This is a genomic window from Comamonadaceae bacterium OTU4NAUVB1 (genome assembly GCA_024372625.1).
Taxonomy (GTDB): domain Bacteria; phylum Pseudomonadota; class Gammaproteobacteria; order Burkholderiales; family Burkholderiaceae_C; genus Variovorax.
Genome location: CP099605.1, coordinates 1,761,278 through 1,987,290 on the forward strand (window position 1 = coordinate 1,761,278; position 226,013 = coordinate 1,987,290).

The window sequence follows — 226,013 nt, forward strand, 5'->3', positions numbered from 1 at the left end:
GTGCTTCCGACATGGCGGCACGGACCTCCGGAATGCGATCGATCAATCCGGAATCGGTCAGGTGGCAATGGGAGTCGGTGAACATGAGCGGTACTTCTTCAAAAACGCAGTGAGCGATGGCTTGGGCAATCGCCCCCCGCATCGGCAGGCGATCGATCGTCCAGGAAATTCAGATCGTCTGCGTCGGCCGGTCGGAGGCCATGGCCCCGCCCAGGGCGCTTTCGATCCGCGCCTTGAGTTCGCGCGATTTTTCGTCGGCGGGAAACCGGATGCCGACACCGGGTGCACGATTGCCTGCCGCGCGCGCCGGTGTGATCCAGGCGACCTTGCCGGCGATGGGGTAGCGCTGGGTGTCGTCCGGCAACGTGAGCAGCACGTAGACATCGTCGCCCAGACGGTATTCGCGCGCCGTGGGAATGAAGATGCCGCCCTCGGAGAACAAGGGGATGTACGCCGCGTGCAATGCACCCTTCTCCTTGATGGCCAGCTGGATGACGCTCGGGCGCGGCGACAGCGGCGCACGCTGACTGGGGTCGAAGGTGGGGATCGTGGGGGGAATGCTCATGGGCGGACCACCGAGTTTAGGGTGGCGCGCGCCTCGCTCGCCAACGCTTCGAGCATGAGTCCGGCATTGAACGGATGATCGGCGGTCCGTATCGCGTTCGCGAGCGATTTCGACCAGCGGGCCAGGGCGGCAAGTGAAGGCGCGGGCGGCAGTTCGGCCGGCCGGAAGAACCGTGGCTGGGCGCCGACACCGATGGCCATCAGGTCGTGACAGACCTTCTGGAGCGCGTCGATCGCCTGTGCCGGCGCCTGGTCCGCGAGCGCCGTCGGATCGCCGCGCAACAGCGCCTTGGGCAGCTGAGCCCACGCCTGGGGCGACTGGCCGGCACGCGATCGGCGCAGCGCCTCGTGCGGTCGACCCCCGGCGGCACTCAGCAGTGCCGGCGCGTCGGCGACCGGCACGCCATTCGACGCCAGCCACGCCGTCGCCACTTCCGCGTCGGGCCACGGAACGCCGAAGCCGATGCAGCGGCTGCGGATGGTCGGCAGCAGCTGCCAGGCCGCCTCGCTGGCGAGGACGAAACGCACGTCGCCCACCGGTTCCTCAAGCGTCTTGAGCAGCGCGTTGGCCGTGACGGCGTTCATGCGCTCGGCCGGATAGACCAGCACCACCTTGCCACGGCCGCGCGCATTGGTGCGTTGTGCGAAGCCGATCGCGTCGCGCATCGCATCAACGCGGATCTCCCGGCTGGGCTTGCGTTTCTTGTCGTCGATGTCGGCCTGCGATTTCTCGTCCAGCGGCCAACCCGATTCGAGCATCGTGACCTCGGGCATCAGCACGCACAGGTCGGCGTGGGTGCGCACGGCGACCGCATGGCAGCTCGTGCAATGGCCACAGGCGCCCTGCCCGCTCGGGTGCTCGCACAGCCACGCCGTGGCGAGCGACAGCGCCAGCTCGTACTGACCGAGACCGGAGGGTCCCTGCAGCAGCCACGCATGGCCGCGCTGGCGCAGCAGTTCGGCCAGGGGACGCGCCAGCCAGGGCGATGTCCGGATCGGGGATGCGGGTGTCGTCACGTCGATGCGAGACGATGCGCCAGCACCGCCTCGACCCGTTCCCAGACGCGTTCACGCGGCAAGGCCGCATCGATGCGGACGAAGCGTTCACCGGCAACGGCCGCACGCGCGGCGTACCCGGCTGCCACGCGACGAAAGAAGGCGACCGGCTGGGATTCGAACCTGTCCGGCAGACGGGCGCCGATCAGACGCTCGGCCGCGGCTTCAGGCGCCAGATCGAACCAGAGCGTCAGATCCGGCTGCAGCAACTTCGCCGCCCCGGGGCCAGCGGCAGTCTCATCCTCGGCCTTCGCAAGCCCCTGCACCCAACGCTCGAGCGTTAGCAGAACTTCTGGATCGAAGCCATGTCCGGCGCCTTGATAGGCGAAGGTGGCATCGGTGAACCGGTCGCACAGGACCACGTCGCCGCGCGCGAGTGCCGGGGAGATCACGCGCTCGATGTGGTCGCGACGCGCCGCGAAGACCAGGAGCGATTCGGTCAGCGCGTCCATCGGTCGGGACAGGATCAGCTCGCGCAGGGTTTCGGCCAGCGGGGTGCCACCCGGCTCACGCGTGCGCGTGACCCGTCGACCGAGGCGGGTGAAGAATGCCTCCACGGCGTCGAGGTGACTGGACTTGCCGGCGCCATCGATGCCCTCGAGCGTGAGGAAAAAGGAGGATGGACTGCTCATGGGCCGGTACGGGGTGTCGATGCGGAAGCGGACGCAGGGGCGACCGCGGAAGTTGCCGGAACGGCTGGCCCGGCGGCACGCGCGTCGGAAGCGCGGTCGACGGGCGCGGACGCGGCGCCGGACGGCGGCGGGGCGGTGGCCGCGCCGGCTGCAGGTGGCGCGGGCTCGATGCCGCGCTGATAGCGGTTCACCGCCCGGTTGTGCTCGTCGAGCGAGGCGCTGAAATGGCTGCTGCCATCGCCGCGCGAGACGAAATACAGCGATTTGCTCTGCGCCGGCTGAACCGCCGCCAGCAGCGCCGCCCGGCCCGGCATGGAAATCGGCGTCGGCGGCAGCCCGCCCCGGGTATAGGTGTTCCAAGGCGTGTCGGTCTGCAAATCCTTCTTGCGCAGGTTGCCGTTGAAGGCGCTACCCATGCCGTAGATGACGGTCGGATCGGTCTGCAGCGGCATGCCCACGCGCAGTCGATTGTTGAACACGGCGGAAATCTCGGCGCGGTCGCGGGCCTGGCCTGTCTCCTTTTCGACAATGCTGGCCAGGATCAGTGCCTCGTCGGCCGTCTTCAGAGGCAGGTCGCTGCCGCGCGCGGCCCAGGCGGCTTCCAGCTTCCGGTCCATGGCACGCATCGCGCGCTGCAACACGGCGAAATCGCTCGACCCTTTCGAGTAGGTGTAGGTGTCCGGGAAGAAGCGTCCCTCCGCCGGGACGCCGGGACGCCCGAGTCGCGCCATGAGCGCCTCGTCGCTCTCGCCCAGGGTATCGGGCCTGAGCTGCTCGGCCTTGGCCAGCGCGGCGCGCACCTGACGGAAGTTCCAGCCCTCGACCAGCGCGACGCTGCGCGTGGCCTCCTCGCCGCGCACCAGCATGTCGAGCAGGCCGCGTGGCGTGACGCCCGGCTCCAGTTCGTAGCTGCCGGCCCGGATGCGGCGGTCCTGGCCGGAAAAGCGGAACCAGCCGTAGAGCAAGGGCGCCGGCACCTGTGCACCGGTGGCCGCCACGGCTTCGGCGATGCCGCGCGGCGTCGTGCCGGGTTCGACGGTCAGATCGATCGACGGCGCGGGCAGCGGGATCGGCCGGTTGACCCACCACAGCCCCAGCGCGCCCCCACCCAGTGCGATCAGGGCGACCAGAAGGAAAATCGTGAGGAGGAAGCGGCGCACGAAAGGACGGTGGAAGGGGCGGAAGCGGAGGGAAGACGGCGGGGTGACGATGGATCGATCGGGACCGGCCGCGTCGTTTCGCCGTTGGCCCTGCGGCCTCGATGGCACGGCGGCGGCCATGATAATTCAGCCATGACCCCTGTCGTTTTGAATGGTGTAACCACCCTCGCGCACCTCGGCGTGATCCGTGCCGAAGGCCCCGATGCCGCCGGTTTCCTTCATGGCCAGCTGACCCAGGATTTCGCGCTCCTGACGCCCTCCGAGGCGCGGTTGGCGGCGCTGTGCACGGCCAAGGGCCGGATGATCGCCAGCTTCACCGGCATCCGGCCGTCGCCCGAACGCGTCCTGCTGGTGACGAGCCGCGACATCCTGGCGCAGACGCTCAAACGGCTGTCGATGTTCGTGCTGCGCGCCAAGGTCAAGCTCACCGACGCCAGCGACGAATTCGCGCTGTGGGGCATCGCTGGCACGGCCCTGGTGGTCAACGGGCTCGACGCCATGACGCCGCCCGGTCGCCGCGTGGACGCGGGTGCGGCTTCGGTCGTCTCGCTGTATCCGGCCGACGGAATTCCGCGCGCGCTGTGGATCGCGCCGCTGGACGCCCCCGCGCCCGTGGGCGACGCGCTGGCGCCGACCGCCTGGGACTGGAGCGAGGTCCGCAGCGGCATCGCCACCCTGACCGCGCCGGTGGTCGAGGCGTTCGTCCCGCAGATGCTCAATTACGAGTCCGTCGGCGGCGTGAACTTCAAGAAGGGCTGCTATCCCGGCCAGGAGGTCGTCGCCCGCAGCCAGTTCCGCGGCACCCTGAAGCGCCGCACCTACCTGGTCACGGCCGCGGGCGCCGTCGAAGCCGGGCAGGAAGTCTTCACGGCCCAGGACGCCGGGCAACCGGTGGGAACGGTGGTCCAGTCGGCGTCCGACGCCCAGGGCCGGTGGTCGGCCCTGGTGTCGATGCAGACCTCGGCGACGGAAGCGGGCGCCCTCCACGCAGGCGGCCCCACCGGCCCCGCCCTGACGGTCGAGCCCCTGCCCTACCCCCTGCTCGCCGACATCTGACCCGCGAGCCCGGGCGCCCGGGCGGATCGCCTCAGCAGCATCGGCCCTTGCCGCCGCCGTAGCGCGCGTCCTGGCGTTCGCGGAAGAACGCCTCGTGGCTCATCGGCGTCCGATCGGGGTGCGTGAGCCGCATGTGCGCGACGTAGGTGCCGTAGTCTGGCTGGCCGACCATCAGGCGCAGCGACCGGGCCAGCGTGCGGCCGAGGTAGCGTCCGGCCTCCGGCAGGCTCATCCCGCCCAGGCCGCCGTCGACGCTACTGGCGTTGTTGGCGCCGCCCTCCTTCGTCATGCCTTCGCCGGCGTCGTCGCCAACGCCTCGAACGGTGTCTCGTGCACGGTCGGATGGTTCGCCGCGCGGGCCGCCAGGCAGGCCTTGACGCTGTAGACCAGCACGCTCAGCACGACGAACATGAACAGCGCGCACAGGCCCGCGTCGAGCCGGTCGTTGAAGACGATGCGGGCCATGGCCTCGGGCGTTTTCGCCGGTGCGATGAGCACGCCCTGCGCCAGACCGTCGGCATAGCGCGAGGCATGCGCCAGGAAGCCCACCTTGGGGTCGGCCGAGAAGATCTTCTGCCAGCCCGCCGTCAGCGTGCAGGCCAGCAGCCACACGGTGGGCACCACCGCCACCCAGGCGTAGCGCTCGCGCTTCATGCGGAACAGCACGACCGTGCCCAGCAGCAGGGCCACGGCGGCCAGCATCTGGTTGGAGATGCCGAACAGCGGCCACAGCGTGTTGATGCCGCCCAGCGGATCGACCACGCCCTGGTACAGGAAGTAGCCCCAGGCCGCGACGGTCAGCGCCGTGGCGATCAGGTTGGCCGGCAGCGAGTCGGTCTTGCCCAGGGCGGGCACGAAGCTGCCCAGCAAATCCTGCAGCATGAAGCGGCCGGCGCGCGTGCCGGCATCCACCGCCGTCAGGATGAAAAGAGCCTCGAACAGGATCGCGAAGTGATACCAGAAAGCCATCATCCCCGGGCCGCCGAGCGCCTGGTGCAGGATGTGCGCCATGCCCACCGCCAGCGTCGGGGCGCCGCCCGTGCGCCCCAGGATGGTGGTCTCGCCCACGTCCTTGGCGGTCTGGATCAGCATCTCCGGCGTGACGACGAAGCCCCAGCTGGAGATCGTCTGCGCCACGGTGGCCGCGTCGCTGCCCACCAGCGCGGCCGGGCTGTTCATCGCGAAGTAGATGCCCGGCTCGATGCACGAGGCCGCCACCAGCGCCATCACCGCCACGAAGGATTCGGCCAGCATGCCGCCATAGCCGATGAAGCGGGCATGGCTTTCGTTGTCGAGCATCTTGGGCGTGGTGCCCGAGGAGATCAGCGCGTGGAAGCCCGACACCGCGCCGCAGGCGATGGTGATGAACAGGAACGGGAACAGGCTGCCCGACCACACCGGGCCGTTGCCCTGGGCGAACTGCGTGACGGCCGGCATCTGCAGCGTCGGCGCGACGAAGACGATGCCGATGGCCAGCGCCAGGATGGTGCCGATCTTCAGGAAGGTCGAGAGGTAGTCGCGCGGCGCGAGCAGCAGCCACACCGGCAGCGTGGCGGCGACGAAGCCGTAGCCGATCAGCATCCAGGTCAGGGCCTTGCCGTCGAAGGTGAACATGGCGGCCCACGCCGGGTTCTGGCTGACCGCCTGGCCACCGAAGATCGCCAGCATGAGCAGCACGAAGCCGATCACCGACACCTCGCCGATGCGGCCCGGGCGGATGTAGCGCAGGTAGACGCCCATGAAAAGCGCCACCGGAATCGTCGCGGCCACCGTGAAGGCGCCCCAGGGCGATTCGGCCAGCGCCTTCACCACGATCAGCGCCAGCACCGCCAGGATGATGATCATGATCATGAAGGTGCCGAACAGCGCGATCATCCCCGGCACGATGCCCATCTCCTGCTTGATGAGGTCGCCCAGCGAGCGGCCGTCGCGCCGCGTCGAGATGAACAGCACGATGAAGTCCTGCACCGCGCCGGCGAACACCACGCCCGCCAGGATCCACAGCAGTCCCGGCAGGTAGCCCATCTGCGCCGCCAGCACCGGCCCGACCAGCGGACCCGCCCCGGCGATGGCCGCGAAGTGGTGGCCGAACAGCACGTTCTTGTCGGTCGGCACGTAGTCCAGGCCGTCGTTGTGGCGGTGCGCCGGCGTCTTGCGGCGCGCGTCGAGCCCGAGCACGCGCTCGGCGATGAACAGGCTGTAGTAGCGGTAGGCGATCAGGTAGACGCACACGGCGGCCACCACGATCCAGAGGGCGCTGATGGCCTCGCCGCGCGAGAGCGCCACGGTGCCCAGCGAGAAGGCGCCGGCGATCGCGACGAGGAACCACACGAGGTGGCGGCGGATGCTTGGCATCGGTGTTGTCTCCGTAAGGAAAAAGTTCCTGGAGTGTTGCCGGCTTGCCGCGCGCGGGCATCCGTCGGACCGCGCGGGCGAACCGCGCGGTACCTCGTAAGTGAAAACCCGAAGCTCAGTCGCCGCCGAACCGGCGTGCGTGTTCCACGGCGTACTTGATCAGTTCGGCTTGGCCTTCAAGCCCCAGGCGCCGCTTGATGCTCTGGCGATGCGCCTCGACCGTGCGCACGCTCAGGTCGAGATCGCGCGCGATCTGCTTGCTGGACGCGCCCCGGCCCAGCGCGCTCAGGATCTCGCCCTCGCGCGGCGTGAGCAGCGGACGTGGCGCCTGGCTGCGGAAGAGCCGCTGCGACACCGCCGGGCTCAGGAAGGTGCCCCCGGCCGTGACGGCATGGATCGCCGCGACGATCTCGGCCGCCGGTGCGTCCTTCAGCACGTAGCCGCGCGCGCCCGCCTGCAGGGCGCGCTGCACGTACTCGGGGTTGTCGTACATGCTGAGCATCACCACGCGCAGCGTGGGCCAGCGCGCCAGCAGCACGCCCGCCAGTTCGATGCCGTTCATGTCCTTCATGCCGACGTCGGCCAGCACCAGGTCGGGCCGCAGCGTCTCGACGAGCGCCAGCGCGTCCAGCGCCGATCCGGCCTCGCCGACGATCTCCAGGCCCGGCAGGCTGCCCAGCCGGACGCGCAGGCCGTCGCGCACCAGCGGGTGGTCGTCGACCAGGAACAGGCGGATGCCCGGGGGAGCGGGCGGCGCGGGCGTCGTGGCGGTCGCGCCGGCGAGGGGCGATGGAGGGATCGTCATGCGGAAGCAGCCGGTTGAAGGTGACCGAAAGGCACCGCGGCGATGACCTGGGTGCCCGGCCCGCCGCCCTGCCGCGTGCGCACGGTGAGCTCGCCGCCGATGGCGTCGAGCCGCTCGCGCATGTTGCGCAGGCCGATGCCGCGGCGTGGGTCCTCGGCCAGCGCCGCGGCGTCGAAGCCGTGGCCGTCGTCGCTCACCTCCAGCCGCAGTCCGGCGGCATCGGCGTCGAGCACGATGGCCACACGGCGCGCCCGCGCGTGCTTGTGGACGTTGGTCAGGGCTTCCTGCGCGACGCGGAACAGCGCGGTCTTGACGTCCGCCGGCAGCTCGCGCGCTTCGCCCCGCACGGCGACCTCGACGCGCAGCGATCCCGCCTCGCCGAACTCGGCGCCCAGGTGTTCGAGCGCGGCGGGCAGCCCCAGCGTGTCGAGCAGCGCCGGGCGCAGCCGGTGCGACAGGCGCCGCACCTCGGAGAGCGAATCGTTCAGGCGCGACAGGGCCTTGGCCAACGCGGGCGGGGCCACCCGATCGGCCCGCTCCAGCGCGTCCACGCCCGACTCGATCAGCAGCTTGGCCGACACCAGCGTCTGGCTCACGCCATCGTGCAGTTCGCGCGCGAGATGGGCGCGCTCCTCTTCCTGCGAGCGCACCACCCGGCGTGCCAGGAGGCGCAGCCTCGCTTCGGCCACGCGGTGCTCGCTCAGGTTGAGCAGCAGGCCCCCGGCGCTCACCACGCCCAGGCACGTCGCGGCGATGGCGGCGATCCAGAGCATCGTGGTCGTCACGTTGTCCGCCACCTGCTGCTGCAGGGCCTGCATGGCGACCTCGACATCGTCGAGGTAGAGCCCGGTGCCCAGCATCCAGCCCCAGCGCGGCAACGCCGTCACGTAGCCGAGCTTGGGCGCGCGCTGGGCGCTCGAGGGCTTGCGCCACTCGTACTCCACGTAGCCCCCGCCGGCCACCGCACGGCCGATGAGGTCCTGGATCGTGCGCCGCCCCGTCGAGTCGGTGAGCGCCCACAGGTCCTGGCCCTCCAGCTCGTGCTGGCGCGAATGCATGAGCGAGCGGCCCTGCAGGTCGTAGACGAAGAAATAGCCGTCGTCGCCGTAGTCCAGCGCGGCCAGCCGGCGCAGCGCTTCCTGACGCGTCGCCGGGTCGTCACGCCCGGCGTCGTAGAGCGGGCGGACCGTGCTCACGGCCAGTTCGACATAGCTTCGCAGTTCGGAGCGCCGCTGCGCCAGCAGGCTCTGCTCCACCAGCGAGCGCTCGCGCGCGGCGAGGTCGCGCTCCTGGTGCCACACGGCGGCGGCCACCAGCCCCAGCGCGACCAGCAGCGGCGCGACCGCCAGGGCGACGATCTTGGTGCGCAGGTTCATCGGGCGGCGCACGGTGCAGGAGCGATGGCGCGCGGCGCGTTCACGCCGGCCGCAGCGACCGGCGCATCTCGATGTGCGCGATGCCGGCCTCCTCGAAGGGCTCGCCGTGCGGCACATAGCCCAGTGCGGCATAGAAGGACTGCGCACTGCGCTGGGCATGCAGCACGATGTCGTGGTCGCCCCGCGCGCGCGCGGCTTCCTCCAGCGCACGCAGCACCGTCGCGCCGTGGCCACCGCCGCGCAGGGCACGGTCCACCGCCATGCGCCCCACCCGCCCCACGCCCGGCGCCTGCGCCACCAGACGGGCCGTGGCGACGGCGCGGCCAAGGCCGTTGAGCGCGACGACGTGCAGGGCCGTGGCATCGTGCTCGTCCCATTCCAGCGCCTCCGGCACGCCCTGCTCCTTCACGAACACCGCGCGGCGCAGCACACCGGCCTCGCGCCCCACGCGCTGCCAGTCGCCCACCACCACCTCGCACGCGGGCTCGCCCGCTTCGTAACGCCCGAACAGCGCCCGCAGGACATCGGGCACCGGCCGGGACTTCTGCGTCGCGGGATCGGCGAAGACGTGCACCAGCTCGACCTGCGCCAGCACCTCGTCGGCACGGAACAGCGCGCCGGAGAAGGTGATCGACGAGGTGCCCACGCGATCGCAGCGCAGCGCCACGTCCAGCACGTCGTCCAGCCGGGCCGAGGCGTGGAAGTCGAGCGTCGCCTTGCGCGCGTAGAGTTCGCCGCCCAGTGCCGCCATCGACGCCGAATACGGCAGCGCCAGGGCGCGCCAGTAGTCGCCCACGGCGGTGTCGAAGTACATCAGGTAGTGGGCGTTGAAGACGATGCCCTGCATGTCGATCTCCGACCAGCGCACGCGCAGGCGGTGGAAGCAGCGGTAGTCGGCGCGGCGCGGGCGTCCGGCGCGCGCGGCATCGGTGACGGTGGATGAAAGCGATGGGGTCGTTGGGGTCGATGGAGTCGTTGGGGTCATGGCATCCAGGGCATCGGGTTGAACGGGGCGGGTCACGGGCGACAACGGATCGTCAGGAGAACAGGGCCTGCCGGAGCGCGCGGCCGGCGTCGTCGTGCGCCTGCAGCGCTTCGGGGATGGCACGCCCCATCTTGACGAATTCATGGATCACGCCGCGATAGATCTCCAGGTCCACCGCGACGCCGGCCGCGCGCAGCTTGTCGGCAAACGCGATGCCCTCGTCGACCAGCGGATCGGCCTCGGCCAGACCGATCCAGGCCGGCGCCACGCCTTCGACGTCGTCGGCGTTCAGCGGCGCGAAGCGCCAGTCCTCGCGGTCCGCCGGCGTGCGCACGTACTGGCCGAAGAACCACGCGATGAGCGCCTCGTCGAGCAACGGGCCAGCGGCAAAGCGCCGGTGGGACGCCGTGTCCTGATGCGCCGTCGTCCCGGGATAGAACAGCAGTTGCAGGGCGAGCGGCAGTCCCTCGTCGCGCGCCATCACGCCACAGACGGCCGCCAGCGTGCCGCCGGCGCTGTCGCCACCCACCGCCAGGCGCGTGCCGTCGAGCCCCAGCGCGGCCGCCTCGCGGGCGACGGCGCGCACCGCGTCCCACGCATCGTCGGACGCGGTCGGAAACCGGTGTTCGGGCGCGAGACGGTAGCCGACCGACACCACGGCGCAGCCCCCCTTCTGCGCCAGCACGCGGCACAGCGTGTCGTGCGTGGCGATGCTGCCGACGGTGAAACCGCCGCCGTGGAAATAGACCAGCACCGGCAGGCGCTCGCCGGATGGCGCGTACAGCCGCGCCGGCAGCGCGACGCCGTCGCGCGCCGCGAAGGTCAGGTCCTCGACGCGGGCCAGATCGGGCCGGGGCACTTCCAGCACGCCCGCGCCCTTCTCGTAGGCAGCCCGGGCACCGGCGGGCGTGAGGCTGTGCAGGGCCGGCTGGCGCGCGCGCGCCATGCGCTCGATCACGCCTTGCATCTTGGATGTCAGCACGGGCCGCTCCGTCGGCAGGCCGCGCGCACGGGACGCGCGGTTAGGGTTTCGGTCATGGGCAAGCCGGGCTCCATTGGCTAGATTGAGGGGCTGCGCATCGTACCCGCCGCCTTCCCGGCGACCCGCGCTCCTTTCCTACCCCCCATCTGCACGACCCCGACATGGCCCTCATCCAGTACCTCACCCAGATCCAGTTCGAATTCGGCGCGATCCGCCTGCTCGGCGCGGAGTGCGTCCGCCTGGGCATCACGCGACCCCTGATCGTCACGGACGCCGGCGTGCGCGCGGCCGGCGTGCTCCAGCACGCGCTCGACGCCCTGGGCGACCTGGAGGCCACGGTGTTCGACCAGACACCCTCCAACCCGACCGAGGCCGCCGTGCGCGCCGCCGTCGCGGCCTACCGCGCGGGTCGCTGCAACGGCCTGGTGGCCGTCGGAGGTGGCTCGGCCATCGACTGCGCGAAGGGCGTCGCCATCGCCGCCACGCACGAGGGCCCGCTCAAGACCTACGCCACCATCGAGGGCGGCTCCCCCAGGATCACCGACGACGTCGCGCCGCTGATCGCCGTGCCGACCACCAGCGGCACCGGCAGCGAGGTCGCGCGCGGCGCCATCATCATCGTGGACGACCACCGCAAGCTGGGTTTCCACAGCTGGTCGCTGATGCCCAAGGTGGCGATCTGCGACCCCGAACTCACGCTCGGCCTGCCGCCCCGGCTCACCGCCGCGACCGGCATGGACGCCATCGCGCACTGCATGGAGACGTTCATGTCGGCGGCCTTCAATCCGCCAGCCGACGGCATCGCGCTCGACGGTCTGGAGCGGGCGTGGGGCCACATCGAGCGTGCCACCAAGGACGGCACCGATCGCGAGGCCCGGCTCAACCTCATGAGCGCTTCCATGCAGGGCGCGATGGCGTTCCAGAAGGGCCTGGGCTGCGTGCACTCGCTCAGCCACAGCCTGGGCGGCGTCGACCCGCGCCTGCACCACGGCACCCTCAACGCGCTGTTCCTGCCGGCCGTGATCGCCTTCAACGCGGGCGCCGACTCGGTCCGGAAGGACCGTCGCCTGCAGCGCATGGCCGGCGCGATGAGCCTGGATTCGGCCGGCGACATCGGCGAGGCCATCCGCGACATGGGCGCGCGGCTCGGCCTGCCCGCGGGTCTGGCCGAGGTCGGCGTCACGCCGGCGGTCTTCGAGCAGGTCATCGACGGCGCGATGGCCGACCACTGCCACAAGACCAACCCCCGGCTGGCCACGCGGGACGACTACCGGCAGATGCTCGAGTCGGCGATGTAGCCGCCGGCCGGCACGCAGCCGCTGGACGGCGTGCCGGCTACACGGTCGGCGCGATCGCCTCGGCGTACTCGTAGAGCAGGCCCAGCAGCTCCTCGACGCGCTCGTCGGCGTTGTCCGCCAGCGTGTCGATCTCGGCGAAGAACTGGTCGACGTTGCGCGCGCCGCCCTCGCCCTCGAGCAGCTTCGCGGCGCGGTGCGCCTCCCAGCGCGCGGCCTCCTCGGCCGAGAGGGTCTCGGGGAAATTGCGGGCCCGGTAGCGGAACACCAGCTCACCCAGGCGCGGATCGTCGAAGCCACCGCGCTCCACCGCCAGCTCGGCCGGCGTCAGCGCGCGCAGGCGCACGAGACGGCGCCGGTCGGCATCGCCGATGAAGCCGCCATAGAGGTCCTCGTCGACGTCCGGCGCCCCGGCGGCCGCCGGCCGCTCGAAGGCCTGCGACCACAGTGCGCTCATGTCGGGCAGCGCGGCGGCGCGTGCGGCGTTGCGCAGCGCGGCCTCCATGTCGATGCCCCAGCGTTGCGCCATGGCGGGCGTGAGCGTCTTCAGGTTGCCCACCACCATCGGCGACTTGTTGAGGTGCACGCTCTTGACCGGCAGGCGCTCGACGCCTTCGGGCAGATCGGCGCCGCGCGTGAAGATGCGCTGGCGCAGCGTCGCCGCGTCGAGCTCGCCCAGCACCGCGGGGTCCTGCGACAGGTCCCAGGCGATGATCTCGTTGCGATTGGTCGGGTGGGCGGCCAGCGGCCACATCACGGCCAGGCAGCCGCGCTCGGGCGGGAACATGCCCGAGACGTGCAGGAAGGGCCGGGTCTCGCCGACCGCCGCCGGCAGCCCGAGCTCGCTGGCGACCCGGTCCTTGCGATGCAGCCCGAAGGCGAAATCGAACAGGCGCGGCTGCTTCTGCCGGATCAGTCGCGCCAGCGCGACGGTGGCGCGCACGTCGGAGAGCGCGTCGTGCGCGGCCTCGTGGGCCAGCCCGTTGGCGCGCGTGAGGTCGCCGAGCTTGAAGCTCGGACGGCCGTCCTCCTTCTTCGGCCACTGGATGCCCTCCGGGCGCAGGGCGTGGGTCAGCCGCACGACATCGAGCAGGTCCCAGCGACCGCAGTCGTTCTGCCACTCGCGGGCATAGGGCTCGATCAGGTTGCGCCAGAACAGGAAGCGCGTGACCTCGTCGTCGAAGCGGATCGTGTTGTAGCCCACGCCGATGGTGCCGGGCTCGGCGAACGCGCGTTCGATGCGCGCGGCGAACTCGTGCTCGGGCACGCCACGCTCCAGGGCCGCCTGCGGCGTGATGCCGGTGATGAGGCAGGCCTCGGGGCTGGGCAGGTAGTCCGGCGCGGGTTGGCAGTAGAGCATCAGCGGCTCGCCGATCTCGTTGAGTTCGGCGTCGGTGCGCACGGCGGCGAACTGCGAGGGCCGGTCGCGGCGCGGCACCGCGCCGAAGGTTTCGTAGTCGTGCCAGAGGAAGGTATGGGCGGGCATGGAATTTCGGAGCGGGCTGGAGGAATCAGAGGAGCGGCGACGTGAGGCGCGCGAGCGAGTCGCCCAGGCGTCGCGGGAAGGGCTGTCGGCGATTGGCCTGGACCGGCGAGGCGCTGCGCAGGTCGGTCCTGAACTGCTGCACCAGCGCCTCGGCCAGCGCCGGGCCGTAGACCACCGCCATCACCTCGAAATTGAGGCGGAAGCTGCGGTTGTCGAAATTGGCCGTCCCGACCATGGCGCACTGGTCATCGACCACCAGGGTCTTGGAGTGCAGCATGCGCGCCTTGTACTCCCAGACCTTGACGCCGGCGGCCATGAGTTCGTCGTAATAGGAACGCGCCGCCGCGCTCACGATCAGCGAGTCGCTGCGGCGCGGCACCAGCAGGCGCACGTCGACCCCACGCAGGGCCGCGCTGGTCAGCGCCATCAGCGCCGGCTCGCCCGGCACGAAGTACGGCGTGGTGAGCCAGGCGCGGTGGCTGGCCGACTGGATCGCGGCGACATGCATGCGGTGGATCGCCTCCAGCGGGGTGTCCGGCCCGCTGGTGACGATCTGCGTGGCGATGTCGCCGGGCTGGCTCGGCGGCATCATGCGCGCGATCGACTCGTCCACCATGTGGTGCACGTTCTCGCCGGTGGCGTAGCTCCAGTCCTCCAGGAAGGTGGTCTGCAGCCAGCGCACCGCGCTGCCTTCGATGCGCAGGTGCACGTCGTGATAAGCGTCCGCACGCGTGCGGCGGTCTTCGTCGTCGGTGATGTTGACGCCGCCGGTGAAGCCCACCAGGCCATCGCACACCACGATCTTGCGGTGGGTGCGGTAGTTGGTCACCGGCCGCAGCCGGCGGCCGATGCGGGTGTCGTGGAACAGCGCGACGTGGATGCCCGCCTCGTGCATCGGCGCCATGAAACCGCGTCCCAGGCGCTTGGAGCCCAGCGCGTCGACCAGCAGGCGCACCGCCACGCCCGCCTGCGCGCGTTCGATCAGCAGGTCGCGCAGGGCCGTGCCGATGCGGTCGGGCTCGAAGATGTAGTACTCGAGGTGGACATGGTCGCGCGCGGCGCGGATGGCCTCGAAGATCGCATCGAAGGTGCGCGATCCGCCCGAGAGCAGATCGACCTGGGTCGCGCTCGACAGCGGGATGCCGCACGCGGCCGTGCCGAGCTCGGCGAGCTGCCGCAGCGCGGGCGGGGCCCCCTCGGCCGCCTGTCTGAGCTTGGCCACGTCCGCCGGCGCCTGCGCCTTGGCCCGGCTTCGGATGCGTCGCAGCCGTTGCTTGCGCAGCCGCTGCGGTCCGAGAAAATAGTAGATGACGAAGCCGGCGAACGGCAACAGCGCGAGCGACAGGATCCAGCTCATCGTCGAGACCGGCGCGCGCTTCTGCATGACGATCCAGATCGACAGCACGGCGATGTAGCCGCTCCACGCGAACGACAGGCCGGTGCGCCATTCGGCGTTGATTTCGGGAAGGATCAAGGTACGGTTCGACGCGGCGCGGTCGGCGAGGAAAGGGAGAGATGGAACACTGAGGAAGCGCCGGGCAAAAAAAAGCCGGCAGCGCGATGCTACCGGCCTTCCATGGCGCTTCGACCGACACCCGCCGAGGGATGCCGGCGGGCGCGATCAGCCCGTGGCGGCTTCCTCGGCCTCGGGTTTGGCCCGGCCTTCCTTCTTGGGCAGTGGCTGGATGTCGAGCTGCACCTCGCCCTTGTCGTCCAGGTCCACCGTGAGGCGGCCACCGTCCTGCAGACGGCCGAACAACAGTTCGTCGGCCAGCGCCCGGCGGATCGTGTCCTGGATCAGGCGCTGCATCGGACGCGCGCCCATCAGCGGATCGAATCCCTTCTTCGCCAGGTGCTTGCGCAGCGTGTCGGTGAAGGTGACATCGACCTTCTTCTCGGCCAGCTGCGTCTCCAGCTGCAGCAGGAACTTGTCGACCACCCGCAGGATGACGGTCTCGTCCAGGGCCTTGAAGCTCACCGTCGCGTCCAGGCGATTGCGGAACTCCGGCGTGAACAGGCGCTTGATGTCGGCCATCTCGTCACCCGACTCGCGCGGGTTGGTGAAGCCGATGGTCGCCTTGTTCATGGTCTCGGCCCCAGCGTTCGTCGTCATGATGATGATGACGTTGCGGAAGTCGGCCTTGCGCCCGTTGTTGTCCGTCAGCGTGCCGTGGTCCATGACCTGCAGCAGCACGTTGAAGATGTCCGGGTGCGCCTTCTCGATCTCGTCGAGCAGCAGCACCGCGTGCGGCTTCTTGGTGACGGCTTCGGTCAGCAGGCCACCCTGGTCGAACCCGACGTAGCCTGGAGGGGCACCGATCAGGCGGCTGACCGCGTGACGCTCCATGTACTCCGACATGTCGAAGCGCATCAGCTCGATGCCCATGATGTAGGCGAGCTGCTTGGCCGCCTCGGTCTTGCCCACGCCGGTCGGTCCGGAGAACAGGAAGGAGCCGATCGGCTTGTCGCCCTTGCCCAGGCCCGAACGCGCCATCTTGACGGCCGAGGCCAGCACCTCGAGCGCCTTGTCCTGGCCGAACACCACGCTCTTGAGGTCGCGTTCCAGCGTCTGCAGCTTGCCGCGGTCGTCGTTGCTGACGTTGGCCGGAGGAATGCGCGCGATCTTCGCGACGATCTCCTCGACCTCGGTCTTGCTGATGGTCTTCTTGCGCTTGCTCGGCGCCAGGATGCGCTGGGCCGCGCCGGCCTCGTCGATCACGTCGATCGCCTTGTCGGGCAGATGACGGTCGTTGATGTACTTGGCGCTCAGTTCGGCCGCGGCCTGCAGCGCGGCGACCGCGTACTTCACGCCATGGTGCTCCTCGAAGCGGCTCTTCAGCCCCTTGAGGATGTCGACCGTCTCCTGCACCGTCGGTTCGACCACGTCGACCTTCTGGAAGCGCCGCGACAGGGCCGCGTCCTTCTCGAAGATGCCGCGGTATTCCGTGAAGGTGGTCGCGCCGATGCACTTGAGCTGGCCACTGGAGAGCGCCGGCTTGAGCAGGTTGGACGCGTCCAGCGTGCCGCCCGACGCCGCGCCGGCGCCGATCAGCGTGTGGATCTCGTCGATGAACAGCACCGCGTTGGGCTTGTCCTTGAGCGACTTGAGCACGCCCTTCAGGCGCTGCTCGAAATCACCGCGGTACTTGGTGCCGGCCAGCAGCGCGCCCATGTCGAGCGAGTACACGATCGCCTCGGCGAGGATCTCGGGCACGTCACCCTGCGTGATGCGCCAGGCCAGGCCTTCGGCGATCGCGGTCTTGCCCACGCCGGCCTCGCCCACGAGCAGCGGGTTGTTCTTGCGCCGGCGGCACAGGATCTGGATCACGCGCTCGACCTCGTACTCGCGGCCGATCAGCGGATCGATCTTGCCGTCCTTGGCCATCTGGTTCAGGTTCTGCGTGAACTGCTCCAGCGGCGAGGACTTCTCGTTCTTCTCGCCCCCACCTTCCTCGCCCTCGTTGGAAGACGATTCGGCGGCGCCCTTGGCAGCCTCCGGCGGATCGCTCTTCTTGATGCCGTGGGCGATGAAGTTCACCACGTCCAGGCGCGTGACGCCCTGCTGGTGGAGGTAGTAGACGGCGTGCGAATCCTTCTCGCCGAAGATCGCGACCAGCACGTTGGCGCCGGTGACTTCCTTCTTGCCGTTGCCCGTGGACTGCACGTGCATGATGGCGCGCTGGATCACGCGCTGGAATCCGAGGGTCGGCTGGGTGTCGACATCGTCGGTCCCCGCCACCTGGGGCGTGTTGTCCTTGATGAAATTGGTGAGCGACGAACGCAGGTCGTCGACGTTGGCGGAGCACGCACGGAGGACTTCCGCCGCGCTCGGGTTGTCCAGCAAAGCGAGCAACAGGTGCTCGACGGTGATGAACTCGTGACGCTGCTGCCGGGCCTCGACGAAGGCCATGTGCAAGCTGACTTCCAGTTCCTGGGCAATCATGAGATTTCCTTTTGCCTTGCTGTAAATAACTTCTGAGAACTTTTTCGATATGGGTCGGCCCGCATCGAAATCAAGTCGTGCTCAGCCGACGGGCTCGCTGACGCATTGAAGGGGATGACCCGCCTGGTTCGCGGCTTCCATCACCTGATTGACCTTGGTGGCCGCCATGTCGCGGGAATACACGCCGCAGACACCCCGGCCGTCGAGATGGATCTTCAGCATGATCTGGGTCGCCGTCTCGCGGTCCTTGCTGAAGAATTCCTGCAGTACGACGATCACGAACTCCATCGGCGTGAAGTCGTCATTCAACATGACGACCTGAAACATCTGAGGTGGCGCGGTCTTCAGCGGACGCCGCTCCAAAACGACCGAATCGCCGTCTCCCCGACCCGGCTTCTGCGCTGGCGGTGTGGGAGGGTTCGTGGGGTTTCTGGTTGCCATGAATTTCATTCTATCGAGCGACGTCGCGCTCTGTCGGAAGCACAGGATGTGGAGACACGGCATGTGGAATCAACCGGGGCCAATGAAAAAGCCCCAGCACATCGCGTGCCGGGGCCCAGGGATTTCGAACGCCGTTCCCGACGTTCGGACACCTGTGTACTTAGTTCCTACATCTTCGAGATCATCACGTCGCCGAACCCCGAGCAGCTGACCTGCGTCGCCCCTTCCATGAGCCGCGCGAAATCGTAGGTCACCCGCTTGCTCGCGATCGCCTTCTCCAGCGAGGCGATGATCAGGTCGGCGGCTTCGGTCCAGCCCATGTGACGCAGCATCATCTCGGCCGAGAGGATTTCCGAGCCGGGATTGACGTAGTCCTTGCCGGCGTACTTCGGCGCCGAGCCGTGCGTCGCCTCGAACATGGCGACCGTGTCGCTGAGGTTGCCCCCGGGCGCGATGCCGATGCCGCCGACCTGCGCGGCCAGCGCGTCGGAGATGTAGTCGCCGTTGAGGTTGAGCGTGGCGACCACCGAGTACTCCGCCGGGCGCAGCAGGATCTGCTGCAGGAACGCATCGGCGATGCTGTCCTTGATCGTGATGTCGCGCCCCGTCCTGGGGTTGGGCACCTTCATCCACGGACCGCCGTCGACCAGCACCCCGCCGAATTCCTTCGCGGCCAGGCCATAGCCCCACTCGCGGAAGGCGCCCTCGGTGTATTTCATGATGTTGCCCTTGTGGACGATCGTCACGCTGGGCCGGTCGTTGTCGATGGCGTACTGGATCGCCTTGCGCATCAGGCGTTCGGTGCCTTCCTGCGACACGGGTTTGATGCCGATGCCCGAGGTGGCCGGAAAGCGGATCTTGCGCACGCCGAACTCGGTCTGGAGGAAATCGATGAGTTTCCTGGCCTTCTCGCCGCCCGCCTCGAACTCGATGCCCGCGTAGATGTCCTCGGAGTTTTCCCGGAAGATGACCATGTCGATCTTCTCGGGCTGTTTCACCGGCGAAGGCACGCCGGCGAAGTAGCGCACCGGGCGCAGGCAGACGTACAGATCGAGCTCCTGGCGCAGCGCGACGTTCAGCGAGCGGATGCCGCCTCCCACCGGCGTGGTCATCGGGCCCTTGATCGAGATGACGTAGTCGCGCACGGCGTGCAGGGTCTCCTCGGGCAGCCAGACGTCCGGGCCGTACACGCGGGTCGCCTTCTCGCCGCCGTACACCTCCATCCAGTGGATCCTGCGGCGACCGTCATAGGCCTTGGCGACGGCCGCGTCCACGACCTTGATCATCACCGGAGTGATGTCGGCGCCGGTGCCATCGCCCTCGATGTAGGGGATCACCGGCTCGTCGGGCACGTTGAGCGAGTTGTCGGCGTTGACCGTGATCTTCCGGCCTTCGGCGGGAACCTGGATGTGCTGGTAGCTGGACATGGCGATGGGACGGGGAAAGCCGCGGAGAGCGAAAAAAGGCGATCGGTGCGCGAGCGCGTCGGGAGCCGATCACGGGCCGCGGAATTCTAGGGCCGCGAAAGGATCGACACTGCTACAAAGCGCACTCCCGTCGCCGCTCCACCGCTTCCGAAAGTGATCCCGACATGATTCAGCGTCTCGCCGCCTTCCTCGTCCTCGCCTGCGCCGTTCTGTCCGGCGCCAACGCCCAGGACGCCCAGCTGGACCTGCCCCGCACGCGCCTGACGGCGGGCATGTACCAGATCGACGCCCAGGTGGCCGCCGCGCCGCGCCAGCGCGAGATCGGACTCATGAACCGCAGGGAGATGCCCCAGGCCGAGGGCATGCTGTTCGTCTTCGAGCAACCCGCCACGCAATGCTTCTGGATGAAGAACACGCTGCTGCCGTTGACGGCGGCCTTCGTCGCGGACGACGGCCGCATCGTGAACCTGGTCGACATGCAGCCCCGGACGCTCGACTCGCACTGCTCCAAGGAGCCCGTGCGCTACGTGCTGGAGATGAACCAGGGCTGGTTCGAGCGCAAGAACATCCGCAGTGGCGCCCGCCTCGGCGGAAAGCCGTTCGAAGTCGCGCCACGCTGAGGCCGCGGTCCGCCGGCACGCCACGGCGGTGCCGCTGGCCACACCCGTGGACGTCAGTCGGGGGCGTCCGGACCGGATTCCGTAACGGCCACGCCGGCAACCGTCAATGCAAGCACGCCGTCGGCCAGCCGGGCCGAGACGGCCTGTCCCGGAACCGCCTGCAGTGCGCTCGTGAGGGCATGTCCGTCGGCATCGGCCAGCCAGGCGTAGCCACGCTGGAGCACGTGGGCGGGGTCCAGCAGCCGCAGCCTCGCGCCCAGGCGTTCCAGCCGTTCCCGCCGGCCCGCCGCGGCGGCGGCCAGCGCGGCCGGCAGCGCCGCGCCCAGGGCCTGCTCCCGTTGTGCCAGTCGCGCCCGCTGCGCCGCGACCGCGTAGCGCAGGCGCTGGGCCTCGTGCGCCAGGTGCACGCGCTGCCGCGCCGCCATCATGGACGGACGGCCCAGGCGCGCGGCGGCCATGTCCAGCCGCTGCCCGAGGGTGTCGAGACGTGCGTCCAGGCCATCGCTCAGTCGCTGCCCGATCAGGTCAAGGGCCCCGAGCCAGGTGTCGCGCGGCGCGGCGACCAGTTCGGCGGCGGCCGTCGGCGTCGGCGCGCGCAGGTCGGCGACGAAATCCGCGATCGTGAAGTCGGTCTCGTGTCCGACGCCGCTGACCACGGGCACCGGACTGCGCGCGATCGCGTGCGCCAGCGTCTCGTCGTTGAAGGCCCAGAGGTCCTCGATGGAGCCGCCGCCGCGCACCAGCAGGATCGCATCGACGGGTGGACCGAGCGTGTACAGCGCCTCCAGCGCGGCCACCAGTTCGGCGGGTGCGCCACCGCCCTGGACGGCCGCGGGAGCGATCACCACCCGGATGTGCGGGACCCGGCGGCGCAGCGCCGTGACCACGTCGTGCAGTGCCGCGGCACCGAGCGAGGTCACCAGCCCGACGGCGCGCGGCAGGGGTGGCAAGGCGCGCTTTCGGGCCGGATCGAACAGCCCCTGCGCCTCCAGGCGCGCCTTGCGCTGCAGGAACTGCTCGAACAGCGCCCCCTGGCCGGCCCGCGCCAGACTCTCGACGATCAGTTGGAGGTCGCCCCGTGGCTCGTAGACCGCGAGGCGCCCGCGCACTTCGACCTGATCGCCCTCGCGCGGAACGAAATCGAGCAGGCCGGCCGCGCGCCGGAACATCGCGCAGCGGAGCTGGCCCCCTGGGTCCTTCAGCGAGAAGTAGCAATGTCCGCTCGTGGCGCGTGAGAACCCGGAGATCTCGCCCCGCACGGCGACCGGATTGAAACGTGCCTCCAGCGCATCCGCCACCGCGTGGCACAGCGCGCCGACGTCCCACGTGTGGGGACCCGACATCCTGCCCGGAGGACGCGCGCTCATGGCACCGACCCGGCCAGGGAGGTCACTCTTCCACAATCCGACGATGACCGTTCGTCGGCTGACCCAGGCCCCCGGGAATCGCCCATGTTGCCGTACAACCCATTGATTTCATTAAGGAAAGTAGTGCTCAAAATTCGCTCGATCTGATGCAAGCCCCGACCAGCGGGGCTCGGAGCGACTTTCCAGCTTACTTGCTCACAAAGTTATCCACAGATTCTGTGCGTGGATGCGGGCATTCTTCGACCCGTGGAACCGGGAGCGTGGCGGTCATAATCGCCGCGCATTCGGAAGGACCCGCCCTTGTTTTCCATCATCCTCGCCGCCGGCTGGCCGATCTGGCCCTTGCTGGCCTGTTCGGTCCTGGGGCTCGCCCTGGTCATCGAGCGTTTCGTGAGCCTGCAGCATGCGCGCGTCGTGCCGTCCCGGTTGCTCGACGACGCGATCATCGCGTCGCGCAACGGGGTTCCCGCGCCCGAGGTGGTCGCCAAGCTCGAGCGCAGTTCGGCCCTGGGACAGGTGCTGGCGGCGGGGTTCCGGGCGCTCGGCAGCGATGCGCGATGCACCGAGGACGACCTGCGCGCGGCCATGGAGGCGGCGGGTCGGCGGGTCGCCCACCAGCTCGAGCGCTGGCTGCCCGCATTGGCCACCATCGCCTCGGCCGCGCCGCTGCTCGGCCTGCTGGGCACGGTCATCGGGATGATCGAGATCTTCGGCTCCCAGACGGGCACGGGCGGCGGCATGGGAACCGGCAATCCGGCCCAGCTCGCCCAGGGCATCTCGATCGCGCTCTACAACACGGCCTTCGGCCTGATGGTGGCGATTCCGGCGCTGATGTTCTGGCGTTATTTCCGTACCCGGGTCGACGGCTACCTGCTCCACCTCGAGCTCGCGGGCGAGCGCTTCGTGCGTCACCTCGCCACGCTTCGGACGTGAACGCATGACACGCCCGCGCTTGCAGTTCCGCCGCGCAGCGCGCGACGAGCCCGAGATCAACCTGATTCCGTTCATCGACGTGCTGCTGGTCGTGCTGATCTTCCTGATGCTGTCGACCACCTACGGCCGCTTCACGGAGCTCCAGCTGCGGCTGCCGGCCGCCGACACCGAGACGCGGCGCGAGGTGCCGCGCCAGGTGGTCGTCGCGGTCGCGGCCGACGGCCGCTACGTGGTCGGCAAGACGACGCTGGACGGCCAGGGCGTCGCCGAGCTGGCGACCGCGATCGGCGCGGCGGCCGAGGGTCCCGACAGCGTGGTCGTGATCGATGCCGACGAGCGGTCCAGCCATCAGTCTGTCGTCCGGGTGATGGAGGCCGCACGCCGCGCGGGGCTGCTTCACATGACCTTCGGTGCGCGGGCGAGCGCGCAGGGCCGCTGACGTGGCGCTGCAGGACGACTGGCTGCGACGCGGCCCGCGGGCCTGGGCGCTTCGACCGGTGGCGTGGCTGTTCGGGCGGGTCGCCGCCGCGCGACGCGCACTCTTCGCCCTGGGTTGGCTCGAGCGCGAGGGTGTTCCGGTGCCCGTCGTTGTCGTCGGCAACGTGGTCGCGGGCGGTGCCGGCAAGACGCCGGTGGTGATGGCCGTCGTCCGGCATTTCCAGGCCCGCGGGATGGTCGTCGGTATCGTTTCGAGGGGCTTCGGCCGCCGTACCGACGACTGTCGCGAGGTCCACCCCGACAGCGATCCGGGCGATGTCGGCGACGAGCCGGCGCTGCTGCGGCGCGTCACCGGCGCCCCTGTGTTTGTCGCGCGGCGGCGCGTCGAGGCGGCACGCGCCCTGCTGGCACGGCACCCCGGTGTGCGACTGATCGTCAGCGACGACGGCCTGCAGCACCTGGCGCTGCGCCGCGACGTCGAGGTCTGCGTCTTCGACGACCGTGGCATCGGCAACGGCTGGTTGCTGCCCGCCGGGCCCCTGCGGGAGCCCTGGCCGCGCGCCTGCGACCTCGTGCTCCATACCGGGGACCAGCCGGCCATGGCCGACGGCGCGCGCGCCATTCCCGGCTTCGGCGCGCGCCGGGCCCTGGCCGATCACGCACGGCGCAGCGACGGCTCCACCGTGCCGCTCGCCGACCTGCGGGCCCTGCCGCTGGTGGCCGTCGCCGCCATCGCCAAGCCGGAAGGCTTCTTCTCGATGCTGCGCGCGCGCGGGCTGGCGCCGATGGCCTGCGTCGCCCTGCCCGACCACGACGACTTCGCCGGCTGGACGCCGCCCCGGACCGCGTCCGGCGCGCGGCCCGCCGTCGTCGTCTGCACGGAGAAGGACGCCGTCAAGCTGTGGCGCATCCGGCCCGACGCCCTGGCCATCGCGCTGGTGTTCGAACCCGAGCGGGCCTTCTTCGACGCCCTCGATGCGAAGCTATCATCGTGCGATGGATTCCAAGCTGCTTGAACTGCTCGTCTGCCCTGTCACGAAGGGACCCTTGACCTGGGACGCCGGCACGCAGGAACTGAGGTCCCGCAGCGCGCGCCTGGCCTATCCGGTGCGCGACGGCATCCCCGTGCTGCTCGAGACCGAGGCCCGCATCCTGTCGGACGACGAACTCGGCCTCTGAAGCGGATGACGCCCTTCGTCGTCCTGATCCCGGCCCGATTGGCATCGAGCCGGTTGCCCGACAAGCCGCTCGCCGACCTCGCCGGCCTGCCGATGGTCGTGCGCGTCGCGCAGCGCGCTCGCCTGTCGCGCGCGACCCGGGTGATCGTCGCCGCGGACAGTCCGCGCATCGTGGAAGCCTGCCGGGTCCATGGCGTGGAGGCCCTGCTCACGCGCGACGACCACCCGAGCGGAAGCGACCGGCTGGCGGAGGCCTGCACGCGATTGGGGCTCGGCGACGACGAGATCGTGGTCAACGTGCAGGGCGATGAACCCCTGATCGACCCGGCCCTGGTCGACGCGGTGGCGGATGCCCTGGGTGGCGATCCCGGCGCCGACATGAGCACGGCCGCACACGCCATCGATTCGCAGGAGGATTTCGTCAATCCGAACGTCGTCAAGGTGGTCCTGGACGGCCGAGGGCGCGCGATGTATTTCAGTCGCGCCCCGATTCCCTGGTGGCGCGACGGCGATGTTTCCACGGACGGTCAGCGTGCCCTGCCACGGTCGCCCGCACCCTTGCGCCATGTTGGCATCTACGGGTACCGCGCAGGCTTCGTGCGTCGCTTTCCGATGCTCCCGGCCGCGCCGGTGGAAGCCATCGAAGCCCTGGAACAATTGCGCGCGCTCTGGCATGGCCATCGCATCGCCGTGCACGTGAGCACGCTCCGACCCGGTCCGGGCGTCGATACACCGGAAGACCTGATCCGCGTGCGCGCGCTCCTGCGGCAGGAATGAGCGTCGTTGACGTTCGTTGACGGGCGTTGCCGTCGGGAATCACCCGGGGGTGGCGCATGTTATTCTCAAGGCAACCTGCCTTGCGAAGCCGTTGGTATTCACGGGGCGCAGAAGAATTCCAAAAAACGTCCGAGGACACCATGAGACTGATTTTATTGGGCGCCCCCGGCGCGGGCAAAGGCACGCAAGCCGCATTCATCTGCCGACAGTTTTCGATCCCGCAGATCTCCACCGGAGACATGCTGCGCGCGGCGGTGAAGGCGGGCACGCCCCTCGGACGGCAAGCCGAAGCCGTCATGGCGTCGGGTGCCCTCGTGAGCGACGACCTGATCATCAATCTGGTGAAGGAACGTCTGGCGCTGCCCGACTGCGCCAACGGGTTCCTGTTCGACGGCTTCCCGCGCACCCTGCCCCAGGCCGACGCCATGCGCAACGCCGGGGTCAAGCTCGACCATGTGCTGGAGATCGACGTGCCTTTCGGCGACATCATCGAGCGCATGAGCGGCCGTCGTTCGCACCCTGCCTCGGGCCGCATCTATCACGTGAAGTTCAATCCGCCGCAAGTCGAAGGCAAGGACGACGTGACTGGCGAGGACCTCGTGCAGCGCGACGACGATCGCGAAGACACGGTGCGCAAACGGCTCGATGTCTACAGCCAGCAGACCCGGCCGCTGGTCGACTACTACTCGCGCTGGGCCAAGGAAGAACCCGACGCCGCGCCGCGATACCACGCGATCAGCGGTGTCGGCAGCGTCGACGAGATCACCCAGCGCGCACTGGCAGCCCTGGGCGACTGACCGTCGGTGGCCACGGCCCGACGGCATCGGCATCGGGTCAGGTGCCGGGCGGTGTCGCTGGCGACTCCATCAGTTCGAGCATCAGCGCGATCCGCGCCTTGACGGGCGACAGGGCATCCGCGCTGCGCAGACGCGCCGTACCGTCCGCGTCGGCCGGAACGTCTTCCCGGGCCTCGACGATGCGCCCGCTGGCGCAACGCGTCGCGCGCCGCACGGCGACACCGGCCGCCTGCGCGCGCAGGGCGGCGGCCGTCAGTTCCCGGTGCACCGTGCCGTTGCCTGTCGAGGCGATCACGAGGCCATGCAGCCGGTCGACCGCGTTCTCGGCGGTCGCTTCCCCCGACGCGCGCACCATCAGATCGACCATCCACCCGGTCGCGCCGGCATGGCTGGTCACGATCTCCACCCTCGGCCATGCTGCCGGTTCCGTGCGGGCCACCTGTTCGAGACGCCCGCGTGCCGCGACCCCGCCGTCGGCGGCCGACGGCCACGCGCGCACGCGCCGTAACACGCCCTCCTCCACATGACCCAATGCCCCGGCATCGCCGGAGTCGAAGGCGTCGAGCCGGTAGGTGTGCACCTTGCGCACGTCGATCGCGCCATGGACCGTGCCGGCGGCGACGGCGCACACGCCGTGCGCTCCCGGTGTCGCGGCCACCGCGATCGCATCACGGAGGTTCTGCGGTCCGTCCGACGCCAAGGCCGTCGAGGGCCGCATGGCACTCACGAGAACGACCGGCTTCGCGGGCGCGAGCACGTGCTGCAGGAAGAACGCCGTCTCCTCCAGCGTGTCCGTCCCATGGGTCACGACGATGCCGACCACGTCCGCCTCGGCCAACCAGGCGGCGCAGCGCAGCGCGAGCGACCGCAAGGTCCTCGCGTCCATGTCCTTGCTGTCGAGTTGCGCGACCTGTTCGGCAAGCAGGGTGAATCCGGAGGGTGCGGTCGTGCCCTGCAGCATGTCCGCCACGCCGATCTGTCCGGCGACATAGCCGATGTTGTCGTCCGGGACCGAAGCCTTGCCGGCGATGGTGCCACCGGTGCCCAGTACCACGATGCGCGCGGCCTGGTTTGAAGCGTCGTCGAGCATGTCTTGCAAAGTTTTCAAAACTGTTCAAAAATACAGATACTGGATGTCCAGACAGTATCGCAAGGAACTTCCATGCAATTCCCCATCAAGCTTACAACCCGGCAGCAACAGATCCTCGACCTGATCGGTGCGGCCATCGCCCGCACCGGGGCGCCGCCCACGCGCGCCGAGATCGCAGCCGAACTCGGCTTCCGCTCGGCTAATGCCGCCGAAGAGCACCTGCAGGCCCTGGCGCGCAAGGGTGCCATCGAACTGGTCAGTGGCACGTCGCGTGGCATCCGGCTCAAGGGCGACGCACTGCGCTCCCTGAACGCCTCGCGCAACAACCAGTTCTCGCTGGCGTTGCCGGGCGCGTCGCAGCTGCCGTTGCCATTGGTCGGTCGTGTGGCGGCGGGCTCGCCCATCCTGGCACAGGAGCACGTCGAGCAAACCTACTACGTCGAACGGACGATGTTCCAGCACCAGCCGGACTACCTCCTGAAAGTGCGCGGCATGTCGATGCGCGACGCCGGCATCATGGATGGTGATCTGCTCGCCGTGCAATCCACCCGCGAGGCCCACAACGGGCAGATCGTGGTGGCGCGCCTGGGCGAGGAAGTGACCGTCAAACGGCTCAAACGCACCGGCGAGGCCGTCGAGCTGCATGCCGAGAACCCCGACTATCCGACCATCTTCGTGCAGCCCGGCGAGCCCTTCGAGATCGAGGGACTGGCCGTGGGCCTGATCCGCAACACGATGCTCATGTAGGTTGGCCGACGCCGATGTGGCGCGGCGCGCGGACGGACGCCTGGCGTCCGTCCGCGGCCGGGTCGCGACCCGATGGGTCTGGACCGCCGGTCCCCATCGCCTTTTCGACAATCACTCAGTCAACTGGAGATCCACATGGGAATCGCTTTGCTCGCCTTGGTCGACCTGCTCTCACCTCTGCAATCCCTGGCCAATCGTTGGATGCCGGCGCGCGGGTCGGGATCCGACCGCCCGGTCGGATCACGCCATGCGGCGATGCGCACCGGCCGCGCCATGCATCCCGGCGCGGCGGCGGACGCGGGTCTGACGCCCGCCTGCGCCACCGCGCCGGTCCGTCCGCTGCGCATCGTGCGCACATCCGACGCCCAACGCCGCTCCGGCGTGACCGGGCGGCTGGTGCTGTCGGGACGCCTGGCCGACGTGTGCGACGAACTCGATCGGCTCGCTGCCCTGGAAGCGGCCGAACTGTCGCGCAGCACCGGCACGCTGCACTAACCACAAACCGACCTGAAGGCAGGGAGTCGGTCCGAGGCGCATCGCCGTCCGGTCTTGCCCAGTGCGCGCGGACGCCGGCCCGCGGGGTGCGAGGCACAATGACACGCCATGAACATTGTGATCCTCGACGACTACCAGGACGCGGTGCGCAAGCTGCGCTGCGCCGCCAAGCTCGATCCCTACACGGCCAAGGTCTACACCAACACGGTCAAGGGCATCGGTCAGCTCTCGATCCGCCTGAAGGACGCCGACGTGATCGTCCTGACCCGGGAACGCAGCCAGATCTCGCGCCAGCTGATCGAGAAACTGCCCCGGCTCCGCCTGATCTCGCAGACCGGTCGCGCCGGCCCTCACATCGATGTCGCCGCCTGTACCGAGCACGGCGTCGCCGTGGCGGAGGGTGTCGGATCGCCCGTGGCCCCGGCGGAGTTGACCTGGGCGCTCATCATGTCCGCCATGCGCCGGTTGCCGCAGTACATCAGCAACCTCAAGCACGGCGCGTGGCAGCAGTCGGGTTTCAAGTCGGCGTCGATGCCACCGAATTTCGGGCTCGGGTCGGTGCTGAAGGGGAAGACGCTGGGCATCTGGGGCTATGGACGCATCGGACAGCTGGTGGCGCGATACGGACAGGCCTTCGGCATGCAGGTGGTGATCTGGGGGCGCGAGGGCAGCCGCGAGCAGGCCCGCTCCGACGGCTTCCAGGTGGCGCCGAGCCAGGAAGCGTTCTTCGAGACCGCCGATGTGCTGACGTTGCATCTGCGCCTGAACGGCGCCACGCGCGGCATCGTGGGTTTCGACGACCTGTCGCGCATGAAACCGACGGCCCTGTTCGTCAACACCTCGCGCGCCGAACTGGTCGAGCCCGACGCATTGCTCACGGCACTCAACCGCGGTCGTCCGGGCATGGGTGCGGTGGACGTCTTCGAGAGCGAGCCCCCGTTGCAGGGTCATGCGCTGCTGCGCCTTGAAAACTGCATCTGCACGCCGCACCTGGGCTACGTCGAGCTGGACAGCTACGAGTCCTACTTCGGTCAGGCTTTCGACAATGTGGTGAACTTCGTGCAGAACCATCCGACGAACATCGTGAATCCCGAGGCGTTGCAGCGGCATCGCTGAAACCCGTGCGACGCCGCCGCCTGCGTGGCGGCGGCAGGCGGCGACGCCGCGACGGTGCGGGAAACGCCAACGAAAAATTCCCAAACCGTGTTCCGTTTCTTCGAAAAGCTCCTCCCCCCCTATCCGACCGCCGAGCCGACCGTTCCGCCGGACCGGTTCATCCCTTTCATCTGGGCCTGCACGCAGGGCACGCGCGGCCTGGTGGTCACGATGGCGCTGCTCACGGCCGTCATCTCGGCGTTCGAGGCGTGGCTGTTCGCGATGCTCGGCCGGATCGTCGACTGGCTCGGGGGTCAGGCGCCGCAGCGCCTGTGGGAAGAGCGTGGCGCCACGCTGGGCTGGATCGTCGCCGCGCTGGTGGCCAGCGTCGCGGTGGTGGCGCTGCAGACCATCGTCAAGCACCAGGCGCTCGCGATCAACCTGCCGATGCGGCTGCGCTGGAACTTCCACCGTTTGCTGCTCGGCCAGAGCATGTCCTTCTACCAGGACGAATTCGCCGGCCGGATCACCGCCAAGGTGATGCAGACGGCTATCGCGGCACGCGACACGATCTTCGTGCTGGCCGACGTGCTCATCGCCATGGGCGTCTACGTCACGACCATCATCGTGCTGGCCGCCGTCCTGGACCGGCAGTTGATCGTGCCCTTCGCGGTCTGGCTGGTGCTCTATGTCGCCGCGCTGTGGTTCTTCGTGCCGCGGCTGGGCAAGGTGGGTCGGGCGCAGGCCGACGCGCGCTCGCTCATGACCGGTCGCATCACCGACGCCTACACCAACGTCGCGACCGTCAAGCTGTTCTCGCACACGCACCGCGAAGCCGGCTTCGCGCGCGAGGCGATGCAGGAGTTCCAGGTCACCGGCAACGCGCAGATGCGGCTGGTGAGCGCCTTCGAGATCGTCAACCACGCGCTGAGCATGGGCCTGACCGCCGGCATGGCGGGGATGGCGCTCTGGCTGTGGTCGCAGGGCACGGTGGGCGTCGGCGCGGTGGCCGCGGCGACGGCGATGGCGCTGCGCCTGCAGGGCATGTCGCACTGGATCATGTGGGAGATGACGAGCCTGTTCGAGAACATCGGCACGGTGCAGGACGGCATGAAGACCCTGTCGCGGCCGCGCACGGTGCTCGACGTTCCCGCCGCGCCGGCGCTCACGGTCCCGCGTGGCGAGGTGCGCTTCGACCACGCGAGCTTCAGCTATGGCAAGGCGGGCGGCCGCCGCATCATCGACGACCTGAACCTCACGGTGCGCCCGGGCGAGAAGATCGGCCTGGTCGGACGCTCCGGCGCGGGCAAGTCGACCCTGGTGAACCTGCTGCTGCGCTTCCACGACCTGGAAGCCGGCCGCATCCTGATCGACGGGCAGGACATCGCGAAGGTCACGCAGGACTCGCTGCGCGCGCACATCGGCATGGTGACGCAGGACACTTCGCTGATGCATCGCTCGGTGGCGGACAACATCGCCTACGGCCGGCCGGACGCGAGCGACGACGAGGTGGAGGCCGCGGCCGAACGCGCGGAAGCGCACGTCTTCATCCGCTCGCTGGGCGATGCGAAAGGCCGTGTGGGCTACGACGCCCACGTCGGCGAGCGTGGCGTCAAGCTCTCCGGGGGACAGCGCCAGCGCATCGCCATCGCGCGCGTGATGCTCAAGGACGCGCCGATCCTGCTGCTCGACGAGGCGACCAGCGCGCTCGATTCCGAAGTCGAAGCCGCGATCCAGGCCAGCCTCTACCGGCTCATGGAAGGCAAGACCGTGATCGCCATCGCGCACCGCCTGTCCACCATCGCCGCGATGGACCGGCTGATCGTGCTCGACGAGGGCCGCGTGGTGGAGGAAGGCGATCACGCCTCCCTGCTGGCGCGCAACGGCCTCTACGCGCGCCTGTGGTCGCACCAGAGCGGCGGCTTCCTCGGCGAGACGCCCTGAACCATGGACGGCGGCGCGGCGGGTCAATGGCGAGTCCTACAGACCGCGCCGCCCGTTGCCGACAGGCGATTTCCCGCACGATGCGAAGGTCTTTGTTTCGTCAATCACGAGGAGTCCATTCATGAATTCAATCATCTACATCGTGGGTCTGGTCGTCGTCGTGGTGGCGGTGCTGTCGTTCTTCGGCCTGCGCTGATCCACCGCCTTCCACCCGCCTGCATGTCGGGATCGAACGGGGCCGCCATCGCGGCCCCGTTTCCTTTTGCGCGGCGCGCCTGAAGCCACATGCCTCTCACCGTTCCTGCGCCCTCCGCGATGTCGAGGCGCGATGCGCTGATGACCGAGGCCGTCCGTCTGATCGAGGAGACCGGACCGCTCGACGATGCCGACGTCCTGCGGACGGCCCACGCGACGGAGGCGACGGCGCCGGCGCGCATCGCGATGCGCGCCCGGTTGCTGGGCGGCCGCGTCGGCCTAGACGCCGAGCTCGACCGGCTCCGGCACTGGGCGCCCTGGATCGGCGCGGGGCTGGTGGCATCGATCGTCATTGCCAGTCTGGCGCTCGCCGGCGGCGTCACGGAGGGGAGCGAGCGCCGCATCAACGTGGTCGCCGCGCTGTCGAGTCTGTTGGGGATACATGTCCTGACGCTGGCCGTCTGGCTGGTCACGCTGGCGCTGCCCTCGCGCACCGCCGGCGAACCCCGGCGCTCGCTGGGGTGGCTGTGGGCGACGCTGACCGCCCGCGTGGCCGGGGGCCGCCACGGCCAGTCACCCGTGCTGGTGCGCGCGGCGACGCGGCTGATGGCGCGGGCGCGGCTGCTGCCCTGGGCGGCGGGCATCGCCAGCCATGGACTCTGGACGCTGTCCTTCCTCGTCGTGCTGGGCGCGTTGCTGTTCGCGCTGGCCTTCCATCGCTACACGCTCGACTGGGAAACCACCATCCTCGAGCCCGGGTTCTTCCTGCGCGTCGTCGAAGGCCTGGGCCACGCGCCCGCATGGCTGGGTTTTCCCGTGCCCGACGCCACCGCCGTGATGGCGCCGCGGAGAGCGGCGGGCACGGCGGGCCTGGTCGATCCCGCCGCGCAACGCACCTGGGCGCTGTGGCTGGTCGGCTGCGTGGTGGTCTACGGGCTGCTGCCGCGCGCGGCGCTGCTGCTGCTGAGCCTGGCGGTGTGGCGCGCGCGCCGCGACGCCCTGGCGCCCGACCCCTCGCATCCCTACTACCGGCGCCTCGCGGCGCGCTTCGATGCGCTGACGCCGCCGGAGGTCGTCGATGCCGATCCGGGCGCGCCGCCGTCCCGGACCGCGTCGCATCGCCCGGCCGTGGCAGGCGGGCACGGTGCCGCGATCGCCGTGGGCGCGTTCGAACTCGCCCCGGACCATCTCTGGCCCCCGACCGGACTGCCCGAGGCGGTCTCGGCACTGCCGGCCTCCGACGGTGGCGCGCGCAGCCGGCGCGAACTGCTCGACACCGTCGCCCGGCTGCGGCCGGCCGTCCTGGTGCTGGCCGTCCGCGCGGCGTCGAGTCCGGACCGCGGCACCGAACGCCTGCTGCGCGAATTGCTTGCGCACAGCGGCGCGTGCCGCCTGTGGCTCGTGCCCGGCGCGGAGGACGACGCCACGGGGCGTGCACGCTGGCGGCGCTGGCTCGTCGACGCGGGATTCGAAGCCGTGACGGCGAGCGACACCCTCGCCGACGCCCTGGCCCCGGCGCGCCCGGAGGCGATCGCGTGACCCCGCCGGCCCGACCCGACGCGGAGGCCGCCGTCACGGCCGCCGAAGCCCTGCGCATCGCCGTCGTCGGCCACACCAACGCCGGCAAGACCTCCCTGCTGCGCACCCTGACGCGGCGCATCGACTTCGGCACGGTGTCCTCGCGTCCCGGCACCACGCGGCATGTCGAGCGCGTCGATCTGATGGTGGACGGCCGCGCCGCCGTGCGTTTCCTGGACACGCCGGGGTTGGAGGACGCCGTCGGGCTGGGCGAGCACATCGAGCGCATCGCACCGGCCGACGGCCCCGGCGCGGCCGGCGCGACGCCGCCCGAACGCATCCGCCGCTTCCTGGCCGGCCCGGAGGCCCATGGCGTCTTCGAACAGGAAGCCAAGGTGCTGCGCACCCTGCTGGACGTCGACGCCGCCTTCCTGGTCATCGACGCGCGCGAGCCGGTGCTGCCCAAGTTCCGCGACGAGATCGAGCTGATCCGGTCCTGTGCCCGACCCGTGCTGCCGGTGCTGAACTTCGTGCGCGCCGCCGACCATCGCGAACCCGAGTGGCGCGCCCTGCTGGCGGCCTACGGCATGCACGCCGTAGTGCGCTTCGACGCCGCCGCGCCTTTCGTCGGGGCCGAACGCGACCTCTACCAGGATCTGGTGACCCTGCTTCGCGAGCGCCGCGCACCGCTGGAGGACGTGATCGCTTTCCTGGGGCGGGAGGCCACCGCGCGCCGGAACGCCGCCGCCGGCCGCATCGCCGAACTGCTGGTCGACGTCGCGTCGATGCGCCGGACGGCGACGCTCGCCGAGTTCGACGATGCGGCACGGCGCGCACCGTTGCTGTCGGCCCTGCATCAGGCGGTGTTCGACAAGGCCCAGCGCTGTGCTTCCGACCTGCTCGCGCTGTACGGCTTTCGCGAAGGCGATGCGAGCGAGGCGCCGCTGCCCCTGCTCGAAGGACGCTGGTCGATGGACTTCTTCAGTCCCGAGGCCATCAAGGACGCCGGGCTGCGCCTGGGCAAGGGTGCGGCGGTGGGCGTGGCCGTCGGCGTGGCGGCCGATCTGGCGGTGGGCGGACTGTCGCTGGGCGCCGGCGCGGCGCTGGGCGGCGCCATCGGGGGCGCGATCGCGCAGGGCTGGGGGCCGCTCGGCCGCAAGGTGGTCAACGCGCTGCGCGAGGTGCGCGAGGTGAGCGTGGAGGACGGTGCGCTGCACCTGATCGCGGAGTGGCAGATCGCGCTCGTGCACGCGCTCGCGCATCGCGGTCACGGCGCCACGGGTCCGGTCGCCGCCGCCGTGGACGGTCCGGGAGCGCACCACGTGGCGCTGGCGGTGCGCGCGGCGCGACCGGCGCGCAATCATGCCGACTGGGAAGTCAAGGCCGACGGCGCCCGCTGGCGCACGGCCGCCTCGGCGCGCCGCCAGGCCCTGGTGGCCGTCGTGGCGGTCCGCCTGGAAGCGGCGCTGCGCGACGCCGACGACCCGGCGCCCCCCTGATCGACCGACGACTACAAGGCGGACGGCCCGCTTGCGCTAAGGTGCGACCTTCGTCGTCCACCCGCACCCATCGCACCATGGCCCCCCTTCCTCCCGCCGCCACGCGTCCGGCGCCCCGGCATTTCTCGATGATCCGCGGCTTTCACCTGGCCGACGCCTTCACGCTGGGCAATGCCGCCTGCGGTGTGGGCGCGGTGTTCCTGGCGATGGCCTACGTCGCCAGCCGGTCGACGGAACTCTTCCTCTGGGGCGCGGCGCTGGCGCCGGCGGCCTTCGTCTTCGATGTCTTCGACGGCCGGGTGGCGCGCTGGCGGCAGACCCATTCGGCGCTGGGGCGCGAACTCGACTCGCTCGCCGACGTGATCTCCTTCGGCGTCGCGCCGGCCGCGCTGGCCTTCGCGGCCGGACTCGACGGCGGCTGGGACTGCATCGCACTGATCTATTTCGTGTGCTGCGGCGTCAGCCGCCTCGCGCGCTACAACGTGACGGCCGAAGCCCTGTCCGAAGGCGCGGACAAGGTGAAGTATTTCGAGGGCACGCCGATTCCGACCAGCGTCGTGCTGGTGGGCGTGCTGGCCTGGGCCGCGTGGCAGGGCCGGGTCGGCGACGCGGTCTGGGGCGGCGCGTGGACCCTGGGACCGGCCGTGCTCCACCCGCTGGCGCTGCTGTTCGCGCTGTCGGGCACGCTGATGATCAGCAAGACGCTGCGCATCCCGAAGTTCTGAGCCGTTCGACGGCGGTCCGGGCGCGCCGCGATGGCGTGAGCGGTTCCACCGGCCCATGAAGCCGACGAGGCGCGCATCGGCCTCGAATTCGCCAAGGACCACGTGCCATGACCCCGTCGCCCGCCGCCTTCGCCTCGCATTTCGCGCGCTCCCCGCTTTTCCCGCGCTCGCCGGTCGCAGCTCGGCCACCCCGTCCGAACCCGCGTGTCGCAGGCCGCGCCGGCCTCGCCGTCACCGCCGTGGCGGCCCTGCTCGCCGGCTGCGCTGGCATGACGCCCGCCGGGGGTCCGCGCACGGTCACCATCGAGCGCACGGCGCACGGCATCGCGCACGTCACCGCGCCGGACCACGAGGGCCTGGCCTACGGCACCGCCTACGCCCACGCGCAGGACAACGTCTGCCAGACCGCCGAGCACCTGCTCACGGTGCGTGGCGAGCGGTCGCTGTTCCTGGGGCCACAGGCGATGGGCGACTTCGGACTCGGGCGCCTGTCGAACGCGCAGATCGACCTGTTCGTGCGCCAGCACATGGACGACGCGACACTGGCGCGCGCGGCCGGGTCGATCGGTCCGGACGCCCGGGCCGCGCTGCGAGGCTATGTCGCGGGGTACAACCGCCACCTGCGCGACGTCGGCCCGGGCGGGCTGCCGGAAGCCTGCCGCGATCGCCCGTGGGTCAGGCCGATGACGCCATCCGACCTGTCGCGCGCCACCGAGCTCTCGATGATCCAGGGGGGCCTCGGCGCCCTGGCCGGCGCGGTGCTGGCGGCCAGGCCGCCGCCGCCCGCGACGGCCCTGGGCGCCGCCCCCGCCGAGGGTCCGGTCGACCCGCGCGAGGCCGTCGCCGAGATCGCGCGCCACAGCTTCAACGCCAACCCCGAGGGCGGCGAACTCGGCTCCAATGGCTGGGCCTTCGGCCGCCGGGCCACGCCCGATGGCCGTGGCGTGCTGCTGGGCAACCCGCACTTCCCCTGGAATGGCACCAACCGCTTCTGGCAGCTCCACCTCACGATCCCGGGCCAGGTCGACGTGATGGGCGCGACCGGCGGGCTGAGCCCCGTGGTGGCCATCGGCTTCAACCGGGACGTGGCCTGGACGCACACCGTTTCCACCGGCAAGCGCTTCACGCTCTACGAACTCACGCTCGACCCGGCCGACCCGACCGTCTACCTCGTCGACGGCCAGCCTCACAGGATGCGCACGCGCACGGTCGAGGTGCCGCTGCCCGACGGAACGACCCTGCGGCAGACCTTTCACGCCACCGACTGGGGACCGGTGATCGCCCTGCCGCGCGCCGGCCTCGGCTGGACCGCGCAGCGCGCCTACGCCCTGCGCGACGCCAACACGCTCAACGTGCGTTCAGTGGAGGGCTGGATGCGCATGGCCCGGGCGCGCAACGTGGCGGAACTGCGCCTGGCCATGGGCAACCAGGGCATGCCGTGGATCAACACCCTCGCGGCCGACCGCGATGGCCAGGCGATGGATGCCGACCTGTCGGTGGTGCCGGACGTGTCGGGCGAACAGCTGCGCGCCTGCGCGCCCTCGCCCGCCGCCGCGGCCCTGTTCAACGCGGCCGGCCTGACCGTGCTCGATGGCGCGCGCAGCGCCTGCGCGTGGCGGCAGGACGCCTCGGCCGCCGCGCCCGGGCGCATTCCCCCGGCGCGCATGCCGGTGGTGGTCACCGCCGACTGGGTGCAGAACAGCAACGACAGCTTCTGGCTGAGCCAGCCCGACATCGCCCCGGCGCCCGACGTCTCGCCGCTGGTCGGCGCGGTGGGCACGCCCCAGCGGCTGCGCACGCGCAGCGCCATCCAGGAGATCCGCGCCCGGCTCGCCGGCACCGACGGCCTGGCGGGCGACCGCATGGGCGCCGCCGAGGTCCGCCAGGTGATCCTGCGCGACCGCAACCTGGCCGGCGCGCTGGTCGTGGACGACCTCCTCGCCGCCTGTGGCGCACCGGACCGCGCCGGCCACGCGGCCCTGAGCACCGATCAGGCCACCGGCTGCCGCGTGCTGGCCGGCTGGGACCGCACCAGCACGGCCGAGGCCCGCGGCGCGCCGCTGTTCCGCGAGTTCTGGCGCCAGGCGAAGGACGTGCCGAGGGTCTGGCGCGTGCCTTTCGACGCACGCCGGCCCGTGGCGACGCCCACCGGGCTCGACATGGCCACGCCCGTCACGCGCGAGGCCGTCCTCAAGGCGCTGGGCGACGCGGTGGCCGCACTGCGCGCCGCCGGTTTCGCACCCGACGCGACGTTGGGCGAGGCGCAATGGCACGACGTGCGCGGCCGGCGCGTGGCGCTGCACGGCGGCGACGAATTCGAAGGCGTGCTCAACAAGCTCGAATCGCAGGGACAGCCCCGCATCGCGCCGGGCGGCTATCGCGTCAATTACGGGACCAGCTACCTGCAGGCCGTGACCTTCGACGAGCGCGGACCGGTCGCTCACGGCCTGCTCACCTATGGCCAGAGCAGCGATCCCGCCTCGCCGCGCGCCTACGACCAGTTGCCCCTGTTCGCCGCCAGACGCTGGGTGCCGCTGCCCTTCCATCCGGAGGACGTGCGCGCGCAACGCGAAGGGCCGCCGCTGCGGCTGGACTACTGACACCCCGGCACCCGCACGTCCAGCCCCCTTCATCCCTCAACGCCGACCCGTCGAACACCCCATGACCCATCCGATGCCCCACGCCGTTCCCGGCCTCGCCCAGATCGTGCGGCTCGGCGCCGCGCACCCGCTCGATCCGGCCTGCGACCACTTCTATTTCCTGCGCCACGGCCAGACCGGACGCAACGCGCTGCGCATCTTCCAGGACGTCGACGAGCCCCTGAGCGAACTCGGACTGATGCAGGCGGCGCGCGCGGCCGGGCGGCTGGCCGGCGAGCCGATCCGCACGGTGGTGTGCAGCGACGCCCGCCGCGCCTTCGACACGGCCAGCGCGGTGGCGGCCCGGCTCAAGCTCGTGCCGACGCCGGAGGCGCGCCTGCGCGAGCGCCACTTCGGCGCGCTGATCGGCACCTCGTCGGCGAACATCGACTGGGCCTGCGAACCCGAGGGCGGCGAGACGCTGGCGCAGTTCGTCGAGCGCAAGCGTGCCGCGCTCGACGCGGCCCTGGCGCTGCCCGGCCCCGTGCTGGTGGTGGCGCACGGCGGCACGCTCTACGCGCTGGCCGCGCTCCTGGGCGTGCCGGTGGACGCCGGCGTGCTCGGCAACGCCCAGCCGCTGCGTTTCGCGCGCCGCGACGGTGTCTGGCGGGCCGAGGCGCTGACGCTGCCGCCGATGCCCGGGCAACCGGGAAGCACCGGCCAGGACGCCGGCGCCGCCATCGCCTGAGCGGTCTCGGCCGTTCGCGGCGGTTAGCGGCGTTCCAAGCCGTCCGCCGTGCACCACCGCGAACCGGCCTCTTTTCTTTTCCCTCTCCACCGCCACGTTCATCGCCATGGATTTCAAGAACTATTACCAGGTGCTCGGTCTGGAGCGCACGGCGTCGGAGGACGACGTCCGCAAGGCCTATCGCCGGCTCGCGCGCAAGTACCACCCGGACGTCAGCAAGGAAGCCGACGCCGAGCAGAAGATGCGCGACGTCAACGAAGCCAACGACGTGCTGCGCGACAAGGAAAAGCGGGCCGCCTACGACGCGCTGGCCGACCGCGTCGCGCGCGGCGGGCGGCCCGATGGCGACTTCCAGCCCCCGCCGGGATGGGACGCAGGCTACGAATTCCACCGGGGCGGCGCCGGCGCGGGTCCGGACGGGCCCGCCGACCAGGCCGACTTCAGCGATTTCTTCTCCTCGGTCTTCGGTGCCGCCGAACGGCGCGGCGCCGCGCGACAGTCCTACCGCGCCAAGGGAGAAGACCACCATGCCGCCATCGAGATCACGCTGGAGGACGCGCTGCGCGGCAGCGAGCGCGAGATCTCGCTGCGCGCCGTGGAGACCGGCGCCGACGGCCAGCCCGCCTTCACCACCCGCACGCTGTCGGTGAAGATTCCGCCCGGCGTGCACGAGGGACAGTACGTGCGTCTGGCGGGTCAGGGCATGCCCGGCCACGGCGGCGAACCCGCGGGCGATCTGTTCCTGGAGGTGCGCATCGCGCCGCACCGGCTCTACCGCATCGACGGCCGCGACCTGACCATGACGCTGCCGGTGACGCCGAGCGAAGCCGCGCTGGGCGCCGCGGTGGCGGTGCCGGTACCCGGCGGCGGCACCGTCGAGGTCACCGTGCCGACCAAATCGCGCAGCGGAATGAAGCTCCGGCTCCGGGGTCGGGGCTTTCCGGGCGCGACCCCGGGCGACCTCTACCTGCTGCTCGACATCGCCCTGCCGCCCGCCGACGACGATGCCGCGCGCGCGGCCTACCGCCAGCTCGCCGCCGTGACGGCCGGCTTCGATCCACGCCAGCATCTGAAAGGCTGAATTCCATGGCCCGCTTTTCCGTTTCCTCGGCGACCGCCTCGCGCTCGGACGGCGCCATCGCCGTCACCGCTTCGGTGCTCGACGCCACGCCGTCGCTCGCCGCGCGCGACCTCGCCCATGCCTGTGGTGCCGAGGTCGCGTGGGTGGTGCAGCTGGTGGAGATCGGCATCGTCGAGAGATCGCCGTCCGAGCCCGTCGCCGGACCCGAGCAATGGCGTTTTCGCGGCGTCGACCTGCGGCGCGCGCTGGAGACACGCCGGCTGCAGCGCGACTTCGGCGTCGAACTCGACGCGGCCGCGCTGATCCTCGACCTGCAGCACGAGGTGCGCCGCCTGAAGGCGGCGTTGCAGGCCGGCCAGCTCGGCCGTTGACGCGCCCGACGCCCTCGTCGCGCGCTGCCCGCCCTTCTTGTCCTTTTCGCCCTACCAGCCCTACTTGACCTGCTGCTTCTCCAGCTTCCGGGCCAGGGTGCGCCGATGCATGCCCAGACGGCGTGCCGTCTCGGAGATGTTGAAACCGGTCTCGGCCAGCACCTCGTGGATGCGCTCCCATTCGAGCGTCTTGATCGACGAGGCGCGGTTGGTCAGTTCGACCTCCGTGGTGCCTTCCGCGCGTCCGAACGCCGCCTCGATGTCGTCGGTGTTCGACGGCTTGGCCAGATAGTGGCAGGCACCGAGCTTGATGGCCTCGACGGCCGTCGCGATGCTGGCGAAGCCGGTCAGCACCACGATCAGCATGCCCGGGTCGTGCGCGTTCAGCAGCCTCACGCAGGCCAACCCCGAACTCTCGCCATTGAGCTTCAGGTCGACCACGGCGTAGCGCGGTCCGGGTTCGCGCTGCAGCAAAGCGGCGACCTGGTCGAAGCTGTCGGCCAGGCTCACCGTGTAGCCCCGCCGTTCGAAGGAACGCCCGAGGATGCGCGCGAAGGCCGCGTCGTCCTCGACGATCAGGAGATGGCGTGCGTCTTCATCGGACATCGGTGGCTTCCTTGTGCTTGTCGGCGGCCAGCAGCCGCTCGAGTTCGTCGTCCAGCGCGATCGTGGCCAGCGGCAGGCGCAGCGTGACGATGGCGCCGCCTTCGGCGCGGTTGGCCGCCGTCACGCTGCCCCCGAGCGTGCGCAGCACGTTGACGACCAGGAACAGGCCCAGGCCGCCGCCCGGACGGCCCTTGCTCGACTGGTAGGGCTTGCCCAGCTGCGCCAGCATGCGCGGGGCGAAGCCGCGGCCGGTGTCGGTGACGGTGATGACCAGCGTGTCGCCCGCGCGCGTGGCTTCCAGCGCGACGTAGTCCGGTGACGCCTCCAGGGCGTTGTCCAGCACGTTGCAGATGGTCTGCTTGAAGGCGGAGTCGGACACCATCGACAGGTCCTCGCCGAAGTGGTTGGCGTAGTCGAAGACCACCACCGGGCGCGTGGCGCGCCACTCCCGGGCCACGTCGTCGAGGAAGTCGGCCACCGTCGTCGCCGCCGACGACTCGCCGCGCGCCTCGCCGGCCGACAGCAGGATGCCGCTGACGATCGACTTGCAGCGCTGCAGTTGCACCTGCATCTCGCCGATCTCCTGCAGCAGCTCGGGATTGCCCTTGAACTCCGGCATGCGCCGCCAGTCGCCGAGGATGACCGACAGCGTGGCCAGCGGCGTGCCCAGTTCGTGGGCGGCGCCGGAGGCCAGCAGGCCCATGCGCACGGCGAGTTCCTCCTCGGCGGCGCGCTGGCGCAGTTCGGCCAGCCGCTCGTCGCGCGATCGCAGGTTGGCGTTGATGCGGCTGATGAAGACGATCAGGAGCGCGGCGTCGAGGGCGAAACACGCCAGCAGACCCTGGATGTAGGGACTGGACAGGCCCTGGTCGTGGTCGAGCGCCAACGGCAGCGGCACCGAGAAGATCGCCAGCCCGGCCAGGCACAGGATCGTGACGACCGCCATCGTGGCGCTCGACCAGGCCTTCAGCAGCACCGCGCCCAGGATGACCTGCAGCAGGTAGAGGAAGACGAACGGGTTGGTCGTGCCGCCGCTCAGGTAGAGCTGCGCCGTGAGCAGACCCAGGTCCACCAGCATGTTGAGGAACAGCTCGCCGTTGGTCACCTTGCGCCCCAGGCGGGCGCGCTGCAGGCTCAGGAAGTTGAAGACGATCAGGCAACCCAGCACGATCGTCATCTGGTCCAGCGGCAGCCGGATGTCGAAACCGAAGTGCACCACGCCGATCGTCACGATCTGGCCGAAGGCGGCGATCCAGCGCAGCTGGACGAGTTGCTCCAGGTTGCGCAGGCCGGCGGCCGACTCGATCGCATGGCCGCCGCGTGGCAGCCTGGCCTCGCGCCGCGACAGGCGACGCAGCGAAGGCAGCCGGATCATGGCCGGTCCGGACGCGACGCGGGAGCGTCCCGACCCGCCCGCTGCGCGGGCCGGCCCTCCCGCCACCACTCGCGCCCCAGGTAGGCGGCGGCCAGCGCGACCATCAGCGCGAGCCCGTACCACGTCAGCGCGTAGACGAGGTGGTGGTTGTTGAAGCGGATCACCGTCAACCCCGCCGCCGGCCAGATGCGGTCGGCGTCGGCCATAAGCTGCGGCTGGGCGCGCTCGGCGGCGGTGGCCTCGGCGTCGACGAAATAAGGCAGCACGTCGCCGAGCCCCCGCGCCCGTGCGATCGCGACGACGTCGCGCGAATGCCAGCGTCCGGCGGACGGATCGTTGCGCCGCAGGAAGCCCCCGCCGGGCTCGCTCGGGCGCAGCAGTCCGACGAAGGTGACCGTGGTGCCTGCACCGGGCGCGGCTGCGCGCTCACCGCGCGCGGCGGGCTCGCGGCGTTCCGGCGGGACGAAACCGCGATTGACCAGGACCACGCGCCCGTCCACGAGGCGCAAGGGCGTCAGCACCCAGAAGCCGCCACCGAGTTCGGTGCTGGCCTGGACGAGGGTCTCCCGATCGTCGAGGAACGTGCCCGTCAGGCGGAGCCGGCGGTACTCGTCGCGCCGGGGGTCGATGCCGACCGGCGGGTCGACGGGTTCGGCCTGCAGCTGACGCGTCACGCGCTCGATAAGCGCCAGCTTCCAGATGCGGCGCTCGATCTGCCAGGTTCCCAGCGCCATCAGTCCCGTGAACACGGCCAGCGCCACGATCGCCGCCAGGAGGCGCATCGCGCCGAAGCGCCGTGACGGGCGTGCGACAGCGGCAGCCATGAAGGCGCGGGAGGACCGCCCGGGTGCGTTCAAGACGACGGCGTGTGCATTCCGTGGTCCATCATCCCCGGCATCATGTTCGTGTTGAGGTGATACATCACCCACAGCGAACCCGCCAGCATGATGACGAGCAGGACCAGCGTGAAGATCAGCGCCAGCAGGCTCCAGCCCCCTTCGGAACGCGTGTTCATGTGCAGGAAATAGATCATGTGAACCACGATCTGCACCGCCGCGAAGGCCAGGATCACGATCGCCGTCGTGCGCGGGCTCTCGATCACGTTGCCCATGACGAGCCAGAACGGGATCGCCGTGAGGATCACCGCCAGGATGAAGCCGGTCACGTAGCCCTTGAGCGTGCTGTGGCTGGCGCCGTCGTGGTGATCGTCGTCGTGGCCATGGCCGTGGCCGTGGCCGTGGTCCTTGTCGTGGCTGTGGTCGACGTTGTCGGGCGCGGCGTGGATGCCGCGCGGGGACTTGTTCTCGAAAGGCGCCGCGGCGCTCGGGCTGGCGCTCATTTCAGCACTCCCATCAGGTAGACGAAGGTGAAGACGCCGATCCAGACGACGTCCAGGAAGTGCCAGAACATCGACAGGCACATCAGGCGGCGGCGGTTCTCGGGGATGAGGCCGGTGCGCCCGACCTGCACCATCAGCACCACCAGCCAGATGCAGCCGAAGAAGACGTGCAGCCCGTGGGTGCCGACCAGCACGAAGAAGGCCGAGAGAAACGCGCTGCGCTGCGGTACCGCGCCCTCGTGGATCAGGTGGGCGAACTCGTAGAGCTCCAGGCCCAGGAACCCGAGGCCGAGCAGTCCGGTGATGGCCAGCCAGGCCAGCGTCTTGCCCTTCTGCCGCTTCTGCATCTCCAGCATGGCGAAGCCGTAGGTGATGGAAGAGAACAGCAGCAGCGAGGTGTTGATCGCCACCAGCTTCAGGTCGAACAGGTCGGCGCCCGACGGACCGGCCGCGTAGCTGCGCCCCAGCACGCCGTAGATGGCGAACAGGCAGGCGAAGATGAGGCAGTCGCTCATCAGGTAGAACCAGAACCCCAGGAGGGTTCCGTTCTCCACGTGATGCTCGCCCGGAACGTAGAAGCGCAGGTTGTCCGGCGCGTCGACGCTGGCGGTGTTGGAAGTGGTCATGACGGCGGAATCAGACATGGGCAGCCATGAGGCGGGTGCGATCGCCCTCGATCCGGACGACGTCGTCCGAAGGGATGTAGTAGTCGCGCTTGTAGTTGAAGGTGTGCACGATGGAGACCAGCACCAGCAGCGCGAAGGACACGCCGGCCAGCAGCCACATCTGCCAGATCATGCAGAAGCCGAAGCCTCCGGCCAGCGCCGAGATCACGAACCCCGCCCAGGTGTTCTTGGGCATGTGGATGGGCATGAAGCCCTGGCTCGGACGCTGGTAGTTGCGCGCCTTCATGTCGGCCCAGGCGTCGCTGTCGTGGATCTGCGGCGTGAACGCGAAGTTGTAGGGCGGCGGCGGCGACGACGTCGACCATTCCAGGGTGCGGCCGTCCCACGGGTCGCCGGTGTGGTCGCGCAGCGACTCGCGGCGCAGGAAGCTCACCACCAGCGTGATGCCCATGCAGACGATGCCGCACAGGATCAGGAAGGCGCCGAAGGCGGCGATCTGGAACCAGATCTGCAGCGACGGGTCCTCGAAGTGGTTCAGACGGCGCGTCACGCCCATGAAGCCCAGCACGTAGACCGGCGCGAACGCGAGCCAGAAACCCACCAGCCAGAACCAGAACGCGCACTTGCCCCAGAACGCGTCGAGCTTGTAGCCGAAGGCCTTCGGGAACCAGTAGGTGATGCCGGCGAACATGCCGAACACCACGCCGCCGATGATCACGTTGTGGAAGTGGGCGATCAGGAACAGGCTGTTGTGCAGCACGAAGTCCGCCGGGGGGACCGCCAGCAGCACGCCGGTCATGCCACCGATCGTGAAGGTGAACATGAAGCCGATGGCCCACATCATGGGCACCTCGTAGCGGATGCGGCCCTTGTACATCGTGAAAAGCCAGTTGAAGATCTTCGCCCCGGTCGGGATCGAGATGATCATGGTCGTGATGCCGAAGAACGAGTTGACGCTCGCCCCCGAGCCCATCGTGAAGAAGTGGTGCAGCCACACGAGGTAGGACAGGATGGTGATCACGACCGTCGCGTAGACCATCGACGCGTAGCCGAACAGCCGCTTGCCGGAGAAGGTGGACACCACCTCGGAGAACACGCCGAACGCGGGCAGGATCAGGATGTAGACCTCGGGGTGGCCCCAGATCCAGATCAGGTTCACGTACATCATGGCGTTGCCGCCGAGGTCGTTGGTGAAGAAGTTGGTGCCGACGTAGCGGTCCATCGACAGCAGCGCGAGCACGGCGGTCAGGACCGGGAAGCTCACGATGATCAGCACGTTGGTGCACAGCGAGGTCCAGGTGAAGATGGGCATCTTCATGAACGTCATGCCGGGCGCGCGCATCTTCACGATGGTCGCCAGCAGGTTGATGCCCGACAGCGTCGTCCCCACCCCCGCCACCTGCAAGGACCATATGTAGTAGTCCACCCCCACGTCCGGACTGAACGCGATCCCCGACAGCGGCGGATACGCCAGCCAGCCGGTGCGCGCGAACTCGCCGACGAACAGCGACGCCATCACCAGGATGGCGCCGAAGGCGGTCATCCAGAAGCTGAAGTTGTTGAGGAACGGGAAGGCCACATCGCGCGCGCCGATCTGCATCGGCACGACGAAGTTCATGAGGCCCGTGACCAGGGGCATGGCCACGAAGAAGATCATGATCACGCCGTGCGCGGTGAAGATCTGGTCGTAGTGGTGAGGCGGCAGGAAGCCGGGGTTGTCGCCGAAGGCGATGGCCTGCTGGGCACGCATCATCAGGGCGTCGGCGAAGCCGCGCAGCAGCATCACCAGGCCCAGGATGATGTACATGATGCCGATCTTCTTGTGGTCGATGCTGGTGATCCAGTCACGCCACAGCGGTCCCCACAGCCGGAAATACGTCAGTCCGGCGACCACGCCCAGCCCGCCCAGCAGGACGGCGGCGAAGGTGACGAGCAGGATGGGCTCGTGCAGGGGAATCGCCTCCCAGGTGAGGCGGCCGAAGATCAGCTTCGTCAGTTCGGATGAGTCGGGCATTTTCAATCTCGGGGAGTGCACATCGCCGCGACGTAGGTCCGCATCGGCGACTTGTTGTTATCGGGTTGCCAGGGCTTGGAAGCCGTGTTGTGCGTGCCGGGCTTGCCCAGGCCGCCCTCGGCGTCGATGGCCATCATCTGGTTCATGCACATCTTGGTCGTGTCGACGCAGCGGTTCAGGATGGCCTGGTACAGGTCCGGCGCCACGGTGCCGAATCGACGCACCGGGTCGCGCTCGCTGGGTTGCTCGAGCTTCATGTAGGTCGGGCGGTCCAGCGCGCCGCCACCGGCCTTGGTGCGCTCGACCCAGCGGCCGAAGTCGGCCGAGTTCATGCCGTGGAACTTGAAGCGCATGCCCGAGAAGCCCTCGCCGCTGTAGTTGGCGGAGAAGCCGTCGAACACGCCGGGCTTGTTGATGACCGCGTGCAGCTTGGTCTCCATGCCCGGCATCGCGTAGATCTGTCCCGCCAGCGCCGGAATGAAAAACGAGTTCATGACCGACGAGGAGGTGATCTTGAAATGGATGGGCACGTCCACCGGCGCCGCCAGTTCGTTGACCAGCGCGATGCCCTGGTCGGGATAGATGAAGAGCCACTTCCAGTCGAGCGCCACCACCTCCACGTTGATCGGCTGGGCATCGGCCGGAATCGGGCGCTTGGCATCGAGCCGCGTGAGCTGGCGGTACGGGTCGAGCGTGTGCGTGCTGATCCACGTGACCGCGCCCAGCGCGATGATGATGAGCAGCGGCGCACCCCAGATCGCCAGTTCCAGCTGGACGGAGTGGTCCCAGTTGGGCGAATATTCCTTCTTCGCCGTGTCGCTTCCGTGGCGGTAGCGCCAGGCGAAATAGAACACCAGGAAGATCACCGGGATGATGATCAGCAGCATCAGCACCGTCGAGATGACGATGAGACGCCCCTGCTGGTTGGCGATGTCGCCGGAAGGATTGAGCAGGACTGTGTTGCAACCGGCCAACAGCATGGCGGGGGCAATCAGCAGACCGCGGAGGTTCTTGAAGGTGGGCATGCGGTAAAAATGGAGAGCGTGCTGCGTGAGCACCCGGTGAATTTACGGCCAATGAGTCGACTTTGTCATTGGACGTTTTGTCCTATGGTCACAATCGCCCTGCGGTGAGACGCTACGGCATGCAGCAATTACAACCGGAAAACTCCGCCTAGAACCATGACGACGTCCACTCTGGCCCCCCAGGGCAGCAACACATCGACCGACAAGGACATCGCGCATGCCGTGGGTGGCGACCACGGCCAGATCGAACCCGGCGAGATCGCGGTCGGCGTGGTCATCGGACGCGCCTCCGAGTACTTCGACTTCTTCGTCTACGGCATCGCCTCGGCGCTGGTCTTCCCGACCATCTTCTTCCCTTTCGCCGACGCACTGACCGGCACGCTCTATTCGTTCGCGGTGTTCTCGCTGGCGTTCCTGGCACGGCCCTTCGGCACGGCGATCTCCATGGGCGTGCAACGCCGCTACGGCCGGCAGGCCAAGCTGGCGATCGCGCTTTTCCTGCTGGGCACCTCCACGGCGGGCATCGCCTTCCTGCCGGGTTTCAACAGCCTGGGCAACGCGTCGATCGTGCTGCTGGGCGTGCTGCGGATCCTCCAGGGGCTCGCGCTCGGCGGCTCGTGGGACGGCCTGCCGTCGCTGCTCGCGCTGAACGCACCGAAGCACCGCCGTGGCTGGTACGCCATGCTCGGCCAGCTCGGCGCGCCGCTGGGCTTCGCGGTGGCCGCGGCCCTGTTCGCCTACCTGACGGCCAGCCTGACGCGCGAGGAATTCCTCTCCTGGGGCTGGCGCTATCCCTTCTACGTGGCCTTCGCGATCAACGTCGTGGCGCTCTTCGCCCGCCTGCGCCTCGTGGCGGCCACCACCTACTCCAAGCTCCTGGACGAGCGTGAACTCGCGCCGACCGGGGTCGTCGAGATCTTCCGCGCCCAGGGTTCGAACATCCTGATCGGCGCGTTCGCCGCGCTCGCCAGCTACGCGCTGTTCCACGTCGTGACCATCTTCCCGCTCTCGTGGGTGATGCTCTATTCGGCCGATCAGAGCGTGAGCGAGTTCCTGGTGGTGCAGCTGGTGGGGGCCGCGCTGTGCGGCGTGGGCATCGTGGCGTCGGGCAAGATCGCCGACCGCTTCGGCCGGCGCAACACGCTGGGCACGCTGGCCGTGCTGATCGCGATCTTCAGCGGCTTCGGCCTCACGCTCATGGGCGGCAGTTCGCTCGCGCAGGACATCTTCATCCTGGTGGGCTTCGCGCTCCTGGGTCTGTCGTACGGCCAGGCCGCCGGCGCCGTGACGTCGAATTTCTCCGGCAAGTACCGCTACACCGGCGCGGCGCTCACGTCGGACATCGCGTGGCTGATCGGCGCGGCGTTCGCGCCCCTGGTGGTGCTGGGCCTGTCGGCGCATTTCGGCCTGGCCTACATCAGCGTCTACCTGCTGTCGGGCTGCGCGGCGACATTGGCCGCGCTGTTCATCAACCGCAAGCTGGGCGAGCGCGAGATCGAATCGGACGCCGAAGCGGCTCGCTGAAGGACGTCGGCGACCCGTTGCCGCCCCTCGCGCGCCACAGTCGAAAAAGGCCCCTTCCGGGGCCTTTTTCGCGTCTGACCGACGTGGTCCAGGGTGGCGGACGGCCCGAGCCGGAGGAGCCATCCGAGGGCCGATCCGTCGCGCGGCGACAGGGGATCAGGGCAACACGACCGTCGCCTTCGCCCGGGCGATGCGGCGATCGGCGTCGCCGCGCAGCAGGAAGCCCTGGTCGACCAGCGCGTTCGCCGCCGTCGTCACCGCCGCCACGTAGCCGGCCTGGTTGCCGTAGAGCGCCTCCAGCGAGGGACGCGCGTCGCCCGCCGCCAGGCGCGCGGCTTCGGTCGTGTGGAACGGGATGTAGGCGCCGGTCAGGTTGACCAGGTCGGTGATCCCCGGTGTGGCGACGTAGTTGAACTCGATGCTCGTTCCGATCGGCGCCTGCACGTCGACGTTGCGGATGCCCGCCGTGGGCAGTCCGGTACGGGCATCGACGTTCGGCACCAGGATGGCATAGCTGCGCCCCAGGTTCGCCGGCGGCAGCAGGGTCGGGATGCCCGACTCGTCCTGCGGACGGTAGAGCGGACCGAAGTCCAGCAGGGCGAACTCGTTGTAGAGACCGCGGTAGGCGAAGTCGGGCAGCGCCACGCCGTTCGCGCGCGGGAAGCTCACGCCCTTCATGGCCGGGAAGCGCAGCTGCTCGGGACGCACCAGCGAGCCGTCGGCCAGCCGTGGCACCTGGCTGGGCGACGGCGCCTTGTCGGTCGTGACCCAGTCGGTGAGCTGCACGAACAGCGCCCGGAAGGTGTCGGCGAAATCGACCGTGTTGCCGCGCGGATAGACCGCGCTCGCCGGCGCGTAGGCGATGCCGGTCTCCAGTCCGCCCGTGCCGCCGCCGTGCTGGGTGGCGGCGTAGTAGTAGACCCGGGCGTTGTCGGGCTGCACCAGGTCGCGGAAGCCCCAGGCGTCGGTCAGCACCGGCGAGCCCTGCAGCTGCCAGAACTCGGTCCCCGACAGGCCCAGGAAGTACTTCGGGCAGGTGGTCGTGGCCTGGCAGCGCGCCATCACGCCGCCGGTGCGGCCGGCCACGTCGTCGCGGTAGTCGGCCGCCAGGCCGCGCGGCGCGGTCTGGCCGAAGGCGCGGTGGTCGGTGCGCACGCCGCCACCGCCGCCCGGCACGGCGAAGCGGGTGTTGATGTTGGTCTGGCGCGCCGCGACGTGCGTGTACAGGCCGTCGAACACCTTGCCGCCGACGAGCGACTGGTTGAAGCCCAGGTGCAGGAAGGTCTTGAGCGCGTTGCCCGACTGCGAGGTGCCCTGCCCGATCGTGGCCTTGATGCGGCCGGCCAGCGGGTTGGGCCGGCCGGCGGCGTCGGCGGTGGCGTGGCGGAAGAAATCCACCGTGTCGCGCAGCGCCGCCAAGCCCACGCCCATGACGCGCGGGTCCTTGGCGACATAGCTGACCTCGTAGAGCGTGTCGGGCTGGAAGCCGCCCTTCAGGCAGACCGTGGCCGGATCGGCCGTGCCGGGAAACGGCTTGTCGCTCGCGTTGCAGCTGGCGAATTTCCAGTCCGATGCCGGAATGGGGATGCGCGGATCGGCCTCGTTGACGCGGCGGGTCAGCAGGTAGCCGTTCTGGGTGTTGTCGAGGCTGGCGGGGGCGTACGGGATCATGCTGCCGTTGAACACGCCGCCGGGCAGCGCGAGCGCGGGCGCCGCGACGGCGGTCAGCAGCTCGGCGGTGTAGGGGCCGGTGATCGAGCTGCCGTCCCTGTTCTTCGCGACCGGCACCGTGGCCGTGAGGCGCTGCGGCGAACTCTTGGGCACGTCGCCCTGCCAGGCCGAGAACAGCCAGACGAAGCCGCGCTCGAAGTAGACCGCGTCGCCCGGGTTGGCCGCCAGGTTGGGCGCCGTGAGGATGTTGCCGCGGTTGGGCGCGTCGTAGCGCAGGACGCCGCTCGCCTTGCTCATGTCCTTGGGCTTGAGCATCGTGAAGTCGGCGCTGTACTCGACCATGCCGCGCGCGTTCACCGGGGCCAGTTCGAGGTCCTGGATGATCGCGTTCCTCGCGTCCTTCGGGTCGACCTCGCCGGAGATCGTGCCCGTGACCTGTTCGTAGGCGCCGACGGCGCCGAAGCTGCCGGGGTAGTCGACGGTCGAGGTGATGGCCAGCGTGAGCTGCGGCTTGGCGGCGACCGGGGTCGCGGGCGTGGCCGGTGTCGTCGGCGTGGTCGCCGGCGGCGCCATGGCGGCGCTGCCGTCGTCGTCGCTGCCGCCGCAGGCGGCCAGCACCAGCGCGGCGAGCCCCACGGTCAGGCCCGCGCGGACCCGGCGGCGGGACGTGGAAAGTCCTTGGTTGCGTTGCATGTCGTCGTCTCCTTTGATGTGTCTCGTGTGCTTCGAGCCGCGCCATCGGCCGCGCGGCGAGCCGACGTTCATTCCGCCTCGATGCCGGCGGCCTTCACGATGCGACCCCATTTCTGCGACTCGCCGGCCTGGAACTTCGCCAGGTCCTCCGGCGAGGTCGTGAAGACCTCGGTGCCGGTCGGTTCGTAGAAAGCGGTCTTCGCCGCCTCGCTGCGGGCGGCCTTCACCAGCAGCTCGTTGAGCCGCTTGACGACCGCCGGCGGCGTCTTCGCCGGGACGTAGGCGGCGAACCAGTAGCCCATCTCGTAGCCCTTGACGCCGGCCTCGGCGATGGTGGGCACGTCGGGCGCGAGCGGTGAGCGCGCCGCGCTCGACACGCCGATCGCGCGCAGCTTGCCGGCCTTGACCTGCGGCAGGCCGGTCGCGGTGTCGGTGATCATCATGTCGATCTGGCCGCCGAGCAGGTCGGTCACGGCCAGGGTGTTGCTCTTGTAGGGCACGTGCAGGAGCTTGACGTCGGCCATCTGCTGGAGCAGCTCGCCGGCCATGCGGCTCGACGAACTGCCGCTGCCGAAGCTGTACTTGCCAGGGTCCTTCTTCGCCAGCGCGACGAACTCGGCCACCGACTTGGCGGCGAAGTCCGGACGCACCACCATGATCTGGCCGCCCTTGCCCAGCGCGGCGACGGGCGCGAAGTCCTTCACCGGGTCGTAGGGCATCTTCTTGTAGAGGTGCTCGTTGGCCGCGTGCGTGGTGTTGGTGGTGACGAGCACGGTGTAGCCGTCCGGCGGCGCCTTGGCCACGAACTGCGACGCGATGAAGCCGCTGGCGCCGGCCCGGTTGTCGATGATCACGGCCTGCTTGCTCTCGCCGGTGACGCCGTTGCCCAGCGCACGGGCGATCTGGTCGGTGGCGGTGCCGGCGGCGAAGGGCACGACGAAGGTGATGGATTTGGTGGGGAAGTCCTGCGCCTGCGCGGCGAGGGGACTCAGCGCGACGACGCTCAGGGCGGCGGCCGCGAGGGCGATCGGACGGAACGGGTTCATGGGTCTTGTCTCCTGGATGAGGTTTTATGGACGGGAAGAAGGAAGCACCGGGCGCGTCAGCCCTCGTCGGGGCCGACCAGCCGGTGCCGCAGGCGCGCGGGCACCCGCAGCGGCATGTCCAGCAGCAGGAACGACAGCGACTTGCCGTGCGCATCGAGGTTGAGCGCGTCGTTCACGCCGCCGTCGAGCACGGTGTCGAGCACGAAGTTCATCGCCTGCAGCCCCGGCATGACGAAGCGCTGCACGCGGCTGGGCGCGCGGTGGCGGAACTGCGCGGCCACGGCCTCGGGGGTGACCTGTTCGAGCAGGAGCGGCCACAGGTCGGGATGCCAGGCGATCACGCTGATGTTGGAGCGGTCGCCCTTGTCGCCGGTGCGCCCGTGGGCCGCGCGGTCGAGGGAGACGGTGACGTCGTCCGCGTTCGCGGCCGCGTCTGGACGGGTGGGGTTCATGCGGCCTCCTCCATCATCTCGAAGCGCACCGGCACCGCATCGCGCGGCAGCAGGCAGGAGATCGTGTTCAGGCGTGGCGTGAGCGTGCTGCGCACGCCCCCGCCGCCGGCGGGACCGCAGGTGTAGAGCGCCATCACCTCGCGTCCCAGGGTCTCGGCCACGGCGCGCTCGTCGTGCGTGGCGGCGACGCGCAGGCGCACGTCGCGCGCGCCGCCGTCGGGCCTGGCGGCCAGCGCCCGCCCGGCGTCGTCGCCCAGGATGCTGATGGCGCCGATCAGGTCGACCCGCAGGTCGAGCGCGGGCAGGCGCTCGCGCAGCACCTCGGCCGCCAGGCGGGCACGGGCCTCGGCGCGCGCGCCGGCATAGGAGATCTCGCCCTCGGCCAGCCAGCCGCCCTCGTGGCAGACGTTGACCTTGTAATGGGTGGGCCGCGGGTGCCCGCGCACGCCGGCGAGCGCCACGCGATCGGCGCCCACGCGGTGCACCGACGCCTCGGCGATGTCGGCCACCACGTCCGGCGTGAGGTAGGCCGCCGGATCGTGCACCTCGTAGATCAGCTGCTCCTTGACCGTCGCCTCGGTCACGAAGCCGCCGGTGGCGTCGGCCTTGCCGATGGTGCAGCGACCCTCGGCGTCGATTTCGGCGATCGGGAAGCCCACGTGGCCGAGGCCCGGCACGTCCTTGAAGCCCGGGTCGGCGAAGTAGCCGCCGCAGACCTGCGCGCCGCATTCGAGCAGGTGACCGGCCATCGTGGCGCGGCCGAGACGCTCCCAGTCGTCGGCGCGCCAGCCGAAGTGCGACATCGCCGGGCCGACCGCCAGCGACGGGTCCGCCACGCGCCCGCACACCACGATCTGCGCGCCGGCGTCGATCGCCCGGGCGATCGGCTCGGCGCCGATGTAGGCGTTGGCGCTGACGATGCGCAGGCCGTCCATCGCGGCGCCGACCTGCTCGCGCAGCAGCGCACGGAAGCCCGGCGCCGACAGGTCGTCGCCCTCCACCACCGCCACGCGCGGCGCCGGCAGCCCCAGTTCGCGCGCCATGCGCTGGATGCGGCGTGCCGCGGCGCGCGGATTGGCCGCGCCGAAGTTGCTCACGATGCCGATGCCGTGCGCCAGGCAGCGCGCGAGCACCGGCCGCAGCATGGGGTCGAGCAGGGGTTCGTAGCCCGCCTCGGGATCGGCGCGGCGCCGCAGCTGCGCCAGCGCGAGCGTGCGCTCCGCCAGGGTCTCGAAGATCAGGAACGCACGCGGCGCGGCCGGCGGCGTGGTCGACGCCATCGCGCCGAGCCGCGCGATCAGCGTCTCGACCACCGGTCCGGCGGCGTCGGTGCGGTCGCCGGAGAAACCGGCGGCACAGCCGATCAGCAGCGGCGCCGGGGGTGTCGGGGCGGGTTCGTTCATGGTCCCTCGTCTCCTTCGTTTCTTCGTTGTCGTCGTTCTCGTCGTTCTCGGGAGCGGCCACTGTAGGAGTCGCCCGGCCATCCGTAAAATCGAAAATTCGGATCGATTCATCCGTTTTCCGGATCGCCACATGACCGCTCCCGACCTTTCCACGCGGCAGCTCCGCGCCTTCCTGGCGTTGGCCGCGCAGCGCAACTTCACGCGCGCGGCGCGGTCCTGCCACCTGTCGCAGCCGGCCTTCAGCGCCCTCATCAAGGCGCTGGAGGACACGCTCGGCGCGCGGCTGTTCGACCGCGACACGCGCAGCGTCGCGCTCACGCCCGAGGGACGGCTGTTCGAATCGTCCGCGCGCCGCCTGCTCGACGACATGGGCGAGGCCCTGGCCGGCCTGGCCGATCACGTCGAGCGGCGCAAGGGCCGCGTGCGCGTGGCGGCCCTGCCCTCGCTGGCGGCGGGCTGGCTGCCGGCGGTCTTCGCGGAGTTCATGGCGGCCTGGCCCGGCATCGCGCTGGAGCTCGACGACGCGCTGTCCGACGCCTGCATCGCCCACGTGCGCAACGGCCGCGCCGACTTCGCGCTGGCGTCCTCGGGCGCGGGCACGGTCGCGGAGGTCGACCTGATCGGGCGCCGGCTGTGCAGCGACGGCTTCCACCTCGTGTGCCGCGCCGACCATCCGCTGGCCACCGAATCCCCGCTCACCGCCCGCAAGCTCGCGCCGTGGCCCTTCATCCAGATGGCGCGCCACAGCAGCGTGCGCCAGTCGCTCGACGCGGCGCTGCAACCGCTGCGTCTGAACGCGGTGTTCGAGGTCGAGCACCTGGCCACGGTGATGGGGCTGGTCGAGGCCGGCCTGGGCATCAGCGTGGTGCCGGCGCTGACGCTGTTCCACTTCCGGCGCGACGCGCTGGTCACGCGGCCCCTGCCGGTGCCGGGACTGCGGCGCAATGTCTACCTGGTGCGCCGTCGCGAGGGCGGCCTCTCGGTGGCCGCCCAGACGCTGCACGACCTGATCGTGCGGCGCCTGGGCGACCTCAAGCTGGACTGATCCGCAAGGCATCCCGGTCGTCAACATAATCGACGCCGAGACCGCCGCCCTTACCGCCCTTACCGCCCTCTTCCGTCTTCTTGCGCCGAAAGAACGCCCGCCATGCTCCAGCTCCTCGTCCGCGACGCCACCCTGCCCGACGGGCGCACCGGCATGTCGATCGCCGTGCGCGACGGCCTGATCGTCGAGGTCGCGCCCGGCCTGGACGCCCCGGCGCTGCACACGCTCGACGCCGCCGGGCAGCTCGTCGCGCCGCACTTCGTCGATCCGCACTTCCACATGGACGCCACGCTCAGCCACGGCCTGCCGCGCGTCAACGAGAGCGGCACCCTGCTCGAGGGCATCGCGCTGTGGGGCGAGCTCAAACCGCTCCTGAAGCAGGAGGCGCTGATCGGACGCGCGCTGGCCTACTGCGACTGGGCCGTGGCCAAGGGCCTGCTGGCGGTGCGAACGCACGTCGACACCAGCGACCCGAGCCTGCTGGCGGTCGAGGCACTGCTGGAGGTGAAGCGGCGCGTCGCCCCCTACCTGGACCTGCAGCTGGTGGCGTTCCCGCAGGACGGCGTCCTGCGTTCGCCGGGCGGCCTGGCCAACCTGGAACGCGCGCTCGACCTCGGGGTCGACGTGGTCGGCGGCATTCCGCACTTCGAACGCACGATGGCCGACGGCGCCGACAGCGTGCGGCGGCTGTGCGAGGTCGCCGCCGCGCGCGGGCTGCTGGTGGACATGCACTGCGACGAGTCCGACGACCCGCTCTCGCGCCACATCGAGACGCTGGCGGCCGAATCGCAGCGCCTGGGCCTGCAGGGCCGCGTGACCGGCTCGCACTGCACGTCGATGCATTCGATGGACAACTACTACGTGAGCAAGCTGCTGCCGCTGATCGCCGAGAGCGGCGTCGCCGTGATCGCCAACCCGCTCATCAACATCACCCTGCAGGGGCGCCACGACACCTACCCCAAGCGCCGCGGCATGACGCGCGTGCCGGAGCTGATGGCCGCGGGCGTGACGGTCGCGTTCGGCCACGACTGCGTGATGGACCCGTGGTACGGCATGGGTTCGGGCGACATGCTGGAGGTCGCGCACATGGGCCTGCACGTGGCGCAGATGACCAGCCAAGCCGGCATCCGGCGCTGCTTCGAGGCCGTGACGACGAACGCGGCGGCGATCATGCACCTGCCGCGCTACGGGCTGGACGTCGGCTGCGACGCCAGCTTCGTGCTGCTGCAGGCGCGCGATCCGGTCGAGGCGATCCGGTTGCGCGCCACGCGTCTCGCGGTGTTCCGCCGTGGCGTGCTGCTGGCCGAGACGCCGCCGGCCACCGCACGGCTGCACCTCGCAGACCGCCCGGCCCGGGTCGACTGGCACACGCCGGCGCGCTGAGTCCGGACCGCCCGCAGGGCCCCGACGACCCGCCGATAATCCCGTCCCATGAATCCCCTGCTCGCCAAGCTGCAGCCCTACCCCTTCGAGCGGCTGCGCCAACTCTTCGCGGGCGTCGTGCCCAACGCCGATTACCGCCCCATCAGCCTGGGCATCGGCGAGCCCAAGCACCCCACGCCGGTCTTCATCCGCGACGCCCTGGCCGGCGGACTCGACGCCCTGGCCGCCTACCCGGCCACGGCCGGCGACCTGAAGCTGCGCCAGTCGTTCACGGCCTGGCTGCAGAAGCGCTACCGGCTCTCGCTCGACCCGGCGACCCAGGTGCTGCCGGTCAACGGCTCGCGGGAGGCGCTGTTCGCGCTGGCGCAGACGGTGGTCGACGCGAGCCGCCGGCCGATCGTGGTGTCGCCCAATCCGTTCTATCAGATCTACGAGGGCGCGGCCCTGCTCGCCGGCGCCGAGACGCACTACGTGCCCAGCATGCCCGAGCGCAACTTCGCGGTCGACTGGGACAGCGTGCCCGATGCGGTCTGGTCCCGCGCGCAACTGGTCTTCGTCTGCTCGCCCGGCAATCCGACCGGTGCCGTGATGCCGCTGGAGGAATGGCAGAAGCTGTTCGCGCTGTCGGACCGCCACGGCTTCGTGATCGCCTCCGACGAGTGCTACAGCGAGATCTATTTCCGCGACGTGCCGCCACTGGGCGGCCTGGAAGCGGCGCAACGGCTGGGACGCCACGACTTCCGCAACCTGATCGCGCTGACCTCGCTGTCCAAGCGCAGCAACGTACCCGGGCTGCGCAGCGGTTTCGTCGCCGGCGACGCCGCGCTCATCAAGGCCTTTCTGCTCTACCGCACCTACCACGGCAGCGCCATGGGCGGCGCGGTGGCCGCGGCGAGCATCGCGGCCTGGAGCGACGAGTCCCACGTGGTGGAGAACCGCGCGCTCTACCGCGCCAAGTTCGCGGCCGTGACGCCGCTGCTCGAGGCGGTGCTCGACGTGCGCCTGCCCGACGCGGGCTTCTACCTGTGGGCCGGCGTGCCGGCGTCCTGGCACGGCGACGACGCCGGCTTCGCCCGCGCGCTCTACGCTCAATACAATGTGACGGTGCTGCCCGGCAGCTTCCTCGCCCGCGATGCCGGCAGCGGCGCCGAGCCGCCCGCCGTGGCCTCGGTGGCCGCGCCACCGGCGCCCAACCCGGGCCGTGGCCGCATCCGCATGGCGCTGGTCGCCGGCACCGACGAATGCGTCGAGGCCGCCCGCCGCATCGTGGACTTCGTGCGACGCTGAGGCCCGGCATCGATCTCCGCGCCGTTTCCTCGTCCTTTCCTCGACTTCCCCCGATTCCGTTTCCTCCTCTTCCGAGCCTTCCAATGACCCAGCAACTCCAGCAGACCATCGACGCCGCATGGGACGACCGTGCCAACCTCTCCCCCGCCCAGGCCCCGGCCGAGGTGCGCGAGGCCGTCGAGCACGTGATCTCCGAACTCAACAACGGCCATCTGCGCGTCGCCACGCGCGAGTCCGTGGGGCAGTGGACGGTGCATCAGTGGATCAAGAAGGCTGTGCTGCTGTCGTTCCGTCTGAAGGACAACGAGCAGATCCAGGCCGGCGCGCTGGGCTTCTACGACAAGGTGCAGACCAAGTTCTCCCACCTGTCGGCCGCCGAACTCAAGGAAGCCGGCGTGCGCATCGTGCCGCCGGCGGTCGCGCGCCGGGGCAGCTACATCGCCCGGGGCGCCATCCTGATGCCGTCGTACGTGAACATCGGCGCCTACGTCGGCGAGGGAACGATGGTCGACACGTGGGCCACCGTCGGCTCGTGCGCCCAGATCGGCGCGAACGTGCACCTCTCGGGCGGCGTGGGCATCGGCGGCGTGCTGGAGCCGCTCCAGGCGGGCCCGACCATCATCGAGGACAACTGCTTCATCGGCGCGCGCTCCGAAGTGGTCGAGGGCGTGGTGGTCGAGGAGAACTCGGTGCTGTCGATGGGCGTGTACATCGGCCAGAGCACCCCGATCTACGACCGCGCGACCGGCGAGACGACCTACGGCCGCGTGCCCGCCGGCTCCGTGGTCGTCAGCGGCAGCCTGCCCAAGGACAACGGCCGCTACAGCCTGTACGCCGCGATCATCGTGAAGAAGGTCGACGCCAAGACGCGTTCGACGACCAGCCTGAACGACCTGCTGCGCGATTGAGCCGATCGCCGCAGCGCCTGCGCCGCTCCCGCGAACCGTCCACCCACCCCGGAACGTGCTCATGAAGACGATGGAACGGTTCCTGCGGCTGATGGCCGACCGCCAGGCCTCCGACCTCTACCTGTCGCCGCGCGCGCCGGTGCTCATGCGCATCAACGGCGTGTGCGTGCCGGTGAATTCGCAGTTGCTGCCGCCCGAGGCGCCGCTGAACCTGCTGGCCGAGGTGGTCCACGAGAGCCGCATCGCCGAGCTCGAGTCGACCGGTGAACTCAACATGGCCGTGCAGATCGAGGACGCCGGCAATTTCCGCATCAGCGGCATGCGCCAGCGCGGCTGCTACGCGGTGGTGGTGCGCCACATCGCGGCCACCATTCCCTCGCTCGACGCGCTGCTGCTGCCCGACGTCCTCAAGACGCTGATCATGGAGAAGCGTGGACTCATCCTCATGGTGGGGTCCACCGGCGCGGGCAAGTCGACCACGCTGGCCTCGATGCTCGACCACCGCAACGCGAACGCCACCGGCCACATCCTGACGGTGGAGGAACCGATCGAGTTCACCTTCACCAACAAGAAGTCCGTGGTCAACCAGCGCGACGTGGGCAGCGACACGCAATCGCTGCGCATCGCCCTGAAGAACGCGCTGCGACAGGCGCCCGACGTCATCCAGATCGGCGAGATCCGCGACCGCGAGACCATGAGCGCGGCCATCGCCTATGCACAGTCGGGCCACCTGTGCGTGGCCACGCTGCACGCCAACAACGCCTACCGCGCGCTCGGCCGCATCCTGAGCTTCTACCCGGCCGAGGTGCGCGGCACCCTGCTGGGCGACCTGGCCGGCGCGCTGCGCGCCATCGTCGCGCAGCGCCTGCTGCGCACGCCGCGCGGCAGCCGGATCCCGGCCGTCGAGGTCATGCTCAACACGGCGCTCGTCGCCGAGATGATCGAGGTCGGCGACTTCACCGCCATCAAGGAAGCCATGGCGCAGTCGATGGCCGAGGGCTCGCAGACCTTCGAGGAGGACATCGCGCGCCTGATCGACGCCGGGCTCGTGGCGCGCGAGGAAGGCCTCGCCCACGCCGACTCGCCGATCAACCTCACCTGGCGGCTGCAGAACCGCGAATCGCCCTCCGCGCCGAACGCCGACGAGGCGCGCGAGCAGCACCAGAACCGGCTCGACGACGAGCCCTCGTTCACCGAGATCACGCTCGACGTGCGTTTCTGACGTGCCCGATCCGAATTCGCTCCCACGCCTCCCGACCCGCCTCGACCCGCCGCCCATGTCCCGCACCCTCCAACTCGCCGAGCAGCTCATCTCGCTGCCCTCCCTCACGCCCGACGACGCCGGCTGCCAGCGCCTGATCGGCGCACGGCTCGCACCGCTGGGCTTCCAGCTGGAGACCCTCGAGAGCGGGCCCGCCGGTGCTCGGGTCATGAACCTGTGGGCCATGCGCCCGGCGGCGGCGGACGTCGTCTCGCCCCGCACCGTCGCCTTCGCCGGTCACACCGACGTCGTGCCGACCGGTCCGATCGAGCAGTGGACCAGCCATCCGTTCGCGCCCACGCACCGCGATGGCCGACTCCACGGGCGCGGCGCCTGCGACATGAAAACCTCGCTGGCGGCCTTCGTGGTCGCCATCGAGGAGTTCCTGGCCGCCGATCCACGACCCTGTCTGAACCTGGCGCTGCTGCTGACCAGCGACGAGGAAGGCCCCGCCACCGACGGCACGGTCGTCGTGTGCGAGGCGCTCGCCGCGCGCGGCGAGGCGATCGACTACTGCATCGTCGGCGAGCCGACCTCGGTCGAACGCTGCGGCGACATGATCAAGTACGGCCGGCGCGGCACCATGAGCGGCCGGCTGACCGTCCATGGCCTGCAGGGCCACATCGCCTACCCGCACCTGGCGAGGAATCCGGTGCACGCCGTAGCCCCGGCACTGGCCGAACTCGTCGCGATCGACGCGGCGGGCGAGTGGGATGCCGGCAATGCGCACTTCCAGCCGACGAGCTGGCAGGTCAGCAACTTCCACGCCGGCACCGGCGCGAGCAACGTGATCCCCGGGGACGCCGTGATCGACTTCAATTTCCGCTTCTCGACCGAGTCGACCCCGCAGTCGCTGCAGCGGCGCGTCGAATCGGTGCTGGCCGCGCACGGCGTCGACCACACGCTGGCCTGGACCATCGGTGGCCTGCCCTTCCTGACCGAGCCCGGCGAACTGGTGACGACCGTCGAGCGGGCGATCCGCGAGGAGACCGGCATCGAGACCGAACGCTCCACGAGCGGCGGCACCAGCGACGCCCGTTTCATCGCCCGCATCTGCGCCCAGGTGATCGAACTCGGCCCGGTGAACGCGAGCATCCACAAGATCGACGAGCACATCGCCGTGGTCGACATCGAGCCGCTGAAGAACATCTACCGCCGCACGCTCGAAGGCCTGGCGGCGCTGCAGCCGAAGGCCCGGCCGTGACCGATACCCACCCCGACACCGTCATCGGACTCGTCGACGCCGCCGCCACGCGGCTCGACGCGGCCGGCGTGGCGTTCGGCCACGGCACCGCCAACGCCTTCGACGAAGCCGCGTGGCTGGTGCTGTGGCGCCTGGGTCTGCCGCTGCACGACCTCGACGCCGTGGCCGCGCGGGGGGTGTCGCCGGCCGACGCGCGGCGGGTGGAGGACCTCGTCGCGCGCCGCATCGAGACCCGCCAGCCCGCCGCCTACCTGACCCGGGAAGCTTGGCTGCAGGGCGTGTCGTTCTACATCGACGAACGCGCCATCGTGCCGCGCAGCTTCATCGCCGAGGTGCTGGCCGAAGGCACCGTCGATTATTGGCTGGGCGAGCACACCCGGCGCGTGCTGGACCTGTGCACCGGCAATGGCAGCCTCGCCGTGCTGGCGGCCCTGACGTACCCGGACGTGTGCGTCGATGCGGCCGACCTCTCGCTCACCGCGCTGGAGGTGGCCGCGATCAACGTCACGCGCCACGGCCTCGACGCACGGATCACGCTGCTCGCCTCCGATGGCCTGGCCGCCGTGCGTGGTCCCTACGACCTCGTGCTGTGCAATCCGCCCTACGTGAACGCGCGCAGCATGGCCGCGCTGCCGGCGGAATACCTCGCGGAGCCCGAACTCGCCCTGGCCGGCGGCGCCGACGGCATGGACTTCGTGCGTGGCCTGCTGCGCGACGCGCCGGCGCACATGGCGCCCGGCGGCGTGCTGGTGCTGGAGATCGGCAACGAGCGCGCGCACTTCGAGGCCGCCTTTCCGACGCTGGAGGTGTTCTGGCTCGAGACCTCGGCCGGCGAGGACCAGGTCCTGCTGGTCACGCGCGACGCCCTCGTGGCGCGGACCGCAGGCTGACCGCCGCGGGCCCCGGACCCCGGGACGCGCACCAGCGCGACGGGGTCGAGGAGGTCGAGGAGGTCGCGGTCCGGCGGTGAGCGACCCTGCCCACGACCCGGCATGGCCCCGGCCGGAGCAGGGTTCGCCGGCCGTCCCAACTACAATGGCCACCCCCGCCGGCCGCCATCGGCAGGCCTCCGTGACGGCCCCGCGCTGCGTCGTCACGGTCGGACGCCTCGTGCAAGCCCTGTTTACGGTCGCCGGTCCGCCGCGACGGCGATGTCCGGAATGCCTTTCTTCCGCCGGTCCGCCATCCGCGGACCGTCCCGTTCCCGGCCGCGACCCCGGCCCTGAGTCTCTATTCGTCCCGCCATGATCCATCTGAAGAACGTCGTCCTGCGCCGGAGCGCCAAAGTCCTGCTCGACGGTGCCACCGTCACCCTCAACCCCGGCGAACGCGTCGGGCTGGTCGGGCGCAATGGCGCTGGCAAGTCGACGCTCTTCGCCCTGCTCAACGGCACGTTGCACGAGGACGGGGGCGACTTCTCCCTGCCCCGGCAATGGCGCATGGCGCAGGTGGCGCAGAACATGCCGGAGACCAGCGAATCGGCGACCGATTTCGTGGTCGGTGGCGACACGCGGCTGGTCGAACTGCGCGAGGCGCTGGCCGTCACCGAGGCCGCCTATGAAGCCGATCCCGAGGATGGCGACATCGGCATGGCGCTGGCCCACGCCTACACCGACCTCGCCGATGCCGGCGAGCACGATGCCGTGCCGCGCGCGCAGGCGCTGATCCTCGGGCTGGGCTTCAAGATCCACGAACTCGACCTGCCGGTCAACAGTTTTTCCGGCGGTTGGCGCATGCGCCTGCAGCTCGCCCGCGCGCTGATGTGCCCGAGCGACCTGCTGCTGCTCGACGAACCCACCAACCACCTGGACCTCGACGCCCTGGTCTGGCTCGAGGCGTGGCTGCAGCGCTACGCCGGCACGATGATCGTCATCAGCCACGATCGCGAGTTCCTCGACGCGGTGACCACCGTCACGCTGCACATCGTCAACGCCCAGCTCACGCGTTACGGCGGCAACTACAGCAAGTTCGAGGAGATGCGGGCCTTGCACATGGAACAACAGCAGGCCGCCTTCGGCAAGCAGCAGGAGAAGATCGCCCACCTGCAGAAGTTCATCGACCGGTTCAAAGCCAAGGCCAGCAAGGCCAAGCAGGCCCAGAGCCGGGTGAAGGCCCTCGAACGCATGGAGAAGGTCGCGCCGCTGCTGGCCGAGGCCGACTTCACCTTCGAGTTCAAGGAGCCGGGCCACATCCCTAACCCGATGCTGTCGATCAGCAACGCGAGCTTCGGCTACCAGGTCGAGGACGCCGAGCCGCGCACCATCCTGCGCGGCGTCAACCGCTCGGTGCTGGCCGGCCAGCGCATCGGCATCCTGGGCGCCAACGGCCAGGGCAAGTCGACCCTGGTGAAGACGATCGCGCGCGAGATGGGCGCCATCGCCGGCACCGTGACCGAAGGGAAGGGCCTGAACATCGGCTACTTTGCACAGCAGGAACTCGACGTGCTGCGCCCGCAGGACACGCCGCTCGAGCACATGGTGCGCATGGCGCGCGAACTGGGCGCGGCGGCCAAGGAGCCGACCGGCGAGCAGGCGTTGCGCGGCTTCCTGGGCAGCTTCAATTTCAACGGCGACATGGTCAAGCAGGCCGTGGGCACCATGAGCGGCGGCGAGAAGGCGCGCCTGGTGCTGGCCATGATGGTCTGGCAGCGCCCCAACCTCCTGCTGCTCGACGAGCCCACCAACCACCTCGACCTCGCCACGCGCGAGGCCCTGGCCATGGCGCTGAACGAGTTCGAGGGCACGCTGATGCTGGTGAGCCACGACCGGGCGCTCCTGCGGTCGGTCTGCGACGAGTTCTGGATGGTCGGGCGTGGCGCGGTGACCGATTTCGACGGCGACCTCGACGACTACCAGCGCTATCTGCTCGACGAGGCCAAGCGCCAGCGCGAGGAGGCGAAGGAGGTCGTGAGAAAATCCGCCACCGATGCCTCGCCCCCCGTGGCGGTCCCGGTGGTGATTGCTTCGGCTTCCACGCCCGCCAAGGCCGTCCCGGTCGAGCGCGGCGAGTCGACGGCGAACGCGGGTGCCGGGCGCGACCAGCGCCGGGTCGACGCCCAGGAGCGCCAGCAACGCGCCGAGCAGGAAAAACCGCTCAAGCGCGAGATCGCACGCATCGACGAGCGGCTCTCGGCCATCGGCAAGGAAAAGGCGGTGCTGGAACAGCGCCTCGCAGAGCGCCTGCCCGCCGCCGAGATCGCAGAGACCGGCAAGCGACTCAAGGCGCTCGCCGGCGAGATCGAAGGGCTCGAGGAACGCTGGCTCGCACTCTCCGACCAGCTCGAGACGCTCACCGCCTGATCCGGCATCGTCGGTCGGTCCGCTCCCCCCACCTCCACAAGCCACACCGCATGCCCTCCGCCATCGAACTCGCCCAAGGCGATGCCCGCCTGATCGAAGCGATCCGGCGCAGCCGCCGCCTCATCGGTCGCAAGGCGATGCTCGCGGCGGCCGCCAGCGCCGTGCCGCTGCCCGGCATCGACTGGGCGGCAGACGCCGCGCTGCTGTCGCGGCTGGTGCCGCAGATCAGCGCCGAGTTCGGTCTGTCGCCGATTCAGATCGATCGCTTGTCACCCCATTGGCAGGAGCGTATCCAGCAGGCCATCGGCACGGTCGGTGCCCTGCTCGTCGGGCGCATGGTGACGCGCGACCTGCTCATCGCCCTGGCCAGGCACGCCGGGCTGCGTCTGACCGCCAAGCAGGCCACGAAATACGTGCCCTTCGCCGGCCAGGCCGTCTCGGCCATGCTCGGCTACGCCGCCTTGCGGGCGTTGGGCGAGCATCACATCAAGGACTGCGTCAAGGTCGCCGTGGCCGCCCAGCATCTGCTGGCGGCTCCGAAATCCCCGTCGGCTGACACCAAGGGAACTGAACGGAAACTGAACCCGTGATACGCTGTTGCGACAAGTTGTGAATCCAATCCATCGCAATGGCAGCGACGGAATATTTATCAAGCTCAACAGCAGAGACATCCGATGAACAACACAGAGCTTGCCGCATCGATCGACCGCCTCATGGCCCATGTCGACTATTACCTCCACTGTGAGCTCGACGAGGAGTACGACCACGACCAGCCGAATTCGGCGCGTTTTCAGCTCCAACATGCCATCAAGCAGGAACTGCTGCGGGCCAGTGCGATCGGCATCGTGACGTCCCTCACCGGTTCCGGCATCGCCGCCGTTGCAAACATTGACGATTTCTCGGCTTGAATCACAGGATTGACAGGACTCGCGCTAGAACTTGATGGCTTTAGGAATTCTCCCAGAGACGCCTTGGTAGCATGCTGCGCCTAACCCAGGCTTTTTCGCTCCGGGTTTTTGTCAATTAGCATTGACGCTGCTCAGCCCAATGGATGACGCGGCCACGCCGGAAGTCGGGCTTGGGGCAGCCATTGGTCTGACGCTGAGGTACGTGGGCTGGCTGGATCCGACCTTCAACCCGATCGATGCTCCCAGACAAACCGACAAGCGATGCACATGGCTGGCGAATCGTCTTCAATCCCGCAGGAAAGTACCGCATGTCATGTGCGGTGCACAAGCGATCTTGCGGTAACCGTGCGGTTGCGCGGCCTCTCGGATCACGATCGCTCACCAAACCAAGCCGGTGTGACGTGAGCCCAGATGGGGCTGAGGCGGCGAATGGAAGCAAAGTCTGCGCCGACTTTATTTCAACTACCGTGTTGGACGGCCACGAACTTGCGTCATCGCCATTCCGGCACCGGGGCACAAGCACGACGCGACGAAGTGCAAGAACGTCATGCAGTCGGTTGACTTCTGATTGCCTGAAGCTGGAAGAACGTGACGCGCACGACATGGCTTGACCCGCGCATCCGCAACCGCTCGATGGCGTAGCGCGCAGGCAGGCTGGCAGGTTTCAGTGGTCTGTCGCCTACAGGGCGTCCTGTACCGTGATGCACATTGCTTCGGTACCAACCCAAATGGGCCCGCTGATGCGCATGCCCGGGCCACTGGGCAACTGGCGGCTTTGCCACCAAGCACGCAGCGCGAGACGCAAAATGCGCAACTCCGCTGCTGACTTGGTGGCGCACCACCAAACGGCCGCACGCTGATCAAACCAAAGTCATCTACAGTCCTCTTCAACAAGGGCAATCGGGGCATGAAAATCGCGAGAATGGGCATTCTGCGTTCGGGTCAAGAAGCAAGGCCGTTGACAGAACCCTCAAGAACGATGATCTACCAATGCATCTTCATCAATGCCGACCACCTTACATGTGACGATGGAGGAAAGATTAAAACGCCACCTGTCCCAAGGGAACTTGGGAGGAACACACCGTACGCGATCGTGTGCGACATGCTCCTAGTCCTGCCGACACCGAGCCTTCTTTGCATCCAATTCAAAATACTTTGGCTTGTGCTTCTAACGATTTTTTTCAGTGCAACACGATGGAACTTAACCCAGTCAATGTCAAAAGCGGGATTATTCAGTGCAAACTACATGCTGCACGATCCCTCATTGAAATTCCGGTGTTTGCTTGTTGGAATACAAGTCAACAAAACACTTCAATGTACGCTGGCAGCGGCAACCGATCACATTATTTCCCACATCCTAACGAGGGTTCTAGGCGATCGGTATCCGGGTTAAAAGTAATTTTTCGGCTCGCTGTCCGCAACTACAGAGCGATGAATTTTTATCGTTCAGACGGTATAACTTGTACTCTCTCAAAAACCAATCAAATGCCATTGATAGAAAAATTCAAGAAAATAGTTTCTCGGATTCACTGATCAAAAAATAATGGTCATTATCTCGAGAATCCATAACATTTGCAACGGGTCATTGTCATGACGTTGGGCAGTGCGTTGAAAAAATCTTAGATTTCCACACCAATGCCGTCTCACACGCATTGAAATATTTATAGATCCTAATTATTTTAAAATGAAAATTGTTTTACTTTCTTATGCTTTCTCACCAGGCGTCGGAGGCATCGAAACTGTCAGCAAACTGCTTGTCAACGGATTCCGTGCGCGTGGCCATGAAGTGACTGTCGTAACTCACACGCTGACGGCACCGAACAGCCCTGAGTCGGAAAAGCATGTGTTGCGTCGCCCCTCGGCATTGAAACTTCTCGCTGCATTGCGATGGTCAGACGCCGTTGTCCAATCAAACGTGAGCATTGGTTTGGCATGGCCTTTGAAACTTGGATTAGTTAAACGACCTTGGATAGTCGTCAACCATACTCCCATCAGTCGGCCGAGTGGTGAGCGCACGTGGCGTGATCATCTCAAAATGGCAAGTCTTGCTCGGGCGCATGTTTACGCCGTTTCGGAATATCTTCGCGGTGTGACATTGAAGAGTTCTCGAATAATGCGTAATCCCTATGACAACACAGCGTTTTACAGTGGGCCTGCTTCAAACATTGCAGCCAGGGATGGTGAACTGCTGTTCGTAGGACGTGTCGTACGCGCGAAGGGTCTCGACATACTGATAGAAGCGTTGTATTTGCTCAAGCAACGTGGCAAACGCTTTCGTCTGTCGATTGCCGGCGATGGCGACGAGCGCTCGACGCTGGAAGCGCGTGTCATCCAACTTGGAATGTCCGACCAAGTCGAATGGCTGGGTATTGTCAAGGGAAAGCAGCTAGGCGATGTCATGCGCCGACATGTGGTGGTGGTTTTACCGTCCAGGCCGGAACCGCCAGAAGCTCTTCCTTTGGTGCCGATCGAGTCGATAGCATGCGGTTGTCTTGTGATCGCGAGTCGGCAAGGTGGTCTGCCGGAGTCCGTCGGACCATGCGGACTTCTTGTAAAACCAGAAGATCCTGCGGCGCTGGCCGACGCCATCGTCGAATTGCTCATGTCACCAGAGATGCAGTATCGTTTTTTGGACGCAGCGCCTGGTCACCTCAGACCTTTCCATCCGGATGCCGTCATTGGAGATTATGAAGCAGCAATTCAGGACGCAGCGCGCTGAGCTATTCAAAACATGCGGAGATAGCCAGATACAACGGAAATTTCGCTTAGGAGTACGGCGACATGTCGCATTAAACTGACCTGATGCGCAACGACATTGAGATTTACAATTTCACCGGGCTTACGATCCGGCGATCGGTAAATCTTCAAAAATCCAGTTTCAAAGCCAAAAATTTAATTTCTAAAATCATTGCACCCAGTGACGACCTTGCCGTAGACGCCGGAACTGCTTCTAATTGAGATGGATTTGCAGCAATATTTTTCAACTGCTCATCATGGAAGTTAAAAGCAATCGAATCCAGTCGTATCACATCAACCATGAACCGAACTCGATCTCGCATGCGGCAAAAATTCGGATTTTTGCGCTGTACAGAGTTTTCAGACCACAAAATGTCCAAATTATCGGACTAAAAGAAGTTCGAGATCGAGCCGATTGAGCTGGCTGAGTCGATGGTAGATCACGATGCGATGCAGCGGTCGCTTACCAGCGACCATCGTGGGTGACTGAAAACGTCGTCGACACGTGCGCATTGCCAGAGCGCATGCATTATCCCGATGCCGGAGTATTGAGTTAATTAAGCACTGAACGCTGGAGCGACAGTCATTCACCGCGAGGTATCTTATCGATTGCGGACGACCTCATTTCGCATCGCATTGCGTGCGCAAGGCCATGCGTGACTGCTGGAGAGGAATGTCATGGCCTCTATCGTCGGCGATTTCACCCGCCCTGTCGCAAGGCCTACTTCTGCGCTGCCCATTCAGCCGGTTGTATCCAGCCCGTCAAATCGCTGCATCGACAGCAGAAAACTAATGCAAGCAAGAGCCATGGCATCTCCTGCATTACAAAGAGTAAACAATAGCTTGAATTTTCGAGGCAAGCGAGCGAACTAAGGGGCGTGGCACTCGCTGGTCGAAGCTCAATTGATGAATAGTGGAAGTTCTGAGACCGCGGGCACCCGAAATGGTCATCGTCTTTATCGCCCCTATCAAGAAAGCAAGCAGCCTTGTTACTGCGTAACCTACCTTGCATTCAAACAATCCAAAATCGATACCGGAAAGCTTTGCGATTACAACCGTACAAGAAAATCTGGGCCCCTGATTTTACTGGGGATGTTTGGTGGGACGTGCGGGGGTCGAACCCACGACAAACGGATTAAAAGTCCGCTGCTCTACCAACTGAGCTAACGTCCCGTGAATCACCCCGAGAGGTCATCCAACTAACTTGGTGCTGCCGAACTGGAGTGCGGCGAAGCCTGCGATTATAGCGTGTTCTTGGACGCAATCCGCTCGATCACCCATCCGGCAGCACATTGTCCAAACGTCGCCGTCACGCTGACGACCGAACCGTAGCCACTGCAGTTGAGGGTACCGTCTCCCTCGACGGCACAGGACGTGTCGGGTGCCGCGACGCTTTCGCGACTGAAGACGCAGGCCACCTGCATCTTCTTGCCATCCCGGGGTGCGCCATGCAGTTTGCGCAGGCGTTGGCGCAATTGAGCCAGCAGCGGATCGTGCGTCGCCACGGAGATGTCCTCGATCTCCACCCGGTGGGCGTGCCGCTTACCACCCGCCGCGCCGACGGTGATGAAAGCCGGCACCCGGGACTCGCGCGCCCACCGGCTCATCGCGAGCTTGGCTTTCAATTGATCGCATGCATCGATCACGCCGTCGATCGGACCGAGCGCCTCCTCGGCCGTGCGCCGCAACGTCGACCAGTTCTCCTCGTCCACGAAATCGTCGATCGCGAACACACGGCACGCCGGGTTGATGCCACCGATGCGCGCTCGCATCGCTTCGACCTTGGATTGCCCGAGCGTGGATTCCAACGCATGGATCTGGCGATTGATGTTGGACTCGGCGATGTGGTCGAGATCGACGAGCGTCAGACGCTCCACACCGCAGCGCGCCAACGCCTCGACGCTCCACGATCCCACTCCGCCGATGCCCACCACCATGACATGGGCCCTTCGGATGGCGGCTGCGCCCGTGACGCCGTAGAGACGTTCGAGTCCGCCGAAGCGACGCGCGGTCGGCCCGGTCGAGGCATCGGCCGGCTGCACCACCGTCACCGTCGGCCTGTCCACGCGCTCCTTGCCAGCCAGGACACTCATGCCGGGCTCATGCTCACTTGAGCCGCGACAGGCGCTCGCGGCCGGCCTGGGCCGCCTCGGACTGCGGGTAGGCCTTGGTCAGGTCTTCCAGCGTCCGGCGGGCCGCACGCATGTCCTTCAGTTCGATCTGGCAATTGGCGATCGACAGGACGGCTTCGGGCGCCTTGGCGTGATCCGGCGCCAACGACAGCATCGAGCGGAAATTGGCGATCGCCTCGTTGTAATTGCGCGTGGCGTACTGGGCATTGCCCAGCCAGAACAGGGCGGATGCGTTGTAGCCGCTCTGGGGATAGCGCTTCACGAAATCGGCGAAGGCGGTCTGGGCCTGGGCGAACTGACCGGAACGGAACACGCCCAGGGCCGCATCGAACTCGGCCTTCTCTCGCGGATCCGCGGTGAATTCGCGGCCGTCGACCGTGATCTTCGACGGTTCGGTCTTGCGCAGACGTTCGTCGACGTCGGTCTGGCGTTGCTGCACTTCGGACACCGAACGCGTGAGCTGCTCGTTCTGACCGGTCATGCGCGCCATGTCGCCTCGCATCGCCTCGATCTGCGTCTGCAGGTCGAGAAGGCTGCGTCGCAACTGCGCGTTCTCGTCGGTCAGACGCTGCTCGGTCTGGACCCGCTGCGCCTCGACGCGCTGGCGCAGGTCGAGGATGGCGCGGCGCGCCTCGTCGTCCTCGAACAGCGCGGCGTTCGCGCCCAGCGAGGCACAGCACAGCGCGGCGGCAAGCGCCCCGCGCTTCAGGCGGCTGAGGGAACTGCCGTACATCATCAGCGGTAGGAGATCTCGGCGCGCCGGTTCTGAGCCCAGGACGGCTCGCCGTCGCCCGTGACGGCAGGCTTCTCCTTGCCGAAGCTCACCGCCTCGATCTGCGCGTCGTTCACGCCCAGCAGGGTCAGTGCGCGACGCACGGCTTCGGAGCGCTTCTGACCGAGGGCCAGGTTGTACTCGCGTCCGCCACGGTCGTCGGTGTGCCCTTCGATGGACACGCGACGCTGCGAGCTGGCTTTCAGGAAGCGCGCATGACCGTCGATCAGCGACTGGAACTCGGGCTTCACGGCGTAGCTGTCGTAATCGAAATACACGATGCGCGCCACGCCAACCGGACCCGCCGCGTTCTGTGCGTTGGGATCGATGGTGACCGGCGACACGCCACTGGCCGCACCGCCCCCACTGGCACCGCCGCTGCCCTGCCCGGCCATGCCGCCGCGATCGACCACCGGCGTGTCGTTGAGCTTCGTGCCCGACGAGCAACCGGCGATGAGGGCCACGATGGCCAGCGAATAGATCGTACGTTTCAACATTTCTTCGAACTCCTCTTATGAATCATTGCTTCTGGAACGGACCCCAGTCCGGTTCGCGGATGTCACCGGCCTGTCCGGCCAGCCGTGCCTTGATCTTGCCGTCCAGCGTGGTGGTCATCAGGGCCTCGCGACCCTGGAGTTGCGTGGCATAGACGATCAGCTTGCTGTTGGGCGCGAAACTCGGATTCTCGTCGGCGCTCGTCTCGGTGATCGCGGTGACGTTGCCCGTCGCCAATTCCATCACATGGAGCTTGAAGGCACCGCCGACCCGCGAGATGTAGGCCAACCACCGCCCGTCGCCGCTGATGGAGGGTGAGATGTTGTAAGTGCCGCTGAATGTCACGCGCGTGGGCGTGCCCCCGCCGTTGCCCATCTTGTAGATCTGCGGCGCGCCGCCGCGATCGCTGACGAAATAGATGGTGCCGCCATCGGCGGAGAAGACCGGCTCCGTGTCGATGCTGTTGCTTTGCGTCAGGCGCCGGGGCTCGCCGCCGGCCGCCGGAATCGTGTAGAGCTGCGAACCGCCGTCGCGGCTGAGGGTGACGGCCAGCGAGGCGCCATCGGGCGCCCAGGCCGGCGCGCTGTTGGAACCCCTGAAGTTGGCCAGCAGCCGACGCTGGCCGCTCGACACGCTGTGCACGTAGACCACCGGCTTGCGCGACTCGAACGACACGTAGGCGAGTTGGCCGCCATTGGAGGACCACACGGGCGAGATGATGGGTTCGGGGCTCGCAAGCGCGGCCTGGGAGTTCTCGCCGTCCGCATCTGCCACCCACAGGTTGTAGCGCCCGCCGTTCTTGGTGACGTAGGCGATGCGGGTGGAGAAGATGCCCTTTTCGCCCGTCAGCTTTTCGTAGACGTAATCGGCGATCCGATGCGACGCCAGGCGCAGATCGCCTTGCGGGACGGTGTAGCTTTGCCCCCCCAGGTCCTGACCGCGGACCACGTCCCAGAGCCGGAAGCGTACGTCGTAGCGGCCGTCGGCCAGTCGGTTGACGCTGCCCACCACGAGCGAGTCGGCGGTGCGCTGGCGCCACAGCGTCAGGTCGGGGCGGGAGGATTCGTCGAGCGATTGGCCCGAGGCGTCGACGCCCCGGAACTGGCCGCTGCGCTCGAGGTCGGCCTGCACGATGGTGGAGATCTTCTGCGGCGACGCGTCCTGACCCTTGAAGGGCGCCAGGGCGATCGGCAGCTGCGTCAGCCCGACGCCCGAGACTTCCACCCGGAACTGGGCGAACGCGGGAACCAGGGGAGATGCGGCCATGGCGGCGACAAGGCCGCGACGGGCGAGAAGCGATGAAGAAAGGGTGCGGGAGGGATCGGGCAGCGGCTTGTTCATGCGGTTCGGAGAGGTTTCCGGCAACAAAGTTTCGCCGGTCGGAAGCAGGCGACATGGTACACATCGGCGATGGCGCCGACGGGGCGCCATGGCGTCCCGGCCAGCGTCGGGGCGCGGCCGGGCGCCCGGGAAAGGCGCCTTTAGAATCCGCCGCCATGCCTCCCATCCCCCCTGGCGACGCCGCGCGGCCTCCCCTGACCCGCCGCCTCGCCCGCCTGATGACCTGGTTCGCGGGTTCCCGGCGCTGGTGGGCACTGGCGCTGGGCGCCGCCCTGCTGGCGGCCGTCACCGAGCCGCTGATGCCCGCGCTCCTCAAACCCCTGCTCGACCGCGGCTTCACCCGCGGCCAGTTGGCCCTCTGGATGGTGCCAGCGGCCATCGTCGGGCTGTTCGCCGTGCGCGGGCTGGCCCAGTTCGTGTCGCAGTACGCCCTGGCGCGCATCGCCAACGAAGGCATGCAGCGGCTGCGCCGGGTGCTGTTCCAGCGGCTGCTGGCGGCGGAACTCTCGCTGTTCTCCAGGCAGTCGGCCAGCGCCCTGTCCAACACGGTCGTCTACGAGGTGCAGACCGGCTCGATGCTGCTGGTGCAGGCCCTGCTCGGGCTGTCGCGCGACGGCTTCACGCTGTTGGCCCTGCTGGGCTACCTGATCTACCTGAACTGGAAGCTGACGCTCATCGTCGGCCTGCTGGTGCCCGGCGTGGCCTGGATCATGAAGGTGCTCTCCAAGCGCCTCTACCACCTCACGCGCCTGGGCCAGACCGCCACGGACGACCTGGCCTACGTCGTGGAGGAGAACGTCCTGGCGCATCGCGTGGTGCGCCTGCACGGCGCTGAAGCCGCCCAGGCCGAACGCTTCGAGCAGCTCAGTCGCATGCTCAACCGCCTGGCCGTCAAGTCCACCATCGCTTCGGCCGCGATGACACCACTGACGCAACTGCTGGCGGCCGTCGCGCTGTCGGTGGTGGTGATGATCGCGCTGTGGCAGAGCAGCGAGCAGGGCCTGACGGTGGGCGGCTTCGTCGCCTACATCACGGCGATGCTGATGCTCATCGCGCCGATCCGCCGGCTCGCGGACATGGCCAACCCGATCACGCGTGGCCTCGCGGCGCTGGAGCGCGGGCTGGCGTTGATCGACGACGTGCCCTCGGAAGCCGGCGGCGCGTTCGCGCTGGCGCGCGCCACGGGCCGGATCGAGCTGCGCGACGTGCGGGTGCGCTATCGCGGCGAGGACGAGGGTCACGCGCTCGACGGCATCAGCCTGGAGATCGCGCCGGGCGAGGTCGTGGCGTTCGTCGGCCCGTCCGGCTCGGGCAAGAGCACGCTGGTCAACCTGCTGCCGCGCTTCGTGCTGCCGAGCGGCGGCGAAGTGCGGCTCGACGGCCACGCGCTGGCGGACTGGCGGCTGGCGAGCCTGCGCGCCCAGTTCGCGATGGTCAGCCAGGACGTGGTGATGCTCAACGACACCCTGGCGGCGAACGTCGCGCTGGGCGCGGCCGTCGAGCGCGACCGCGTCGCGCACTGCATCGCCGCGGCCAACCTGGCCGATCACGTGGCCGGCCTGCCGCAGGGCATCGACACGGTGCTCGGCCACAACGCGACGCAGCTCTCGGGCGGCCAGCGCCAGCGCCTGGCCATCGCCCGCGCGCTCTACAAGGACGCCCCGGTGCTGCTGCTCGACGAGGCCACCTCGGCGCTGGACACCGGCTCGGAACGACTGGTGCAGGAGGCCTTGCAGCGCCTGATGCAGGGTCGCACGACGCTGATCGTCGCGCACCGCCTGAGCACCATCCAGCACGCCGACCGCATCGTGGTGATGGAACGCGGTCGCATCGCCGAGCAGGGCTCACACGCCCAGCTCATGGCGCTCGACGGGCTCTATGCGCGACTGCAGAACAACGCCGTGCGCGGTACGCCGCCCGGACAGGCACCCACGCTGTAAACGTCAGCGAAAGCCGCGGAAAGCCGTGAAACGCCGTGGAACGGGCTTCGCCCGGCCACTGGCGTTGCCCCCGGAAGGGGGTGGGCGCTGCGACACGAAGTGCGCAAGCCTGGGGGCGAATCAAAGAAGCACGATGTCGAACTGCCCCTGCCCCATCGCCGGCTCGGACTGCAGCGAGATCGGCTTGCCGATGAAATCGCTCAGGCCGGCGAGGTGCTGGCTCTCCTCGTCGAGCAGCAGCTCGATCACCTGGGGCGCCGCGACGATGCGGAACTCGCGCGGCGTGAACTGCCGCGCCTCGCGCAGGATCTCGCGCATCACGTCGTAGGCGGCGCTGCGCGCGGTCTTCACGATGCCCTGCCCGCCACAGGCGACGCAGGGCTCGCACAGCATGTGGGCGAGCGATTCGCGCGTGCGCTTGCGCGTCATCTCGACCAGCCCGAGCGGCGAGAACCCGCCGGCGCTGGTCTTCACGCGGTCGCGCGCGAGCTGCTTCCTGAACTCGGCCAGCACCTGCTCGCGGTGGTGTTCGCGCGACATGTCGATGAAGTCGACGATCACGATGCCGCCCAGGTTGCGCAGCCGCAGCTGCCGCGCGATGGCCTGCGCGGCCTCCAGGTTGGTCTTGAAGATGGTGTCGTCGAAATTGCGCGCGCCGACGAAGCCGCCGGTGTTGACGTCGATGGTCGTCAGCGCCTCGGTCTGGTCGACGACGAGATAGCCTCCCGACTTCAGATCGACGCGGCGTCCGAGCGCCTTCACGATCTCCTCGTCGATCGAACAGAGGTCGAAGATCGGCCGTTCGCCCTTGTAGAGCTGCAGTCGCGCCACCGCCTGCGGCATGAATTCCCTGCCGAAGGCACTCAGCGCATCGAACTGCTCGCGCGAATCGATGCGGATGCTCTGCGTCTCCTCGGTGGTCAGGTCCCGCAGCACGCGCTGCAGCAGGCTCAGGTCCTGGTGCAGCAGCGACACGGGCGGCAGCCGCATGGCCCGGTCCCGGATGCGCGACCAGGTCTTGCGCAGGTAGGCGATGTCCTCGGCGAGTTCGGCATCGGAGGCGTCCTCGCCGTTGGTGCGCAGGATGAAACCGCCGGTGGGTCCCGGCGGTGCCCCGGCGGCCTCCGCCGCCGCGGCCGCGTCGATGAGCCCCTGCAGCCGCGCGCGCAGGGCGTCGCGCAGATCGCCGGGGATCTTCTGGGACACCCCGATGTGATTGTCCTGTGGCAGGAACACCAGCAGCCGCCCGGCGATGCTGATCTGCGTGGACAGCCGCGCGCCCTTCGTGCCGATCGGGTCCTTGATCACCTGGACCAGCAGGGCCTGGCCCTCGAAGACCTGTTTCTCGATCGGCACCACTGTGGTCGCCTGGCCGCGATGGTCGCGCTCCGGCGCCTGCGTCGAGGGTCGCGAGCCCGGCGTGAACGGCGCGACGATGTCGGCCACGTGCAGGAACGCGGTGCGCTCCAGGCCGATGTCGATGAAGGCCGACTGCATCCCGGGCAGCACGCGCGAGACCTTGCCCAGGTAGACGTTGCCGACCAGCCCGCGCTCCAGCGTGCGCTCGACATGCAGCTCCTGCACCGCGCCGTGTTCGACCAGCGCGACGCGCGTTTCCTGGGGCGACCAGTTGATCAGGATGTCTTGCATGGCGTGCGCGCGTGGGCGGTCAGGTCGTGAAACCGGCCTGCCGTAGCAGCCGCGCGGTCTCGTGGAGGGGCAGTCCCATGATGCCCGAATGGGAGCCGGCGATGTGCTCGACGAAGGCGCCGGCGCGGCCCTGGATGGCGTAGGCACCGGCCTTGCCCATCGGTTCGCCGCTGGCGGCATAGGCGTCGACCTCGGCGTCCGCGAGCATGGCGAAGCGCACGCGCGAGACCTGGAGCGCCGCGTGGCGCTGCGTCCCGTGCTGCAGCGCCACGGCGGTGAGCACGCGGTGCATGGTGCCCGACAGGCGCCCCAGCATGCGTCGCGCATCCGCCTCGTCCGCCGGCTTGCCGAGGATGGTGCGACCGAGCGCGACGGTGGTGTCGGCGCACAGGATCGGCGCAGCGTCCAGACCCTGGCGCCGGTGGCGCTGGACCGCCGCATCGAGCTTGAGCGCCGTCACGCGCTGCACGTAGGCGCCCGGCGACTCCCCGGGCCGCACGGCTTCGAGCGCTTCCGCGTCCTCGTCGGGTCCGGCCGGCAGCAGCCGGTGGCGCACGCCGATCTGATCGAGCAGTTGCGCGCGGCGCGGGCTCTGCGAGGCGAGGTAGATGAAGGGCTGGGGGGTCATGGTGGTCGCGGCGCGCGCATCGTGCGTGGCCGCGTCCCGCGGCGGACCGGCACGCGCGGTCCCGCTCATTCGCGGTGGTAGGGGTGGCCGGCGTTGACCGACCAGGCGCGGTAGAGCTGCTCGACCAGCAGCACCCGCGCCATCGCATGCGGCAATGTCAGGTCCGACAGGCGGATGCGCTCGTGCGCGGCGGCCTTGAAGGCCGGGTCGAGCCCGTCGGGGCCGCCGATGACGAGGGCGACGTCGTCGCCCTCGCCCTGCCACGCCTGCAGTCGCGCGGCCAGGGCCTTGGTAGTGAGCGCGGTGCCGCGCTCGTCCAGCGCCACGATGCGCATGTTGCGGCCGATGGCGCCTTCGATGCGCTCTCGCTCGGCGGCGTAAAGGGTGTCGAGTGTCTTGGAGCCGCGCGGCTCGGTCTTGACGGCACGCAGTTCCAGCTTGAGTTCGGGCGGAAAGCGTTTCGCGTAGTCGTCCCAGGCGGTCTGCGCCCAGTCGGGCATGCGCTGCCCGACCGCGACCACCAAGAGCTTCATGGGTTGCGCGGTGCGGTCTTGCGGGCGGGTGCCTTGCGCGGCGCGGCCGTACCGGTCGAGGCCTTGCCGGCCGGGGCCTTGCGGGCGACGGGCTTGCCGATGACCTTGACCGGGATCTTGGCGGGGGCGGCCGCCTTGGCGGTGCGCTTGGCCGGAGCCGGAGCGACGGACTTGTCGGCCACGGCAGCGGCCGGCGTGGTCGCGGCGCGTTTGCGGGCGGGCGCCGTCCCGCCGGCGGGGACCGCCGTCGTGCGCTTGCGCGCCGCAGCCGCAGCCGGGGCCGGCGCCGCGCCCGAGGCGGCCGCCGTCTTGCGCGCAGCGGTCTTTCGCGCCGCCGGTTTGGCACGCTCGGCCTTCTCGGCCTTGGCGAGCTGCTCGGCCTCGCGGATGGCCGTCTTGGCGGCGCTGGCGCGGCGCAGCGTCTTGGCGGCGGCGGGCTGCTTCTTCTCGGCCGCCGCGCCCTCGGCACTGGCGGTGGCCGGCTTGGCGGCCCCCAGCTTCAGTCGCACGGGTTTGTCGCCCCAGATCTCCTCGAGGTGGTAGTACTGGCGGATCGCCGGCTGCATGATGTGCGCGACCGCAGCGCCGCAGTCCACGATGATCCACTCGCCGTTGTCCTCGCCCTCCATGCGTGGCTTGGGAAATCCCGCCTCGCGCACGGCGTCGCGCACGCTGGCGGCGAGCGCCTTGGTCTGGCGGTTGGAGGTGCCCGAGGCCACGATCACCCGCTCGAACAGCGGCGACAGGTGCTCGGTGTCGAAAACCTGGATGTCCTGCGCCTTGACGTCTTCGAGCCCGTCGATGATGGCTCGCTGGAGCTTGTGGGTGTCTTTCTTGGCGGCGGCTTCAGTGGTCATCAGGCGGGGGGGGCGTAGAGGTGGTGTTGGTCAATATAGCGTTCAACCGCTGGCGGAACCAGACCGGTGATGCGCTGGTGTCGCGCCAGGCGGGCTCGGATGTCGGTGGCGCTCGTGGCCACCGGCGGGAGTTCGAGGAACTCGAAGCGGGCGCCGGCAGGCAGGCCGGGCAGCGTCGCAGGATCGAAACGCGAAGCGGGCCGGGTGAATGAGCCTGCCGGCTCGGCCGCGACGACGGAGGGGGCGGATTCTAGTCGTTCGGCGACGCACACGACGGCCGCCGAGACAATCTCCCGCCATCCATGCCATCCCGGCAGCGCGCGGGCTTGGTCGCTGCCCATGATCAGCACCAGTTCGGCGCCGGGCTGCTCCGCCTGCAGCTGCTGCAGCGTGTCGAGCGTGTAGGTCGGGCCTTCGCGCAGCGTCTCGCGCGGATCGACGACGGTGCCGGGTACGTCGCGAAACGCCAGTTCGGCCATAGCGATGCGGTGCGCGGCGGCGCTCAGGACGCGGGCCTTGTGCCATGGGTGGCCGGTCGGGAAGATGCGCAGCTCGTCGAGGCCGCGTTGCGCCATGGCCGCCCGCGCCAGCGCGACATGGGTGATGTGCGGCGGGTCGAACGCGCCGCCGAAGACGCCCACCCGAGCCCGGGTCATGCCCATTCGCGCCGCACGATGAAGTCGCTGTAGAGCGTGGCCTCGGGCGTGCCGGGCGCCGGGACACTGCGGTACGACCAGCTCGCCAGTGGCGGCATCGACAGCAGGATCGACTCGGTGCGGCCGCCGGACTGCAGGCCGAAATGCGTGCCCCGGTCCCACACGAGATTGAATTCCACGTAGCGGCCGCGCCGGTAGAGCTGGAAGCCGCGCTCGCGCTCGCCATAGGGCAGGTCGCGGCGGCGCTCGACGATCGGCAGGTAGGCCGGCAGCAGCGCGTCGCCGACGGCGCGCAGCATGGCGAAGCTGTCGTCGAAGCCCAGCTCCGAGAAATCATCGAAGAACACGCCACCGACGCCGCGCTGCTCGTTGCGGTGCCGCAGGAAGAAGTACTCGTCGCACCAGGCCTTGAAGCGCGGGTACTTGTCCTCGCCGAAGGGCGCCAGCGCGTCGCGGCAGGTGCGGTGGAAGTGCGCGGCGTCCTCCTCGAAGCCGTAGATCGGCGTCAGGTCGAGGCCACCGCCGAACCAGCACACGGGCGGCCCCTCGGTGGGCAGCGCCGCGAGCATCCGCACGTTCATGTGCACGATCGGCACGTACGGATTGCGCGGATGGAAGACGAGCGACACGCCCATCGCCTCGAAGGGCGCGCCGGCCAGTTCGGGGCGATGCTGCGTCGCCGAGGGCGGCAGCCGGGGGCCGCGCACCTGCGAGAAGCCGCAGCCGGCGCGCTCGAACAGCGCGCCGCCTTCGAGGATGCAGGTCAGGCCGCGCCCCTGCAGCGGCTCGCCGGGCGCCTTCTCCCAAACGTCGCGCACGGCATGCGTGCCGTCGGCCGCCTCGATGGCGCCGACGATGCGCTGCTGCAGGCCGCCCAGGTAATCGCCGACCGCCGCCGGATCGGCCCGCATCAGCCGTTGCCGCGGGCCTGGAGCGCGCGGTGCCCGATGTCCCGGCGGTACTGAACGCCGTCGAACTGGATGCGCGCGGCGACTTCGTAGGCGCGCTGTTGCGCCAGGCGGACGTTGTCGGCGAGCACGGTGACGCACAGCACGCGTCCGCCGCTGGTCCTGAGTTCGCCATCGGTCAGCGTGGTGCCGGCATGGAAGACGACGGCATCGGGCGACTCGGGCGGCAGGTTGCGGATGACGTCGCCCTTGCGCGGCGCCTCCGGGTAGCCGTGTGCGGCGAGGACCACGCCCAGGGCGACGCGGCGGTCCCACTCCAGGTCGACGGTGTCGAGCGTGCCGTCGGTGGCGTGCCAGAACAGCTCGAACAGGTCGGACTTCAGCCGCATCATGATCGGCTGGGTCTCGGGGTCTCCCATGCGGCAGTTGAACTCGAGCGTCTTGGGGTGACCGGTGGCGTCGATCATCAGGCCCGCGTAGAGGAAGCCGGTGAACGGGATGCCGTCCTTCTCCATGCCGCGCACGGTCGGCAGGATGATCTCGCGCATGGCACGGGCGTGGACTTCGGCGGTCACCACCGGCGCGGGCGAGTAGGCGCCCATCCCGCCGGTGTTGGGACCCTGGTCGCCGGCGAGCAGGCGCTTGTGGTCCTGGCTGGTGGCGAGCGCGGTGACGTTGCGCCCGTCGCACAGCACGATGAAGCTGGCTTCCTCGCCCTGCAGGAATTCCTCGATGACGACGCGCGGCACGGCCTGGCCGTCGGCGCCGGCGTTGTGCGAGACGCCGAACTTGTTGTCCACCAGCATGAAGTCGATCGCCTCGTGCGCCTCCTGCAGCGTCGTGGCGACGACCACGCCCTTGCCGGCGGCCAGGCCGTCGGCCTTGACGACGATCGGCACGCCCCTGGCGTCGACGTAGGCGTGGGCGGCGTCGGCGTCGGTGAAGGCCTCGTACTCGGCCGTCGGAATCCTGTGGCGCTTCATGAACGCCTTGGAGAAGGCCTTGGAACTCTCCAGTTGCGCCGCCGCCTTGGTCGGGCCGAAGACGCGCAGGCCATGGGCACGGAACTCGTCGACCACGCCGGCGGCCAGCGGGGCCTCGGGGCCGACCACGGTCAGCACGATCTTTTCCTTCTGGGCCCACTCGCGCAGCGCGACGACATCGGTGATGTCGACGTTCTCGAAGCGCCGGTCCAGCGCGGTACCGCCATTGCCCGGCGCCAGATAGAGACGCGACACGCGCTGGGATTGCGACAGCCGCCAGGCCAGCGCATGTTCGCGGCCGCCGCCGCCGATCACGAGGACTTTCATGGATGGCTCCCCGTCATTCCGAGATCGCGGCGTTGTGGAAGACATCCTGCACGTCGTCCAGGTCCTCGATGACGTCGAGCAGGCGCTGCATGCGCGCGCCCTCCTCGCCCGCGAGTTCGATGGTGTTCTCGGCGCGCATGGTCACTTCGGCCAGTTCCGGCACCAGGCCGGCGGCTTCCAGGGCGTTCTTCACGGCCTCGAAGTCGGCCACGGCCGTCAGCACCTCGATCGCACCGTCCTCGCCCGTCAGGACGTCCTCGGCGCCGGCCTCGAGCGCGACCTCCATGACCTTGTCCTCGTCGGTGCCCGGGGCGAACACCAGCTGTCCGCAGTGCTTGAACTGGAACGACACCGAGCCTTCGGTGCCCATGTTGCCGCCGTACTTGCTGAAGGCATGGCGCACCTCGGCCACGGTGCGCACGCGGTTGTCGGTCATGGTGTCGACGATGATCGCCGCCCCGCCGATGCCGTAGCCTTCGTAGCGGATCTCCTCGTAGCTCACGCCTTCGAGGTTGCCGGTGGCCTTGTCGATGTTGCGCTTGACGGTGTCGGCGGGCAGGTTGACGGCCTTGGCCTTCTCCACCGCCAGCCGCAGCCGCGGATTGGCACTCAGGTCGCCGCCGCCCGTGCGCGCGGCCACGGTGATCTCGCGGATCGCGCGGGTCCAGAGCTTGCCGCGCTTCTCGTCCTGGCGTCCTTTCCGGTGCTGGATGTTCGCCCATTTGCTGTGTCCGGCCATGGCTCTCTCTTCTCGCTGTCAGATGTTTCTAAACCTGAGGGGAGTTTACTGTCCGGCCCGGCGGACCGTGGCGGTCGCCAGGAGGCCGGTCGCATTGGCGATAATCCACCGGCCCGATGTGGGTAATCGGACCATCGCGCGTCCACCCGCACCACCCGGTTCGAAAAAAAGGAATCTTCCATGTCGATGCAGGAGCCCCAATGAGCGCACGTGACCTGACGCTGCCCCCACTGCGCATCGAGCGGTTGTCGCTGGACGACGGCCTCGCCCTGTCGGCCGGTGGCGCGGCGCCTTTCGGCGGACTGGGCTACGGCACGCCCGACGACCTGCCCTGGATGCCGATGGTGAACGCCCGGGTGCTGTCCGAGCGGGGACCGATGGCCGACATCTGGCACGCCGAGCGCGCGGTGCGCTCGGGCATGACCGGCGTGGTGCGCTGGCGCACCGACGGCCACTGGGTGCTGGGGGCCATCGACCTCGACGAATCGGACGGGCACCCGGGCCTCGCGCACCTGTCGCAACTCGCCTACCGCGACCTGTTCAGGACGCTGCAGGACACCGGCTGCCCGCACCTGCAGCGCATCTGGAACTACCTGCCCCAGATCAACGGGGACGGCGGCGGGATGGAGCGTTATCGCCAGTTCAACATGGGTCGCCAGCAGGCCTTCCTCGACGCCGGCCAGGCCGCGTTCGACGGTGCCCCGGCAGCCTGCGCGCTGGGCATCCGCCAGGGCGCGCTGTGCGTGCGCTTCCTCGCCGGCCCGGTCGCGCCGGTGCCGGTGGAAAACCCGCGCCAGGTCTCGGCCTACCGCTACCCGGAGACCTACGGCCCGCGCGCGCCCACCTTCTCGCGCGCCGCCCTCGCCGCGCTCGGTGGCGGCGATGTCGCGCTGTTCATCTCCGGCACCGCCAGCATCGTCGGCCACGAGACCGTGCACCCGGGGGACGTGCGCGCGCAGACGCACGAGACGCTGCGCAACCTCGCGGCCGTGATCGCCGCGGCCAACGTCCGCACCAGCGCCGTCTTCGAGCGGTCGCGGCTGGAGGCCGTGGTGTACGTGCGCCACGTGGCGGACGCACCGGTGGTGCGGGAGGTACTGGACGAGGTCCTGGGTGCCGGCGCGCACACCGTGCGCCACGCCGTCTACCTCGAGGCCGACATCTGTCGCCAGGACCTCCTCGTGGAGATCGAGGCGCATGCCACCGCGCCCGGGACGCTGGGCGCCCCATGACCGGGGAACGCGACCGCGCGCCCGCGCCGCGACGCGGCGGCGCGTCGCGATGACGCACCTGCCCGGCGCGCTGCGCCAGGCGGCCCGGCTGCTGCTGGCGGTGCCGCTCTATGTGCTGCTGTCGGTCCTGGGCGTCGCGTCGCTGGGATGGAATCTGGTCGCCCTGGTCCTGCGCCCGCTGCTCTCGCCCGAGCGCGGACGAGCGGTCGGGCGCTGGACGATCGCCTTCGCCTACCGCGTCTTCTGGGCCACCGCCTCCGCCTGCGGGATGATGCGCATCGACACGGGCTGCCTCGACGCCCTCCGCGAGGAGCGCGGACTGATCCTCGCGGCCAACCACCCCACCATGCTCGATGCCCTGCTGATGGTGGCACGGCTGCCGCGCAGCGCCTGCATCATGAAGGCCGGACTGACGAGGAACGTCTTCATCGGCGCCGGCGCGCGCCTGGCGCACTACATCAGCAACGACTCGGCCCACAGCATGGTGCGGCTGGCCGTGGAGGACCTGCGCCGCGGCGGCCAGCTGGTCATCTTTCCGGAGGCCACGCGCACCGTCGAGTCGCCGCTCAACCCCTTCCGCCCCGGTCTCACCCTGATCGCCAAGCTGGCGCAGGCGCCGATCCAGACCGTCTTCATCGAGACCGACTCGCCCTACCTCGGCAAGGGCTGGCCGCTGTGGCGCGTGCCGCCGCTGCCGTTGGTCTTCACGCTGCGCCTCGGCCAGCGCTTCGCACCGGCGCAGGACAGCGCGGCACTGCTGCAGCAGGTCGAACACCATTTCCGCCACACCATGGAGCCGCGCTCCCCCGAAGCGCTACCCGAATGCCAGCCCCTTCGCGCACCCACCTCGTCCTGATCCCGAGCTACAACACCGGCGAACGTCTCTTCTCGACCGTGCGCGAGGCCCGGGCCCGCTGGAGCCCGGTCTGGGTCGTGGTCGACGGCAGCACCGACGGCACCGGCGAGCGTCTGCGCGCGCAGGCCGAGGGCGATCCCGGCCTGCGCGTGGTGGCACTGCCGCGGAACCAGGGCAAGGGCGCGGCCGTGCTGCACGGTTTGCGTCTTGCCCGCGAGGCCGGCTTCACGCATGCGCTCACCATGGACTCCGACGGCCAGCATCCCGCCGCGCTGATTCCCGATTTCATGCGCGCCTCGCAGGCGCGTCCGGACGTCATGGTGCTCGGCCGGCCGGTCTTCGATGCCAGCGCGCCGCTCCTGCGGGTGCGCGGCCGCAAGGTCTCCAACGGCTGGGCCAACCTGGAGACGCTATGGGCCGGCATCGGCGATTCGCTCTACGGCTTTCGGATCTATCCGATTCCGCCGCTGATCCACGTCATGGAACGCCAACCCTGGATGCGCCGCTTCGACTTCGACCCCGAAGCCGTGGTGCGCCTGGTCTGGCGCGGCGTGAAGCCGCTCAATCTCGACGCGCCGGTCAGGTACCTCAGCGCCGCCGAGGGTGGCGTCTCCCACTTCGACTACGTGCGCGACAACGTGCTGCTCAGCTGGATGCATGCCCGCCTGATGGCCGAATTCCTGCTGCGGCTGCCCCTGCTCGTGACGCGGCGGCTGCGCCGCCTGCCGCCGTTCCAGCGTTGAACGCCGCCCGATCGCCCTGGGCCGCGGAGATCGCCCTGCGCATGCGGCGGCATTTCGTCCTGAAGTTCATCGGCACCACCGCTTTCACGTGCCTGTTCTTCGTCGGCTATTTCCACCTGCTGCGCCATCCGGGGGGCAGCGTGACGGTCATGCCGCTGACCGTCGTCGACGGGTGGATCGCGTTTCGTCCCGAGGCGCTCCCCGCCTACCTCTCGCTGTGGCTCTACGTCGGCTTCGGTCCCGGACTGCAGCGCGACCTCGCCGCGCTGCTGGCATACGCGGCGTGGATCGTCGCGATGTGCGCCACCGGCCTCCTGCTGTTCTATCTCTGGCCGACGGCCATCCCGCCGCCGGACGTCGACGCCTCGGGCTTTCCCGGCTTCGCGCTGCTCCAGGGCGTGGACGCGGCGGGCAACGCGTGCCCGTCGATGCACGTGGCCGCGGCGATGTTCACGGTGCTGCGCGTCGCCGAGATCCTGCGCGTCGCGGCGGCCCCGGCGACCCTGCGCGTCCTCAACGTCGCGTGGTTCCTCGCCATCGCCTGGTCGACACTGGCCACCCGCCAGCACGTCGCGCTCGATGCCCTGGCCGGGGCACTGCTGGGGCTGGCCTTCGCCCTGCCCTCGATGCGCTGGCGGCCCGTCGACGGCGCCCCTGCGCGGCGGCGGATTCGACGCGTGCCGTCGATATCATCGAATCCGGCTCAAAAAACGGAAGCACACACACCATGAGTTCGCTGAAGGCATTGCAGGACCTCATCCACGAGAAATACGACATCCCGATGTCCGAGCTCGATCCCGAAGCATCGATGCGCGACAAGGGCCTCGACTCGCTGGCACTGGCCGAATTCATCTTCGCGGTCGAGGACCATTTCCACGTCGTGGTGCCCGACGACGATCCGTCGATCATGTCGCTGGGCGGCCTGGCGACGGTGGTCGACCGGCTGCTGGCCGAGAAGGCCGCGAAGGGGGCCGCCACGGGGAACGTAACGCCGGCCGGGATCGCGGCGACATCGGACGCATCGGACGCATCGGCGACGACGCGGACCACCGCGCCAGGCGCCGACACCGCCGACGCGGCCGGCGCCGACCCGAAGACGTCGAGCCACGCATGACCCCGCGAGAGGCCGTCGCCGTGACCGGCCTGGGCGTCGCCGCGCCGCATGGCGACGATCCGGCGCGACTGTTCGAGGCACTGTCACGGGGCGAGTCGGCCCTGCGGCCGGTGTTCGCCGACGAAATGCCCCGGCCCGCCGCCGCCGCGACGGTCGACTTCGACGTCCGGCGCTGGTTCACCAAGCTTCAACTCCCCGGCGTCGACCGCGTCAGCCAGCTCGCCGTCGCGGCGTCGAGCCTGGCGATGGCCGACGCGGGGCTGCCGGCGGGCACGCCGCACGGCCTCGATGCCACGCGCATCGGCGTGTTCGTCGGATGCGGCATGGGCGGCGCCACGGCGCTGGAGACCGCCTACCGCGGCGGCGCCCGCGTGCCGCCGCTGACCATTCCGGCCTTCATGCCCAACGCGCCCGCCGCCCACGTCGCGCTGCGCCACGGCGTGCACGGCCCGGTGCTGAGCTACTCGGTGGCGTGCGCCTCGTCGTCCATCGCCATCGCCGAGGCCGCCAAGGCGGTGCGCTGCGGCGATGTCGACCTCGCCATCGCCGGCGGCGCCGAGGCGCTGATCGTGCCGGGCGTGGTCCTGGCGTGGCAGGCGATGCAGACGCTCGCGGGCTTCGCCCCGGGCGAAGCCGCGCGGGCGGTGCGTCCGTTCGCCGCCGAGCGCAGCGGCTTCGCGCTCGGCGAGGGCGCGGCGTTCCTGATCCTGGAATCCACCGCGCACGCCGCCGCGCGCGGCGCGCGCCGCTACGCCACGCTGGCGGGCTGGGGCGCGAGCTGCGACGCCACCCACCTCACCAAGCCCGACGCGGCCGGCCAGGCCCGCGCCCTGCGCGCGGCGCTCGCCTCGGCGGGCCTCGCCCCGCGCGACGTCGGCTACTGCAACGCCCACGGCACCGCGACGCGCATCGGCGACGCCGTGGAGGCCGAAGCGCTGGCCGAGGTGTGGGGCGCCGACATCGACCGTCTGCGCGTGAGTTCCACCAAGGCGCTGCACGGCCACCTGCTGGGGGCGGCCGGCGCGCTGGAGGCGCTGGTCACCGTGTTGGCCCTGCACCGCGGCGAATTGCCGCCCAACGCCCATTGCGAGACGGTGGACCCGGCGATTCCCCTGAACCTGGTGCGCGACACCGGCCACGCGGCGCCCGGGCTGCGCGCGGCGATCAGCAGTTCGTTCGCCTTCGGCGGCAGCAATTCGGTGCTGGCCTTCACGCGGCCCGCATGAGGCGCTCCGGGGCCCGCGCGCCGCGCCCGCCGGCGACCGGCCGGTGTCGCGGCCACCGCCACCGTGTCATGCCCGCGCCCATGTTCGTGCTCGTGCTCGCGGCCCTGGCGTCCGGCGGCGGCGTGCCGACGACCGCGCACGCGACGTCGATGCCGTCGCAGTGCCTCGACACGGCGGTGCTGCCCGCCCCGCCTCGCGCGATCGCCATGGCGCGGGCGGCGCTCGAGGAGCACGCCCGGTTCGGCGGTCCGGCACTGGACGCCGAGGGCCGGATGGTGCGCGCCGGCGTCTCGGAGGCCGAGGACGCCTTTCCGGGACGCCGACGGATGCTGGCCGCCGCGCCGTGGGAACGCGTGCTCGGCTACTGGGGGGCGCTCGACGAGGGCGACGGCAGCGCGTCCGGGCTGCCCGACCTGGTGCGCTTCGGCGCCCTGCGTCCGGCCTCGCGCCGGCTGCTGCGGCAGGCGCTGGACCAGGCCACGGCGCCCCGCCTGCGCGGTCTCGGCGCCGCTCCGGGGCAGGGACTCGAATCGTCGGAACTGCGCGCGCTCGGCACGGCGCTCGACCGCGTCGCCGTCATGGACACGCCCTGGTCGGCCGCCTTCGTCAGCTGGCTCGCGCGCGAGGCCGGCTGGGACGCGGACGAGTTCGCGTTCTCCGAGGCGCACGCCGACTATGCCGGCGCCGCGTGGCAGGCCACCGTCGCGGAGGCCGACGGGCGACCCGTGCGCGCCGCCCTGCGCGCCTGCAACCTGACGTCGACCACGCCGCGCGTCGGCGACCTGGTCTGCCAGACCCGTGGCGCCGGCGCGGCGCTGACGGATTTCGAGGCGCTGGGCCGGGTACTCGCCGGGCGCGCGACCGGTGGCCAGGCCGTGCCGATGCATTGCGACGTCGTGACCGCCGTGGACGCCACCGGCTTCGACGCCGTGGGGGGCAACGTGCTGCAGTCCGTCACGCGGCGTCGGCTGGCGTTCGCGCCGGGCACCGGACGGCTCGATCCGAGCTACCTGCCGGCCGGTTGCGAGGCCGGGGCGCCGGGCTGCGTCGACCGCCACCTGAGTCGGCAGCCCTGGTCGCTGCTGCTGCAGTGGCGTTGAGGGATCGCGCCGCTTGACCCCGCTGCCATGGGACTTACCCTGGTACGTAGTAAGCTGAAAGGCTTCATGTATCGAGGTTGAAAGGGGTGGGTGGCATGTCGGTCGTTTGCGAGGCTTGCAAGACGTCCAATCGCGCCACGGCGATGTTCTGCATCGGCTGCGCGGGTCGCCTGCCCGCGTTCGTCGCGACGGGGCCATCGGCGCTGGAGGCCATGGGCGTGTCGCCGTCGGCGCCGCGCCGGGAGCGCGCGGTGCCGCGCCGTGAGGCACCGACGCGCACCGGGGCGCCCCTGGGCTGGTGGACCTGCGGCCTGGCGGCGTCGGCGGTGCTCGCCGCCGCCTTCGCCTGGCAGGTCCTCGGCGGGCGCGCGGACCCGGCCGCTCCGGCCACCGGGACCGTGGCCTCGGCCCGGGCCCAGGCCGAGGCGCCGCCGTCGCCACGGGAGTGGCTGGACACGGCCGAGGAACTCGTCGAGCGGGTCGCGCCACGCACGGCCGTCGTCGCGCCCGCGCTGACGCCGCTCGTGCCGGCGCCTCTGGCGCGCAACGACATCGGCCCCGATGCACCGGCGCGCGTCGTCGCGGCCTTCTACGGCGCGCTGGCCGCCGGTGACGGCAAGGCGGCGGCGGCGGTCGTCACGCCGGCCAAGCGCGACGTCGGCCGTTTCTCCGAGGCGGGCATGACGCAGTTCTACGGCTCGTTCAGCGAGCCGCTGTCGGTGCGTTCGATCCGCCAGATCGACGCCCACGCGGTGGAGGCGCGCTACACCTACCGCGCCACGCGGACGGTCTGCGAGGGCGTCGCCCTGGTGCGGACCGAGCGGATCGCGCAGCAGACGGTGATCCGCAGCATCAGCGCCAACTGCTGAGCCGCCTCAGATCATTCCACCGTTGATCGAGATCACCTGGCCGGTGATGTAGGCGGCGTCGGGACCGGCGAGGAACGCGGTCAGCGCGGCCACCTCGTCGGGCGTGCCGGCGCGCTTCATCGGCACCATCTGCTGGATCACCGCCGGATCGAAGACGGCATCGGCCATGGGCGAGGCGATGATGCCCGGCGCGATGGCGTTGACCGTGACGCCGCGCGAGGCCACCTCCAGCGACAGCGCCTTGGTCGCGCTGTTGAGCGCGCCCTTGGCCGCGGCGTAGTTGACCTGGCCGCGGTTGCCGGTGAGCGAGGCGACCGAGGAGATGTTCAGGACGCGGCCCCAGCGCGTGCGCATCATCGGCAGCAGCAGCGGCTGGGTGACGCGGAAAAAGCCGTTGAGCGAGACGTCGATCACCTTGTGCCACTGCTCGGGACGCATGCCGGGCATCACGGCGTCGTCGTGCACACCGGCGTTGTTGACCACGATCTGCACCGGCCCGCCCGCGAGCATGGCGGCGCAGCCGGCGGCCGTCGCCTCGTCGCTGCGCAGGTCGAACACGTGGCACTCGGCCGTGCCGCCGTCCGCCCGGATGGCTTCGGCCAGCGCCTCGACCGCGTCCGGGCGGGAACTGGCGTGCAGCAGGAGGGAGGCGCCGTCGCGGGCGAGGCGTCGGGCGATGGCGGTGCCGAGCGCGCCGCTGGCGCCGGTGACGAGGGCGCGTTTGCCGGTGAGGGTCATGGGTCGGGAGTCCGGTGGACGGTGGAGGATGGCCGGTCGCGCGCGCCGCCGTGGCGGCCGCTCATTTCGGGGTGGAAGGATCGGGGACGGCCCGGTTGAGCACGACGACGGCCCGGCCTTCGCCCAGGGAACGGTCGTCCGCGTCCCGGACGACGAACGCGTAGAGGATCTGCTGGGCATCGCCGGAGAGCCGGCGGGCATGGACGTGCAGTTCGCCCGCGACGTCGTCGAAGCGCGCGACGGCGAAGCGCACGTTGCGCGCGCTCGCCAGGAAGCCCGCCGAGGGCGCCGCGTCCGGCGGCGCGAGCAGGCCGCCGTGCAGCGCCATCGCCTGCGCCGCGTACTCGATCAGGTTGGACGCCAGCAGGCCGCTGGCCGTGCGCAGCGGGTTGTCGGCATCCGCGTGGCTCGTCGCGGTGCAGTGGATGGCCTCGGCGTCCCAGGCGCGCAGGCCGTCGAGCAGGCACATCGTGCCGCTGTGGGGGATGCGGCGGGCGATGCCGATGCGGTCGAGGGTCTGGGGCTGGAACGGGGCGGAGGTCATGTCGGGCGCGGCGCGGACGCGCCGTGGGCGGTGGCGGGAAGGTCGGCGACGAGCAGCACGTTGGCGAACGGCGTGCCCTCGCTCATGGGCACGCTCTGGACCGTGAATCCCAGGCCCGCGAGCAGCGCCTTCCATTCGGGCAGGGTGCGCCCCCAGGTCGGCGAGACGCGGTGGCCGCGCACGCGCGTGACGGTGCGGTCGACCCACTGGCTGACCGCGAAGCCGCGCGGGCTCGACGCGTCGCCGATGCGCAGCAGCAGCCGGCCGCCCGGGGCGAGCGCGTCGCGCACCCGGCGCAGCACGCCCGCCTGCGCGGCCGGGTCGACGTAGTGCAGGACGTCCAGGATCACCACCAGGTCGCAGGCCGGCAGCACGGCCGTGCGCATGTCGGTGCACACGAGGGTGGGTGGCGGCCGGAGCGCCCGCAGCGACGCCTGGGCGCGCGCCACGTCCTTGGGCATGAGTTCGATGCCGGTGTAGTCGACGCGCGGAGGCGTCGGGGTCCAGCGGGTCGGCCACCGGCCTTGGGCCTGCATGGCCGCGGCCACCGACAACAGGCTGGCGATCAGGCTCTGGCCGCTGCCGATGTCGACCACCCGCGCACGCTGCGCGCCGATCAGGCCGCGCTCGATCAGGCTGCGGAACACCGGGTCGCGCCCGAGCTTGCCGCGCGCGAAGTGCCAGGCGAAGCGGCCCCCCTGGCGGTACGGCGCCGTCGCCTCGTCGTGCAGGTGGTGCCAGGCCGCGTCGGCCGTGGGCGGCGGCGCGGCGCCGGCAGCGGCGGCCGTGGGTGGCGGTGCGTCGACCTTCATTCGGAGAGTCCCTGGGTCAAGGTGACGGCGCGCAGGCCGTCGTTGTCGAAGCGTTCGAACAGGCGCGGCAGCACGTCGAGCACCACCGCCCGGCCCTGCGCGGTGCGCGCGGCGTTGCCGTCGTGCAGCAGCAGGATGTCGCCGGGCGCGAGGTCGCGCGTCAGGCGCGCCAGCACGCGGCCCGGATCGCGCTCGCGCGTGTCGAAGCCGCGCCGCGTCCAGCTCACCAGCACGAGGCCGAGCCGGTGCAGCACCGGCGCGAGGAACGGATTGCGCAGCCCGGCCGGCGCCCGGAAGCAGTGCGGCGTCTCGCCGGTGATGCCGGCGAGCATCGCCTGCGCGCGCGCGATCTCGGCCGTGTAGCGGCGCGGGCCGAGGAACGAGAAGTCGTGGCGATGGCGCGCGGTGTGGTTCTGCACGCTGTGGCCGCGCGCGACGATCTCGCGCGCGAGCCCCGGGTGCGCGGCGGCGCGTTCGGCGATACAGAAGAAGGTGGCGCGCTGGCCGTGGGCGTCCAGCAGGTCGAGCACGCGCGGCGTGACCTCGGGGTCGGGGCCGTCGTCGATGGTCAGGGCCACCTCGCGGCGTGCCGCGGCGGCCGCGGGCAGCCGCGTGACGTTGGCCCCCAGCCAGCGGCTGCGCGGCGTGAGGCCGACGCCCGTGATGAGGACGTGGTTGAGCGCCACCGCGCCCAGCGCCCACGGCGCCGCGCCCGGCACCCAGGCGGCGGCGCCGAGCGCGGCGACGTGCAGGCCGGCGCTGGCGGTCACCAGGCGCGGCAGCGGCCAGCGCCCGGGCGGCGGAGCGCCGGCGTGGGCGTCGACGTGGGCGGGGGTCCGGGACGCAGTCATGGGGCGCCGCGAGGCAGGGGATCGAGCACCGCGGAGCGGCGCGCGAACGCGGCCGACAACAGCAGCGCCAGCAGCGCGCCCGGCGCCACCACCCGCCCGATGGCCGACAGCGCCGGGATGTCGGAGATCGCGATCAGCCCGAAGGACACGACGGTGGTCAGGTTGGCCAGCATGAGCGAGGCCAGCGTGTCCTCGTCGGCGCGGCCGGTGACCTGCAGCTGGTCGAAGAACAGCGCGTAGTTGGAGCCGACCGCCACGATCAGCAGCAGCCCCACCAGGTGCAGGATGCCCAGCGGCACCTGCAGCGCGGCCATGCCGCCGAGCGTCAGCACCACCGCCAGCAGCAGCGGCTGGCACACGGCGACCAGCCGCCTGAGCGAGCGCAGGTAGAGCCCCAACAGCACGACCACCGCCGTCGCGCCCAGCATCACCTGCACGAAGGCCTCGTGCAGGTAGCGGTCGTACAGGCTGCCCAGTTCGCGGCCGATGTCGACCACCTGGACCTGCGGCAGCGGCGCCAGCGCGGCGGCGAGCCCGGCGGCGTCGAAGCGCTCGGTGGTGTGCAGGGCGATCAGCGAGGCCCAGCCGCCGCCGGGACGCTCGAACAGCAGCGCCCGCACGATCGGCGCCAGGGTGCCGTCGGCGAAGTCGGCCCGCGTGACCGGCGGCAGGACGCGTGCGGCCTCGACGGCGGCGACGAAGGGTTCCAGGCGCGCGGGCGCGAGCGGCAGGTCGGCGGCGGCCTCGGCCAGGCGCGCGCGCAGGGTCGCCGCGTCGGGCAGGCTGGCCAGGCGGTCGCGCTGCAGCGCCTCGCTCGGCAGCAGGCGCGCGACGCTCTCGTAGCCGGCCAGCCGGCCTTCGGCCACCAGCGCGTCGAGCTTCTCGCCGGCCGCCTCGGTGGCGCGCAGCGCGGCCTGCACGTCGTCGGCCTGGATCACCACCAGCGTGCCGCCGTCGCTCGCGCCGATGTCCGCGCGCAGGCCGGCGTCGAGGTCCTGCGCGGCCTGCGAGATCGGGCTCATCGACGACAGGTTGGCGCGCCACAGGTGGCCGCCCTGCCACACCATCAACCCCACCGCGCCGATGCCCAGCGCCACGAAGACCGGCCGCAGGCGGGGCAGCAACCGCACGATGGCGCCGGCGAGCTGCGCCATGCGGTGGCGCAGGCCCATCCCGCTGGCACCGTCGGGAGCGAGCATCGGCAGGCCGTGGCGCGTGACGAAGGCGGCGGCCACGAGGCCGGCGATGGAGAACACGCCGAGCTGCGCCAGCCCCGGGAAGCCCGAGAACAGCAGCGCGGCGAAGCCCACCACCGAGGTCAGCAGGCCGAGCCGCACGGTCGGCCAGTTGAGGTCGCGCCAGCGCTGCCAGCCGGTGCCGGGCACGGCCGCGCCGCGCGCCTGGATCAGGTAGTAGATGGCGTAGTCGACCGTCTCGCCGATCAGCGTGCTGCCGAAACCCATCGTCAGCCCGTGGACCGAGCCGAAGACCAGCGCCACGGCGGCGGTGCCGGCGACCACGCCGGTGAGCACCGGCAGCACCGCGACGACGAGCGCGCGCGGCGAGGCGAACGCCGCCAGCAGCAGCGCGCCCATCACCAGGGCACCGACCACGGCCAAGTGGACGGCCTCGCCCTTGATCTTGTCGCGGCTCTGCACCGAGAACACCGGTGCGCCGCTCAGCAGCAGCCTCGGGGCCGTGGCGGACGCGGTGCCGGCCGCCGACGCCGCGCCGGTCGTGGCGACGATGCGGTCGAACTCGGCCTGGACGCGCGCCACCGCCGCCGCCTGCGCGTCGATGTCGCTGCCCGAGGCCCGGGTGGTGGCCAGCAGCAGCGCGCGTGGCGCGGTGCGCGAGACCCACACGCCCTCCTCCGTGCGCGGCGAGGTCGCCGGGATCAGCACCTCGGCCACGCGCGCGGTCTCGCCGGTCGGATCGCGCTCGAACAGCGGCCGCATCAGGTTGCCCGCCGGCGTGCCGAGCAGCGAGATGGTGTCGCCGATCGCATCGCGCAGGCCGTCGGCGGTGAAGCGCGCGGGCGACACGTCCGGCGAGAGCTGGTAGCGGCGGTCGAAGACGAAGGTGCCGGCGTCCTGCCAGTCGGTGGTGTCGCCGTTCTGCACCTGTTCGTAGAGGCCGCTGGCGCGCATCGCCTTGCCCAGGGCGCGCGAGACGTCCGCGCGCTGTGCCGCGCCGGTGCCGCCCTCCACCGCCGCCATCAGCGTGCGCGAGGCGACGCCGCTCTGCAGCTGCTCGATCAGCACCCGCTGACGCGCGTCGGGATTGGCCGGCAGGAACGCCGACAGATCGGCGCTGAAGGGCGTGCGCGCGACGACCGCCGCACCGGCGACCAGGGCCGCCACCCACAGCAGCAGGACGAGGGCGCGGCGCCAGCCGCCCGGGCCCTGGCCGGACGTCGGGGACGGCACGCGCGAACCGGCCGGCCGGCTCATCGGTTGGGCGAGATGGTCATGACCGAGCGGTCGCCGCCGCGGAACTCCATCTCCACGCCCAGGACCTCGCCACCGCGTCCGCTCAGGCGGAAGCCGTCGACCTGCTGCGCCAGGCGGGCGTCGACCGGCGCGAGGTCGAGCGTCCACTGCGCGGCGCTGCCGTCCAGCCGGGGCTTGAAGTAGCGCTCCAGCACGGTGGCGTTGCCCGCCAGCGTGGCCCGCATCGCCTCGACCAGGCCCAGCAGCTCGGGCACGCTGTCGAGGGTCATGCTGCGCGTGCGGCCGCCGCGCGTGAGGGTCAGGTTGTTGCCGTCGACGGCCATGGTCTCGGCGCGCGGCGAGGTCGTGCGGCGCACCAGCCGGTCGGGCGCGGTGAAGCTCAGGGTGCCGCTGGCGTTGAGCGGGCCGTCGAAGCCGCGCACTTGCCGCTGCTCGACGAAGCGCGCCTCCGCGTGCGTCTGCCGGGCCAGCAGCGCCATCAGCTCGGGCAGGTCGAAGGCCCACGCCGGGGCCGCCGCCGCCAGCCACAGGAGGCCGGCGACCACGGCGCACCGGGTGCCGCGGCGCGCGCGCCGCATCGGGTCAAGCCGCGTCTTCGAGCCAGAAATCATGGAAGTTGAACCAGTTGTAGGGATGGGCGCGGCACAGGGATTCGAGGCGCGCGACATAGGCTTCGATGGCCGCGCGGATGCGTCGTTCCCGCTCGGCCGGGTCCTTCACGCGTTCGCTGAAGTCGGCCAGCGGCTCGAACGTCACATCGTAGCGGGCGCCGCCCCGGTGGACGCCGGCCATGAAGAACACCTTGCGCCGCAGCAGCGCCGCGAGCCGGAACGGACCGTCGTTGAAAGCCGCCGTGCGACCGAGGAACGGCAGCATCACCGTGCCGCCGCGGTGCTCGCGCGGCGCGGGCACCGACGCCGCGTCGTCGGCCGGCAGCGTGCGGTCGGCCAGCATGCCGCCCAGGCCGCCCCCGTCGAGCCAGTCGCGCAGCGCCAGCATGGACTGCGGCTGACCCAGCGCGATGACGTGCGGACGCATCGCCGGCACGCTGATCGCGTCCAGCACGGCGGCGATGCGCCGGGCGTTGCTGGTGAACATCAGCATCGCCACGCGCAACGCCTCCTGATCGGCGCTCTGCTGCCTGCAGGCGCCCAGCGCCTCGAAACTGCCGAAATGCGCGCCGATCAGGAAGGCGCCGTTTCCGGCGACGGCCTCGGCCTCCACCGGCGGATGACCGGCCACGCGCACGTCGAACAGGTCGAGCCGTCCGCGCAGCAGGTAGACCCGGTCGAGCAGCGTCGAGGCGAAGGTGTGGAACAGCCGGTAGGCGTCGGTCCAGCCCGCCCCGGGCCCGATGGCGCGGCCCAGGTAGCGGCGCACGTGCCGGCGCGACGACGGCGCGAAGACCATGAAATACGCGCACACCGGCGGCAGCAGCCAGCGCGTGACGCGGCGCCCGAAGGTCAGCGCGATCCAGCACATGAAACGCAGCGCGAGCATGTTGCTGCGCTCGGGCCTGCGGGTCCAGTCGCCCGCCACCTGGTCCATCAGCGTGCCTCTGCCGGCGCCGGTGCCGGCGCGACCCAGCGTCCGCTGGCGGCCACCACCTCGCCCTGGCGGACCTCGAAGCGCACGCCGCGCCCCGCGCCGGCTTCGGGCAGCAGCTCGACGAGCAGTTCGGCGCCGGGGCGCACCGGCGCGAGGAACTTGACGGCGGCGAGCGCCGGTGTCGGCCCCAGCCGCGCGACCATGGCCGGCACGCGCCGCAGGACCTCGCTCACCTCGGCCACCAGCAGCGCGCCGGGCAGCAGCGGCTGGCCCGGGAAATGCCCCGCGAAGGCCGGATGGTCGACCGGCACCGTGTGCGTGACGCGCACGGGCGTGTCGTCGCCGGCGAGCTGCGCGAGCGCGAACTCGCGCAGCGCGCGCGTCGTCAGCTTGCCCGTGCCCTCGCGCGGCAGCGACGCCACGTGGACCACGCGCCGCGGCACGAACACCGACTCGACGCGCTGGCGCAGCGCCGCGACCACCGCCGCCGCGTCCAGCGTCGGCGCCACCACGAAGGCCACGGGGCGCACCACGCCGTCGGCCTGCTCGTCGGGCAGCCAGAAGGCGCCGTCTTCCATGCCCGGGATGCTGTTGAGGTGGTAGTTCAGGTGGCCGAGCGAGCTGCGTTTGCCGGCCACGTGGATCAGGTCGTTGGAACGCCCGAGGAGGCGGAAGCGCCGGTCGTCCAGCAGCTCCAGCACGTCGGCCATCGGCGTGGGCTCGGGAATGAAGTCGCCTTCGAAGACGAAGCGCTCGGTGGCCCCGTCCCCCGCCGGACCGTCCGGCACGGCCGCCACGGGCTCGGCGCGCACGCGGATCTCGCCGAAGTTCTTCCAGACCTCGCTGACCGTGGGTCGCCGCGCGGCGACCTGGCCGGACTCGGTGCTGCCGTAGATCTCCACCAGCACGCCGCCCAGGGCGTCCTCGGCCTGCGCGGCGAGCTGCGGCGACAGCGGCGCGGTGGCCGACAGGATCAGGTCCACCGGCGGCAGCGCGATGCCCGCCAGCAGCAAGGTCTTCAGATGGAACGGCGTGGTGACCAGGGCGCGCGGCCGGGGCACCGAGGCCAGCGCCGCGGCGATGTCGGCCGGAAAGAACGGCCGGCCGCTGTCGAAGGCGGCGCCGCCCAGGAGCGCCAGCAGCGCCGAGGATTCGAGGCCGTAGCTGTGCTGCACCGGCACGGTCGCCACCAGCGTGAGTTCGGCGAGCGAAGGTCGCCCGATGCACGCCGCGAGACGGCCCACGGCGGCGGCGACGTCGCCGCACAGCGTGGCCCAGCGCTTGGCATGGGGCTGCGGCACGCCGGTGGAGCCCGACGTCAGCAGGCTGACGGCGTGCAGGTCGCCCGGGACGAGGGGCACCGGCGCGCCGGGCGCGGCGCCCTCGCCCGCGGTCGACACCTTCGCGCCGCCGGCCCCGGCCGCGCCGAACGGCACCAGCACGCGCGACAGGCCGGGCGTCTGCAGCGACGGCTCGTCGGTCAGCACGACCAGGTCGCCATGGGACTGGCGAAGGCGCGCGAGCGTGTCGGCGCGGGCGTCGGGGGGCAGCAGGCTGGGCTGGCCGCGCACCAGGGCGGCCCCCAGCGCGACGGCGAAGGCATAGCGGTCGTTGCACAGGTTGACGACCGGGCCGCCCGCGGGCATGCGCGCGGCGAGACCGGCGGCGAGCCAGTCGACGTCCTTCAGGTAGGTGTGGCCGGTCACGGGCTCGCCGGCGCACCAGGCCAGGGGCGCATCGAGGTCGCGCACGGCCAGCAGCGGCAGCATCGACGGGAGGGACGGGGAGGAGGAAGAGGAAGGAAGAAGGGATTCGTTCGACATGGCCGGGCCTCTGCGGGTTCTGCGGGTGCTAGCGCGCTGGACGGAAGGATCTGGGCGGAATGGAAAACGGAGCGTGGCGCACCGGCGCCCCGAAGGCGTCCGGTCGCCGGGCTCAGGGCTTGGCCGGCGGCTCCGCGACCGAGGACACGCCGTAGAACGCGCGCACCGCATCGATCATGCGGGTGCGCTGGAATTCAGGATGGATGCGATGGCGCACCAGGTGCTCGCCCACGAACAGCACGCCGACCAGGACCGGGCTGACGACGTTGGCCAGCAGCGACCAGGCCGCGAACGGCAACCACAGGTACACCGCGATCGACGCCACGGCCGTCAGCGCGAAGTAGCCGGTCCAGACCCAGGTGACCTGGCGCGTGTACTCGCGCAGTCCGGGTTCCATGCGCTGGACGCGGCTCGCGAATTCGCCGATCAGCGACAGCCGGTCCCCGCGCAGCGTGCCGCCGAACCAGCCGCCCAGCACCGCGTTGATGCTGAAATGCTGCAGCACGTAGAGCCGGTCGGGGTCGCCCACCGCGCCGCGCGCGATCAGCCAGAACGCGATCCCGCCGGCCACGGCCGCCACCGCCACGCCCAGGCCGCCGAAGCGCGCGCCGCCCAGTCCGAGGGCCGTCAGCCACAGCGGCCCCAGCAGCACCGCCATGGCCCACGGCGCATGCGGATGGAACACCATCATCCAGTGCGACACGCCGGCATAGGCGATCCCCGCCAGCAGCATCGAGGCCAGACGCCAGCGCGACATGCGTCAGTCCCGCGCCCGCGGGCGCCGACCCTCCCGCGCGTGCGGACGGGTCATTCAGGCGGTCGCGCCGCGGTGCTGCTCGACGTGGGTGGCGAGCGTGCGCAGCGACTGGAAGATCTGCTGGTTGCGCTCGTCGTCCGAGCGCAGCTGGAAGCCGTAGCGGCGCGACACCTCGAGCGCCACTTCCAGGATGTCGATCGAATCCAGACCCAGCCCCTCGCCGTAGAGCGGCGCGTCGGGATCGACGTCGGCGGCGGCGACCTCGAGGTTGAGCGAGTCGACAAGCAGCACGGCGAGCTCGTGCTCCAGGGGCGTCTGCCCGGCGGCGGCACCGCCGACGGCGGGAACGGAAGGGGGGATCGATGACACGCGGCGGACTCCTGAAAACGATGGCGCGGGTGACCCGCGAGGGCGGCGAATTATAGGAGGCCGGTTTGGCTAGACTGCCCGCTCCCGACCACTCCGGAGCCCCCATGCCCGAACCGCTTGCGCTCGCCCGACACGGCACGACCGAATGCTTCCTGCTGCCCGCGCTGGCCAACCGGCACGGGTTGATCACCGGGGCCACCGGGACCGGCAAGACGGTCACGCTGCAGACCCTCGCCGAGCGGCTGTCGGGCATCGGGGTGCCGGTGTTCATGGCCGACGTCAAGGGCGATCTCGCCGGCATCGGTCAGCCCGGCGCCATCGCCGGCAAGCTCGCCGCGACCCTGGCCGCGCGCGGCATCGCGCCGCCGGCGCCGCTCGCCTGCCCCGTCACGCTGTGGGACGTCTTCGGCGAGCAGGGCCACCCGGTGCGCGCCACGGTCTCCGACATGGGCCCCCTGCTGCTCGCGCGCATGCTCGACCTCAACGACACCCAGGCCGGCGTGCTCAACCTGGTCTTCCGCATCGCCGACGACCACGGGCTGCTGCTGCTCGATCTGAAGGACCTGCGCGCCATGCTGCGCCACGTGGGCGACAACGCGAGCGAGTTCACCACCGCCTACGGCAACGTCAGCGCCGCGAGCATCGGCGCGATCCAGCGCGGCCTGCTGCAGATCGAGAGCCAGGGCGGCGACCGCTTCTTCGGCGAGCCGATGCTCGACGTCCGCGACCTGCTGCAGACCGTCGACGGCCGGGGCGTGGTCAACGTGCTGGCCGCCGACCGGCTCATGAACGCGCCGCGCCTCTACGCCACCTTCCTCCTGTGGCTGCTGTCGGAGCTGTTCGAGCACCTGCCCGAGATCGGCGACCCCGACAAGCCCGTGCTGGCCTTCTTCTTCGACGAGGCGCACCTGCTGTTCAAGGACGCGCCCAAGGCGCTGGTCGAGCGCATCGAACTCGTCGTGCGGCTGGTCCGCTCCAAGGGCGTGGGCGTCTACTTCGTGACGCAGAACCCCCTGGACATCCCCGACACCGTGCTCGCGCAGCTCGGCAACCGCGTCCAGCACGCCCTGCGCGCCTTCACCCCGCGCGACCAGAAGGCCGTGAAGGCGGCGGCCTCGACGATGCGCCCGAATCCCGGGCTCGACCTGGAGGCCGTGATCACCGAGCTCGCCGTGGGCGAGGCGCTGGTCAGCCTGCTCGACGACCAGGGCCGCCCGAGCGTGACCGAGCGCGTGTACGTGCTGCCCCCGGGCAGCCGGATCGGGCCGGTCACGCCGGCCGAGCGCCAGGTGCTGCGGGACGGCTCGCTGGTCGCGGGCGTCTACGAGCAGGCCGTCGATCGCGAATCGGCGCACGAGAAACTGCAGGCGCGCGCGGCGAGCGCGCCGGCCGCGCCCGCGCCGGCCGGCCGCGGTGGTGCCGTGGCCGGAGGCGCGGCGCCGGCCACGCCGGAAGCCGCCGCCGGCGGCGGGCTCGCGGGCGGTCTCGGCGACCTGCTGTTCGGCCACACCGGCCCGCGCGGGGGTCGCCACGACGGCCTGGCGCAGACCATGGCGCGATCGGCCGTGCGGACCATCGGCAGCAGCGTCGGCCGCGAGATCCTGCGCGGCGTGCTCGGCGGCATCTTCGGCGGCAAGCAGCGACGTTGAGCGAGGCGCGTGCGGTGGCGCGCACCGGCGCCGGGGTCGGACGCGGCCCCGACCGGCGACGCCATCGATGCCGCGACCTCGCGTAGGCGAGTGCCGGCAATGGGCCAGCCCCCTGGAAACCGGCGCTCGCCGCCACTAGGATGCCAGCACAGACCAGCAGCCGCCTCGGTGGCGGCAACGATAGGTCTGGTTCATCTCCAAGGAAAGTTGTCACATGCAAGTCACCTCGCGTTTCCGCACGTTCGCCACCATCGCCGCCGTCGCGGCCTGCAGCGCCGCCTTCGTCGGCTGCACCACCACCCGTCCCGGCGACATGGGTTCGAACGCGTCGAGCCGTTCCTCGCTCGACGCCCAGGCCGATGCGGCCCTGTCCAAGCTGTACGCGACGGTGCCGGGTTCGCGTGAACTCGTCGCCAAGTCGCAGGGCGTGCTGGTGTTCCCGGCGGTCGTCGGCGCCAGCCTGGGCGTGGGTGCCGAGTACGGCCGCGGCGTGCTGCGCACGGCCGGTCGCACCCAGGCCTACTACAGCACCACGGCCGGCTCGATCGGCTTCCAGGCCGGCGCCCAGTCCAAGGCCGTGATCTACCTGTTCACCACGCAGGAGTCGCTCGCCAAGTTCCGCAACAGCAAGGGCTGGACCGCCGGTGCCGACGCCACCGTGGCCCTGGCCACGATCGGCGCCAACGGCTCGGTCGACACCAACACGGTCCGCCAGCCGGTCGTGGGCTTCGTGCTGACCAACGTCGGCCTGGAAGCCGGCGTGTCGGTCCAGGGCGCGAAGATCACCGAAATCTCGCTGTAAGCCGCGACGTCGTCCCGCTCCCGCGCGCCTTGCGCGGATGCAGGCGACCCGGCGCGTTCCCGCGCGCCACCCCCCCGAAGGCCGGCCATGGCGTTCCGACACCGGAACGCGATGGCCGGCCTTCTCGCGTCCGCCGACGGCAGCTCGCATGGCGCGCACAAGATCAATCGATCGATTGATCTTGTGCTGTAATCCGCGTCCATGCCGAACGTCGCCCCCGCCTCCGACCGCCCCCCGAACCCGCCCCCTTCCCCCGCGCCGCGCGCCATGCGCAGCGACGGCATCGAGGCGCGCGGCCGCCTGCTCCACGCGGCCCTGGCCCTGTTCGCGGAGAACGGCTTCGCGCGCACCTCCACGCGCGAGATCGCCCAGGCCGCCAACACCAACATCGCCGCCATCAGCTACTACTTCGGCGACAAGGCCGGGCTCTACGCGGCGACGTTCAACGAGCCCATGGGCGGCAGCGTGGACGAACTGGTGGCGCTGATCGACGCGCCCGACGGCGCCACCTCGCCGACCCTGCGCCGGTTCTTCGAGGCCTACGTGGCGCCCCTCAAGCACGGCGAGACCGCGCGGCAGTGCATGCGCCTGCACATGCGCGAGATGATCGAGCCGACCGGCCGCTGGGCCCGGGAGGTCGAACGCGACATCCGGGGGCCGCACGAGGCGATGGTGCGCCTGCTGTGCCGCCACCTCGGGCTCGCCCGCGCCGACGACGACGTGCACCGGCTGGCGCTGGCCGTGGTCGGCCTGGCGGTGCAGCTGTTCGTGATGCAGGACGCCATCGGCGCGATCCGGCCGGCGCTGCTCGCATCGCCCGAGGCCGTCGACGCGTGGTCGCTGCGCCTGCACGGCCACGCGATGGCGCTGATCGAGGCCGAGGCCGAGCGGCGCCGCGCGCCGCGGGAGGACCGGTCATGACGCGGGCACCCGGCGCCCTCGCACCGTGCGGGCTGCGCCCGGCGCCGTTCGCAAAGGCGTCGATGCTGGTCGCCTGCGCGCTGCTGTCGGCGTGCGGGCTCACCCGACCGCCCGCGCGGGTCGACGCGGCGGCGCCGGCGCGATGGAACGCGCCCCTGCCGGACGCGCGGGCCCCTCGGCCGATGCCGGCGGCATCGGTCCCGGTCGGGGCCGGCGCGGTGCCCGAGGCGGCGCCCGGAACGGCGCCGCCGGGCGACGCCGGCGTCCCGGCATCGGCCCTGCCCCACGAGGGCTCGACGGCGGCGCTCGCGGCGTGGTGGCGCCGGCTCGGCGATCCGGCGCTGTCCGCGCTGATCGATGCCGCGCAGGCCGCCAACCCGACCGTCGCCAGCGCCGCCGCGCGCATCGCCGAAGCCGACACGGCCCGCACGCAGGCCGGTGCCGCGCTGCTGCCAACGCTCGACGGCACGCTGTCGGCCCAGCGCAGCAACTCGCCGTTCGGCACCGGGGTCGCGGCCGGCGGCGGCGCCACCACGCTCCCGGGGCTCACGACGCTGCAGGGCGGCCTGCAGTCGCGCTGGGAGCTGGACCTCTTCGGCGGCCTGCGCGCCGGCCGCGACGCGGCCGATGCCCGCCGGCGCGGCGCGGACGCCCGCTGGCACGACGCGCGCGTCTCGGTGGCGGCGGAAGCCGCCAACCTGTACTTCGGCGAGCGCTCCTGCCGGCGCCAGCTCGCCGTCGCGACCTCCGACGCGCGCTCGCGCGCCGAGACCGCGCGCCTGACCGGCCTGTCGGCCGATGCCGGCTTCAGCGCGCCGGCCAGCGCCGCGCTGACGCGTGCGAGCGCCGCGGACGCATCGGCCCGCCTGACGCAGCAGCGCGTCCAGTGCGACCTGCAGCGCAAGGCCCTGGCCGCGCTGACCGCCATCGACGGCGGCGCGCTCGACGCGCTGCTCGACGCCGCGCCGGCCGAGCGCGATCTGCCGCCGGTGCCGTCCGTGGCCAGCGTGCCGGCCCGGGTGCTGGCCCAGCGGCCGGACGTCTACGTGGCCGAGCAGGCCGTGGCGGCGGCGAGCGCCGACGTCGGCGCGGCCGAAGCCGAGCGCTATCCGAGCCTCGGGCTGCAGGGCTCGATCGCCGCGCTGCAGCTGCGCAGCGGCGGCGCGCGCCAAGCGCTGCAGACCTGGACGATCGGCCCCGTGGCCATCGGCCTGCCGATCTTCGACGGCGGCGTGCGGGCGGCCAACGCCCGCGCCGCCCGCGCCCGCTACGAAGAAGCCGTGGCGCTCTACCGCGCCGGCGTCCGCCAGGCGGTGCGCGAGGTCGAGGAGGCGCTGGTCAACCTGCGGGGCACCGAAGACCGCACGGGCGATGCCGACACCGCCGTGCGCAACTACCAGGTGTCGTTCGACGCCACCCAGGCGCGCTACGACAGCGGCCTGGCCAGCCTGTTCGAGCTGGAGGACGCGCGCCGCACGCTGTTCGCCACCCAGACCGCGCGCGTGGCGCTGCAGCGCGAACGCGCCGCGGCCTGGGTCGCGCTCTACCGCGCCACCGGCGGCGGCTGGACGCGCCCGGGCGAGACCGCCACGGCCGCGGCCGACGGTCCACTCCCCCTGGCCGCGCTGCCCGTCGCGACCGCCGACACCGGCACCGACACCGGCGCCACCGCGCGCCCTCCGTCCTCCCCCCGACTGCCATGAAGACACCGAAACGTTCCCTCCTGATCGTCGCGCTCGCGGCCGTGCTCGTCGTGGCCGGCGGCGTCGCGTACTGGACCGCGCGCGGCCGGCCGGCCGAAGGCGCCGCAGCGGCCCCGTCGGTCGAGGCGGGAAAGGCGGCGCCGGCGCGCCCGGTGCTCGCCGTCACGGTCGCCGCGCCCGAGACCACCGAACTCGCCGTCACCCTCGCGGCCAACGGCAACGTCGCGGCCTGGCAGGAGGCCATCGTCGGCTCCGAGTCGAACGGCCTGCGCCTGGCCGAGGTGCGCGCCAACGTCGGCGACGTGGTGCGCAAGGGCCAGGTGCTGGCGCGCTTCTCGCCGGAGACGGTGAACGCCGAGGTCGCCCAGTCCCGCGCCTCGCTGGCCGAGGCCCGCGCCACGGCCGCCGACGCCGCCGGCAACGCCGCGCGCGCGCGCACGCTGGCGCAGACCGGCGCCCTGAGCCAGCAGCAGATCAACCAGTACCAGACCGCCGAGCAGACCGCCCGGGCGCGCGTCACGGCCGCCGAGGCGGTGCTCGCGGCGCAGCAGGTGCGCGGGCGCAACACGCAGGTGCTGGCGCCCGACGACGGCGTGATCTCGGCCCGCGCGGCCACCGTGGGCGGCGTGGTGGGCGCCGGCACCGAGCTGTTCCGCCTGATCCGCCAGGGCCGGCTCGAATGGCGTGCCGAGGTGACCGCCGCCGAACTCGGCCGCATCGCCATCGGCACGCCGGCGGTGGTGGTGGCCGCCAGCGGCGCGCAGGTGCAGGGCAAGGTGCGCAGCATCGCGCCGACGGTCGACCCGCAGACGCGCGCCGCGCTGGTCTACGTCGACCTCCCGGCCGTGCCGCAGGCCACGGCCTCGGGCGGCGGCGGCGGCAGTTTCAAGGCCGGCATGTTCGCGCGCGGCGACTTCCAGCTCGGCCGCACGAACGCGGCCACCGTCGCGCAGGCCTCGGTCGTGCCGCGCGACGGCTTCAACCACCTGATGCTGATGCAGCCCGACGGCCGCGTCGCGCAGTTGCGCATCGAGACCGGACGCCGCGTCGGCGACCGGGTGGAGGTGCTGACGCCGCTGCCGGCGGACGCGCGCGTGGTCGTGCAGGGCGCGGGCTTCCTCAACGACGGCGACCTGGTGCGGGTGGTGGCACCGTGAACGTCTCGGCCTGGTCCATCCGCAACCCGATCCCGGCGGTGATGCTGTTCGTGCTGCTCACCTTCGGCGGGCTGCTGTCCTTCAACGCCATGAAGGTGCAGAACTTCCCCGACATCGACCTGCCTACCGTGACGGTGTCGGCGGCGCTGCCCGGCGCGTCGCCCTCCCAGCTGGAGACCGACGTCGCGCGCAAGCTGGAGAACTCGATCGCCACCGTCACGGGCCTGAAGCACATCACCACCAAGGTGCAGGACGGCGCGGTCACGCTGATCATCGAATTCCGCCTGGAGAAGCCGGTGCAGGAAGCGGTCGACGACGTGCGCTCGGCCGTGCAGCGCGTGCGGGCGGACCTGCCCGCGGACGTGCGCGACCCGGTCATCACCAAGCTGGACTTCGCGGCCCAGCCGGTGCTGGCCTTCACCATCGCCTCGTCGCGGATGGACGACCAGTCGCTGTCGTGGTTCGTCGACAACGACGTGACGAAGAAGCTGCTGGCGCTGCCCGGCGTGGGCGCGGTCAACCGCGTGGGCGGCGTCACCCGCCAGGTCCATGTCGACCTCGACCCGGGCCGGCTGCAGGCCCTCGGCGCGACGGCCTCGGACATCTCGCGCCAGCTGCGCCAGGTGCAGACCGAGAGCGCCGGCGGGCGCACCGACCTGAGCGGCAGCGAGCAGCCGGTGCGCACCCTGGCCACCGTGCGCTCGGCCGACGCCCTGCGCGACATCCAGATCCCGCTGTCGGACGGCCGGCGCATCCGGCTCGATCAGGTCGCGCGCATCACCGACACCATCGCCCAGCCGCGCGCGGCGGCCCTGCTCGACGGCAAGCCGGTGGTCGGCTTCGAGGTCGCGCGCAGCCGCGGCCAGAGCGAGGTCGCCGTCGGCGCCCTGATCCAGCAGGCGCTGCTGGAGCTGCGCGCGCAGCACCCCGACATCCAGCTGACCGAGGCCTTCAACTTCGTCGAGCCGGTGCAGGAGGAGTACGACGGCTCGCTGCACCTGCTCTACGAGGGCGCCATCCTGGCGGTGGTCGTGGTGTGGCTGTTCCTGCGCGACTGGCGCGCGACCTTTGTCTCGGCCGTGGCGCTGCCGATGTCGGTGATCCCGGCGTTCGTGGGCATGCACCTGCTGGGCTTCTCGATCAACGTGATCTCGCTGCTGGCGCTGTCGCTGGTGATCGGCATCCTGGTGGACGACGCCATCGTGGAGGTGGAGAACATCGTGCGCCACCTGCGCATGGGCAAGAGCCCTTACGACGCGGCCATGGAGGCGGCCGACGAGATCGGCCTGGCGGTGATCGCCACCACCTTCACGCTGATCGCGGTGTTCCTGCCCACGGCCTTCATGAGCGGCGTGGCGGGCAAGTTCTTCAAGCAGTTCGGCTGGACCGCCTCGCTGGCGGTATTCGCCTCGCTGGTGGTGGCGCGGGTGCTCACGCCGATGATGGCGGCCTACCTGCTCAAGCCCATCGTCACCGAGGAAAAGGAAGCCGGCTGGCTGCGCGTCTACATGCGCATGGCCGAGTGGTGCATGCGCCACCGGCTGGCCACGGTGGCGATGGCGACGCTGTTCTTCATCGGCTCGATCGCCATGATCCCGCTGCTGAAGACCGGCTTCATTCCGCCCGACGACAACTCGCAGACGCAGGTCTACCTCTCGCTGCCTCCCGGCGCCACGCTGGCCCAGACCCGCGCGACGGCCGAGGACGCGCGCCTGCGCCTGATGGCGGTGGCCCACGTGCGCAGCGTCTACACCACGGTGGGCGGCGGCAGCGCCGGCGGCGACCCGTTCGCCGGCTTCGGCACGCCGGAGACGCGCAAGGCCACGCTCACGGTCAAGCTCGACCCGCGCGGGGACCGGCCGCGCAAGCAGGTGGTGGAGAACCGGATCCGCGCGGCGCTGGCCTCGCTGCCGGGCGTGCGCAGCACGGTCGGGCTGGGCGGCTCCGGCGAGAAATACATCCTCGCGCTCAGCGGCGAGGACCCGGTGGCGCTCACCACGGCCGCGCGCGCCGTCGAGCGCGACCTGCGCACCATCCCGGGCCTGGGCGCCATCACCTCCACCGCCAGCCTGATCCGCCCGGAGATCGCCGTGCGTCCGGACTTCGCGCGCGCCGCCGACCTCGGCGTGACCAGCTCGGCCATCGCCGAGACCCTGCGCATCGCCACCGTGGGGGACTACGACCAGCTGCTGCCCAAACTCAACCTGGCCCAGCGCCAGGTGCCGATCGTGGTCAAGCTGGAGGACTCGGCGCGCCAGGACCTGGCGCTGCTCGAACGCCTGGCCGTGCGCGGCGCGCGCGGGCCGGTGATGCTCGGCCAGGTGGCCGAGCTGACGATGGAGGGCGGCCCGGCCGTCATCGACCGCTACGACCGCTCGCGCAACGTCAACTTCGAGATCGAGCTGTCCGGCGTCGGCCTGGGCGACGCCAAGACGGCCGCGATGGCGCTGCCCTCGATCCGCGCGCTGCCCCCGGGCGTGCGCGTGGCCGAGGTCGGCGACGCCGAGGTCATGACCGAGCTGTTCAACAGCTTCGGCCTGGCGATGCTGACCGGCGTGCTGTGCATCTACATCGTGCTGGTGCTGCTGTTCAAGGACTTCCTGCAGCCGGTGACCATCCTGTGCGCGTTGCCGCTGGCGCTCGGCGGCGCCTTCGTCGGGCTGCTGCTGGGGCAGAAGGCGCTGTCGATGCCCTCCCTCATCGGATTGATCATGCTGATGGGCATCGCGACCAAGAACTCGATCCTGCTGGTGGAGTACGCCATCGTCGCGCGGCGCGGCAACGACGGGACCGACGGCCACCCGGTGGTCGAGCCCATGAGCCGCTGGGACGCCCTGCGCGACGCCTGCCACAAGCGCGCCCGGCCCATCGTGATGACCACCATCGCCATGGGCGCCGGCATGATGCCGATCGCCTTCGGCTGGAGCGCGGCCGACTCGAGCTTCCGCTCGCCGATGGCGATGGCGGTGATCGGCGGGCTCATCACCTCGACGGTGCTGAGCCTGCTGGTGGTGCCGGCCGTCTTCACCTACGTCGACGACCTGGAGCAGTGGCTGCGGCGCGTCGTGCGGCGCCTGCGCGGGCATGCCGGCGAGACGCGGCCGGCCGCGGCACGCCCTGCGCCGCCGCGCGGGCCGCCATGAGCCTCGGGCGGTGACCCGCGCGCGACGGGCCGCCGGCCGGCGACGGCCCACGACCGGCCTTCTTCCTACCGCCGCACGCTGCGGCCACGCACCCGCACCGCGCGGCCGGCCGGCGACCCTGCCGTTCCACCCAGTCCCCGGAGTCCGCCATGCCCGTCGCCATCCGCCTACCGTACGCCCTCGCCGGCGCCGCCCTCGTGACGGGGCTCGGCGCCTTCGCGCAGCAGCCGTCCGCGGACGGCGACGCGGCGCAGGCCCAGCGGCGCTACGAGGCGCGCATCGCCGAGTGCAACCGCAGCGACCTGCCCGCGCCGGCGCGCAACGGCTGCGTGCGCGCGGCCGGCGCGGCGCTCGACCGCACGCTGGGCGGCCCGCCCCCCAACACGGAGATCGACACGCGGGACGGGCGTGCCACCGTGATCGCGCCCAGCGGTTCGATCGCGCCGCGCTCGGGATCGAACACCGTGACCTCCGACGACGGCCGCGCCACCATCGTCGTGCCAGCCGACGGCATCGGCGTGCCGCGCTGAGCCGGCGGCCGGCGGCCGCCGCAGGTCGCTTCCGGTGAAGGCCCCGAAAAGAAACGCCCCGCACCCATGAAGGGTGCGGGGCGTCGCGCGAGTGGCCGCTCGGGCGGCCCGGCCCGTCAGGCGTCGATCTGCGCCAGTGCCTTCATCTTGCGGTCGCTCATGCGCTTGGCCAGGCGCGGCAGCACCAGCACCGCCAGCACGACGATCACCAGCGCGATCGACATCGGGCGCTGCAGGAACACCAGCGCGCTGCCCTCGCCGATCGACATGGCGTTGCGCAGCTGCGCCTCGGCCAGCGGGCCGAGGATCATGCCCACGACCACCGGGGCGGTCGGGAAGTCGAAGCGCCGCATGATCACGCCCAGCACGCCGATGGCGTAGAGCAGGAACAGGTCGAACGCGCTCTGGCGCATGCCGTAGGCGCCGACCGTCGCGAAGATCAGGATGCCGGCGTAGAGCTGGGGCTTGGGGATCTTCAGCAGCTTGACCCACAGGCCGACCAGCGGCAGGTTCAGCACCAGCAGCATGACGTTGCCGATGTAGAGCGAGGCGATCAGCGCCCAGACCAGCGCGGCGGAGGTGGTGAAGAGCTGCGGACCGGGCTGGATGCCGTAGTTCTGGAACGCGCCCAGCAGGATGGCGGTGGTGTTGGAGGTCGGAATGCCCAGCGTGAGCAGCGGGATCAGCGCGGCCGTGACGGTCGCGTTGTTCGCCGCCTCGGGGCCGGCCACGCCCTCGATGGCGCCCTTGGTGCCGAACTCGGCGCGGTCCTCCGGGTTCTTGACCAGCTTCTTCTCCATCGCGTAGCTCAGGAACGTCGGGATCTCGGTGCCGCCGGCCGGAATGCAGCCGAAGGGCGTGCCGATGGCGGTGCCGCGCAGCCAAGCCGGGATCGAGCGCTTCCAGTCGCGCGCGCTCATGTGCACGCGGCTGAGCTTGTTCTGGCCCTCCACGACGCGCCCTTCGTAGAGCACCGCGTAGAGCACCTCGGCCACCGCGAACAGGCCCACGGCGACCAGCACGATCTCGATGCCGTCGAGCAGTTCGGGCACGCCGCCGGTGTAGCGGCCCTGGCCGGAGATCTGGTCGAGGCCGATGCAGCCCGCGGCCAGGCCGATGAACAGCGCCGTCATGCCGCGCAGCGTGCTCTTGCCTAGCACCGCGCTCACGGTGGTGAAGGCCAGCAGCATCAGCAGGAAATACTCCGGCGGGCCGAGCTTGACCGCGAACTCCGCCACGAAGGGCGCGAACAGGGTGACGACGACCGTCGCGATGCTGCCGGCCACGAACGAGCCGATGGCCGCCGTCGCCAGCGCCGCCCCGGCGCGCCCGCTCTTGGCCATCTTGTTGCCCTCCATCGCCGTCACCATGCTGGCGGTCTCGCCGGGGGTGTTGAGCAGGATCGAGGTGGTGGAGCCGCCGTACATGGCGCCGTAGTAGATGCCCGAGAAGAAGATCATCGAGGCCGTGACGTCGACCTTGCCGGTGATGGGCAGCAGCATCGCCACCGCCACCGCCGGGCCGATGCCCGGCAGCACGCCGACGGCGGTGCCCAGGGCGCAGCCGACCAGGCACCACAGCAGGTTCGCCGGGGTGATGGCCGCGGCGAATCCGGCCATGAGCGCGTTGAAGATTTCCATGTCAGAGCCACCCCGTCGAAGTCAGGCCCGGCAGGTTGATGGCCAGGAACTGCGTGAACATCCAGAACACCGGCGCGGCGATCAGCAGCCCCGTGACGGCGTCCATGACCCAGGCGCGCGGCGAATTCGCCTGCGGCTGGCCGGCGGCGCGCCGCAGGCCCTGCACGGCCAGCAGGTAGCACAGCGTGCAGCTGAAGATGAAGCCGAGCGTCGTGATCAGCGCCGCGTTGAGCAGCAGGCCGGCCGTGACCCAGACGAAGCCGGGCCAGTAGGCGCCGACCGCGTCCGAGGGCGGGTCCATCTCGCGGAAGCCGCCGGTGCGCGACTCCCAGACGATCCAGGCACCGCACAGCGTGAGCACGATCGACACCAGCCAGGGCAGGAAATTGGGGCCGACGCCGCCGTAGCCGGCCTCCGAGGAGATGCTCAGCGCGCCGAAGGCGAGCCCCAGGCCGGTGAGGAGCACGCCGAGCCCGACCAGCGTCTGGGGCCAGGTCGCCACCGGGACGGGGGGTGGATCGTGCGGCGCGAAGGGATTCGCAGAAGCGTCGGCAGGGGTCATGGGGGCTGCTCCGGAACAACGGAAGGGGATTGAAAAAAGGCACGTCGCGCGACGTGCCTTCGGGGAGACCGGCGGGTCGTGGAACCCGCGGGGTCAGACCATGCCGGACTTGGTCATGGTCGCGCGCAGGCTCGCGAACTCGTCGTCCACGAACTTGGCGAAGGGCTCGCCGGCCAGCACGGCGGGCGTCCAGTCGTTCTTCTTCGATGCCTCGGCCCACGACGGCGTCTTGAGGGCGGCCAGCACCAGATCGGTCAGGGCCTTGCGCTGGTCGGCCGAGATGCCCGGGGCGCCGTACACGCCGCGCCAGTTGCCGATCTCGACGTCGATGCCCTGTTCCTTGAGCGTGGGCACGTCGATGCCGGGCAGCCGGTTGGCCGACGTGACGGCGATGGCGCGCATCTTGCCCGCGGCGATGTACTCGGCGAACTCGCTGTAGCCGCTGCCGCCGACGGTGACGTTGCCGCCGAGCACGGCCGCCGTCGCCTCGCCGCCGCCACGGAAGGCGACGTAGTTGATCTTGGACGGGTCGGCGCCGACCTTCTGGGCGATCATGGCCGCCGCGATGTGCTCGGTGGAGCCGCGCGAGCCGCCGCCCCACTTGACGCTGCCCGGGTCCTTCTTGAGCTGGGCGACAACGTCGGCCATGGTCTTGAAGGGCGAGTTCGCCGGCAGCACGAACACGTTGTATTCGCTGGAGATGCGCGCGATGGGCGTGGCCTGCGACAGGTTCACCGGCGGCTTGCCGGTGATGATGCCGCCGAGCATCACGGCGCCCATGACCATCAGCGCGTTCGGGTCGGCCTTGGAACCGTTGATGAACTGCGCCAGGCCCAGCGCGCCGGCGGCGCCGCCCTTGTTGTCGTAGGTCACGGTGTCGGCGAGCTTGCCGTCGGTCATGGCCTTGCCCAGCGCGCGGCCGGTGGTGTCCCAGCCGCCGCCCGGGTTCGCCGGAATCATCATCTTGACGTTGGTGGCGGCACGGGCCGACAGCGGGAGGGCGCCGGCCGCGGCGAGTGCGGCCAGTGACTTGAGGAAGGTATCGCGACGCATGATGGGTGTCTCCTGATGGTGTTTGTCGGCAATGCCGCCGGTCGGCCGCTATGATGCGCCGCGCTCCTGTCAGTTGGCTGTCCATCGGACTGGGGTTAACACTCACCCGGACCTCCATGAAGCTCCTGCTCGTCGAAGACGACGTGTCGATGCAGGCGACGCTGCAGCGCGCGCTCGAGCGCCGTCGCATCGACGTGCGCGTGTGCGGCGACGGCGCCCTGGCGCTGGCGCAGTGGCAGGCGCTGGAGCCCGATGTCGTCGCGCTCGACCTGAGCCTGCCCCACGTCGACGGCCTCCAGGTGCTGGCCGCCGCCCGCGCCGCCGGCCTGCGCACGCCGGTGCTGCTGCTGACCGCGCGCGGCACGGTCGGCGACCGCATCGTCGGGCTCAACGCCGGCGCCGACGACTACCTGCCCAAGCCGTTCGACCTCGACGAGCTCGAAGCCCGCCTGCGCGCCCTGCGCCGGCGCCACCAGGGCACGGCCGGCGACCCGCTGCCCGGTCCCCAGGACGTGGGCGGCCTGCGCTACGAGGCATCGAGCGGCGCCGTCTACCACCGCGCCGCGGTGCTCGAACTCACCCCCCGCGAACTGGCCCTGCTGACGGCGCTGATGGTGCGACCCGGGCACGCGATGACCAAGGAGCGCCTGTTCGAGCTGGTGTTCCCGGGCGCGACCGAGGTGCAGTACGAGGCCATCGAGGTCGTCGTCTACCGCCTGCGCAAGAAGCTCGCGGGCACCGGCGCCGTGCTGATGACGCTGCGCGGCCTGGGCTACCTGCTGCGCGAAGACACGGCCGCCGCCGCATGACGGCGTCGCTGCGCGTCCGGCTGCTCGCGGGCATCCTGCTGCCGGTGGCGACGGTGATCGGCGTCAACAGCGTCATCCTCTACCGCGACAGCCTGGCCGCGGCGACCCTGGCCTACGACCGCACCCTGCTGGCCTCGGCCAAGACCATCGGCGAGCAGCTCGACGTCGAGGGCTACGACGAGCGGTCGCTGCTGCGATCGGTGGTGCCCTACTCCGCGCTCGAGGCGTTCGAGGCCGACAACCAGAGCCACATGTACTACCGTGTCTCGGCGCTCGACGGCCAACTGGTCTCGGGCTTCGACGACCTGCCTTTCTGGCGCGGCCGCCTGCCGGTGAAGTCGCCCTATGCCGCCCTGGTCGACTTCTACGACGACGCCTTCCGCGGCCAGCCGGTGCGCATGGCCGTGCTGTTGCAACCGGTGTCGAGCGGGCGCGGGCGCGGCACGGCGGTGGTGCAGGTGGCCGAGACGCTGGAGTTGCGCGAGACGCTGGCGCGCACCCTGCTCGTCGACACGCTGTGGCACCAGCTGCTGCTGCTGGGCGTGATCGCGGCGGTGACGGTGATCGTCGTGCAGCGCGCCACGCAGCCGGTGCGTCGCCTGGGCGAGGCGATCGAGCGGCGCGCCGCCGACGACCTCTCGCCGGTGGAGGCACCCGACGCGCCGCGCGAACTGCGTCCCCTGATCGATGCCACCACCCGCGTGATGGGTCGCCTGCAGGGTCTCATCGATCACCAGAACCGCTTCGTGCGCGACAGCGCCCACCAGCTGCGCACCCCGCTCGCGGTGCTCAAGGTGCAGGTGCAGTCGGCGCGGCGCGGCGATCTGCCGGCCGAACAGGCGCTCGCCGACATCGATCGCACCGTGACACGCGCGACGACGCTGGCCAACCAGATGCTCTCGCTGGCCAAGGTCGAGCAGTTGCGCCAGCAGCCCGACTCCCAGCCGCTGGACTTCGGCGACATCGTGCGCCAGGTGGTGCTGGACGTCTCGCCCCTGATCGCCGAACGCGCGCTGGATTTCGGGTTCGACGCCGAAGTCGTCCCGGTGACCGTCCGCGCCCACCGCTGGATGCTGGAGGAACTCGCGCGCAATCTGCTGCACAACGCCATCCGCCACAGCCCTGCGGGCGGCGCGCTGACCGTCGAGGTGCGTCGCGAAGGCACGGCGACGGCGCTGCTGCGGCTGCGCGACGCCGGCCCCGGCATCGCGCCCGACCTGCGCGCGCGGCTGTTCACGCCGTTCGCCACCGGCGGCATGCCGGGCGGCTCGGGCCTGGGACTGACCATCTGCCGGGAGATCGTCCGGGCCCTGGACGGGCAGATCGCGCTGGACAATCATCACGCCGGTGGCCGCATCGCAGGACTCGACGTCACGGTGCGCCTGCCGCGGCAATCCGATTGAGGCGCCGTTCGCGCCCTTCGCTTCGACATCAACCAGGGAACAGATGGATCGACTCCGCATCGACAAATGGCTGTGGGCCGCACGGTTCTACAAGACGCGCTCGCTGGCGGCCGAGGACATCGGCAAGCACCGCGTGCAGGTCAACGGCGACATCGCGAAGGCCTCGCGCGAGGTCAAGGCCGGCGACACGGTGGCGATGCGCCACAACGCAACGGTCCGCACGGTCGTCGTGCGCGGCCTGAGCAAGCAACGCGGGCCCGCGCCCGCGGCCCAGCTCCTGTACGAGGAGACCCCGGAGAGCCTGGTGGCCCAGGCGCAGGCCCGCGAGGCGCGCCGGCTGGGCAGCGAACCCGCGCTCACGATCGCGCAGGGCCGGCCGACCAAGCGCGAACGGCGCGACCTGGACGACGCATCGCGCGGCTGGGGCACCCGCTGGAGCGCGAGCTTGGAAGACGGCGAAGGGGGGTGACCCGGCCGCTCGGTTCGCCCGACCGCCGTGCGGGCGGATCGATCGAGGCCAGACAACGCCCAAAGAAATCTTTCGGCTGTAGCACGAATGTTTTCATCGACATCCCAGGCGCTACTTTGTCAATTCACTGTGAAGAATTTGACAGGCCCCTCGCGAACAGCCCACGGATACTGGCCGCCATCAGCTCGGAGTGACGATGAACCAGTGGGAAACCGATTTCAGCAAGGCAGTGGCGGCGTTGGAGATCGCATACGACAGCGATGTCCGCGCCTGTGCCACCCTGAACGACGACAGCAGATCGTCCTGGGGCCTGCAGCCGGTGCCGAAGTGGCCGGAGGCGGCCAGGAACGGCGCGATGGCCCGCGCGCGCGCCGCCCTGATCGCCGCCGAGGACGCGGTGCGAGCCGTCGTCGCGCGTCGCAGCCTCGCCTTGCGTCAGGCCCGCGAGCGCCGTGCGGCGCTCCACGACTTCGGCGCGTTCGCGCCGACGATGCCGGTGGGCCTGGAGCCCGCCCGGGTCGTCCCGGCCGGTATGTTCCCCTTCGAGCGCGATCTCCCGCGCAGCATCGGCCGCCACTGACCCGGGCGCGCCGTTCAAGGAACGGCCGTCCCGACGTTGGCGCGCAAGCGGCCTATTGCAGGGTGCCGCTCCCGATCGATTCCAGCGAGGGATTGATGAACAGCGGCGATTCCTGCGAACCCTGGCGCGGCCCCGAAGGTCCGCAGAGGGCCTGCAGCGCCATGTAGCCCGCCGCGAGCGCGGCATGGTAGCTCGCGAAGGGGAGCTGCGCCGATTCGATGGGCTCGTAGATCCCCATCTCCTCGTCCTCTTCCTGCACCACCCAGAAATAGAGGCCCGAGGCGGGTTCGTCGACCGTCAGCGCGATGCGTCGCAATTCAGCAGGGTTCTTCGTCATTTCTTCGGCTCCGGTGGCGAAGCCTCGTTTGTAAAAGGCAGACCGAAGAAAACGAAGTGTTTAGTTCACATTTTTGACCCAATTCTTGCTCGATGAACGATTTTGTCGATGCGTTCCATTCGCCGGGCCCCGTGGACCCGGTCGGTCAGCGTGACGAGGACGCCGGCAGCGCGCGTGGCGCCGTCGTGGGAGCCGTCACGGGATTTTCCGGCGTGGCGGGCGTGCGCGACGGCACCCCGGTGGTGGGCGCCATCTGCGTGGCGCTGACGGCCGGAGACTGGGTCTGGACGGCTTCGCCGGCGACGCCGAACCAGACCTTCACGCCCTTGTGCGCGGTGCAGGCGGCCGTGCGCCGCGCTTCGCTGGAGTAGCTGCCGTCGTTGCACTGGGCCGTGCTGCCGGCCGGTGCCTTGGCCGCGCTGGGCTGGGCCTGTGCGTGGAGCGCGGTGGCCGCGAGGATCGAGCACAGTGCGAGCGTGGTGAGGTATTTCATGGCGGTCTCCTGGACAGGTAACGATGGAAAGCACAGCGTGCTGCGCGTGTTTCACCGGCTTGTAGGTGCGTTCAGCGGATCACGGTGGGCAAAGCCGACAAAAGTCCTCAAGCCGCCCGCGTGGATGCCGATACACAGGCAGATCCCCCTGGCCCCGCCATGAACCCCGCACTCACCCCACGCCCCGTCCCCGCCGAGTTCGACGACGCACCCGCGCCGACGGTCCACAAGGGGCTGGTCCTGCAATCGTCGGAAGAACTGCGCGCGCTCAACAACAGCTTCGCGAGCCTGGTGATGCATCCGTCCGGACGGATCATTCGTGCCAACAACCGTTTCCTGCGCGAATGCGGCTACGAGCCGGAGGACATCGCCGGCATCGACATCGCCGTGCTGAGCCCGACCGCGGACGGTCTGGCGGAGAGCGCGGCGCGCGACTGGCGCTGCGTGCTCGACGGCCGGGCGTCCGGTGTCGAGCGGCTGCGCCTGCACAAGGACGGCACCCTGCACTGGATCGAGGCGTTCTACACGCTGCTCAAGGATGGCGAGGGACGGATCGCTCAGGTCGTGGAACTCTCCCGCGACATCACCGAGCGGGTCCTGCGCACGGCCGACGAGCAGGGACAGGTCCGCGCCATCAACGCATCGCAGGCGGTGGTGGAATTCGCGCTCGACGGCACCGTGCTCGACGCCAACGCGATCTTCCTCGATGCGATGGGCTACCGGCTGGAGGACGTCGTCGGGCAACACCACCGACGCTTCGTGGCGCCGGACGAAGCCGACAGCCCGTCGTATGCCGGGTTCTGGTCGCGGCTCGCGGCGGGCCACCATCACGCCGGCGAATACCGCCGCATCGCCAAGGACGGGCGGGAGGTCTGGCTGCAGGCGACCTACAACCCCATCCGCGATCCCCTGGGTCGCCCGCTGAAGGTCGTGAAGTACGCCGCCGACGTGACCCGCGAGCGGCTCATGCTGGCGGAATTCCAGTGGCAGGTCATGGCGTTGCGCAAGTCCCACTGCGTCATCACGTTCGACATGCACGGCGTGGTGCTCGATGCGAACGATCATTTCCTGCAGGCGCTGGGCTATCGCCTGGAGGAGATCGTCGGCCGCCATCACCGGATCTTCGTCGACCCGGCGCACACGCACGGCGCGGAGTACGCGGCCTTCTGGCATGCGCTCGAGGCCGGCCACCACCAGTCGGGCCAGTACCTGCGGATCGGCCGCGACGGCCGCGAGGTCTGGCTGCAGGCCAACTACAGCCCGGTCTTCGACATGGCCGGTCGCTTGATCAAGGTGGTCAAGTACGCCACCGTCATCACCGAGGAAAAGCGCCGGCAGGCCGAGCACCAGGGGCAGATCGCCGCCATCCACAAGGCCCAGTCGGTGGTCGCCTTCCATCTGGACGGCAGCGTGATCGACGCCAACGAGAACTTCCTCGACCTGATGGGCTACCGCCTGTCGGACGTGCGCGGTCGCCATCACCGCATGTTCGTCGAGCCGGAACTGGGCGCCTCGGCGGGCTACGCGGCGTTCTGGCAGGCGCTCGGTCGCGGCACCTATCAGTCCGGTGAATTCAAGCGCATCGGCAAGGACGGGCGCGAGGTCTGGCTGCAGGCGACCTACAACCCGATCATGGACGTGACGGGGCGCCCCACCAAGGTCATCAAGTACGCCACCGACATCACGCGGGAGAAACTCCGGGGGGCGGACTTCCAGAGCCAGATCACGGCCATCGACAAGTCCCAGGGCACCATGACGCTGTCGCTGGAGGGCGTCATCCTGAACGCGAATGCCAACCTCCTGGCCACGCTGGGCTACCGGCTCGAGGACATCGTCGGGCGCGACCACGCCATCCTGCTGGAGCCGGAGGTGGCCGGCACGCCGGCCTACGAAGCGTTCTGGGACACGCTGCGCTCGGGGCAATTCGTCTCGGGACGCTACAAGCGCATCGGCCGCGACGGCCGCGAGATCTGGCTGCAGGCTTCCTACAACCCGATCTTCGACCTCGACGGCGAACTCGACCGCGTAATGAAGTTCGCCATCGACATCACGGCCGACGTCGCGATGGCCGAAGCCTTCGAGGACGCCCGGCGCCAAGCGCACCACGACGCGGCCACCTCGCTGCCCAACCGTATCCGCCTGGCCAGCTTTCTCTCCACGCACCTGACCGACGAGCGCTCGCGCCTGGCCGTCATGTACCTCGACCTGGACCGCTTCAAGGCGATCAACGACACGCACGGTCATCACGTGGGCGACAAGGTGCTCGGCGCGGTCGCCGATCGGCTGAGGCGGTCGCTGCGCGCCGACCAGATCGCCGCGCGCATCGGTGGCGACGAGTTCGTCATCGCCGCCCCCCACCTCAACGAGGAGGAGATCACGCGCTACTGCCAGCACGTGCTGGAACTGCTGGCGGCGCCGATCGTGCACGACGGCGGCGAACTCTTCATCGGCGCGTCCATCGGCATCGCGATGGCGCCCAACGACGGCACCAGCCCCGACGAACTGCTGCGCGCGGCCGACACCGCGCTCTACCGCTCCAAGCACAACGGCCGCGGCACCTACTGCTTCTTCTCGACCCGCATGAACGACCGGCTCCAGGCCAGCCGGCGCCTGACCGACGACATGCGACGCGGCATCGCCGCGGGCGAGTTCTACCTCGAATTCCAGCCACGCTTCGATGCCCACACCCAGACGATCCGCAGCGCCGAGGCGCTGGTGCGCTGGCACCATCCGGAACACGGCAGGATGGCTCCCGACCTCTTCATCCCGCTGGCCGAGCGCAGCGGACTGATCCTGCCGCTGGGCGACTGGGTGCTGCTGACGGCGTGCCAGACCGCGCGCGACTGGCCGGGCATCGGCGTTTCCGTCAACGTGTCCCCGGTGCAGTTCCGCGATGGCCGTCTGGTCGAGCGCGTGCGCCACGCGCTCGAGGCGAGCGGTCTGGCCCCCGGCCGCCTGGAGATCGAGCTGACCGAGGGCGTGCTGCTCGAGGATGCCAAGCGCGCCGGCGCGACGATGCGCGAACTCAAGGAAGTGGGCGTGCGCCTGGCGGTCGACGACTTCGGCACGGGCTACGCGTCGCTCAGCTACCTGCGCTCGTTCCCGTTCGACGTCATCAAAATCGATCGCCAGTTCATCGGCGACCTCGAACCCATCACCGGTGGCCGCGCGATCGTGCAGGCGATCCTGGCGCTGGGCAAGGCGCTCGGGCTCACGGTGACGGCCGAGGGCGTGGAGACCGACCGCCAGCTGGAGATGCTGGTGGAAGACCACTGCAGCGAGGTCCAGGGCTTCCTGCTCGCGCGTCCGATGGCCGCGGCCCAGCTGGGCGCGCTGTACTGGAACGACGACGACGACGCGCGCCCCACGGGTCCGAGGAAGACGCCCCGGGACGCGACGCTGCGACTGATCGGTTGACCCCCTCCCTCCCCTTCATCGATCCATGCCCAACGCCCGCCACCTGTCCGACCAGGAACTCATCGACATCTCGCACCACTGGCGCCGTCTCGCGCTCGCGGGCGACGCCAGCGCCCGTGACGAGGCCCGCCGTCACGAGGTCGAACTCCGCCGCCGCCTCGGTGTGCCCGATCCCTCGGAGGCGCTGCTGCAGGCTTCCAGCGGTGGCGCGAGGAACGCCGAACGGGAGGCCGGCCTGCCGCTCGCGGCGGCGGACATCGCCAGCCAGTTCATCATCGCCACCGCCGATGCGTCGACGCGGTCGGCCGAGGCGCTGCAGGACCTGCTGCACAACCTGCGCATCCTGCTGGACATGGACATCGCGTTCGTGGCGGAGTTCGTCGAAGGCCGGAAGGTCTACCGGCGCATCGACCACGCCCAGGGAGATGCCTTCGCCGTCAAGGCCGGCGACTCGGCACCGCTGGAGAGCACGCTGTGCCAACGCGTGGTCGACGGTCGCCTGCCGTCGCAGCTCGGCGACACCTCGACCGAGCCGATGCTCTCGACGCTGGCCGTGCAGAAGGCCCTGAACATCGGCGCCTACCTCAGCGCGCCGGTGGTCCTGCGCGACGGCAGCGTCTACGGAACCCTGTGCTGCATCAGCCACTCGACGCGCACGGCCCTCGGCAGCCGGCAGATCGACGCCCTGCGTTATGTCGCGGGCATCGTCGCGGCCGAACTCGACAAGCACCGGGGCTGACCGGGCGACCGCCGGTGCGGCGTCGGATCAGTCCAGGGTCGTTCGCGAGAACCATGCCCTGACCTCTTCGGCAAAGGCGTCCTGGGCGGCACGCGATGCCTCGTGGGCCTGCTGCCAGGCACGGGTTTCCTCGTGGCCGGCGCCGGTGCGGCGTCCGAGCGCTTCCCAGGCGCTTCGCTCGGCATCCGCGGCGGCGTTCGCCTTTTCGCGTGCCGCCAGAAACGAGGCGGAGAACCCGGACGATGGCGTAGTGATGTCGTTCATGGCTGGTTTATTGCAGAGACCCGCCACCCGCCATGTCATCGAAAACCCCGGGATGGCATGGATTCACGACCCCATGAAGGAAGCACCGCCACCAATGCGCGAAACAGCCCGGCCAAGCATGGTCAGCGAACAGCGAGGCGTACTGGATATTTGCCAATCGCCGAACAGCACGCCAGACGTGAAAATGCCCTGCTACCGGTTCGATAGCAGGGCATTCAGTCGCCTTGCGGCTTGTAGGTGGCTCCTCGACCTGGGCTCGAACCAGGGACCTACGGATTAACAGTCCGGCGCTCTACCAACTGAGCTATCGAGGAACAAGCCTCAGATTATAGCGTTGCTTTTTTCACTTTGTCCAGTGCGGGTCGAAGCGAAACGAAATTCCAACAGCACGCAGGTGGACGATGATGATTCGACCGTCATGACCCTGTGCGAGCGTCTTCGATGCCATGATGAGTTCATTGCTGCTCGCCAATTCGCGTCACCCGTTCACAGCGATCGCGAACCAGCCTGCTGGCTGTCCGACGAACCTCCCCTCCATGTCGATTCCAACCAACGCACATTTCCCACTCGACACACCGCGAGATACTCGGACCGGGTCGTCTTGGTGGCAGGCGACATGACGAAACCGCTTCCCTGGCTCGAACCCGGTCAATGCGTCCCGGACGCCGCATCGGCATGGGGGCCGGACGATCCCGCGCCAGGACTGCTGGCTGCCGGGGGCTCGCTCGATGTCCAGACGCTGCGCGATGCCTATGGCAAGGCCGTCTTTCCATGGTTCAGCGACGGGCAGCCTATTCTGTGGTGGAGTCCCGACCCCAGGATGGCGCTGGAGCCGGCGTCCTTTCGTCTGCATCGATCGTTCCGGAAGACCTTGCAGGCATTCCGCACGGACACGCGTTGCGAGGTCCGCATCGATCATGACTTCGAAGCCGTGATTCGCGCGTGCGCAACCACGGCGCGGCCAGGCCAGCCAGGGACGTGGATCGTGCCATCGATGATCGAGGCCTACGTGGCGCTGCATCAGGCCGGCTTCGCGCACAGCATCGAGACGTGGATCGATGGAAAAATGGTCGGTGGCCTCTACTGCGTGGCCCTGGGACGCGCGGTGTTCGGCGAATCGATGTTCGCGCATCGTCCGGATGCCTCCAAGACGGCCTTGGCCGCGCTCGTCTGTCTCTGCCTGCACGAGCACGTCGAGCTGATCGACTGTCAGCAGTACACCGCTCACCTCTCCAGCCTCGGCGCCCGGGAAATCTCACGCCCGCAGTTGCTGACGCACGTCGCAGGGGCCCGGAACCAGACGGCGCTCGATTGGCATTTCGACCCCGTATACTGGTCCGGACTGTTGCAACGGCCACCTGCTTCATCGACGTGACGCACCTCAAGGACCTTCCTTTCCACGCCTTGCAGTTCTACGCGACGGCGTCCTATCCGTGCAGCTACCTGCCCGACCGACAGGCTCGCTCCCAAGTCGCCACCCCCAGCCATCTGATTCACAGCGACGCGTATTCCGATCTGGTGCGTCAAGGTTTCCGACGCAGTGGCATGTTCACCTACCGCCCCTATTGCGACGGCTGCAATGCTTGCACGCCCCTTCGGGTGCCGGTCGACCGCTTCAAGTCCAATCGCAGTCAACGTCGCGCCTGGACGAGGCACGGCGATCTGCAGGTGCGCATTCTCAAGCTGTGTTTCATTCCGGAGCACTACAAGCTCTATCTCCGCTATCAGAGTCATCGCCATGCGGGCGGGGGCATGGACCACGACAGCATCGATCAGTACACCCAGTTCCTGCTGCAGAGCCGTGTCAACTCGAGGCTCGTCGAGTTTCGCGAAACACTTCCCAACGGCGATGCGGGTGAGTTGAAGATGGTGTCGATCCTCGACGTGCTCGACGATGGCCTCTCAGCCGTCTATACCTTCTATGAGACGGATGCGGGCGCTGCCTACGGCACCTATGGCGTGCTGTGGCAGATCGAACAGGCGCGTCGGTTGTCGCTGCCTTATGTCTACCTCGGTTACTGGATCGCCGAGAGTCCCAAGATGGCTTACAAGAAGCACTTTCGTCCGTGCGAGATGTTGATCGAGGGGCAGTGGAAAGACGAAAGCGATTTCACCAAGTAAAATTGCAACCTGGCTTTCTTTGGGTTGCATCCATGACAAAACCACATTCAGACATACCCGCAACGCCCGTCATCCAGGTGATCGAACGGATGTTCGCCCTCATCGATGTACTGGCATCCAGACCGGATGCGATCTCGCTGAAGGAGATCAGCGAGAAGACGGGTCTCCATCCGTCGACCACCCATCGGATCCTCAACGATCTGGCCGTCGGACGCTTTGTCGATCGTCCTGCCGCTGGCAGCTACCGTCTCGGGATGCGATTGCTCGAACTCGGCAACCTCGTCAAGGGACGCCTCAGCGTCCGTGATGCCGCATTGGTTCCGATGCGCGAACTCCACAAGCTCATCCAACAGCCGGTGAACTTGAGTTTTCGACAGGGCGACGAGATCGTCTACATCGAGCGAGCCTTCAGCGAACGCTCAGGCATGCAGGTCGTGCGCGCGATCGGTGGCAGAGCCCCCCTGCACCTGACGTCCACCGGAAAGCTTTTTCTGGCGGCGGAAGAACCACAGCGCGTTCGCAGCTATGCGGCACGCACCGGTCTCTCCGGCCACACACGCAACAGCATCACGCAACTCTCGGTCCTGGAAAAGGAATTGGCCAGAGCAAGACAGCAAGGCATCGCGCGAGACAACGAGGAATTGGAACTCGGTGTGCGTTGCATGGCCGCCGGCATCTACGACGACCAGAACAAGCTGATCGCAGGTCTCTCCATCTCGGCACCGGCAGACCGGCTCGACGACAACTGGCTGCCGAAACTACAGGCGACCGCCGACGAGATCTCGAATGCACTGGGCTTCAGCGCCGACACGATCTCCAGCGACATCGGATCGCATCACTCCTGATCAACGGCGGACCGGGTCCTTTGTCGGGCGACCCAGCGATCAATCGCCTGCGGAGTGCGGCATCCCGGCAGTCTGCAGACCCGGCGACATCAGATGCGTCGCTTCCACCCAGCGGCGCACACGCTCGGCATCGCCGATGCGACTGAGTTTGCCCGCCGAATCCAGAAAGACCATGATGAGCTTGCGACCAGCGATCTTGGTCTGCATGACCAAGCACTGCCCGGCCTCGGAGATGTACCCGGTCTTCTGAACGCCGATGTTCCAGTCCGGACTCCTCACCAACCGGTTCGTCGTGTTGTATTGCAATGTCCGATTGCCCACGGCCACTTGGTAATTGGGCGAGGTCGAGAGTTCGCGAACGGTCGGATTGGAAGAAGCGGCATTCACCAGAAGCGCGAGATCCTGCGCGCTCGATTGGTTCCGACTCGACAGTCCGGTCGGCTCGACATAGACGGTATCGCGCATGCCCAGCATCTTCGCCTTGGCGTTCATCATGCTCACGAACGTCGACAGGCCACCGGGATAGGTCCGTCCCAGCGCGTGAGCGGCGCGATTCTCGCTGGACATCAGCGCGAGATGCAGAAGTTCGCCTCGGGACAATGTCGTGCCGATGCGCAGGCGGGAACTGCTGCCTTTTTCCGTGTCGACGTCATCCTGGGTGATGGCCACCAGTTCGTCCATGGGCAGCCGCGCCTCGCTCACCAGCAATCCGGTCATGAGCTTGGTGATCGAAGCGATGGGCAGCACGGCATGGTCGTTCTTGCTGAAGAGCACTTCGCGCGTGTCCTGATCGATGACGAGGGCTGCGCTCGACTTGAGGTCCAGCGCATCCTCGGTGCCATGGAGACCCGCGATCTGGCCGTACGACAGACGCGGCGATTCGGCGAAACGCGCGACCGATCGGCGCTCGACGGCAACGACGGTCTTGCCTCCGCGCTTGCGCAGCGTGGCCACGATGTTGCGGCCAGCACTGACCGACTTCTCCACCGTGGCGGACGCCTTGCCGGACCTGGGCACGGCAACCACCGACGCCGCGCTCCTGCGCTTCGTCTCGATCGAGACTTGCGCTTTCTTGGCGATCACCGGTTTTTTGGTCGCAGCCTGGACACCTGACGCCAACAACACCGTTGCACACAATGCGGCGATGGTCATGCGGACGCCAGACATCAGACGCTGGTTCGAAACTCGATTTCTACGGGCTTCCGACATCAAAAGTTCTCCAGCGACAACGACCATGGCTCCGCAGTGTATCGAAATCAAAAAAAGCATGCAATGACAATTACTTGCGCTTCTTTCTTCATTCGAAACCAAAAGGCTACTTAAAGCTGGAGTCGGCGTGTAAATCTCAGGGAATTCGGCTCGCGGAGATGCGCTGACATCGATTACGCTGAGGAATCGAGCACGACGAGTCCAGAAGAAGGACAACGCTCTTCATTGCGTCGTCGCCGACGTGCAGAGCACCGATGAAGAGGCAACATTGAAATTCAATGCGCCCCTTCCCGGCCGCGGGAGGCGACCGGGCGCGGGTGTCGATCAGTCTTGAACGACGGTCGTCGCCCTCGCTGCTGCGATGCCTTGACCGCGGGCGCGCTCGACGCCGGAGACGATGGCCTTGAGTGACGCCGAAATGATGTTCGCGTCCTGCCCGACGCCAAAAAGCGTGTGCTTCTCGTCGACACGCAGTTCAAGGTACGCCATCGCCTGCGCATCCGCACCTTCGCCGATCGCGTGTTGGTGATAGTCGACCACACGGATCGAGTGTCCGGTCATTTGCGACAGGGCATGAATGAAGGCATCGATCGGACCGTTGCCGCGGCCCTCGATCTTGTGTGTCTCGCCATCCCAGGCAAGTTCGGCCCGCAGGATCACCGTCGATGCACTGCCTTCCCCGACCTCCTCCAGCACCCGATGCTGCGGACCCGCGACCGTGCGCACGTGGTACTCGTCCTCGAAGAGTCGCCACAGATCGGCGGCGTTGAGTTCCTTGCCTGCCACGTCCATCACCCGTTGAACGACTTGGCTGAACTCCATCTGAAGTCGCCGGGGCAATTCGAGTCCGTACTCGCTCTCGAGCAGGTAGGCAATGCCGCCCTTGCCCGACTGGCTGTTCACGCGAATCACGGCTTCATAGCTCCGACCCACGTCCTTGGGATCGATCGGGAGGTAGGGCATGTCCCAGATGTCGCCGTCCTTCCGGGCCGCGAAGGCCTTCTTGATGGCGTCCTGGTGCGATCCGGAGAAAGAGGTATAGACCAGATCGCCCACATAGGGATGGCGCGGATGCACGGCCATCTGGTTGCATCGCTCGACCGTGGCCCTGATCTCATCGATGTTGGAAAAGTCGAGTCCGGGTGCGACCCCTTGCGTGTAGAGATTGAGCGCGACGTTCACGAGATCGAGGTTGCCGGTCCTCTCGCCATTGCCGAAGAGACATCCCTCGATGCGGTCAGCTCCCGCCATCAGCGCGAATTCACCGGCCGCCGTTCCGGTTCCGCGGTCGTTGTGGGGATGGACGCACAACACGATGGCATCGCGCCGCTCCAGATGGCGGTGCATCCACTCGATCATGTCCGCGAAGATGTTCGGCGTCGAGTGCTCGACGGTGGACGGGAGGTTGACGATGCATTTGCGCTCGGACGTCGGCGCCCAGACCGCGGTGACGGCATCGACCACGCGCTTGGAAAATGCGAGATCGGTGCCGGAGAACATCTCCGGTGAATACTGGAATGTCCATTGCGTCTCCGGCTGCTTGGCGGCGCAGTCGTCGAACATGCGGGCGTGCGTGGTGGCGAGCTCGACGATCTCGTCCTCGTTCATGCCGAGCACCACACGACGCATGATCGGTGCCACCGCGTTGTAGAGGTGGACGATGGCACGTGGCGCACCCTGCAGCGATTCGAACGTCCGCGTGATCAGGTGATCGCGCGCCTGCGTCAGCACCTGAATCGTGACGTCATCGGGAATTCGATCCTCCTCGATGAGCTTGCGGACGAAGTCGAACTCCACCTGCGACGCGGATGGGAATCCGACCTCGATTTCCTTGAATCCTATGGACACCAGCGTTTCGAACATGCGCATCTTGCGTGCGATGTCCATTGGCTCGACGAGGGCCTGGTTACCGTCGCGCAGGTCCGTCGACAACCAGATCGGCGCCTTCGTCAGGACGGCATCGGGCCAGGTGCGGTCCTTCAGACCGATGGGTGCGAAGGCGCGGTACTTGGTGTCGGGTTGCTTCAACATGACGGTTCTTTCGATGAAAGGAAAAATCCATCAGCAACCCCAAACAAAACGGCCCGTTGCTGATGCGAACGGGCCGTTGGTACAGGGACGCGCGTGCGCTACCTTATCCGCCCGTTGGGAAGGAGTAGTAGGGCTAGCGAAATCTTGCTCATGGAGCGGGAGAATGTAGCACAGGCCATTTCACTTGTGCAGCCCCCGCTCGTCGGGCTCATCGGTCGAGATGCTGATCAAACTGACCGGCTCGCCCTTGACCTTGCGCCACCCATAGACCACGAAGCCGCTCAGCCCGTAGGCCACGAAGACGCCGAACAACACGGTGGGCGGGTGGATGTTGACCACCGCGATGCCGAGAGCGATCAGCACGATCGACGCGAAAGGCACGCTCTTCTTCATCTGCACGTCCTTGAAGCTGTAGAAAGGCGCATTGGTGACCATGGTCAAGCCGGCATACAGCGTGAAGGCGAAGGTGATCCACGTGATCTGCTTCCAGGACAGGAACAGGACCTCGTCGCCACGCCTTCCCCACTCCGTCATGAGCCAGATGAAGCCCGCCACTAGGGCGGCTGCCGCTGGCGAAGGCAGGCCCTGGAACCAGCGCTTGTCGACCGTGCCGGTATTGACGTTGAAACGCGCCAGCCGCAAGGCGGCGCAGGCGCAGTAGACGAACGCGGCGATCCAGCCCCAGCGCCCCAGGCCTTTGAGCGACCATTCGTAGGCGATGAGCGCCGGGGCCGCGCCGAAGGAAACCATGTCGGACAGCGAATCCATCTGCTCGCCAAAGGCACTCTGCGTGTTCGTCATGCGCGCGATCCGGCCATCGAGGCTGTCGAGCACCATGGCGGCGAAGACGCCCATGGCCGCGAGATCGAAGCGGCCATTCATGGCCATCACGACGGCATAGAAACCACCGAACAGCGCCGCCAGCGTGAACAGGTTGGGCAGGATGTAGATGCCCTTGCGGCGCTTGCGCGGCACGAGTTCATCGGCCAGCGTATCGTCATGCATCGTGGGAGCCCCCCGAACGCGGAAGAAGCGCATCGACGGCACGCGGACGCACGTCCAGACAGGGTGTGAAGTTCATCGCAGGCAGTGTAGTTGAGCGTCCTGGGCACACAGAACGGAAAAAGCCACCTCGAGGGTGGCTCCGAAGACCGAATCCGAAGATCAGTTGCGGGTCTGATCGACCAGTTTGTTCTTCTTGATCCAGGGCATCATGTCCCGCAGCTTTTCGCCGACGACTTCGATCTGATGCTCGGCGTTCAAGCGACGACGGCTGATCAGCGTGGGGGCGCCAGCAGCGTTCTCCAGCACGAAGCTCTTGGCATATTCGCCGGTCTGGATGTCCTTGAGGACCTGCTTCATGGCCTTCTTGGTCTCTTCGGTCACGATGCGGGGGCCGGTGACGTACTCGCCGTATTCCGCATTGTTCGAGATCGAATAATTCATGTTGGCGATGCCGCCTTCATAGATCAGGTCGACGATCAGCTTGAGTTCGTGCAGGCATTCGAAATACGCCATCTCGGGCGCATAACCAGCTTCCACCAGCGTCTCGAACCCGGCCTTGATCAGTTCGACCGTGCCGCCGCACAGGACGGCCTGCTCGCCGAACAGGTCGGTCTCGGTCTCCTCGCGGAAGTTGGTCTCGATGATGCCGGCCTTTCCGCCACCATTGGCGGCGGCGTAGCTCAGCGCGAGGTCGCGCGCCTTGCCGGTCTTGTCCTGATGCACGGCCACGAGGTGGGGCACGCCGCCGCCCTGCGTGTAGGTGCCACGGACGGTATGACCCGGTGCCTTCGGTGCCACCATCCAGACGTCGAGGTCCGCGCGTGGCTGCACGAAGCCGTAGTGCACGTTGAAGCCGTGAGCGAAGACGAGCGAAGCACCTTCCTTGATGTTCGGCGCGACGTCGTTCTTGTACACATTGGCGATCTGCTCGTCGGGCAGGAGGATCATGACGACGTCGGCCGACCTGACGGCCTCGGCGACTTCGGCCACCTGCAAGCCGGCCTTCTCGACCTTCGGCCAGGACGCGCCGCCCTTGCGCAGGCCCACCACCACCTTCACGCCGCTGTCGTTCAGGTTCTGTGCGTGCGCGTGACCCTGCGAGCCGTAGCCGATGATGGCGACGGTCTTGCCCTTGATCAGGCTCAGGTCGGTGTCCTTGTCGTAATAAACCTTCATTTCGTTCTCCAGATAGATGTGCAGATGCAGTGTGGTGATGCCGTTCGTATTGAGCCTGTCGAAGGGCCCAATGCAGTCCCCGCGCACGCGAGGCTCCGACAAGCCCGGTCCGAACGCGCGGCGACCGAGCCTCGAGGAATGACGCTCAGACGCGCAGGATGCGCTCGCCGCGTCCGATGCCGCTGGCACCGGTGCGCACGGTCTCGAGGATGGCGCCGCGATCGATCGCTTCGAGGAACGCGTCGTTCTTGCCGTGGTCACCCGTGAGCTCCACGGTGTAGCTCTTGTCGGTGACGTCGATGATGCGACCCCGGAAGATCTCGGCCATGCGCATCATCTCCTCGCGCTCCTTGCCGACGGCGCGCACCTTCACCATCATGAGTTCACGCTCGGTATAAGCGCCTTCGGTCAAGTCGACGACCTTGACGACCTCGATGAGACGGTTGAGGTGCTTGGTGATCTGCTCGATCACATCGTCCGAACCGGCGGTGACGATGGTCATGCGCGAAAGACTGGGATCCTCGGTCGGCGCGACGGTCAGCGATTCGATGTTGTAGCCACGGGCCGAGAACAGGCCCACCACGCGGGACAAGGCGCCGGCCTCGTTCTCCAGCAAGACAGCAATGATGTGTTTCATGAGTGCGGACTCCTCTTTTCGCCGCCCTCCCCCACGCACGGTAATGCGCGGGCTTGGCGGACGATAGATTCGTCTAAAGGATGTGCAAGAAATCGGAAGGCAGTCGGCGTCGACCGCTCCCGAGCGAGGATGTCAGAGGTCTTCGGAGCCGAGCAGCATCTCGGTGATGCCCATGCCGGCCTTCACCATCGGAAAGACGTTCTCGGTCGGATCGGTACGGAAATCCATGAACACCGTGCGGTCCTTGAGCCTGCGCGCTTCGCGCAATGCCGGCTCCACGTCCTGGGGACGTTCGATGAGCATGCCGACGTGTCCATAGGCCTCGGCAAGCTTCACGAAATCAGGCAACGCGTCCATGTAGCTGTGGCTGTAGCGACCGGAGTACTCGATCTCCTGCCACTGACGCACCATCCCCAGGTAGCGATTGTTCAGAGAGCAGATCTTGATCGGCGTGTTGTATTGCAGGCAGGTGGACAGTTCCTGGATGCACATCTGCACCGAGCCTTCGCCGGTGATGGTGAACACCTCGGCGTCGGGCTTCGCCAGCTTGATGCCCATCGCATAAGGGATGCCCACGCCCATCGTGCCCAGTCCGCCGGAATTGATCCAGCGACGCGGTTCGTCGAAACGGTAGTACTGCGCCGCCCACATCTGGTGCTGGCCCACGTCGGACGTGATATAGGTGTCGGCGTCCTTGGTCATGTTCCAGAGCGTCTCGACCACGAACTGCGGCTTGATGACCTCGGTATTGCCTCGGTCGTAGGCGAGGCAATCGCGACCGCGCCAGGACTCGACCGTCTTCCACCAGTCGGACAGCGCGCCCGCATCGGGCTTCTGGGTGGCCTCGCGGATCATCGTGATCAACTCGGTCAGCACATCCTTCACGTCGCCGACGATCGGCACGTCGACCTTCACGCGTTTGGAGATGCTCGACGGGTCGATGTCGACGTGGATGATCTTTCGCTCGTTCTGGGCGAAATGCTTCGGGTTGCCGATCACGCGATCGTCGAAGCGCGCGCCCACCGCCAGCAGCACGTCGCAGTTCTGCATCGCGTTGTTGGCTTCGATGGTGCCGTGCATGCCCAGCATGCCAAGGAACTTGCGGTCGCTCGCCGGATAGGCGCCCAGGCCCATCAGCGTGCTGGTGACCGGGTAGCCCAACATGTCGACCAGCGTGCGAAGTTCGTTGGTAGCGTTGCCCAGCAACACGCCACCACCGGTGTAGATGTAGGGCCGCTTGGCGTTGAGCAGCAACTGCAGCGCCTTGCGGATCTGGCCGCCATGTCCCTTGCGCACGGGGTTGTACGAGCGCATCTCGACCTTGTCCGGATAGCCGGTGTAGGTCACCTTCTTGAAAGACACGTCCTTGGGCACGTCCACGACCACCGGACCCGGGCGACCGCTGCGTGCGATGTGGAAAGCCTTTTTCATCGTCATCGCCAGATCCTTGGGATCCTTGACGAGAAAGTTGTGCTTGACGATGGGTCGCGTGATGCCGACGGTGTCACATTCCTGGAACGCGTCGAGGCCGATGGCGGCCGTCGGCACCTGTCCCGAGATGATCACCATCGGGATCGAATCCATGTAGGCCGTGGCGATGCCCGTGACCGCGTTGGTCAGGCCCGGCCCGGATGTGACCAGTGCCACCCCCACCTCGCCCGTCGCCCGCGCGAAGCCGTCGGCCGCATGCACGGCAGCCTGCTCGTGGCGCACGAGCACGTGCTGGATGGTGTCTTGCTTGTAGAGCGCGTCGTAGATGTAGAGGACCGCGCCGCCCGGGTAACCCCAGACGTATTGGACGTTCTCGGCCTGAAGCGCCTTGATCAGCACCTCGGCCCCCATGAGTTCCTGGGACGGATGACCTGCGCTGTTGGATGCGGCAGCTGCGGAAGCGAGTTCCACCTTTGAAATTTCCATGATGAACCTTAGTGTTTTTTCGGGCACGAAAAACCTTGGGTGCCCCTTGCCAGCCCTCGTGAGGCCGCGTCGGGACTTGAGGCCAAAGCCATGGACGAACTCGATGCGTTTCGCCGGACCGTGACCCGTTTGCCTTTTGACTTGCAACGCGCATTATGACATCGACGCCAGACGGACCGATGTCCTGGACGAGGCCGGTGCCATAATCCGCGCCGAAAAGAATTCGATTGCCGCGAAAGACCGACCCTCCCACGGCGCCGCGATGCGCCCTCGCGATTTGGCTACCGAACAAGAACTTTCAGATTTCCTCAAGAGCGTCGAGCGCCGGGCCTTCAAGCGCTCGGTCTATCACGTGAAGGATCAGGAAGCGGCACTCGACATCGTGCAGGACAGCATGATGAAACTGGCCGAGCACTACGGCGACAAGCCGCCCGGCGAGTTGCCGATGCTGTTTCAGCGGATCCTCTCGAATTGCACGCTCGACTGGTTTCGACGGCAGAAGACGCGGCGCGCGCTGTTCTCCAACCTGAGCGATTTCGACGCACCGGACGGCGACGGCGATTTCGACCTGCTCGAGAATCTGGCTTCACCGGTCGATTCGCGCGAATCGGAGAGTGCGGAGGACGCCACCCGCCGGTCGCAGATCTTCAGTCAGATCGAAGAAGAGATCGCTGCCCTGCCGGGTCGTCAACGCGAGGCTTTCCTGATGCGTTACTGGGAAGAAATGGACGTGGCGGAAACCGCCGCGGCCATGGGCTGCTCGCAAGGCAGCGTCAAGACCCACTGTTCGCGTGCCGTCCACGCGCTGAGCAAAGCGCTCACGGCCAAGGGAATATCGCTATGAACACGTTGCCGATCAACTCCGGAAAAATCCTGTCGCGGCCCGCGGCCGGTTCGGCTTCGGATGCGATGGACGAGTGCTATGCTCGCCGGCTGACCGCTCGCCTGTCGGCAGGCACGAGCGAGTTGCCTCATGACATCGTCGAGCGCCTTCGGGTGGCACGAACCCAGGCGGTCGCCCGACGCCGGCATTCGACCCGGCAGGCCACGAGCCAGGGCAACGGCACCGCTTCGCCGGGCCTCGGTCGCGTCTGGTGGAGCCGGCTGGGAGCCCTGGTCCCGCTGGTCGCGCTGGTGGCCGGACTGCTGGCGATCAGCATCGTGCAGGACGACGACCGCCTGAGCGAACTCGCCGACGTGGATTCCGCCCTGCTTGCCGACGACCTTCCACCCACGGCCTACGCAGATCCCGGCTTCGCCCAGTTCCTCAAGCGCGACGCTGCCACGCACTGACGGCGGCAACCCAGGAATCGGTCGATCGGCAGGGCCGCCTTTCCTCGCATCCTCGTTTTCTCTTCCGGCCTACACGGTTATCCACGTTGTCCTCCATCTTCATTTCGCTGCGTTGCGGTCTGTGCGTCGCGCTGCTGGGCGGCAGCGTGGTCCTGGCCGTGCACGGCAGCGTGCAAGGCCAGCCGGCACCGGTACTCCAGTCCGCCGGTGGTGCCTCTCAAGCGGTGTCATCCACGACCCGCACGGCCTTCTCCCGACCCGCGTGGCGCGAACTGACGACCGACCAGCAGCAAGCGCTCCACCCACTGGCACCGGTATGGGACCAACTGTCGGAGCAGCACAAGCGCAAGTGGCTGGCGCTCTCGCGCAACCATGCCAGGCTCTCGCCTGCCGAGCAGGCCATCCAGCACAGCCGCATGACCGAATGGGCCACGATCAGTCAGCGTGAACGCGCACGGGCGCGCTTCAATTTTGCCGAGGTGAAACAGTTTCCTGCCGACGAGCGCAAGGCCAAGTGGGAGGCCTATCAAGCACTCAGTGCCGATGAGAAGCGTCAACTCGCCGAACGTGCGCCGCCCCGTCCGCCGGGCGTGGCACCGACGATCTCTCCCGTTCCAGCGCGCAAGCTCGCGCCGGTCACCATTCCCCACCATCGCAACGGCGCACCGGCGGCGGCGCCGGGTTCGTCGACGTCCACGCAGTCTTCGCCGGCAGCGAGCGGCGAGCGGCCGCTTTGAAGCCGAGACTTCCATGATCGACGACACGGTCGCTCCCAGGAGCGAGACGGCCACGCGCCCGGAAGCGGTCGATCGGTCGGTGGACGTTCCGGGGTCCGTCGCCGAGACGCCCGGCCTGTGGCGGCGCATGGCATGCTGGCTCTACGAGGGCATGCTGCTGTTCGCGGTCGTGTTCGTGGCCGGATGGCTGTTCAGCACCCTGGGCCAGATGCGTCACGCCATGGACGATCGCCGCCACCTGCTGCAGGCCTTCCTGTTCGTCGTCTTCGGCATTTATTTCGGCTGGTTCTGGTCGCGGGGTCAGACCCTCGCGATGAAGACCTGGGGATTGCGCCTGGTGGACCGCCGGGGTCGGCCAGTCTCGCAAGGTCGCGCGACGCTGCGCTACCTCCTGTGCTGGACCTGGTTTCTGCCACCGCTGGCGGCGCTCTCGCCGTTCCACCTGTCGGGTGGCGAGTCGGCATTGATCGTCGCGGGATGGGTGATCGTGTGGGCCTTGCTCGCCCGCTTCCATCCGGAGCGCCAGTTCTGGCACGACGCATGGGCCGGCACCCGGCTCGTGACCTCGAAACCCATGAGCCGGCACTGAAAGCCCCGGTGTGTCCATGAACCCTCGCGTCGATCAGGATCGGGACGAAAGCGACCGCGAAAGAAACGGCTCGCCACCCGCCGGTCCGGTCAATCCCCAGAAGACGAGGCGTGGACTGGACCGCATTTTCCACGCCGGGCTGATCTCGCTCGCGGGTCTGCGTGCGGGCTGGGGCGAAACGGCCTTCCGTCAGGAAGCCATCGCCGCCATGGTGCTGGTGCCGGCAGCTTTCTGGGTAGGACGCGGCTGGGTCGAGGTTTCCCTGCTGGCAGCCTGCGTGATGCTCGTTCTCGTCGTCGAACTGCTCAACAGCGGGATCGAGGCCGCCATCGATCGCATCGGCCCGGAATGGCATGCACTGTCCAAGAAGGCCAAGGACCTCGGCAGCGCGGCCGTGCTGCTGTCCCTGCTGCTGTGTGGTGGCGTATGGGCGGCCGCCCTCTGGCAACGCCTCGGAACGACGGCGTAGCCGTGGTCCGGTCATCGCGACAACCACCGGAGCGGTGGTCGGGGAGATCGACCGTCAGGCCTCGCCATCCGTCACACATTGCCGGCATGATGGCCGCATGAACCCTGCTTTTTCGATTTGCGTCTATTGCGGCTCGCGCTCTGGTGAGCGTGCCGAATTCACTTCGTCCGCCCGCGAGGTGGGGCACTGGATCGGCGAGCGGCAAGGTCAGTTGGTCTACGGCGGTGGCCGGACCGGGCTGATGGGCGTGGTGGCCGAAGCCACCCGCGAAGCCGGTGGCCGCGTCGTCGGCATCATTCCCCAGGCGCTGGTGGACAAGGAAGTCGCCAACCACGATTGCGACGAACTCCTGGTGGTCGACACCATGCACGAACGCAAGGCGCTGATGGGCGAGCGCGCCGATGCCTTTCTTGCATTGCCCGGAGGCATCGGCACCTTCGAGGAATTGTTCGAGATCTGGACGTGGCGCCAGCTCGGCTATCACGACAAGCCGATCGGCCTGCTGAACGTGGCGGGCTACTACGACGGCTTGCTCGCCTTCATGGCGCACAGCGTGCGCGAGGGCCTGATGTCGTCCTGGCAGATGGGTTTGATCCGCAGCGGTGATGTGCACGACCCCCTGATGGAAGCCCTGATCGAGGAATCGCACCGCCGTCCGGGCAGCGATCGCCTCGCCAAAGTCGTCTGAGCCGGCGCGAGGCGCTTCAGACCGCGGCTTCGTCCTCTTCGCCGGTGCGGATGCGCACCACGCGCTCGACGCTGGTGACGAAAATCTTGCCGTCGCCGATCTTTCCCGTGCGCGCCGCGCCGATGATGGCGTCCACGCTGCGGTCGAGATCGCCCTCGTTGACCACGACTTCGATCTTCATCTTGGGCAGGAAATCCACGACGTACTCCGCGCCGCGGTAGAGCTCGGTGTGGCCTTTCTGGCGACCGAAGCCCTTGACTTCGGTGACCGTGAGCCCGGAGACGCCGACCTCGGCCAGCGCTTCGCGCACGTCGTCGAGCTTGAAGGGTTTGACGATGACGGTGATGAGCTTCATGGGTGTGCTTCCTGGGAGTTCTTTGCGACGCGCAAGAAGACAAGGGTAACGCGAATCGACCGCTCGCCTGCGCCGCCGGCCACACGCTGTTAACCTCGATCGGCGATGCGTCCTTCTTCCCCCGGCCCCGTGGCCCACGACACCCCGGGTCCCCGCGCCGTCGAATCGCCGTTGAGGCGCGCCTGTCACTGGCTCTGGGGGCAGCCTCATGTCCTGCTCGTCTGCACGATGCTGATATGGGGCGCCAATGCCGTCGCGGCGCGCCTGGCCGTCGGCGAGATCTCCCCCATGGTCGTGACCTTCCTGCGCTGGACGGTCTGCTGCGTGGCATTGACGCTGACATCGCGGCGCGAGATCGCCGAACACTGGCACGTGCTGCGGCCGTCGTGGCGCTACATCGTCCTCATGGGAGCGCTGGGCTTCACGGGATTCAACGCGCTCTTCTACGCCGCGGCCCACCACACCACCGCCATCAACATCGCCATCATCCAGGGCACCATCCCCGTCTTCGTGCTGATCGGCAGCCTGATCGTCTTTGGCACGCGCATCGGGGTACTGCAGGTGTCGGGCGTGTTCCTCACGCTGGCCGGCATCGTGGTCGTGGCGTCACGGGGCCACCCGGCGGTGCTGGCCCGCCTCGACTTCAACGCGGGCGACGTCTGGATGATCGTTGCCTGCGTGCTGTACGCGGGCTATGCCCTCGGCCTGCGCCGCCGCCCCGCCGTGCCCGCGGTCGTGTTCTTCGCGGCCACCGCCGCCGTGGCCGCGCTGGTGTCGCTGCCCCTGGTCGCGATCGAGATCGCTCGCGGACAGGCCTTCGTGCCCACGCCGACCGGCCTGCTGCTCGTCCTGTTCATCGGCCTGTTGCCGTCCTTCGTCTCCCAGTTGACGTTCATGCAGGCGGTCGCCCTGATCGGCCCGGCGCGCGCGGGCATGTTCATGAACCTGGTGCCGATCTTCGGGCCGATCCTGGCGGTGCTGGTCCTGGGCGAACCTCTGTCGGCATTCCATGCTGTGGCGCTCGCACTGGTGCTGGGCGGCATCTTCATCGCCGAACACCTGGGTGCCCGCCGACATTCCACCCCCAGCAAGCCACCCACCCCATGACTCAGCCGATCCTGCGCATTCACGACGACCCGTCCGGCATCGAGGCCGCCACCTGGAATGGCTTGCTCGCCACGCAGGCTGCGCCCAGTCCGTTCATGCGCCACGAATACCTCGCCGCCCTGCACGCCAGCGGCAGTGCGACGCCCGCGAGCGGATGGACGCCCCAGTTCGCGACGCTGTGGCGTGGCGACGTGCTGGTGGCGGCCTGCCCCCTCTATGTAAAAGACCATTCCTATGGCGAATACGTCTTCGATTGGGCCTGGGCCAACGCCTACGAGCAGCATGGGCTGAGCTACTACCCCAAGGCGGTCGTGGCGGTTCCCTTCACGCCGGTGCCGGGGTCCCGGCTGCTGGCGCGCGATGCGCAGAGCCGCACGCTGCTCGTCGACGGCCTCGTCCAGTGGTGCCGACAGGCCGGCGTGTCGTCCCTGCACCTGCTCTTCGGTGCCGACGACGATGTCGCCGCCGCGAGCGAGGCCGGCCTGATGTTGCGCAACACCGTGCAGTTCCACTGGCACAACGCCGGCTACGCCGACTTCGACGCGTTTCTGACCAGCCTGTCTCAGGAAAAGCGCAAGAAGATCCGCCAGGAACGCCGGAAGGTCCACGATGCGGGTGTGACGTTTCGCTGGTCGCGCGGCACCGGCATCGCCGATGCCGACTGGGACTTCTTCTACCGTTGCTATTCCCGCACCTACCGGGAGCACGGCAACGCGCCATACCTGACGCGCGACTTCTTCCAGAGGATGGCCGGGACCCTGCCGCAAGCCTGGCTGTTGTTCATCGCCGAACGGGAGGGCCGCCCGATCGCGTCGAGCCTGATCGCGCTGTCGGTCGACGAGGGCATGGAAGACCGTCCGCGGGTGGCCTACGGCCGCTACTGGGGTGCCGTCGAGCGCGTCGACTGCCTGCATTTCGACGCCTGCTATTACCAGCCGCTGGCGTGGTGCATCGCCCACGGGGTCGAACGGTTCGAGGGGGGGGCCCAGGGCGAGCACAAGATGGCACGTGCCCTGATGCCGGTGAAGACGACCAGCGCGCACTGGCTCGCACATCCGTCGTTCGCGGACGCCGTGGAGCGGTTCCTGGAACGCGAGGGGGCCGGCATCGGCGATTACCTGGAGCACCTGGAGGAACGCAGTCCCTTCAGGATGCCGATGCCTGCCAAGTCGGTTTTACGACACGGGACGTCGGAGACGGGCACGGACTGAATCGTTTCCAGACCGCCCCCGCCAAAGCCCTCACTTGGCGTAGTTGGCGATGCCGTCCAGGATTTCCTTCTTCGCGGCGTCCAGGCCCTCCCAGCCCAGGACCTTCACCCACTTGCCCGCTTCCAGGTCCTTGTAGTGCTCGAAGAAGTGGCTGATGGCCTTCAGACGCATCGGATTCACGTCGTCGATCGAATTCCAGTGGCTATAGATGGGCAGCACCTTGGTGGTCGGCACCGCCAGCACCTTGCCGTCGACGCCGGCCTCGTCCTCCATCATCAGGATGCCCAGCGGGCGGCACGGCACCACCACGCCCGGCAGCAACGGGTACGGCGCGATGACCAGCACATCGACCGGATCGCCATCGCCCGACAGCGTCTGCGGCACGAAGCCGTAGTTCGCCGGGTAGTACATGGCGGTCGTCATGAAGCGATCGACGAACAGCGCGCCGGAATCCTTGTCCACCTCGTACTTGATCGGATCGGAGTTCATCGGAATTTCGATGACCACGTTGAAGGCGTCGGGGACGTTCTTGCCAGGAGAGACTTTGTCGAGGGACATGTTCGTTGTCGGTGAGTGGAAAAAAGGAAAGACGGGCCGCACGCGCTGCGCGGCCGGACCGGAACCGCCCCGCAGTTTACTTTCCGGAATGCCTTTGTTTCCTGCGCGCAAGTTTCTCCCGGCTCGAAGCACCGCTTCACTCACCCGACGCTGCTAGGGTGACCGCTCAACCGAACAGGCCGGTCATCGCCCCCCAGCGTGATCAGCCTTCGGTCGCAGGGGGCAGCGTGGGTGCCACGCCGCTGTCGCCGGCGTCCAGGGCCTCTTGGAGGGCCTTGCACGACGGTGCGCAGACGCTCTGCGACTTGCCCAGCACCTGACGAGTCCGCATCTGCGAGCGCAGACGATGCTTGCCACACATGAAACAGGACATGGTCGCGCCGCTGAACGACGCCGACGCCCGGAAGGGCGAGCCCGAAGGCTTCGACTTGTAACGCAAGCCGTCGGCCACCACGGCCGTCTTGACATCAGCCTTGGACATCGGTGGCACCCCGGGTGTCGATGTCCTTGCGGCGCATGGCCCGCGCGATGACGTCGCGCGCCCGCATCTCGGCGGAAAGCGACACGTCCAGGGCCGTGCGGCACAGGCCCGCGTGCGCGTAGTTGACGTTCTCGTAGAGCTCGGCCGCGGCCGGGTAGCTGTCGAGCAACCGACCGAGCGCCGGGCTGGCTTCGACATCGGCGAATTCATGCACCAGGTGCATCACGACCGAGCGGTACTGGTCGGCACCGACCGGCACCGCGCTGCCGTCGAGCCGTTCGAGCAGGTGCGCCAGCCTTTCGGCAATGTCCAGACCGGCGCGGGGCGACTTGGGAGTGGAAGAGCGTGTTGCATTCATGCGCATCATCTGGGGCACTTCGGAGACTTTGCAAGTGGCGCGGCGAGTCGCCCTCGCCTTACGATGCACGCGCGGGAGACCAGCCGGAGCGACGCGTCGAACTCCCGGACCCGCTCCTCCGTTCATTCCGTTTCCTCTGTTCCCACCATGCAGCTCAACCACATCGCCAACGCCGCCGTGCCATCGTCCTCCGGACGCACGATTCCCGTCATCGATCCGTCCGACGGGCAGCCGTTCGACGAGATCCAGCGTGGCAACGCCGAGGACATCGATGCCGCGGTGCGTGCCGCGCGGGATTGCTTCGAAGGCGTCTGGCACAAGGTCAGCGCCGCCGAACGCGGTCGCCTCCTCCAGCGGCTGTCGCAGAAGATCGCCGAGCACGCCGACGAACTCGCCGGGCTGGAGCAGCGCGACTGCGGCAAGCCCGTGAAGCAGGCGCGCGCCGACGCCCTGGCGCTGGTGCGCTACTTCGAGTTCTATGCCGGGGCCTGCGACAAGTTCCATGGCGAGACCATCCCCTACCAGGACGGCTACAGCGTCTTCACCTGGCGCGAGCCGCACGGCGTGACCGGCCACGTCATCCCGTGGAACTACCCGATGCAGATCTTCGGGCGCAGCGTGGGCGGCGCGCTCGCCGCAGGCAACGTCTGCGTGGTCAAGCCGGCCGAGGACGCCTGCCTGTCGCTGCTGCGCGTCGCCCAGTTGGCGACCGAGGCGGGCTTTCCGGCCGGTGCGATCAACATCGTCACCGGCTACGGCCACGAGGTCGGCGATGCGCTGGCACGTCACGAAGGCATCGACCACATCAGTTTCACGGGCAGCCCGACCGTCGGCACCCTGATCCAGCAGGTCGCGGCCGAACGCCACTGTCCGGTCACGCTGGAACTGGGGGGCAAGAGCCCGCAACTCATCTTCGGCGACGCCGACCTGGACGCGGCCGTGCCGACGATCGTCAACGCCATCGTGCAGAACGCCGGCCAGACCTGCTCGGCAGGCTCCCGCGTGCTGATCCAGCGGGACATCTACGAGCCGCTGCTCGATCGCCTCGGCCGCGCCTTCGAGGCGTTGCGCGTCGGACCGGCGGCCATGGACCTGGACGTCGGTCCGCTCATCCGCCAGACCCAGCAGCAGCGCGTCTGGGACTTCCTGTCGGACGCCCAGGTCGCCGGCATCCCGATGGTGGCGCAGGGCGTGGTGGTCGACGAGGCGCCCGAGACCGGCTTCTACCAGGCGCCGACGCTGCTGCGCGACGTGCCGGTCGACCATCGGCTGGCGCAGGAGGAGGTCTTCGGTCCGGTGCTCGCGGCGATAGCGTTCCACGACGAGGACGAGGCCATCGCGCTGGCCAACGCGACGCAGTTCGGTCTGGTCTCGGGTGTCTGGACGCGCGACGGCGCGCGCCAGTTCCGCATGGCCAAGCGCCTGCGCGCCGGGCAGGTCTTCATCAACAACTACGGTGCCGGTGGCGGTGTCGAACTGCCTTTCGGCGGCGTGAAATCATCGGGTTACGGTCGGGAAAAGGGTTTCGAGGCCCTGTACGGCTTCACCACGCTCAAGACCGTGGCCATCCGCCACGGCTGAGCCGGTCGCCGCCCAGGCCGGCCCCGCTCAACCCAGGGCGGTGTCCAGCAGCATCATCACCACGAAGCCGACCATGAGGCCGGCGGTGGCGAAGGCTTCGTGGCCCTTGCGATGCGATTCCGGGATGATCTCGTGGCTGATGACGAACAGCATGGCACCCGCGGCGAAACCCAGGCCCCAGGGCAGCAACGCCGCCGAGTAACCCACGATGGCAGCGCCGAACACCGCTCCGATCGGCTCGACCAGCCCCGACGCCATGCCCAGCGCCACCGCGAACGTCCGCCGATAGCCAGCCGACAGCAGCGCGACGGCCACCACCAGCCCCTCGGGAACGTCCTGGATGGCGATGCCGGTGGCGAGCGCGTTGGCCCGCACGCCCTCGTTGCCCGCATACCCCACGCCGATCGCGAGGCCCTCGGGCAGGTTGTGAAGCGCGATCGCGATGACGAAGAGCCAGGTGCGGCGCAGCTTCTGCGCCGACTGCCCCTCGCGTCCCTTGATGAAATGCTCGTGCGGCAGCAAGCGGTCCATGGCGAGCAAGGCCGCCGCGCCCAGCAAGATGGCGATGCCGATCACGCTGCCCGCAGCCCAGCGCCCGCCGCCGAAGACACCGATGGACTTGGCGGCCTCCAGGCCCGGGATGACGAGCGAGAACGCGCACGCCGCCAGCATGACGCCAGCACCGAAACCGAACAGCGTGTCCTGCACCCGGTCCGACAGCCGCTGCGAGAACATCACCGGCACGGTTCCCAAGGCCGTTGCCATGGCGGCGATGGAGCCCCCGACCAACGCCTGCATGATCACGGGGTTGGCGCTGGCGAGCAGCCATGTCTGGGTCACGACCCAGACCCCACCGGCGATCAGGAACCCCAGCGCGATGCGTTCGCGCATGGAACGCGGCAGGCGCGCCGTCTGCGCCGAAGTGTGGTCTTCCATCTGACGATTCGCCTTCAGCGTTGCAGGATTCGCAAGCGGGGCCGGGTGCACACGACACCCGGCCCCGCGCAAACGAACGTGAACCGGTCAGCCGCGGGCTGCGGCGAAACGCCGGGACACTTCATTCCAGTCCACCACGTTGTAGAACGCGGAGATGTATTCGGGGCGACGATTCTGATACTTCAGGTAGTAGGCGTGCTCCCACACGTCCAGACCCAGGATCGGCGTGTTGCCCGAGCCGATGCCGGTCATGAGCGGGCTGTCCTGGTTGCCGCTGCTCTCCACCGCCAACTTGCCGTCCTTGCTCACCGTCAGCCAGGCCCAGCCGCTGCCGAAACGCGTCAGCGCGGCCTTGGTGAAGGCTTCCTTGAAGGCATCGAGGCCGCCGAGGTCGGCATCGATGGCCTGGGCCAGCTCGCCGGTGGGGGCGCCGCCGCCCTGGGGCGACATCACGGTCCAGAACAGGCTGTGATTGGCGTGACCGCCACCGTTGTTGCGCACGGGCGCGCGCAGCTTCTCGGGCAGCTGCTCGACCCCGGCGATCAGTTCCTCGACCGGCCGGCCGGCGTGCTCGGTGCCCTCGAGCGCGGCATTCAGGTTGTTGATGTAGGTCTGGTGGTGCTTCGTGTGGTGGATTTCCATCGTCTGCGCATCGATGTGCGGCTCGAGCGCGTCGTAGGCATAGGAAAGCTTGGGCAATGCGTAGGTCATGAAAATCCTTCTTTGACGTTGATGGCGGAATTCGACATCACATGATAGTTACTCCCGGCAAGGGTGTCAGACACCCCGCACAGGCCTTGCAAGGCGTCATCGGCGCCTACAGCCGGGCAGTAACCACGCGAAGCGGAGCGCCTGGAGCGTTGGGTTAAATTGCCTCGCCTCCATGATCGAAACCTTCGTTCCCGTCACCGACATACGCCGCATGGCGGTTCGGACCCCACCCTTCGTCGCGGGGCCGCGGCCCGGGACGGGCGTCCTGCTCGACCGGCTCAGACGCCCCCTGACCGACCTGCGCATCAGCGTGACGGACCGCTGCAACTTCCGCTGCAGCTACTGCATGCCCAAGGAGGTGTTCGACAAGGACCACTCCTACGTGCCGCACGCGGCGCTGCTGAGCTTCGAGGAGATCACCCGGCTCGCGCGCCTGTTCGCCGCGCAGGGCGTGCGCAAGATCCGCCTGACGGGGGGCGAGCCCCTGCTGCGCAAGAACATCGAGGCCCTGGTGGCGCAGCTCGCCGAACTGCGCACGCCCGACGGTGCGCGGCTGGACCTGACCCTCACCACCAACGGCTCGCTGCTCGCGCGCAAGGCGAAGGCACTGAAGGCGGCAGGCCTGGACCGTGTCACGGTCAGCCTCGATGCGCTCGACGACGCGGTGTTCCGCCGCATGAACGACGTCGACTTCCCGGTGGCCGACGTGCTCGCGGGCATCGACGCGGCGCTCGACGCGGGACTGGGCCCGGTCAAGATCAACATGGTGGTCAAGGGCGGCACCAACGCGCAGGAGATCGTGCCGATGGCACGCCGCTTCCGCGGTTCCGGCGCCACGCTGCGCTTCATCGAATACATGGACGTCGGCGCCACCAACGGCTGGCGGATGCACGAGGTCGTGCCCTCGGCCGAGGTGGTGCGCCGCATCGCCGAGGAATTTCCGCTGGTGCCGCTGGAAGCCAGCGCGCCCGGTGAGACCGCGCAGCGCTGGGGCTACACGGGTGCCACGGGCGAAGCCGACCCGGCCCTGGGCGAGATCGGCGTCATCAGCAGCGTGACGCGGGCGTTCTGCGGCGACTGCAGCCGCGCCCGTCTGTCGACCGAAGGCCAGCTGTACCTGTGCCTGTTCGCCGGGCGGGGTCACGACCTGCGACCGCTCGTGCGAGAGCACGTCGGCACCGACGGCCAGCGCGTGCCGGCGGCGAGCGACGAACGTCTTCTCGACGAGATCGCCGGGATCTGGCAGGGCCGCGCCGACCGCTATTCGGAACTGCGCGCCTCGCGACCGAGCGAGCCGGACGGCGGCGGCGCCGCGCCGCGCCGCGTCGAGATGAGCTACATCGGCGGATGAGTCCGATCGCCCCGCAGGACGTCACGGGCCTCGTGCTCGCCGGTGGTCTCGGCACGCGCATGGGCGGCGCCGACAAGGGGCTGCAGGTGTTCGACGGCCTGCCGCTGGCGCTCCACGCGCTGCGTCGCCTGCGGTTGCAGGTCGGTGGCGTCGCGCTCAATGCCAACCGGAACCGAGCGGTCTACGAATCGTTCGGCGCGCCGGTGTGGTCCGACGATCTGCCCGACCACCCGGGGCCGTTGGCCGGGTTCCTGGCCGGTCTCGATCGGTGCGGGACGCCCTTTCTGCTCGCGGTGCCGTGCGACACGCCCTTGTTCCCATCCGATCTCGCCGAGCGGCTGGCGCGCTCGCTCGTCGCGCACGATGCCGAGCTGGCCGTGGCGGCGGCGTCGCAGGCCGACCGCCACGGTGTCGTCTCGCTCCGGCCACAGCCGGCGTGCTGCCTGCTGCGCACCGGACTGCGCGAGAGCCTGCGGCGGTTCGTCGCCGGCGGCGGTCGCAAGATCGACGCCTGGACCGCCGGGCACCGGCGCGTGGTCGTGCCGTTCGACCGGCCGGGCGACGACCCGGACGCGTTCCGCAACGCCAACACGTTCGACGAACTCGATGCCCTGCGCGGTCGCGGCGCCAGCGTGGCCGAAGGTCCGGCGCGCGCGTCGGACCCGCTCCGCCCATGAGCCGCCTGGACGCCATCGCCGCCGCCCTGCCCGGCTACGACCCGGACGACCTGGACGTCGACGTCGCGCTCGCCTTCCTCGATCGCCTCGCGCGGGAACCGGCCGCGCTGGATTGCCGCGAGCTGCCGCTGCGCGACGCGCTCGACCGCGTGCTCGCGCACGACATCGTCGCGCCCGTGGACGTGCCGCCGCACGACAACGCGGCCATGGATGGCTATGCGTTCGACGGCGCCGCGCTGTCCGACACCGCATCGGGCGATGGCGACATCGTCCGGCTGCGCATCGTCGGAGGCACCGTCCTCGCCGGCACCGTGCGCGCCGGCCGCACCGGGCACGGCGAGGCGGTCCGCATCATGACCGGCGCGGTGATGCCGAATGGCCTTGACACCGTCGTGCCGCAGGAGGCCTGCCACGTCGGCGACGGCATGCTGAGCTTTGCCCGGACGGCTGTCGCGCCCGGCGCCCACCGGCGGCACGCCGGCGAGGACCTGCGCGCCGGACAGCCGGTGCTGCGTGCCGGCGACCGCCTGACCCCCGCCGCGCTGGGACTGGCGGCGAGCGTCGGCCGGGCCACGCTGCCGGTCCTCGACCGCCTGAAGGTGGCGTACTTCTCGACCGGCGACGAACTGCTCGGTCCGGGCGAGGCCCCCCGCGCCGGCGCCATCTACGACAGCAACCGCGCCGCCATCGGCGGCCTGCTGGCGCGCCTGGGCTGCGAGGTGATGGACCTCGGTCCGGTACCGGACCGGCCCCGGGCGCTCGAAGCGGCACTGCGTCGCGCGGCGCGGGATGCCCACGCGATCGTCACCACCGGCGGCGTCAGTGCCGGCGACGCCGACCACACCCGCCGCACGATGCGCGAACTGGGCGATGTCGCCTTCTGGCGCCTGGCGATGCGTCCGGGCCGACCGATGGCGGTCGGCGTGATCGCCACGGACACCCCGGCGGCGGAGACCGCCGGTGCCGGGCGGCCGCCGTCGGGCGCACCCGGCGCCGACCGCCACGCCCTGCTCTTCGGGCTGCCCGGCAATCCCGTGGCGGCGATGGTCGGCTTCCTGGTGTTCGTGCGGCCCGCGTTGCGCAGGCTGATGGGCTGCAACGACGCCGCGCGGTCCGCGTCGCCGCCGCTGCTGCGCGCGCGCCTCGCGACGCCGGTGCGCAAGCGCGCGGGCCGCACCGAATTCCCGCGCGGCCTCGTGACGACGGTGCCCGGCGACTGGCCCGTCGTCCATCTGGCCGGGGAGCAAGGCTCGGGCGTGCTCCGTTCGATGGCGTCGGCCAATGCCCTGGTGGTGCTCGGCCCGGCGGTCGAAGCCGTCGCGGCGGGCGAACTGGTCGACGTGATGCTGCTCGACGACCCGGCCTGAAGCGCGGGCGCGCGAGGAAGGACACGCCGGATCGCGCCGGGATGGGGAGACATTCGTCATAGCTGGTAGTACCTTGGCGTCCTGTCCGCCGCCGGCCCCCCGGCCCAGAATGCGCGCAGGAAGACCCAACCCATGACCATCGGCCACGACACCCTGCGCGACGTCAGCGCCCAGCTCTACGACCGCTCGCTGCGCGGCATCCCCAAGGACACCGACGCGGCCCTGCGCCGTGCCCTGGCGCGCGACGGCAACGAGACGGCGCGCCACACGCTAAAGATCATGCTGCAGAGTGCCGAGGCGGCGGCGCGCACGCAGCACTTCGTCTGCTCCGATGCGGGCGTGCCGGTGTACTTCGTGCGCGTGGGCACCCAGGCGCGCTTCGCCGGCAACGTGCGCGAGGCGATCACCGAGGGCTTCGAGCGGCTCGTGGAGACCATCCAGCCGCCGCTGCTGCCCCACGTGACGCACCCCCTGACCCTGGCGCGCGGCCACCGGGGCAAGGGCATGCCCATCATCACCTTCGACCTGGTCGACGACTGCGACTTCGTCGACATCACCTGCTCGCCCAAGGCGCTGGGCTCCGGGCGCTGGGCGGCACTGGAGATCTTCAGCTTCCCGGACCTGGCCACCATCGAGCGCTTCGTGCTGGAGACGGTCGTCAAGGCCGGCTCGCAGCCCTGCCCGCCGGTGGTGATCGGCGTGGGCGTGGGCGGCACCTTCGACTACGCGGCCAAGATGGCCAAGGAGGCGACGCTGCGCCCGATCGGCCAGCCGCATCCCGAGCCGATGGTGGCCGCGATGGAACAGCGCCTGGTGGAGGCGGTCAACAGCACCGGCTTCGGGCCGATGGGCACGGGAGGCGACAGCACCGCGCTGGCGGTGCACGTCGACTACTGCGCCGGCCACGGCTTCACGCCCGTGGCTGTGGCCTTCAACTGCTGGATCAACCGCCGGACCCGTGCCCGCCTCTACAACGACGGCCGCGTCGAGACGGTCGAATGAGCCGGACACCATGACCATCCGCACGCACCGCCTGAACTTTCCCCTGAGCGAGGCCGACGCGCGCGCGCTGCGCGCCGGCGACCTGGTCGTCATCGACGGCGAGGTCATCGTCACCGCCGGCATCCCGACCCACGAGCGCATGCTGCGCTGCCTCGACGGCCACGAGGCGCCGCCGATGGACCTGCGCGGCGCGTCCATCTTCCACCTGGGCAGCTTCAGCCGCGAGACCGACGGCCGCTTCGAGGTCCTCTACATCAACCCGACCACCAGCACGCGTTTCAATCCGGTCATGCCCCGGCTGATCGAGGGCTTCGGCTGGCATGCCATCGGCGGCAAGGGCGGGCTCGATGCCGCCAGCCTGCCGGCGATGCGCGCGGCCGGCTGCGTCTATCTCTCGTTCCTCGGCGGGGGCTGCACGCTGCTGTCGGCGGCGGTCAAGGAGGTGGTGCAGATCGGCTGGAGCGACATGCTCATGCATTACCGGCTGGTGCGTCTGCGGGTGGAGGGCCTGGGGCCGGCCACCGTCGGCATCGACGCCCACGGCCGCAGCCTGTACGCGGAGGAACAGGCCAGCGCCAAGGAGCGCCTGCCGGAGATCCTGGCACGGCTGGCAGCGCGCCGCGCCGAGGCCTGAACAGGCGACGAACGCCTCAGAGCCGGCCCTGGGCGCGCAGCACGCCCTTGTTGGCGAGCATGTCCGCGCGCTCGTTGCCCGGATCGCCCGAATGGCCCTTGACCCAGCGCCACTCGATCAGGTGCCCGCTCTCGTGCACCAGCTTGTCCAGCCGCTGCCAGAGTTCGGCGTTCTTCACCGGCTGCTTGGTGGACGTGCGCCAGCCCTTGGCCTTCCAGCCGTGGATCCACTCGGTGATGCCCTGGCGCACGTACTGGCTGTCGAGGTAGATGACGACCTTGCACGGACGCTTGAGCGCTGACAGGCCCTCGATGACGGCTTCGAGTTCCATCCGGTTGTTGGTGGTGACGAGTTCGCCGCCGAAGATTTCCTTCTCCGTCGCCCCCGACTTGAGCCAGGCGCCCCAGCCGCCCGGGCCGGGATTGCCCTTGCAGGCGCCATCGGTGTAGATCTGTACTTCGGTCAAGGGTCGTGTCCTCGTGGGGTTGGGTGAATGTTTGGGGAATGCGGGGTCGCGCCGCCGGTCGGTCGAACACGCGCTCCGGCTGGCCGGAAGGTCCGCGGTCAGGGCGTGCCGGACGAGGGCGGCGGCCGCCGGTGGACCCGGCCGGCGATCGGGACCGGCGCGCCGGCGCGCTGCGCGCTGCGCCGCCAGTTGGCGCCGAGCAGCCGCAGCCCGCGCACCCGCTTGACCCCCACCATGAAATACACCGCCCCGAAGATCGGCCACCAGCGCTCGCCCGCGCCGTCGAGCCAGCGGAAACGCGCCAGCCAGGCCTCGGTGCGGAAGGCCGGCCGGTAGACGCCGAAACGCACCGACTCGACCTCGAAGCCCAGGAGCCGCAGCCAGTCGCGCATGCGCCAGTGGCCGATGGACTCGCCGGCTTCGGGCAGGAACAGCTCGCCCAGACCGAGCCGGCGACACAGGTGCGCGCGGCGCTGGCGCATGGCCCAGAGGCTGGCCGGATTGAAGCCGCACAGCATCACGCGACCCTCGGGCACCAGCACGCGCTCCACCTCGCGCAGCGTGGCGTGCGGATCGTGGCTCAGTTCCAGCGTGTGCGGCAGCAGCACCAGGTCCAGGCTCGAAGCCTGGAACGGCAAGGCGTCGAACTCGGTCAACAGCACCGCGGCCCGTCGTCCGCCCGCGTCGCCCGACGCATCGGCGACCCATCGGTGCGGCATGCGGTTGGCCCGCAGGCCGTCGACGCCCACCGAACCGAGCTGCAGCGCGTGGTAGCCGAAGACATCGGCCACCGCATGATCGAACTGGGCCTGTTCCCACGTCAGCAGGTGACGTCCGGGCGGGGTCTCGAACCAATCCTCCAAACCTATAATTTGACCGCTCATGACCCTCGTTCCGCTGCCCGCCCTCGCCGACAACTACATCTGGATGCTGCACGACGGAGGCCACGCGATCGTGGTGGATCCCGGGGAGGCCGAACCGGTGTTCGAGGCGCTGGCGCGCGAGTCCCTGCAACTGGCCGCGATTCTAGTCACGCACCACCACGGCGATCACACCGGCGGCGTGGCCGCGCTGCGCGAGGCGACCGGCGCAAAGGTCTTCGGACCGGCGCGCGAACGCATTCCGGCCCCCTTCGTGCCGCTGGCCCAGGGCGACCATGCCGAGGCGCTCGGCCTGCGCTTCGAGGTGCTCGACATCCCGGGCCACACGGCCGGCCACATCGCCTTCTTCCTGCCGGCCACCACGGGCGCCGATGCCCGGGCGCCGCTCGTGTTCTGCGGCGACACGCTGTTCTCCGGCGGCTGCGGCCGACTCTTCGAGGGCACGCCGGCGCAGATGCTGGCCTCGCTCGACGCGCTCGCCGCCCTGCCCGACGCCACCCGCGTGTGCTGCGGCCACGAATACACACTTGCTAACCTGCGCTTCGCCCGTGCGGTGGAACCGGACAACGCCGAGCTGACTCACTACACGGCGCGATGCGAGGCCCTGCGCGCGCGCGGACAGCCCACCCTGCCCGCGCAGCTGGGCCTCGAACGCCGAATCAACCCCTTTCTTCGCAGCCGCGAAGCCACCGTCCTCGACGCACTGCAGGTGCATGACGGGCTTGCCGCCGACAGCGCGCAGGTCGACGTCTTCGCCGCGTTGCGCCAGTGGAAAAACGATTTCCGATGAAACTTCAGATCGCGGCCATCCTGGCCGGTGCCCTCTTCCTCACGGGCTGCGCCAGCACGTCCAATCCCGCCGCCATCGCCTCGCCCTCCGCCGGGGGCACCGCACTCCAGAGCGGCACCGCCGCGCCGGTGTATCCGGAAGGCTCCCTCACACCCATCACCGAGGGCGCCTTCGGCTCGCGCAGCGTCGCCAACCTGGCGCCGCCCGTCGACATGTGGGACCGCATCCGGCGCGGCTTCAAGATGCCCGACCTGGAGAACGACCTGGTGCAGGACCAGGTGCAGTGGTATTCCAGCCGCCCCGACTACGTCCAGCGCATGACCGAGCGCTCCAACCGCTACATCTTCCACATCGTCGAGGAGCTGGAGCGCCGCAACATGCCCACGGAGCTGGCGCTGCTGCCCTTCATCGAGAGCGCCTTCAACCCGCAGGCCGTCTCCAGCGCGCGCGCGGCCGGCATGTGGCAGTTCATGCCGGCGACCGGCACCGACTACGACCTCAAGCAGAACATCTTCCGCGACGACCGACGCGACGTGCTGGCCTCGACCCGCGCCGCGCTCGACTACCTTCAGCGCCTCTACACGATGTTCGGCGACTGGCACCTGGCGCTGGCCGCCTACAACTGGGGCGAAGGCAGCGTCGGACGCGCCATCGCCAGGAACCAGCGCGCGGGGCTGCCCACCGGCTACACCGACCTCGCCATGCCGGCCGAGACGCGCAACTACGTGCCCAAGCTGCAGGCGGTGAAGAACATCGTCGCCGATCCCCAGCGCTTCCGGGTCGACCTGCCGGTGATCGCCAACCACCCCTACTTCCAGACCGTGGTGCTCACGCGCGACGTCGACGTGTCGCTCGCCGCCAAGCTCGCCGACGTGCGCGTCGAGGACTTCCGCGCGCTCAACCCGGCCGCCCACAAGCCGGTGCTGCTGGCCGCCGGCACGCCCCAGATCCTGCTGCCGTGGGACAACGCGGCCGTCTTCCAGCGCAACTTCGACGCCTACACGCAGGGCCAGTACGCGAGCTGGACAGCCTGGACCGTGCCCACCACCATGACCGTGGCCGACGCCGCCCAGCGCTCGGGAATGAGCGAGCCGGACCTGCGCGCGATCAACAACGTGCCCCCGCGCATGCTCATCAAGGCCGGCTCGACGCTCATCGTGCCGCGCAACGCGCGCGTGCTGGAGGACGTGGACGCGCTGATCGCCGACACCGGCCACCTGAGCTTCCAGCCCGAGATCGTGACCCGCCGCACGCTCGTCAACGCCGGGCGCAATGAGAGCGTCGCCAGCATCGCGCGCCGCTTCCGCGTGAGCGCGGCCAGCGTCGCCGAGTGGAACGACGTGAAGCCCACCCATGCCTTCCAGCGCGGCTATCAGGTCGTGGTGTTCGTGCCCGTGCGCGCGGCGGGCTCGGCGCAGGTGGGCAGCGGCAACGCGGCCGCGCAACGCGCCGTCGTCCGGACGCCCGCCGCCGCGCCGTCCGTGGCGGTCCCGGCGCAGAAAGGCGGCTCCTTCAAGCGGACCGCATCGACGTCGACGGTCCGAAGGGTGCCCCCGGCGGCGGCCGCCGCGCGGCAGCCCGTCGTGCGGGAAAAGCGCGCGGCCGCCGTCGCGCCCACGGCGGCGGACAAGAAGAAGCGCTGACGCCCCGGGCATGTCGCGGCCCCGTACGGCCTGCGACACGCCCTGGATCAGGCGTGGAACCGGTCCTTGGCGCGCTGCGCGAAGCGGTTGGTGTAGGTCTTGTCGAGGTCGACCCGGTCGCCCTGGATCGCCGGATCGAAGCCGGTCAGCGCGGCCAGCGCCGTCCTGGGTCCGTCGGGCGGCACCAGACCGTCCACCGAAATCGCCTCGCGCATCTTGTCGAAGGCCGAGAGGTACAACGCGCGGTCCCCCAGCAGGTAGGCCTCCGGCACCGTCTTGATGATGTCGCCGGGACCGGCCGTCTGCAGCCACTTCAACCCGCGCACCACGGCATTGGCGATCGCCTGGCAGGTCCGGGGGTTCTTCTGCACGAACTCGATCGGCGCGTACACGCAGGACGCCGGCATCGGCCCGCCGAACAGGTCGAGCGTGCCCTTCTGCGTGCGCGTGTCGCACAGGATCTTCACGTCGCCCTTCTGCTCGAGCATCGTCATGACCGGGTCGATGTTGCTGATGGCGTCGATCTGGCCGGCGCGCATCGCCGCCAGAGCCCCCGCCGCCACGCCGACGCCGACGTAGCTCACGTCCGCGCCATGCAGGCCGGCGCGTGACAGGAACAGGCTGGCGACCATGTGGGTCGAGGCGCCCGGCGCGGACACGCCGATCTTGCGGCCGCGCAGGTCGGCGACGCCACGGTAGCCCGCGAGGGTCCGGGTCGACACGCCCACCGCGATCTGCGGCGCGCGCGCCTGCATCACGATCGACTGGAAGACCTGGCCCTTGGACTGCAGGTTGATGGTGTGCTCGTACGCGCCGGCGCCCACGTCGGCGGTGCCGCCGATGACCGCCTGCAGGGCCCGCGCCCCACCGGCGAAATCGGTGACCTCGACGTCCAGCCCCTCGTCCTGGAAGTAGCCGAGCTGCTGGCTCACGGTCAGCGGCAGGTGATAGAACGCCGCCTTGCCGCCCACCGCCATCGCGATGCGGCCCTTCTCCAGCCTGGCCTGCGCCCGGACACCGGGCATCGCGAGGGAAGCGGCCCCCAGCACGGCGGCGGTGCCATGGAGAAAAGTGCGGCGATTCGTCATTGAGCGTTGACTCCCCCCGACGCAGCGCCCGTTCGTCGCGCCCCGTCCATTCGTCGTTGTGTTGTTCGGCGAGAGCTTAAATCGCGCGTCGGAGCCACGTCATCGGGAACATCCCCCTGCGGGTTTCCACGCGAGAACAAAGGCCTCGGACGTCGGCGGCCACACCCGCGCGCGACCGGCTCCGGCGCTGCGGGATCGAGCTAGCGCCCCGCGAAGAGGATCGCGACGTTGACCGCGAAGCCCAGCGCCCACACCGCGCTGCGCAAGCCTCCGGCGCCGGCCACGTAGAGGCTGACGTAGAGCACCCGCAACACGACGTAGGCACAGGCCAGCAGGTCGATGCGGCCCTGCGCGGCGCCGAGCTGGTGCGCGATCACGACCGCGCCGATGAACAACGGCAGGCCTTCGAAGCCGTTGGCCTGCGCCGCGTTGGCACGCGAACGCCAGCCGCTCTGGCGCGACGCCCACTCGCGCGGCGCGGCGTTGTCGCGCGGTCCGTAGGCACCGACCTTGGCGAGGTAGGCGCTGAGATAAGGCAGCACGGCGGCCGCCAGCACGCACCAGTACGCCAGTGTCAGGGAAGGAATGTCCATCGATGCGTTCTCGTTGTGTCCTCAGCGGCGATCGACCAGGGCGTGGGCGATGGTGCCCAGGTCGACGTACTCGAGTTCGCTGCCCGCCGGCACGCCGCGCGCCAGTCGCGTCACGGTCAGGCCGCGCTGGCGCAGCGCCTCGCCCACCACGTGCGCGGTGGCCTCGCCCTCGGCGGTGAAGTTGGTCGCGAGGATGACCTCGCTCACGACGCCGTCGAGCGCGCGGTCGAACAGCTTCTGCAGCCCGATATCGCGCGGCCCGATGCCGTCGAGCGGGCTCAGGCGTCCCATCAGCACGAAGTAGTAGCCCCGGAAGGCGCCGGTGCGCTCCAGCGCGGCCTGGTCGGCCGGCGTCTCGACCACGCACAGCTTGGTCGCGTCGCGGCGGGGGTCGAGGCACACGTTGCAGACCTGTCCCTCGGTGAAGGTGTTGCAGCGGTCGCAATGGCGCACCCGCGCGGCCGCCTGCTGCAGCGCGCGGGCGAGCAGGTCGGTGCCGGCGCGGTCGTGCTGCAGCATGTGGAAGGCCATGCGCGACGCGGACTTCACGCCCACGCCGGGCAACCGGCGCAAGGCCTCGACGAGGGCTTCGAGCGAACTGGCGTCAGCCATGGCGTGGCGGCACGGTCGGTGTCACGGCGAACCTCAGAAAGGCATCTTCATGCCCGGCGGGAGGCCGGCGGTGAGCTTGCCCATCTTCTGCTCGCTCACCTCCTCGGCCTTGCGCACGGCGGCGTTGAAGGCGGCGGCCACCAGGTCCTCCAGCATGTCCTTGTCGTCGGCCAGCAGGCTGGGGTCGATGGTGATGCGCTTGACGTCGTGCTTGCAGGTCATCAGCACCTTCACCAGGCCGGCGCCCGATTCGCCCTCGACCTCGATGTGGGCGAGTTCCTCCTGCGCCTTCTTGAGGTTGTCCTGCATGGCCTGGGCCTGCTTCATGAGGCCGGCGAGTTGTCCCTTGTTGAACATGGTCTTGATCCTGGAAAGGTTGGGGTTGAAATGAAAAGGTGCGAATCAGCGAATCGGTGGATCGGACGGGGCCCCGGCGCGGCGTTCCGCAGGAGGCGGCCGGGTCAGGCCGGCTTGAGCGATCCGGGGACGATCTTCGCATCCCAGTCGCGCATCATCGACTGCACCTCGGGGTCGTTGTGGATCGCTTCCTCGGCCGCGCGCTGGCGGGCCTCGGCGGCGAGCCGGTTGCGACGCGCGGGACTGTCGGTGACGCCACCGATCTCGATCGCGATCGTCACGCCGTGGCCGAGCGCGGCGAGCGCGGCCTGCAGGCGGTCGCGGCTCGACGGCTGGTTGAGGGATTCGCGCTCGACGCGCAGCAGCCAGCGGTCGACGTCGCGCGCGACCAGTTGCGACTGCAGCGCCAGTTCCCGCGCCAGCGCGGTGATGGCTTCGGCCACCACCATCCGCGTGACGGTGGCATGCCAGAAATCGCCGGCCTCGCTGGGCTCGACCGGCTGCGCGCCGGCCGCTCCGGCGCCGCCCGCCGCGACGCGACGCACCGCATCGCCGGCGTCCACCACCGACCGGTCGCGCGACGCCTCCCGGCCCGGGGGTTCGGGCTGCACGCGCACCGGAATGGCCAGCACGCGGTCGGCCGGCGGCAGTTCGTCGGGTGGCTCGCCGTCGTCGGGATGCCGGACATCGACCGCCGACGCCGGCACGGACGCCTCGCGCACCGGCAGACGATGCCCGTGCGGCGCCGTGGCGCGGGACACGAAGGACGACGCCATCGTCGACGGCGCGGCGGGCGTGGCGGGCGTGGCGGCCATCGGGCTCGTGGCGGCGATGGGCGATGGCGATGGCGCGGACGCCGCGACGCCGCTCACCGGCGCGGGACGTTCGACCTGCGCCTGGACACCGTCCGAAGCGGCCGTCGGCACGCGGCCGGTGGGCACCGCACGCGCCGCCGCATCCGGCATCGGACACTCACGCGGCGGAGTTTTTTTTTCCTGCTCGGACGGTGCCGTCCCTTCCTGCGCGCGCCCGCCCGGTGGCTTGAAGGCCAGCAGCCGCAGCAGCACCATCGTGAGCGCCGCGTATTCGTCGGGGGCCAGGCCGAGTTCGCCGCGTCCGTGCAGGCACAGGCTGTAGAGCAGTTGCGTCTCGTCGGGGGGCATGGCGGCGGCGAGGCGCGCGGTCTCGGCGGCATCGGGATCGGCGTCGTTCGACGCCGCGGCGGCTGCGCGCGAGGGCACCGCCTGCAGCACGGCCATCGACTGCAGCACGGTGGTCATCTCCTCCAGCGTCGACGCCGCGGCGATGCCCTCGCGCCGCAGGGTCTCGGCGGTCTCGACGACCGTGCGGCCGTCGCCGCGCGCGAGCGCGTCGATCAGGCCGAAGACATGGCCGCGGTCGGCACTGCCGAGCATCTGGCGCACGCCGTCCTCGCGCAGCGCGCCGTTGCCGAACGCGATGGCCTGGTCGGTCAGGGAAAGCGCGTCGCGCATCGATCCGCGCGCCGCCCTCGCGAGCAGGCGCAGCGCCTGCGGCTCGGCCTCGACCTGCTCGGTCGCGAGCACCTGCGTCAGGTGCTCCAGCACGGTCTCGGGCGCCATCGGGCGCAGGTTGAACTGCAGGCAGCGCGACAGCACCGTGACCGGCACCTTCTGCGGATCGGTCGTGGCGAGGACGAACTTCAGGTACTCCGGCGGCTCCTCCAGCGTCTTGAGCATCGCGTTGAACGCGGTGTTCGTGAGCATGTGCACCTCGTCGATCATGAAGACCTTGAAGCGCCCCTGCACCGGCTTGTAGACCGCCTGCTCCAGCAGGGCCTGCACCTCGTCGACGCCCCGGTTGGACGCGGCGTCGAGTTCGGTGTAGTCCACGAAACGGCCGGCGTCGATGTCCCGGCAGGCCTGGCACACGCCGCACGGATGCGCCGTGATGCCGCCCTGCCCGTCGGGTCCCTGGCAATTGAGGGACTTGGCCAGGATGCGCGAGACGGTGGTCTTGCCGACGCCGCGCGTCCCGGTGAACAGGTAGGCGTGATGCAGCCGACCGGTGGTCAGCGCGTTGGACAACGCCTGCACCACGTGCTCCTGGCCGACCATTTCCTCGAAGTTGCGGGGCCGGTATTTGCGAGCGAGCACGAGATAGGACATCGGGGCGATTTTACGTGCCGCACGGGGCCCGCCCGGTCGCATGGCGATGCGTCCGCCGGGTCGCCGCAACGCCCGTTTCGCAATCACCGAGGGCCATCAGGGTCAAACGTCCTTCGGTCTACAATGGCGGTTGACGGGCCTCCCCGCATGGTGAAGCGGCCAACCGGGTCAGGTGGGGAACCAAGCAGCCCTAACTGCGTAGTCAGTGCCGGGGGTAAGGCTCGTCAACCTCATTTCAGCGCATCAAGTTGGTCTTCGCCAGCTCCAGCACCTCGTCGCCACGCCCCGATAGGATCGCACGCAGCGCGTACAGGCTGAAACCCTTGGCCTGTTCGGCCTGGATCTTCGGCGGCATGATCAGTTCCTGGCGTGCCGCGACCACGTCCACCAGCACCGGACCGTCGTGCGCGAAGGCTGCCGCCAGCGCGGGCCGCAGGTTCTCCGAGTCCTCGACACGAAGTCCCAGCAGACCGATGGCGTTGGCCATCGCCGCGAAGTCCGGGTTCCTCAGCGCCACGTTGGTCGACAGGTAGCCGGCCGCCTTCATCTCCATCTCGACGAAATCGAGCGAGCCGTTGTTGAGCACGACGATCTTGATCGGCAGCTTCAACTGCACCGCGCTCAGCAGGTCGCCCATCAACATGGCGAAGCCCCCATCGCCCGACATCGAGATCACCTGCCGGCCCGGGAACGCGGCCTGCGCACCCAGGGCCTGCGGCATGGCGTTGGCCATCGAGCCGTGGTTGAACGAGCCGATGAGACGGCGCCGGCCGTTCATGCGGAAATAGCGCGCCGCCCACACCACCGGCGTGCCGACGTCGGCGGTGAAGATGGCGTCGTCCACCGCCATGGCGTCGACCATCTTCGAGACGTATTGCGGATGCAGGGGCTCGCCGGCCTCGCGCGGCGTCGCCAAGTCGTCGAGGCTCTTCTGCGCGGCCTGGAAGTTCTCCCGCGCCTTTTCCAGGAAGGTCCGCGAGCGGCCCTCGCCGATCTCCGGCGCCAGCAGCGCCGCGAACTCGCGCACGTCGGCGACCACGCCCAGGGCCAGCGGCGTGCGGCGGCCGAGCGCCGACGGATCGCGGTCGACCTGGATGACCCTGGCGTCCTTCGGATAGAAGGCGCGGTAGGGGAAGTCGGTGCCCAGCATCAGCAGCACCTCGCAGTCCATGACCGCCTCGTAGCCCGAGGACAGGCCGATCAGCCCGGTCATGCCGACGTCGAACGGGTTGTCCCATTCGACGTGCTCCTTGCCGCGATAGGCGTGCACGACGGGCGCGGCCAGCCGGTCGGCCAGCGCCACAAGTTCGTCGTGCGCGCCCGCGCAGCCGGCGCCGGCGAGGATCGTCACTTTCGACGCGCCGTCGAGCAATGCGGCCGCGCGGGCGATTTCGGCCCGCGCCGGCACGAGGCGCGGCGCGGCGAGCGGGGGGAAGTCGGTCGACACGCCCTTGGGCATCTCCAGCAGCGACACGTCGCCCGGCACCACCAGCACCGCCACGCCGTTCTGTCCGATGGCCGTGCGCAGCGCGCGGTGCAGCAGTTCGGGCAGTTGCTGCGGACTGGTCAGCATCTCGCAGAAGTGGCTGCATTCGCGGAACAGCTCGGTCGGATGCGTTTCCTGGAAATACGACAGACCGATCTCCGAGGTCGGGATGTGGCTGGCGATGGCCAGCACCGGCACGCGGCTGCGGTGGCAGTCGAACAGGCCGTTGATCAGATGCAGGTTGCCGGGGCCGCAGCTGCCCGCGCAGACCGCCAGACGGCCCGTGGCCGCCGCCTCCGCTCCGGCCGCGAAGGCGCCTGCCTCCTCGTGGCGCACGTGCATGAACTCGATGCCGCCATGCGCGCGCAGGGCGTCGTTGATCGCGTTGAGGCTGTCTCCGGTGACGCCCCACATGCGCTCGACACCGGCGCTGGCGAGGGTCTTGACGATGAATTCGGCGATCGTGTCGGCCATGGGGGGCGAAGCTCCAGTGGATGGGAAGGCGCCGATTCTCGAAGCGCCGCATGCTGCACCGCGGCAGGACCGGGCCGCGTCGCCGTGTCTGCGCAAGGGCCGGGACCCGCGCGGCAGCCCCTACAATCCGTCTCCGACGCGGGTGTAGCTCAATGGCAGAGCTGTTGCTTCCCAAGCAACTGACGAGGGTTCGATTCCCTTCACCCGCTCCACGGATCCGACGGCGCCCGCCGTCTTGCAGATGCCCCGGTCCCCCGCTCCACGCGCAGCGCGGTTCCTCCCCGCCTTCCTTCCAGCCTCCTCCTCCACCGCGAATCGCCGGCCGTCGGTGCGCCGGCAGGGGAACGGCGCCCCGCCTTCCCGCGCCGTCCGTGAACCGGCGGCAGGAATGAGGTAGGGTCCGGGACGGCGCCGGTCGTCGCGACCGGGCCCGGGACTTCGATCCTGGCCATGTCTTCATCCCATCGGAGGCAAGAAAATGACGAACAGCTGTCCACCGGCAGGGCGTGCCGGATCGATGCCGGGATGGGCCGCGCGATGAAGCGGCTCGGCGAGGAGCTCCAGAAGCTCTCCAAGGAGGACATCGAGACGCTGTTCAAGCAGATCCTGGACGCGGTGCCCGACATGGTGCTGCTCAAGGCGCCCGGCTCGCGGCTGGTGTGGGCCAACGCCGCCTTCCGCGCCGCCTACGGGATGTCGAAGGGGCATTTCGAGCAGGTGGTGGACAGCTCGCACTACCGCCCGGAATACACGCGCCAGTACATCGAGGCCGACGCCGCCGTCTTCAACGACCACCAGACGATCGTCGTTCCCAACGAACCCATGACGCGCGCCGACGGCGAGGTGATCCGGGTGCACACGACCAAATCGCCGATCCACGACGAGCAGGGCCGCGTCGTGATGCTGGTGGCGGTCTGCCACGACCTGGCCGAGCGCAACCGGCTGGAGGCGCGGCTGCGGCTGGCCGACCGGATGGCGTCGGTCGGCACGCTGGCCGCGGGCATCGCGCACGAGATCAACACGCCGATCCAGTTCGTCAACGACAGCGTGCATTTCCTGCAGCAGGCCTCCGAGGACCTGCTGGGCTGCCTGCAGCACGTCGAAGCACTGCGTCGCCAGCTGGGCGACGGCGGCGCGGCGGCCACGCCGGGGGGCCTGGACCCGGCGGCCCGCGCGCTGGTGGCGGACGCCGACACGATCGACATCGCCGACCTCGCCGAGCACATCCCCAAGGCCTTCGCGCGCTGCCAGGACGGCCTGGACCGCGTGAGCGCGATCGTCCGGGCGATGCGCGTCTTCGCGCATCCGGCCAACGACGTCATGGCGCCGTCGGACCTGAACCAGGCGATCCAGAGCACGCTGACGATCGCGCGCAACGAATACCGGTTCGTCGCCGACCTGACGACGGCGTTCGGCGAGCTGCCGCCCGTGCACTGCCTGATCGGCGACATCAACCAGGTCGTGCTCAACCTGGTGGTGAATTCGGCCCATTCGATCGCGCAACGCAACGCCGGCACCGACCGCAAGGGACGCATCGACATCCGCACGACCTGCGACGCGACGAACGCGTTCATCGCCATCGCCGACACCGGAACAGGCATCGCGCCGGACATCGCCTCGCGCGTTTTCGAGATGTTCTTCACCACCAAGGAAGTCGGCAAGGGCACCGGCCAGGGCCTGGCGATGGCCTGGTCGGTGATCACGGAGAAGCACGGCGGAGAGATCCGGTTCGAGAACAACGCCGACGGCGGCGTGACATTCACCCTGCAACTGCCCATCGCCGGCAAGGCGTCGTGAATCCGGCGCGGCGCGGCGCGCGAACCACCAGGGAACCGATCGGAAAGTCATGTCGATGAATCCAGCCACGAAACCGCACATCCTGTGCGTGGACGACGAACCGCAGGTGCTGGAGTCGCTGCGGCTCAACCTGCGGCGCACCTGCACGGTGTCGACGGCCACCAGCGGCGCCGAGGCGCTGGCCCTGCTCGCGCCGGAAAGCGACGTCGCGGTCATCGTCTCGGACATGCGCATGCCGTCGATGAACGGCGCGGTGTTCCTGGCGCAGGCGCGCGTGAAGGCGCCCGACGCGGTGCGCCTCCTGCTGACCGGCCAGTCGGACATCGATTCGGCCATCGCGGCGGTGAACGACGGGCAGATCTTCCGTTTCCTGAGCAAGCCGTGCGCGCCGACCGTGCTGCTCGAGGCGGTGGCGTCGGCCGTCGCGCAGCACCGGCTGGTCACCGCCGAACGCGTGCTGCTGCAGCAGACGCTCCACGGCAGCATCCAGGCGCTGACCGAGATGCTGGCGATGGTCAATCCGATCGCCTTCGGCCGCTCCGTGCGGATCCGCAAGCTGGCCAGCGAACTGGCCGAACAGCAGCGGATGAAGGAGCGCTGGCAGCTCGAGGTGGCGGCGATGCTCTCGCAGATCGGGCACGCCACGCTCCCGCCCCAGGTCGCGGAGAAGGCGTACTACGGCCTGCCGCTGTCGGCCGAGGAGGACCGGCTGATCCAGGGCCTGCCGGTGCTGGTGGAAAGGCTGCTGGCCCACATCCCGCGCCTGGAGACGGTACTGGCCATCCTGCGCAACCACCCCGTCGGCCACGACGGCGCGTTCGATGCCCGCGGGCTCGCCCCCGCCGACGTGCCGGTCGCGCGCCAGGGCGCGGGCATGCTGCGCCTGGCCATCGACTTCGACATCCTGGAGTCGGCCGACAACGGAACGCCCTTCGACGTCGTGCTGGGCACCCTGCGGCGGCGTGGCGGCACCTACGCCCCGGGCCTGCTCGACGCGCTGGAGGCGGTGCGCGGCGCCGAGGCGGCGCCCGACGTCCAGCACCTCACCCTGCACGAACTCGACGTCGGCATGGTCTTCGCGGAGGACATCAAGACCCCCGCCGGGGTGCTGCTGGTGGCGCGCGGCTACCAGATCACGGCGCGGGTGCTCGAGCGCATCCAGGATTTCTCGACGGTCGGCGGGACGCAGGTCCGCTGGGCGGTCTTTCGCTAGGCCGGCACGGGCGGACCATGCGCGCGGCGCGGGGTCCGCGGCCCGGTGGCTTCCGGATCAGTCCCGTGGCGCGTCGTCGCGCGTCAGGCGGGCCATCACGTCGCCACCCCGGCGCGGTGGCAGCGCATCGCCCTGCCCGGGCAGGTCCAGCAGCAGGTAGGACGCGACCGCGCGCAGGCGCGGCGCGTAGGTGCGTCGCAGCCGCGCGAAGCGCTCGGCGCCGGACGCATCGCCGCGCCAAGCGGGCCACGTCGCGCGCAGGGCCGGGGCCAGCCCGGCGTCCCACGCCATCGGGTCGCCCGCTTCCGGCGTCCATCCGGGCCCATCCGGCGGCGCCACCGCGACCTCCAGCGATTCCGTCACCACCCCGAGCGCGCGCCGGGCGGCCGCGAAGGTGGCCTCGGCCTGGGGCGGACCGCCGGCCTCGTCGCCCGCGATCAGCAGCGCGCAGACGTCCATCAGCACGGCCAGCGCGGCCAGCCACGAATGGCCCTCGTGCTGGGACCGGTAGAACGCCAGCATCGGATAGGCCGCGTGGCTCTCGACCAGGTCGCCGGCCCACAACTCCCACTCGCGCAGCCATGCGACGAGCGCGTCGGGATCGGCCACCGCCGCGTGCCACGCCACCAGGGCCGCCACCGTGGGCGGCGTGCCGGCGCGCGCGGCCAGGTCGACGAGCTGGTAGTCGCGCCGCGAGAAGTGCTGGTAGAGCACCGGCAGGTAGGAGATCGTCAGCGCGATGAAGCCGAAACCGGTGCCGGCTTCCACGATGACCAGCAGGCGCCCGGTCGTGTGGTGCGGCACCACGTCGCCGTAGCCCAGGGTGAAGAAGGCGTCGCCGCTCACGCCCATGGCCTGCGCCAGCGTCATCGACGGCTCGCCGCCCAGCAGCTGCTGCAGCGCCCAGTGCAGCAGCCCGAAGCCGAACATCAGCAGGATGGCCCAGGCGCTGAAGAGCGCCACCATCGACAGCGGCCCGAACACGCCGGCGAAGTCCTCGCGCTGGCGTCCCGGCCGCAGCCGGCGCGCCAGCCCGGCCCACGCGGCCCATGCGAGCGTGAAGAACACCCGGTTGATGCGCCAGCGGCGGCGCACCGGGCGCGGCAGCAGCACGACCTCGAAGGCGTCGAGCAGCGTGAGCGTGACCAGGACCAGCCCGACGAGCGCGCCGAACCAGGCCATGGTCCTCAGGCGCCCTGCCCGCCGCGCCGCGCCATGTGCATCTGGTGCAGCGTGATCTTGCGCACCTCGGCCTGGCTGGTCTCGATGTGGGCGCGCAGCAGCATGGCGGCCTGGTCGCCGCGATGGGCGCGCACGGCCCCGAGGATCTTGGCGTGCTCGTCGTAGGTGGCGTCGATGCGCGGCTGCTGCGTGAAGTCGAGCCGGCGGATGATGCGGATGCGCTCGGTCACCTCGCGGTGCACCCGCGCCATCTCGGCATTGCCCGCGGCGGCGACGAGCGCGCAGTGGAAGTCCTCGTCCCACTGCGCGACCTGCGCGGTGGCGCCGCTGCGTTCGGCCACGGGCACCAGCCAGATGGCGGCCAGACCGTCGAGCCGCGCGTGGTCGATGCGGCGGTCGGTCTCGCACAGGCGGTGCACGGCGGTGGTCTCCAGCACCATGCGCAGGTCGTAGAACTGCTCGAACTGGTCGAAGTCGAACGGCAGCACGCGCCAGCCGCTGCGGAACAGCACCTCGACGAAACCTTCCTGCTGCAGCCTGAACAGCGCCTGGCGCACCGGCGTGCGCGACACGCCCAGGCGCTCGCCGATCTCGTTCTCGGTGAAGCGGTCGCCCGGCACGAGCCTGAATTCGGCGATGTCGCGCTTGAGCTGCGCGTGCACCTCGTCGGCCCGCGTGCGGAAGACGGCGACTTCGGCGGGGGCTGCGGAGAGGGGGGCGAGCGCGGACACGGCAGCGATGTTAGTCCCGCAGCGCCGCCATCAGCGCCGCGCCCGAGGCCGTCCAGCCGACGATGCCGCCCTGCGCGCGGATCATCTCCAGCGTGGCGGCCTTGAAGGCGGGAAAGTAGCTCTCGGTGCAGTCCTCCAGCAGCAGCCCCTCGTAGCCCCGGTCGTTGGCCTCGCGCATGCTGGTCTGCACGCAGACCTCGGTGGTCACGCCGCCGAACACCAGGTGCGTGATGCCGCGCGCGCGCAGGGTCTCGTGCAGGCCGGTGGCGTGGAACATGCCCTTGCCGGGCTTGTCGACCACCAGTTCGCCCTCCACGGGCGCCAGCGCGTCGATGATCCGGCTGCCCGGCTCGCCGCGCACCAGGACGCGGCCCATCGGCCCCACGTCGCCGATGCGCAGCGTCGGATGGCCGCGATCGCGCTTGGCCGGCGGGCAGTCCGAGAGGTCGCTCAGGTGCGCCTCGCGCGTGTGCACGACCCAGCCGCCGGCCCGGCGCCAGGCGTGGAGCACGGCGCGCGTGGCCGGCACGATGGCCTCGAGCAGCGACACGTCGTTGCCCAGCGACGCGCCGAAGCCGCCGGGCTCGATGAAGTCGCGCTGCATGTCGATCAGGACCAGCGCGGTGCGCGCGAGGTCGAATTCGTAGGGGAAGGGTCGGGCGTCGTCGATGCGCATGGGCGGGCTCTCGGGGTTCGGTCGTCAGTGGCCGCCGCCCATGTGGGCGCCCAGCACGTGCCGCTCGGCGGTCGCGGCCGGGGTCTCGAAGACCACCCGCCCCTCGCTCATCACCACGATGCGGTCGGACAGCGCCAGCAGCTCGTCGAGGTCCTCGCTGACCAGCAGCACGGCGCCGCCCTGCGCGCGCACCTGCACGATGCGCGCGTGGATCTCGGCGACGGCGGCGAAATCGAGGCCGAAGACCGGGTTGGCCGCGATCAGCACGTCGATGTCGCCGGCGAGTTCGCGCGCGAGCACGGCGCGCTGCACGTTGCCGCCCGACAGGCTGCGGATCGGCGCGCCCTCGCCCTGCGTCTTGACGCCGTACTCGGCGATCCAGGCCCGCGCGCGGCGCCGCCAGGCCGGAAAGTCCAGCAGGCCGCCGCGCGACAGCGGGGGCCGGTCGAAGTCGCGCAGGGCCATGTTCTCGGCCACGCTGAGGTCGCCGACGCAGGCGTTGCGCAGCGGCTCCTCGGGCAGGCTGCGGACCTTGAGCTCGCGGTTCTCGCGCCGGGTGGCGGCGTAGGGCCGGCCGCGCACGGTCACCCTGCCCGACAGGCGCGGGCGCTGGCCGACCAGGGCCTCGACCAGCTCGCGCTGGCCGTTGCCCGACACGCCCGCCACGCCCAGGATCTCGCCGGCGCGCACGCTCAGGCTCAGATCGTGCACGGCCAGCGTGCCGCGGTCGCCCATGGCCTGCAGGCGCTCGACGGCCAGCGCGACCGGGGCGTCGCCGGCCGGCGTCCTGCGGACAGGCGCCGCGCCGCCGGCGTCGCCGCCGTTCGACCCGCCGCCGCGCGATGCATCGCCGCCTGCGGTGAACGTCGTGTCGTTCGCCGCCGGCGGCGCCGTCGCGTCGTCCTGCGTCACGCCCATCATCGACGCGGCCAGCCGCGCGGGCGTGGTCGCCGCGACGCGGCCGTGGTGCACCGCGCGGCCGCGCCGCAGCACGGTCACGCCGTCGGCGTACGCCATCACCTCGCGGAACTTGTGCGTGATGATGAGGACGGTGCAGCGCCCGCTGCAGGCGATGTCGCGCACGTGGCCGAGCACCTCGTCGGCCTCCTGCGGCGTCAGCACGGACGTGGGTTCGTCCAGGATCAGCAGGCGCGGGCGCAGGTAGAGCTGCTTGAGCAGTTCGAGCTTCTGCTTCTCGCCGGCCGCCAGCGAGGCCGGCGTGACGTCGAGGTCGAGCCGGAACGGCGTGGTCGCGAGGAAGGCCTCCAGTTCGGCGCGCTTGTGCCGCCAGTCGATCACCGCCGGCGTGCGGCCGCCGGCCAGCAGCAGGTTCTCCGCCACCGTCATGCCCGGGGCCAGGGTGAAGTGCTGGTAGACCATGCCGATGCCCAGCGCGCGGGCGACGATCGGGTTGGCGATGTCCTGCTCGCGGCCGTCGATCAGGATGCTGCCCTCCTCGGCGCGCTGGAAGCCCGCGACGCACTTGACCAGCGTGCTCTTGCCGGCGCCGTTCTCGCCGAGCAGCGCGTGCACCGTGCCGGGCTCGACCCGCATCGTCACGTCGTCCATGGCGGTGAAGGCGCCGAAGCGCTTGGTCAGCCGGTAGGTGTCGAGCGCCAGCGCGCCGGTGCCGGCGGGCAAGGCGCCGATCGGGGTGGGGGCGGTGGAAGCGGTGTTCATGCGGACTCCGGTCGGGGCGTCACGACGGCGTGGCGTCCAGCGCCTCGAGCAGCGCGGCCGATTCGGCGTGCGCGCCGAAGACGCCGCCCTGCATCGTGATCATCTTCAGCGCCGCGAGGTGGTTGCCGTGGTCGGTGGCGGCGGTGCAGTCGCTCAGCAGCAGGCATTCGAAGCCCCGGTCGTTGGCGTCGCGCATGGTGGTGTGGACGCAGACGTCGGTGGTGATGCCCGTCAGCACGAGGTTGGCGATGCCGCGCGTGCGCAGGATCAGTTCGAGGTCGGTGGCGTAGAACGAGCCCTTGCCGGGCTTGTCGACGACCACCTCGCCGGCCAGCGGCGCCAGCGCCGGGATGATCTCCCAGCCCGGCTCGCCGCGCACCAGGATGCGCCCGCACGGTCCGTCGTCGCCGATGCCCACGCCACCGGCGCCGATGCGCCGCGAGCGCCAGCGCTTGTTGGCCGGCAGGTCGGCCAGGTCGGGGCGGTGGCCCTCGCGCGTGTGGATGACGTGAAAGCCCAGTTCGCGCATGCGCGCCATGACGCGCGCGATCGGCGCGATGGGCGCCTGCACCAGCGACAGGTCGTAGCCCATCACGTCGACGTAGCCGCCCGCGCCGCAGAAGTCGGTCTGCATGTCGATGACGACGAGCGCGGTGTTGTCCGGGCGCAGGTCGCCGTCGTAGGGCCAGGCGTAGGGCCGGGCGTCGACGGTGCGCGGCGCCGCGCCGGTGGCGGCCGTCATGCGCGCAGGGCCTTGCGGTGGGCCGAGTCGGGTGCCTCCGGCACGTCGGGCACGGCGTGCGGGACGTTGCGGGGCACCAGCGGGTGCGTGCCGGCGCCGCCGTAGGCGCGCACGGGCGCCGCGAAGCCGCAGGACGTGCCGTCCACCACCTTCACGTCGTCGCTCCAGGGCAGACGGTACTGGCCGGCCGCCATGTCGCGCATGTAGGTATAGGGGAAATCCTGCGCCCCGCCCTTCACCGCCACGTAGCCGCGGTGGTAGAGCTGGTAGATGTTGTTCTCCACGCCCCAGCCGGTGCGGGCTTCCCGCACCAGGTCGGGCCGCAGCTCGCAGGTGACGATCTCGTCGACGCGGCCGCCGCCCTCGACCATCACGGTGCCGTCGAAGCTGCAGAACATGCCCTCGCCCATCGAGTCGAAGCTGCCGTCGCTGCCGCACATGCACACGCTGGCGGTGTAGGCGAGGTTGCAGAAGGCGTTGGCCTGGTTGGTGATCTTCCAGGCGTGGCGGATGGGCGCGGTGTAGCCGGCGGTGCGCAGGATGATCTCGGCGCCCTTGTAGGCGGCCTCGCGGGCCATCTCGGGGAGCATGCCGTCGTGGCAGATGAGGAGCGCGAGCTTGCTGCCGTTGGGGCCGTCGCACACCGGCACGCCCAGGTTGCCCGGCTCCCAGGGCTCCACCGGCACCCACGGATGCATCTTGCGGTAGTAGAGCCGGATGGCGCCGGTGTCGTCGATGATCAATCCGCTGTTGTACGGGTTGCCGCCGGGGTTGGCCTCCATGATGGAGAAGCAGCCCCAGATGGTGTGGTCGACGCAGGCCCGGCGGAAGGCCGCGACCTCCGGACCGTCGAGCGTGCACATGATCTCCGGCGCCGTGTCCATCGACAGGCCGTGGAGCGAATACTCCGGAAACACCACCAGGTCCATCGTGCCCTGGTTGCGCCGCGCCTTGCCCACCAGCTCGACGATGCGCCGCGTCTGCGCGGCCAGGTCCTCCGGCGTGCGCACCACCGGCAGCTGCAGCTGCACCAGCCCGACGACGACGCCGTGCGCCGACTTGTTCAAACCACCCAATCCGCTCATGGAAGATGTCCTTCTATCGATTCGAGGAAAGTTCACCCGGGCTGCCGGTGGCGACGCTGCCGGGGCGGCAGGTGAACATCAGGATCACCAGCGTGAGCACGTAGGGCACCGTGTTGAACAGGTGATAGCCCCAGCCCACGCCGATGGACTGCAGCGCCGGGCCGATCGCCCCCGCGCCGCCGAAAAGAAAGGCCGCGCCCACGCAGCGCAGCGGGCTCCAGCGCGCGAAGATCACCAGCGCCACCGCGATCAGGCCCTGCCCGCTGGAGATGCCCTCGTTCCAGCTGCCCGGGTAGAACAGCGTGAGCGACGCGCCGCCGAGCCCGGCGATGAAGCCGCCCGCCGTCGTCGCCGCGATGCGGATGCCCGCGACCGAATAGCCCAGCGCCCGCGTGGCGTGGGCCGAATCGCCCGCCAGGCGCACCAGCAGCCCGGCGCGCGTGCGCGCGAAACCCCAGGCCAGGAACACCGCCAGCGCCAGGCCGACGGGCACCAGCGCGTTGAGCTGCAGCGCCGAGCGCACCACCGGGTCGTCGCTCCAGAAACCGAGCGGGATCGCCGGCAGCTGCGGCGCCTGCGGCTGGATCAGCGGCTTGCCCAGGTAGAACGCCAGTCCGGTGCCGAACAGCATCAGCGCGATGCCGGTGGCGACGTCGCTGACGCGGTCGAGCGAGCACAGGAGGCCGTGCAGCAGCGCCAATGCCGCGCCGGCACAGGCGCCGATCAGCACGCCCAGCCAAGCCGAATCGGTGAGGTAGGCGCCGCCGAAGGCCGCCATGGCCGAGAGCACCAGCACACCCTCGAGCCCCAGGTTGATGCGCCCGGACTTCTCCGTCAGGCACTCGCCCAGGCTCACGAACAGGAACGGCGCGCCGACCCGCAGCGCCCCGCCGACGATGCCCGCCACCAGCGCGATCCACTGGTCGGCGCTCACGGGCGCACCTCCGCCGCCTTGCGCGCCGGGGAGACCAGGCGGCGCCAGTCGATCATCCGCAGGCCCTCGCTCGCCAGGATCAGCACGAAGGCGATGCCCTGGAGCACCAGCACCGACGCGTCGGGCAGGCCCAGGCGCCGCTGCAGCAGGCTGCCGGCCGCGCCGAAGCCGCCGAACAGGATCGCCACCGGCACGATCGCCACCGGGTTGTGGCGGGCGATGAACGACACCAGGATGCCGGCGTAGCCGTAGCCCGCGATGAGCGAGGCGTTGGCGTTGGTGTGCACCGCCGCCACCTCGACCGCCCCCGCCACGCCGGCGCAGGCGCCGCCCACGCCGCAGGCCGCCAGGATCAGCCGCGTCGCCGGCAGGCCCACCAGCTGCGCCGCGCGCGGGTTGCCGCCCACCACGCGCACCGCGAAGCCCGAGGCCGTCAGCCGCAGCCACAGCCCCAGGCCGACGCAGGCGACGACGCCGATCGCCAGCCCCCAGTGGATGTCCGAGCCGCCGATGCCGCCGATGCGCAGGCCCTCGGGCAAGGCGTAGGTCGAGGGCTTGTTCAGGCTCGCCGGGTCGCGCAGCGGTCCCTCGACCAGGTGCTTGAAGATGCCGATGGCGATGTAGGCCAGCAGCAGGCTGCTGATGGTCTCGTTGATGCCGCGGTACTGGCGCAGCCAGCCGGCCAGCATCACCCACAGGCCACCGGCGATCGCCCCCGCGATGCACACCGCGACCGTGCCGGCCATGTCGTCGGGCAGCGTGACGGCGTAGGGCAGCGCCGCGCAGGCCAGCGCGCCCAGCACCAGGGCGCCCTCCCCGCCGATGACGACCAGCCCGGCGCGCGCCGGGATCGCCACGCACAGCGCCGTCAGCATCAGCGGGGCCGCGCGCTGCAGGGTGTTCTGCCAGGAGAACCAGCTGCCGAAGGCGCCGGTGAACAGCGTCGTCCACACGTCCACCGGATCGGCGCCCGCCAGCGCCCCCAGCAGCCCGAACAGCAGCAGCGCCGCCGCGATGGCGAACACCGGCAGGGCGATCTCTTTCAGCGCGGAGGGCATGGCCATGCGATCAGATCGAGCCCAGGACGCCTTCGACCAGGTAGTTCGTCTTCTCCAGTTCCAGGTCGGTCTGCTTGAGGGTCTTGCCCGCCGCGACGACCTCCTTGCCCTTGTTGTCCTTGAGCGGGCCCTTGAAGATGTCGAAGCCGCCGGCGACCATCTGGGCCTTGACGGCGTCGGCCTGCTTCTTCGCGGCGTCGGTCACGGCGGGGCCGTAGGGGGACATCTTCACGTAGCCCTCCTTCAGCCCGCCGCGCAGGAACGTGGGATGCGGCTTGCCGGCCTGGGCCGCCTCGATGACGGTCCGGTAGGCCGTGAGCCAGTTCCACTCGGCGCCCGTGAGGTAGGCCTGCGGCGCCAGCTTGGCCTGGCTCGCGTGGTAGCCGCAGACCATCTTGCCGCGCTTGGCCGCCGTCTCCACCACCACCTTGGGACCGTCGACGTGCATCGTGAAGACGTCGCAGCCCTGGTCGGCCAGGCTGTTGGTGGCCTCGGCCTCCTTGACGGCCATCGACCAGTCGCCGGTGAAGATCACGCTGCAGGTGATGCCCGGCTTGACCGAGCGCGCGCCCAGCGTGAAGGCGTTGATGTTGCGCAGCACCTGCGGGATCGGCTTGGCCGCGACGAAGGCGATCTTGTTGCTCTTGGTCATGTGCGCGGCGACCACGCCGTTGAGGAACTGGCACTCGTCGATGTAGCCGAAGAAGCTGCCGGCGTTCTTCGGCATGCCCTCGCTCCACAGGCCGCCGCAGTGCGAGAAGCGCACGTCGGGGTTCTTGGGCGCCACGGCCAGGATGTGCGGGTCGAAATAGCCGAACGAGGTCGGGAACAGCAGCTTGGCGCCGTCCTGCTGGATCATGCCGCTCATGGCCTTCTGCACGGCCGCCGTCTCGGGCACGTTCTCCTCCTCGATCACCTTGATGCCGGGCATCTTCTTGACCTCGGCCGCCGCCTGCGCGTGCGCCTGGTTGTAGCCGTAGTCGTCGCGCGGGCCGACGTAGATCACGCCCACGGTCAGCGGCTTCTGCTGCGCGCCGGCCAGGGCGCTCCAGCCGCCCAGCGTGCCGGCGACGCCCAGCGCGGCGAGGGATTTGAGGGAGTCACGGCGATCGATCGGTTTCATGGGAAGGCTCCGCGTAGGAAAGGGATGAAGGAAGAAGACGGACGGGCACCGAGGCCGTCCCGCGTCTTGGATACAAGTCGGTGTGCAAATTCCATGCCCAGTCGGATCAGTCCAGCAGGCTGACGTGGGCGGCCACCACGCGCCAACCCCGTGCGGTGCGCAGCCAGGTCTGGCTCTGGCGCCCCGTCCTGGCGCTGCCCTCGCGGCGGAACTCGCAGTTGGCGGTGGCGAAGTCCTCGCCGTAGGTGGTCAGCACGGTGCGCAGCAGCTCGCGCATCAGTCCCTGCGACGGCCGCGTGGCGCGAAAGGCGGCGATGGCGGCGGCGCCGTAGAGGTTCTCGGTCGCGCCGTAGCGCAGCGTGTGCGGGCTGTCCCAGAACAGCTCGTCGAGCACCTCGACCTTGTTGTGCACCAGCGCGTCCTCGTAGCGCGCGAAGGCGGCGGTGACTTCGGCCAGCACGTCGGGCCGGTTGATCTCGGGTTCCATGGGGTCGTCCTCGAAGGGGGTTGTCGATGTCGATGTCAGTCCAGCGCGGCGACCGGGGCGCGCGCGACGCCGGCCGCCTCCAGCGCCGCCGCCACGCGCAGCGCCACGTCCTCGCGCCACGGCGCCGCCACCACCTGCACGCCGATCGGCAGGCTCGGGTGCGCGCCCCACACCGGCACGCCGCACACCGGCAGGCCGATGCAGGAGAACGGCTGGGTCAGCACGCCCATGTTCGGGCGCACCGGCAGGCGCTGTCCGCCGAGGTCGAACCACTCCGCGCCGATCGGCGTGGCGGCGCACGGCGTCGAGGCGGCCAGCAGGACGTCGAAGTCCCCGAACAGCCGCGCGACCTGCTCGGCATACAACCGCCGCACGCGCTGGGCGCGCGCCACCCACGCCGCCGGGATCAGCGCGCCGGCCAGGAAGCGGTCGCGCGACAGCGGCTCGAAGTCCTCGGCGCGGCGACGCAGGTCGTCCAGGTGCAGCGCCGCGCCCTCGGCGTTGGTGATGAGGAAGGCCGCCGCGCGCCCGGCCTCCACCATCGGCAGCTCGACGCGCCGGTGCGCGCCCAGCGCCTCGGCCACGCGGTCGACGGCGGCCAGGGCTTCGGGCGACGCGCGTTCGCGGAAGTAGCCGTCGAGCACGCCGATGCGCAGTCCGCCGGCGCCGCGTCCGAGGTCGGCCAGCGTCGGCGCGACCGCGCGCTGCGCGCAGCCCGGGTCGCGCGCCGCGCCGTCCGCCTCCGGCCCCTGCAGCGCGTCGTAGGCCAGCGCCAGGTCGCGCGTCGAGCGGGCGAACGGCCCCAGGTGGTCGAGGCTGGAGATGAACGGGTAGCTGCCCGTGCGCGGCAGCCGCCCGAAGGTCGGCTTGAGCCCGAACACGCCGCACAGCGAGGCCGGCACGCGGATCGAGCCGTTGGTGTCCGACCCCAGCGTCAGCGCGACCTGCCCCGCCGCCACCGCCGCGCCCGAGCCGCCCGACGAGCCGCCGGCGATGCGCGAGAGGTCGTGCGGATTGCGGCACGGCCCGACGTGGCTGTTCTCGGTCGTGAAGCCGTAGGCGTACTCGTCCATGTTCAAGGCGCCGACCAGCACCGCGCCGGCGCGCTCCAGCCGGCGCACCAGCGCGGCATCGGCGCGGGCGGGCGGACGCTCGCGCTCGATCCTCGAGCCGGCGAGCGTCGTCAGGCCGGCGACGTCGAACAGGTTCTTGACGGCGAAGGGCACGCCCAGCAAGGGCAGCGCGCGCGTGCGGTCGGCCTGATCCGAAGCCAGCGACGCATCGACCTGCGCCGCGCGGCGCAGCGCCCGCTCGCGCACCACGTCGGTGAAGGCGTTGACGCGGCCGTCGGTGGCGGCGATGCGCTCCAGGCTCGCGCCCACCAGCGCGGTGGCGGTCACGCCGCCGCCGCGCACGGCCTCGGCCATGGCGCTGGCGTCTTGCAGCAGCAGTTCGGCGGCGTTCACCGGTCCGCCTCCGTCGACACCGGTGCGAACGCCACGGCCGATTCGGCGTGGGCGTCCAGCGGCACCGCCTCCAGCACGGCCGCGAACTCCGCGGCCAGGGCGAAGAAGCGCAGCACGCCGGGCCGGTGCGCGGGGTGCAGGGGCAGTTCGAGCATCGCCGCGGCGGCGTCGACGTAGGCCCCGGTCTGGTCGGGTGTCATCGGCGCACCTCCCGCTGGAAGATCTCCAGGCTGCGTTTCTTCATGGCGACGAAGCTGTCGGCGCTGAGCGTCTCCAGCGTGCGCGGGCGCGCGTCGCGGTAGTCGAGGATCTCGGCCACGCGGGTCGGCCGCTTGGTCAGCAGCAGCACCTGGTCGGCCAGGTAGACGGCCTCCTCCAGGTCGTGGGAGACCAGCAGCATGGTCGTGCCGGTCTGCATGAACACCTCCTGGAGCTTCTCGCGGATGAACAGCGTCATCTCGAAGTCGAGCGCGGAGAACGGCTCGTCCAGGAACAGCACCTCCGGGTTGGGCGCCAGCGCCCGCATGATCGAGGCGGTCTGCTGCTGGCCGCCGGAGAGCTCGTACGGGTAGCGCCGCAGGTCGAACTTGACGTCGAACGACGCCACCAGCTCGGCCATGCGCCGGTCGACCTCGGCCTTGCCGCGCCCCTCCAGCAGCAGCGGGTAGGCGATGTTGTCGATGGTGCGCATCCACGGAAACAGCGCCTCGCGGTAGTTCTGGAACACGTAGCCGATCTTGGTGTCCTTCAGGCTCTTGCCGTCGAACAGGATCTCGCCCGAATCGATCGGCACCAGCCCGGCGATCATGTTGATCAGCGTCGATTTGCCGCAGCCGTTGGGCCCGAAGACCGAGACGATCCGGTGCTTGGGGATGTCGAGGTCGAAGTTCTCGTAGAGCGGCCAGCCCGCGAAATGCTTGGTCAGCCCGCGGATGGTGATGTGGGTGCCGGCCGGGCCGGGCGTGAAGGCCGGCCGGGGCACCTCGGCGAACACGGGGGCGTTGAGGACGCTGCTCATCGGCCGCTCCAGTGCACGATGCGGCGCTCGGCCACCAGGAACAGCACGTTGAGCGCGTAGCCCAGCGCCCCGGCCGCGAGGATGGCGGCGTACATGCTCTTGACGTTGAGCACCTGCTGCGCGTTGATGATGCGGTTGCCCAGGCCGGCGTCCGAGCCGATGAACATCTCCGCCACGATGACGATCACCAGCGCCATCGAGATCGCCGAGCGCAGCCCGACGAAGCTCGGCTGAAGGCTCTCCCAGATCAGCACGTCCCGGAACACGCGCCAGCGCGAAGCGCCCATCACCCGGGCCGCCATCACGCGCTGCTTGCGCGCGTTGATGACGCCGTAGGCGCTGTTGAACACCACGATCAGGAAGGCGCCGAAGGCCGCGATGGCGATCTTGTTGACGTCCGAGACGCCGAACACCAGCAGGAACAGCGGGATCAGCGCCGACGAGGGCGTGGAGCGGAAGAAGTCGATCAGGAACTCGACGCTGCGGTAGACGCGCTCGTTGCTGCCCAGCAGCACCCCGAGCGGCACGCCGACGACCGCCGCGATCAGGAAGGCCTGCACGGTGCGCCAGACCGTGACCGCGAAGTCCGCCAGCAGCGGCCCGCCGGCCAGCCCGGTGCCCAGCGCGACCAGCGTGTCGGCCGGCGTCGGCAGCAGGATCGGCTTGATGAAACCCAGCCGCACCACCAGGTCCCAGACGATGAACAGCGCGACCGGGCCGATGAAGGGCAGCAGGCGGTCGCCCAGGGGGCGGCGCGGGACGGCGGGCACGGCGCCGTCGGCCGGCGGGGTCCAGGCGGCGCGGGACGCCGCGGGAGCGAGGGTGTCGGCCATGGCCTCAGGCCTTGTAGAGCAGCGTGTCCACGATCACCTTCTTGTCGAAGATGCCCTTCTGCGTGAACAGGTCGTAGAACTTCTGGAAGTAGGCGATGTCGCTCGGCGTGAACTCGTCGTGCAGCATGTAGGAGGCCAGCGGCACCTCGGCGGTGAGCGCGCCCTCGATGGCGGTGTAGCCCTTCATGTACTGCCGCGCCTCGGCCGGCTGGGCGCGCACCAGTTCCACGCCGCGCCGGTAGGCGGCGATGTACTTCCGCGCCGCGTCGGGGCTCTTGCGGATGAACTCGGTCGTCAGGCTGGCGGCGCCGCCGTGCCAGGGCGCCATCGGGTCGCCCAGGATGTACTTCGCGACCACGCCGGCCTCGATCACCCGCGTGGTGCCGTTCATGCGCCCGACCGTGCCGGTGGGCTCCAGCGTGTAGCAGGCGTCGACCTGCCCCGCCACCAGCGCCGCGACGTGCTGCCCGATGGGCAGCTCGCTGACGGTCGCGCCGGTGGCGCCGGCGCGCTCCAGCATGGTCTTGCACAGCGTCACGTTCTGGATGCCGGGGCCGGAGGCGACGCGCTTGCCCTTGAGGTCGGCCACGGTCTTGAAGGCGCTGTCCTTGGCGGCGATGAACTCGTCGAGCACGAACTTCGCGTTGCTCGGGTTGGTGCAGAAGATCTTGAACAGGCCGGGCTGCGCGATCTCGCCGATGGCCAGGTTGGCCGAGCCGGTGCCGTTGGCGCTGCCGTCGCAGCGCCCGGCGAGCATCGCCTCCATCACCTGCTGCGCGCCGGCGAACTTCAGCGGCTCCACGTCGATGCCGGCCTCCCTGAAGTAGCCCTTCTCGACGGCGGCGAAGAACGGCAGCCCCGCGGCCACCGGCCAGTAGCCGACGCGCAACTTGGGCGCGGACTGCGCCAGCGACAGGGACGGCGCCGCGAGCGCGGCCAGCGCGCCGAGGCCGGCGGCGGCGCCGGTGCGCAGCACGCGGCGGCGCGTGGGCGCGGCGGTTTCGGTGTCGGTGGCGGACGTGGCGGGGAAGGGATTGCGGGGTGCCATGGATGCAGCTCCTTGCGGAAGGGATGGAAAGACGGAAGGAAAAGGCGGAAAAGGAAACGCGGAACGTGACGGGCCAGGCGGCGCCCCGGGCTCAGGCGGCGGCGCGCGACGCGATGTAGGGCCGCCAGCCGCCGTGGTGCGTGATGTCCTCGGCGCCGTCGAGCGCGATCGACTCGCACACGAAGCCCTGCACGCGCTCGCCGTCCGCCAGCACCAGCGTGCCGATGCCCAGCGGCGCCGGGATCAGCGCGACGAAGGAGCCGTAGGCCGCCATCGGCATCTCCCACACCTCGACGACGATCGACGCGCCCTCGCCCGCCGGCACGCGCACCATGCCGGGCTTGGGCGGCACCGTGCCGGGCAATGCGTAGAGCCGGTAGTGCGGCGCGCTGCGCGTCTCGCGCAGCCGCACCGCGCCGCGCTCGGTGAGCTGGCCGTTGAGCGGCATGCCCGAGAGGTGCGCGCCGACCACCGCCACCTTCACCGTCGGCACGGCACCGAAGGCGGGCACCGGCAGCGCGAGCGCCTCGGGCATCGGCTCGCCCGTCGCGCCCAGGGTCAGGCCGCTGGCGTGGTGCAGGCGCTGGCCCAGCCGCGCGAGCTGGAGGTCGCTGCCGCACGGCCCGATCAGCGTCACGCCGAACGGCAGGCCGTCCGCGCGCAGGCAGGTCGGCACCGCGAGCGCGGCGTAGTCCAGCAGGTTGACGAAGTTGGTGTAGGCGCCCAGCTGGCGGTTGAGGGCGACCGGGTCGGCGCGCATCGCCTCGATGGTGCAGTGCGTCGGCGCGGTCGGCACCACCAGCACGTCGATGTCGTTCCACATCGGCGCGACGCGCTGCGCCAGGGCGCGAAGCCGCGTCTGCGCATCGACGAGGTCGGAGGCGCTGTAGCGCCGGCCCTGCGCCAGGATGCCGCGCACCGGCTCGATCACGGATTGCTCGTGGGCGTCGAAGAAGCCGCGCACGGCGGCGTGGCGCTCGGCCACCAGCGCGCTGTCGTAGAGCAGCGCGGCGATCTCGGCCAGCGGCGCGTAGTCGATCGGCACGCGCACGCCGCCGAGCGCCTCCAGCTGCGCGAGCGAGGCTTCGAAGGCGGCGGCGGCGTCGGCGTCGCCGAAGAACTCGAGCGTCGCGGGCACGCCCAGGCGCGGCGCGGCGGGCAGCGACGCCGTCGCCAATGGCAGCGCGCGCGAGTACGGGTCGAGCGCGTCGTGGCCCATCGCCACGCCCAGCACGCGCGCGGCCAGCTCGACGGTGCGCGCGAAGATCGACACGCAGTCCACGCTCCGCGCCGCCGGCACCACGCCGCGCGCGCTGACGAGGCCCCGGGTGGGCTTCAGGCCGACGATGTTGTTGAGTCCGGCGGGCACGCGGCCGGAACCCGCCGTGTCGGTGCCCAGCGCGAAGTCGACCTCCCCCGTGGCCACCACCCGCGCCGAGCCGGCGCTGGAGCCGCCCGACACGTACCGCGCATCGAAGGCGTTGGGCACCGCGCCGTAGGGCGAGCGCGTGCCGTTCAGGCCGCAGGCGAACTGGTCGAGGTTGGTCTTGCCCACCAGCACCGCGCCGGCGGCCAGCAGCCGTACCACCACGGTGGCGTGCGCGCTGGCGTCGTAGGCGAAGTCCGGGCAGGCGGCGGTGGTCGGCCAGCCCGCCACGTCGATGTTGTCCTTGACCGCGAAGCGCAGGCCGGCGAGCGCGCCCGCGCCCGGCGCGGACGCCGCCGGGTCGGCCAGCGGCGGCGCGATGCGGGTGATCCAGGCGGCGGCGGGATCGGCACCCGGCGCGGGCGTCGATCGGTTCGGGGTCGTGTCGTCATGCACCATCGTCAAGCATCCTGTCTTGTGTACATGAAGAGATGCAAAGGACGTGCCAGCGGCCCGGTCATCCCGGATCGCCCGCCGCCGCACGGTCGCAGCGCGCGCCGCCCGTGCAGGCGCGCGAGCCGCACGACGTCGAGGCGGTGCCGGCGGTGGAGCTTCGCTTGCACTCCCGGGACCATCCGGACGGCAGGTCGCAGGTCGCGGGATGGCCGCGCTGCCGGGACGATCAGGAGGCCGACGACTTGCCTTGAACGGCGCACCGGTGAGCCGGTGATCCGGTTGGAAAGCGGTCCGCGAAACCGCCCTGCGACCCGTTCTGCGACCGCCCGGCGCTGCCGCCGAGTGCCTCGTCGTCGCCTATTTCAGCCAGCGGTCCATCACGCGCTGGAACTCCCCGCCCGCCTGCGACAGGTGCAGCCACTGGTCGACGTACGCCTTGAAGGCGACGTCGTCGCGCGGAAGCATCCAGGCCATCTCGCCGTACTGCAGCGGCTTGTCGGGGTTGACGGCGCACAGGCCGGGCTTGAGCTTCTGCTGGGTGATGGCCTCGGCCGACTCGGTGACGAAGACGTCGGCGCGGTTGGCCAGGATCTCGTCGAAGATGGTCACGTTCTCGCCGTGCAGCGTCATCTTCGCCCGCTTGAAGTTGGCGCGCGCGAAGCGCTCGTTGCTGCCGCCCGGATTGAAGATCACGCGCGTCGCGGGCTGGTCGATGGCCGCGACGCTCTGGTACTTGGCGACGTCGGCGCAGCGCGCGATCGGCGTCTTGCCGTTGACCATGTAGGGCGCGCTGAAGAAGGCGCGCTTCTGCCGCTCCGTCGTCACCGACACGCCGCCCACGGCGATGTCGCACTTGCCCGCCGCCAGGTCCGGCAGCAGGTTGGCCCAGGTGGTCTTGATCCACTGCGGCTTCGCGCCCAGGCTGGCGGCGAAGGGCGCCATCAGGTCGACGTCGATGCCTTCGTAGGTGCCGTCCGCGAGCTGGAAGCTGAACGGCCGGTAGTCGCCCGGCGTGCAGATGCGCAGCGTGGCGGCGGACTGGACGGCGTCGAGGTGCGAGGCGGCCGCCCTGGCGACGGGCGCGGGGGCCAGGGCCGGCGGCGTGCCGGCCATGGGCGGCGGCATGGCGCAACCGGCGAGCACGGCGAGGGTCGTGAGGGCGAGGACGGAACGGGCGAAGGGCGCGATGCGCATGGGACGAACTCTCCTGGGGTGATGGGAACGCCGGAAGGCAGGAAGCGAGCCCGCATTCTGGGGGCGCGGCGGGGTCGTCCGCCCCGCGCCGCCCGCCGGCCATGGCCGCCACGGGCGTCGATCGATCCCCGCCGTCAGGCCCTGGGGGCCGGCGGCGCCCGGTGCGCCCGCACGCACGACAGCACGCTCAGCACCACCAGCACCATCGCCGCGCCCTCCCACGCCGTCGGCAGACGCCGCTCCCACAGGAAACCGTAGAGCAGCGCGAACAGCGTCTCGAACAGGATCATCTGCCCGACCATCGTCAGCGGCAGCAACCGGCTCATGCGGTTCCAGAAGGCGTTGCCGACGATCGACGCGGCCAGGGCCACGCCGGTCACCACCGCGACCAGGCGCCCCCACTCGGCGGCCGTGTGGCCCACGCCGTCGCCCAGCACGAAGGTCAGCCCCAGCAGGACGAGCGCCTGCGCGCCGGTGACCACGCCCGTGGCCAGGTTCCAGTCGTGCACCGACACCGCGGGCAGCCGCGCGAGCTGGCGGCTGTTGCCCACGGCGTAGCAGGTCCAGGAGACCAGCGCGCCGACGGCGCTGAGCAGCCCGACGAGGCCGCCGCGCGCCGTCTCCGCGCCGAGCGCCTGCCAGCCGATGCAGCCCACCCCCGCCAGGCCCAGCAGCAGCGACGGCGCGAGCCGGCGCAGGGGCACGGCGTGGTCGTCGCGGCTGCCGATCACCGTCACGGCCACCGGCAGGAAGCCGATCACCAGCGAGGTCATGGCGATGCCGCCGCGCTGCACGGCGTTGGCCAGCAGCACGTAGTACAGCGAATTGCCCAGCAGGCTCAGCCAGCACAGCGCGCGCCAGTCGCGCCCGCGCAGCGCCGCCTTCAGCGACACCCGACGCGGATACAGCAGCACGGCGGCGAACAGGCCGTAGGCCAGGAAACGCCCGGCGGCCAGCTGCAGCGGCGTGAAGCCGCGCGCGAGTTCCGGCGCCAGGAACACCAGCCCCCACAGCGCGCCGGCGGCCATGCCGCAGGCGATGCCCGTCCAGGTGGTGCGATCGATCGACGACGGGGAAAGCGCGGTGCCAGGAGTCATGCCCGCAATGTCGCCGATCGGCCGACGCCCGTCTCTCCCCGGTCTCCTGTCGTTCAGGCCCGTTCTCTCGCCTGCCGCCGCCACGCGGCCGGCGTGACGCCGAAGGCCCGCCCCATCGCCCGGGTCAGCGCGTTCTGGTCGGAATAGCCCGCCGCCACGGCCAGCTCGGCGATCGGCAGGTCGGTGCGGGCCAGCCCGTCGCGCGCGCGCCGCAGGCGCACCTGCGACAGCCACGCGGCCGGGGTGGTGTCGAGTTCGGCGCGGAACAGCGCGTGCAGCCGGCTCGGGCTCAGGCAGGCCGTCCGCGCCATCGTCGCGGTGGTCCACGGCTCGCCCGCGCGGGCCTCGACGATCGCCAGCAGGGCCGTCAAGCGAGAGGCGGGCCGCGCGGGCGCCTCGGCGAGGGCGTCGAGCATCAATGGCACCCAGTGCCGGGCGATCGCGGCGCGCGCCGGTCCCGCGCGCAGCATCCCGCCCATGTAGTCGACCAGCCGGTACGCCGCGGGCGAGAGCGTCAGGAACGGCCGTGCCGAAAACCGTTCCAAGAATCCCGCCCGGTCCGCGGCATCGGCCGCGTCGGCGATGCCGGCGGCGTCCGCGAGGTCGATCACCAGGAAGCGGTTGGTGCCCTGTCCCGCCTGCGAATGGCGGGTGCCGGGCGCGACGAACGCCGCGCGGCCCTCCTGCAGCAGTCCTTCCCGTCCGCCGATGTCGATCCGCAGCCGGCCGGCCAGCGGCAGCACCAGCTGCGAGAACTCATGGGCATGCGCGTCGCCCTCGGCGTCGTAGCTGCGCAGGTTCAGGGCGAAGGGCGGGCGCGAAAGCATGGGCCGGATGATCCCCCCAAAGGCGCGTCGCGTCCCGTCGATCGCGCCGACAATGGCGCCCGTTCCCACGCAGAAGAAGGTCCCATGCGACTCGTCGAATTCATCTCGTCGCACGGCGAGGCCATCCTGGCCGAGGCGGCCGTCTACGCCAGGACCCTGCCGCCCCTGGCCCACGAGACCGACGCGACGCTGCGGGACCACTTCCCCAGGATCCTCGAGGCCATCGTGGCGGACCTGCGCCAGCGCCAGTCGAGTGCCGATTCGCGCGCCAAGGGCATCGGCCAGGCCCCGGTCGACGAGGACGCGCCGGACACGGCGGCCCAGACCCACGGCCGCCTGCGGGCCAAGGACGGCCTGCAGACCGTCCAGCTGGTGGCCGAGTACCGCGCCCTGCGCGCCAGCGTGCTGCGGCTGTGGACGCAGCACGGCGCGGCGCACGCCTCGATCGACGACGTGATCCGCTTCAACGAGGCGATCGATCAGGCCATCGCCGAGTCCGTCGAGTACTACTCGGCCGAGATGGACCAGCTGCGCAACGTCTTCCTGGGCGTGCTGGGCCACGACCTGCGGGGACCGCTCAACGCGGTGCTGCTGACCTCCGAGCTGATCTCCAAGCTGTCGAGCGAGCCGGCGATCTCGCGCCACCTGGGCGTGCTGATCCGCAGCGGCCGGCGGATGTCGGCGCTGCTGGACACGCTGCTGCACTACAACCGCTCCGCCCTGGGCCACGGCATCGCCGTGCACCGCGCCCGCGTCGACCTCGGGCGCGAATGCGCGGCCGAACTCGAACTCCTTCGCGCCGCCCTTCCCGAGGCCGTGCTGACCCTGGCCTGCGAAGGCGACCTGGTCGGCGAGGTAGACGCCTCGTCGGTGCGCGAGGCCCTGGGCAACCTGGTCCACAACGCCGTCACCTACGGCGACGCCGGCGCCATCGACCTGCGCCTCGCGGGCACGCCCGACACGCTCGTCCTGACGGTGGCCAACACCGGCCCCGAGATCCCCGCCGACCGCATCGCGCGCATGTTCGCCCCGCTCGACCGCGCCGGGCAGGACGACCGGGGCAACCGCACCAACCTCGGCCTGGGCCTGTTCATCGTCCAGAAGATCGCCGAGGCGCACGACGGCCGCGTCGAGTGCCGCAGCTCGCCACGGCGCACGGTCTTCGAGCTGACGCTGCCGAGGCGGGCGCCGGGCGATCCCTCCACGGCCTGACCCGCCTCCGTCCGGCTCCACAGGATTCCCCGCGGCCGGGGCGCGTGGAAATCGCGGGCGTCGTCCCGGGCGATCGCATGCATCGTCTGGCGCGGGTCGGGGACGGCGCTTCCGACCACGGCCTCCTGGCTGCCTGCCGTGGAACGGACGACGGTGCGATCCACGGGAAAGTCTCCGATCCCTAAGGGATGGAACCAGTGACGATACGGCCGGCGGCGACTTACAAACGCATCCATCGACGCGCACGCAGCGACGCCCCGGAGGCCCACGGCCAGCGCCGTCGACCGCGCTCCGGACTTCCGCCCTCCCGCACCCGCCGCTCCTCTCTCCTCCTCTTTCTTCCCCGCCGCCATGCAAGCCAGCAAAGCCACCCAGATCCGGCTCGACCTCACGTCCGACCTGCAGAAGTGGCGCGCCTTCCTCGCCATCGCCGAACTCGGCAGCCTGACGCGCGCGGCGCTGTTCCTGGACAGCAACCAGTCGCTGCTCAGCCGGCACCTCAACGCGCTGGAGCGCGAGTGCAAGGCGCGGCTGTTCAACCGCACCGGGCGCGGCGTGGCGCTGTCGGACGTCGGCGAGCGCATCCTGCCGCTGGTCAAGTCGATGCTGGCGGGCGCGGAGCACCTGGAGCTGGAGATCCGCGGCGACGCGCGCGAGCCGGCCGGGCGCGTGACCATCGGCTCGCTGCCCTCGATCACCAACCCGATGGTCGGGCGGCTGTTCAGCCAGCTGCGCGAGCGCCACCCGGGCATCCAGCTCAAGGTGCTCGAGGGCTCCAGCGGCCAGGTCGAGGAGTGGCTGGCCGACGCGCGCATCGACATCGCCATCCTCTACCGCTACGGCACCGCGCACCCGGAACACGAACAGGTGCTCGCCACCGTCGACAGCTACCTCGTCGGCCCGGCCGGCGACCGGCTCACCGCCGCGCCGGAGCTGCCCTTCGCCGCCCTGGACGGCCTGCCCTTCATCCTGCCGGGCGCGCCCAACGGCCTGCGCACCGCGCTCGACGCCATCGCGCGGCAGGAGCGCATCACGCTGGTGCCGGCGATCGAGGCCGACTCGCTGCCGCTGATGCGCTCGCTCGTCGCCGAGGCGCGGCTCTACACGGTGCTGCCGCTGCACGCGGTGTGGACCGAGCTGCGCGAGGGCCGGCTGCAGGCCGCGCGCATCGTCGCGCCGGCGCTGCAGCGCAGCGTGTCGATGGCGCTGGCGCGCACCAAGGGGCCGAGCCGGGCCGTGTCGGCGGTGGCCGCCGGGATGGTCGCCATCGTCGAGGACAGCGCCCGCACGGGCATGTGGAACGCCGCCCTGGCCGCGCGCGCATAGCAGCGTTGCGCCGGCGGGCGACGCACGCGCGGCCGACCGGCCTAAGCTCGCGCGGACCTCGAGCCCCCCCGAACGGAGACATCCCCCGCATGCCGCGCCTCACGCTGTTCCCCACCGACACCATGGACGACGCCCAGCGCGCCGTGCACGACCGCATCGTCGCCGGCCCGCGCGGGCGCATCCAGGGCCCGCTGCGCGCCGCGCTGCACAACCCGGAGCTGGCCGACCGCTGGCAGGCGCTGGGCGCGCTGCTGCGCTACGGCACCACGCTGCCGCCGCGCCTGTCGGAACTGGCGATCCTGGTCACCGGCCGCGCCTGCCGCTCGCCCTTCGAGTGGTACGCGCACCGCGCCGAGGCCGAACGCGCCGGCATCGAGGCGCCGATCATCGACGCCCTGCTGGCGCAGGCCGTGCCGCCGGGCCTCACGCCGCAAGAACTCGCGCTCCACCGCTACGCGGTCGAACTCAACCGCGACCGCTCGGTCTGCGACGCCACCTACGCCACGGCGCTGGCACACTTCGGCGAACGCACGCTCGTCGAGCTGACGGCGCTGATCGGCTACTACACGATGGTCGCGATGACGCTGAACTGCCACGAGATCCCGCTGCCCGAGGGCGTCGCGCCGGCCTTCCCGCTGCCCCAGCACGAGGCCACGCCATGACCGCCGCCACCCCCACCTCGACGCCCTCGACGCCTTCCCCGACCGCCGCCGGCTGGGACTGCCACGCCCACCTGTTCGGCCCCTACGCGCGCTTTCCGCTCGCCGCCGACCGCGCCTACACGCCGCCCGAGGCGCCGCTCGCGGACCACGCGGCCCTGCTCGCGCGCCTGGGGCTGGGCCACGGCGTGCTGGTGCATCCGAGCGCCTACGGCCGCGACCACGCGCTGCTGCTGCACGCGCTGGCCGCCAACGCGAACCTGCGCGGCGTGGTCGTCGCGCAGGCCGGCGCCGACGCACCGGACTTGCGCGACCTGCGCGCGCGCGGCGTGCGCGGGGCGCGCTTCAGCCACCGCAGCGGCGCCGGCGCCAACTTCGCCGGCAGCGCGTCGCTCGACGACCTGCGCGCGCTGGCGCCGGCGCTGGCCGATGCCGGCGTGCACGCCGAGCTGTGGACCGACTGCCGCGCCCTCCCCGCCATCGCCGACGAACTCCGCACCCTGCCGGTGCCGGTCGTGATCGACCACATGGGCGGCTTCGACGTCGACGCCGGCGTGGACGACCCGGGCTTCCGCGCGCTGCTCGACCTGCTGGGCACCGGCCGGGTCTGGGTCAAGCTGTGCGCCTACCGCAACCTGCTCGGCCGTCCCGACCCGGAGGCCGGCCGGCCGTTCCAGCGGAAGATGATCGAGGTCAACCCGGAGCGCCTGGTCTGGGGCAGCGACTGGCCGCACCTGCGCGTGACGCCCGTGCCGGACGCCGCCGGGCTGCTGGCGATGTTCGAGGACTGGTGCGGCGACGCGGCCGTCGCCGAGCGCATCCTGCGCGCCAACCCGGCGGCGCTCTACGGCTGAGCCGCCTTCCGCGTCTTCGGCGTCTTCGGCGTCTTCGTCCGATCCTTCAACCCTCGGCCGCCTCGGTGGCCCGGAAGGACGGTCGCGCGCCGAGCGCATCGAACCAGGCGGCCAACCGTGGCGCGTCGGTGCGCCACGCGAGCGTCCCGAAGCGGTAGTCCAGGTAGCCCAGCGCGCAGCCGATGGCGATGTCGCCGATGTCCGGCGTCGTGGCGCCGGGCGCGGCGGCCTCGCCCTCCAGCAGCGCGAGCACGGCGCGCGTCTTGAGCGCGAAGGCATCGATCAGCACCGGCAGCGGCTGCGCCCGCTCGCGCTCGTTGCGCCAGAGGATCAGGGCGTCGAGCAGGCCGTCGCCGAGCGCGTGGCGGCGCAGCGCGTTCCAGCGCGCCTCGCCCCCGGCCGGGAACAGCGCGCCGCCCGCCTGCGCATCGAGGTACTCGCAGATCACGGCCGAGTCGAACAGCGGCGGCCCGTCCCCGCGCACCAGCGTCGGGATCTTGGACAGCGGGTTGTCCACCATGATGGCCGGGTTGGGCTTGAGCATCGCCGCCACGGAGCGCACGAGTTCCAGCCGGTCGACGATGCCCAGTTCGTGCGCGCAGACCATCACCTTGCGCACGTAGGGCGACTTGGGCGACCAGTGCAGTTTCATCGTCGTCATGGTCGTCATCGGTGCCATCAGATCGCTCCCGCCGCGCGCAGCGCCGCGATGCGCGCCGCGCCGTAGCCCAGCTCGTCCAGGATGTCGTCGCTGTGCTGGCCCAGCAGCGGCGGCGCCGCGGGCACGCGCAGCGGCGCCTCGGCAAAGCGCATCGGGCTGCCGACCTGCGGCACGTCCACGCCCGCCGGGTGCGGCACGTGGCGCAGCAGGCCGCGCGCCTTCACCTGCGGCTCCTCGAAGACCTCGGCCACGTCGTTGATCGGCCCGCACGGCACGCCCGCAGCGTCGAGCGCGGCGATGAGCGCGGCGCGCTCCCAGCCGGCGAAGGCCTCGCGCAGCGCGGCCGACAGGCCCGCGATGTTGCGCACGCGCTGGGCGTTGGTGGCGTAGCGCTCGTCGGTGCGCCACTCGGGGTGGCCGAGCACGCCGCACAGCCTGGCGAACTGGCCGTCGTTGCCCACCACCAGGATCACGTCGCCGTCGGCGCAGGCGTAGACGTCCTGCGGCTGGATGTTGGGGTGCGCGTTGCCGTTGCGCCCGGGCACCTTGCCCGACACCAGGAAGTTCATCGCCTGGTTCGACAGCGTCGCGACCTGCACGTCGAGCATGGCGATGTCGATGGCGTCGCCCACGCCGCACTCGTTGCGCCGCGCCAGCGCGGCGAGCACGGAGACGGCCGTGTACATGCCCGTCATCAGGTCGACGATGGGCACGCCCACCTTCTGCGGGCCGCCGCCGGGGCGGCCATCCTTCTCGCCGGTGACGCTCATCAGCCCGCCCATGGCCTGGATCAGGAAATCGTAGGCCGGCTGGTCGCGCCGGGGACCGGTCTGGCCGAAGCCGGTGACCGAGCAGTAGATGAGACGCGGGTTGAGCCTGCGCAGCGAGGCTTCGTCCAGCCCGTAGCGCGCCAGCGTGCCGGCCTTGTAGTTCTCCAGCACGATGTCCGCGCGCATCGCCAGGGCCCGGACGATCTCCTGGCCCTCGGGCGAATCGAGGTTGACGGTGATGGAGCGCTTGCCGCGGTTGACCGCCAGGTAGTAGCCGGCCTCCTTCGTGTCGCGGCCCTCGGCGTCCTTCAGGAACGGCGGGCCCCAGGTGCGGGTGTCGTCGCCGGCGCCGGGGCGCTCGACCTTGACGACCTCCGCGCCCAGGTCGGCCAGGATCTGGCTGGCCCAGGGCGCGGCGAGGATGCGGCTGAGGTCCAGCACCTTGACGTGCGACAGCGGGCCTTGGGACGGGGTCATGCGGAACTCTCCTGTTGAGGAGGACGATTCTGGATTTCACGCGGCGCACGGGCTACGGGCACCGGCGCAAGGCTGGCATGCGCCGGGGCGCATAGCGAGCGCGGCACCGGCCGCTAGCCGCGCGCCACCGCCGGCAGCGCCCTTGCCCAGTCGGCGATGGCCCGCGCCACCGCGGCGGGCTGCTCCGGGAAGAGCGCGTGCGAGGCGGCATCGATCACCCGGGTGACGACGCGCGCGGCGCCGAACGCGTCGCGCAGCTGCGTCCACTGGTCGGCCGGCTTGAAGGGATCGTCGGCGGGGATGAGTTCGAGCAGCGGCGCGTCGCCAGCGTGCCACCAGACGTCGGCCGTCACCGCGCCCCGGCTGCTCGCCGCCTGCAGCGCCTGGGTCGCCGGGTACCAGCCGTGGAGCCACGCCGTGGCGTCGTGGCCGGGCGCGAAGAAGGCCAACCGCAACGCGGCCAGGCGCTCGGCCTCGGGTCGCGTCGCGTCGCCGGCGATGCCCGGCGCGGCGCGGACGGCCGGCGGCACGTCGCGCGCGGCGGCCGCCGCCAGCACCACGCCGCGCACGGCGCCCGGGTGCGCGACGGCGGTCATGCGCGCCACGTAGTTGCCGTAGGCGTGGCCGACGAGGACGGCCGGCGCGGCGCCGAGCCGCTCGACCACCTCGGCGACGTCGCGTGCCAGGGCCGGCAGCAGCACGTCGCGCATCGGCCCGGTGGAGCCGCCGACGCCGCGCGGCTGCGGCCGCAGCACGCGCCAGCCGTCGGCCGCGAGGTGCGCGGCGGTGACGTCGTAGTCCTCGTAGCCGTCGCGCCCGAGCGAGGGCAGGATGACGATCGCCGGTCCCCGGCCCTGCGCGACGACCTCGATGCGCACGGCATCGTCGCCTTCGCCGTACGCGACGAACAGCGTCTCACGCGCCATGGCCGCTCGTCCTCACCGGTAGTCGAAGAAGACCGTCTCGTCCGGGCCCTGCGTGCGCAGGGTCCAGGCGTGGCGGCCGCCGCCCAGGGGCGTGGCGATCAGCGTGTGGCGGCGCCCGGATGGCACGGCGTCGAGCAGGTCCCCGGCCGGCGCCGTGCCGTCGGCGCCCGGCACGAACACCGCCGTGCAGTGGTGGCGCGTGAGGCCCAGGCCGAACAGCGTGACGAAGGCGGCCGGCTGGCCCGGCGCGGGCGGCGGCACGTGGAAACCGAAGCGCCCGACCGGGCCGTTGGGCAGGCGCCGGAAGCCCGGCGCGGGCAGGCCGGCGGCGGTCTCGGCCGCGACGGCCTGCGGCACCCAGGCCTCGACCAGCCAGGCCGGCAAGGGGTCGCCGCCGCCGTCCTCCACCGCGCCCTCGATCCACAGCGCGCCGGTGCCGGTGACGACGTCCAGGGCGTGCCCGGCGGCGGCGTCGGGCGTGGCGGGCGTATCGGCCCAGGCGAAGGCGTCGTGGAAGAACGGGCCGATGGTGTGACCCGGCGTGGCGGTCGCGGGGACGACCTCAGCGGTGGGTCGCGCGTGGCCGCCGGGGGGCGTGGCGGTGGCGTCGGAGGGCGTCGGCATGGCGGTCGTCCTCGCGTTCACAGACCGAACGGCGTCGCGCCGCGTCCGCGCAGCACGATGTCGTGGACGAAGCCCAGCGCCTCGTCGGAGATGGTCTCGGCCATGCTGAAGCGCGCGATCAGCGAGCGGCGCGCGGCCTCGTCGGGAATGGTGTTGATGATGGCGTCGTAGGGGATCAGCGGGTCGTCCGGGAAGTACATCTGCGTGACCAGGCGCTGCGCGTGGAAGTTGCCGAAGAGCGAGAAATGGATGTGCGCCGGGCGCCAGGCGTTGGCGTGGTTGTTCCACGGGTAGGCGCCGGGGCGGATGGTGACGAAGCGGTAGCGGCCGTCGTCGTCGGTGAGCGTGCGGCCCTCGCCGGAGAAGTTGGGGTCCAGGGGCGCGTGATGCTGGTCGTTGGCGTGGGTGTAGCGCCCGGCGGCGTTGCACTGCCAGATCTCCACCAGCGAGCGCCGCACCGGACGGCCGTCCTCGTCCAGGACGCGCCCGGTGACGACGATGCGCTGGCCAATGGGCTCGCCCGCGCCGCGGTCGGTGAGGTCGCAGGCGCCCGGGGGCACGGCCGATTCGGCGAAGCGCACGCCCGCGCCGGTGGCCGCCTCGCACGGCACCGCGATGGGGGCGTGGCGGGGACCGCGCCGCAGCGTGGAGCCGTAGGCGGCAACGATGGCAGCGGGCTGCCGCGCCTCGGGGATGGCGTCGAATCTCATGGTGTCTCCTGGCGGCGGCGCGCGACCGTGCGTGGCGCGCGTGGCATGCGTGGCGTGTGGCCGGCCAGTCTCGGCGAAGCGCCCGGCGACGGCATCGGGCCGCCGGGCATAGCTGCTATGAGGAAACGCGCAAGCCCTTGGCCAGCTCGATCTTGGCGATGGCGTTGCGGTGCACCTCGTCCGGGCCGTCGACGATGCGCACCGTGCGCTGGTGCGCGTAGGCCTCGGCGAGCCAGAAGTCCTGGCTCACGCCGGCCGCGCCGTGCGCCTGGATGGCCCAGTCGACCACCTTGCACGACATGTTGGGCGCGACCACCTTGATCATCGCGATCTCGGCACGCGCCGCCTTGTTGCCCACGGTGTCCATCTTGTGGGCGGCGTTGAGCGTGAGCAGGCGCGCCTGGTCGATCAGGCAGCGCGACTCGGCGATGCGCTCGTGCCAGATCGACTGCTCCGACAGCGGCCGGCCGAAGGCGACGCGCTGGCGCAGGCGCTCGCACATCATCTCCAGCGCCCGCTCGGCCGCGCCGATGGAGCGCATGCAGTGGTGGATGCGGCCCGGGCCGAGGCGGCCCTGCGCGATCTCGAAGCCGCGTCCCTCGCCCAGCAGGATGTTGGAGACCGGCACGCGCACGTTCTCCAGCAGCACCTCCATGTGGCCGTGCGGCGCGTCGTCGTAGCCGAACACGCCCAGGTGCCGCACCACCGTCACGCCGGGCGTGTCGCGCGGCACCAGCACCATCGACTGCTGCGCGTGGCGCGGCGCGTTCACGTCGGTCTTGCCCATGACGATGAAGATCTTGCAGCGCGGGCTGCCGGCGCCGGACGAATACCACTTGCGCCCGTTGATGACGTATTCGTCGCCCTCGCGCGCGATGGTGCACTGGATGTTGGTGGCGTCCGAGGAGGCCACGGCCGGCTCGGTCATGAGGAAGCCCGAGCGGATCTCGCCGGCGAGCAGGGGGTCGAGCCACTGCTTCTTGTGCGCGTCGGTGCCGTAGCGCTCGATGGTCTCCATGTTGCCGGTGTCGGGCGCCGAGCAGTTGAAGACCTCGCCCGACCACGACACGCGCCCCATCACCTCGCACAGCGGCGCGTAGTCGAGGTTGGAGATGCCGGGCACGCCCGCGTAGTCGTGCGGCAGGAACATGTTCCACAGGCCGGCCTCGCGCGCCAGCGGCTTGAGCTCCTCGATCAGCGGCGAGACCTGCCACGGATTGCCCTGGCGGCGGAACGCGTCCATCTCCTCGTTGTAGCGCGCCTCGTTGGGGTGGATGTGCTGGTCGAAGAAGGCGCGCAGGCGCTGCAGCAGTTCGGTGGTCTTGGGGGAGGTCTCGGCAAACATGGCGTGTGTCCTTTGTCGTCGGGGGGCCGCGCCGCCGGGTGGGTCGCGAGCCGTCGGGGATTACAACGCCGGCCCTCCGGCCGGCACCGTCGCCGGGGTGACGGGCCGACCGCCCGCCGGTCGCCCAGGCGACGCCGGCCCCGCTCAGCGCCCGGTGAACACCGGCGCGCGCTTCTCGGCGAAGGCGCGCTGCGCCTCCTTCGCGTCGTCGGTCCTGCCGATCATCGCGGTCATGTCCTGCTCGTAGCGGTAGCCGTCGCGCAGGCTCATGTCCTCGATCACGTTGAGCGTGTGCTTGCCCAGGCGCGTGGACACCGGGCTTTTCGAGGCGATCACGGCGGCCATCTCCAGGGCCGTGGGCATCAGGTCCTCCGGCGCGGTGCAGGCCTCGACGATGCCCAGCCGGTAGAGCTCGGCGCCGCTCACGCGCAGGCCGGTGAGCATCATGCGGCGCAGGCGCGAATGGCCGAACAGGCGCATCGCGTGGCGGCAGCCCCCCAGCAGGCCGACGTCGACCTCGGGCAGCCCGAGCGAGGCGCGTTCCGAGGCGATCAGGATGTCGCTCGACGCCGCCATCGCCAGGCCCGAACCGAGCGCCGCGCCGTTGATGGCGCAGATCACCGGCTTGGCGCATTCGCGGATCGCGTGGAAGCACTCGCGGGTGCGCCGCGAATGCGCCGGCAGGTCGCCCGGCCCCTTGATGACCGCGGCGCGGCCCTTCAGGTCGGCGCCGGCGCAGAACACCTTGCCCGCGCCGGTGAGCACCACCACGCGGACCTCGTCCATCTCGGAGATGCGGTCGAGCGCGAGCGTGAGCTCGTCGTTGAGCACGCGGGTGAGCGCGTTGACGGGCGGGGCGTCGAGCGTGAGCGTGGCGACGTGGGCGTCGAGTCGGCAGCGCAGCTGGGTGAGGTCGTCCATGGGGTCTGTCCTTCGTTGTGTGTTCGTGGGAGCCGGCGCGTCATTCGAGCCGGGCGCCGACCGCCTTGGCCAGCGCGCCCCAGCGTTCCGATTCGGAGACGATGAAGCGCCCGAAAGCGTCCGGCGGGCTGGCGACGACCGTGACGCCCTGCTCCGCGAAGCCCTTGGCCAGCTCGGGCGAGGCCAGTGCCTCGGCCACGGTGCGGTGCAGCCGCTCGACGATGGCGTCCGGCGTGCGGGCCGGCGCGAGCATGCCGTACCAGTCGTAGACCTCCATGCCGCCCACGCCCAGCTCGGCCAGGGTCGGCACCGTGCCGAGCACCGGCAGGCGCACCGCGCTGGTGACCGCCAGCGCGCGCAGCTTGCCCGACTGGATGAAGGGCAGCACTACGGGCACGTCGGCCATCATGAGCGCGACCTGGCCGCCGATCAGGTCGGTCAGGGCCGGCGCCGCGCCACGGTAGGGCACGTGGGTGAGCTGGAGCCGGTCCTCGCGCTTGAGCATCTCGACCTCCAGGTGCGTCGTCGTGCCGCTGCCGGCCGACGCATAGGCCAGCTTGTCGGGCGCGGCCCGCACCGCCCTGGACAGGTCGGCGTAGGTCCTGTAGGGCGAGTCGGCCGCGACCACCAGCACCGTCGGCACGCGCAGCGCCTGCGTCACCGCGCGCAGGTCGGTCTGCGGCTTGTAGGGCAGGTTCGCCGTCAGGTGCGGCACGATGGCCAGCGCGCCGGTCGAGGAGAACAGCAGCGTGTGGCCGTCCGCGGGCGCCTTGGCGACCGCGTCGGCGCCCAGCACGCCGCCGGCCCCGCCCTTGTTGTCGATGACCACCGGCTGGCCCAGCAGCCCCGTCATCTTCGCGGCCAGCACGCGCGCGGTCTGGTCGACCGGGCCGCCGGCCGGGAACGGCACGACGATGCGCACGGGCCGCGTCGGCCAGGCCGGCGCCTGCGCCGTCGCGGCGGTGGACAGCAGCACGAGGCCGGTGGCGAGGATCAGGCGGCGAAGGGGCGTCATGGGCGTGTGGCGGATGGGGAAACGGGCGGACCGGGGGCCGCCGATGGCGCATCGGCGGGCGTGCGCCGCGATGGTGCGTCATCGACGCCGCCCCGGCAGCGCACGGCCGTCATATCAGCTATGCACGCCCGACGGCGCCAAAGGCCGCGCCGGGCGCATGCCTTCGCACCGTGACAGCGCGACCGGCCGCTACAGTGGTCCGGATGCGTCTTCGATTCCTCCCGGCGTCGCTCCGGCGCCTGCCCGCCCTCCTCGCCTTCGCCGGAGGCCTCGCCGCGCAGGCGCCGGCATCGGCCCAGGCCCGGCCGGCGGCGCCGGCCCCGGTGGCGGCGTCCGCCCCCTGGCAGGCGAGCCTGACGACCGAACTCGCCAGGATCGCGCTCGCCGAGCCCGACGGCGCCATCGGCGTCCACGTGCGCGACCTCGACACGGGACTCTCGGTGTCGCGGCACCTCGAGCGGCCGTGGTACCTGGCCTCGATGGTCAAGGTGCCGGTCGCCATCGCGGTGATGCGCGGCATCGACGCGGGGCATTTCAGGCTCGACACGCCGCTGACGGTGCGCGCCTCCGACTACGTCGACGGCGCCGGCCCGACCAGCGGCCAGCCGGTGGGCAAGCCGCTGACGGTGCGCTTCCTGCTCGACCAGATGATCGTCAAGAGCGACAACATGGCCACCGACATGCTCATCGGGCTGGTCGGCCTGGCCGAGGTCAACGCGCTGGTCGACGCGCTGGTGCCCGACGGCTTCGGGCGCATCACCACGCTGGGCGAGGTGCGCCGGCAGGTCTACGGCCACCTCGCCCCCCACGCGGAGCGCCTGAGCGGGCGCGACCTGATCCTGCTGCACCGCCAGCGCACCGACGCCGAGCGGCTGCGGCTGCTGTCGCACCTGCTGGAGACGCCGGTGGCGCAGTTGCGGCTGCCCTCGCTCGACGCCGCCTACGACGCCTACTACGCGAGCGGGCTGAACACCGGGCGCCTCGACGCCTACGGCCAGCTGCTCGCGCTGCTGGCCGAGGGCAAGGCGCTGTCGCCCCGCTCCACCGCCTACCTCCTGAAGGTGATGACGCGGGTGACCACCGGCGCCCGTCGGCTGAAGGCCGGGCTGCCGTCCGACGCGAGCTTCGCCCACAAGACCGGCACGCAGCGCCGGCGCATCTGCGACGCTGGGCTGATCCGGGTGGCGCCAGGCGACGCGGGGGCCGAGCGGCGCGTCGTCGTCGTGGCCTGCGTGCGCGACGTGCTGCCGCTCGAACGGGCCGAGGCGGCGCTGATGCAGGTCGGCGCCGCGCTCTGCAGATCCGGTCTCGTCACGCATGGAGTCCCCGATGCACCGTCCTGCCAAGCTGCTGCGCTGGTTCGCCTTCCTGCTGGCGTCGTGGAGCGCTAGCGCCGCCTGGAGCGCCGACTGGGACGACGCGCTCGCCCGCGAGATCGACCGCATCGACCGCGAGACGCCCGGCGCGCTCGGCGTCTACGTCAAGCGCCTGAAGGACGGCACCGCCTTCGCCCACGGCGCGGACCGCTTCTGGTACCTGGGCTCGACCGTCAAGGTGCCGATCGCCATCGCGGTCCTCCAGCGCGTGGACGAGGGGGGACTGAAGCTGTCCGACCGGGTGACGCTGCAGGCCGGCGACCGGATCGAGGCCGGGCCGCTGGTGTGGCAGAAGGTCGGCGGCACCCACACGGTCGACGCGCTGCTGCCGCGCATGCTGCGCGACAGCGACAACACCGGCGCCAACATGCTCATGCGCACCGCCGGCGAGGCGCGCGTGAACGAACTCGCGAAGGCGGCCATGGGCGCGTCGGCGGTCGACCGGATCACGACGCTGGCCCAGGTGCGCCAGGACGTCTATGCCGAACTCCATCCCCGCGCCCGCACGCTGAGCAACGACCAGCTGGTGCGCATCGCGTCGGCGCCGATGGGGCCGCAGCGGGTCGAGGCGGTGCGCCGCGCCCTGAACCTGAAGGCCGCCGACCTGCAGGCCACCACCATGGACGAGGCCTACGCGCGCTACTACGCGAAGCGGCTCAACGCGGCCACCCTCGAAGGCTACGGCGCCATGCTGGAGAAGCTGGTGCGCGGCCAGCTGCTGTCGGCGGCCGGCACCCGACGCATGTTCGACGACATGAAGCTCGGCATCTTCACCAACTACCGGCTGCAGGCCGGGCTGCCGCGCGACGTCCCGTTCATCCACAAGACCGGCACGCAGCACCGCACGGCCTGCCACGCCGGCGTGATCGACCCGCAGGACGGCGGCGCCGACGCCATCGTGGCCGTGACCTGCGCCGCCGACGTCGACGAGCAGCGAGAGGCCGGGCGGATCTTCGAGCGCGTCGGCCGGGCCATCACGCGCACGGTGCTCGCCGAGCGCACGGCCCGGCGCTGAGTCAGATCACGCTGAGCATCGGCGGCAACCGGGCCACGCGCTGGACCAGGTCGCGGATGCTGGGCGAACGGGTCTTGAGCCGGATGTTGGCGATCTGCGTGCGCACGGTGGACAGCGCCACGCCCTGACGGGCGGCGATCTCGGCGGGCGGATGGCCCTGGCACAGGCCCATGAGCACCTGGCCTTCGGCGCTGCTCAGGCCGTGGTCGCGCGCGAAGCCCTGGGCCGACAGTTCCGAGCAGATCGCGTGGCGCGACATCATGAGCAGCACGCGCGCGGGGCCCGCACGGACGGCGTCGTCCTCCTCGTCGTCGGCCCGGGGCAGCGGCAGGATCACGACCACCAGGCCGTGCGTCTCGCCGCCGATGGTCAGCATCCGGCGCAGGCCGCAGGTCGCGGCCGCCCGCACGGCGGTCTTCAGCGCGGCCTGGTCGCGCGGATCGTCGGCCACCAGCATCCCGCCGAGCGACTGGAGGCCGGGGTGGCGCGCGAGGTGCGTGCGCGCGGCCCGGTTGGTGTGCAGCAGGCGCTGCGATTCGTCCAGCAGCAGCACGCCGTGGTCGATCTGGTCGAGCATCAGCGCCAGGCAGCCTTCCGTCACGTCGGCGCGTGGCCGGCGCGGCGCCATCGTGTCCCAACGCTGCGTGGCGGGCCGCTCGACGGGCATCGGCGGCAGGACGGGCACGCGCTGGAAGGTAATGGACTGGGGACTGAAGGATTTCGTGCTCATGGGAATACCTCGACTGACTTGAAAGTGCAACTAAGGTATTCTTTTTGTGTATTTCGTCACATCACCCAAAAAGGTGAAACAGAAACCGGCACCCCCACCCGGTGCTTTTCCCGATGCCTCCCGCCGATGGTGGCGGACGGGCCCGGAAGCACAAAACTAAAGTACACATTTGTCGGCGGGGCGGTGTCATGCGAGTGGTGAGGGTGGACGACCTCAGGCCCTGGCGTGCGGCGCCGCCGGCTTCATCTCCGTCGGTGGACCAACGCCTGCGCGAGGCGCATGCGCGCGGGACGCTTTGACGGGTTACGCGGGACGTCCGTGGGAGCGGCGCGGACCGGCGCGCCGCGCGACCGCGCGGCGGACGCTCAGGTCGTCGCGTGCGACGCGTCCGCTTCCGCTTCGTCCGCCTCCGACGACCCGAGCATGCCTTGCGCGCCCTCGTCGAAACCCCGCACCGGCTGCGCCTTGGCCAGCGCCATCCAGGTACCGAAGGGCATGCGCGGCAGCGTGCGGTGCACGGCGGCGCGCGCCACCACCAGGCGCCCGGCCTCCACCACGATCACCCCGCATTCGGGCGGGATCTCGTCGGGCGAGCCGATCGGGCGGTCGCGCGCGTCGCGGCCCAGCACGTACCAGCACTCGCCGCCCAGGTCGAGGTAGGCGGCGCGCTTGTCGGGCTTGCGCAGGTCGGCGATGAGGTCGGCGCGGCGCACCTTGATCTCGTGCACGACGGGTTGCGCGTAGGCCTCGACGCTGGTGTTGCGGATCGAGAAGACGTCCGGGCGCGCCATGCACCAGCGTGGCGGCTCGCCCTCGTTCTTCGGCGGCAGCCGCGCGCGCAGGCCCAGGCCGCGCCAGGCGATGCGCCCGGCGCGCGTCATCTCGCGCGCCACCTGCTCGACCAGCGCCTCGTGCGCCGACATCGCCGCCCGGTTGACCACCAGGCTGCCGGCGATGTGGGCGATGCCCGCGTCGGTCACGCGCAGGGTCTCGTGGCCGAGCGCGGACTGGCGGCGCTCCAGCAGGCCGGCGGCCAGCAGGTCGATCTCGATGGTGTCGCAGCACGGCCAGCCGGCCGAGCGGTGGACGTCGCGCAGCCGGCGCGCGTGCGTGCGTCCGAGCGCGAGCGCGCCGGGCGGCGGCTCCACCACCGGCGGGGCGCCGCCGGGGTCGGTGACGGGCGGCCCGCCGGGCGACGGATCGCCTTCGGGCGGCACCGCCGGAAACGGGGGCGGCGTGATCGGCGGCACGGGAGTCGGCACCGGCGGACTCACGGGGATGTCGGCGTCGGCGCGCCGCAGGCAGGTGGCTGTCGAGGGCATGGGCACAGGTTAGCGGGAAGGAGATGCATGGTCGAGATGAGGGGAAATCGCGGTCGGTGGCGCGCGGTCGCGTGCGTCGGGCCCGGCGGCGGTCAATGGAAGTCGCGGCTGCGCCGACCCTCGGCCAGCCGCCCGAGCCAGGGCGTCAGGTCCCGGAAACCGCGCGCGAGCAGGTGCCGCACCCGCCCGCCGGTGTCGACGTCGCGCTGCCAGACGCCCTGGACGGCCAGCAGCTTCGCCCGCAGGAGCGGCTCGCGCTGCGCCTCGGCCACGTCCTTCCAGACGATCACGTTGACGATGCCGGTCTCGTCCTCCAGCGACACGAACATCGTGCCGTGCGCCGTCTGCGGCCGCTGGCGCATGGTGACGATGCCGCAGGCGCGCACCCGGTGGCCGTGCGGGAGCCGGTCGAGCTCCTCGGCGCTCAGCAGCTTCAGGCGCGCCATGCGCGGGCGCAGCAGCGCGAGCGGATGACGCCGCAGGGTCAGGCCGAGCGCGGCGTAGTCGCCGACGATCTCCTCGCCCTCCGGGGCCGGCGGCAGCGCCAGCGCGGTCTCGTGGATCGGCACGCCGGCGAGCAGGCCCGGCGGCGGGCGGCGGTGCGCGGTGGCGTCCCAGACCTGCTGGCGCCGGTGGCCCGACAGCGCCGCGAGCGCGTCGGCCGCGGCCAGCGCGGCCAGGTCGACGCCGTCGAGCGCGGCGCGCAGGGCCAGGTCCTCGGTGTCGGCGAAGGGCGCGTCGGCGCGCGCGGCCAGCAGGCGCAGCGCGCCGGCCTCGCTGAGCGACGCCACGCGCCGCAGGCCCAGGCGCACGGCCGGGTGGTCGTGCGCGCCGGGTTCGGCGGCGGGCTCCAGGGTGCAGTCCATGCCGCTGACGGCGACGTCCACCGGCCGCACCTCGACGCCATGGCGCCGCGCGTCCTGCACCAGCTGCGAGGCCGAGTAGAAGCCCATCGGCTGCGCGTCCAGCAGCGCCGCCAGGAAGCAGGCCGGCTCGTGGTGCTTGAGCCAGCAGCTCGCCGACACCAGCAGCGCGAAGCTCGCCGCGTGGCTCTCGGGGAAACCGTATTCGCCGAAGCCCTCGATCTGCCGGAAGACCGACACCGCGAAGTCGCGCGCGTAGCCCCGCGCCACCATGCCCTCGACCAGTTCGTGCTGGAAGACGTCGACGCCGCCGGCGCGCTTCCAGGCCGCCATCGCGCGGCGCAGGCGGTCGGCGCGCTCGGGCGAGAAGCCGGCCGCGATCATGGCGATCTGCATCACCTGCTCCTGGAAGATCGGCACGCCCAGCGTGCGCGCCAGCGCCGGCGCGAGCGCCGGATACGGGTCGTCGAGCGGCAGTCCGCGGCGCACCCGCTCGCGGTTGCGCAGGTAGGGGTGGACCATGCCGCCCTGGATCGGCCCCGGCCGCACGATGGCCACCTCGATCACCAGGTCGTAGTAGCAGCGCGGCCGCAGGCGCGGCAGCATCGACATCTGGGCCCGGCTCTCGACCTGGAACACGCCCACGGTGTCGGCGCGGCAGATCATGTCGTAGACCGCCGGGTCGTCGTCGGGGATCTGGTGCATCGCCAGCGCCGTGCCGCGCCAGGCGTTGGCGAAGTCGAGCGCGCGACGGATGGCGCTCAGCATCCCCAGGGCCAGCACGTCCACCTTGAGCATGCCCATGGCCTCGAGGTCGTCCTTCTCCCACTGGATGACCGAGCGGTCCTTCATCGACGCCTTCTCCACCGGCACCAGCCGCGTGAGCTTGGTCTGCGTGAGCACGAAGCCGCCCACGTGCTGGCTGAGGTGGCGCGGCGTGTCCTCGAGCTGGCGCGCGAGCGCGAGCCACTGGCGCAGCTTCGCGGGCCCCTCGCGCACGCCGGTGCGCGCCATGGCGGCCTCGATGCGCTCCTCCAGGACGGTGGCGTCGAATCCGTGGTGGTCCCTGGCGAAGTCGTCCACCAGCCGCGCATCGACGTCCATCGCCCGGCCGACGTCGCGCAGGGCGCTGCGCGGGCGGTAGCGGATCACCACCGCGGCGATGGCGGCGCGGTCGCGGCCGTACTGGGCGTAGATGTACTGGATCACCTCCTCGCGGCGCTGGTGCTCGAAGTCGACGTCGATGTCGGGCGGCTCGCGGCGCTCGCGGCTGAGGAAGCGCTCGAACAGCAGGTGCCCCCGGTCCGGATCGATGGCGGTGATGCCCAGGCAGTAGCACACGGCCGAATTCGCCGACGAGCCGCGCCCCTGGCAGAGGATGCCCCTGGCGCGCGCGAAGGCCACGATGTCCTCGACGGTGAGGAAGAACATCTCGTAGCCCAGCTCGACGATCAGGTCGAGTTCGCGGCGCACCTGCCGGCACACGCCCTCGGGGATGCCGTTGGCGTGACGCGCCAGCGGGTAGCGCCGCAGCGCGCCCTCCCAGGTCTTGCGCACCAGCGTCCGCGCCGGCGTCTCGCCGCTGCCCAGCAGCTCGCGCGGGTACTGGTAGTGGTCGCGCAGGCGGTCGGGGTCGAAGCGGCAGCGCCGCGCCACCCGCAGGGTGTTGGCCAGCAGCTCGTCCGGATAGAGGTCGCGCAGCCGGCCGCGCGCGCGCAGGTGGCGCTCGGCGTTGGACTGCAGCGCGAGGCCGCACGCCGCCACGCCCCGGCCCAGGCCGATGGCCGTGACCACGTCCTGCAGCGGCTTGCGCCCGCGCACGTGCATGTGGATGTCGCCGGCGGCCACCCGGGGCACGCCGGTCGCGGCGCCCGCCGACTCCAGCGCCATCAGCCAGAGGTCGTCGTCGACCTCGTCGAACAGCTCGACGGCGAGCCACAGGTGCTCGCCGTACAGCCCGCGCGCCACGGCGAGGTCGGCGCGCAGCACGGCGGCGTCGACCTCCCGGCCCGGCGCGCGCGCGGGCACCAGGAGGATCTCGCAATGGCGCAGCGAGGCGGGATCGGCCGCGCCGCCGCTGCCCACGCCCCCTGCCCGCCGCGCTGGCCCACCACCCTCCTCCCCTTCCTCTGCGGCCGTCGCGTCCCAGCGCACCCGGTACGCGCCCTTGGGCGCCTCGGTCGTGCGCGCGGCGGTGATGAACTCGCACAGGTGGCCCCAGCCCGCCATGTCGTGGGCGATCGCCACCAGCGTGAAGCGCTCGAAGCGGAACTCGCTGCCGTAGAGCAGCCGGAAATCGGCGTTGCGCCAGGCACGGGGCTCGTCCGGATGTTCGCGTTCCCATTCGTCGAGCGCGTGCAGGTGGTCGCGCAGGCCGACGTGGGCGCGCACGATGCCCGCGACCGAGCACTCGTCGGTGATGGCCAGCGCGCGGAAGTCGAGCTGCCACGCGCGCGTCGCCAGCTCCGCGGGGCTGGAGACGCCGCGCTGGAAGCTGAAATGCGTCAGGCAGTGCAGCTCGGCGTAGTCGGGCGCTTCGGCGTCGGCGGCGGCGGCGGCATCGGCCCCCGGGTCCGGCACCACGCGCAGGCGGGCGCGCTGGCGGGCGCGCAATTGCCTGTCGGTGAGATCAGGCATAGAACCCCTGCAGGAACCAGCGCGCGTCGCGCGCCACGCCGCCGCCGGGCAGCCGTTCGCGGAACACCCAGACCAGGCCCGCGCCCGGGCTGTGGGCGATGTAGTAGTCGCGCAGGGCCGGGGCCGGCGCGGCGGCGGCGGCGGCGGCGCCGGTGTCGCGACCGGCATCGTCCTCGTCGCTCCACCAGCCGGCCTCCAGCTTCTGCGGTCCGGCCAGCCGGCGCAGGCGGCCCTGGTAGCAGGGCTGGCCGTCGCGCACGTCGAGCGCCATCGGCTCGGGCAGCAGCCAGGCCGGCCACAGGCCCGCGGCCGGCAGGCTGTCGACGGGCGGCGCCGCCACGGCCGGGGCGCCCAGGCCGCGCAGCGCGGGCTGCCAGCGCTGCATGCGCTCGGGCCGGTGGTCGGCCCGCACCACCGGCACCACCACCTGCTGGGGCCCCAGGCGCGCGCTCAGGCGCTCGACGAGTTCGTGCAGGCGGTCGCCCGGCCGGTTGTCCTCGGGCAGGAAGCTGGTGGTGGCGCCGGCCCAGGGCGCGGTGTCGAGCGAGCGCATCCACAGCCAGCTCGCGGGCGCGGCCAGCGTCGCCAGGGCCAGGCGCTCGCCCATCAGGCGGCGCAGGTGGCCGATGTCCTGCGTGGCCTGCGAGGTGCGCACGACGAGGGCCTGGTGCGGCGGCAGGTCGATGCCCTCGGAGCGACGCCGGTCGAACGTCCAGCGCAGTTCGAGCGCGCTCACGCCGCGCTGGCGGGCCCGCAGCCAGACCTGCAGCGCGCCGAGCAGGCGCTGCGCGGCCCACATCAGCCCGGGCGCGGTCTCGGCGAGCGCGGGCAGCTCGACCTTCTGCTCGAAGACCTCGGGCAGCGCGAGCCAGGCGTGGCGCTCCGGACGCAGGCCCCAGGCGACGTCCAGCGCCTCGCGCAACCCCGGCCCGAAGCGCCGTGACAGCCCGCCGCGCGGCAGCGCCGCGACGTCGCCCCAGGTCGTGCAGCCCATGCGCGCGAGCAGTTCGAGCTTGTCGCGCGCCGCCGTCAGGGTGTGCAGCGGCAGGGCGGCGGGGATGTCGGCGGGCGGCCGGCGTCCGGCCGCGAACAACCGCAGCCGGGCCAGCGCAATCGGCGCGGTGGCGCCCAGGACCTTCTGCAGCCGGCGCGGCGCCACGGGATTGAGGGCGTCCATCTGGCGCAGGAGCTGGCGATGGCCGCCCCACAGGCGCTCGCAGGCCGAGACCTCCACCACCAGGGCCTCGTCGAGCCAGGCCACGCGCGGGGTGAACTGCAGCGCCCACCAGCCCAGGGCCTCGTCCGACAGCACGGCGGGCGCCGCCCCCGGCGCGGACGGCGGCGGCGCCTCCACGGCCTCCACCGCCGCCGCCGCCGCTGCCTCCACCGCCTCAGGCTGCCATCGCAACGCGATCCACTGCATCGGACGGCCCTCCCGGTCGCTGCGGCAGGCCGTGCACGACGGCCACGGCGGCCACGGTGGGCGGTGTCGCCGGTGCCGCCGCCCGCGCGGGCTCGCGGCGCCACCGGTCGCGGTGCACGGCGGCGCGCAGCAGCGCCGCCAGCCGCTCGCCCTGCGCCGGCAGCCTCAGGGGCGAGGCGAGCGGCGGACCACGGCGCTTGAGCACGTCGACGTCCATGCGGCCGGCGGCCCCGGCCGGGTCGCGCCCATCGCCTCCCCGGCGCGCCTCGGCGGGGCCGGCACGGCCGGGGGTGCCGGGATCGCGGCGGGCGCCCGACGCGGAGGCCACCGGCGCGTCCGGGCCCGGTGCGACGCGCAGCCGCAGCCGCGCCGGCGAGGCCGAGCGGCCCTCGGCTTCGGGCCGGAAGACGAACAGCAGGTTCTCGTGCTGCGCCGCCGCCAGTTGCAGGCGGCGCAGTTCGGCGGCGCGCGCCAGCGGCAGCCAGGCCAGCACGGCCGCGACGTCGGCGCAGCGCAGGGCCTGTTCGCAAGCCCAGCAGCGGCTGGCGGCGTCGCCGCGCACCCACAGCAGGGCATCGGCGGGCAATCCCCCGGCGGCGAGGGCAGGTGCGAAAGGCACCTGCGGCGCGCCCACCAGCACCACCCGGCCGCCCCGCGATCGCACCGCGAGCGCCAACGCCGGCAGCAGCAGCTGCCACACCAGGGCTTGAGGCACCGCCTGCAGCACCTCGGTCAGGGCGCCGACCGGCCAGCCCCCGCCGGGCAACTGCGCATCCAGCGCCCCATGGCCGGTGGCGACCACCCGCGCCTCGGCCGAAGCCAGTTCATCGCCGCGCCAGACGTCGTCCCGCGCGGCCAGCGGGGAGGCTTTGGGAACGAGGGAATGCAAGGCCATGATCGGAGAAAGGATTTGACTGTATTTTTATACAGTATCCCGGTCCGAAGCAAGCGCTGCGCAGCACGACGCCGCTTTCCGACCCCCTCAAAGGGTGGCGCGGGGCCTCAATCCTTGGCTGGATCGTGGCCCCAGTTCATGAGCGAATGGCGCCAGGGCGTGTCCCGGATGTCGCCCTCGGGGCGTTGCGCCAGGTGCCGGTGGACGTAGCCGACCACCTTGGCCATGTGCTGCAGGTCGGCCTTCGTGCGCCTGTCCTTGCGCTTGCCGAGGATGTCGACGATGCGCCGGCCGGAGCGGTGCCCGACCGACTCGCCCTCGCCCGAGGCCGACCAGCCGACGGTCTTCGACGCTGGGGTCTTGAGCCATTTGCCGAGCTGCGCGGCGGTCATGTTGACGGCCTCGTCGAAGTCGGCGGTGATCTTCTGCTGCTTGTCTTCCATCGGAAATCCTCGGTTCGCGGTTCGGGAAAAAACGAGGGATGACGATGGCGCACCGCGAAGGCCACGGCGCGTCGGCCCGGGGCGGCCGGCGCTGTCAGGAGGCGACGCGCGCGGTTCCGGCGGCCCGTGCCCGCGAGGCGCTACGGCGCCGCGCCGAAGCGGAAGCTCGACACCGCGATGCCACCCATGAAGTCGTCCTCGTGGTAGATGCGTTCGGCGGCCTCGCCCCCGGCCGCGCCGGCGGCCACCATCAGCGGGATCAGGTGCTCCTCGCGCGGATGCGCCAGGCGCGCGGCGGGCGCCGCCTCCCAGGCGACGAGCGCGGCGTCGCGCCGCGCCGGCGGCGTGCGCACGACGGCCTGGTCGAGCCAGTCGTCGAACGCGTGCGAGGCGTCGCGCGCGCTCGGGCCGAAGTTGCGCAGGTTGTGATAGCTCAGGCCGCTGCCCACGATGAGCACGTCCTCGCGCCGCAGCGGCGCCAGCGCGCGGCCCAGCGCCAGGTGCTCGGCCGGATCGAGCCCGCGGCGCAGCGACAGCTGCACCACCGGCACGTCGGCCGCCGGGTAGATGGCGGCCATCGGCGAGAAGGTGCCGTGATCGAAGCCGCGCGCGGCGTTGAAGGCGGCCGGCAGGCCCGCGCCGGCGATCAGGGCCTGCACGCGGCGCGCGAGCACGGGGTCGCCGGGGGCGTCGTAGCGCACCGCGTAGGTGTGCGCCGGAAAGCCGCCGTAGTCGTAGAGCATCGGCGGGCGGGCGTGGCCCTGCACCGTGAAGGCGTCGGCTTCCCAGTGCGCCGACACCATCAGGACGGCGCGCGGCGCGGCGCCGATGCGGCGCGGGAGGTCGGCCAGCGACGCGGCCAGGCGGTCGTAGGTCGCGCCCGTCTGCGCCCTCATCCAGGGCCACGGACCGCCGCCGTGGGAGATGAAGTAGGTCGGCAGCACGCGCGGCGCGGCAGGGGAAACGGATGGGATCGTCATGTCGGGCTCCTGGTCCGGGCCAGTCTAGGTGTTTCCCCTGAGGAAATCGATGGCCTAAGATTCATGCTTCCGTTTCTTCCCGGGAAATCATCATGGACCGGCTCACCAGCCTGCGCGTGTTCCGCGAAGTCGTCGACGCGGGCAGCTTCTCGACCGCCGCCGACCGGCTGTCGATCTCCGCGCCGATGGTCAGCAAGCACGTCGCCCAGCTGGAGAAGTCGCTGGGCGCGCGGCTGCTCCACCGCAGCAGCCGCCACCTGAGCCTGACCGAGGCCGGCACGACCTGGCACGCGCACAGCGCGCAGGCGCTGGACATGCTCGATGCCGCCGAGGCCGCCATCGGCCAGCGCCATGCCGCGCCGCGCGGGCAGCTCAGGGTGAGCGCGCCGGTGTGGTGCGCCACGCCGCGCTTCGCCGCCGTGCTGGCCGCCTACCGGGAACGCTGCCCCGAGGTGCTGGTGGACATGCGCCTGGAGAACCGCAGGGTCGACCTGGTCGCCGACGGCTTCGACCTCGCGCTGCGCGCCACGCAGGCGCCCTCGCCCGCCCTGATCGCGCGGCCGCTGTGCCGCGTGCCCTTCCACCTGGTGGCCGCGCCCGCGGCCCTCGCGCGCGACGGCACGCCGGCGGTGCCGGCCGACCTGGCGCGCCAGGGCGCCATCGTGCCGAGCTATGTCGACCTCGACGGCCACGCGCTCCAGGGCCCGGGCGACCGGACGGCGCCGCTGCATTTGTCGCCCGTGCTGCGCTCGGACGACACCACGCTGTCCCTGCACGCGGTGCGCGCGGGCATGGGGCTGGCCTTCCTGCCGTCCTGGCTGGTCGACGACGACCTGGCGGACGGCGCGCTGGTGCGGGTGCTGCCCGGCTGGAGCGCCCCGCCCGTCACGCTGTTCGCCGTCTACGCCAGCCGGCAGTACATGGCGCCCAAGCTGCGCAGCTTCATCGATTTCCTCGGCGAACGGCTCGCGCCCGATGCGGCGGCAGCCGACGCCACGGCCGGCGCGCCGCTCCAGGATGGTCCCGATGCGCGCGGCGCGCGCCTCGCGCAGGATCGTCGCTGCGCCGCGCCCCCCCGCGTCCCGGCTCCGCCTTCACTTTCCCTTCCTCCATCCTTTCCTCCATCCCTTCCAACAGATCCTTCACCATGACCCTTCAATATTCCCGGATCGGCGTCATCGGCGCCGGCGCCATGGGCCGCGGCATCGCCCAGATCGCCGCGCAGGCCGGCAGCGAGGTGCTGCTGCTCGACAGCTTCGAGGGCGCCGCCGCGCGCGGACGCGACGCGGTGCTCGCGCAGTGGGAGAAGCTGCGCGAGAAAGGCCGCCTCGACGCGGACCGGACCACCGCCCTGGGCGCCCGTCTGGGCGTCGCCGCGTCGATGGCCGACCTGGCCGGCTGCGACCTCGTGATCGAGGCGGTGGTCGAGGACCTGACCGTCAAGCGCGCGCTGTTCAAGGAACTCGAGGCGGTGGTCGCGCCCACGGCCACGCTGGCGACCAACACCTCGTCGCTGTCGGTCACGGCCATCGCCGCCGGGCTCGCGCGGCCCGAACGCATCGCCGGCTTCCACTTCTTCAATCCGGTGCCGCTGATGAAGGTGGTGGAGGTGGTGGCGGGCTTCCGCACCGGGCCCGAGGTCTGCGCTCGCCTGGCCGCCTACGCCACGGCGATGGGCCACAGCGCGGTGCAGGCGCAGGACACCCCGGGCTTCATCGTCAACCACGCCGGACGCGGCTTCGGCACCGAGGCGCTTCGCATCGTCGGCGAGGGCGTGACCGATTTCGCCACCATCGACCGCATCCTGAAGGACCAGGCCGGCTTCCGTCTGGGCCCCTTCGAGCTGATGGACCTGACGGCGCTGGACGTGTCGCATCCGGTGATGGAGTCGATCTACCGCCAGTACTACGACGAGCCGCGCTTCCGCCCGAGCGTCATCACGGCGCAGCGCCTGGCCGCCGGCGCGCTCGGGCGCAAGACCGGCCACGGTTTCTACGACTACCCCGACGGCGTCCAGCAGGTGCCGCCCGAGGCGCCCGCGCCGGTGGTCGAGGAACTGCCACCGGTGTGGATCTCGCCGCGCGCGGCCCGGCGCGCCGAACTCATCAAGCTCGTGCACACGCTCGGCGCCCGGCTGGAGTCGGGCCAGGCGCCTTCCCAGGCGGCCCTGATCCTGGTCGCGCCGCTGGGCTTCGACGTCACCACCGTGGCCGCGGTGGAGCGGCTGGACGCCACGCGCACCGTCGGCATCGACCTGCTGGTGGACGACGACGCCACCAGGCGCCGGGTGCTGGCCACCAACCCGGCCACGCGGCGCGACATGCGCGACGCCGCGCACGCCCTGTTCGCGCGCGACGGCAAGGCCGTCAGCGTGATCCGCGACAGCGGCGGCTTCGTCACCCAGCGCGTGGTGGGCACCATCGTCAACATCGCCGCCGACATGTGCCAGCAGCGCGTGTGCTCGCCGGCCGACCTGGAGACCGCCGTGCGCCTGGGCCTGGGCTACCCGCGCGGCCCGCTGGCGCTGGGCGACCTGTACGGGCCGACCAACATGCTGGAGGTGCTGTTCAACCTGCAGACCGTCTACGGCGACCCGCGCTATCGCCCGAGCCCGTGGCTGCGCCGGCGCGGCGCCCTCGGCCTGAGCCTGATGCACGAGGAGGAATGAGCCCGCCATGACCGCCGAACTCAAGAGCACCACCGAGGGCCGCACCATGGTGCTGACCCTGTCGAACCCGGCGCAGCGCAACGCGCTCGGCCCGGCGATCTACGCCGCGGGCATCGAGGCGCTCAACAGCGCCGAGGACAGCGACGAGGTCCGCAGCGTCGTGATCGTCGGCGAGGGCGCGTGGTTCTGTGCCGGCGGTTCGCTCCAGCGCCTGCGCGACAACCGGCGCGAACCCCCCGCCGTGCAGGCCGAGAGCATCGACGCGCTGCACAGCTGGATCGACTCGATCCGCACCTTTCCCAAACCGGTCATCGCCGCCGTCGAGGGCGCCGCGGCGGGCGCGGGCTTCTCGCTCGCGCTGGCCTGCGATTTCGTGGTCGCCGCGCGCGACGCGGTGTTCGCCGCCTCGTACAGCAACGTCGCGCTCACGCCCGACGGCGGCCTGAGCTGGCACCTCGCGCACGCGCTGCCACGCCAGCTCGCCGGCGAGTGGCTGATGTGCGGCGAACGCCTGGACGCGGCGCGGCTGCACGCGGCCGGGCTGGTCAACCAGCTCGCCGACAGCGGTCAGGCGCTCGCGACCGCGCTGGCGCTGGCCGAGCGACTGAACGCGCGCGCGCCCAACGTGCTCGCGAGCCTGAAGGAGCTGCTCGGCGAGGCACCGGGCGCGACGCTCGCGTCCCACCTCGTCCAGGAGCGCGACCACTTCGTGCGCAACCTGCACCACCCCAACGCCGGCATCGGCATCGAGGCCTTCCTGGCCCGCGAGACGCCGCGCTACCCCTGAGCGGTCTCCCGATCGCGCCAGTCACTCACAGGACAGTCCCATGGACGAACCCATTCTTAACATCGACGAACGCGAGGCCATCAACGGTGGCCGCTGGTTCTCCTCCCTCTCACCCTCGCTCCGCCACGACATCCTCCGATGCGCCTTCGTCAGACGTCACAAGGACGGCGACCTCCTCGCCGCGCGCGGCGATCCCCCGGAACAATGGATGGCCTGCGCCAAGGGCGCGGTGCGCGTGAGCTCGACCACGGTGTCGGGCAAGCAGGTCACGCTGACCTATGTCGAGCCGGGCATCTGGTTCGGCGACGTGGCGATGTTCGACGGCGACCGGCGCACGCACGACGCCTACGCGCATGGCGAGACCACCACGCTCAACGTCGCGCGGGCCGATTTCCAGAAGATCCTGGCCACGCACGTGGAGCTCTACGAGGCCCTGATGCGGCTGCAGGCACGCCGCATCCGCCAGCTGTTCGGGCTGGTGGAGGACCTCAACACGCTGCCGCTGCGCGCGCGGCTGGCCAAGCAGCTCACCCACCTGGTGCGCAGCTACGGCGTGCCCAGCCTGGCCGACGGCAGCCAGATGCGCATCGGCCTGCACCTGGCGCAGGAGGAGCTCGCGCAGCTGCTGGGCGCCTCGCGCCAGCGCGTGAACCAGGAACTCAAGGCGATGGAGCGCGACAGCGTCATCCGCATCGAGCCGGGCGGCCTGGTGGTGCGCGACCGCGCGGCGCTCCTGCGGATCGCCGAATCCGACACCTGACCCTCGACATCGACCCGGCTTCGGCCACGAAAGGACTCGCGGCATGAACCAGCAGACATCAACGGACCCGCAGCAGCCGCTGCCGCCGCAGGACTTCGGACAGTTCGTCGGCACCCGGGCCGTCACGGGATCGCACCTGTTCGACGTCGAGGCCCTCACGGGCTGGCTCGAGGCGCACCTCGACGGTTTCAAGGGGCCGCTGGCGGTCGAGATGTTCAAGGGCGGCCAGTCCAATCCGACCTACAAGCTCGTGACGCCCGCGTGCAGCTACGTCATGCGCGCCAAGCCCGGCCCGGTGGCGAAGCTGCTGCCCTCGGCCCATGCGATCGAGCGCGAATACAAGGTGATGGGCGGGCTCGCCGGCACCGACGTGCCGGTGCCGCGCATGCTGTGCCTGTGCGAGGACGAATCGGTCATCGGCCGCGCCTTCTACGTGATGGAGTTCAAGACCGGCCGCGTGCTGTGGGACCAGAGCCTGCCGGGCATGGACCACGCCGAGCGCGCCGCCATCTACGACGAACTCAACCGCGTCATCGCCGCCCTGCACAGCGTGAACTTCGCCGACCAGGGCCTGGCCGGCTACGGCCGCCCGGGCCACTACGTCGAGCGCCAGATCGCCCGCTGGAGCAAGCAGTACGTGGCTTCCGTCACCCGGCCCATCCCCGAGATGGACCGGCTGATGGAATGGCTGCCCGCGCACGTCCCCGCCAGCGCGCGCGACGAGCGCCACGGCTCGATCGTGCATGGCGACTACCGGCTCGACAACGTGATGTTCCATCCCACCGAGCCGCGCGCCGTCGCGGTGCTGGACTGGGAGCTGTCCACGCTCGGCCACCCGCTGGCCGACTTCAGTTACCACTGCATGTCCTGGCACATCGCGCCGGGAGCCTTCCGCGGGCTCGGCGGCGTCGACGTGGGGAGCCTGGGTATCCCGACGGAGAGCGAGTACATCCGCCGCTACTGCGAGCGCACCGGCATCACCACGCCGGAAGCGCTCGCGCCCGACTGGGACTTCTACCTCGCCTACAACATGTTCCGCATCGCGGCGATCCTGCAGGGCATCGCCAAGCGGGTCGAGATGGGCACGGCATCGAGCGAGCAGGCCGTCGCCTCCGGACGCGGAGCCCTGCCGATGGCGCGGATGGCCTGGGATTTCGCGCAGCGCGCCTGAAGCGCGGCCGGCGGCCTCAGACGGGCTGCAGCGGCCGGGGCTCGCCCGGTGGCAGTTCGACGCGGATCGGGTCGCCCTCGCGCACGTCGCCACCGGCCAGCACGATCGCCATCACGCCGGCCTTGCGCACCAGACCGCCCATCGCGTCGCGCCCCAGCGTGGCGGCCATCAGGCCGCGCTGGAAGCGGTCGAGCTGGCTGCAGGGATTGCGCAGGCCGGTCAGTTCGACGACCGGCCCCTCGCCCGCCGCGGCCGATCCGCCCAGGTGCAGGCGCGTGCCGGTGGGCAGCGCCAGCAGCTCGATGCCGCGCGTGGTGACGTTCTCGCCCAGGTCCCCCGCCCAGACGGCGAAGCCGGCCGCCATGAGCTCGTCGAACAGTTCGGCGTGCAGCAGGTGCACCTGACGCAGGTTGGGGGCCGAGGCGTCGCGCGCCACGCGCGAGCGATGCCGGACGGTGGTGCCGGCGTGCGCGTCGCCGTCCACGCCCAGGCCGGCGGTCAGCCGGATCGACGGCTCGGTGAACTTGGAGAAGCTGTGCAGGCCGCTCGCATGGACTCCCACCACGCGCGCGGACGGAGCGTCGCCGCGCCGTCCGGGATCGGTCGGTGCGTCCATCGGCGTCACGCGGCCAGCGTGGCGGCCAAGCGCCGGGCGCAGGCCGCGGCCTGGTCGGCATCGCGCGCCTCGACCATGACGCGCAGCAGCGGCTCGGTGCCGCTCGCGCGGATGAGCACCCGGCCGGCATCGCCGAGTTCGGCCTCGACGCGGCGCGTCTCGGCCGACAGCGCCGGGTTGCCGCGCCAGTCCTGGCCGGCCTTCAGCCGCACGTTGAGCAGCACCTGCGGGAACAGCGTCACCTCGGCCAGCAGTTCGGCCACCGCGCGGCCGCTCCTCACGCAGGCCTGCAGCACCTGCAGCGCGCTGACGATGCCGTCGCCCGTGGTGTGGCGGTCGAGCGCGAGCAGGTGGCCCGAACCCTCGCCGCCCAGCAGCCAGCCACGCTTCTCCAGCTCCTCCAGCACGTAGCGGTCGCCCACCTTGGCGCGGACGAACTCGATGCCCTGCGCGCGCAACGCCATCTCGACGGCCTTGTTGGTCATCAGCGTGCCGACCACGCCCCGGGGCCGCTCGCCGCGCGCGATGCGCTCGTTGACCATCAGATAGAGCAGTTCGTCGCCGTTGAAGAGGCGGCCGTGCGCGTCCACGAGCTGCAGCCGGTCGGCGTCGCCGTCCAGGGCGATGCCGTAGTCGGCCCCCTGCGCCGTGACGGCCTCGACGAGCGCGCCCGGATGCGTCGCGCCCACGCCCTCGTTGATGTTCAGGCCGTCGGGCGCGCAACCGATGCTGGTGACCTCGGCGCCGAGCTCGTGGAACACCTGCGGCGCGACCTGGTAGGCCGCACCGTGGGCGGCGTCGATCACCAGCCGCAGGCCCCGCAGGCTCAGGTCGTGGGCGAAGGTGCTCTTGCAGAACTCGATGTAGCGGCCGGCCGCGTCGTTCAAACGCCGCGCCTTGCCCAGCTCGGCCGATTCGGCCCACACCGGCGACTCCTGCAGCGCGGCTTCCACCGCTTCCTCCCATCCGTCGTCCAGCTTGGTGCCCTGGGCGCTGAAGAACTTGATGCCGTTGTCGGGAAACGGGTTGTGGCTGGCGCTGATCACCACGCCCAGGCTGGCCCGCTGGGCCCGCGTCAGGTAGGCCACGCCAGGCGTGGGCAGCGGCCCGAGCAGCACGACGTCCACGCCGGCGGAGTTGAAGCCCGACTCCAGCGCCGACTCGAGCATGTAGCCGGAGATGCGCGTGTCCTTGCCGATCAGGACCGTCGGGCGGGCCTCGGTCTTGCGCAGCACGCGGCCCACCGCGTGCGCGAGACGCAGCACGAAGTCGGGCGTGATGGGGGGCTGGCCGACCGTGCCGCGGATGCCGTCGGTGCCGAAATACTGTCGTGTCATTCCTGGGTTCCTCTTCGTCTTCTTTATTCAGGGGGTGCGGGCCGGCCCGGCTGGCCTTGCCAGCGCGGTGGGCGTCGGCGCGCCGGACGGGGCGAAGGCCACGGCGCGCCACACCGCCAGTGCTGCGACGGTGTCGCGCACGTCGTGCACGCGCACGATCGACGCACCACGCTCGACGGCCATCAGCGCCGCCGCCACGCTGGGCACCATCCGTCGCGAGGCGGCCTCGATCCCGGTGGCGGTGCCCAGCGACGACTTGCGCGACCAGCCGGCGAGCAGCGGATACCCCGGCGCCAGCAGTTCGCGCTGCCGTGCGAGAAGCGCGAAGTTCTGCGCGACGCTCTTGCCGAAGCCGATCCCCGGATCGATGGCGATGCGCGCCGCCTCGACCCCCGCCGCCCGCAGCGCCGCCGTCTCGCGCGCCAGGAAGTCGGCCACCACGCTCACGACATCGGCGTCGGCCGCCATGGGCATCGACTGCATGGTGCGCGGATCGCGGTGCATGTGCATCAGGCACACCCCGCACGACGGATGCGACGCGACGGCCTCGCGGGCACCGGCGCGACGCAGTGCCCACACGTCGTTGACGATGTCGGCGCCCAGGTCGAGCACGGCGCGCATCACTTCGGGCTTGTAGGTGTCCACCGAGATCGGCACGCCCAGGCGCAGGGCCTCGCGCACGACCGGCAGCACGCGCGCGAGTTCCGTGTCGAGCGGCACTTCCGGGCTGCCCGGCCGCGTCGACTCGCCGCCGATGTCGAGGAGGTCGGCGCCCTCGGCCAGCAGCCGCTCGCAATGCCGCAGCGCCTCGGTCGCAGAAGCGTGGTCGCCGCCGTCGGAGAACGAATCCGGCGTCACGTTGACGATGCCCATCACCTTCGGCAGCGAGAGGTCGATGTCGAAGCGCGTGGTGCGCCAGAACGAAAAAACGGGGCCGATGGCCCCGTCTTCCTGCGAACCCGACATCCTCACGCGGCGGTTGGTGCCGGGTCGGTGTTGACGGCGGGCGTTCCACCCGTGCCGCCGCCGTTGTTCGACGGCGGAATGCGCGGCGTCCAGTCCTTGGGCGGGCGCGGTGCGCGGCCACCCATGATGTCGTCGAGCTGTTCGCTGTCGATGGTCTCCCATTCGAGCAGCGCCTTGGCCATGGCGTGCATCTTGTCGCTGTTGTCCTCGATCAGGCGGCGCGCCAGGGCGTACTGCTCGTCGATGATCCGGCGCACTTCGCCATCGACCTTCTCCATGGTCTGTTCGCTCATGTTGGTCGTCTTGGTGACCGAACGGCCCAGGAACACCTCGCCCTCGTTCTCGGCGTAGACCATCGGGCCCAGCGCGTCGGTCATGCCGTAGCGCGTGACCATGTCGCGGGCGATGGAGGTCGCGCGCTCGAAGTCGTTGCTGGCACCGGTGGTCATCTGGTGCATGAAGACTTCCTCGGCGATGCGGCCACCGAACAGCATGCTGATCTGGTTGAGCATGTATTCGCGGTCGTAGCTGTAGCGGTCCTGGGACGGCAGGCTCATCGTCACGCCGAGCGCGCGGCCGCGCGGGATGATCGTCACCTTGTGCACCGGGTCGCACTTGGGCAGCAGCTTGCCGATGAGGGCGTGGCCGGACTCGTGATAGGCCGTGTTGCGGCGCTCTTCCTCGGGCATCACCATGCTCTTGCGCTCGGGGCCCATGAAGATCTTGTCCTTGGCCTTCTCGAAGTCCTGCATCTCGACCACGCGCGCATTGCGGCGGGCGGCCATCAGCGCAGCCTCGTTGCACAGGTTGGCCAGGTCGGCACCCGACATGCCGGGCGTGCCGCGGGCGATGATGCTCGGGTTCACGTCCTGGCCGAGCGGCACCTTGCGCATGTGCACGTTGAGGATCTGCTCGCGGCCACGGATGTCCGGCAGCGTCACGTACACCTGGCGGTCGAAGCGGCCCGGGCGCAGCAGGGCGGCGTCCAGGATGTCCGGCCGGTTGGTCGCCGCGACGACGATGACGCCGAGGTTGGTCTCGAAACCGTCCATCTCGACCAGCATCTGGTTCAGGGTCTGCTCGCGCTCGTCGTTGCCGCCACCCAGGCCGGCACCGCGCTGGCGGCCCACCGCGTCGATTTCGTCGATGAAGATGATGCAGGGCGCGTTCTTCTTGGCGTTCTCGAACATGTCGCGAACACGGGCCGCGCCCACGCCGACGAACATCTCGACGAAGTCCGAACCGGAGATCGAGAAAAACGGCACCTTCGCTTCACCGGCGATCGACTTGGCGAGCAGGGTCTTGCCGGTGCCCGGCGGGCCGACCAGCAGCAGGCCGCGCGGGATGCGCCCGCCCAGCTTCTGGAATCGTCCCGGGTCCTTCAGGAAGTCCACGACTTCCTTGACCTCTTCCTTGGCCTCGTCGCAGCCCGCGACATCGGCGAAGGTGACCGAATTGGTGTTCTCGTCGAGCATGCGGGCCTTGCTCTTGCCGAAGCTGAAGGCGCCGCCCTTGCCGCCTCCCTGCATCTGCCGCATGAAGTACACCCACACCCCGATCAGGAGCAGCATCGGACCCCAGCTGACCAGCAGGGTCATGAGGAGCGAGCCTTCCTCGCGGGGCTTGACGTCGAACTTGACGTTGTTGGCGATCAGGTCGCCGACCAGGCCGCGATCGAGGTAGGTGGCAGTGGTGCGGATGCGCCGGTCGTCGTTGGTGACGGCGACGATCTCGCTGCCGCCCTGACCTTCCTGGATCGTGGCGCTCTTGATGCGATTGCCACGGACTTCCTCGAGAAAGTCCGAATAGCCGACGTTGCCGGCATTGGCGCCACTGCGGGTGTCGAACTGCTTGAACACAGTGAACAACACCATCGCAATGACCAGCCAAACGGCAACTTTGGAAAACCACTGATTATTCAAACGATGCTCCAGTCAAAAACCGCGATCCCGAGCGCGGAAAACGCGCCGAGACCTTGCAGTTGGACATTATTTTAAACTTTTCAAGCTGCGAAACCGACCATCCGGCTCCGAGCAGCCATAGCAGAGGCACGGACATTGCCGACGGGGCGTCGGGCGAGGGACTCAGGACGTCCCGTCCGTCGCCTTGAGACCCATCCCAACCAGGAAGGTTTCCGAGGATTTGTCGCGCGAGGCCTTGGGCTTGATCGGTTTGACGACGCGGAAATTCGACTTGAACAATTGCGTCAGTTCGGCATACCCGCCCCCGTGGAAGACCTTGGCCACCAGGGCGCCCTCGGGCTTCATGTGCCGGTGCGCGAAATCCACCGCCAATTCGACCAGGTGGGAAATCCGTGCCGCATCGGCCGATGCGATCCCCGAGAGGTTGGGCGCCATGTCGGAGACCACCACGTCGGCCCGCCTTCCGTCCATGGCCTGCTCGAGCCTCGCCAGCACGTCGTCCTCGCGGAAATCCCCTTGCAGGAACAGCACGCCCTCGACCGGCTCCATCGGCAGGATGTCCAGGGCGATGATGGTGCCGTCGAGGTCACCGGAGGCCGCGCCGCCCGGCGACATCCGCCGCCGGACGTACTGGCTCCAGGCTCCTGGCGTCGATCCCAGGTCCACCACGAGGTGGCCGGGCCGGATCAGGCCGAGCGTCTCGTCGATTTCCTTGAGCTTGTAGGCGGCCCGGGCACGGTAGCCCTCGCGGGCGGCCAGTTTCACGTAGGTGTCGTTGACGTGATCGTTGAGCCACGCCTTGTTGACTTTCTTGCTCTGCGTCTTGACTTTCATTCGCCCGGATAATACGGGGATGCCAGCCATTCAACTCTCCCCCGCGCAACGCAAGGTGCATCGCGCCGAAGCCCACCACCTCGATCCGCTCGTCATGATCGGCGGCGACGGGCTCACTCCGGCTGTCACCAAGGAAGCCGATGCCGCACTCAAGGCGCACGGCCTGATCAAGGTCCGCGTGTTCTCCGACGATCGCGCCGCGCGCGAGACCATGCTCGCCACCCTGGCCGACGAACTCGATGCCGCCCCCATCCAGCACATCGGCAAGCTGCTGGTGCTGTGGCGCCCGATCCCCGAGAAGGAACGCGTCGTCGACGAGGACCGCATGCCCGGTCCGCGCGACGTCAAGGTGCTGAAGTACAGCAAGCGCGGCGGCCAGCGCCCCGAGATCAAGACCCTGCGCGTCCTGGGCAACCAGCGCCTCACGCCCGGTGGCACGATCAAGCGCGCCAAGCCCAAGCGGCCCCTGTCGGCCAAGAAGCGCAACCAGAGCGACTGAGGATGCCGCGTCCGCACGCTGCCGGCGCGCAGCGGCACGTCCTGTGCATGAAATGGGGCACCAAGTACGGTCCCGAATACGTCAACCGCCTCTACGCCATGGTGCGCCGCCACCTGAGCGGCGATTTCAACTTCGTGTGCCTGACCGACGACGGCCAGGGCATCCGCAGCGAGGTGCAGTGCCTTCCCATTCCGCCACTCGACCTCGAGGTGCGCCCGGGCGAGCCCGACCGGGCTTGGAAGAAGCTCACGACCTTCGAGGCCGACCTGCACGGCCTGCGCGGCACGGCGCTGTTCGTGGACCTCGATGTCGTGATCGTCGGGTCGCTCGACGCCTTCTTCGAACGGCCTGGCGATTTCCTGATCATCCACGACTACGCCCGGCCATGGCGCCGCGGCCGCATCACGGGCAATTCGTCGGTCTACCGGTTCGAACTGGGCGCGCACGCCGACGTGCTGGCGCACTTTCGCGCCCACATGGACGAGGTGCCGACCCAGTTCCGCAACGAGCAGGCGTTCCTGTCCGACTTCCTGCATCGCCAGGGCCGGCTGGGCTATTGGCCGGATGCGTGGTGTCCGAGCTTCAAGTACCACGGCATCCCGGCCTGGCCCACGAACTACTGGCGCGAACCCTTCGTGCCGCCGGATGCGCGCATCGTGGTGTTCCATGGGGAATGCAATCCACCGGACGCGCTCGCCGGACGGCGCAACCGGGCGTTCCGCTTCATCCGCCCGGCGCGCTGGATCGCTCGCCACTGGCACGTCTGATCAGACGTCGCGCACCTCGGCGTCAGGGACGCTCGAAGCGAGGGTGGCGCGACGCGCCATTCGCCACAGCAGGCTGCCCGTGCACAGCCACTGCACGAGGTACATCCCGCTGCCCATCGCATGCCAGAACTTCAGCTCGGTGCGCGCCAGGATGCGTGGCGCGACGGCGTATTGCTGCAGCAATGCCAGCAGGAGCGCGACGAGCACCAGGAAAAGACCCGCGCGCACGTCGGGACCGAAACCGTCGTCGCCCAGCGTCCTGAGATGCATGAGCAGGACCAACCCGCAGCCGATCGCGACCCAGGTCTGCGCCGCGAACAGCTGACCGGCGAAATTGCCCGCCACGGCCGGATTGCCCAGCCGCGCGAACAGCATCGGCACGACCAGGAAGCCGATGGTGGTCAGGCTGCCCCACCAGAGCGCGGCGAGCATGAGCGCCACGCGGTCCTTGACCGAGGCCATCGCGCGCGCCGTTCTCAGCCGACGTAGCGGACGGCGACGATCTCGTAGCGCCGCACGCCGCCGGGCGCCTGCACCTCGGCCGTGTCGCCCTCCTCCTTGCCGATCAGCGCGCGAGCGATCGGGCTGGAGATGTTGATGCGGCCGAGTTTGAGGTCGGCCTCGTCCTCGCCGACGATCTGATAGGTCACGGCATCGCCGCTGTCCTCGTCCTCGAGCTCGACGGTGGTGCCGAAGACGATCTTGCCGCCGGCATCGAGCGTGGCCGGATCGATGATCTGCGCGGCCGACAGCTTGCCCTCGACCTCCTGGATGCGACCCTCGATGAAGCCCTGGCGGTCCTTGGCGACCTCGTACTCGGCGTTCTCGCTCAGGTCGCCCTGGGCCCGCGCCTCGGCGATGGCGTTGATGACCCACGGACGGTCGACGGTCTTCAGGCGATGCAGTTCTTCGCGCAGCTTTTCGGCGCCGCGCTTGGTAACGGGAATGGTGTTGGCCATGTCGGGGTACTCCATAAAACGAAACCGCCGAACGCTGCCGTTCGGCGGTGCATGGTGTGGGATCTGAGGGCCGGGACCGGACGCGTCGAAGACGTTCAGACGAGGGTCCGTCCGGTCAGCCGGCTCAGGATGGCGAGCGGACTCGACTCGGGATTGTATTGCCTCGATGCGGCCAGATGAAGGGTCTGCTCCAGCATGTACTGGCCCGCCATCACCGCGTGCGGCGTCTGGTCGGAGAAGCACACCCACACCGATCCCGCCGGAAACGCCATGGCCTCCTGGGGCGCGTCGCGCTGGTAGTGCGCGTCGGACTTCATGGCGTCGTGGAGCTGCAGCATCAGGTGGTCGTACTCGCTGCGCAGCGACTTGGTGACATGCAATGTCTTCAGGACCCGCGCCTGCCACGGCGAGTAGGGCTTCAACCGGGGGAGGAAGCGCCGGGCCACGTCCTCGAAGGGTTCGCCGACACGCCAGGCGCGAGGCAGTCCCTCGGGATTGACGTTGGTGAAGACGCGCAGGATGCGCTCGCCGTAATTGGGTCGCGACGGGAAGGCGTCGATGTGCAGTCGCTTGTCGTCGGCGCGCCAGGATTGCGCGCGCGTCTCGACCTGCACCGGCCGGTAGCTCGTCGGCGCGACGCGCAGCGCCTCGGTGTAGTGCGGCAGCAGCGCGTCGACGAAACGCAGCGCCTGCGCGCGAAAGCGTCCCACCATGGCCGCGGCATCGCGCCGCAGGTCGGCATCGCCGGCCACGCCCTTGAGGCGGCCGTCGGCGTCGAGGCTGACGTTGCGCACCTTGGGGGCCAGCACGTCGGGCGACAGCAGGCGATGCTCCCGCGCCTCCAACCCGAAGGCCAGACGCGGGAAATACAGCACCTTGCCGGCTTCCAGGTCCGCGATCCAGCCGGGTTCCGATCGCGCCGCATCCCAGTCGGCGAGACCGAGTTCGACGATCTGCGACCGCGTGTTGGTGCTCATGGCCGGTTCCCCGCGTCGCCGACGGCCGTCCCGTTCAGTCGGCCGTCGCCTGGGCGGCGAGCTGCGCGTGCATCTCCTGCACCGAGATCACGCCGAGTTCGTCCATGTGGCGCATGCCCTCGACGGCGGCTTCGGCGCCGAAGATGGTCGTGAACGTCGTCACGCGCGCGAGCAGTGCCGACGTGCGGATCTGGCGCGAGTCGGCAATGGCGTTGCGGCGTTCCTCGACCGTGTTGATGACCAGCGCCACTTCCTGGTTCTTGATCATGTCGACGATGTGCGGACGGCCTTCGGTGACCTTGTTGACCACCGTGCAGGGCACCCCGGCCGCGCTGAGCGCCGCGGCCGTGCCCTTGGTCGCGAGCAGCTCGAAGCCGAGCTTCACGAGACCCTGGGCCACCTCGACCGCACGCGGCTTGTCGTTGTTCTTGACCGAGACGAACACCTTGCCGGACTTCGGCAGGATGGTGCCCGCGCCCAACTGCGACTTGACGAAGGCCTCACCGAAGGTGCGGCCCACGCCCATGACCTCCCCGGTGGACTTCATCTCGGGGCCGAGGATCGTGTCGACGCCGGGGAACTTGACGAACGGAAACACCGCTTCCTTGACGCTGAAGTACGGCGGCGTGACTTCCCGGGTCATGCCCTGCGAGGCGAGCGACTGGCCCGCCATGCAGCGCGCGGCCACCTTGGCGAGCTGGATGCCGGTGGCCTTGCTCACGTAGGGCACCGTGCGCGAGGCGCGCGGATTCACTTCGAGCACGTAGATGACGTCCTTGCCGTCCTTCTGCTGGATCGCGAACTGCACGTTCATCAGGCCGACGACGTTCAAGGCCTGGGCCATGGCCGCGCTCTGGCGCTTGAGTTCGGCGATGGTCTCGGCCGACAGCGAGTAAGGCGGCAGCGAGCACGCCGAGTCGCCCGAATGCACGCCGGCCTGCTCGATGTGCTCCATCACGCCGCCGATGAGCGTCGCGCCCTCGGCGTCGCGGATGCAGTCGACGTCGCATTCGACGGCGTCGTTCAGGAAGCGGTCGAGCAGCACCGGCGAGTCGTGGCTGACCTTGACGGCCTCGCGCATGTAGCGTTCGAGGTCGCGCTGCTCGTGGACGATCTCCATGGCGCGGCCGCCGAGCACGTAGCTCGGACGCACGACCAGCGGATAGCCCAGTTCGGCCGCCTTCGCCAGCGCCTCGGGCTCCGCGCGCGCGGTCGCGTTGGGCGGCTGGCGCAGTCCGAGCGTGTGCAGCAGCTGCTGGAAGCGCTCGCGATCCTCGGCGGCGTCGATCATGTCGGGCGAGGTGCCGATGATCGGCACGCCGTTGGCCTCCAGGTCCAGCGCGAGCTTCAGCGGCGTCTGGCCGCCGTACTGCACGATCACGCCGAGCGGCTTCTCCTTGTCGACGATCTCCAGCACGTCCTCCAGCGTCAGCGGCTCGAAGTACAGGCGGTCGGAGGTGTCGTAGTCGGTCGAGACGGTCTCGGGATTGCAGTTGACCATGATGGTCTCGTAGCCATCCTCGCGCATCGCCAGCGCCGCGTGCACGCAGCAGTAGTCGAATTCGATGCCCTGGCCGATGCGGTTGGGACCGCCGCCGAGCACCATGATCTTCCTGTTGTCCGTGGGCGCCGCTTCGCACTCGTCCTCGTAGGTCGAGTACATGTAGGCCGTGTTGGTCGCGAACTCGGCCGCGCAGGTGTCCACGCGCTTGTAGACCGGGCGCACGCCCAGGGCGTGGCGCTTCTCGCGGATCGCGGTGTCGGTGGTCTTGAGGTGGCGGGCCAGCCGGCGGTCGGAGAAGCCCTTCTTCTTGAGCGCGAGCAGCGTGTCGCGGTCGATGGCGTCGAGCGACAGGGTTTCCAGTTCGAGCTCGATCTTCACGATCTCCTCGATCTGCACCAGGAACCACGGATCGATCTTGGTCAGCGCGAACACCTCGTCCACGGAGAGGCCCATGGCGAAGGCGTCGCCGACGTACCAGATGCGCTCGGGGCCGGGTTCGCCCAGCTCCTTCTCCAGCACCTCGCGGTCCTGGGTCTTCTCGTTCAGGCCGTCGACGCCGACTTCCAGCCCACGCAGGGCCTTCTGGAACGATTCCTGGAAGGTGCGGCCCATGGCCATCACCTCGCCCACCGACTTCATCTGCGTCGTCAGGCGCGAATCGGCGGTCGGGAACTTCTCGAAGGCGAAGCGCGGGATCTTGGTGACCACGTAGTCGATGCTGGGCTCGAAGCTCGCGGGCGTGGCACCGCCGGTGATCTCGTTGCGCAACTCGTCGAGCGTGTAGCCGACGGCCAGCTTCGCCGCGACCTTGGCGATCGGGAAGCCGGTGGCCTTGGAAGCCAGCGCCGAGGAGCGCGAGACGCGCGGGTTCATCTCGATGACGACCATGCGGCCGTCCTTCGGATTGATGGAGAACTGCACGTTGGAGCCGCCGGTGTCCACGCCGATCTCGCGCAGCACGGCCAGCGAGGCGTTGCGCAGGATCTGGTACTCCTTGTCGGAAAGCGTCTGCGCCGGGGCGACGGTGATGGAGTCGCCGGTGTGCACGCCCATCGGGTCGAGGTTCTCGATCGAGCAGACGATGATGCAGTTGTCCGCCTTGTCGCGGACCACTTCCATCTCGTACTCCTTCCAGCCGAGCAGCGATTCCTCGATCAGCAGTTCGTTGGTCGGCGAGGCTTCCAGGCCGCGCTTGCAGATGGTCTCGAACTCTTCGGGGTTGTAGGCGATGCCGCCACCGGTGCCGCCGAGCGTAAAGCTCGGGCGGATGACCGTCGGGAAACCCATCACCTTCTGCACCGCCCAGGCCTCCTGCATGGAGTGCGCGATGCCCGAGCGCGCCGAGCCCAGGCCGATCTTGGTCATCGCGTCCTTGAACTTCAGACGGTCCTCGGCCTTGTCGATGGCCTCGGGCGTGGCGCCGATGAGTTCGACTGGCCGGCCGGTGGCCGCGCCCTGGTACTTGTCGAGCACGCCGTGGCGCCACAGGTCGAGCGCGCAGTTCAGCGCGGTCTGGCCGCCCATGGTCGGCAGGATCGCGTCGGGACGTTCCTTGGCGATGATCTTCTCGACCGTCTGCCAGGTGATCGGCTCGATGTAGGTGACGTCGGCCGTGGCCGGGTCGGTCATGATCGTCGCCGGGTTGCTGTTGATCAGGACGACGCGGTAGCCCTCCTCGCGCAGCGCCTTGCAGGCCTGCACGCCCGAGTAGTCGAACTCGCAGGCCTGGCCGATGATGATCGGACCGGCGCCGATGATGAGGATGCTCTTGAGTTCTGTGCGCTTAGGCATTCTTGGTTCCTGCTTTGTGCTTTTCCATCAGTGCCGTGAAGCGGTCGAACAGATAGCCGATGTCGTGCGGGCCGGGCGAGGCTTCCGGGTGACCCTGGAAGCAGAAGGCCGGCTTGGTCGTGTGGGCGAGGCCCTGGAGCGTGTCGTCGAACAGGCTGACGTGCGTGGCGCGCAGCGTCGGCGGCAGCGATTTCCCGTCGACCGCGAAGCCGTGGTTCTGGCTCGTGATGCTGACGCGGCCGTTGTCCAGGTCCTTGACGGGATGGTTCGCACCGTGGTGGCCGAACTTCATCTTGTAGGTCTTGGCGCCCATGGCCAGGGCCATGATCTGATGGCCCAGGCAGATGCCGAAGACCGGGATGCCGGTGTCGATGAGTTCGCGCGCGGCCTCGATCGCGTAGTCGCACGGCTGCGGGTCGCCCGGGCCGTTGGCCAGGAAGATGCCGTCGGGCCTGAGCTTGAGGACGTCGGCCACCGGGGTCTGCGCCGGCACCACCGTGATGCGGGCACCGCGCTGCGCCATCATGCGCAGAATGTTCTTCTTGACGCCGTAGTCGAAGGCCACGACGTGGAAGCGCGGCGTGATCTGCACGCCGTAGCCGGGCTTGTTGTCGACGTGCACGAGCTTCCACTCGGTCTGCGTCCATTCGTAGGTCTGCTTGACCGACACCACCTTGGCGAGGTCGAGCCCGGCCATGTCGGGCGCGGCCTGCGCGGCGGCGATGGTCTGGTCGATCAATGCCTGCGTCACGGTCTCGCCTTCGGCCAGGCCGCGGATCGCGCCGTTCTGCGCGCCCTTCTCGCGCAGGTGGCGCGTGAGCTTGCGGGTGTCGATGTCGGCGATGGCGACCGTGCGGTTGCGCACCAGGTACTCGCTGAGCGTGGCGGTCTTGCGGAAGTTGGACGCGACCAGCGGCAGGTCCTTGATGATCAGCCCGGCGGCGTGGACCTTGTCGGCCTCGACGTCCTCCTCGTTGACGCCGTAGTTGCCGATGTGCGGATACGTGAGCGTCACGATCTGCTGGCAATAGCTGGGGTCGGTGAGGATTTCCTGGTAGCCGGTCATGGCGGTGTTGAACACCACCTCACCGACGGTGGAGCCGGAAGCTCCGATCGACTGGCCGAGAAAGACCGTGCCGTCTGCGAGTGCCAGGATGGCGGGAGGAAACGCTCCCTTGAGAGACAAAAGCACTGGGTTCTCCGGATGGTTACGGTCGCCCGGAGTCTTCCGGAAATGCTCCCGGGGGACTGCTGATTCGAGGATTGTTGCTTTGAAGGCGGCCGGGCGACGCTGAGCGAAAAGCGCTCGATTGTAGCCGTCGCGACCAGGGACTCATCCGTCAATCGGACATTCCCTGAGATTGATGGGACCGGCCCGACGACCCGCCCGGGCGCGGCGCCATGCGTGTCGCTCAGCGCGACGAACCGCTCGCGTGCAGGCAGATCGCCGCCGCCGCGGCCACGTTGAGCGACTCCTCGCCACCGGGTTGCGCGATGCGGATGCGCAGTGCCGCGCGGGCTTCGAGCGCGGGCGAGACGCCCTGCCCCTCGTGCCCCAACACCCAGGCACAGGGCCAGGGCAACGTCGTGCGGTGGAGGAACTCGCCGCCATGCGAACTCGTCACCAGCAGCGGCACGGACAGCGCCTGGAGTTCGTCGGGCGAAGCCACCTCGATCAGCCGCAGACCGAAGTGCGCGCCCATGCCCGCGCGAAGCACCTTGGGCGACCACAGCGCCGCCGTGCCCTTGAGCGCGACCACCTGGGAGAAGCCGAACGCCCCGGCACTGCGAAGGATGGAGCCGACGTTGCCGGCGTCCTGCAGGCGGTCGAGCACCACCGTGGCCGCGTCCGGCTGCAGCGCCGGCCGCGCCGGCAGGTCCAAGACGAAGCCCATCGGCGCGGGCGATTCCAGCCCGCTGATGCCGGCGAGCAGGTCGTCGGCGACGACCACCAGCCGGTCCGAGACACCGCCCCATTCGAAGCGACCCCGGGCCCAGAACGTCTCGGAGAACACCGCGATGCCCGGCCGCAGGCCGCGCTCGCGCGCCGCGCGGCAGAGGTGGTCGCCTTCCAGCCAGACGCGCCCGAGCTTGCGGTAGGCGCCCGCGTCCTGCGCCAGCTTGCGCAGGTCCTTGAGCAGCGGGTTGTCGCGCGAACGGACGTGGGTCGGCTCGACCGGCGTCATCGCGCGGTCTCCAGCGTCGCGACACCCGCCACCCCTGGGACGACCGGATCGCCGACGGACCGGACCTCGAGCGGTCCACGCGCCAGCGCCGCCGCGACGGGGCCGAAGGATCGGCGGTGGTGGATGCAGGCACCGTGACGCAGCAGCGCATCGAGATGAGCCTTCGTGCCATAGCCCTTGTGGCCGGCGAAACCGTAGTGCGGAAATTCCTGGTGCAGGTCCTGGCAGAGCCGGTCGCGATGCACCTTGGCGAGGATCGAGGCGGCCGAAATGGCGCGCACGCGCGCATCGCCGCGCACGATGGCCTCGGCCAGCACGTCGAGGCGCGGCAGGCGGTTGCCGTCGACCAGCACCTTGACCGGCTTCAGCCGCAGGCCCTCGACCGCGCGGCGCATGGCGATCAGGGTGGCCTGCAGGATGTTGTGCGTGTCGATCTCCTCGACCGTCGCCTGGGCCACCGAGCAGCACAGCGCGCGCGCCAGGATCTGCTCGCCCAGACGTTCGCGCTGGCGCGCGCTCAGCGTCTTGGAATCGGCCAGCCCGGGGATCGGGCGACGCTCGTCGAGGATCACCGCCGCGGCCACGACCGGACCGGCCAGCGGACCGCGTCCGGCCTCGTCGACACCGGCCACCAGCCCCGGCGCGTCCCACGCGAGCAAGGCCTGCTCAGCCCGCAAGAACTTTTTCGATGGCATCGGCGCAAAGGGTCGGGGTGTCGCGCTGCAGTTCGGCATGCAGCGCGGTGAAACGACGCTGCAGGGCGTCGACCGCGTCGGATGCCTGGAGCCAGTGCAGCGTGGCCTGGGCCAGCGCCTCGGGCGTCGCGGCCTCCTGCAGCAGCTCGGGCACGACGAAATCACGGCACAGGATGTTGGGCAGCCCGACCCAGGGCTGCAGCTGCTGGCGGTGCATCAGGTGCCAGGAGACCCGGTTCATGTTGTAGGCGATCACCATCGGCCGCTTGAAGAGCGCTGCCTCGAGCGTCGCGGTGCCGCTGGCGATGAGCGTGACGTCGCAGGCGGCCAGCACCTCGTGCGAGCGGCCGTCGACCAGCTGCACGCGGTCGGCGACGTCGCTCGCGCGCAGCAGCCCTTCGACCTCCTCGCGCAGGCTCGGGATCACGGGCGACACGAAGCGCAGCGCCGGCATCCGCTGGACCATGAGCGCCGCCGTGGCGAAGAACCGGGCGGCGAGCGCCCGGACCTCCGAGCGGCGGCTGCCCGGCAGCAGCGCCACCACGGGTGCGTCCCCGGACAGCCCGAGCGCGGCACGCGCGGCGCTCCGGTCGGGTGACATGGGAATCACGTTGGCGAGCGGATGACCGACGTAGGTGGCCTCGACGCCCTGCTCTTCCAGCAGCGCGGGCTCGAACGGGAAGATGCACAGCACGTGGTCGGCGGCGGAGCGGATCTTGTCGATGCGGTCCGCGCGCCAGGCCCAGATCGACGGGCAGACGAAATGCACCGTCTTCATGCCACGCCCGCGCAGGGCGCTCTCGAGGTCGAGGTTGAAGTCGGGCGCGTCGACGCCGATGAACAGCTCGGGCCACTCGCGCAGCAGCCGGGCCTTCAGTTGCCGGCGGATGCCGGCGATCTCCGCATAGTGCCGCAGCACCTCGATGTAGCCGCGCACCGCCAGTTTCTCCTGGGGCCACCAGCTCTCGAAGCCGCGTCGAAGCATCTGCGGGCCGCCGATGCCCTGCGTCTGGACGTCAGGCCAGCGACGGCGGATTCCGTCGAGCAGCAGCCCGGCGAGGAGATCGCCCGAAGGCTCGCCCGCGACCAGCGCGAAACGCTTCGTTGCGTTGTCCGGCATGCGGGATTCAGCGGGCGATGCCGCGCGTGCTGCGCGACAGGAAATCGCTCATCAGGGCGACGTCGCCCGCGGCTTCCGGTGATTCGATCGCCAGGGCATCGATCGCCGCGCGCGCGTCCTCGAGCTTGCGGCCCTGGCGATAGAGCAACCGGTGCATCTGCTTGATGGCGGCGATGCGGACGGCCGAGAAATCGCGTCGGCGCAAGCCTTCCAGGTGGAAGCCGCGCACGGCCAGCGGGTTGCCGTCGACCAGCATGTAGGGCGGCACGTCCTGGGTCACGGCGCTGGCGAAGCCGACCATCGCGTGCGCGCCCACCTTCACGAACTGATGGATGCCCGTCAGGCCGCCGATGAGCACCCAGTCGCCGAGCTCGACATGGCCCGCCAGGGTCGTGTTGTTGGCCAGCGTGGTGTGGTCGCCCACTCGGCAGTCGTGCGCGACGTGGGTGTAAGCCATGATCCAGTTGTCGCTGCCCACGCGCGTCACCCCACCGGCGCCGGGCACGCCCAGGTTGAAGGTGCAGAACTCGCGGATGGTGTTCCGGTCGCCGATGCGCAATTCGGTCGGCTCGCCGGCGTATTTCTTGTCCTGCGGCACGGCACCGAGCGACGAGAACTGGAAGATTCGGTTGTCACGACCGATGGTCGTGCGCCCTTCGATCACGCAATGCGCGCCGATCGTGGTGCCCGCCCCCACCGACACGTGGGGACCGATCACCGCATACGGACCGACGCTCACCGACGCATCGAGCTGCGCCGACGGATCGACCAAGGCCGTCGAATGAACCTGCGTCATGGCGCGGCGCGCTATCAGCTGAGCTGGCGCATGGCGCACATCAACGTCGCCTCGCAGGCCAGCTCGCTGCCCACGCGAGCGCGTCCGGTGAACTTGGAAATGCCTGCCTTCATGCGGTCGATCTCGACCTCCAGCGTCAGCTGGTCACCGGGTTCGACGGGCCGCTTGAAGCGGGCGCCGTCAATGGCGGCGAAGTAGTACACCGTGTTGTCGTCGGGAACGATGTCCAGCGAATGGAACGAGAGCAACGCCGCCGCCTGCGCCATGGCTTCGAGCATGAGCACCCCGGGCATCACCGGTCGATGAGGGAAATGGCCATTGAAGAACGGCTCGTTCATCGTCACGTTCTTGAGCGCCGTGATGCGCTTGCCTTTTTCCATGTCGAGCACCCGGTCCACCAGCAGGAACGGATAGCGGTGGGGAAGGAGTTTGAGGATCTGGTGGATGTCGAGCGTCGTCATGGTGTTCTTCTATCGTGCATCGTGCTTGTTCTCCAACGCCTTGATGCGGTCGCGAAGACGATGCAATTGCTTGAGCGTGGCAGCGTTTTTCTCCCACGTGGCATTGTCGTCGATGGGAAACATTCCCGTGTACTGGCCCGGCTTGTGGATCGATCGCGTCACCACCGTGGCCGCGGAGACATGGA

The 226,013-nt window shown here is 70.2% G+C and carries 214 protein-coding genes, 3 tRNA genes, 1 other RNA gene and 2 pseudogenes (2 of these 220 running past the window's edge); 90 read left to right on the top strand and 130 right to left on the bottom strand.

What is annotated here, in order from left to right:
* The 5 genes and pseudogenes from NF681_11740 to mltG all read right to left on the bottom strand — a co-directional run.
* On the bottom strand, nt 1–85 hold the start of the coding sequence (locus NF681_11740; protein UST53014.1) for a TatD family hydrolase. Its footprint begins 719 nt before the window's first position; the window shows 85 of its 804 coding nt (coding positions 1–85); the start codon lies at nt 83–85; its stop codon lies beyond the left edge, outside the window.
* Between the two features lie 84 nt (nt 86–169).
* On the bottom strand, nt 170–565 hold the full coding sequence (locus NF681_11745) for a PilZ domain-containing protein (protein UST53015.1): 396 nt from the start codon (nt 563–565) through the stop codon (nt 170–172).
* Nucleotides 562–1,581, bottom strand: a complete 1,020-nt coding sequence (locus NF681_11750) for a DNA polymerase III subunit delta' (protein ID UST53016.1) — start codon at nt 1,579–1,581, stop codon at nt 562–564. The genes NF681_11745 and NF681_11750 overlap by 4 nt, the downstream gene beginning before the upstream one ends.
* Nucleotides 1,578–2,252, bottom strand: coding sequence for a dTMP kinase (tmk, locus tag NF681_11755; GenBank protein ID UST53017.1), 675 nt, complete (start codon nt 2,250–2,252; stop codon nt 1,578–1,580). Before tmk ends, NF681_11750 begins: the two co-directional genes overlap by 4 nt.
* Before the next feature lie 170 nt (nt 2,253–2,422).
* Nucleotides 2,423–3,412: pseudogene (gene mltG / locus NF681_11760) on the bottom strand (endolytic transglycosylase MltG).
* A 132-nt stretch (nt 3,413–3,544) separates the two neighbouring features.
* Here mltG and NF681_11765 point away from each other — a divergent pair.
* Nucleotides 3,545–4,468, top strand: a complete 924-nt coding sequence (locus NF681_11765; protein ID UST53018.1) for a folate-binding protein — start codon at nt 3,545–3,547, stop codon at nt 4,466–4,468.
* 31 nt (nt 4,469–4,499) lie between these two features.
* On the opposite strand, the gene NF681_11770 is transcribed toward NF681_11765, so the two are convergent.
* The 6 genes from NF681_11770 to NF681_11795 form a co-directional block, all read right to left on the bottom strand.
* Nucleotides 4,500–4,640 carry a YbdD/YjiX family protein gene (locus NF681_11770; protein UST55749.1) on the bottom strand — a complete coding sequence of 47 codons (141 nt, stop codon included), beginning with the start codon at nt 4,638–4,640 and terminating at the stop codon, nt 4,500–4,502.
* A gap of 113 nt (nt 4,641–4,753) precedes the next feature.
* Nucleotides 4,754–6,823, bottom strand: coding sequence for a carbon starvation protein A (locus tag NF681_11775; protein ID UST53019.1), 2,070 nt, complete (start codon nt 6,821–6,823; stop codon nt 4,754–4,756).
* A 115-nt stretch (nt 6,824–6,938) separates the two neighbouring features.
* Complete coding sequence (locus tag NF681_11780; protein ID UST53020.1) at nt 6,939–7,628, bottom strand: response regulator transcription factor; 690 nt, start codon at nt 7,626–7,628, stop codon at nt 6,939–6,941.
* Entirely contained in the window at nt 7,625–9,004 is a 1,380-nt protein-coding gene (locus tag NF681_11785) for a cache domain-containing protein (protein ID UST53021.1), read from the bottom strand. The genes NF681_11780 and NF681_11785 overlap by 4 nt, the downstream gene beginning before the upstream one ends.
* 40 nt (nt 9,005–9,044) lie before the next feature.
* Nucleotides 9,045–9,851: a YbgC/FadM family acyl-CoA thioesterase gene (locus tag NF681_11790; GenBank protein ID UST55750.1), complete on the bottom strand. Its 807-nt coding sequence runs from the start codon at nt 9,849–9,851 to the stop codon at nt 9,045–9,047.
* A gap of 190 nt (nt 9,852–10,041) precedes the next feature.
* On the bottom strand, nt 10,042–10,956 hold the full coding sequence (locus tag NF681_11795; GenBank protein ID UST55751.1) for an alpha/beta hydrolase: 915 nt from the start codon (nt 10,954–10,956) through the stop codon (nt 10,042–10,044).
* A gap of 176 nt (nt 10,957–11,132) precedes the next feature.
* Here NF681_11795 and NF681_11800 point away from each other — a divergent pair, with 176 nt between their 5' ends.
* Nucleotides 11,133–12,269: an iron-containing alcohol dehydrogenase gene (locus NF681_11800; GenBank protein UST53022.1), complete on the top strand. Its 1,137-nt coding sequence runs from the start codon at nt 11,133–11,135 to the stop codon at nt 12,267–12,269.
* Between the two features lie 37 nt (nt 12,270–12,306).
* Here the strand turns inward: NF681_11800 and sbcB are convergent, their stop codons facing one another.
* From sbcB to icd, 5 genes are all read right to left on the bottom strand, one after another.
* Entirely contained in the window at nt 12,307–13,752 is a 1,446-nt protein-coding gene (sbcB, locus tag NF681_11805) for an exodeoxyribonuclease I (GenBank protein ID UST53023.1), read from the bottom strand.
* Nucleotides 13,753–13,777: 25 nt separating this feature from the next.
* Entirely contained in the window at nt 13,778–15,226 is a 1,449-nt protein-coding gene (gene cls, locus NF681_11810) for a cardiolipin synthase (protein UST53024.1), read from the bottom strand.
* 147 nt (nt 15,227–15,373) lie between these two features.
* Nucleotides 15,374–17,695: an ATP-dependent Clp protease ATP-binding subunit ClpA gene (clpA, locus tag NF681_11815; protein UST53025.1), complete on the bottom strand. Its 2,322-nt coding sequence runs from the start codon at nt 17,693–17,695 to the stop codon at nt 15,374–15,376.
* Nucleotides 17,696–17,776: 81 nt separating this feature from the next.
* A complete protein-coding gene (clpS, locus tag NF681_11820) occupies nt 17,777–18,136 on the bottom strand; it encodes an ATP-dependent Clp protease adapter ClpS (GenBank protein ID UST53026.1) in 360 nt (119 codons plus the stop codon).
* Nucleotides 18,137–18,303: 167 nt separating this feature from the next.
* The gene (gene icd, locus NF681_11825; GenBank protein ID UST53027.1) at nt 18,304–19,563 is read right to left on the bottom strand and encodes an NADP-dependent isocitrate dehydrogenase; all 1,260 of its coding nucleotides are present in this window, start codon (nt 19,561–19,563) and stop codon (nt 18,304–18,306) included.
* 164 nt (nt 19,564–19,727) lie between these two features.
* Here icd and NF681_11830 point away from each other — a divergent pair, with 164 nt between their 5' ends.
* On the top strand, nt 19,728–20,183 hold the full coding sequence (locus NF681_11830; protein UST53028.1) for a DUF192 domain-containing protein: 456 nt from the start codon (nt 19,728–19,730) through the stop codon (nt 20,181–20,183).
* A gap of 53 nt (nt 20,184–20,236) precedes the next feature.
* Here the strand turns inward: NF681_11830 and xseA are convergent, their stop codons facing one another.
* Nucleotides 20,237–21,550, bottom strand: a complete 1,314-nt coding sequence (xseA, locus tag NF681_11835; GenBank protein UST53029.1) for an exodeoxyribonuclease VII large subunit — start codon at nt 21,548–21,550, stop codon at nt 20,237–20,239.
* Between the two features lie 300 nt (nt 21,551–21,850).
* On the opposite strand from xseA, the gene NF681_11840 reads away from it, so the two are divergent.
* From NF681_11840 to adk, 6 genes are all read left to right on the top strand, one after another.
* Nucleotides 21,851–22,483 carry a MotA/TolQ/ExbB proton channel family protein gene (locus tag NF681_11840; GenBank protein UST53030.1) on the top strand — a complete coding sequence of 211 codons (633 nt, stop codon included), beginning with the start codon at nt 21,851–21,853 and terminating at the stop codon, nt 22,481–22,483.
* 4 nt (nt 22,484–22,487) lie between these two features.
* Entirely contained in the window at nt 22,488–22,922 is a 435-nt protein-coding gene (locus NF681_11845; protein UST53031.1) for a biopolymer transporter ExbD, read from the top strand.
* A 1-nt stretch (nt 22,923) separates the two neighbouring features.
* Nucleotides 22,924–23,937 (top strand): tetraacyldisaccharide 4'-kinase, encoded by a 1,014-nt coding sequence (lpxK, locus tag NF681_11850; protein ID UST53032.1) that lies wholly within the window; start codon nt 22,924–22,926, stop codon nt 23,935–23,937.
* Nucleotides 23,918–24,100, top strand: a complete 183-nt coding sequence (locus NF681_11855) for a Trm112 family protein (GenBank protein UST53033.1) — start codon at nt 23,918–23,920, stop codon at nt 24,098–24,100. Before lpxK ends, NF681_11855 begins: the two co-directional genes overlap by 20 nt.
* Nucleotides 24,101–24,105: 5 nt before the next feature.
* Complete coding sequence (kdsB, locus tag NF681_11860) at nt 24,106–24,876, top strand: 3-deoxy-manno-octulosonate cytidylyltransferase (protein UST53034.1); 771 nt, start codon at nt 24,106–24,108, stop codon at nt 24,874–24,876.
* A 140-nt stretch (nt 24,877–25,016) separates the two neighbouring features.
* Entirely contained in the window at nt 25,017–25,673 is a 657-nt protein-coding gene (adk, locus tag NF681_11865) for an adenylate kinase (protein ID UST55752.1), read from the top strand.
* A gap of 37 nt (nt 25,674–25,710) precedes the next feature.
* Here adk and NF681_11870 read toward each other — a convergent pair whose 3' ends face one another.
* Complete coding sequence (locus NF681_11870; GenBank protein ID UST53035.1) at nt 25,711–26,763, bottom strand: asparaginase; 1,053 nt, start codon at nt 26,761–26,763, stop codon at nt 25,711–25,713.
* A gap of 72 nt (nt 26,764–26,835) precedes the next feature.
* Here NF681_11870 and lexA point away from each other — a divergent pair, with 72 nt between their 5' ends.
* The 11 genes from lexA (at nt 26,836) to NF681_11925 (ending at nt 39,760) form a co-directional block, all read left to right on the top strand.
* Nucleotides 26,836–27,510, top strand: a complete 675-nt coding sequence (lexA, locus tag NF681_11875; GenBank protein ID UST53036.1) for a transcriptional repressor LexA — start codon at nt 26,836–26,838, stop codon at nt 27,508–27,510.
* Nucleotides 27,511–27,765: 255 nt separating this feature from the next.
* Nucleotides 27,766–28,005 (top strand): hypothetical protein, encoded by a 240-nt coding sequence (locus NF681_11880; protein UST53037.1) that lies wholly within the window; start codon nt 27,766–27,768, stop codon nt 28,003–28,005.
* Between the two features lie 108 nt (nt 28,006–28,113).
* Nucleotides 28,114–29,121: a D-2-hydroxyacid dehydrogenase family protein gene (locus tag NF681_11885; protein ID UST53038.1), complete on the top strand. Its 1,008-nt coding sequence runs from the start codon at nt 28,114–28,116 to the stop codon at nt 29,119–29,121.
* 87 nt (nt 29,122–29,208) lie between these two features.
* Nucleotides 29,209–31,044, top strand: a complete 1,836-nt coding sequence (locus NF681_11890) for an ABC transporter ATP-binding protein/permease (GenBank protein ID UST53039.1) — start codon at nt 29,209–29,211, stop codon at nt 31,042–31,044.
* A 315-nt stretch (nt 31,045–31,359) separates the two neighbouring features.
* A complete protein-coding gene (locus NF681_11895; GenBank protein UST53040.1) occupies nt 31,360–32,778 on the top strand; it encodes a DUF2868 domain-containing protein in 1,419 nt (472 codons plus the stop codon).
* A complete protein-coding gene (locus tag NF681_11900) occupies nt 32,775–34,256 on the top strand; it encodes a GTPase/DUF3482 domain-containing protein (protein ID UST53041.1) in 1,482 nt (493 codons plus the stop codon). Before NF681_11895 ends, NF681_11900 begins: the two co-directional genes overlap by 4 nt.
* Before the next feature lie 77 nt (nt 34,257–34,333).
* Nucleotides 34,334–34,981 carry a CDP-alcohol phosphatidyltransferase family protein gene (locus NF681_11905; protein UST53042.1) on the top strand — a complete coding sequence of 216 codons (648 nt, stop codon included), beginning with the start codon at nt 34,334–34,336 and terminating at the stop codon, nt 34,979–34,981.
* A gap of 107 nt (nt 34,982–35,088) precedes the next feature.
* Nucleotides 35,089–37,581 (top strand): penicillin acylase family protein, encoded by a 2,493-nt coding sequence (locus NF681_11910; GenBank protein UST53043.1) that lies wholly within the window; start codon nt 35,089–35,091, stop codon nt 37,579–37,581.
* A 73-nt stretch (nt 37,582–37,654) separates the two neighbouring features.
* A complete protein-coding gene (locus NF681_11915) occupies nt 37,655–38,308 on the top strand; it encodes a histidine phosphatase family protein (protein UST53044.1) in 654 nt (217 codons plus the stop codon).
* A 106-nt stretch (nt 38,309–38,414) separates the two neighbouring features.
* Nucleotides 38,415–39,389 (top strand): DnaJ domain-containing protein, encoded by a 975-nt coding sequence (locus NF681_11920; GenBank protein ID UST53045.1) that lies wholly within the window; start codon nt 38,415–38,417, stop codon nt 39,387–39,389.
* Nucleotides 39,390–39,394: 5 nt separating this feature from the next.
* A complete protein-coding gene (locus NF681_11925) occupies nt 39,395–39,760 on the top strand; it encodes a chaperone modulator CbpM (protein UST53046.1) in 366 nt (121 codons plus the stop codon).
* A 60-nt stretch (nt 39,761–39,820) separates the two neighbouring features.
* Here the strand turns inward: NF681_11925 and NF681_11930 are convergent, their stop codons facing one another.
* From NF681_11930 to cyoA, 7 genes are read right to left on the bottom strand one after another with little or no spacing between them, the layout of a single operon-like run.
* Complete coding sequence (locus NF681_11930; GenBank protein ID UST53047.1) at nt 39,821–40,366, bottom strand: response regulator transcription factor; 546 nt, start codon at nt 40,364–40,366, stop codon at nt 39,821–39,823.
* Complete coding sequence (locus NF681_11935; protein UST53048.1) at nt 40,356–41,741, bottom strand: ATP-binding protein; 1,386 nt, start codon at nt 41,739–41,741, stop codon at nt 40,356–40,358. Before NF681_11935 ends, NF681_11930 begins: the two co-directional genes overlap by 11 nt.
* A complete protein-coding gene (locus tag NF681_11940; protein UST53049.1) occupies nt 41,738–42,565 on the bottom strand; it encodes an SURF1 family protein in 828 nt (275 codons plus the stop codon). The genes NF681_11935 and NF681_11940 overlap by 4 nt, the downstream gene beginning before the upstream one ends.
* A gap of 29 nt (nt 42,566–42,594) precedes the next feature.
* Complete coding sequence (gene cyoD, locus NF681_11945; GenBank protein UST53050.1) at nt 42,595–43,080, bottom strand: cytochrome o ubiquinol oxidase subunit IV; 486 nt, start codon at nt 43,078–43,080, stop codon at nt 42,595–42,597.
* Entirely contained in the window at nt 43,077–43,706 is a 630-nt protein-coding gene (gene cyoC, locus NF681_11950; GenBank protein UST53051.1) for a cytochrome o ubiquinol oxidase subunit III, read from the bottom strand. The genes cyoD and cyoC overlap by 4 nt, the downstream gene beginning before the upstream one ends.
* A gap of 10 nt (nt 43,707–43,716) precedes the next feature.
* Nucleotides 43,717–45,720 (bottom strand): cytochrome o ubiquinol oxidase subunit I, encoded by a 2,004-nt coding sequence (gene cyoB, locus NF681_11955; GenBank protein UST53052.1) that lies wholly within the window; start codon nt 45,718–45,720, stop codon nt 43,717–43,719.
* A 2-nt stretch (nt 45,721–45,722) separates the two neighbouring features.
* Entirely contained in the window at nt 45,723–46,745 is a 1,023-nt protein-coding gene (cyoA, locus tag NF681_11960; GenBank protein UST53053.1) for a ubiquinol oxidase subunit II, read from the bottom strand.
* A 156-nt stretch (nt 46,746–46,901) separates the two neighbouring features.
* Between cyoA and NF681_11965 the strand changes: the two genes are divergently transcribed.
* Complete coding sequence (locus NF681_11965; protein ID UST53054.1) at nt 46,902–48,269, top strand: MFS transporter; 1,368 nt, start codon at nt 46,902–46,904, stop codon at nt 48,267–48,269.
* 156 nt (nt 48,270–48,425) lie between these two features.
* On the opposite strand, the gene NF681_11970 is transcribed toward NF681_11965, so the two are convergent.
* The 4 genes from NF681_11970 to NF681_11985 form a co-directional block, all read right to left on the bottom strand.
* Entirely contained in the window at nt 48,426–50,513 is a 2,088-nt protein-coding gene (locus NF681_11970; GenBank protein ID UST55753.1) for an alpha/beta hydrolase domain-containing protein, read from the bottom strand.
* Between the two features lie 188 nt (nt 50,514–50,701).
* Nucleotides 50,702–51,679, bottom strand: a complete 978-nt coding sequence (locus tag NF681_11975) for a tripartite tricarboxylate transporter substrate binding protein (protein UST53055.1) — start codon at nt 51,677–51,679, stop codon at nt 50,702–50,704.
* 56 nt (nt 51,680–51,735) lie between these two features.
* Nucleotides 51,736–52,131, bottom strand: a complete 396-nt coding sequence (locus tag NF681_11980; protein UST53056.1) for a hypothetical protein — start codon at nt 52,129–52,131, stop codon at nt 51,736–51,738.
* The gene (locus NF681_11985; protein UST53057.1) at nt 52,128–53,534 is read right to left on the bottom strand and encodes a DUF1446 domain-containing protein; all 1,407 of its coding nucleotides are present in this window, start codon (nt 53,532–53,534) and stop codon (nt 52,128–52,130) included. Before NF681_11985 ends, NF681_11980 begins: the two co-directional genes overlap by 4 nt.
* A 130-nt stretch (nt 53,535–53,664) precedes the next feature.
* Between NF681_11985 and NF681_11990 the strand changes: the two genes are divergently transcribed.
* The 11 genes from NF681_11990 to NF681_12040 all read left to right on the top strand — a co-directional run bounded on the left by NF681_11990 (nt 53,665) and on the right by NF681_12040 (nt 67,548).
* The gene (locus NF681_11990) at nt 53,665–54,579 is read left to right on the top strand and encodes a LysR substrate-binding domain-containing protein (GenBank protein UST53058.1); all 915 of its coding nucleotides are present in this window, start codon (nt 53,665–53,667) and stop codon (nt 54,577–54,579) included.
* Between the two features lie 102 nt (nt 54,580–54,681).
* A complete protein-coding gene (locus tag NF681_11995) occupies nt 54,682–55,962 on the top strand; it encodes an amidohydrolase family protein (protein ID UST53059.1) in 1,281 nt (426 codons plus the stop codon).
* Between the two features lie 48 nt (nt 55,963–56,010).
* A complete protein-coding gene (gene dapC / locus NF681_12000) occupies nt 56,011–57,249 on the top strand; it encodes a succinyldiaminopimelate transaminase (protein UST53060.1) in 1,239 nt (412 codons plus the stop codon).
* 83 nt (nt 57,250–57,332) lie between these two features.
* Nucleotides 57,333–58,157 carry a 2,3,4,5-tetrahydropyridine-2,6-dicarboxylate N-succinyltransferase gene (dapD, locus tag NF681_12005; GenBank protein ID UST53061.1) on the top strand — a complete coding sequence of 275 codons (825 nt, stop codon included), beginning with the start codon at nt 57,333–57,335 and terminating at the stop codon, nt 58,155–58,157.
* A 61-nt stretch (nt 58,158–58,218) separates the two neighbouring features.
* Nucleotides 58,219–59,379 carry a PilT/PilU family type 4a pilus ATPase gene (locus NF681_12010; GenBank protein ID UST53062.1) on the top strand — a complete coding sequence of 387 codons (1,161 nt, stop codon included), beginning with the start codon at nt 58,219–58,221 and terminating at the stop codon, nt 59,377–59,379.
* Between the two features lie 55 nt (nt 59,380–59,434).
* Nucleotides 59,435–60,622, top strand: a complete 1,188-nt coding sequence (gene dapE, locus NF681_12015; protein ID UST53063.1) for a succinyl-diaminopimelate desuccinylase — start codon at nt 59,435–59,437, stop codon at nt 60,620–60,622.
* The gene (prmB, locus tag NF681_12020; GenBank protein UST53064.1) at nt 60,619–61,512 is read left to right on the top strand and encodes a 50S ribosomal protein L3 N(5)-glutamine methyltransferase; all 894 of its coding nucleotides are present in this window, start codon (nt 60,619–60,621) and stop codon (nt 61,510–61,512) included. Before dapE ends, prmB begins: the two co-directional genes overlap by 4 nt.
* A 354-nt stretch (nt 61,513–61,866) precedes the next feature.
* On the top strand, nt 61,867–63,921 hold the full coding sequence (locus NF681_12025) for an ATP-binding cassette domain-containing protein (GenBank protein ID UST53065.1): 2,055 nt from the start codon (nt 61,867–61,869) through the stop codon (nt 63,919–63,921).
* Nucleotides 63,922–63,971: 50 nt separating this feature from the next.
* Entirely contained in the window at nt 63,972–64,511 is a 540-nt protein-coding gene (locus NF681_12030) for a hypothetical protein (protein ID UST53066.1), read from the top strand.
* Between the two features lie 84 nt (nt 64,512–64,595).
* Nucleotides 64,596–64,829, top strand: a complete 234-nt coding sequence (locus tag NF681_12035; protein UST53067.1) for a hypothetical protein — start codon at nt 64,596–64,598, stop codon at nt 64,827–64,829.
* A gap of 1,684 nt (nt 64,830–66,513) precedes the next feature.
* Nucleotides 66,514–67,548, top strand: coding sequence for a glycosyltransferase family 4 protein (locus NF681_12040; GenBank protein UST53068.1), 1,035 nt, complete (start codon nt 66,514–66,516; stop codon nt 67,546–67,548).
* A gap of 145 nt (nt 67,549–67,693) precedes the next feature.
* Here NF681_12040 and NF681_12045 read toward each other — a convergent pair whose 3' ends face one another.
* The 6 genes from NF681_12045 to tolB form a co-directional block, all read right to left on the bottom strand.
* Entirely contained in the window at nt 67,694–67,867 is a 174-nt protein-coding gene (locus NF681_12045) for a hypothetical protein (GenBank protein ID UST53069.1), read from the bottom strand.
* A gap of 795 nt (nt 67,868–68,662) precedes the next feature.
* A tRNA-Lys gene (locus NF681_12050) sits at nt 68,663–68,738 on the bottom strand.
* A 68-nt stretch (nt 68,739–68,806) separates the two neighbouring features.
* Nucleotides 68,807–69,658 carry a tRNA threonylcarbamoyladenosine dehydratase gene (locus tag NF681_12055; GenBank protein ID UST53070.1) on the bottom strand — a complete coding sequence of 284 codons (852 nt, stop codon included), beginning with the start codon at nt 69,656–69,658 and terminating at the stop codon, nt 68,807–68,809.
* Nucleotides 69,659–69,671: 13 nt separating this feature from the next.
* Nucleotides 69,672–70,430 carry a tol-pal system protein YbgF gene (gene ybgF, locus NF681_12060; protein UST53071.1) on the bottom strand — a complete coding sequence of 253 codons (759 nt, stop codon included), beginning with the start codon at nt 70,428–70,430 and terminating at the stop codon, nt 69,672–69,674.
* A 2-nt stretch (nt 70,431–70,432) separates the two neighbouring features.
* Nucleotides 70,433–70,966: a peptidoglycan-associated lipoprotein Pal gene (gene pal, locus NF681_12065; protein ID UST53072.1), complete on the bottom strand. Its 534-nt coding sequence runs from the start codon at nt 70,964–70,966 to the stop codon at nt 70,433–70,435.
* 22 nt (nt 70,967–70,988) lie between these two features.
* Complete coding sequence (gene tolB, locus NF681_12070) at nt 70,989–72,230, bottom strand: Tol-Pal system beta propeller repeat protein TolB (protein UST53073.1); 1,242 nt, start codon at nt 72,228–72,230, stop codon at nt 70,989–70,991.
* Between the two features lie 293 nt (nt 72,231–72,523).
* Between tolB and msbA the strand changes: the two genes are divergently transcribed.
* Nucleotides 72,524–74,245, top strand: a complete 1,722-nt coding sequence (msbA, locus tag NF681_12075) for a lipid A export permease/ATP-binding protein MsbA (GenBank protein ID UST55754.1) — start codon at nt 72,524–72,526, stop codon at nt 74,243–74,245.
* A 120-nt stretch (nt 74,246–74,365) separates the two neighbouring features.
* Here msbA and rng read toward each other — a convergent pair whose 3' ends face one another.
* From rng to NF681_12115, 8 genes are all read right to left on the bottom strand, one after another.
* On the bottom strand, nt 74,366–75,895 hold the full coding sequence (rng, locus tag NF681_12080; protein UST53074.1) for a ribonuclease G: 1,530 nt from the start codon (nt 75,893–75,895) through the stop codon (nt 74,366–74,368).
* A gap of 19 nt (nt 75,896–75,914) precedes the next feature.
* Nucleotides 75,915–76,523, bottom strand: coding sequence for a Maf family nucleotide pyrophosphatase (locus NF681_12085; protein UST53075.1), 609 nt, complete (start codon nt 76,521–76,523; stop codon nt 75,915–75,917).
* Between the two features lie 65 nt (nt 76,524–76,588).
* Entirely contained in the window at nt 76,589–77,056 is a 468-nt protein-coding gene (rlmH, locus tag NF681_12090) for a 23S rRNA (pseudouridine(1915)-N(3))-methyltransferase RlmH (protein ID UST53076.1), read from the bottom strand.
* Entirely contained in the window at nt 77,053–77,913 is an 861-nt protein-coding gene (gene rsfS / locus NF681_12095) for a ribosome silencing factor (protein UST53077.1), read from the bottom strand. The genes rlmH and rsfS overlap by 4 nt, the downstream gene beginning before the upstream one ends.
* The gene (gene nadD / locus NF681_12100; protein UST53078.1) at nt 77,913–78,569 is read right to left on the bottom strand and encodes a nicotinate (nicotinamide) nucleotide adenylyltransferase; all 657 of its coding nucleotides are present in this window, start codon (nt 78,567–78,569) and stop codon (nt 77,913–77,915) included. Before nadD ends, rsfS begins: the two co-directional genes overlap by 1 nt.
* Nucleotides 78,566–79,483 (bottom strand): oxygen-dependent coproporphyrinogen oxidase, encoded by a 918-nt coding sequence (hemF, locus tag NF681_12105; protein UST55755.1) that lies wholly within the window; start codon nt 79,481–79,483, stop codon nt 78,566–78,568. Before hemF ends, nadD begins: the two co-directional genes overlap by 4 nt.
* Nucleotides 79,480–80,787, bottom strand: coding sequence for a phosphoribosylamine--glycine ligase (gene purD / locus NF681_12110; protein UST53079.1), 1,308 nt, complete (start codon nt 80,785–80,787; stop codon nt 79,480–79,482). The genes hemF and purD overlap by 4 nt, the downstream gene beginning before the upstream one ends.
* A gap of 13 nt (nt 80,788–80,800) precedes the next feature.
* Nucleotides 80,801–81,526, bottom strand: coding sequence for a YebC/PmpR family DNA-binding transcriptional regulator (locus NF681_12115; GenBank protein ID UST53080.1), 726 nt, complete (start codon nt 81,524–81,526; stop codon nt 80,801–80,803).
* Nucleotides 81,527–81,726: 200 nt separating this feature from the next.
* Here NF681_12115 and NF681_12120 point away from each other — a divergent pair, with 200 nt between their 5' ends.
* From NF681_12120 to NF681_12155, 8 genes are all read left to right on the top strand, one after another.
* Nucleotides 81,727–82,758, top strand: a complete 1,032-nt coding sequence (locus tag NF681_12120; protein UST53081.1) for a Rid family hydrolase — start codon at nt 81,727–81,729, stop codon at nt 82,756–82,758.
* Between the two features lie 49 nt (nt 82,759–82,807).
* Nucleotides 82,808–83,614: a 1-acyl-sn-glycerol-3-phosphate acyltransferase gene (locus NF681_12125; GenBank protein ID UST53082.1), complete on the top strand. Its 807-nt coding sequence runs from the start codon at nt 82,808–82,810 to the stop codon at nt 83,612–83,614.
* Nucleotides 83,581–84,357 carry a glycosyltransferase family 2 protein gene (locus NF681_12130; protein ID UST53083.1) on the top strand — a complete coding sequence of 259 codons (777 nt, stop codon included), beginning with the start codon at nt 83,581–83,583 and terminating at the stop codon, nt 84,355–84,357. Before NF681_12125 ends, NF681_12130 begins: the two co-directional genes overlap by 34 nt.
* Nucleotides 84,354–85,088: a phosphatase PAP2 family protein gene (locus NF681_12135; GenBank protein ID UST53084.1), complete on the top strand. Its 735-nt coding sequence runs from the start codon at nt 84,354–84,356 to the stop codon at nt 85,086–85,088. Before NF681_12130 ends, NF681_12135 begins: the two co-directional genes overlap by 4 nt.
* The gene (locus tag NF681_12140) at nt 85,085–85,471 is read left to right on the top strand and encodes a phosphopantetheine-binding protein (protein UST53085.1); all 387 of its coding nucleotides are present in this window, start codon (nt 85,085–85,087) and stop codon (nt 85,469–85,471) included. The genes NF681_12135 and NF681_12140 overlap by 4 nt, the downstream gene beginning before the upstream one ends.
* Entirely contained in the window at nt 85,468–86,697 is a 1,230-nt protein-coding gene (locus tag NF681_12145) for a beta-ketoacyl-[acyl-carrier-protein] synthase family protein (GenBank protein UST53086.1), read from the top strand. The genes NF681_12140 and NF681_12145 overlap by 4 nt, the downstream gene beginning before the upstream one ends.
* Before the next feature lie 68 nt (nt 86,698–86,765).
* Nucleotides 86,766–87,797, top strand: coding sequence for a DUF2272 domain-containing protein (locus NF681_12150; GenBank protein UST53087.1), 1,032 nt, complete (start codon nt 86,766–86,768; stop codon nt 87,795–87,797).
* 95 nt (nt 87,798–87,892) lie between these two features.
* Nucleotides 87,893–88,666, top strand: a complete 774-nt coding sequence (locus tag NF681_12155) for a hypothetical protein (protein UST53088.1) — start codon at nt 87,893–87,895, stop codon at nt 88,664–88,666.
* Between the two features lie 6 nt (nt 88,667–88,672).
* On the opposite strand, the gene fabG is transcribed toward NF681_12155, so the two are convergent.
* From fabG to NF681_12205, 10 genes are all read right to left on the bottom strand, one after another.
* Nucleotides 88,673–89,404: a 3-oxoacyl-ACP reductase FabG gene (gene fabG / locus NF681_12160; GenBank protein ID UST53089.1), complete on the bottom strand. Its 732-nt coding sequence runs from the start codon at nt 89,402–89,404 to the stop codon at nt 88,673–88,675.
* 61 nt (nt 89,405–89,465) lie between these two features.
* Nucleotides 89,466–89,948 carry a hydroxymyristoyl-ACP dehydratase gene (locus NF681_12165; GenBank protein ID UST53090.1) on the bottom strand — a complete coding sequence of 161 codons (483 nt, stop codon included), beginning with the start codon at nt 89,946–89,948 and terminating at the stop codon, nt 89,466–89,468.
* Complete coding sequence (locus tag NF681_12170) at nt 89,945–90,760, bottom strand: class I SAM-dependent methyltransferase (protein UST53091.1); 816 nt, start codon at nt 90,758–90,760, stop codon at nt 89,945–89,947. Before NF681_12170 ends, NF681_12165 begins: the two co-directional genes overlap by 4 nt.
* Nucleotides 90,757–91,611 (bottom strand): polysaccharide deacetylase family protein, encoded by an 855-nt coding sequence (locus NF681_12175; protein UST53092.1) that lies wholly within the window; start codon nt 91,609–91,611, stop codon nt 90,757–90,759. Before NF681_12175 ends, NF681_12170 begins: the two co-directional genes overlap by 4 nt.
* Complete coding sequence (locus NF681_12180) at nt 91,608–94,064, bottom strand: transporter (protein UST53093.1); 2,457 nt, start codon at nt 94,062–94,064, stop codon at nt 91,608–91,610. Before NF681_12180 ends, NF681_12175 begins: the two co-directional genes overlap by 4 nt.
* Entirely contained in the window at nt 94,061–94,675 is a 615-nt protein-coding gene (locus NF681_12185) for an outer membrane lipoprotein carrier protein LolA (protein ID UST53094.1), read from the bottom strand. Before NF681_12185 ends, NF681_12180 begins: the two co-directional genes overlap by 4 nt.
* Nucleotides 94,647–95,612, bottom strand: a complete 966-nt coding sequence (locus NF681_12190; GenBank protein UST53095.1) for an acyl-CoA synthetase — start codon at nt 95,610–95,612, stop codon at nt 94,647–94,649. The genes NF681_12185 and NF681_12190 overlap by 29 nt, the downstream gene beginning before the upstream one ends.
* Nucleotides 95,612–97,435 (bottom strand): AMP-binding protein, encoded by a 1,824-nt coding sequence (locus NF681_12195; GenBank protein UST53096.1) that lies wholly within the window; start codon nt 97,433–97,435, stop codon nt 95,612–95,614. The genes NF681_12190 and NF681_12195 overlap by 1 nt, the downstream gene beginning before the upstream one ends.
* Nucleotides 97,436–97,547: 112 nt before the next feature.
* Entirely contained in the window at nt 97,548–98,192 is a 645-nt protein-coding gene (locus NF681_12200; protein ID UST53097.1) for a hypothetical protein, read from the bottom strand.
* 54 nt (nt 98,193–98,246) lie between these two features.
* The gene (locus tag NF681_12205) at nt 98,247–98,552 is read right to left on the bottom strand and encodes a phosphopantetheine-binding protein (protein ID UST55756.1); all 306 of its coding nucleotides are present in this window, start codon (nt 98,550–98,552) and stop codon (nt 98,247–98,249) included.
* Nucleotides 98,553–98,665: 113 nt separating this feature from the next.
* Between NF681_12205 and NF681_12210 the strand changes: the two genes are divergently transcribed.
* From NF681_12210 to NF681_12240, 7 genes are all read left to right on the top strand, one after another.
* Nucleotides 98,666–100,210, top strand: coding sequence for a DUF853 domain-containing protein (locus NF681_12210; GenBank protein UST53098.1), 1,545 nt, complete (start codon nt 98,666–98,668; stop codon nt 100,208–100,210).
* A 214-nt stretch (nt 100,211–100,424) separates the two neighbouring features.
* Nucleotides 100,425–101,012, top strand: coding sequence for a YSC84-related protein (locus tag NF681_12215; GenBank protein ID UST53099.1), 588 nt, complete (start codon nt 100,425–100,427; stop codon nt 101,010–101,012).
* Nucleotides 101,013–101,213: 201 nt separating this feature from the next.
* Nucleotides 101,214–101,933, top strand: a complete 720-nt coding sequence (locus NF681_12220; protein ID UST53100.1) for a CerR family C-terminal domain-containing protein — start codon at nt 101,214–101,216, stop codon at nt 101,931–101,933.
* Nucleotides 101,930–103,636 carry an efflux transporter outer membrane subunit gene (locus NF681_12225; protein ID UST53101.1) on the top strand — a complete coding sequence of 569 codons (1,707 nt, stop codon included), beginning with the start codon at nt 101,930–101,932 and terminating at the stop codon, nt 103,634–103,636. The genes NF681_12220 and NF681_12225 overlap by 4 nt, the downstream gene beginning before the upstream one ends.
* Complete coding sequence (locus NF681_12230) at nt 103,633–104,793, top strand: efflux RND transporter periplasmic adaptor subunit (protein UST53102.1); 1,161 nt, start codon at nt 103,633–103,635, stop codon at nt 104,791–104,793. The genes NF681_12225 and NF681_12230 overlap by 4 nt, the downstream gene beginning before the upstream one ends.
* Nucleotides 104,790–107,936, top strand: a complete 3,147-nt coding sequence (locus NF681_12235) for an efflux RND transporter permease subunit (protein ID UST53103.1) — start codon at nt 104,790–104,792, stop codon at nt 107,934–107,936. Before NF681_12230 ends, NF681_12235 begins: the two co-directional genes overlap by 4 nt.
* 149 nt (nt 107,937–108,085) lie before the next feature.
* Nucleotides 108,086–108,466 (top strand): hypothetical protein, encoded by a 381-nt coding sequence (locus tag NF681_12240; GenBank protein ID UST53104.1) that lies wholly within the window; start codon nt 108,086–108,088, stop codon nt 108,464–108,466.
* 116 nt (nt 108,467–108,582) lie between these two features.
* Here NF681_12240 and NF681_12245 read toward each other — a convergent pair whose 3' ends face one another.
* The 3 genes from NF681_12245 to NF681_12255 form a co-directional block, all read right to left on the bottom strand.
* Nucleotides 108,583–110,106: a tripartite tricarboxylate transporter permease gene (locus tag NF681_12245; GenBank protein ID UST53105.1), complete on the bottom strand. Its 1,524-nt coding sequence runs from the start codon at nt 110,104–110,106 to the stop codon at nt 108,583–108,585.
* Nucleotide 110,107: 1 nt separating this feature from the next.
* Complete coding sequence (locus NF681_12250) at nt 110,108–110,668, bottom strand: tripartite tricarboxylate transporter TctB family protein (protein ID UST53106.1); 561 nt, start codon at nt 110,666–110,668, stop codon at nt 110,108–110,110.
* A 93-nt stretch (nt 110,669–110,761) separates the two neighbouring features.
* Entirely contained in the window at nt 110,762–111,721 is a 960-nt protein-coding gene (locus tag NF681_12255; protein UST53107.1) for a tripartite tricarboxylate transporter substrate binding protein, read from the bottom strand.
* A 116-nt stretch (nt 111,722–111,837) separates the two neighbouring features.
* On the opposite strand from NF681_12255, the gene NF681_12260 reads away from it, so the two are divergent.
* The 4 genes from NF681_12260 to NF681_12275 all read left to right on the top strand — a co-directional run bounded on the left by NF681_12260 (nt 111,838) and on the right by NF681_12275 (nt 114,982).
* Nucleotides 111,838–112,530, top strand: coding sequence for a response regulator transcription factor (locus NF681_12260; protein UST53108.1), 693 nt, complete (start codon nt 111,838–111,840; stop codon nt 112,528–112,530).
* Nucleotides 112,527–113,933, top strand: a complete 1,407-nt coding sequence (locus NF681_12265; protein ID UST53109.1) for a sensor histidine kinase N-terminal domain-containing protein — start codon at nt 112,527–112,529, stop codon at nt 113,931–113,933. Before NF681_12260 ends, NF681_12265 begins: the two co-directional genes overlap by 4 nt.
* A 43-nt stretch (nt 113,934–113,976) precedes the next feature.
* Complete coding sequence (locus NF681_12270) at nt 113,977–114,402, top strand: RNA-binding S4 domain-containing protein (protein ID UST53110.1); 426 nt, start codon at nt 113,977–113,979, stop codon at nt 114,400–114,402.
* Nucleotides 114,403–114,598: 196 nt separating this feature from the next.
* Nucleotides 114,599–114,982: a hypothetical protein gene (locus tag NF681_12275; GenBank protein UST53111.1), complete on the top strand. Its 384-nt coding sequence runs from the start codon at nt 114,599–114,601 to the stop codon at nt 114,980–114,982.
* A 52-nt stretch (nt 114,983–115,034) separates the two neighbouring features.
* Here NF681_12275 and NF681_12280 read toward each other — a convergent pair whose 3' ends face one another.
* Entirely contained in the window at nt 115,035–115,319 is a 285-nt protein-coding gene (locus NF681_12280; GenBank protein UST53112.1) for a hypothetical protein, read from the bottom strand.
* 145 nt (nt 115,320–115,464) lie between these two features.
* Nucleotides 115,465–115,812, bottom strand: a complete 348-nt coding sequence (locus tag NF681_12285; protein ID UST53113.1) for a DUF3761 domain-containing protein — start codon at nt 115,810–115,812, stop codon at nt 115,465–115,467.
* Between the two features lie 159 nt (nt 115,813–115,971).
* Between NF681_12285 and NF681_12290 the strand changes: the two genes are divergently transcribed.
* Nucleotides 115,972–119,229 carry a PAS domain S-box protein gene (locus tag NF681_12290; protein UST53114.1) on the top strand — a complete coding sequence of 1,086 codons (3,258 nt, stop codon included), beginning with the start codon at nt 115,972–115,974 and terminating at the stop codon, nt 119,227–119,229.
* A 25-nt stretch (nt 119,230–119,254) separates the two neighbouring features.
* Nucleotides 119,255–119,968 (top strand): GAF domain-containing protein, encoded by a 714-nt coding sequence (locus tag NF681_12295; protein ID UST53115.1) that lies wholly within the window; start codon nt 119,255–119,257, stop codon nt 119,966–119,968.
* A gap of 27 nt (nt 119,969–119,995) precedes the next feature.
* Here NF681_12295 and NF681_12300 read toward each other — a convergent pair whose 3' ends face one another.
* Both NF681_12300 and NF681_12305 read right to left on the bottom strand, forming a co-directional pair.
* Nucleotides 119,996–120,232: a hypothetical protein gene (locus NF681_12300; protein ID UST53116.1), complete on the bottom strand. Its 237-nt coding sequence runs from the start codon at nt 120,230–120,232 to the stop codon at nt 119,996–119,998.
* A gap of 238 nt (nt 120,233–120,470) precedes the next feature.
* Nucleotides 120,471–120,546: transfer RNA gene (locus NF681_12305), tRNA-Asn, on the bottom strand.
* 302 nt (nt 120,547–120,848) lie between these two features.
* On the opposite strand from NF681_12305, the gene aat reads away from it, so the two are divergent.
* The 3 genes from aat to NF681_12320 are packed head-to-tail and all read left to right on the top strand — an operon-like array spanning nt 120,849 to nt 123,198.
* A complete protein-coding gene (gene aat / locus NF681_12310) occupies nt 120,849–121,607 on the top strand; it encodes a leucyl/phenylalanyl-tRNA--protein transferase (protein UST53117.1) in 759 nt (252 codons plus the stop codon).
* Complete coding sequence (locus NF681_12315; protein ID UST53118.1) at nt 121,604–122,353, top strand: arginyltransferase; 750 nt, start codon at nt 121,604–121,606, stop codon at nt 122,351–122,353. The genes aat and NF681_12315 overlap by 4 nt, the downstream gene beginning before the upstream one ends.
* A gap of 32 nt (nt 122,354–122,385) precedes the next feature.
* Entirely contained in the window at nt 122,386–123,198 is an 813-nt protein-coding gene (locus NF681_12320) for an IclR family transcriptional regulator (GenBank protein UST53119.1), read from the top strand.
* 39 nt (nt 123,199–123,237) lie between these two features.
* Here NF681_12320 and pbpG read toward each other — a convergent pair whose 3' ends face one another.
* The 6 genes from pbpG to NF681_12350 all read right to left on the bottom strand — a co-directional run bounded on the left by pbpG (nt 123,238) and on the right by NF681_12350 (nt 131,173).
* Nucleotides 123,238–124,407, bottom strand: coding sequence for a D-alanyl-D-alanine endopeptidase (pbpG, locus tag NF681_12325; GenBank protein ID UST53120.1), 1,170 nt, complete (start codon nt 124,405–124,407; stop codon nt 123,238–123,240).
* Between the two features lie 324 nt (nt 124,408–124,731).
* Complete coding sequence (gene leuA, locus NF681_12330) at nt 124,732–126,438, bottom strand: 2-isopropylmalate synthase (GenBank protein UST53121.1); 1,707 nt, start codon at nt 126,436–126,438, stop codon at nt 124,732–124,734.
* 180 nt (nt 126,439–126,618) lie between these two features.
* A complete protein-coding gene (gene pssA / locus NF681_12335) occupies nt 126,619–127,443 on the bottom strand; it encodes a CDP-diacylglycerol--serine O-phosphatidyltransferase (protein UST55757.1) in 825 nt (274 codons plus the stop codon).
* A 159-nt stretch (nt 127,444–127,602) separates the two neighbouring features.
* Nucleotides 127,603–128,619, bottom strand: a complete 1,017-nt coding sequence (gene ilvC / locus NF681_12340) for a ketol-acid reductoisomerase (GenBank protein ID UST53122.1) — start codon at nt 128,617–128,619, stop codon at nt 127,603–127,605.
* Nucleotides 128,620–128,764: 145 nt separating this feature from the next.
* Nucleotides 128,765–129,256, bottom strand: coding sequence for an acetolactate synthase small subunit (gene ilvN / locus NF681_12345; GenBank protein UST53123.1), 492 nt, complete (start codon nt 129,254–129,256; stop codon nt 128,765–128,767).
* Nucleotides 129,257–129,388: 132 nt separating this feature from the next.
* Nucleotides 129,389–131,173: an acetolactate synthase 3 catalytic subunit gene (locus NF681_12350; protein ID UST53124.1), complete on the bottom strand. Its 1,785-nt coding sequence runs from the start codon at nt 131,171–131,173 to the stop codon at nt 129,389–129,391.
* 277 nt (nt 131,174–131,450) lie between these two features.
* Here NF681_12350 and NF681_12355 point away from each other — a divergent pair, with 277 nt between their 5' ends.
* From NF681_12355 to NF681_12380, 6 genes are all read left to right on the top strand, one after another.
* On the top strand, nt 131,451–132,017 hold the full coding sequence (locus NF681_12355; GenBank protein ID UST55758.1) for an RNA polymerase sigma factor: 567 nt from the start codon (nt 131,451–131,453) through the stop codon (nt 132,015–132,017).
* Nucleotides 132,014–132,466 (top strand): DUF3619 family protein, encoded by a 453-nt coding sequence (locus tag NF681_12360; GenBank protein ID UST53125.1) that lies wholly within the window; start codon nt 132,014–132,016, stop codon nt 132,464–132,466. The genes NF681_12355 and NF681_12360 overlap by 4 nt, the downstream gene beginning before the upstream one ends.
* A gap of 86 nt (nt 132,467–132,552) precedes the next feature.
* Nucleotides 132,553–133,203 (top strand): DUF3106 domain-containing protein, encoded by a 651-nt coding sequence (locus NF681_12365; protein ID UST53126.1) that lies wholly within the window; start codon nt 132,553–132,555, stop codon nt 133,201–133,203.
* 127 nt (nt 133,204–133,330) lie between these two features.
* A complete protein-coding gene (locus NF681_12370) occupies nt 133,331–133,792 on the top strand; it encodes an RDD family protein (protein ID UST55759.1) in 462 nt (153 codons plus the stop codon).
* A 16-nt stretch (nt 133,793–133,808) separates the two neighbouring features.
* Nucleotides 133,809–134,261 carry a diacylglycerol kinase gene (locus NF681_12375; GenBank protein ID UST53127.1) on the top strand — a complete coding sequence of 151 codons (453 nt, stop codon included), beginning with the start codon at nt 133,809–133,811 and terminating at the stop codon, nt 134,259–134,261.
* 97 nt (nt 134,262–134,358) lie between these two features.
* Nucleotides 134,359–134,949 carry a TIGR00730 family Rossman fold protein gene (locus NF681_12380; GenBank protein ID UST55760.1) on the top strand — a complete coding sequence of 197 codons (591 nt, stop codon included), beginning with the start codon at nt 134,359–134,361 and terminating at the stop codon, nt 134,947–134,949.
* 16 nt (nt 134,950–134,965) lie between these two features.
* Here the strand turns inward: NF681_12380 and NF681_12385 are convergent, their stop codons facing one another.
* Complete coding sequence (locus NF681_12385) at nt 134,966–135,304, bottom strand: P-II family nitrogen regulator (protein UST53128.1); 339 nt, start codon at nt 135,302–135,304, stop codon at nt 134,966–134,968.
* Nucleotides 135,305–135,433: 129 nt separating this feature from the next.
* Between NF681_12385 and NF681_12390 the strand changes: the two genes are divergently transcribed.
* Nucleotides 135,434–136,411, top strand: a complete 978-nt coding sequence (locus tag NF681_12390) for a DMT family transporter (GenBank protein ID UST53129.1) — start codon at nt 135,434–135,436, stop codon at nt 136,409–136,411.
* The gene (locus tag NF681_12395; protein ID UST53130.1) at nt 136,408–137,622 is read left to right on the top strand and encodes a GNAT family N-acetyltransferase; all 1,215 of its coding nucleotides are present in this window, start codon (nt 136,408–136,410) and stop codon (nt 137,620–137,622) included. Before NF681_12390 ends, NF681_12395 begins: the two co-directional genes overlap by 4 nt.
* Nucleotides 137,623–137,652: 30 nt before the next feature.
* On the opposite strand, the gene ppa is transcribed toward NF681_12395, so the two are convergent.
* From ppa to NF681_12410, 3 genes are all read right to left on the bottom strand, one after another.
* Nucleotides 137,653–138,180, bottom strand: coding sequence for an inorganic diphosphatase (gene ppa, locus NF681_12400; protein UST53131.1), 528 nt, complete (start codon nt 138,178–138,180; stop codon nt 137,653–137,655).
* A gap of 202 nt (nt 138,181–138,382) precedes the next feature.
* On the bottom strand, nt 138,383–138,661 hold the full coding sequence (locus NF681_12405) for a hypothetical protein (GenBank protein ID UST53132.1): 279 nt from the start codon (nt 138,659–138,661) through the stop codon (nt 138,383–138,385).
* A complete protein-coding gene (locus tag NF681_12410; GenBank protein ID UST53133.1) occupies nt 138,648–139,019 on the bottom strand; it encodes a hypothetical protein in 372 nt (123 codons plus the stop codon). Before NF681_12410 ends, NF681_12405 begins: the two co-directional genes overlap by 14 nt.
* 147 nt (nt 139,020–139,166) lie before the next feature.
* Between NF681_12410 and NF681_12415 the strand changes: the two genes are divergently transcribed.
* Nucleotides 139,167–140,600, top strand: coding sequence for an aldehyde dehydrogenase family protein (locus tag NF681_12415; protein ID UST53134.1), 1,434 nt, complete (start codon nt 139,167–139,169; stop codon nt 140,598–140,600).
* Between the two features lie 27 nt (nt 140,601–140,627).
* Here NF681_12415 and NF681_12420 read toward each other — a convergent pair whose 3' ends face one another.
* Nucleotides 140,628–141,536, bottom strand: a complete 909-nt coding sequence (locus tag NF681_12420; protein UST53135.1) for a ZIP family metal transporter — start codon at nt 141,534–141,536, stop codon at nt 140,628–140,630.
* An 87-nt stretch (nt 141,537–141,623) separates the two neighbouring features.
* Nucleotides 141,624–142,247 (bottom strand): superoxide dismutase, encoded by a 624-nt coding sequence (locus NF681_12425; protein ID UST53136.1) that lies wholly within the window; start codon nt 142,245–142,247, stop codon nt 141,624–141,626.
* A gap of 211 nt (nt 142,248–142,458) precedes the next feature.
* Here NF681_12425 and moaA point away from each other — a divergent pair, with 211 nt between their 5' ends.
* The 5 genes from moaA to NF681_12450 all read left to right on the top strand — a co-directional run bounded on the left by moaA (nt 142,459) and on the right by NF681_12450 (nt 147,278).
* Nucleotides 142,459–143,598: a GTP 3',8-cyclase MoaA gene (gene moaA, locus NF681_12430; GenBank protein UST53137.1), complete on the top strand. Its 1,140-nt coding sequence runs from the start codon at nt 142,459–142,461 to the stop codon at nt 143,596–143,598.
* Nucleotides 143,595–144,275 (top strand): molybdenum cofactor guanylyltransferase MobA, encoded by a 681-nt coding sequence (gene mobA, locus NF681_12435; GenBank protein UST53138.1) that lies wholly within the window; start codon nt 143,595–143,597, stop codon nt 144,273–144,275. The genes moaA and mobA overlap by 4 nt, the downstream gene beginning before the upstream one ends.
* Nucleotides 144,272–145,642: a molybdopterin molybdotransferase MoeA gene (locus NF681_12440; GenBank protein UST53139.1), complete on the top strand. Its 1,371-nt coding sequence runs from the start codon at nt 144,272–144,274 to the stop codon at nt 145,640–145,642. Before mobA ends, NF681_12440 begins: the two co-directional genes overlap by 4 nt.
* A 132-nt stretch (nt 145,643–145,774) precedes the next feature.
* A complete protein-coding gene (locus NF681_12445; protein ID UST53140.1) occupies nt 145,775–146,644 on the top strand; it encodes a fumarate hydratase in 870 nt (289 codons plus the stop codon).
* Between the two features lie 10 nt (nt 146,645–146,654).
* Entirely contained in the window at nt 146,655–147,278 is a 624-nt protein-coding gene (locus NF681_12450) for a fumarate hydratase C-terminal domain-containing protein (GenBank protein ID UST53141.1), read from the top strand.
* Nucleotides 147,279–147,294: 16 nt separating this feature from the next.
* On the opposite strand, the gene rnhA is transcribed toward NF681_12450, so the two are convergent.
* Complete coding sequence (gene rnhA / locus NF681_12455) at nt 147,295–147,744, bottom strand: ribonuclease HI (protein UST53142.1); 450 nt, start codon at nt 147,742–147,744, stop codon at nt 147,295–147,297.
* 98 nt (nt 147,745–147,842) lie between these two features.
* Nucleotides 147,843–148,607, bottom strand: coding sequence for a class I SAM-dependent methyltransferase (locus tag NF681_12460; GenBank protein ID UST55761.1), 765 nt, complete (start codon nt 148,605–148,607; stop codon nt 147,843–147,845).
* Nucleotides 148,608–148,626: 19 nt separating this feature from the next.
* On the opposite strand from NF681_12460, the gene gloB reads away from it, so the two are divergent.
* Both gloB and NF681_12470 read left to right on the top strand, forming a co-directional pair.
* Nucleotides 148,627–149,415 carry a hydroxyacylglutathione hydrolase gene (gene gloB, locus NF681_12465; protein UST53143.1) on the top strand — a complete coding sequence of 263 codons (789 nt, stop codon included), beginning with the start codon at nt 148,627–148,629 and terminating at the stop codon, nt 149,413–149,415.
* Nucleotides 149,412–151,058, top strand: a complete 1,647-nt coding sequence (locus tag NF681_12470) for a transglycosylase SLT domain-containing protein (protein UST53144.1) — start codon at nt 149,412–149,414, stop codon at nt 151,056–151,058. The genes gloB and NF681_12470 overlap by 4 nt, the downstream gene beginning before the upstream one ends.
* A 47-nt stretch (nt 151,059–151,105) precedes the next feature.
* On the opposite strand, the gene NF681_12475 is transcribed toward NF681_12470, so the two are convergent.
* From NF681_12475 to dnaX, 5 genes are all read right to left on the bottom strand, one after another.
* The gene (locus tag NF681_12475) at nt 151,106–152,146 is read right to left on the bottom strand and encodes an ABC transporter substrate-binding protein (GenBank protein UST53145.1); all 1,041 of its coding nucleotides are present in this window, start codon (nt 152,144–152,146) and stop codon (nt 151,106–151,108) included.
* 200 nt (nt 152,147–152,346) lie between these two features.
* On the bottom strand, nt 152,347–152,739 hold the full coding sequence (locus tag NF681_12480) for an MAPEG family protein (GenBank protein UST53146.1): 393 nt from the start codon (nt 152,737–152,739) through the stop codon (nt 152,347–152,349).
* A gap of 21 nt (nt 152,740–152,760) precedes the next feature.
* Nucleotides 152,761–153,351, bottom strand: coding sequence for a recombination mediator RecR (gene recR / locus NF681_12485; GenBank protein ID UST53147.1), 591 nt, complete (start codon nt 153,349–153,351; stop codon nt 152,761–152,763).
* A 33-nt stretch (nt 153,352–153,384) separates the two neighbouring features.
* A complete protein-coding gene (locus NF681_12490) occupies nt 153,385–153,708 on the bottom strand; it encodes a YbaB/EbfC family nucleoid-associated protein (GenBank protein ID UST53148.1) in 324 nt (107 codons plus the stop codon).
* A gap of 104 nt (nt 153,709–153,812) precedes the next feature.
* Nucleotides 153,813–155,855: a DNA polymerase III subunit gamma/tau gene (dnaX, locus tag NF681_12495; protein UST53149.1), complete on the bottom strand. Its 2,043-nt coding sequence runs from the start codon at nt 155,853–155,855 to the stop codon at nt 153,813–153,815.
* 132 nt (nt 155,856–155,987) lie between these two features.
* On the opposite strand from dnaX, the gene ffs reads away from it, so the two are divergent.
* Nucleotides 155,988–156,084, top strand: an RNA gene (gene ffs / locus NF681_12500) — signal recognition particle sRNA small type.
* A gap of 6 nt (nt 156,085–156,090) precedes the next feature.
* Here the strand turns inward: ffs and poxB are convergent.
* Nucleotides 156,091–157,815, bottom strand: a complete 1,725-nt coding sequence (gene poxB / locus NF681_12505) for a ubiquinone-dependent pyruvate dehydrogenase (GenBank protein ID UST53150.1) — start codon at nt 157,813–157,815, stop codon at nt 156,091–156,093.
* 138 nt (nt 157,816–157,953) lie between these two features.
* Here poxB and NF681_12510 point away from each other — a divergent pair.
* The 3 genes from NF681_12510 (at nt 157,954) to NF681_12520 (ending at nt 160,825) form a co-directional block, all read left to right on the top strand.
* A tRNA-Gly gene (locus NF681_12510) sits at nt 157,954–158,027 on the top strand.
* Between the two features lie 325 nt (nt 158,028–158,352).
* Nucleotides 158,353–159,612, top strand: coding sequence for an ATP-binding protein (locus tag NF681_12515; protein UST53151.1), 1,260 nt, complete (start codon nt 158,353–158,355; stop codon nt 159,610–159,612).
* Between the two features lie 55 nt (nt 159,613–159,667).
* Nucleotides 159,668–160,825, top strand: a complete 1,158-nt coding sequence (locus NF681_12520; GenBank protein UST53152.1) for a response regulator — start codon at nt 159,668–159,670, stop codon at nt 160,823–160,825.
* 57 nt (nt 160,826–160,882) lie between these two features.
* Here the strand turns inward: NF681_12520 and NF681_12525 are convergent, their stop codons facing one another.
* From NF681_12525 to NF681_12615, 19 genes are all read right to left on the bottom strand, one after another.
* The gene (locus tag NF681_12525) at nt 160,883–162,007 is read right to left on the bottom strand and encodes a potassium channel family protein (protein UST53153.1); all 1,125 of its coding nucleotides are present in this window, start codon (nt 162,005–162,007) and stop codon (nt 160,883–160,885) included.
* Between the two features lie 5 nt (nt 162,008–162,012).
* Nucleotides 162,013–162,738, bottom strand: coding sequence for a GntR family transcriptional regulator (locus tag NF681_12530; protein UST53154.1), 726 nt, complete (start codon nt 162,736–162,738; stop codon nt 162,013–162,015).
* Nucleotides 162,739–162,748: 10 nt separating this feature from the next.
* A complete protein-coding gene (locus NF681_12535) occupies nt 162,749–163,414 on the bottom strand; it encodes a cysteine hydrolase (GenBank protein UST53155.1) in 666 nt (221 codons plus the stop codon).
* Between the two features lie 24 nt (nt 163,415–163,438).
* Nucleotides 163,439–165,094: an ABC transporter ATP-binding protein gene (locus NF681_12540; GenBank protein UST53156.1), complete on the bottom strand. Its 1,656-nt coding sequence runs from the start codon at nt 165,092–165,094 to the stop codon at nt 163,439–163,441.
* 19 nt (nt 165,095–165,113) lie between these two features.
* Nucleotides 165,114–165,836: a cysteine hydrolase gene (locus NF681_12545; protein ID UST53157.1), complete on the bottom strand. Its 723-nt coding sequence runs from the start codon at nt 165,834–165,836 to the stop codon at nt 165,114–165,116.
* Nucleotides 165,833–166,921 carry a formamidase gene (locus tag NF681_12550; protein ID UST53158.1) on the bottom strand — a complete coding sequence of 363 codons (1,089 nt, stop codon included), beginning with the start codon at nt 166,919–166,921 and terminating at the stop codon, nt 165,833–165,835. Before NF681_12550 ends, NF681_12545 begins: the two co-directional genes overlap by 4 nt.
* 13 nt (nt 166,922–166,934) lie before the next feature.
* Nucleotides 166,935–167,855: an ABC transporter permease gene (locus NF681_12555; protein UST53159.1), complete on the bottom strand. Its 921-nt coding sequence runs from the start codon at nt 167,853–167,855 to the stop codon at nt 166,935–166,937.
* The gene (locus tag NF681_12560) at nt 167,852–168,913 is read right to left on the bottom strand and encodes an ABC transporter permease (GenBank protein ID UST55762.1); all 1,062 of its coding nucleotides are present in this window, start codon (nt 168,911–168,913) and stop codon (nt 167,852–167,854) included. The genes NF681_12555 and NF681_12560 overlap by 4 nt, the downstream gene beginning before the upstream one ends.
* Nucleotides 168,914–168,923: 10 nt before the next feature.
* Nucleotides 168,924–170,036, bottom strand: coding sequence for a BMP family ABC transporter substrate-binding protein (locus NF681_12565; protein ID UST53160.1), 1,113 nt, complete (start codon nt 170,034–170,036; stop codon nt 168,924–168,926).
* A gap of 106 nt (nt 170,037–170,142) precedes the next feature.
* Nucleotides 170,143–170,523, bottom strand: a complete 381-nt coding sequence (hpxZ, locus tag NF681_12570; GenBank protein ID UST53161.1) for an oxalurate catabolism protein HpxZ — start codon at nt 170,521–170,523, stop codon at nt 170,143–170,145.
* Nucleotides 170,524–170,558: 35 nt separating this feature from the next.
* A complete protein-coding gene (locus NF681_12575) occupies nt 170,559–171,950 on the bottom strand; it encodes an AtzE family amidohydrolase (protein UST55763.1) in 1,392 nt (463 codons plus the stop codon).
* A gap of 35 nt (nt 171,951–171,985) precedes the next feature.
* On the bottom strand, nt 171,986–172,189 hold the full coding sequence (locus tag NF681_12580; GenBank protein UST53162.1) for a DUF4089 domain-containing protein: 204 nt from the start codon (nt 172,187–172,189) through the stop codon (nt 171,986–171,988).
* Nucleotides 172,186–173,007 (bottom strand): ATP-binding cassette domain-containing protein, encoded by an 822-nt coding sequence (locus tag NF681_12585; GenBank protein ID UST53163.1) that lies wholly within the window; start codon nt 173,005–173,007, stop codon nt 172,186–172,188. The genes NF681_12580 and NF681_12585 overlap by 4 nt, the downstream gene beginning before the upstream one ends.
* Complete coding sequence (locus NF681_12590; protein ID UST53164.1) at nt 173,004–173,840, bottom strand: ABC transporter permease; 837 nt, start codon at nt 173,838–173,840, stop codon at nt 173,004–173,006. The genes NF681_12585 and NF681_12590 overlap by 4 nt, the downstream gene beginning before the upstream one ends.
* Nucleotides 173,841–173,844: 4 nt before the next feature.
* The gene (locus NF681_12595; protein ID UST53165.1) at nt 173,845–174,888 is read right to left on the bottom strand and encodes an ABC transporter substrate-binding protein; all 1,044 of its coding nucleotides are present in this window, start codon (nt 174,886–174,888) and stop codon (nt 173,845–173,847) included.
* A gap of 91 nt (nt 174,889–174,979) precedes the next feature.
* Entirely contained in the window at nt 174,980–176,713 is a 1,734-nt protein-coding gene (atzF, locus tag NF681_12600; GenBank protein UST53166.1) for an allophanate hydrolase, read from the bottom strand.
* Between the two features lie 354 nt (nt 176,714–177,067).
* A complete protein-coding gene (locus NF681_12605; protein UST55764.1) occupies nt 177,068–177,823 on the bottom strand; it encodes a transporter substrate-binding domain-containing protein in 756 nt (251 codons plus the stop codon).
* A 215-nt stretch (nt 177,824–178,038) separates the two neighbouring features.
* Entirely contained in the window at nt 178,039–178,932 is an 894-nt protein-coding gene (locus tag NF681_12610; protein UST55765.1) for a DMT family transporter, read from the bottom strand.
* A 122-nt stretch (nt 178,933–179,054) separates the two neighbouring features.
* Nucleotides 179,055–179,828: an AraC family transcriptional regulator gene (locus tag NF681_12615; protein ID UST53167.1), complete on the bottom strand. Its 774-nt coding sequence runs from the start codon at nt 179,826–179,828 to the stop codon at nt 179,055–179,057.
* An 84-nt stretch (nt 179,829–179,912) separates the two neighbouring features.
* On the opposite strand from NF681_12615, the gene NF681_12620 reads away from it, so the two are divergent.
* The 4 genes from NF681_12620 (at nt 179,913) to NF681_12635 (ending at nt 183,879) form a co-directional block, all read left to right on the top strand.
* Nucleotides 179,913–181,040, top strand: a complete 1,128-nt coding sequence (locus NF681_12620) for a sensor histidine kinase (GenBank protein UST53168.1) — start codon at nt 179,913–179,915, stop codon at nt 181,038–181,040.
* Nucleotides 181,041–181,391: 351 nt separating this feature from the next.
* Nucleotides 181,392–182,366, top strand: coding sequence for a LysR substrate-binding domain-containing protein (locus tag NF681_12625; GenBank protein ID UST53169.1), 975 nt, complete (start codon nt 181,392–181,394; stop codon nt 182,364–182,366).
* A gap of 89 nt (nt 182,367–182,455) precedes the next feature.
* Complete coding sequence (locus NF681_12630; GenBank protein UST53170.1) at nt 182,456–183,028, top strand: carboxymuconolactone decarboxylase family protein; 573 nt, start codon at nt 182,456–182,458, stop codon at nt 183,026–183,028.
* Nucleotides 183,025–183,879 carry an amidohydrolase family protein gene (locus NF681_12635; GenBank protein ID UST53171.1) on the top strand — a complete coding sequence of 285 codons (855 nt, stop codon included), beginning with the start codon at nt 183,025–183,027 and terminating at the stop codon, nt 183,877–183,879. Before NF681_12630 ends, NF681_12635 begins: the two co-directional genes overlap by 4 nt.
* A gap of 46 nt (nt 183,880–183,925) precedes the next feature.
* On the opposite strand, the gene NF681_12640 is transcribed toward NF681_12635, so the two are convergent.
* The 8 genes from NF681_12640 to NF681_12675 all read right to left on the bottom strand — a co-directional run bounded on the left by NF681_12640 (nt 183,926) and on the right by NF681_12675 (nt 191,328).
* The gene (locus tag NF681_12640) at nt 183,926–184,531 is read right to left on the bottom strand and encodes a glutathione S-transferase (GenBank protein UST55766.1); all 606 of its coding nucleotides are present in this window, start codon (nt 184,529–184,531) and stop codon (nt 183,926–183,928) included.
* Nucleotides 184,532–184,557: 26 nt separating this feature from the next.
* Nucleotides 184,558–185,787: a CoA transferase gene (locus tag NF681_12645; GenBank protein UST53172.1), complete on the bottom strand. Its 1,230-nt coding sequence runs from the start codon at nt 185,785–185,787 to the stop codon at nt 184,558–184,560.
* Between the two features lie 113 nt (nt 185,788–185,900).
* Nucleotides 185,901–186,713, bottom strand: coding sequence for an alpha/beta hydrolase (locus NF681_12650; protein UST53173.1), 813 nt, complete (start codon nt 186,711–186,713; stop codon nt 185,901–185,903).
* Between the two features lie 12 nt (nt 186,714–186,725).
* Complete coding sequence (locus tag NF681_12655; GenBank protein UST53174.1) at nt 186,726–187,337, bottom strand: protocatechuate 3,4-dioxygenase; 612 nt, start codon at nt 187,335–187,337, stop codon at nt 186,726–186,728.
* A 17-nt stretch (nt 187,338–187,354) separates the two neighbouring features.
* Nucleotides 187,355–188,047: a protocatechuate 3,4-dioxygenase subunit beta gene (pcaH, locus tag NF681_12660; protein UST53175.1), complete on the bottom strand. Its 693-nt coding sequence runs from the start codon at nt 188,045–188,047 to the stop codon at nt 187,355–187,357.
* 115 nt (nt 188,048–188,162) lie between these two features.
* Complete coding sequence (locus tag NF681_12665) at nt 188,163–189,392, bottom strand: acyl-CoA dehydrogenase family protein (GenBank protein ID UST53176.1); 1,230 nt, start codon at nt 189,390–189,392, stop codon at nt 188,163–188,165.
* 144 nt (nt 189,393–189,536) lie between these two features.
* Nucleotides 189,537–190,313, bottom strand: a complete 777-nt coding sequence (locus NF681_12670; GenBank protein UST53177.1) for an enoyl-CoA hydratase/isomerase family protein — start codon at nt 190,311–190,313, stop codon at nt 189,537–189,539.
* A 40-nt stretch (nt 190,314–190,353) separates the two neighbouring features.
* Nucleotides 190,354–191,328 (bottom strand): tripartite tricarboxylate transporter substrate binding protein, encoded by a 975-nt coding sequence (locus NF681_12675; protein ID UST53178.1) that lies wholly within the window; start codon nt 191,326–191,328, stop codon nt 190,354–190,356.
* A gap of 203 nt (nt 191,329–191,531) precedes the next feature.
* On the opposite strand from NF681_12675, the gene NF681_12680 reads away from it, so the two are divergent.
* Together NF681_12680 and NF681_12685 are read left to right on the top strand one after the other, a co-directional pair.
* Nucleotides 191,532–192,719: a class A beta-lactamase-related serine hydrolase gene (locus NF681_12680; GenBank protein ID UST53179.1), complete on the top strand. Its 1,188-nt coding sequence runs from the start codon at nt 191,532–191,534 to the stop codon at nt 192,717–192,719.
* Entirely contained in the window at nt 192,658–193,719 is a 1,062-nt protein-coding gene (locus NF681_12685; GenBank protein ID UST53180.1) for a class A beta-lactamase-related serine hydrolase, read from the top strand. Before NF681_12680 ends, NF681_12685 begins: the two co-directional genes overlap by 62 nt.
* A 1-nt stretch (nt 193,720) precedes the next feature.
* Here the strand turns inward: NF681_12685 and NF681_12690 are convergent, their stop codons facing one another.
* The 7 genes from NF681_12690 to NF681_12720 form a co-directional block, all read right to left on the bottom strand.
* Nucleotides 193,721–194,449, bottom strand: a complete 729-nt coding sequence (locus NF681_12690) for a helix-turn-helix transcriptional regulator (protein ID UST53181.1) — start codon at nt 194,447–194,449, stop codon at nt 193,721–193,723.
* Between the two features lie 365 nt (nt 194,450–194,814).
* Complete coding sequence (locus NF681_12695; GenBank protein UST53182.1) at nt 194,815–195,771, bottom strand: hypothetical protein; 957 nt, start codon at nt 195,769–195,771, stop codon at nt 194,815–194,817.
* Between the two features lie 92 nt (nt 195,772–195,863).
* A complete protein-coding gene (locus NF681_12700; GenBank protein ID UST53183.1) occupies nt 195,864–199,271 on the bottom strand; it encodes an error-prone DNA polymerase in 3,408 nt (1,135 codons plus the stop codon).
* Nucleotides 199,264–200,694: a DNA polymerase Y family protein gene (locus tag NF681_12705; GenBank protein ID UST53184.1), complete on the bottom strand. Its 1,431-nt coding sequence runs from the start codon at nt 200,692–200,694 to the stop codon at nt 199,264–199,266. The genes NF681_12700 and NF681_12705 overlap by 8 nt, the downstream gene beginning before the upstream one ends.
* Nucleotides 200,663–201,589 (bottom strand): translesion DNA synthesis-associated protein ImuA, encoded by a 927-nt coding sequence (gene imuA, locus NF681_12710; GenBank protein UST53185.1) that lies wholly within the window; start codon nt 201,587–201,589, stop codon nt 200,663–200,665. The genes NF681_12705 and imuA overlap by 32 nt, the downstream gene beginning before the upstream one ends.
* A gap of 107 nt (nt 201,590–201,696) precedes the next feature.
* A complete protein-coding gene (locus NF681_12715; GenBank protein ID UST53186.1) occupies nt 201,697–202,032 on the bottom strand; it encodes a DUF3140 domain-containing protein in 336 nt (111 codons plus the stop codon).
* Between the two features lie 140 nt (nt 202,033–202,172).
* A complete protein-coding gene (locus NF681_12720) occupies nt 202,173–203,012 on the bottom strand; it encodes a dioxygenase (GenBank protein UST53187.1) in 840 nt (279 codons plus the stop codon).
* Between the two features lie 92 nt (nt 203,013–203,104).
* On the opposite strand from NF681_12720, the pseudogene NF681_12725 reads away from it, so the two are divergent.
* The 5 genes and pseudogenes from NF681_12725 (at nt 203,105) to NF681_12745 (ending at nt 208,398) form a co-directional block, all read left to right on the top strand.
* Nucleotides 203,105–203,980, top strand: a pseudogene (locus NF681_12725) (LysR family transcriptional regulator).
* Nucleotides 203,981–204,159: 179 nt separating this feature from the next.
* Nucleotides 204,160–205,680 (top strand): 3-hydroxyacyl-CoA dehydrogenase, encoded by a 1,521-nt coding sequence (locus NF681_12730; protein ID UST53188.1) that lies wholly within the window; start codon nt 204,160–204,162, stop codon nt 205,678–205,680.
* Between the two features lie 7 nt (nt 205,681–205,687).
* Nucleotides 205,688–206,467 carry an enoyl-CoA hydratase gene (locus tag NF681_12735; GenBank protein ID UST53189.1) on the top strand — a complete coding sequence of 260 codons (780 nt, stop codon included), beginning with the start codon at nt 205,688–205,690 and terminating at the stop codon, nt 206,465–206,467.
* 40 nt (nt 206,468–206,507) lie between these two features.
* Nucleotides 206,508–207,227 (top strand): Crp/Fnr family transcriptional regulator, encoded by a 720-nt coding sequence (locus NF681_12740; GenBank protein UST53190.1) that lies wholly within the window; start codon nt 206,508–206,510, stop codon nt 207,225–207,227.
* A 43-nt stretch (nt 207,228–207,270) separates the two neighbouring features.
* On the top strand, nt 207,271–208,398 hold the full coding sequence (locus NF681_12745) for a phosphotransferase (protein ID UST53191.1): 1,128 nt from the start codon (nt 207,271–207,273) through the stop codon (nt 208,396–208,398).
* A gap of 16 nt (nt 208,399–208,414) precedes the next feature.
* Here NF681_12745 and NF681_12750 read toward each other — a convergent pair whose 3' ends face one another.
* From NF681_12750 to NF681_12770, 5 genes are all read right to left on the bottom strand, one after another.
* Nucleotides 208,415–209,014, bottom strand: a complete 600-nt coding sequence (locus NF681_12750; GenBank protein UST53192.1) for an MOSC domain-containing protein — start codon at nt 209,012–209,014, stop codon at nt 208,415–208,417.
* Nucleotides 209,015–209,019: 5 nt separating this feature from the next.
* The gene (glmM, locus tag NF681_12755) at nt 209,020–210,351 is read right to left on the bottom strand and encodes a phosphoglucosamine mutase (GenBank protein UST53193.1); all 1,332 of its coding nucleotides are present in this window, start codon (nt 210,349–210,351) and stop codon (nt 209,020–209,022) included.
* Between the two features lie 27 nt (nt 210,352–210,378).
* Nucleotides 210,379–211,317 (bottom strand): dihydropteroate synthase, encoded by a 939-nt coding sequence (gene folP / locus NF681_12760; protein ID UST53194.1) that lies wholly within the window; start codon nt 211,315–211,317, stop codon nt 210,379–210,381.
* Nucleotides 211,318–211,319: 2 nt separating this feature from the next.
* Complete coding sequence (gene ftsH, locus NF681_12765; protein ID UST53195.1) at nt 211,320–213,239, bottom strand: ATP-dependent zinc metalloprotease FtsH; 1,920 nt, start codon at nt 213,237–213,239, stop codon at nt 211,320–211,322.
* Between the two features lie 162 nt (nt 213,240–213,401).
* Nucleotides 213,402–214,073 (bottom strand): RlmE family RNA methyltransferase, encoded by a 672-nt coding sequence (locus NF681_12770; GenBank protein ID UST55767.1) that lies wholly within the window; start codon nt 214,071–214,073, stop codon nt 213,402–213,404.
* A 19-nt stretch (nt 214,074–214,092) separates the two neighbouring features.
* On the opposite strand from NF681_12770, the gene NF681_12775 reads away from it, so the two are divergent.
* Nucleotides 214,093–214,572, top strand: a complete 480-nt coding sequence (locus tag NF681_12775; GenBank protein UST53196.1) for a YhbY family RNA-binding protein — start codon at nt 214,093–214,095, stop codon at nt 214,570–214,572.
* A 2-nt stretch (nt 214,573–214,574) separates the two neighbouring features.
* Complete coding sequence (locus NF681_12780; GenBank protein UST53197.1) at nt 214,575–215,339, top strand: glycosyltransferase; 765 nt, start codon at nt 214,575–214,577, stop codon at nt 215,337–215,339.
* Here NF681_12780 and NF681_12785 read toward each other — a convergent pair whose 3' ends face one another.
* From NF681_12785 to lpxD, 11 genes are all read right to left on the bottom strand, one after another.
* Nucleotides 215,340–215,801 (bottom strand): DUF4149 domain-containing protein, encoded by a 462-nt coding sequence (locus NF681_12785; GenBank protein ID UST53198.1) that lies wholly within the window; start codon nt 215,799–215,801, stop codon nt 215,340–215,342.
* A gap of 14 nt (nt 215,802–215,815) precedes the next feature.
* On the bottom strand, nt 215,816–216,298 hold the full coding sequence (gene greA / locus NF681_12790; GenBank protein ID UST53199.1) for a transcription elongation factor GreA: 483 nt from the start codon (nt 216,296–216,298) through the stop codon (nt 215,816–215,818).
* Between the two features lie 95 nt (nt 216,299–216,393).
* On the bottom strand, nt 216,394–217,275 hold the full coding sequence (locus tag NF681_12795) for a Kdo hydroxylase family protein (protein UST53200.1): 882 nt from the start codon (nt 217,273–217,275) through the stop codon (nt 216,394–216,396).
* Between the two features lie 34 nt (nt 217,276–217,309).
* Nucleotides 217,310–220,570, bottom strand: coding sequence for a carbamoyl-phosphate synthase large subunit (gene carB, locus NF681_12800; GenBank protein UST53201.1), 3,261 nt, complete (start codon nt 220,568–220,570; stop codon nt 217,310–217,312).
* A complete protein-coding gene (gene carA / locus NF681_12805; GenBank protein UST53202.1) occupies nt 220,563–221,762 on the bottom strand; it encodes a glutamine-hydrolyzing carbamoyl-phosphate synthase small subunit in 1,200 nt (399 codons plus the stop codon). Before carA ends, carB begins: the two co-directional genes overlap by 8 nt.
* A gap of 220 nt (nt 221,763–221,982) precedes the next feature.
* Nucleotides 221,983–222,756, bottom strand: a complete 774-nt coding sequence (locus NF681_12810; protein UST53203.1) for an RNA methyltransferase — start codon at nt 222,754–222,756, stop codon at nt 221,983–221,985.
* Nucleotides 222,753–223,451 carry a ribonuclease HII gene (gene rnhB / locus NF681_12815; protein ID UST53204.1) on the bottom strand — a complete coding sequence of 233 codons (699 nt, stop codon included), beginning with the start codon at nt 223,449–223,451 and terminating at the stop codon, nt 222,753–222,755. Before rnhB ends, NF681_12810 begins: the two co-directional genes overlap by 4 nt.
* The gene (gene lpxB / locus NF681_12820; GenBank protein ID UST53205.1) at nt 223,423–224,571 is read right to left on the bottom strand and encodes a lipid-A-disaccharide synthase; all 1,149 of its coding nucleotides are present in this window, start codon (nt 224,569–224,571) and stop codon (nt 223,423–223,425) included. Before lpxB ends, rnhB begins: the two co-directional genes overlap by 29 nt.
* 7 nt (nt 224,572–224,578) lie before the next feature.
* On the bottom strand, nt 224,579–225,367 hold the full coding sequence (gene lpxA, locus NF681_12825) for an acyl-ACP--UDP-N-acetylglucosamine O-acyltransferase (protein UST53206.1): 789 nt from the start codon (nt 225,365–225,367) through the stop codon (nt 224,579–224,581).
* A 14-nt stretch (nt 225,368–225,381) separates the two neighbouring features.
* Nucleotides 225,382–225,828 carry a 3-hydroxyacyl-ACP dehydratase FabZ gene (fabZ, locus tag NF681_12830; GenBank protein ID UST53207.1) on the bottom strand — a complete coding sequence of 149 codons (447 nt, stop codon included), beginning with the start codon at nt 225,826–225,828 and terminating at the stop codon, nt 225,382–225,384.
* A 9-nt stretch (nt 225,829–225,837) separates the two neighbouring features.
* Nucleotides 225,838–226,013: the end of a UDP-3-O-(3-hydroxymyristoyl)glucosamine N-acyltransferase gene (gene lpxD / locus NF681_12835; protein ID UST53208.1), read on the bottom strand. The gene runs 802 nt beyond the window's last position; 176 of the gene's 978 nt are visible here — the last part of the coding sequence; its start codon lies beyond the right edge, outside the window; the stop codon is at nt 225,838–225,840.

Coding starts and splice junctions, on each gene's coding strand:
- rsfS (UST53077.1), bottom strand. CDS start 77,913: ATGACCACTGAAGCCGCCGCCAAGAAAGACACCCACAAGCTCCAGCGA.
- NF681_11790 (UST55750.1), bottom strand. CDS start 9,851: ATGCAGGGCATCGTCTTCAACGCCCACTACCTGATGTACTTCGACACC.
- clpS (UST53026.1), bottom strand. CDS start 18,136: ATGGCAACCAGAAACCCCACGAACCCTCCCACACCGCCAGCGCAGAAG.
- sbcB (UST53023.1), bottom strand. CDS start 13,752: ATGCCCGCCCATACCTTCCTCTGGCACGACTACGAAACCTTCGGCGCG.
- NF681_12185 (UST53094.1), bottom strand. CDS start 94,675: ATGATTTCTGGCTCGAAGACGCGGCTTGACCCGATGCGGCGCGCGCGC.
- poxB (UST53150.1), bottom strand. CDS start 157,815: ATGGCCGACACGATCGCCGAATTCATCGTCAAGACCCTCGCCAGCGCC.
- rnhB (UST53204.1), bottom strand. CDS start 223,451: ATGCCATCGAAAAAGTTCTTGCGGGCTGAGCAGGCCTTGCTCGCGTGG.
- NF681_12200 (UST53097.1), bottom strand. CDS start 98,192: ATGTCGCGCTGGCGTCTGGCCTCGATGCTGCTGGCGGGGATCGCCTAT.
- rlmH (UST53076.1), bottom strand. CDS start 77,056: ATGAAGCTCTTGGTGGTCGCGGTCGGGCAGCGCATGCCCGACTGGGCG.
- NF681_12445 (UST53140.1), top strand. CDS start 145,775: ATGACCATCGGCCACGACACCCTGCGCGACGTCAGCGCCCAGCTCTAC.
- NF681_12625 (UST53169.1), top strand. CDS start 181,392: ATGCAAGCCAGCAAAGCCACCCAGATCCGGCTCGACCTCACGTCCGAC.
- NF681_11905 (UST53042.1), top strand. CDS start 34,334: ATGGCCCCCCTTCCTCCCGCCGCCACGCGTCCGGCGCCCCGGCATTTC.
- NF681_12225 (UST53101.1), top strand. CDS start 101,930: ATGACGCGGGCACCCGGCGCCCTCGCACCGTGCGGGCTGCGCCCGGCG.
- NF681_12045 (UST53069.1), bottom strand. CDS start 67,867: ATGGTTGATGTGATACGACTGGATTCGATTGCTTTTAACTTCCATGAT.
- NF681_12010 (UST53062.1), top strand. CDS start 58,219: ATGAAGACGATGGAACGGTTCCTGCGGCTGATGGCCGACCGCCAGGCC.
- NF681_12375 (UST53127.1), top strand. CDS start 133,809: ATGAACCCTCGCGTCGATCAGGATCGGGACGAAAGCGACCGCGAAAGA.
- NF681_11745 (UST53015.1), bottom strand. CDS start 565: ATGAGCATTCCCCCCACGATCCCCACCTTCGACCCCAGTCAGCGTGCG.
- NF681_12260 (UST53108.1), top strand. CDS start 111,838: ATGAAGCTCCTGCTCGTCGAAGACGACGTGTCGATGCAGGCGACGCTG.
- ppa (UST53131.1), bottom strand. CDS start 138,180: ATGTCCCTCGACAAAGTCTCTCCTGGCAAGAACGTCCCCGACGCCTTC.
- kdsB (UST53034.1), top strand. CDS start 24,106: ATGACGCCCTTCGTCGTCCTGATCCCGGCCCGATTGGCATCGAGCCGG.
- NF681_12640 (UST55766.1), bottom strand. CDS start 184,531: ATGAAACTGCACTGGTCGCCCAAGTCGCCCTACGTGCGCAAGGTGATG.
- NF681_12215 (UST53099.1), top strand. CDS start 100,425: ATGCAAGTCACCTCGCGTTTCCGCACGTTCGCCACCATCGCCGCCGTC.
- NF681_12450 (UST53141.1), top strand. CDS start 146,655: ATGACCATCCGCACGCACCGCCTGAACTTTCCCCTGAGCGAGGCCGAC.
- NF681_11880 (UST53037.1), top strand. CDS start 27,766: ATGCGCACCGGCCGCGCCATGCATCCCGGCGCGGCGGCGGACGCGGGT.
- NF681_11845 (UST53031.1), top strand. CDS start 22,488: ATGACACGCCCGCGCTTGCAGTTCCGCCGCGCAGCGCGCGACGAGCCC.
- NF681_12540 (UST53156.1), bottom strand. CDS start 165,094: ATGAACACCGCTTCCACCGCCCCCACCCCGATCGGCGCCTTGCCCGCC.
- NF681_12740 (UST53190.1), top strand. CDS start 206,508: ATGGACGAACCCATTCTTAACATCGACGAACGCGAGGCCATCAACGGT.
- NF681_12115 (UST53080.1), bottom strand. CDS start 81,526: ATGGCCGGACACAGCAAATGGGCGAACATCCAGCACCGGAAAGGACGC.
- NF681_11980 (UST53056.1), bottom strand. CDS start 52,131: ATGAACCCCACCCGTCCAGACGCGGCCGCGAACGCGGACGACGTCACC.
- glmM (UST53193.1), bottom strand. CDS start 210,351: ATGACACGACAGTATTTCGGCACCGACGGCATCCGCGGCACGGTCGGC.
- dapD (UST53061.1), top strand. CDS start 57,333: ATGACCCAGCAACTCCAGCAGACCATCGACGCCGCATGGGACGACCGT.
- NF681_11855 (UST53033.1), top strand. CDS start 23,918: ATGGATTCCAAGCTGCTTGAACTGCTCGTCTGCCCTGTCACGAAGGGA.
- fabZ (UST53207.1), bottom strand. CDS start 225,828: ATGACGACGCTCGACATCCACCAGATCCTCAAACTCCTTCCCCACCGC.
- NF681_12470 (UST53144.1), top strand. CDS start 149,412: ATGAAACTTCAGATCGCGGCCATCCTGGCCGGTGCCCTCTTCCTCACG.
- NF681_11915 (UST53044.1), top strand. CDS start 37,655: ATGCCCCACGCCGTTCCCGGCCTCGCCCAGATCGTGCGGCTCGGCGCC.
- pbpG (UST53120.1), bottom strand. CDS start 124,407: ATGTCGGAAGCCCGTAGAAATCGAGTTTCGAACCAGCGTCTGATGTCT.
- tmk (UST53017.1), bottom strand. CDS start 2,252: ATGAGCAGTCCATCCTCCTTTTTCCTCACGCTCGAGGGCATCGATGGC.
- icd (UST53027.1), bottom strand. CDS start 19,563: ATGTCCAGCTACCAGCACATCCAGGTTCCCGCCGAAGGCCGGAAGATC.
- NF681_12475 (UST53145.1), bottom strand. CDS start 152,146: ATGACGAATCGCCGCACTTTTCTCCATGGCACCGCCGCCGTGCTGGGG.
- pal (UST53072.1), bottom strand. CDS start 70,966: ATGTTGAAACGTACGATCTATTCGCTGGCCATCGTGGCCCTCATCGCC.
- imuA (UST53185.1), bottom strand. CDS start 201,589: ATGGCCTTGCATTCCCTCGTTCCCAAAGCCTCCCCGCTGGCCGCGCGG.
- NF681_12210 (UST53098.1), top strand. CDS start 98,666: ATGCCCGAACCGCTTGCGCTCGCCCGACACGGCACGACCGAATGCTTC.
- NF681_12295 (UST53115.1), top strand. CDS start 119,255: ATGCCCAACGCCCGCCACCTGTCCGACCAGGAACTCATCGACATCTCG.
- NF681_12720 (UST53187.1), bottom strand. CDS start 203,012: ATGACGATCCCATCCGTTTCCCCTGCCGCGCCGCGCGTGCTGCCGACC.
- NF681_11935 (UST53048.1), bottom strand. CDS start 41,741: ATGATCCGGCTGCCTTCGCTGCGTCGCCTGTCGCGGCGCGAGGCCAGG.
- NF681_12245 (UST53105.1), bottom strand. CDS start 110,106: ATGGAAATCTTCAACGCGCTCATGGCCGGATTCGCCGCGGCCATCACC.
- NF681_12280 (UST53112.1), bottom strand. CDS start 115,319: ATGACGAAGAACCCTGCTGAATTGCGACGCATCGCGCTGACGGTCGAC.
- NF681_12040 (UST53068.1), top strand. CDS start 66,514: ATGAAAATTGTTTTACTTTCTTATGCTTTCTCACCAGGCGTCGGAGGC.
- NF681_12405 (UST53132.1), bottom strand. CDS start 138,661: ATGTCCAAGGCTGATGTCAAGACGGCCGTGGTGGCCGACGGCTTGCGT.
- NF681_12230 (UST53102.1), top strand. CDS start 103,633: ATGAAGACACCGAAACGTTCCCTCCTGATCGTCGCGCTCGCGGCCGTG.
- nadD (UST53078.1), bottom strand. CDS start 78,569: ATGACCCGGGCTCGGGTGGGCGTCTTCGGCGGCGCGTTCGACCCGCCG.
- NF681_12585 (UST53163.1), bottom strand. CDS start 173,007: ATGAGCAGCGTCCTCAACGCCCCCGTGTTCGCCGAGGTGCCCCGGCCG.
- NF681_12770 (UST55767.1), bottom strand. CDS start 214,073: ATGAAAGTCAAGACGCAGAGCAAGAAAGTCAACAAGGCGTGGCTCAAC.
- NF681_12575 (UST55763.1), bottom strand. CDS start 171,950: ATGGCCGAGGCCGTGCGCGGCGGCGGCGTGACCGCCACCGCGCTGGTG.
- NF681_12560 (UST55762.1), bottom strand. CDS start 168,913: ATGCCCTCCGCGCTGAAAGAGATCGCCCTGCCGGTGTTCGCCATCGCG.
- NF681_12545 (UST53157.1), bottom strand. CDS start 165,836: ATGACGGCCGCCACCGGCGCGGCGCCGCGCACCGTCGACGCCCGGCCC.
- NF681_12780 (UST53197.1), top strand. CDS start 214,575: ATGCCGCGTCCGCACGCTGCCGGCGCGCAGCGGCACGTCCTGTGCATG.
- dnaX (UST53149.1), bottom strand. CDS start 155,855: ATGTCCTATCTCGTGCTCGCTCGCAAATACCGGCCCCGCAACTTCGAG.
- NF681_12180 (UST53093.1), bottom strand. CDS start 94,064: ATGAGCCGGCCGGCCGGTTCGCGCGTGCCGTCCCCGACGTCCGGCCAG.
- recR (UST53147.1), bottom strand. CDS start 153,351: ATGGCTGACGCCAGTTCGCTCGAAGCCCTCGTCGAGGCCTTGCGCCGG.
- NF681_12055 (UST53070.1), bottom strand. CDS start 69,658: ATGAGTGTCCTGGCTGGCAAGGAGCGCGTGGACAGGCCGACGGTGACG.
- carB (UST53201.1), bottom strand. CDS start 220,570: ATGCCTAAGCGCACAGAACTCAAGAGCATCCTCATCATCGGCGCCGGT.
- NF681_12525 (UST53153.1), bottom strand. CDS start 162,007: ATGGCCTGGTTCGGCGCGCTCGTCGGGCTGGTCCTGGTCACGCTCACG.
- NF681_12030 (UST53066.1), top strand. CDS start 63,972: ATGCCCTCCGCCATCGAACTCGCCCAAGGCGATGCCCGCCTGATCGAA.
- NF681_12675 (UST53178.1), bottom strand. CDS start 191,328: ATGACGCCCCTTCGCCGCCTGATCCTCGCCACCGGCCTCGTGCTGCTG.
- gloB (UST53143.1), top strand. CDS start 148,627: ATGACCCTCGTTCCGCTGCCCGCCCTCGCCGACAACTACATCTGGATG.
- NF681_11800 (UST53022.1), top strand. CDS start 11,133: ATGGCCCTCATCCAGTACCTCACCCAGATCCAGTTCGAATTCGGCGCG.
- NF681_12285 (UST53113.1), bottom strand. CDS start 115,812: ATGAAATACCTCACCACGCTCGCACTGTGCTCGATCCTCGCGGCCACC.
- NF681_11870 (UST53035.1), bottom strand. CDS start 26,763: ATGCTCGACGACGCTTCAAACCAGGCCGCGCGCATCGTGGTACTGGGC.
- NF681_12125 (UST53082.1), top strand. CDS start 82,808: ATGACGCACCTGCCCGGCGCGCTGCGCCAGGCGGCCCGGCTGCTGCTG.
- NF681_11780 (UST53020.1), bottom strand. CDS start 7,628: ATGACGATCCCTCCATCGCCCCTCGCCGGCGCGACCGCCACGACGCCC.
- hpxZ (UST53161.1), bottom strand. CDS start 170,523: ATGGAACCCGAGATCAACCGGCCCGACGTGCTGGCCGAAGTCACCGCC.
- NF681_12715 (UST53186.1), bottom strand. CDS start 202,032: ATGGAAGACAAGCAGCAGAAGATCACCGCCGACTTCGACGAGGCCGTC.
- mobA (UST53138.1), top strand. CDS start 143,595: ATGAGTCCGATCGCCCCGCAGGACGTCACGGGCCTCGTGCTCGCCGGT.
- NF681_12155 (UST53088.1), top strand. CDS start 87,893: ATGTCGGTCGTTTGCGAGGCTTGCAAGACGTCCAATCGCGCCACGGCG.
- NF681_12635 (UST53171.1), top strand. CDS start 183,025: ATGACCGCCGCCACCCCCACCTCGACGCCCTCGACGCCTTCCCCGACC.
- NF681_11940 (UST53049.1), bottom strand. CDS start 42,565: ATGGCTGCCGCTGTCGCACGCCCGTCACGGCGCTTCGGCGCGATGCGC.
- lpxB (UST53205.1), bottom strand. CDS start 224,571: ATGCCGGACAACGCAACGAAGCGTTTCGCGCTGGTCGCGGGCGAGCCT.
- NF681_12165 (UST53090.1), bottom strand. CDS start 89,948: ATGACCTCCGCCCCGTTCCAGCCCCAGACCCTCGACCGCATCGGCATC.
- NF681_12630 (UST53170.1), top strand. CDS start 182,456: ATGCCGCGCCTCACGCTGTTCCCCACCGACACCATGGACGACGCCCAG.
- NF681_12695 (UST53182.1), bottom strand. CDS start 195,771: ATGCCCTCGACAGCCACCTGCCTGCGGCGCGCCGACGCCGACATCCCC.
- NF681_12670 (UST53177.1), bottom strand. CDS start 190,313: ATGGACGACCTCACCCAGCTGCGCTGCCGACTCGACGCCCACGTCGCC.
- NF681_11970 (UST55753.1), bottom strand. CDS start 50,513: ATGGCGCCGCCGGCGACCACGCCGACGACACCGGCCACGCCCGCGACC.
- NF681_12350 (UST53124.1), bottom strand. CDS start 131,173: ATGGAAATTTCAAAGGTGGAACTCGCTTCCGCAGCTGCCGCATCCAAC.
- cyoA (UST53053.1), bottom strand. CDS start 46,745: ATGCCCACCTTCAAGAACCTCCGCGGTCTGCTGATTGCCCCCGCCATG.
- NF681_11910 (UST53043.1), top strand. CDS start 35,089: ATGACCCCGTCGCCCGCCGCCTTCGCCTCGCATTTCGCGCGCTCCCCG.
- NF681_12190 (UST53095.1), bottom strand. CDS start 95,612: ATGGACCAGGTGGCGGGCGACTGGACCCGCAGGCCCGAGCGCAGCAAC.
- NF681_11795 (UST55751.1), bottom strand. CDS start 10,956: ATGCAAGGCGTGATCGAGCGCATGGCGCGCGCGCGCCAGCCGGCCCTG.
- NF681_12395 (UST53130.1), top strand. CDS start 136,408: ATGACTCAGCCGATCCTGCGCATTCACGACGACCCGTCCGGCATCGAG.
- NF681_11925 (UST53046.1), top strand. CDS start 39,395: ATGGCCCGCTTTTCCGTTTCCTCGGCGACCGCCTCGCGCTCGGACGGC.
- NF681_12550 (UST53158.1), bottom strand. CDS start 166,921: ATGAGCGGATTGGGTGGTTTGAACAAGTCGGCGCACGGCGTCGTCGTC.
- NF681_11895 (UST53040.1), top strand. CDS start 31,360: ATGTCGAGGCGCGATGCGCTGATGACCGAGGCCGTCCGTCTGATCGAG.
- NF681_12680 (UST53179.1), top strand. CDS start 191,532: ATGCGTCTTCGATTCCTCCCGGCGTCGCTCCGGCGCCTGCCCGCCCTC.
- NF681_12655 (UST53174.1), bottom strand. CDS start 187,337: ATGCCGACGCCCTCCGACGCCACCGCCACGCCCCCCGGCGGCCACGCG.
- NF681_11930 (UST53047.1), bottom strand. CDS start 40,366: ATGTCCGATGAAGACGCACGCCATCTCCTGATCGTCGAGGACGACGCG.
- fabG (UST53089.1), bottom strand. CDS start 89,404: ATGACCCTCACCGGCAAACGCGCCCTCGTCACCGGCGCCAGCGGCGCG.
- NF681_12730 (UST53188.1), top strand. CDS start 204,160: ATGACCCTTCAATATTCCCGGATCGGCGTCATCGGCGCCGGCGCCATG.
- purD (UST53079.1), bottom strand. CDS start 80,787: ATGAAAGTCCTCGTGATCGGCGGCGGCGGCCGCGAACATGCGCTGGCC.
- NF681_12120 (UST53081.1), top strand. CDS start 81,727: ATGAGCGCACGTGACCTGACGCTGCCCCCACTGCGCATCGAGCGGTTG.
- ybgF (UST53071.1), bottom strand. CDS start 70,430: ATGTACGGCAGTTCCCTCAGCCGCCTGAAGCGCGGGGCGCTTGCCGCC.
- NF681_12515 (UST53151.1), top strand. CDS start 158,353: ATGAAGCGGCTCGGCGAGGAGCTCCAGAAGCTCTCCAAGGAGGACATC.
- NF681_12320 (UST53119.1), top strand. CDS start 122,386: ATGACAAAACCACATTCAGACATACCCGCAACGCCCGTCATCCAGGTG.
- NF681_12605 (UST55764.1), bottom strand. CDS start 177,823: ATGGCCGGCACGCCGCCGGCCCTGGCCCCCGCGCCCGTCGCCAGGGCG.
- NF681_12420 (UST53135.1), bottom strand. CDS start 141,536: ATGGAAGACCACACTTCGGCGCAGACGGCGCGCCTGCCGCGTTCCATG.
- NF681_11785 (UST53021.1), bottom strand. CDS start 9,004: ATGAACCTGCGCACCAAGATCGTCGCCCTGGCGGTCGCGCCGCTGCTG.
- NF681_11965 (UST53054.1), top strand. CDS start 46,902: ATGACGACGTCCACTCTGGCCCCCCAGGGCAGCAACACATCGACCGAC.
- NF681_12175 (UST53092.1), bottom strand. CDS start 91,611: ATGACTGCGTCCCGGACCCCCGCCCACGTCGACGCCCACGCCGGCGCT.
- NF681_11830 (UST53028.1), top strand. CDS start 19,728: ATGATTCAGCGTCTCGCCGCCTTCCTCGTCCTCGCCTGCGCCGTTCTG.
- NF681_11885 (UST53038.1), top strand. CDS start 28,114: ATGAACATTGTGATCCTCGACGACTACCAGGACGCGGTGCGCAAGCTG.
- NF681_12085 (UST53075.1), bottom strand. CDS start 76,523: ATGACCCCCCAGCCCTTCATCTACCTCGCCTCGCAGAGCCCGCGCCGC.
- NF681_12035 (UST53067.1), top strand. CDS start 64,596: ATGAACAACACAGAGCTTGCCGCATCGATCGACCGCCTCATGGCCCAT.
- NF681_12025 (UST53065.1), top strand. CDS start 61,867: ATGATCCATCTGAAGAACGTCGTCCTGCGCCGGAGCGCCAAAGTCCTG.
- NF681_12425 (UST53136.1), bottom strand. CDS start 142,247: ATGACCTACGCATTGCCCAAGCTTTCCTATGCCTACGACGCGCTCGAG.
- NF681_12145 (UST53086.1), top strand. CDS start 85,468: ATGACCCCGCGAGAGGCCGTCGCCGTGACCGGCCTGGGCGTCGCCGCG.
- NF681_12590 (UST53164.1), bottom strand. CDS start 173,840: ATGGCCGACACCCTCGCTCCCGCGGCGTCCCGCGCCGCCTGGACCCCG.
- NF681_12410 (UST53133.1), bottom strand. CDS start 139,019: ATGAATGCAACACGCTCTTCCACTCCCAAGTCGCCCCGCGCCGGTCTG.
- NF681_11765 (UST53018.1), top strand. CDS start 3,545: ATGACCCCTGTCGTTTTGAATGGTGTAACCACCCTCGCGCACCTCGGC.
- NF681_11770 (UST55749.1), bottom strand. CDS start 4,640: ATGGTCGGCCAGCCAGACTACGGCACCTACGTCGCGCACATGCGGCTC.
- NF681_12270 (UST53110.1), top strand. CDS start 113,977: ATGGATCGACTCCGCATCGACAAATGGCTGTGGGCCGCACGGTTCTAC.
- pcaH (UST53175.1), bottom strand. CDS start 188,047: ATGAGATTCGACGCCATCCCCGAGGCGCGGCAGCCCGCTGCCATCGTT.
- tolB (UST53073.1), bottom strand. CDS start 72,230: ATGGCCGCATCTCCCCTGGTTCCCGCGTTCGCCCAGTTCCGGGTGGAA.
- moaA (UST53137.1), top strand. CDS start 142,459: ATGGCGGTTCGGACCCCACCCTTCGTCGCGGGGCCGCGGCCCGGGACG.
- aat (UST53117.1), top strand. CDS start 120,849: ATGACGAAACCGCTTCCCTGGCTCGAACCCGGTCAATGCGTCCCGGAC.
- NF681_12170 (UST53091.1), bottom strand. CDS start 90,760: ATGAAGGTCGACGCACCGCCACCCACGGCCGCCGCTGCCGGCGCCGCG.
- NF681_12250 (UST53106.1), bottom strand. CDS start 110,668: ATGACCCCTGCCGACGCTTCTGCGAATCCCTTCGCGCCGCACGATCCA.
- NF681_12220 (UST53100.1), top strand. CDS start 101,214: ATGCCGAACGTCGCCCCCGCCTCCGACCGCCCCCCGAACCCGCCCCCT.
- NF681_12665 (UST53176.1), bottom strand. CDS start 189,392: ATGTTTGCCGAGACCTCCCCCAAGACCACCGAACTGCTGCAGCGCCTG.
- NF681_12810 (UST53203.1), bottom strand. CDS start 222,756: ATGACGCCGGTCGAGCCGACCCACGTCCGTTCGCGCGACAACCCGCTG.
- NF681_12775 (UST53196.1), top strand. CDS start 214,093: ATGCCAGCCATTCAACTCTCCCCCGCGCAACGCAAGGTGCATCGCGCC.
- NF681_12480 (UST53146.1), bottom strand. CDS start 152,739: ATGGACATTCCTTCCCTGACACTGGCGTACTGGTGCGTGCTGGCGGCC.
- NF681_11975 (UST53055.1), bottom strand. CDS start 51,679: ATGAACCCGTTCCGTCCGATCGCCCTCGCGGCCGCCGCCCTGAGCGTC.
- NF681_12650 (UST53173.1), bottom strand. CDS start 186,713: ATGGCGCGTGAGACGCTGTTCGTCGCGTACGGCGAAGGCGACGATGCC.
- leuA (UST53121.1), bottom strand. CDS start 126,438: ATGTTGAAGCAACCCGACACCAAGTACCGCGCCTTCGCACCCATCGGT.
- NF681_12265 (UST53109.1), top strand. CDS start 112,527: ATGACGGCGTCGCTGCGCGTCCGGCTGCTCGCGGGCATCCTGCTGCCG.
- ilvC (UST53122.1), bottom strand. CDS start 128,619: ATGAAGGTTTATTACGACAAGGACACCGACCTGAGCCTGATCAAGGGC.
- NF681_12735 (UST53189.1), top strand. CDS start 205,688: ATGACCGCCGAACTCAAGAGCACCACCGAGGGCCGCACCATGGTGCTG.
- NF681_11920 (UST53045.1), top strand. CDS start 38,415: ATGGATTTCAAGAACTATTACCAGGTGCTCGGTCTGGAGCGCACGGCG.
- clpA (UST53025.1), bottom strand. CDS start 17,695: ATGATTGCCCAGGAACTGGAAGTCAGCTTGCACATGGCCTTCGTCGAG.
- xseA (UST53029.1), bottom strand. CDS start 21,550: ATGAGCGCGCGTCCTCCGGGCAGGATGTCGGGTCCCCACACGTGGGAC.
- NF681_12700 (UST53183.1), bottom strand. CDS start 199,271: ATGCCTGATCTCACCGACAGGCAATTGCGCGCCCGCCAGCGCGCCCGC.
- NF681_12690 (UST53181.1), bottom strand. CDS start 194,449: ATGAGCACGAAATCCTTCAGTCCCCAGTCCATTACCTTCCAGCGCGTG.
- lpxA (UST53206.1), bottom strand. CDS start 225,367: ATGACGCAGGTTCATTCGACGGCCTTGGTCGATCCGTCGGCGCAGCTC.
- NF681_12795 (UST53200.1), bottom strand. CDS start 217,275: ATGAGCACCAACACGCGGTCGCAGATCGTCGAACTCGGTCTCGCCGAC.
- cyoD (UST53050.1), bottom strand. CDS start 43,080: ATGAGCGCCAGCCCGAGCGCCGCGGCGCCTTTCGAGAACAAGTCCCCG.
- NF681_12360 (UST53125.1), top strand. CDS start 132,014: ATGAACACGTTGCCGATCAACTCCGGAAAAATCCTGTCGCGGCCCGCG.
- atzF (UST53166.1), bottom strand. CDS start 176,713: ATGGTGCATGACGACACGACCCCGAACCGATCGACGCCCGCGCCGGGT.
- NF681_12645 (UST53172.1), bottom strand. CDS start 185,787: ATGACCCCGTCCCAAGGCCCGCTGTCGCACGTCAAGGTGCTGGACCTC.
- NF681_12750 (UST53192.1), bottom strand. CDS start 209,014: ATGGACGCACCGACCGATCCCGGACGGCGCGGCGACGCTCCGTCCGCG.
- NF681_12195 (UST53096.1), bottom strand. CDS start 97,435: ATGTCGAACGAATCCCTTCTTCCTTCCTCTTCCTCCTCCCCGTCCCTC.
- NF681_12620 (UST53168.1), top strand. CDS start 179,913: ATGCGACTCGTCGAATTCATCTCGTCGCACGGCGAGGCCATCCTGGCC.
- NF681_12745 (UST53191.1), top strand. CDS start 207,271: ATGAACCAGCAGACATCAACGGACCCGCAGCAGCCGCTGCCGCCGCAG.
- NF681_12610 (UST55765.1), bottom strand. CDS start 178,932: ATGGCCGCCGGCGCGCTGTGGGGGCTGGTGTTCCTGGCGCCGGAACTC.
- NF681_12685 (UST53180.1), top strand. CDS start 192,658: ATGCACCGTCCTGCCAAGCTGCTGCGCTGGTTCGCCTTCCTGCTGGCG.
- adk (UST55752.1), top strand. CDS start 25,017: ATGAGACTGATTTTATTGGGCGCCCCCGGCGCGGGCAAAGGCACGCAA.
- pssA (UST55757.1), bottom strand. CDS start 127,443: ATGCATGACGATACGCTGGCCGATGAACTCGTGCCGCGCAAGCGCCGC.
- NF681_12705 (UST53184.1), bottom strand. CDS start 200,694: ATGCAGTGGATCGCGTTGCGATGGCAGCCTGAGGCGGTGGAGGCAGCG.
- NF681_12240 (UST53104.1), top strand. CDS start 108,086: ATGCCCGTCGCCATCCGCCTACCGTACGCCCTCGCCGGCGCCGCCCTC.
- NF681_12300 (UST53116.1), bottom strand. CDS start 120,232: ATGAACGACATCACTACGCCATCGTCCGGGTTCTCCGCCTCGTTTCTG.
- NF681_12150 (UST53087.1), top strand. CDS start 86,766: ATGCCCGCGCCCATGTTCGTGCTCGTGCTCGCGGCCCTGGCGTCCGGC.
- NF681_12380 (UST55760.1), top strand. CDS start 134,359: ATGAACCCTGCTTTTTCGATTTGCGTCTATTGCGGCTCGCGCTCTGGT.
- folP (UST53194.1), bottom strand. CDS start 211,317: ATGTCGGGTTCGCAGGAAGACGGGGCCATCGGCCCCGTTTTTTCGTTC.
- NF681_12275 (UST53111.1), top strand. CDS start 114,599: ATGAACCAGTGGGAAACCGATTTCAGCAAGGCAGTGGCGGCGTTGGAG.
- greA (UST53199.1), bottom strand. CDS start 216,298: ATGGCCAACACCATTCCCGTTACCAAGCGCGGCGCCGAAAAGCTGCGC.
- rng (UST53074.1), bottom strand. CDS start 75,895: ATGCAAGACATCCTGATCAACTGGTCGCCCCAGGAAACGCGCGTCGCG.
- NF681_12290 (UST53114.1), top strand. CDS start 115,972: ATGAACCCCGCACTCACCCCACGCCCCGTCCCCGCCGAGTTCGACGAC.
- cyoB (UST53052.1), bottom strand. CDS start 45,720: ATGCCCGACTCATCCGAACTGACGAAGCTGATCTTCGGCCGCCTCACC.
- NF681_12370 (UST55759.1), top strand. CDS start 133,331: ATGGCATGCTGGCTCTACGAGGGCATGCTGCTGTTCGCGGTCGTGTTC.
- NF681_12580 (UST53162.1), bottom strand. CDS start 172,189: ATGACACCCGACCAGACCGGGGCCTACGTCGACGCCGCCGCGGCGATG.
- NF681_12785 (UST53198.1), bottom strand. CDS start 215,801: ATGGCCTCGGTCAAGGACCGCGTGGCGCTCATGCTCGCCGCGCTCTGG.
- NF681_11990 (UST53058.1), top strand. CDS start 53,665: ATGACCGCTCCCGACCTTTCCACGCGGCAGCTCCGCGCCTTCCTGGCG.
- NF681_12490 (UST53148.1), bottom strand. CDS start 153,708: ATGTTCAACAAGGGACAACTCGCCGGCCTCATGAAGCAGGCCCAGGCC.
- cyoC (UST53051.1), bottom strand. CDS start 43,706: ATGACCACTTCCAACACCGCCAGCGTCGACGCGCCGGACAACCTGCGC.
- NF681_12520 (UST53152.1), top strand. CDS start 159,668: ATGAATCCAGCCACGAAACCGCACATCCTGTGCGTGGACGACGAACCG.
- NF681_11985 (UST53057.1), bottom strand. CDS start 53,534: ATGAACGAACCCGCCCCGACACCCCCGGCGCCGCTGCTGATCGGCTGT.
- NF681_12385 (UST53128.1), bottom strand. CDS start 135,304: ATGAAGCTCATCACCGTCATCGTCAAACCCTTCAAGCTCGACGACGTG.
- dapC (UST53060.1), top strand. CDS start 56,011: ATGAATCCCCTGCTCGCCAAGCTGCAGCCCTACCCCTTCGAGCGGCTG.
- lexA (UST53036.1), top strand. CDS start 26,836: ATGCAATTCCCCATCAAGCTTACAACCCGGCAGCAACAGATCCTCGAC.
- msbA (UST55754.1), top strand. CDS start 72,524: ATGACCTGGTTCGCGGGTTCCCGGCGCTGGTGGGCACTGGCGCTGGGC.
- NF681_12130 (UST53083.1), top strand. CDS start 83,581: ATGCCAGCCCCTTCGCGCACCCACCTCGTCCTGATCCCGAGCTACAAC.
- NF681_11995 (UST53059.1), top strand. CDS start 54,682: ATGCTCCAGCTCCTCGTCCGCGACGCCACCCTGCCCGACGGGCGCACC.
- NF681_12415 (UST53134.1), top strand. CDS start 139,167: ATGCAGCTCAACCACATCGCCAACGCCGCCGTGCCATCGTCCTCCGGA.
- NF681_12255 (UST53107.1), bottom strand. CDS start 111,721: ATGCGTCGCGATACCTTCCTCAAGTCACTGGCCGCACTCGCCGCGGCC.
- NF681_12535 (UST53155.1), bottom strand. CDS start 163,414: ATGCGCATCGACGACGCCCGACCCTTCCCCTACGAATTCGACCTCGCG.
- NF681_12440 (UST53139.1), top strand. CDS start 144,272: ATGAGCCGCCTGGACGCCATCGCCGCCGCCCTGCCCGGCTACGACCCG.
- NF681_12595 (UST53165.1), bottom strand. CDS start 174,888: ATGGCACCCCGCAATCCCTTCCCCGCCACGTCCGCCACCGACACCGAA.
- dapE (UST53063.1), top strand. CDS start 59,435: ATGTCCCGCACCCTCCAACTCGCCGAGCAGCTCATCTCGCTGCCCTCC.
- NF681_12140 (UST53085.1), top strand. CDS start 85,085: ATGAGTTCGCTGAAGGCATTGCAGGACCTCATCCACGAGAAATACGAC.
- ilvN (UST53123.1), bottom strand. CDS start 129,256: ATGAAACACATCATTGCTGTCTTGCTGGAGAACGAGGCCGGCGCCTTG.
- NF681_12565 (UST53160.1), bottom strand. CDS start 170,036: ATGAAACCGATCGATCGCCGTGACTCCCTCAAATCCCTCGCCGCGCTG.
- NF681_11775 (UST53019.1), bottom strand. CDS start 6,823: ATGCCAAGCATCCGCCGCCACCTCGTGTGGTTCCTCGTCGCGATCGCC.
- NF681_12615 (UST53167.1), bottom strand. CDS start 179,828: ATGCTTTCGCGCCCGCCCTTCGCCCTGAACCTGCGCAGCTACGACGCC.